The organism is Curtobacterium sp. BNK-1, from assembly GCF_048685235.1.
Taxonomy (GTDB): Bacteria; Pseudomonadota; Gammaproteobacteria; order Enterobacterales; family Enterobacteriaceae; genus Pantoea; species Pantoea agglomerans.
Genome location: NZ_JBLQTJ010000001.1, coordinates 114,717 through 345,402, shown reverse-complemented (window position 1 = coordinate 345,402; position 230,686 = coordinate 114,717). Strand labels below are relative to the sequence as shown.

Here is a 230,686-nt window from a genome sequence, read left to right as displayed (position 1 = left end):
TGTATTTTTCACCGGTCGCTTAAACTGAGCGAATATAACTTAACAATCGATGGGCCTACTGTGCATCGGGCACCGTGAGCAATCACTGGGGACCTAGTGTATCTACGCGCGTAGATAAATCAATAGATCCTGATGAAAATTATTAGTAAAACTTCACTATCACATCCCGTCATCACGCATTTTTAGCGCAAATTCAGCCAGTTACCCGCAACACATCGCCTGAAAAAAATCACCATCGACTATAAGTTACCATTTTCTCTTATGATTAAGCGTTATAAGACTGACTAAAATCCTTTCATCGGGCTCTGTTGTCGCACACGCCTGTGACCATGAGATGACACGGGTATTTATTCTGAAAAATCGCTGTAAGCGCAGACAATACGTTACCCTGACAAAAAGGGCGGACAGAGGTGTTATGACCATTATTCTGATGCGACATGGTAAACCCGATCATCAGGCGGCAGGTCGCCAGAGCGTGCAGGCGCTGGCAGACTGGTGTGAAGCCTACGATCTGTCACAGGTTAGTGACGGGCCGCCGCCGCGCAGCATCGAAATTGCCCGTCAGGCTACGTTTATTGTCTGCAGTCCCCTGCCCCGCGCGCAATCCTCCCTGAGCCAGCTCGGCCTGCAGCCCCATGAGGTTGATGCCGTATTCAGCGAAGTCGCCGTGCCACTGCTGCGAACCGGTGCGGTGCAGCTGCCTACCCTGTGCTGGCTGGCCCTGTTGCGGCTGTTGTGGTTCTGCGGGTATGCGGGTGAAGCGGAGTCGCTGCAACATGCGCGCAGCCGCGCCTCCGCGGCGGCAGAGAAGCTGATCGATCACTCACGGCATGGCACGGTGCTGCTGCTGGGTCACGGCATCATGAACAAGATGATTGCGCGCGAATTACGTAAACGCGGCTGGCAGGCGGAGAAGCACGCCAGCAGCCGCCACTGGAGTTCCGCGATCTATCATCGTCCGTTTATCTGACCGATTGGAAAATAACCCAGCACCTCACAGCCCGTTCCGACACGCGGCGTAGCAATCACTTTACGCTGCGCCAGATCGATCACGCTCAGCGTGCCATCATCCTGATTGGCAATCAGCAGCTGTTGCCTGTCTGGCGTAAAACAGCCGTCCATCGGCATGTTACCTACCCGGATGTCGCCCAGCGGATTCAGCAGATCGTCAAACAGCGTCACCAGCGGTTCCTGATCGCCTATCGCCACCAGCTGCTCGCCATCGGCGCTGAAGCGTACCACCTGACAGGGTCGTTCATGACCCGGCAGCGTCAGGCGCTGGCGAATGCGGTGGCTTTGCCGATCGATCACATAGAGCAACGGTGCATCAGCGGCGCTGGCGACCAGATAGGGGTGTTTCGGAGAGGCAGCGATGCCCGCAATCGGACCAGGCAGCAGGATGGTGTCGATAACCCGCCCCTCTGCTTCACAGAGATCCACCACGGTGATGGTCGCATCCTCTTCGTTATCGGTGAACAGCTTGCGGCCGCTGGGTGACAGCGTCAGGCGATGCGCGTTGTGAGAAGGAACTGGAATGATTTTTTCCACTTTGTCGCTCTGCGGATCGATCACCGCCACTGCGGCACTCTGCTCACAGCAGAGATAGACTTTGCCATCGCGGCCCAGCTGCCCGCTGTGGGGTGCCCGCAGCGGCGACAGATCGATAAAGCCGCTGATCTCCCGACGCTGTAAATCGATAATCGCCACTTTGTGACCCGGATGCGGGTTATTACCATGAACGCCGTCGCCAAAAATGGGTACATAGGCTTTACCCCAGGGGGCCAGCATCAGGAGTTCATGCGGCCGCGGTGGAAAAGCGTTCAGTTCCCGCTCGACCGCGAAGGTTTCCGGATTAAGAAACAGGACGCGATTGCCCTGCTTATCAACCGCCAGTAACCCGTAAGATTCACTCTGCATGCGCGCTCCTTTCTCAGTAAGTTCTTCTTAAGCGTAGACAATCCTCTTCAGGCTGTCTGATTCCGCGGATTGATGAGCCGGGCTTACACCACCAGTTAAGTACAATAGCCACTGTTCCTGTGGCCCGGGCCGCAGGATAACGCGCAGGTTAAGAATAATATTCAGATATTCCTTAACTGCGTTTATTCCCGCATTTAAATAAATGATTAACAGTGACGACATTATTATTTTCATAACGTGACCGGATTATTTCCGTATTATCCTAAAGTCAAAAAAAGACATAGCTAATGTGTAAATAATGTTTTATTAAAAAGGTGCAGTGCAATTAAACAGCCGTGAGGAAACTATCGCGCGCTCCAGCACTGCGTCGCCACCAGGGAAAACTATTCATTAATTCCCGCACTCATCGGGATTGCAGCCAGTATGCAATGTCGGCCGTTCCCGCCGCTGGCGGAACGGGCAGAGCCTGCACTATGACGGGAAAATAAAAATAACAGGTGTACCATGACTTCACATCGCCAACGTCCAGCGCATAAAATCTGGCGTAACTGGAAAAGAATATCGTTCAGTAGCCAGATGTTATGGAATATAAAACAGCAGAAACTCTGTCGGGCACCGGAATATGATCCGGGTCAGGAAGATAATGTCGTATTGATCGCGCAGCAGAAAGATCTGCCGGAGATTCCAAAAATCGTCTGGATGGTCTGGCATAACGATCACCTGCCTGCCTCAATGGCGCTGAATATCAGTAAAATCCGGCGGGACAACCCCGACCACCAGGTTTATCTGATTACGCAGCGTACCCTGTCGCAGTGGCTGCCCGATTTCAACTTTATCTCTTCCGATCTGACGCTGGCACATAAAAGTGAAATCATCCGGCTTGAGCTGATTCACCGTTATGGCGGCATCGGCATTGATTGCAGCACATTGCTGTTTGAGAATCTCGCCTGGGTGCATCGCGTTCACGAAGCGCGGTCAATGGATCTCATTGGTTACTATGGCGAGCAATCGACGCTTAACCTGCTTGCACCGGTCACCGAGAGCTGGTTTCTTGCTGCCGCCCCGCAAAATCCCTTTATCCGCGAATGGCTGAAACAGCTGGCGCCGGTTAAAAACGTCGGTATCCGCAACTATTTCCATGAGCTGAAGAAGCGTGATGATTTTCCGCTGATTGTGCAGAATATGGAGAATCCGTCTCGTCAGCTCCTGTCGCTGGCGCAGCAGGTTGCGATGCGGGAATACCGGCGGGCGAATCTCTATCTGCGTAAAAGTGAAGCCAGCGCCTGGTTCTATCAGCGCCTGCATGCCGACAGCAGCAGCGCCTTTGCGCAGTCTGTGATGTTTCAGCAGCGGCCACAAACGCCGCCACCCATTATAAAATTAACCGGCAACGAGCGGCTGCATCTCGACTTCAATCTGCGGCTTGGTTTATATAACCGCAGCAGCCTGATTGGCGAGATGATGCACACCACGCCACCTGCGCTGGCATTGCCTTCAACGGTCAAAGCGCGCGCGTAGCCAGTGCGTAAACGTGGTGACCGCGCGGGGCACCTGCGCCGCCCAGGGTCGTACGATCCACAGGCGGGCGGCAAAGGCCTCAACCGGCTGCCACGCAGGCAGCACCTGCTGCAATGACCCTGCTGCCAGCGCCTCCCGGGCGCTGAAATCGGGCAGCATAGCGATCCCTAATCCCTGCAGGGCCGCATCGCGTATCGACTCGCTGTTGTTAGTGGCAAAGCTGCCCTGGATCCGTATCTGGACCTGTTCGCTATCCGCGGAGGTGGTAAATCGCCAGCGCGGTGATTCGACGCCTCGTGGATAGTAAAGGCAGTTATGCTGCGCCAGATCCTGCGGCGACTGCGGTATCCCCTGTTCGTTGAGATAGGCGGGGGATGCCACCAGTAATGTCCGCGTGTCACACAGCGGCAGTGCCACGTGGGTTTCCGGCAGGGTGTCGCTGTGTCGAATGGCCAGATCAAATCCCTCGCTGCTCAGCGACACAATGCGGTCAGTCACATCCAGCTGCAGACGCACCTGCGGATAATCACGCAGAAATTCACCGATAATCGGCACCAGTTGCTGACGGGCAAACGCCACCGGTGCGGTAATGCGCACCAGGCCACGCACCGGCCCGGCGGTGTCCCGCACGCTGAAAAAACTCTGTTCAATGCGGGCAAAAGGCTCGCGTAGCTCCTCCACCAGCTTCTCACCGGCAGAAGTCAGCCGCACGCTGCGCGTAGTGCGTTGTACCAGCAACACACCGGCCATCTCCTCCAGCTCTTTGATTTTCTGACTCATCGCCGCCTTGCTGACGTCGAGCCGCTCTGCCGCGCGGGTAAAGCTGCCCTGCTCTGCCAGTACGGTCAGCCAGTGCAGATGATCCCACAGCGTATCCGTTTTCATCTCTTTCATCGTGATTGTTCACTATAGTGAATAATCATTTCAGGCTACGCGCTTTTTCCCGCCGGATAAAGGGGTCACCATAGGGTTCTTAATCACCGGGAGGAATCCGCTATGCCACTGCTGCAATTTGATGTTATCCAGGGTCGTTCAGAATCAGAGCTTCGTACACTGCTGGATGCGGCACACCGCGCCGTGCTCACGGCCTTTAAGGTGCCGGAACGCGATCGCTACCAGATTGTTCAGGAAAACAAGCGCTATCAGATGGTGTTCCAGGATACCGGACTGGGATTCAGCCGGAGCGATAATCTGGTGATGGTGCGGGTCTATACCAGCCCACGCAGCAGTGAACAGAAACAGCTGTTCATGGCCGAGCTGGCGCGTGAGTTGCGTGAGCATTGTGGTGTGCAGGGCAACGATTTAATGATCAGCTTTATCACCAATGACAAAGGTGACTGGAGTTTTGCCGACGGCGAAGCACAATATCTCACCGGCAAACTCTGAAAATCGCCCTGACTTCTGCTCTGCTGACGGTGCGCGCCAGCCACCGTCACGCCTGATAACCTCACTTCTGAAATGACAATAAACCAATCTGCTCTTCACCGCACAAATCGGGCCGGATATGTTGCAGCCGGATTACAGCCAATATAGATTGTCGAAAAACCATCCCCCGAAGGTGGCCGGTTGCGTGAAGCCTCGCGTAGCCCTGAAGAGAGGATTTGCCGTTGTCCGAATTGGTGTCCGTCGCGTTGTTTCTGGCCGCTATTGCAATCTATTCCTGTAAAGCCGGGCGTAACAAATTCTGGTTTATTGTCGTTCTTATTCTGCTGGTGCTTTTCGTTGTGCTGAACGCCACCCTCTATGCCAGCAACTATTTTACCGGTGACGGCATCAACGATGCGGTGCTCTATACGCTGACCAACAGTCTGACCGGCGCGGGTGTCAGTAAATATGTGGTGCCGGCGATTGGGCTGATCATCGTGCTGTTTCTGCTGTTCTGCCTGCTGTCGTGGATTCTCCGGCGGCGTAAGCGTCCGCATCACATGGGCTGGTCGCTGCTGGCCGCCGCCTGTGCACTCGGCTCGGTGCAGACTACCCCGGCCTTTCGCCAGGTCGCGACCCTGATTGTGTCGCATACCCAACTGGCAGATTCTGACTTCGACAACTTCTATAAAGTGCCGCGTAATCGCATTGAACAGCCGCACCTCAACGTGGTTTACATCTATGGTGAAAGCTTAGAGCGCACCTATTTTGACCCTATCGCCTTTCCCGGCTTAGCGCCGGAGCTGAGCCGGCAGAAAGAGCAGAGCATCGACTTCAGCGAAACCGAACAGCTGCCAGGTACCGATTACACCATTGCGGGCATGGTCGCCTCACAGTGTGGCATTCCGCTGTTTGCCCCATTTGATGGCAATGCGTCCGCGTCGCTCTCCAGCTTCTATCCTCAGAACGTCTGTCTGGGCGACATCCTGAAAAACTCCGGCTACCAGAACTGGTTTATTCAGGGTGCCGATCTGCGTTTCGCCGGGAAAGATGTCTTCCTGAAATCACACGGTTTTGATCCCGCTAACCTTTATGGTTCGCAGGAGCTGAAAAGCCGCGTCGCCGATCCCACCTACCGTAATAACTGGGGTTATTACGACGATACGGTAATGGATGAGGTGTTTGAGAAGTATCAGGAACTCTCTCAGGCCGGTAAACCTTTTGCGCTGTTTACGCTGACCGTCGACACCCATCATCCTGACGGATTTATCTCACGCAGCTGCGATCGCAGGAGCTACAGCATTGAGGGCAAACCGAATCAGTCATTCAGTGCGGTCGCCTGCTCGCAGGAGCATGTGGCGCGCCTGATTGCGCGCATTAAAGCGTCGCCGTGGTTCAAAAACACCGTGATTGTGGTGAGCTCGGATCATCTGGCGATGAACAACACTGCGCATCCGTGGCTGGTCAAACAGCCTCGTCGCAATCTTTTCATGGTGATCCGTGGTGACAAGCCGCAGGCGGAATTGATGGAGGCGAAGCGCAGCACGCTGGATAACGGCGCCACGCTGCTCGATATTCTCGGCGGCGATAACGCGATTGGCCTGGGCCGCAGCAGCCTCTCATCGCTTTCACTCTCCACCCAGTTCAACGATATGAAGAGTAAGGTGGCGAGCTGGAAGCCCGACATTATCCAGCTGTGGAACTTCCCGAAGAAGATAGACAACTTCACGGTGGATCAGGCGAAGAATATCTTCAGCTTCTCGGGGACCACCTTCAAATTGCCGATTCTGTTCCGCATCAGTGATAAGCACGTTGAGCCGATGCCGGAGGGGGAATATTCGGCACCGCTGCGCTATCAGCTGGCGGATTTCGCCTCAGCCGATAAATTCCTCTGGGTGGATCGCTGTTTTAAAATGGCGCGACTCTGGCAGCCTTCGCTGGCACTCTCCGGCGATCTCTGTGTGGCGATGGGACAGCTCGGCGGCACGCCGTCGGTGACGCATGTCGACAAACCGCAGTGGAAAGGCAAAGTCCGTTTCCCGGAGGGCGCTATCAGCGATGCGCGTTACCAGCAGAACCTCGCGCAGATCCGTATTGAAGATAACAACATTCGCTACAGCGCCGATAGCTTCAGGCTTGACGTGCCTGGCGCACCGGAGAGTGTTAAAAGCTTCAGCGGCATCTCACGGCCAGAGAGCTGGGGACGCTGGTCTAACGCTAATCTCGCGCCCGAGGTTCATATCGACTATATCGATGCGCTGCCCGCGAAGTTCGATCTGGTGATCACCGCGCGCGCGTATGGCCCCAACGCACACCGGGCGATTCCGGTTCGGGTCGGCGATCAGCAGCAACTGCTGTCGCTGAGTGAAGAGATATCGACACATACCCTGCATTTTGATAACCCAGGCGCCAGCCATCGTCTGGTTATTGCACCGCCTGAACCGCAGCTGAGTAACACCGGCAATATCACCGGTCAGGATCCGCGCAAATTGGGCATCGGCATGGTTGAAATTAAAATCGTGCCACAGCCCTGACGCCCGCTTTTCTCTTTCCGACTCTGCGGATTTCCGCAGAGTCGCCTCATCCTGCCATCAGCTAAATGTTGCGAGACAGCCCGCACTCTGCTGCACGTTACTTGTTGTACTAATTGATATTTTTCGGCGAGACGCGCAAAATACAACCGGCTCAGTGGCGATGCATCTTTTGCCTGTCATGATGCCGTTATCGCTGAAGTGCACAGGGAGGTGTCGTGATGACAAGCACAATGATGAGTACCCACAAAGCCTTTAAAGCGCTGCAACAGGCAGGGATCGACGATCAGCAAGCGGAGGCGATGGTGGAGGTGTTTACTGATATGCAGCAGAGGCAGCCCGGCGGGCAGGTTGGAAAGCAACTCGGTCAGATTCAGACCAAAGCCAACCATATAGACATTCGGCTCGGCCAGCTTCAGGCAAAAGCCGACCAGACAGACGATCGGGTCAGCCAGCTTTCAATAAAAGTTGATCAAATAGACAACCGGCTCGGCCAGCTTACAACCAAAGTCGATCAGATAGATGGGCAGCTTGGTCAGCTCACAACAAAAGTACATCAGATAGACGAGCGGCTTGGCCATGTTGAAAGAAAAACGGACAAACTGGCCATCCGTTTTAATCAGTTAGAAGCCAAGGTGGATAAGCTGGATGTCGCTCTCAGTGAAATGAATTTCCGATTAACTTCGGCTGTGGACAGCCTCAGAAATGACGTTGTTACTCTGACCACCGATATGCGCTGGATCAAACGGTTATCTATTCTCATGACCACCACCCTGCTGGCGGCGGTCCTGAAAGATATTTTAATTTGATCGCGTTATCACCCGGTCAGGGTCTGTCGCGCAGCGCCTCCAGCTTTTCGCGCTGCTGACCGTCGGCTGTAAAGTTCTCTTCCGCCAGCCAGCGCTGCAGGCCCTTTTTCACCTGCGGCCATTCGCTATCGATAAGCGAGAACCAGCTGGTGTCACGTGAACGCCCTTTGTAGACGATCGCATGACGGAAATCGCCTTCATAACGAAAACCGAGACGTGCCGCCGCCTTACGGGAAGGGGCGTTACAGCTATCGCATTTCCATTCATAACGGCGATAACCCAGCGTCTCAAAGGCGTAACGCATCAGCAGGAAATGCGCCTCCGTTGCCATGCGGGTCTGTTTCAGCCGGGCCGAAAACATGACATGCCCGACTTCCATTACGCCATGTTCCGGCTGGATGCGCATTAACGACAGGCTACCCACCGCCTGGTCGGTGGCGAGATCGATCACGGCAAAATGCAGCGGATCGCGGCTCATTTCAAGCTGTGCGGCATACGCCTGCCATGCCGGACGTTCGGTAAAGGGACCGGCAGGCAGGTAAGTCCAGTCACGCCCATCTTCAGCCAGCGCCCATGCCTCAAACAGTGCCTCAGCATGACGCGCCACACTGAACGGCTCCAGCCGACAAACTTCGCCAGTAAAAACCTGATGCTGGGGCAGAGGTCGGGGCTGCCAGTCTGGCATTGGCTCACCGACCGGCTGTCCGTACTGATTGGTATGTTGTGACATGTTGCCTCCTGGCTGCAGATTATCTCTGCAGATTGCCACGATCATAATTGATTAAAAAGGACCAAAACTGGCGAAAATGATAGACCCATTGCCTGCGAACGCATCAGCCAGGCGATATACCGGTTACCGGGCTGGCCGGGTTAACCCTATTATTTCCCACTGATGAGGCTGGCCGGTGCGGCAATGGACTGGCGAATCATCAGACGGGCATCAAAGCGCGGCATCGGTCCGACGGCTTCGCCGCGTATCTCTGCGATCAGGCGTCGTGCCGCTTCACGGCCCATCTCATACACCGGTTGCGCCACCACCGTCAGCGGTGGCGTGACAATCTCACTCCACGGAAAATTGTCATACATCACGAATGAGAGATCGGCAGGGATTCGCAGTCCGCGCTGCGTCACTTCGCGCAGCAGCCACATCGCCACCACGCTGTCAGAAGCCACCAGCGCAGTAGGCGGCTGCGGACGCTGCCACAGCTCGGCCACGATACGGGCAATCTCCGCTTCGTCCAGCGCATTCACTTTCACCATCGTCGGATCAAATTCCACGCCCGCGGCAGCAAATGCCTGCATCATGCCGCCCACGCGCTGGGCGACCGGCGTCAGGCCAAAATCGCCTGGTGTGCTGTAGTCGGTTGCCAGTACCATGCTGGTGATATAAGCGATGTGGCGATGGCCCGCTTCCAGTAACTGCGAGGTTGCTTCTGCAGCCACTTCGGTAAATTCGCAACAGATCGCCTCCACATCAAGGTCAGTTACTGCGCGATCAAATAATTTCAGCGCTCTGCCCTCTTCCAGTACCTGAGTCAGGTGACTGTTGTGACGGTGTTCTGAACAGCAGGGCGCAACGATGATGCCGTCGACCCGCTTTTCCAGCATCACCCGCACCGCATCCTGCTCAGCCTGCAACTTCTCATCGCTGTTACTGAGCAGCAGATGGTAACCGGCAGTGCGCGCCACATCCGCCATGCCGCGCAGCGCAAGACCGAAATGGGGATTCTCAATGTCGCCGACAATCACACCAATGGTATTGGAACGTCCGGTGTTCATACTGCGGGCCAGGGCATTCAGACGGTAGCCCAGCGCGGAGGCCGCGCTGTTGACCCGCTCCTGCACCTCATCACTGACCGCCCCATAGCCACCCAGCGCACGCGCCGCCTGGGCTTTGGATACTTTTGCTGCGCGCGCCACATCCGCCACGGTGGGCGCTTTAGATTGTCGTTTCTGGCTGGTCATAATTATTTTGAATCACAGGTTGATGACAGGAATATTGACGCCGAAAAAAGGCTGTGCTTAAACTCATTGTAACCCCTTGAGACCGGTCTCACAACATCAGTGTCTTAAGGTGCCACCTGTGTTGAGACCGGTCTCAATAATAATCGCTGGCTCAACAGTCTCTGATGTTTAAACCTGCAAAAACGGATGAGCTATGAAATCGCAAACCACCCTGGGCAAACTGCTCGGCACCACGCTCGCACTCTGTTCACTGTCGTTCTGTACGCTGGCTGCCAGCGATAACAATCCCTATGGGCTGATCGAACCGGGTCAGCTACGCATCGCCAGCGTCGGCGACTCAAAACCTTACACCTTCACGGATGCCAGCGGTCAGTTCACCGGCTTTGACGTCGAATTCTTCAAAGATGTCGCCCATCGTATCGGGATCGATAAGGTCGATTTTATTGGACAGGACTTCTCGGCCATCATGCCGGCGGTGGCCAACGGTCAGTATGACGCGGCGGTAGCGGCTATCGGCATCACCCCTGCGCGTGAAAAGACGGTGGATTTTTCAACCGGCTATCTGGCGGGATTTCTCACCGTTCTGACCCGCCACGACAGCGGCGTGAAGAATGTCGCCAGCCTGGCAAAACACCGGCTCGGGGTGGTTCAGGGTACGCTGCAGGAGAGCTATGCCGTCGAACACTTCACCCAGACCGATCTCGTGCGCTTCCCGGATAACAACAGCGCAGTTTCTGCGCTCAACAACGGTACGCTCGACGCAATCTTCCTCGACTACGAGGCGGCAAAAAGCTACGCCGACCGCTTTAAGCTGGTCTCTGCCGCCGACATCCCCTCGTTTGATGCACCGGCCGGCATTGCCATTGCCAAAGGCAAACCCGCCTTCAAGGCCGCGCTGGACAGTGCCATCAAAGCAGCCATGCAGGATGGCACCTGGCAACGGCTCTATCAGAAGTGGTTCCCCGGATCGCCGATGCCAAAACAGTATCTGCCTGGCGGGCAGTAAAGATGCGGACGTTCGCGTCCTGAGTTAACCGGGGGATCCCCCACCCTGCATGGAGACGGCGATGGACTTGCTCACGATTCTTTCCCGCACCTTCTTTGATTTTCCATCAATGATGGAAGTACTGCCGCAGATGCTGACCACCGGGCTGGTCAATACAGTGATTATCTCGCTGGCGGCAACGCTGCTCGGCACGCTATTCGGCCTTCTGCTGGCGCTGATGGGCATCTCGCCCTCACGCTGGCTGCGTCTGCCTGCCCGGCTCTATACCGATCTGTTCCGCGGTCTGCCATCGATTATGACCATTCTGCTGATTGGTCAGGGCCTGGCGCGCTTCAGCTATCAGCTGTTCGGTCCTACGCCCTATCCGCTGGGGATCTTCGCCCTCAGCCTGATCGCCAGCGCCTACATGGGCGAGATTTTCCGCGCCGGTATTCAGAGTGTTGAACGCGGCCAGATGGAAGCCTGCCGTGCGCTGGGGATGAGTTATGGCCGGGCAATGCGACTGGTGGTGATCCCGCAGGGGATTCGCCGCGTACTGCCCGCCATCGTTAACCAGTTCATCGCCATCATTAAAGATTCCTCGCTGGTTTACCTGCTGGGCCTGATGACCCAGCAACGGGAACTGTTTCGCGTGGGCCAGGATGCGGCGGTGCTCACCGGCAACCTCTCGCCCCTGATGCTGGCAGGGCTGTTCTATCTGATTATCACTGTGCCGCTGACGCACATGGTCAACTATGTCGATGTGCGTTATCGCACCGGCCGACGTCGCCTGACTGCCCCGCAAAGTGGCTTAAAAGAGGTGGATGAAGTCAGAGCGCCCGGCGGCGCACTGGTCACTCATCCCCGGATCGGAGGCAACCATGAATAACCTGAACAGCACCACTGCCGCGAGCTGGCACGGTGCCAGCCTGGAGCTGCGCGATCTGACTCTGGCTTATGGCCCGATTGAGGTGTTGCGTAACGTCTCGCTGCGGGTCGCGCCCGGCAGCACCACCTGCATTATCGGGCCATCCGGTTCGGGTAAGTCGACGCTGCTGCGCGGCATCAACCGGCTGCATGAACCGCAATCGGGGGATGTACTTCTGGCTGATCGGTCAGTGTTGCGCGACAAGCCAGATGCGCTGCGGTTACGGATCGGCATGGTGTTTCAGCATTTCAATCTCTTCCCCGATCACAGCGCGCTGGAGAACGTGGCGCTGGCACCGTGGCGGGTTAAAGGCCTGCCCAAAGCGCAGGCGATGGCGATTGCGCGTCAGCGGCTGGAAGAAGTGGGTCTGGGTCAGCGCGCCGATCACCGGCCACGCGATCTCTCCGGCGGCCAGCAGCAGCGTGTCGCGATTGCCCGCGCGCTGGCGATGGATCCCGAGGTCATGCTGTTTGATGAGGCGACCTCCGCGCTCGATCCCGAACTGGTGAAGGGTGTCCTGACGCTGATGGCAGATCTCTGTCGTCGCGGCATGACGATGGTTGTGGTGACACATGAAATGGGCTTTGCGCGCAAAGTGGCGGATCAGGTGGTGTTTATGGACGAAGGCGAGATTGTTGAAGCCGGGCCGCCGGGCGCCATTTTTGATACGCCACAGTCGCCGCGACTGCAACGTTTTCTCTCTGAAGTGCTGTAACTGAGCAAGGAACCTGATAATGGCGGTAAAAACTGAAATGAAAGTGGTTGTTCTGGGCGGTGGCGTAATAGGTGTCTCGACGGCGCTGGAGCTGACAAAACGGGGAGCGGCGGTGACCCTGGTGACCGAAGCCGCGCTCTGTTCTGGCGCATCGGGACGTTCACTCTCCTGGCTCAACTCGGCGGGTGAACGCTCCCGCCCCTATCACGCGCTGCGCATGGCGGGCATTGATCGCTATCGCACCCTGTTTGCTCAACAACCCACCCTCGACTGGCTGCGTTTTGATGGCGGCGTTTGCTGGTTCAGCAATGATGCAGCCGGCACGCAGGCGCGGCACGCCTATGAGAAAGCACACGGCTACGACTCACAACTCATCACCCCTGATAACGTGGCACAGGCGGATGCGACGATCGATCCCGACGCGCTGCCGTCGCAGGCGATTTTTAACCCCGGTGAAGGCTGGGTCAGTCTGCCGCACCTGTCAGAGTATCTGGTGAATCAGTTCCGGGCGCGGGGTGGTGAAGTGATTGAACACGCCGGTAAAGCCAGTGTGATCACCGATCAGGGCCGGGCCTGCGGCATTCGCAGTGAGCTGGGTGAACTACAGGCAGATGCGGTAGTGGTCGCCTGCGGGCCCTGGACACCGGATGTGATTGCGCCACTGGGCGTGACGATTCCCAACGGATCGCCCGTCTCCATGCTGGTGATCACTGAACCGGGCAAACATGAACTCAAGGCGGTGCTGAACACGCCTCGCGCCGCCATCCGGCCAAACCCCGGCAACCGTTACGCCCTGGATCACGACTGGTACGAGGCTGATATCCAGAAGCTGGCCGGAGGCGGTTACCATATTGATAAGCAGGTTGTAGCAAAGCTGGCCGAGGAAGCGAGTCAGCTGTTACGGGGTGACGAGCCACTCAGCGTCCAGAGCTGGAAAATTGGCCTGAAGCCGATTCCGGGCGATGGCGATCCGGTGCTGGGGCAACTGCAGAAGGTGCCGGGCTGTTATGTGGCGTTCACGCATTCGGGCGCAACCCTGGCGCTGATTGTCGGTGAATTACTGGCGGAGGAGATTGTAAGCGGTGAAAAGCATCCGATGCTGGCAAGCTTTGGTGCTGAGCGTTTCAGCTAAAAAAAGCCGGTCATCACGACCGGCTGATTTTTACCGCTTATTTTAACCGCGCTTATTTTAACCGCGGAAGAAGATATCGCCCGATTTACCCATGACGATTTTGCCGGTGTCATTGGTAATAAGAATGTAGTTGGCGTTGATATAGGCCCAGTGGGTATTTTCCTGCGGAGCAGGCAGATTACGCTTTTGCCACTCATTGATGGTGTACGTTTTATCGGTGTACTTCTCTGGCACTGTGTCACCGATTTGGTACTGTTTGTAGTCGATGATGATGGTGCTGAGGTCGTAATTAGGGTGCGCGCCATTGGAAGGTGCCGGCGTGGTCGGCGTAATACCATCATTAGATTGTGAGCTGGTCGGTGCCTGGCTTTGCGCGCCACCGGCATCCGGCTGAACGCTGCCCGTATCAGGCGTAGCGGGCTGCGCATCCGGATTAGCAGGCTGAATCTGCGGCGGTGGCGGAACGGTATCCGTTGCTTCGCCAGCGGCTTGTACAGCGGGGATCAGGCTCAGCGAGCCAACCAGTAATCCCATTGATAAAAGTACACGTTGAGTCCTGCGCATAATGATTTCCACGTTGAATTTTGACAGTCAGGCTAAAGACAATGTTTATCGCACTTCAGTTCCGGCGCACTGACGCTATGTGTAAGGAAAAACAGCGCTATTCACTTTACTGCACACAGGCCAGGTAGCGGATCACTGTCCGACCACTTTATCCTGAGTTGCCAGATCGACCAACAACGCAATGCCTAAATAGTTACTCCAGTTAAAGCCGTTCTGCAGCACCACAATCGCATTGCCGTTACGTTTATCGTAGCCGATAAAACTGGCATAGCCGCCGATATAGCCCACCTGATAGGTGATCTGCTGCCCTTCGAAAGTGTCGGTCACCCAGGCGATATTCTGCGCCTGCGCGCCCTGCTGATACCACGCCTGATCTACCGCCGCGAAAGCCCGGTCCCGCGCAGCATCACCGGTAGCGCTGAGATGTGCGCGCAAATAAGCACTCAGATCGCGCGCATTACTGTAGAGACTGGCCGCGGCCACCATGTTGCCGTGAAAATGCCAGTCAGGCGTCAGCGTGCCGCGGCGAATAAATTTCGGCTGATCGCCTGCATGGCCCAGCGCACGCAGCGGATAGCCCGTCAGCGTTTCCGGTACAAAACTGCTTTGATTCATCTTTAACGGTGTGAAGATAAGCTGTGATGCCAGCGTCTGAATATCCTGATGACAACGCGTGCGCAGGATATAACCGAGCAGCGCATAGCCGAGGTTGGAGTAGTGTGGCATGCGTACCGCGGGTGCAGAGAAGTCCGCCAGATAACTCAGCAGCTTGTCGCTATCAAGATTGCCATAGAAGTTCTCGCCGGTATCCAGATAACGAACGAACTGCTGCAGCATCGTCAGATCCATATCCTGTCGCGGCAGACCGGAGGTGTGCGTCACCAGCTGCAGCAGCGTGATGCGCCGCGCGTCAGCGCTGAGGCGAACGCCTTTCGGCAGAAGATCCGCCAGTGTATCGCTCCAGCGCAGCTTACCCTGATCAACCAGCTGGATAATCACTTCTGCCGTCACGCCTTTACTCAGCGATCCCAGTGCAAACAGGGTATCGGGCGTGATCGGATAGCGATGCACACGATCGGTGACGCCAAAAGAGTAATAGCGGGTCGGCCCACCGCGATGAATGACCGCAATGCTGATGCCGGGAACCTGCTTCTGTTGCATGTAATGCTGCACGATGTCGTCGACATTTTCATGAAAGGTGGCGTGTGTCAGATAAACGCGGTCGCCCACCGGGGCGGAGGTTTGCGACAGGGTTCCACATCCCGCCAGCAGGAAGATAAAGGCTGGCATGAATCGCGTCATTAATCTGCTGATCCACTGGCCGCCAGGGGTCAGCCGTGCAAGGGAGACTGCAACAGCCGGCCTGCCAGTAAATCCATTTTTCATATATTAATCATTAACTTATTATTATTTAACACGCAACTGTCTGGCTGGAGCGCAAAAATGTACCATAAAGTGCTGTGGGCTATCGCCTGCACAACGGGATGAAAGTGGTGCTAAACGCGGTTTAATCACCGCAGCACGCCCGAACAGGGTTAGCTGTGTTGCAGTCCACAAGGGTGTACACTGCTGCGGTTTTAAGGCTCAACGCCGCTGAAATTTTTGAAATGCCCGGGAGGCAACCGCATGAAAGAAGGCCCACTGTCCGAAAAAGAGCTGCAATGGCTGGAAGATATGCTGGAAAAATATGGCAGCGAAGCATCGATTATTGATGTCTCCGAGCTCGACGGCCTGCTGACTGCCGTACTCTCCGGTCCCGTCACCGTCGAGCCAAGCCAGTGGCTGGTGGCACTGTGGGGTGGCGAGAAGCAGATCCCAAAATGGAGCAACGAGCGTGAAATGACGCGCTTTATGTCGCTTTGCTTCCAGCATATGAATGATGTGGCTGACCGCTTATCTGAATTCCCTGAGCAGTTCGAACCGCTGTTTGGCATCCGTGAAATGGAAGGTCTGGAATTTACCGTGGTGGAAGAGTGGTGCTTTGGCTACATGCGCGGTGTCGCGCTGACCGACTGGACTGCCCTGCCGCAGGACCTGCAACCCGCGCTGGACGCCATCGCTCTGCACGGCGTGGAAGAGAATCTTGAAAAGATCGATGCCATGACGCCGGACGAGATGGAAGCCAGCATTGAAGCTATCCGTCCTGCTGCGCTGGCGCTGCACGATCACTGGATCTCCCAGCCTGAAGCGATTCCCGTTCCCCAGAAGCCTGTCGCGGCAGAGAAACTGCCTGGCCGCAACGATCCCTGCCCGTGCGGCAGCGGCAAAAAATATAAGCAGTGCTGTCTGCACTGATCGGCTCCTTAGCCTCACGATCTGCCGGGCGGCGATTCAGCCCGGCATGCTTTTCTCACGATCCACGACAGTTTGACCTGCATCACTCTGCTCATTCCCTTACCTGAATAGACTGCTCACGACTTGAACAGCTTCGTGCTTATCGCTAAGGTAAGCGCGATTTTACCCGCCAGGAATAAACATGATCACCATCGCGCTTATTGACGATCACCTTATCGTCCGCTCCGGCTTTGCCCAGTTGCTGGGCCTGGAATCGGATTTCCAGGTCGTAGCGGAATTTGGTTCTGGCCGTGAGGCGCTGGCAGGTTTACCGGGCCGGGGCGTTCAGGTCTGTATCTGCGATATTTCGATGCCGGATCTCTCCGGGCTGGAGCTGCTGAGCAAGCTGCCGACGGGCCTGGCAACCATCATGCTGTCAGTCCATGACAGTCCGGCCCTGGTGGAGCAGGCGCTTAATGCCGGTGCGCGTGGATTCCTCTCTAAACGCTGTCGTCCCGATGAGCTGATCGCGGCGGTGCGCACGGTCTCCACAGGCGGCTGTTATCTGACGCCAGAGATTGCGATCAAGCTGGCCGCCGGTCGGCAGGACCCGCTGACCCGACGCGAACGTCAGGTGGCGGAAAAACTGTCACAGGGCATGGCGGTAAAGGAAATTGCCGTTGAGCTGGCGCTGTCACCGAAAACCGTACATGTCCATCGCGCGAATCTGATGGAGAAGCTCGGCGTCAGCAATGATGTGGAGCTGGCGCGCCGCATGTTTGATGGCTGGCAATGAGCCCCTGTGTTTCGCGGCTGATCTCCATTGTCGCCAGCTTTTTCATCTTCTCGGCGGCCTGGTTCTGCCTGTGGAGTATCAGCCTGCACCTGGTGGAACGCCCGGAGCTGGCGGTGCTGCTATTCCCGTTTGGCCTGCGTCTGGGGCTGATGCTGCAATGTCCACGCGCTTACTGGCCGGTGTTGCTGGTAGCTGAGTGGATCATGCTGATCTGGCTGGCGAAGGTGGTCGCGCTGGCGCATCTGCCGCTGTTAATGGCAGGCAGTGTACTGACGCTGCTGCCGGTGGCGCTGATCTCCCATTACCGCCATCAGCGTGACTGGCGCACGCTGCTGAGCCAGGGCGCGGCTCTGATCGCCGCAGCGCTGCTGCAGTCCCTGGCGTGGGCGGGACAGCAGGAGATGCTGAACGCCCTGCTGCTGACGCTCACCGGTGGTCTGACGCTGGCCCCGACCTGCCTGGTCATCTGGCACTACCTCACCAGCACCCGCTGGCAGCCGCTGGGACCGGCGCTGGTCTCGCAACCGGTCAACTGGCGCGCCCGGCATCTTATCTGGTATCTGCTGCTGTTTGTCATCAGTCTGTGGTTGCAGCTTGGCCTGCCCGCTGAACTGTCACGCTTTACGCCATTCTGTCTGGCGCTGCCGATTATTGCGCTGGCCTGGCACTACGGCTGGCAGGGTGCGCTGATCGCGACGCTGATGAACGCAATCGCGCTGATCGCCAGCCAGACCTGGCACGATCATCCGGTCGATCTTCTGCTCTCGCTGCTGGTACAAAGCCTGACCGGACTGCTGCTGGGTGCCGGTATTCAGCGGCTGCGCGAGCTGAATCAGTCGCTGCAGAGTGAGCTGGCACGCAACCGACGCCTGGCGGAACGGCTGGTCGAGACAGAAGAGAATGTGCGCCAGGAGGTGGCGCGCGAGCTGCACGATGATATCGGTCAGACGATTACGGCAATCCGCACCCAGGCGGGCATTGTGCAGCGCCTGGCGCCGGATAATGGCCGGGTGATCCAGAGCGGCGTCCATATTGAGCAGCTCTCTCTTGGCGTCTACGATTCAGTGCGGCGACTGCTGGGACGTCTGCGACCCCGTCAGCTAGATGACCTGTCACTTGAACAGGCAGTTCGCTCCCTGATGCGTGAGATGGAGCTGGAGGATTGCGGCATCGTCAGTCACCTTGAGTGGCGTATTGATGAGGCGCTGCTGAGCGAAGCGCAGCGCGTCACTCTGTTTCGCGTCTGTCAGGAGGGGCTGAACAACATTGTGAAACACGCCAGCGCCAGCGCCGTGACGCTCAAAGGCTGGCAACAGAATGGTCGCGTTTTGCTGGTGATTGAAGATGATGGCTGCGGTCTGCCGCCAGGTTCCGGTCAGCAGAGCTTTGGTCTGGTCGGGATGCGCGAACGCGTGAGTGCGCTGGGTGGATCGCTGACTATCTCCTGCACCCATGGAACCCGCGTCAGCGTGCATCTGCCGCTGCGTATGGCCTGAGGAACCACCGTGTTTAACTTTCTGAAAACGCCCGCTAACGCCGCTCCGCTGCAGGACAAAAGTGAGATTGACAGCCGCTATCGCTACTGGCGACGGCACATCATGTCGACCATCTGGATCGGCTATGCCCTGTTCTACTTTACCCGCAAAAGCTTCAATGCGGCAGCGCCGGAAGTGATCGCCAGCGGCGTGATGATGCGCACCGATATTGGCCTGCTGGCGACGCTATTTTACATCACCTACGGCCTGTCGAAGTTCTTCTCCGGCATCGTCAGTGACCGCTCCAACGCCCGTTACTTTATGGGGCTGGGGCTGATCGCTACCGGCGTGGTCAATATCCTGTTTGGCTTCTCGACCTCACTGTGGGCCTTTGCGCTGCTGTGGACCATCAACGCCTTTTTCCAGGGCTGGGGCGCGCCGGTCTGCGCGCGCCTGCTGACCAGCTGGTATTCACGTAACGAGCGCGGCGGCTGGTGGGCACTATGGAACACCGCGCACAACGTTGGCGGTGCGGTCATCCCGATCGTTATCGGCGCAGTGGCGCTGCACTATGGCTGGCGAATCGGGATGATGATTGCGGGCAGTTTAGCGATCCTCGCCGGACTGTTTCTCTGCTGGCGTCTGCGCGACCGGCCTCAGACTGTCGGCCTGCCCGCGGTAGGCGACTGGCGACAGGATGAGATGGAGATGGCGCAGCAGCAGGAAGGCGCAGGTCTGAGTCGCAAAGCGATCCTGACCCGCTACGTGCTATTCAACCCCTACATCTGGCTGCTGTCGTTGTGTTACGTGCTGGTCTATGTGGTTCGCGCGGCGCTTAATGACTGGGGAAATCTCTACATCTCCGACACGCTGGGGGTGGATCTGGTCACGGCCAACTCGGTAGTCACCCTGTTTGAGCTGGGCGGTGTGATAGGCGCACTGGTCGCGGGCTGGGGCTCGGACAAGCTGTTTAACGGCAACCGTGGGCCGATGAACCTGATTTTTGCAGCCGGGATTTTGCTTTCCGTCGGCTCACTGTGGCTGATGCCCTTTACCAGTTATGTGATGCAGGCAGCCTGCTTTTTTACTACCGGTTTCTTTGTCTTCGGCCCGCAGATGCTGATTGGTATGGCGGCAGCCGAATGTTCCCATAAAGATGCGGCGGGCGCGGCAACCGGCTTCGTCGGTCTTTTCGCCTATCTGGGTGCGTCACTCTCCGGCTGGCCGCTGGCGTGGGTTATCGACGTGTGGCACTGGAGCGGCTTCTTTGCGGTGATTGCCACGGCGGCGGGGATCTCCGCCCTGCTGCTGCTGCCGTTTTTAAATGCTCAGGCACCGCGCCCCCTGCCTGAAGCGTGATACGCCTCTCCTTTTTGCCCCGAGTGGGGCAAAACTAAGAAATTTTCCTGGTTTCGCCTGGATGCTGTCTCAGGCCAGTCTGGCGGCAGGTTTTTACAATGCCAGCCATTCGCTGCCTATTGCAGCTATTCCAACCAGGAGAATCCCCTTCCATGCTGGCATTCCTCAAACAGGTGCGCAGACCGACGCTGGATCTGCCCATCGAACTGCGGCGCAAGATGTGGTTCAAGCCGTTTATGCAGTCCTATCTGGTGGTCTTTATCGGCTACCTGACCATGTATCTGATCCGCAAAAACTTCAATATCGCGCAGAACGATATGATCACCACCTACGGACTGAGCATGACGCAGCTGGGGATGATCGGTCTGGGCTTCTCCATCACCTATGGCGTCGGGAAAACCCTGGTCTCCTATTATGCTGATGGCAAAAACACCAAGCAGTTCCTGCCGTTTATGCTGATCCTCTCGGCCATCTGTATGCTGGGTTTCAGCGCCAGCATGGGCACCGGATCCGTCAGCCTGTTTCTGATGATCGCCTTTTATGCCTTAAGCGGATTCTTCCAGAGTACCGGCGGCTCCTGTAGCTACTCCACCATCACTAAGTGGACGCCGCGCCGCAAACGAGGTACTTATCTTGGCATGTGGAATATCTCCCACAACCTCGGCGGTGCCGGTGCGGCAGGCGTTGCGCTGTTTGGTGCCAATGTGCTGTTCAACGGCCACGTAATTGGGATGTTTATCTTCCCGTCTATTATCGCGCTGATTGTTGGTTTTATCGGCCTGCGCTACGGCAGCGACTCCCCGGAATCTTATGGCCTGGGCAAGGCCGAAGAGCTGTTTGACGAAGAGCTGAGCGATGAGGACAAAGAAGCCGAAGATGAGTCGATGACCAAATGGCAGATCTTTGTTGAGTACGTACTGAAGAACAAGGTGATCTGGCTGCTCTGCTTCGCCAACATCTTCCTCTATGTGGTGCGCATCGGGATCGATCAGTGGTCAACGGTTTACGCCTTCCAGGAGCTGAAGCTCTCTAAAGAGGTGGCGATTCAGGGCTTTACCCTGTTTGAAGTGGGCGCATTGGTGGGGACGCTGATGTGGGGCTGGTTATCCGATCTGGCCAATGGCCGCCGTGCGCTGGTCGCCTGCGTTGCATTAGCACTGATTATTGCCACGCTCGGGATCTATCAGCATGCCAGCAACCAGTATGTCTATCTGGCGTCGCTGTTCGCTCTGGGCTTCCTGGTCTTTGGCCCGCAGCTGTTAATCGGCGTCGCCGCGGTCGGCTTTGTGCCGAAAAAAGCGATTGGCGCAGCGGATGGCATCAAAGGCACCTTCGCCTATCTGATTGGTGACAGCTTCGCCAAACTGGGCCTGGGCATGATTGCCGACGGCACGCCGATATTTGGCCTGACCGGCTGGGCGGGCACCTTTGCCGCACTGGATGCCGCCGCTATCGCCTGTATCTGCCTGATGGCGCTGGTTGCGGTGATGGAAGAGCGTAAGATTCGCCGCGAGAAACGGCTACAGCGTTTGAAGATGGCGTAAAGATAAAATCTGGCCCGGCGTAAGCCGGGCTTTCCCGCCAGGTTCCGCCCTCAGCCATTGATGTAGCCCCACCAATCGGATCACTGCCAGTCAGCCCGCCAAACCCTCCCACCCCCTTTCACTTATTCTTTCATCTCGTCCCCGATTATTTAAGAAATTCACTGTCAGGTGGTCAGCCTGACCACCAGGTTGTGGCCATGTTTTAATATTTACATGGCATAGTGCCTTTGTTTAGATGATAACTGACAAGGCGAATAACGGATTAAGCGGAACCTGATGATGATGAAGGCGCTGACTGAACGGCAACTGACGATTATGCGACAGCTTATTTCTCATAACAGTTATGTGAGCCTGCACGCTATTTCAGAAAAAACGTCTATTACACCCAGAACTCTACGCCGCGATATTGCAGACATTAACGAAAAACTTTCTGACCAGGGAATCAATCTCAGCGGAAAAAGTGGGAGAGGGATCACAATTAAATTCGCTGATGCGCAGTCGGAAATAGCCGCGCGCCGGATTTTCTCAACCGAGGTGGATGATTTCAGCAGTAACTTCAGGATGCTGAAAATAGCGTCGGATTTATTAATGCTGTCACCAAAAAGTTCATCCATCAGCGAACTGGCGGATAAATATTTTATCAGCCGCGCCTCGATAGTGAATGATTTAAAAACATTAGAAGCATGGTTACATCAGTTTGATTTAACCTTGTTAAAAAGCCGCGTCGGAACCAGCATAAAAGGCAGTGACCATAATATTCGCATGGCGATGAAAGCGCTGGTGTTAAAATCGATTTATAACCGTCAGGACATGATGGAAAGCCGTCTGGATGAAAGCACGCTGCAGGAGCTTTCAGAGAAGTTTGGTCAGCAGGCTGTCCATTTTACCCTGCAATTAATTAATTTTATTGAACAGCAACTGCAATATACGATAAGCGATCCTTACTACATCAATTTATTTACGCATATTCTGGTACTGATCCACCGCAGTCACTCGCCGATGCACAGGACCGACGCCCGCGCGGTGTCGATGAACCGGGTGAGCGACCATCACGCCTGGCAGGTTTCACTGGCGGTGATAGAACGTATTGAGACCGCTTACAACACGGTACTGGTGGCCGAGGAGTCTCACTCCATCTATCAGTATCTGGTCTCTTCCGGTAAGGCGGGCGGTGAGTCACCACAGCACGATGACTCCCTGATTTCAGAGCGTGAAACCCGCTTTGCTGAGGCGCTGATCGCCCGGGTGGCGCAGCGCATCAACATTGAAATCACCACCGACCAGAACCTGCAGGCGTCATTGTCCTCGCATATCAAGCCGATGCTGAACCGCCTCAGATATCACATCCGGATTAAAAATCCGCTGCTGCATGATATTCAGACCGAACTGGGCACGGTGTTCGCCGCCGTGAAAGCGGTGATCAGCCAGCTGACGCAGGAGTACAGCCTGGATGAGATCAGTGATGACGAAGTGGCTTATCTGACGGTGCACATTCAGGCGGCCATCGAAAACAGCATCAAGGTAAAACGGGTATTACTGGTCTGCTCCAGCGGTCTGGGCACCTCGCAGCTGCTTTACGGACGGATTATCCGCGCCTTTCCCGACTGGAAAATTATCGACATCGTGCCAGGGAAAAATATCGCTGACTCCCTGAAACGACATGAGTGTGACGTGGTGATTTCCACCATCCGGCTGGAACCACTGGAAAAACCGGTGGTGTATGTCTCTGCCCTGTTCTCGGCGAAAGATATCGCACGGGTAACAGAATGTCTGGTATCGAATTCGATTAATTAATGATAATGGAGAAGCAAAATGACGACAGCCGTGGCTATTAACGAAGTATTAAAAGAAGAGTGCATTATTCTCGATGTCGATTGCCAGACCAAAGAGCAGATTATTTCTCAACTGACCGATCTGCTCTGCCAGACCGGGGCCGTCACTGATAAAGCCGCTTTCCTGAAAGATGTTTATCTGCGTGAGGAATTAGGCTCCACCGGATTTGAAAATCATATTGCTATTCCGCACGGCAAATCTGCCGCCGTCGCCAAAACCCGCATTGCCGTGGGTCGTTTACGCCAGGATATTCCGTGGGAGACCATCGACGGCACCAAAGTCCGGCTGGTGATTCTGTTCGCGGTAAAAGAGTCCGATAAAGATGTGGGCCATATCAAAATGCTCGCCAAAATATCCATTGCGTTAGGCGATGAGGATGTTGTCGAGCAATTACTTAATGTCCCGCATCGCGAAGAGATGTTTCATTTACTGTTATCCCGATCGGGAGCCTGAATAAACCGGAGAGCAGCATGCAATAAAAAATAAAGGAGGTATTCCAGGTTGTAGCCATCCCTTCAGACCGAAAAACATAAATATAAAATTTTCACTGGAGAACATTTATGAACATTATTGCCATTACCGCCTGTCCTACAGGCGTCGCCCACACCTACCTTGCCGAAAGTAATTTAAAAAAAGCGGCTAAAAAACTGGGCCTGAATGTATTAGTTGAAACCCAGGGCGCAATTGAAAGCGAATATATTTTCAGCGAAGACGATATTCATCAGGCCGACATAGTGTTAATCGCCGCAGATAAAAAAGTTGAGATGGCGCGCTTCCAGCATAAAAACGTGATTGAGGTGCCTGTTACCCGCGCCGCGAAGGATGCTGAAGGCCTGTTAAACGCCATTGTTAACGGCGAGCTGGCTCCCAGGCTGGCCAACTCCGCTCCGCAGGCCAGTGCATCGGAACCGGCTAACAGTGCCCGTGAGACGTCGGGTTCCCGTTCCTGGATTTCAGAGATTTATGTGCACCTGATCACCGGCGTGAACCTGATGATCCCGTTTGTGGTGGCGGGCGGCATTCTGATCGCGCTGAGTTTTTCATTCGGGATTACGGCGGCCACACCAGGGGACGCGAACTTCAGCCCGATAGCGAAGATGCTCTCTGACATCGGTGGCGGTTCCGCCTTTGCCCTGATGCTACCGATTCTGGCGCTGGGGATCAGCCAGTCTGTCAGCGGCAAAGCGGGCATCGTGGCGGGCGCCGTGGGTGGGATGATGGCGATCCACACCGGCTCCGGCTTTCTCGGCGCGCTGATTGCCGGCTTCCTGGCCGGATACATCACGCTGCTGATCAATAACCATATCCATCTGCCCAAAGCGGTCGCCGGGCTGAAACCTATTTTAATCGTGCCTCTGTTAAGCGTGCTGCTGACCGGCGCACTGATGGCGCTGCTGATTGGTGAGCCGATCAAAATGCTGCTCGGCTGGCTGACCGGCTTCCTCAGTTCGCTGGGTAACACCAACGCGGCAATCCTCGGCCTGCTGTTCGGCATGATGGTGGCCTTTGATATGGGCGGCCCGCTGAATAAAACCGTCTGTATGTTTGCGATTGGCCTGATGTCGAGCGGGGTTTACGGACCGATTGCCGCCTGTATGGCTGCGGGCATGGTGCCACCGCTGGGCATCGCGCTGGCAACCACTCTCTTCCGCCGCAAGTTTACCGAGCAGGAGCGTGAGACCGGCAAGGTCACCTACATCCTCGGCCTGTCATTCATTACCGAAGGCGCGATCCCCTACGCGGTCGCCGATCCGCTGCGGGTCATCCCGGCCATCGTGGCGGGTTCCGGATTAGCGGGCGCCCTCTCAATGATGCTGGGCTGCGCTTCCCGCGCTCCGCACGGCGGCATTTTCGTCATCTTCATTCCTAACGTGATCAGCAATGTCATGGGTTATCTGTTTGCGATTGCCGCAGGTAGTTTGCTAACAGCGCTGATCCTGCTGTTCCTGAAAAAAGATATCTCCGTTCCTGCAAAACAAGGATAAAACCTATGCTTTACAACATGAAAGATCTGCTCAGCGTTGCCCGACAGCATCAGTTTGGCGTTGGCGCGTTTAACATCGCCAGCGCGGAGTTTGGACGTGTGGCGGTTGAGACTGCCGAGCGACTGGATTCACCGCTGATTCTGGAGATCCATCCTGAAGAGATGGCCTTCACCGGCCCGGAATTTATTGGCTATCTGCGGACGCTGGCGATTCAGGCGCGCGTGCCGGTGGTGATCCATCTGGACCATGGCCGCTCGCTGGAAGAGGTGATGAAGGCGATCTACGCCGGTTTTACCTCGGTGATGATTGACGCCTCGTCTCACCCTTTTGAGCAGAACATTGCGCTGACGAAGAAGATTGTCGAGATAGCGCACACGATTAATGTCTCTGTGGAAGCGGAGCTGGGCACCATCGGCGTGGCAGAAGGCAGCGGCGAAGGCGGCAGTAACGAGATTCTCTATACCGATCCGCAGCAGGCCGAGACCTTTGTGCGCGAGACCGGCACCGACACGCTGGCGGTCGCCATCGGCACTTCGCATGGTCTCTACCCCAAAGGGAAGCAGCCGAAGCTGGATATCGAGCGCCTGCAGCAGATCCGTAAGGTGGTTGATATTCCGCTGGTGCTGCATGGTGGTTCGGGCAACAAAGACAGCGAGGTCGCGGAGTCGATCCGTTATGGCGTCGGTAAAATCAATATCTCCAGCGATATGAAGAAGGCGTTCTTCGTGGCGCTGGAACAGGAGCTGAAGCTTGGGGGTCACGAGCCTAATTCCCTCTTTGTTAAACCGATGCAGGCGGCAAGTGAAGTGGTCGCGGCGAAGATGGCGCTATTTAGTTCGGTTGGGAAAGCGGCGTTGTATCGGTAAGGGGTTGTGTGGCGTGGATGGTGGCTTGAAGACTGCCAGGGAGGCTGGGAAAAGGCACCGATGAATAGGTGCCTTTTTTAGATGTTGTACAACCGGATAACGCGGTCGTAACGTTTTTCGAGCATGCATGGAGGTCGTCACTAAATCCCCCATTACACCCCGGTAACGTTTTAATTAGTGCTTCACTGCCAGGGAGAACTTAGCTATACCACAGGAAACAGGATTTTAATCTCAGGACCGAACATTCCAGTCATCCGTATACTGCACATTACCATCAACGTAACGCCAGGTGATTTTGTCGTACATCAGGGAAAGGCTTTCCATATGGTTGATCTGCGAGTTTCCTGCCATTTTAGCATTTGGCATCCCCGGATTAATGCCAGTCACCTTCACCCCTTCGATAGTCATAACAAAATAGCATTCCTCTTGCCCGGCATTGTTAATGCGATACCAGCGAATCTCCGCACTTTTCAGCGTCTGACCAGTAGCAACGGCTTTGTATAAGTATGGGCTGGCGCTATCAAACTCTTTTTCAATCATAATGGGAGAGTGTGATCGCTTGCCGGTGATTTTACCGTTGGCACTATCCACTGGAATATTTAAACCGTGACTGAAGCCAACAATTTCGATAGAACCATCACGATCCTGAACGTCTACAGATCCCTTAATATCTGCACCGCCGTCATCTTTAAGCCACATGTAAGCTGGAATAGGCATTTTACAAACTCCTTTTGAATGTGCATTTCTTCATAATAAAGTAATAGCAGAAAAGGGCTAAAATCAGGTTGAAAGCCATAAGTGCAGCCATAGCAACATCTGAAAATTTTTCTATGTCCGGAAAAACAGCCTGGTAAGGTACAAAGCGGACGAATAACCAAAGCAGCATTACAAAAATGATTATTTTTATCAATCGTCGCACGGTAGAGAAAGCCCACTCTTTAGGGAGGCAAGATGGGTTCACTTTGTGAGTAAGGCCGTTAAAAAGGGTGATAATCGCACTCATAACCGGAATGCTGATTAGAGTATTAATTAAAATAGAAAAGTAATCTCGCAACGACTCCCAGGCCTCTAAGTCAGGTTCACCCAGAATGAAATGGGTAACGTTCAGAGCGCTTTGGAAATCAAATAAGACTGTTATAGAGTCAACTAATCCATCATAGGGAACTTCTTTAGCAACGAACAGCATAATCACAGTAAAGAGCGCTAATTTTATAAAGAGACTAAGGACATGTTTTGCCATTGGCAATTACCTCAATCGTTCCATAGGCCTTTAACTTCCTCATACAAGGAACCTCTATTTTCTGGGTCCTTAATAATGCATTGCGTAACAGGGAAAAATCAGAATCATGCGGAAGTGTGATACAACCCTCAGAAAGAACGCCGGGGTGCAAACGAAAGTTACCACGCTTAACGCTATCAACCCAGGTGTAATCATCAATTGCCCAATCATCCCGCCATATTGCAAACCATTCGGAATGCCTGAACGTAGCACCGCTGGCAAAATGATTATAAATATCCCTTACACCGGCATTTAGTTGTGATCGGAGGCCTCCCTCAGGACGGTCAACAATCCAGTATTTACCCGCTGGTACAGGCCCCTCTTTAGGAATCATTCCACAGGCACCACGATTACGATAAGCACCATTGCCAGAGAACGCTAAAAACGTTCCCACACCCGGAAAGGATAACGGTGAGTAGTCAGCATCATTAATAACAAACTTTCCATGTAGAGCCATTGATAATCCTTGCATCTATAATCCTTTGTGCGCTTATCCTACGCTGGTGAAAAGAAAATGAGCAATAATTTTTCCTGGAGAAAGTCTGATTTAAATAAATAGGATGATTATGTTAGCAATAAGTCACTTAACAGATGTAATTAATATGCGTTTATGGCTTATTATTTAACCTGAGAGTAACAGAGATGTTATAGCTCAACAACCATGTATAAATGACAAGCTTGTAACAAGCTTACTATTAATTAATATTCCACATGTACTGCATGGCGGTTCGGGCAACAAAGACAGTGAGGTCGCGGAATCAATTCGTTATGGCGTCGGTAAAATCAATATTTCCAGTGATATGAAGAAGGCGTTCTTCGTGGCGCTGGAGCAGGAATTAAAACAGGGCGGGCACGAGCCTAATGCTCTGTTTGTTAAACCGATGCAGGCGGCAAGTGAAGTGGTCGCGGCTAAGATGGCGCTGTTTAGTTCGGTGGGGAAAGCGGCGTTGTATCGGTAAGGGGCTGGTGGGGGATTGATTTGTGAGTTGAGTATGGGAAAGGCACTGATGGATCGGTGTCTTTTTTGGGTTTTGAGAAGTGAGCTTTAAATAAGTATCAGGTCAGTAAGCAACAGCCATCAATGAAAAGAGATCTGCTCATCGCTCTTCTTTTGTATGCCAGAGATCCACGATGTAGATGGCATTATCACGAAGTTCGTAGTGAATCTCGTAGTCATCCAGTATCACCTTTCGAACTTCCCGAGGTTCATATCGAACCCGCTGTATGCCGATTGCTGGGTGTGCCTTGAGGCCAGCACTGCCGGTTATCAGGCGGTCTAAGACATCATCAGCATGCTGGCGGCTGTACTGAAGAGCAAAACGGTAGATGCGTTCCAGGTCATCCTGAACTTTAAGCGTCCAGTAAATTTCCATTTATCAGGTTTTCTTTAAACGATTACCAAATTCAACAAGGTCCGAGTGACTTACTACACGCCCGGCATCTACATCGGCAAGACCAGCCTGAATGCTCTGATGACGCCGTTCCCTTTCAGCCAGCATAGTGGTCAACGCTTCCTTGATGATCCAGCTTTTAGAACGATCCAGCTCCACAGCCAGATTTTCTACAGCATTAGCCAAATCGGTGGGTATCTGTGCGCTAATGGTCTGTTTTGTAAGAGAACCCATAGAGATCACCTCTTTTAATAACAGTTAATAATTTTTATTAAGTCTAGCATGGGTTTGTCTATAAAAACATCAGAGCTTATTTTGCGGGCAGCATCCTGAGGTTTGTTTCGCACTTATTGTCACCTATGGACTGGTCTGATAAATGACTATGCGATCTCACTATATTGGGTGGACACGAACCTGATTCAATGTTTACGAAACCGATGCACGGGCGATCGTCCTCGTCAGTCGGGTTCTTGCTGGCAGAGCATTTGATTACAGCAGAGTGGCTGTGTCGGTGGAGGATTAAGGGTGATAAGGTTGAGTTACTCCCCAGCTGAAACGTCAGCTGGCGGCGTTGAAAGAATAGCGCAGCGTTTATCCAGCAGCGACTCAACGGACGCCCGATTACCCTTATCCCAGCCGCGCCGGGTAGTTAGCAGGATAAATCCTTTTTCTCCCGAAAACGTCGCCGGGATGAGCGCCACACCAGACTCTGCCAGCTGCGGCGGGGACAGCCGGAAATGGCGCGCTACGGAGGAGACAGGATAAATCCCCATCGCCGTCGGCTGCATAACGCGACGGGCATAGTAGGTGTGATTCAGCAAGCGGTCGGGCAAGGGTCGCCAGTCATTATTAATATAGGGGCGCTCGGCCTGAAGCTGGCGATAGACATCTTCCCGCAGGCAGGTCAGATGAATATGTAGTTGATTCTGGCTGCGGCCATAAGCGGAATTCAGCGCCATACCGAGCCGATCCTCAGGCACTTCAGCGCCATAGGCCGCCATCAGACGATAGCGCATTAACCAGGCGTAGCCGAAATAGTCGGGACGTCCGGGGCGCGACAGCGCAATGCTCTCAATGCCGGACATCGCCACCGTGGGCACCAGAATAAAGTGCAGCCTGTGGCGAGGATTCTGGATGATGCTGTAGCCCTGCGTGCTGTGCTGCGGCAGATAGATTTGCTGGCAGGGAGCCGGATCGCGACGATAGTGATAGTTGTTCATGCAGAGGTCCTGCGTTACCGTCCACAGCGCGTCAGAGCGGGCGCATCCTGTCAGCAGCAGCGTGATGACCAGCGGCAGAGACCGGCATCGCCACAATAATTTCCCGTTCAGCGGATGGCGTCCGGTCAGGCGACTCAATGCAGGTACAACCTCATCAACAAGGGTTCATATTGGGGAGCGTTTAGCCGAATGGCAAATCAGCATTCAGCCTTAAGAAAGAGATGCACTAACCTTTTGCTTCAAAAGCATCAGGAATTCTGCAGGCGTAGTTTCCCATAATTCTGTAGAAAATTCCGCGCCATAGCGGCTTTCGAAGTCCTCCTCCAGGATGTCACATTCCCTCATAAACTGCTCAATATCATCAATCAAGCCATGTCGGGAAGCAGCGGTGGAATCTGCAATCCATGCGTTGATTTGAGCATCTACACTTTCACCACTACCGAACAGGTCATAGTCTTGTCCAAAATAGATGGCAATAAGGCTATCAAGTCCGGCTATGTTAATGTTTTTCATAATTATACCATCGGGTAAGCAGTAAGGATGAAAAAGGGCTTACCGTTCCAATACTCGAATTTAAGTATTATACGGACCCTATAGCAGGCTTTCACTTCTGTTATTCCTCTGGAAACTGAAATGCCTGTCTGGCGAGCAAAGCTACCATCTAACACTGTTTTAGCTTTCAGACCTTCGGGAACATTCTTTACCCACATCGTAATGCTATTCTTATTGTCCCTTAAAATCTTAGAGATAAGTATTTCAGCATCCCGGGTACTTTTAAAGCTGCTCGATGACTTCAATCTTGGGGATTTTTCAAGCCGCTCAAATAACTCTTCTGCAGTTTTGCCTATGTGTCTTTCAATAGCATGTCCAGCCGCATTAGTGCCCGGAGGAGATTCATGTTCAGCAAGCTTGATGCGACCACTGCGTATCGCAATGACACGCTGGGCGCCTATAGCAAAAGAAAATGCCAGCGGAATTGCCAGATCGACTGTAAATCCCACTTTCATAGCTGTATTTTTATCAGCCCCCAGAGTCTGAGCGAGTGAGACCGCAGAGTTGTAGGTATCGGTATTGGTACTTCTGCCCGTCCAGATTTGCCGCGTAGATGCCTGCACAGTATCCAGTCCATGCGTGCCGACGATTACACATCCCGCTTTAGTCAGCATCGTAGGCTCGGGTACTACACACATGGCACCGGCACCAAATAGCTCAACAACGCCGCCAGCCAGCCCTAAACCGCCAAACAATCTATTACTCAGGCTCTCGCCTTCACTAACGCTTTTATCTGATAGCAAAGCCGCAAGCTGCACTGGGGAAAGAACAACTCTCACTCCGTTTTCATTATCCATAGCTCAAAGCCTCTCTGTGGTGCTAAAAGTCATGCGCATTATTGTAGCTATCACCATCACGGACTTAAATTATTAATGGTCCTAAGTGTGATTTCAGATCAACGCAATCTTATATCATCAATGCGCCCGCCCGCGGTTGCCGAATTTAGATATCTGGCCTTTGTTGATGATTTCATTAAGGGGTTGAAGCTATAAGCCCCTTTAAAAATTTCAGAAGGTTAGCTGACTATTTTGGTTAATCAAACCTGGTTAAAAAATGGCCCATTACCTCACCAGACAACCCAGGCAGCAATTTTTGCTGTCAGCAGTGAAGTCGAGGTATAGCTAGCAACAAGTCAGGCGCATTTCACGTTGTAACCTCAACACTTCCCCTTAGTATCTATCTGAGTAAAAAAACTTTTTAAGCAGTTAAGCTTCTTTGAGTTATCAAAAAATTGTCGGAAATCGGTTCATTAACACATGCTTGTATGACGGGTATAACGTCCATTTTCGTAACGATATCTATGTCATCAGACAAACATCATTTTAAAAAGTCCTCCGTCGGGTAATTCTTTTTGTTGATAGTAAAGGCTCCCCTTATCTTGTGAATTCAGTATCAAAGCCTGAGCAAAAAGAGTCATATGGAACTTTCTGAGCGAGGGACCAGGTTTTAGTTAAATCGATTTTTGTATAATTTATCTCATAAACTTCTTTTGAAAAATTTCATACCAACACAGAAATTAGCAATGAATTCATTAAGTTAAACCGCACCACAAAATTAACAGGTCTTTAAATTTTGACTTATGATACAATTTTTGTAGTTTTAGATTGCGTATTTCTATTACTTGTTTTATATCGTAAATTCAGGCCGTTCATCATTATAGATATTTTTACTTAAGTTAAATTTCCTTCATTAGGAATCCGTAAGTGATGAAAACAATTAGCATGCGATCAATAACCATTCTACATTATTAGAAATACAACATTTTTCCAATTTCAACCTATTAAAAATAGTGGTTGCACTCCTAATTACCCAAGGATATTCTGATCTGTTTTGTTAACGTATAATTAATGAAATTTTTCCTCGCCTTTAGGAGTTTACCTTGAGTCAGTCAGAAAGCATTGCATGGTTAAAATGTACTTCCTGGATAAGTAACTTTCTAAATCGCAGAGGATTAAGATGTGCGGATGGCCGCCCACTTTATGAGTATCATGCGACAAACGATGAATACAATAATTTAACCCAGCTACTTCGGGCAGCGGGTCAATTGCAGAGTAATATCGACGATAGCGGTTACGCGGCCTGTTTTGTTCTTTTCTGCTCTGAATGGTATCGCAGAGATTATGAGCGGAATTGCGGTTGGACATGGGAGCACATTTATAAAACCTTGGGAGTATCATTAACTCCGGGTGAATTAAGTAATATTATCCCCAAAGGCATGGAAGGATATTGGGTTAGGCCAATTCGATTTTATGAGTCAGAACGCCGTAATTTTCTGGGAACATTATTCAGTGAGGGGGGATTACCATTCCGCGTACTGAAGGAATCAGATAGTCATTTTAACACCGTATTTTCCCGAATTCTAAATCAATATGAAAATTTACAGCTGGAGAATTTATCCATACATTCGTTCGTAAGAACAATTATAGAAAACTCAGCCCTGCCAACTGTTTTTAGTGAAGACACATCTGTAGAACTTATTAGCCACATAGCAAAAAAACTTAGTTCGCTGGTTCTGATATACAACCTGAGTAATTATGCTGAACCAGTGAAGCAGCTTGATAAGGTACATCCTAAATGGCGGGATGAGTTCCCTATTCCACTGGATGATGAAACTGGCACCCGTTTTCTAAATGGGTTGCTATGTAGTGCCTCTATAGAAAATAAATCGCGCTTACAAAAAAATAAAAGTTCTTATTGTCAATTCTATTGGCTGGAAAACTATCCCGATCAAATACAAGCAATAGTTTCGCTGCCTGATGAACTCTTATTCCCAATTATTAGTGAACCCTCAACGACGCGTTTTGAAATTGCCATTTATGAAGATGGTGAAGAGATCGCCAGTCTCGGCCCGGCCTATGCTTCCCTGGATAACGCTTATGCCAAAGTTCGCCTGCGTAAAAACGAATCGAGATTTGCAAGACGTGAACCCTCTTCAACTTTATCGGTTGTGGCGCTTACTGGAGGAATGATAGTTGGTGTCATACAACTGGAAAAAAGTGAAATTGCCATTGGCGAAGTACCACTTACTTTTGTTGATGATAAGCAACGTTGGTTATTGCAAGGGCAAGCTTCTTGTAGTGTACATAATAGTAATGTTCTTATCGCCCTACCTCAAGAAAAAACTACTCTTTCAGGATACGAAGGCTCTCCAGGTACAATGTTGTTATCAGGACTTAGAACACTGCTTGTGAAAGGCCGCCAGGATGTAATCATATGCGGAAAGGAAATATACAGGATTCGCACCGGGAGAGAACAATCTAAACAGAGCGAATTTGATTTTTATGGTAAACGTTTGACCTGGAATTGCCATCCTGATGAAACATTTATTGGTGTACCTAAAGTTACAGCGAAGAACCTGGATATTGAAGATATACAATTTAAACGTTACCTGAATGGCACATTGTTAGATGAATGCCAGCTACAAGAGATGATGGGAACACAATATCTTTCTGTAAGAAACAATCATAATGAAACACTACTGCGTCGAAAAATTGGCATCTTACCGGCAGATCTTGAAATTAAGATAAAAGGTGGTGAGCAAGCCAATGAAGGCTCTATTGTGGTTTCAACTCATCATCCCTGTATGTCTGCCTTAAAAGATAAATCCCTGGAGGTTGCTCGCAAACGCTCAACAGGACAAACCGAAATATTACTTAAGGCAACAGGAATGCCTCCTGCGTTTGTCTCTCTGCACATTTATCCAAATTTAGGAGCAGATCCTGTAGAGGTGAACCTACCCTTTCCAGCAAAAGGTTGCCTGGCCCTTGATGCAAATGGATGCCCTCTGGATAAAAATATTACTTTGCATGATTTACTCGGTTCCAGGGCCTTTTTGTTTGGTAAAAATGGCGATCCGACACGTTTCTCATTGGAATTGCATCTACGTTCCAAAAGTGGGCAACATGCATGGCATGAATGGTGTTATACAGCGGGAGAACACCCCGTCGAACTCAATTTATATAGTCTGAAAGAGCACATTGAAAACTTACTTTCTCTTGAGAGCGGAATTGACCAGGTTGTAGAAATGCAAATCAAAGGCGCTGGTGCTGTGATGAACTGGCAGATTCGCCGCTATAAATATAGTCTACGTTATGATTACGAAAGGGAACTCCTTATCAGCCAGTCGATCCAATATCGGACAGGACAAACTCCTTCGCCTGTCATCATGTTATTAAGTGAACCTGAGAGGAAGGTAATCCCGTTATCATCAAGATTGAGCGAAGGTGTATCAGTAGGTGAATATGAAATGAGCTCAATTATTAACAAAAATGGGCCGTGGTTGGTTGTTCCCAGACAGGGTGAAGAAATGGCATTTCGCCCCTGCTTTATACATGGGGAACCTTCGTTACCCGTTAATGAAAGTAGTATCCACTCATTGCACAAAGCGACCCAGCTTTTTAAGCCCCAGTCTGAAGTTAATACAATAATGCTGGTACTTGAACAGATGGCTAACGATCCCGCTCATTCCGGCTGGCAGTTTATGCGTAGCCTCTACGACCAATTTGGCTATCTGCCACTGGCCACCTTTGAAGTCTGGCGTGCGCTGGTACAGCATCCAAAGGCACTGGCGATGTCGTTGTTTAAATTTGAGATGTCAGCTGAGTATCTGAGCCGCATTGAAAATGAGTTCCCTATTTTATGGGAGTTATTCCCCATTTTTGAAATCAAAGCTGCAGCCGATCGTTTTAAGTTATTCCTGAGCCAAAAAGGTGCACCCGAAGAAACCCAGAATTTATTGGTAAAAAGTATGTATCAAAGGTTGGGGCTTGTTTTTCCTACATACGCCGACGAAATTGAGAAGTGGTTAAGTTACGGACAATTCCCCCCGCCCATTCCAGAGTTTTTTGTTCGTGAGTGGTATCAGGAGCTTTTACGTGAACACAGTGAAGCTCGCTGGCCAGATTACGGCTGCAAGCGTCTGCATAGCTGGATAACGTCACAAAAAAAACCAGTGATATGCATTAATCCTGACGCTGATTACCGTTATTCCGTTGCCTGGTTACCCGTCTTTGCTGCAGCCGTTGCAAGTGGTAATACATCTTTTGAAACCGTATTTGAGCGTAAACCCGGAGCTGTATTTTTTCTGAGACAAGTTAGGGACTTTGATTCCCGCTGGTTCAAAGCCATCTTCCAGTGCAGCCTGTTGCGTTATCTTGCTAAAAATAAAAAGGAATATTGATGACTACACGCTATTTTTCTTCACTTATTGAACAATCATTGTCTCGTTCAACTGAAGCAACATTAAGTATTATGGGGGTCACTAACCCGCAGTTGCGTGAGCATCTCGCGCAACAAATGGGCGCCGATTGCGGAAAGTCAGGTTCATTTCTTTCCTCACCGGTATTCCAGCAAATGTTTGGCTGGAAAGAGTCCAATAACACGATGCGCAGCTTGACGGAGGGTAACGCACTGTTAAGTAAAGCCGTCGTTGATTCACTCGATGACCAGAATAATGGACGCTACCGTTTTGGTGCTGACTGGAAACCCTTTACCCATCAGTTAGCTAGTTGGAAGGCTCTGCTTGAAAAAAAACATTCAGTGGTGGTAACCAGTGGTACAGGTTCAGGCAAAACGGAATGTTTTATGGTGCCGGTGCTGGAAGATCTCTATCGGGAATTGAATGAAAATGGCAACAATCCGTTGGTCGGTGTCAGAGCCCTTTTCCTCTATCCACTCAATGCTTTAATTAATTCGCAACGTGAGCGCCTGGACGTATGGACACGTGGTTTTGGTACCGGGATCCGATACTGCCTCTACAACGGAAATACTGAAAATTTGCATGCCGCAGTAAGAAGCGAGCAGGTAAAAAGGCCAAACGAAGTTCTGTCGCGCGAAAAAATGCGCGCAGAACCTGCTCCGATTCTGGTGACCAACGGCACGATGCTTGAATATATGATGGTTCGTCAAATTGACGCCCCGATCATTCAGCAATCCAAAGCAAAAAAATCACTACGCTGGATAGTATTAGATGAAGCGCATACCTATGTCGGTTCGCAGGCGGCGGAACTGGCACTCCAGTTACGTCGCGTGATGACTGCTTTTGGCGTAACACCTGATGATGTGCGCTTTGTGGCAACCTCTGCGACCATTGCCGGTAGCGACGCCGAAAAACAGCTGAAAAAATTTCTTTCTGAATTATCCGGCATACCACAGGAACGAATTGACGTACTGGACGGAAGCAGGGTTATCCCAGAGCTGGAACCAAGCAGAGACGCTTATCTTCCGTTAGACAAAATTGAGCAAATCCCTGATACGGAAATGAAAGGTGTAAGCTCAAAGCGCTTTGATGCACTTACGCATTCGCCCGAGGCGCGCTACTTGCGTGATATGTTGGTCACTCAGCCAAATCCAATGAAGCTTGATCAGATAACGCAGCGGCTGAATTCGCTAACTCAACAGAATTACAGCCAGCAGGATGTGCTGCGTTGGATTGACGTCTGCTCCGGTACGCAACCAAATGAAAAAGAACCGGCATTTCTCAAAGTCAGGGCGCATATCTTCCAGCGCAGCACACAAGGTATCTGGGCTTGCGTAGATAAAGATTGCAGCCAAAAGTATGGTACACCATTAGAAAAAGGCTGGCCTTTTGGCTATGTGTATGTAAACCAGAGACAAAGCTGTGATTGTGGGAGCCCGGTTTACGAGCTGGCATTCTGTAATGATTGTAACGAGCCACATCTTCTGGCCCGGGACAAAAATTGCAAACTTGTCCAGTGGGAAAATAAAGGTGGCGATGAATTCTCTTTACAGGATGAAGCACCTATTGAATATGACGCCAATGAAGAAAAAGGTGAGAAAGAGAGTCGTTATCAGCCTCCACTCATTATTGCAGCACAAAATACCAGCGAATCGGGCTACACCCTTCAACGTCTTGACCGACAGACGCGTCATATAGGTGTTATAAGCAACAACAGTATCCTGCTGACTATTAACGATATTGAACAGGTATGTAGCGTCAGTGGCTGTAGTTACAGAGGCGCAAGCGGTAAACAACCGTTCCGACGTGCTTTGTTAGGTGGGCCATTTTATGTCACTAACATTGTGCCAACCGTTCTGGAATATTGTGAGGACTTTATCAGTGAAGAAGGAAAAGAAGGCGTGGGTCCTGATTCTTTGCCAGGAAGGGGTCGCCGTCTCATCACTTTCACCGACAGTCGGCAAGGGACCGCGAGAATGGCTGTTCGAATGCAGCAAGAAGCAGAGCGAAGCCGGCTACGCGGTAGCGTGGTTGAAATCCTAAGCTGGCATCAACGCTCTCAGACTTCAACAACACCGAATGCTAATACAGATCTCGAAAAATTAGCGGAAAGAGTAAAACAGGCACGGGAGCAAGTTGAAGAATATCGAAGCTGGGGATTACCCGACCAAGCAAAACTAGCAGAAATACAGGCAGAGCAGCTTGAACAGGCTTTCCAGGCAGCGACCGGAGGCAAGGCAGCGACCATTTTGATTTCGCGAACCTGGACTGAGATGGTTAATGAACTAAAAGAAAAAGCCGACATTCGCGGTCCTATCCTCCAATATAACCACTATCTTAAGCCTGAGGTATTCAATGAAAACGGCGGCCCTCTAAAACTTTCCGAAATGCTGCTATTTCGGGAATTCATGCGTCGACCTAAACGAACTAACAGCCTGGAAACGCAAGGGCTGGTTCAGGTTGGTTATCATGGACTAGAGAAAATCCATAAAACTCCGGCACACTGGCAAGATCAAGGACTGACGCTGGATGACTGGCACGATTTTCTTAAAGTTACGCTGGATCTGTATGTTCGCGAAAGTAACTTTACACAATTGGACGATGAGTTGAAAAACTGGATTGGTAGCCGTTTTTCATCGAAGTTTGTCCGTAACCCGGACACAAAGGATCCTGAAGATAATCAGAACAAACGCTGGCCCCAAATTCGTAATGGTAATATCTCTCATCGTTTAGTGAAGCTGTTAATGCTTGGCACACGGATCAAAACCGTGAACACGGCAAGGATAGATATAATCAATACCTGGCTGAAAGAAGCATGGACTCAACTTACCGGGGCACTTGCAATATTGAAGCCTGATGGCAACCGTTTTTATTTACCAAAAGAGCATCTGACCTTTTCATTAATCACAGATGCCTGGATTTGCCCGGTTACCAATAAAATTCTGGATACAGCCTTCAAAGGCTTAACACCTTATCTGCCCACACACATTTCTTTTGAACATCTCACCCAGGCGCAGTATGACACTTATATTGCACAGAAGGTCACCATGCCTGAAATCTGGCTAATGGATCGTTCGCAAGAGGATTACGCTGCAGGACTGGCGAAAGTGCGTGACTGGGTCAGCAAGGAACCGCAAATAGCGAAATTACGTTCGGAAAACGTCTGGACTGATATAAACGATCGTGTCGTTGAGGGCGGTTTTTACTACCGCACAGCCGAACATTCTGCTCAGCAATCGTCAGAACGCCTGCAAAGCTATGAAAAAATGTTCAAGAACGGACAGCTTAACGTTCTCAACTGCTCCACTACCATGGAAATGGGGGTAGACATCGGCGGCATTAGCGCCGTTGTGATGAACAACGTACCACCACATCCGGCCAACTATCTACAGCGCGCCGGGCGTGCTGGACGTAGTAAGGAATCGCGAGCAATTTCTTACACGCTTTGTAAAGGAAACCCGCATGATCAGCAGGTTTTCGCCAACCCCCTTTGGCCATTTGAAACCCTGATCCCAGCACCAATGGTAGCGCTGAACTCCATCCGTGTGGTTCAACGCCACGTAAACGCTTTATTGCTGTCTGACTTCTTGTGTAACGTTATTGGCGAAACGGATAAAGAGAAAACCAGCCTCGACAGTCTATGGTTTTTCGGCGAAGACAGTGAGCAGTCAAAATGTGAGCGCTTCAAAGTCTGGCTGGATAGGCCGGTGCTTGATATCGATGCAGCACTGGAAAGATTAGTGAAAGGTACGGCGCTGCATGGCGCCAGATCCAAACAGCTGCGCGATAAAACAATCAATGCGATCACTTTGCTTCAGGAGCGATGGCTATCTGTTTATCGCGACCTCTTAACAAAAGAACGCGAGTCCCAGCCGCAAACACCATACCGCAAGCGCATTGAATTAGAGAAAAAACGGCACTGTGGCGAGTATTTATTGCGTGATTTAGCGGCCAGAACTTTCCTGCCGGGGTACGGCTTCCCAACGGATGTGGTGACGTTTGATAACTTCACCATGGAAGACTATATCCGGGAAAAATCTCAAAAGAGTCGTGATAAAAAAGATCGTGAAGATAACGTTTCCCGCTATAAAGGGCTTCCCTCGCGAAATCTGGGTGTCGCCATCCGTGAATATGCGCCTGGTGCAGAAATTATTCTTGATGGCCGAGTCTTCCGCTCAGCAGGTGTCTCGCTGCATTGGCACAACATTAACGCTGATACCAATGAAGCCCAGCGTCTGGATTGTGCCTGGCGCTGTCATAAATGTGGGACTATCGGTTATGAAGAAGGGATGAGTGGCACCGGCGCGATCTGTTGCACCAACAGCGTCTGCGGTGAAAAAATTATCATGAATAATCGCCGTCAGGTGCTGCAGCCTGCCGGATTTGTGACTGATGCGCATGCGCCAGTGACCAACAATATCGAAACCATGAAATTTATCCCGGTTGTCCCTGCTTGGGTGTTTGTTAAAGCAGAACCCGTGCCGCTGCCTAACCCCATAATGGGATATATGGCCTCTGGTACTGATGGGCATGTTTTCCAGCAAAGCCTTGGAAGTGGGGGGCATGGATACGCGTTATGTTTAAGCTGTGGTCGCGCAGAGTCGATGCTTAATGAAAACGATGCGCCAAAAAGTATGGAAGCCCATTACCCGCCTCGCCCGGGAAAAGCAGATCGCGATAGTCAGAATCAGCGCCTGGTTTGTTCAGGATCGACGGCACTTATGAAAAACGTCACGCTGGGAGCATTGGCTCGTACGGATGTGTTTGAAATAATCCTGCGCAAGCCACAAAACGGTGAATATCTCCCAGATAACACCGAAGAAGGACGCATTGTTGGCATGACCCTGGCAGTTGCATTGCGGCAGGCACTGTCAGGCAGGTTAGGTATTTCCGCTGCAGAACTGGGCTACGCCCTGCGTCCGGTCAGACTGGAGGATGGGCAATCAGTATTAGCCGTTCAACTTTACGATGTGATTAGTGGTGGTGCAGGCTTTGCTTCCAGTGCGCCGTTGCATATTGAGGCCATTCTGCAGGGAATGGTCAAACAGCTGGGCTGCCGACATTGTAATTCCGCTTGCAGTGAGTGTCTTCTCGACTCCCAGACTCGCCATGATCACGATTTACTGGATCATAAAGCAGCGTTGACCTGGCTTGGGGATGACTTCACGTATTATGTCGGTTTACCGGCTGAAGAGACCTTATCTTTACCAGATGCACGATACTGTCCTGGAACCATTGGCGATACGATTCGTCGGGCGATTAATGAAGGGGCTGAAAAGCTCACGTTGTGGACGAATGGTGCGTTTAATGAGTGGGATTTATATGCCCGCCAGTTCCGTGCGGCAATCCAGAGCTATCGGGTAAATGACAACGTCGCAGTTGATCTTGTCATCCCCGATAGCATGGATGACCTGGAGATACTGCATGAGCTTTCACAGTTTACTGCGCTGGGTGTGCGGCTGTGCCATATCGAACAGAAACCAGAATTGCCGATTGTTGCTCAAATCACCTTTGCAGATCGAGTAATGACGCTGGCCTCACGCAGTAAGCAGGCAACAATTCCGGGGCCGGGCTGGCACCTGAATGACGAGCTGGTCGTTCGCAGCCTTGGGTATAAAAAGCTTGAAATGGGCGATTTTGTTCTGCCGGTTAAAGCCGCGAACGTTGTAGAGCGGGTCAAGGATATTCAGATTAGCAAAGAGCTGAATGGCCCACTTTCGCAGTTCGGACAGCGCTTCTGGGACATGCTGTTTAACAACCATAACGAAGCGCAGTCGCTGATGAACAATACACGTATTAACCGCGTTCACTATACCGATCGGTATCTGCAAAACCCGGTTGCGCTGGCGCTGCTGGGAGCAATACTGAAACCGCTGCAAACAAAGCTCACCAATAATGCCGAGCTGGTGCTGGATACGTTGTTTAAACCTAAAGATCGTCCAGGTAACCGGCCTTTCCATGACTGGATGAGCGAAGCGGATTTTTATGATTTTTCTGACCAGTGGTTTGCAGCGGCAATGGGCAGGCCAGTAAAACTGACGGTGTGCGACTCGCCGCGCGATATTCCTCACCACCGTAAACTGACATTAACCTTTGAAGATGGTCAGGTACTGAAGGTCCGTTTTGATCAAGGTATGGGCTACTGGCGCATTAACTTTGCATCAAAGTGGTACAACTTTGACTTCCACGATAACGTTTCTTTCCAGTTAGGCAATATGGCGCTGGCCTGTAAGGAGGGGAACGTGGCCAACAGTGAAGAGAGCTGGGCAACAGATGTGCTGGTGGAGGTAATCGCTTCGTGATATTTAACCGCTCCCGATGCGATGTCGGGAGCGGGTTTTCATTCAGACGACTTTCTGTTTACCGGCAATAACCTGAATAAACTCCTGCACCTGCTTTTGTTTCCGCGCCGACAACTTGCACACCTGGCGCAGAGACTGCATCAATTCGCTCTCCTGCCGGGCGGTGAGCACAATACAACCTTCCATTACCTTTACATCTACTGCTGTGCCAGTAGCAAAACCGGCAGCTTCCAGCCATTGTCCTTTCATAGTGATGGCAGGTATCCGGCTGTAATCCGGATAGCGGCTTGCATAGCTAACGGTTAATTGCCGGTTATCTGCAGGAGAGACTTCTGGTTCAGAGAGTTGTGCAATAGAATGGGCGTCAGTCATGATTACTATTCCTTCTAAATAGTGATTGTGATTAGCGGCGCGGGTGTGTTGCAGCACATCCGCACCGCGCTAAATACCTGTATATATCATCAGGAAAGAGAAGAAAAGTCCAGCTAAAAACAGAGTGAAATAAGTAAGTTATAAAATCATTTTAATATAAATCGTAAGTTTTATCTGGCAGGAAATAATAAGAAGCGCACCAGAAAGGTGCGCAAAAAAAATAATAATCAGGATTTTTTACGTGAGGCTTTTTTAACTGTACTGGCTGCACGTTCGGCTTTAATTTTTTCCAGTAACGCGGCAGCGCTGTTTTCACCACTGATTAATTCCGGATTTTCTGCCCGCCATTGCGCGGTGAGTTCACCACGGAATGCCTTCGCCAGGATAGATTGAGTGAGGTTATTGACGCGGGAAAGTGCGTTGTCGACCTGTTTTTCTATGGTGTCGGCATAGGCGAAGAGCTGTTCAACTCGGCGGACAATTTCGTGTTGCTCTTCTAAGGAAGGGCACGGTATTAATGCCTCTCTGCATTGAGTCAAAGATATATTTATTTGGCCTACGATCCCTTTTGTTTCATGCATAACATCTCTGACTAAACCACCCTCACATAGTACGTGATAAAGAAAACCTGATAATAGCTTATCTTTATCAACTCTGAATAAAGTTATAGCTTGATTAATATTCCACTCTGGATATTGTTCAGTCAGAATTGCCACTTTACCTAATGGGGGGCCAACAATATTCATTAATACATCATCAGGAATAGCGATAGAGCGTTTTGATCTTGCACGATGCACTTCATCTGTAATGTATTGTGGCTTATAGTCAAAATCTATTTTCTGATTAACTATGTTATATACTTTTAGAAAGGGAATAGTGCCATTTTGAGCAAATGGGTTACCCGTTGGCGTAGAGCCGCTTTGCACTTTAATACATAGATCATTTGCTTTTTTAATTTCCCACGATTTGGATGGGATTTTTTTTTCATCACGCCATTTTTCTGTTAATTTTCCATTCACCGCAGCACAAAGCACCGCCTGACGAAAACGCTTCAAAAGCTTGGGGATTTTCTCAAGACGTGCTTTGGTGTTGTCTACCTGCGCCAGCAGCGTATCAATTTTTTCAGCGATGATTTTTTGTTCCGCAAGCGGAGGTATCGGTACTATGAGTGTAGATAATTTTTGGGCATTAACATTTTGGACGGCATTTCCAGCCGACATTGAGTAAAGCTGATTCCAATACTTTCCTGACTCTAAAAAACGCTTGAGGTATATGTCTGAAAAAAAATCAGATGGTTTAAACCGAATGAGATAAGAAGCAAACACTGCATTATTCGGTGGATTCCTCAATAAGGAACTAAAACCGATTGATCCAGCTCGAGATATGACAATATCCCTATCATGCAGTTGATATTTTAATACATCATCAGGAGTATCTAAACAATATGGTACATTAGACCAATTGACAGCGCCTTTTGTAATATCAGTTGTTCTTAAATACTTTATTTCTCCTGAAGCGCTGGACTTAGTAGTATATCCATATTGTGGCTTAGTACATATTTCAGAAAGTTGGCTTACTACCCACCCCTCCGGCAATTTCTCCACACTCATTCCTTCACCTCACCAAACGCTTCCTGCAGCAACTGACGCTGTGCATCGGCTTCATCGCTCGCACCCAGTTCACGCATCAGCGCATCCAGTTCGCCCATTGCCTGTACAAGCTCACCCATCGCTTCTGCCGCTAAAATATCCGGCTCTGGCAGGTTGTCGGCATCAATGCTGTCTTTATCTTTCAGCCAGGAGATATCCAGCGAATCAGATTTCGCCGTGCGGATCCACTCGCGGCTGAATTTGCGCCAGCGGCTGGTAGCCAGATGCTGATCGGTGTTTTTGTTCTCTTCGCTATCGGCAATTTCCGCCTCTTCAGCGTTAAAACTCCACTCACCTTCGCTACGCGGGCTTAAGCCGTGTGGGTCTTCACCATATACACGCTCGAACGGCTGTAAATGGTCGTCGGTAAACGGCGTGCGTTTGCCAAAGCTCGGCATATTGGTTCGCAGGTCATAGACCCACACGTCATCGGTACAGTTCTTATCCTGTGTCGGCTTCGCCACTGTGCCTTTGGTGAAAAAGAGCACGTTGGTCTTCACGCCCTGGGCATAAAAAATACCAGTCGGCAGGCGCAGAATAGTATGCAGATGGCACTTATCCATCAGGTCACGACGAATTTCGGTGCCTTTGCCGCCTTCGAATAAAACATTATCCGGTACCACCACCGCCGCACGCCCGCCGGGGAGCAGGGTTTCAACGATATGCTGCATAAAGCAGAGCTGTTTGTTGCTGGTCGGATGAACAAAGGTGCGGGTAATGTTAGTGCCCGCCGCGCTGCCAAACGGTGGGTTGGTGGCGACCACATGCGCCATCGGCAATGTTTCACCATCGCTACCCAGCGTGTTACCCAGGCGGATAGCGCCACCGTGGTCGAGGTTCCCTTCAATGTCGTGCAGCAGGCAGTTCATCAGCGCCAGGCGACGGGTTCCAGGCACCAGTTCCAGGCCAACAAAGGCGCGGTGGATCTGGAAATCCTGCGTATCGTTATCAAGGTCATCCAGATCGTTGGTCTGTGACTTAACGTAGCGGTCGGCTTCAATCAGAAAGCCTGCCGTACCCGCTGCCGGGTCCTGCACCACCTCACGCGGCTGCGGTTTCAGCAGGTGGATAATGGTTTTGATCAGCGGACGCGGGGTGAAGTACTGACCAGCACCAGACTTGGTTTCATTCGCGTTCTTCTGCAACAGCCCTTCGTACATATCACCGAAGTCATCACGGGATTTGCCGTGCGTGCCGTTGTACCAGTCCAGCGAATCCATGTTGCTGACCAGCTCGGTTAACTGTTTGGGCTGGGTAATGGTGGTATTCACGTTCTGGAACACCGCCTGCACCAGTTTTTGATTATCGGCACCCAGATGTACCAGCAGGTTGCGATAGAACTGCAGCTGATCCTGGCCGATACGGGATTTCAGATCATCCCAGCGATAGCCTTCCGGCAAATAGTCCGCTTCCTGGCCGGTCTCTTTACACATTTTCAAAAACAGCAGCGAGGCGAGTTCGTTAACGTAGTTTTGATAGGAGACGCCGCCGTCGCGCAGGTTGTCGCACAGCTTCCACAGCTTAGCGACCAGATCATTATTGTTCATTGAGTATTCCGTAAATAAACAGCGGCCCTATTCAGGGCCGCAGAAGAAGACATTGTCGGGGATGATAACGCGTTAAGCAGGCTCGTCCCAGATGTAATCACTGAACTTATCGAGCAGGCTGTCGAGATCATCATCGAAGGTTTTTTGCAGCATTGTCTTGCCGCCACGACGATGAAAATTGCCCGTTTTGAAGACATCGTCGTCAAGCACCACCTTCTCTTTCAGCGCAGTGGCCAAACGATCGAGCCAGGTCAGTTGCTCACTGTTCCAGTCGTTTTCGCCTTTGATGCGCCCCAGCGCATGATCGACACGCTCATCGAACGGCTTCAGCGCATCACCTACCGCCGCACGGCGTATGTGACCAATTAATCGGGCGGCGATATCCTGATTGCGCGTCTCTTTCCACGCTTTGCGCAGGGTAGATTCCTCGAAGTGCTGGCGATCAAACCATTCCTGCAGTTCGACTAGCCCTTTGCGGGTGAGGTCGCGCGGACGATTTATCACCGCCTGTAAGGCTGGCTGCGCATTCGGAGAACGTTGCACCAGCGAATCAAAGGCTTCGAGAAAATCCTGCGGCGTGTCGTAATCCCCATAGAGCGATTTTACGCTCACCACTTCATCGTCAATGTCGAGGAAGATTGGTGCATCATTCAGGTTGTTGATGTCGGCTTTCAGCTTCTCCAGACGGGAAATAAAGCCTGGCAGTTTGTTGAAGACTTCGGCACTCCAGTGCGCTCCTTTATCCCGCAGGCATGAGGCAAAGCCATTAAAGTTAACGCCTGCCGCGTCCTGGCATAGCTCATCCAGACGACGCACCTGCTTATCTACTGTTTCGCTGCGGTCACGGTTAAACGTGGCAAGGCCGATAATACGCTGGAGCTTGGCCACCAGCTGTTCATGGCTGTGCTCGGCAAAGCTGCGGCCATCCGCTTCGACGGTTTTGTAAGTCTCGGAATCAGTGATTTCATTGACCAGCGTTTGCAGTTCGACCTGAGGACGGACAACCACCGGGCGCATGGTATCGACACTTTCCAGCGAGCTATAGATATCGACGCAGTCGAAAATCTTAAAGCTGGTTTTCGCCACCGCCGGACACAGACGTGTCGCACGGCCTTTCATCTGCTCGTACAGAATGCGGCTGCGTACCTTACGAAGGAAAACGATATTACAGATCGATGGAATATCCACGCCAGTCGTCAGCAAATCGACGGTCACGACAATATTGGGCAGCCGCTCTTTGTTAAAGCGGGTGATCATAGTCTGCACTTTACGCGCGTCTTTATCAGCATCGCCGGTAATCTTGATAATCGCGTCATGTTCCAGCTGCGGATACTTTTTCTTAAATGCGGTTCGCAGCTCTTCCACCACCATATCGGCATGGGCATTGGTGACGCAGAACACCAGCGTTTTTTGTATACCTGTGGGGTCGAGGTAGTTAGTGAGTTCGTTACAGACGGCGCGGTTAAACGCAGGAATAATCAGGTTGCGGTTAAAGTCGGCGACCTCAAAATCCTGTTCGTCTTCCAGGGTATCGTTAATCACTTCACCCTGCGAGCTGATACGCTCGACCTGCTCACCCTGAGCAAGATAAACGCCATCCTGCGCGTTACGGGTCGTGATCTGAATCGGCGGATCCTGGTCGATCAGATAACCATCGATTACCGCAGTACGGTAGGTGTAGCGATAAACCGGATCACCGAAGATCTGCACCGTATGCAAAGCGGGCGTTGCGGTCAGCGCAACCTTTACTGCATCAAAATGATCGAGAATACGGCGATAGGCAGAAACGTAATCAAGCTGGCTACGAAATTGCAGTTCTCCTTCGGTCTGCTCTTTATCGAGAATGTAGCCACGGTGTGCTTCGTCCACGACAATACAATCGTAACGGCCAACCGGCATGGGTTCATCCGATTGCAGGGTGCGTTTAACCAGCGACTGGACCGTGGCAACGTGAATTTTGGTGCTGTCTTCCGGGAATTTATCCGTCAGCCCTTTGATATCAAAGATGCTGTTAAAGGTGTCGCCGTTAATACGCGTATCGTCAAACGCGCCAAGCGCCTGCTCACCGAGAGAACGTCGATCAACCAGGAAAAGAATGCGCTTAAAACGCTGAGACTGGATAAGACGGAACATCAGGGCGATCGCGGTACGGGTTTTACCGGTGCCGGTCGCCATCGCCAGCAGGATCTCTTGCTGCCCATTAACGATGGCAGTTTCGACTGCGCGCACGGCATCTTCCTGATAGTAGCGCAGGCCCAGCTCGCTCATCCCTGGGTTATCAGCAAACCACTGATTTTGTATGTGCGCATCGCTGCCGAGCATATCTGACAGCTCTTCCGGACGATGCCACTCCGGCAATGCTTTGGACATATTGGTAGTATGACGGACGTCACGATACCAGATACCGCTTTTGGTCTTCATTGCCGCGCGATATTCACGCCCGTTGGTTGAGTAGCAGAAAGGAATTTTAAAGCGCTGTTCGCCGCTGGTATCCTGCCAGCTGATTTCATAGAGCGGTACCGCTTCGTGCACGTCGTCGGGAGCGTACTCCTCCAGCAACGTATCGCGTAAGAATGCATTATCGAAGTATTTACTGTAGCGATAGGACTCATTGAGTTTGGCGGGAACGTCGATATTTTTACGCTTCGCTTCAACTACTGCGATGGGCTTAAGGCCAACGAATAAGACATAGTCCGCAAAGCCCTGCTTGCCCGTTTCATCTTTACCAGTTGGCCATTCAGCAATAGCTTTATTAACACCCGGTTCCGGGCGTGCACCTTCAGAGAAGCGCAAAGCTTTGCTATCAGCTTGCCAGCCTGCTTTACGCAGCTGTGCATCAATCAGGAAGCGACTCTCTTCTTCACTCAGGTCGAGCGTACGCTTGATGGCCTGATCGGTGATCTCTTTTTGGTATGCCTTGCGTTCCTGTTCGGTCTGTTTCGCCAGCTCCGCATTTTTCTCGGCTAACTGGGCTTCCAGCGCCGCAAGCCGTGCTCGCGTTTGTGCTTCGGTTTCCTGCTGCTTACCTTCAAGAATAGCGATATAGCCGTTCAGGCTAATCAGCTTCTGCTGCTGTGCTGCCAGCTCTGACTGACTTTGCGCTTTTTCCCGTGCCTGCTGTTCAAGCTGGTGTTTCAGCGTCAGCACTTCCTGGTGATAAAGATTTTCGCCACGTTCAGGCAAAGTAAAAACAGGCACCACGAAGTCATAATTTTTGGTGACCAGACGGTAGTACCAGACACCCAAACGGAAGCCGAGCCGCAGGCACATCTGGGCGTCATCAAGATCGTTATGGTATTCATGTACCGCCTGATTACCAATGCGGCGCAATTTGTGGAATACAGAAAGGATGGTGTCATCAACGAACGCAATTTTTCCCAGCTCACGCAGGAGATCGTGTTGATTCTCGCAGGCAGGAATGCCCAGCAGCAGTCCAAGATGTTTAGCCGTCGCTTCGCCAAACATACGCATTTTAACCAGCGTGGTGTTGGGATCGTCCGGATAATTGTTTTCCGCCGCGCAGGCGATAGCATAGGTAAAGTCGTTGACGCCCTTCAGGAACTCAAAACTGGATTTAGTCATCAGCAGTATCAATCCATCACTGTGCAGGCCTATCCGTTATTAAGACCCGTAACTCTTTATCTTAACTTTTCTTAATGTTTTGAACAATGGCTGACATCGCGGTATGTTGTTCAACAGAGGAGCAGGTCACACCTGTCTCGCTAGTGGAACCTTGCTGTTGAAGAGTAATGCAATGACCGCGTACATCGTATCGGCCAACTATATCCAGTCCAAATTCATATGCCAATGGCCATACATACTGGCTATCAGGAACACTCCTTCGACTGTTTATTTCAGGAGTTCATGTTGCGTAAACGAAACTTAGCCGAACAGCGGTCTGGCTAATGGGTGCTAGTGCTGATGACATCTCACAGCTACATGCGGCCTTAAAGAGCGATAACTCCATGGCGAGCGAAGACATTTTAGAAACGCATATTCGAATGATGCTTAAAAAAGATGCAGAAACTAATGGTCCATAAATGGACGATAGATAATATCGAATCTGTTAAATCTGTAATTTTTTAGTGCTTGAAAGAGGATAACAAGGATGAGCCGCTATACCGGTGAAGAACAAGCAGAACAAATTTTAAAAGCAGCCAGTGAATGGCGGCAACGTTGCCTGATTAATGGCGGCTCACTTTTCAGCAATAAAAAACTCTGGGATAGTCAGCATCTGGTCGAAATTGAGCGCGATGTGGTCAACAGTCAGCTAGAGCTTGAAGGCAACTTTATTCATCGTCTTAAGGAACAGCTGGCCAGCGTCACTCCAGAGGCGAAGCAGCTCACTGCAGAAATGCTATGGCTACTCTTTCTTTGTGCTAGTAACATCAGCGTCAGAACAAAGCGTGAGCAGATAACCACTATCTGGGAGCTTGCTGGTGAAGCGCTAAATAATGATAACCCATTACTAAAAGATGCGGTGCTTTCAGGCGTAGGAAGTGCTGGGACTGGATTCAACACTTTCCGGGCGCGTGAGTTTGCTTATCTTACTAACGTCCTGAAAGCGTTATTAGCACTATCATTAGCTGAGCGTGAAGCTCGTCTGAGTGATGGCTTCGCCTTTGCAGAGTGGCTAAGCATAATCCCTGAAAATACCAGCCGCCAGTTCCGCCATATGCTGATGTTTATGCTGTTTCCAGATGAATTTGAACGCATCTTTAGTAACAATGATCGCCGCATCATTATCCGCGCCTTCAAACCGCAGCAGAAAGAAGAGCTGTCAGCTGTGGCGATGGACAGAGCGCTGCTTGAGATCCGTCGTGAACAGGAAGATAAACAAGATAGTAGTAAGCTCGACTTCTACGTTCCACCACTATCAGAAATCTGGCAAATACGCGAAGAGGTTGTCGCAAAACCTGTAGCGATAACATCAATTGATAAAGTGCTTACACATCAAGAAATCATCGATCCTCTTAATTTAGTTTTATTTGGCCCACCAGGTACAGGTAAAACTTATGAACTTAATAAATTAAAGGAAAAGTACACAAGCAATGCTAATAGCATTTCACGAAAGGAATGGCTGATGGAACAGTTAGCCAATAGCACCTGGTGCGATGTTATATACATGTGCATTCGAGATTTAGGTTATAAAGCCAGTCTGTCTCAAATAGCAAATCACGAATACTTTATTGCGAAGTCAAAACTTCATACTGGAAATGCTGATGTTAAATCAACTTTGAGATCAACTCTCCAACGACATACGAGTAAGTTCTCTACTACAGTTAATCATCAAAAACGCTTGTCTCCATCTTTATTTGATAAAGATGCTGATGGTATATGGTATATCATCCCAGATACTGAAGATGACTCAGCTCATCTGGATGAGCTACAAGAGCGGCTCAAGCGGCAACCTGCTGCCACAGAAATAATCAGCCGCTATGAATTCGTCACATTTCACCAAGCTTATAGTTATGAAGATTTCGTCGAAGGTATTCGTCCGGAACTGGACGAAGAAAGCGGTGAATTAAGCTACTCGCCGCAAGACGGAGTTTTTCGCCTTATCTGTAAGCGTGCCGAAGCTGATCCAGAGCATCGCTACGCTATATTTATCGATGAAATAAACCGTGGCAATGTGGCGAAAATTTTTGGCGAGCTAATCACGTTAATTGAAACCGACAAACGCACTAACGGCGACAAAGGCATGCGTATTACATTGCCCTATTCTCGTAAGCCATTTGGCGTGCCTGATAACCTGGATATTTACGGCACGATGAACACCGCCGATCGCTCAATTGCACTACTGGATACCGCTTTACGTCGCCGCTTCCGTTTTAAAGAGCTAATGCCGGACAGCAGCAAAATCGCTGGCTCAGACGGTACGGGAAATATCGTTGATGAAGATGGTAATCAGATTAACCTGCGCAGGCTGCTGGATGCGATGAATCACCGTATCCGCTTTCTTCTGAGCCGTGATCTCATGCTAGGCCATGCTTATCTTTGCTCCGTTACTAACCTTACACAGCTAAAGACAGTTTTCCTGAATCAGTTTATTCCTCTTCTACAGGAATACTTCTATGAAGACTGGCACAAAATCCAGCTGATATTCCGCGATATCGACGCTACCGGTAAGCTGGTGGAAGCTCCACTGATTAGCCATGTTAAGCTGACCAGTAAAGATGTTTTCGGCTTTACCCATGATGACTTTGAAGAGGTCGTTGAATACCGTGTTTCAACTACCCAGGAAATTACGCCTGACTCAATTCGCAAAATTTACGAGGATTAAGCCGTGGCGGAAATATTGTCGGTTATTGAACATAGCTCGCTACCGATTATTGCAGAAAGAACCAATGCTCAGCGCGCGTTGGGCGTTCATCATGCCCGCTTGCTGGAAAAGCTGGCGCCAAATCTTCCTGCCGGCACCTTTAGGTGGGGCCATCAATCGGTTCGTTTTACACAATTTTGCGGCGTAATAAAGCTTGATGATTTAACACTCGAAATCCTGCCCAAGATACATGGTAAAGAAGAAAGGCCTGAATCATGCCGTACAGCATTAGTGCAGATGCTGCAAACCGCCCGAATCATACGTACACATAAAGGGGCACGGGCGGGTATCAATACTCAGCAACATAGCCTGCTGGATATATTTATCCAGCACTTTTGCCATGACTTGCATACGCAGATCCTCCAAGGAAAATTACGCAATTACACAGAACAGGAAGAAAACTTGTCAGTAATGCGCGGCCGCCTGGTTATCCCAAAACATGTCCGGCACAACTTAGTACATAAAGAACGTCTTTATTGTCGCTTCGACGAATTCAGCCAAGACATGCTGCTGAATCAGATACTCCGCTTTACCCTACGCCTGCTGCTTCCCTGGACACGCACCGGTAAAACCAAAAAGCAGCTATCCGAACTCTTAATGCATTTTGACGGCATTAGCGATGCCCCCATCACCTTGCAATCATTCAATCTACTTAAAATTGATCGCATTACCCAACGATTTCAGCCTGTACTTGAACAGTGCCGATTGTTTATTGCCGCGATCAAACCAGATGTACTAGCGGGCAGCACGCCGCTGTTTTCATTGCTGTTTGATATGAATCGTCTGTTTGAAGCATGGGTAGCAGAAGAGTTGAAGCCTTGGGCACACCAACAGGGCTGGCATCTTCGTACACAAGGGCCCCGAAAATATCTGGCATTGTGCGACAATGATTCCCCGCAATTTCAATTACGACCGGATATCGCACTGATTGATGACAACGGTGTTCCGCAGATGATAGCGGATACCAAGTGGAAATTACTGAATGAAGGGGACCGCAAACTAGGGGTTTCAAACAGTGATATGTATCAGCTTTATGCTTATGCAGGGCGCTATAAAGTACCACACTTGCAATTAATTTATCCAAAACAGGCAGGATTACTTCCCCACTATAATTTTACTCTTCAGGGAATTCATGCACCAATGCTGACAGTAAGAACTATTGCAATAGACGACATTAAAAGATGAAATGGGGATGATATAAATTAAATTTAATATTACTCAGAGCTAATGAAAAACAACCTTCACAAAATTTTTGTGTGGAGACCAACATTATCAAACTGAAATACATCTGCAAATTTACCAGCATCAGTAACTTAATTTGGATTGAATTAGATCATTCACATTGAGGAAAAAACGCCATCCTCTTGCGGGCATCGGATTTCAGACACAAAAAAAGCCGCCCATGAGCGACTTAAATTTGCATACTTGGTGCCGAAGGCCGGAATCGAACCGGCACGCCTCGCGGCGGTTGATTTTGAATCAACTGCGTCTACCGATTTCGCCACTTCGGCACTGAAGGGTATGCGGAAAACGTTGAGGATTATACCGTTACCCCCTGTTTCCGCAACCCTTATCCGCAGGCGCGTGTGCAACTGCTGAAAAAAACGTCTTTTGGGTTCTCAGTGACACTGCGTGACATCCTTGTCAGAAATTATTCACTCACCCTCGCCCGCTGCAAAGCAGCCGCCCTCCCTCGTATGTTTCACTGGCACACATTGACGATATCCAACCTATGCACAGTGAAGCTGATGTCCTCAAAGGTGATATCAGCAAACGCTCGATCCGGAGTGACTACACAAAATTTCTAACCCGAAACAGGCTTTACATCCGTTACCAGTGTCGGCAGATCCCAGGTGCCGCCCGCATGGATATAACGACACATGCCGGTCCCGCCGTCATAGCTTTTGCGGAAAGCCTGGCCGTCCCATACCCAGCTTTCCTGACTCATGCAGTCACCAATACCGCGACCTTTCTGCACATTGGTAATCTCGCCCTTGTCGTAATCCGACCCGGAGATGGTCACCAGCACCGGCGTGCCTTTGAGTTGGTTATCAATGACCCAGTAGCCATATCCTTCGTTATAAGCGGCACGCCAGCAGAGTGCTGAAAGCAAAGCGTGTGTGTCATCCAGTGGCGTAAGAGTGAGTCCGTCAGTTTCCGGATCGCTGTTTTCTGCAGGTGAATACAGGCTGTCGCACGTGTCATCGTCATTGTGATTGACCGTAGAAAGCAGGCGGGTTTTCAGCGCGTCGATTTCTGGTGCGGTCAGCAAACGGGGTTCGCCGCTGAGGGTTCTTGCCGCCTGAATAACCGGTGCGAGCACAGCCTTAGCCACGCTGCTCTCGGGCTTATTGCCCTTTTTGGTAAGCGCACCTGGCGTGCCGATACGGCCCTGTACGTCGTCCGCTTTCAGCAGCACGGCATAAGCGCCCTCGCCAGAAAGCTGGAATGGCTTTGTGCCGCCTTTAAATTCGACTTTACCGCTGCCTTTGACGGCACTGATTACCGCAGAGGTCTGGCTGGCCGAAAGCCGCCAGTTATCGTCAGCCGCCACCAGATCGCCTGCTGATTTCCCGTCGATCCACAGCGTCAGTTTTTCCGCCGGCGTGCTGTCATCTTCGGTATCACCCAGCGTAACTTCTCCCACTGTCTCCGTTCCAGCTCCAGCGCTACGGGTGAGCAGGATCGAGCCAGACGGATCCTCTTCTTTGGCATAACCTGCAATGCGGCAGGTCAGGGTGTTATCACAGACAACTTCCCAGTCTTTGTGCTCAAGCGTTTTTCCGCTCTGGGCGGCCTGAGCCGACAGGGATAATGCCGCCAGTACGAAAAGCATCGGTTTACAGTTCACTTTAGTCCCTCAGGTTGTATTTCTGATATCAGCACAGGTATCACTCTTTCACCATTGGTGTGAGGGAACCCAAAGCCATTGTTAATCGCCGCCAGGCTTTGAAAAAAGGCTACGCCCCGTCCTGGGCGATGCGCCTATCGGGTAACTCTCTCTTTTTTGTTAAGCGCTTCAACCAGTACGCTATGCAGCTGGCCGACAGAGAGATCGCAGATGACAGGCGCAGGAATACCGCGCAGTCGTCTGCAAAGATAAACAATGCCAAAAAAATCGATGCCTTCACTATGGAAAAGATATTCGTTTTCTTTCAGAAAGAACGCCTTCCTGAAACCACCTTCTTCTGCAGAAAAGCTCACGCCGAAAACTTTTTCGGCCTCCTCCAGCAATTCAACACCATCATCGCCGGTAATCCCCAGATCCTTTTCCAGCCAGGTATTTTCATCGATTATTTCACGTCTACATCCTGCAAAATCGCGGACAAAAGCGATAACGTCCGCCATTGAGGGTTCCATATCATTGCTCATGCTAAAGCGCTCCGCGCTATCCTGCCAATTTACAGTCGTCCTAAGGTCATTTCCTGCACCTCAGCCGCTGGATTGGCCTCTTTCACGGCGGCAAGAAAACCGGCAAAATCCCGATTGAAAAGGGTGTAGTTGTTCAGGACTCTGAACTCCCTTTCGGTTTTATAAGCTCCGGTAACGTAACGAACCAACCATACCCGGCGACTGCTGACTTCAGTTCCGGTAACTTTTATCCTGATAATATTTTCCAGCGGAACTTTGCAAAGCGTTTCGCCTTCACGCTGCTGATACAGGAAGTCGCTGTCATAGTAATAATCTTCCGTGTTCATGCCCAATTTTTTCAATATCGGAGTGTTAGCCGATATCTTTTTCATCTCTCCTGGAGAAGGAGGGAGCCCTTTTTTAAAGGGCAAAGGCTTGAAGCAATAGCAGATGAGCAAAATGAAGAAAGCTAACGACAGCAGTGAGAAAATAAAATAAACAAACTGATGCATTTAAATGACCCGACCTGTTCGGATAGCTCCTGATTATATCGAAGAAGATATGACGCCGTTATCCGTTTTTACCGCCCTGCCCGATCATCTTTCAGTGCAGTACGATCTGTCTGACGCGTACCAGCGACAGAAATTGCTGCGCACCTGCCCCACAACTGAATTGCCTGAATAAATCCTGCGATGGCCCAACGTTTTAGCCTGAGCATCCTCCCTCTACTTACCTCTCACGCTGATGTTGTCTTGATTGCCTTACAGCGCCTGTTCGCCCTTAGAAACGCTCCAAACGCCTCCCCACCTTTACGGTTTACATTTACCTGCATTTGTTATGTGATCCTGTTACATGAATTCCTCGAGCTGTCTCGCAAAACAGGATCCTGCATGCGCTTTTACCAGGCCGATCCCCGCCTTGAAAACTACTGGCGCGGCGTTATCCTTTTTGGCAAAAATGTCGCCTCTTATAAATTTGCTCTTGCCCATGCGCTTTATGACCTGAAGCAGCCGGACAACGATTTGATTACACTGGAAGCGCTGGCCGTGCCTTTTGTGCGGCATTTATGCGCCCACCTGCGTCATGCGCCAAAGCAGATCACCAGCAAAAGCAGCGAGTTTCTGGAGGTATGCAGACAATTCAACGCAGGCGAAATCAGCGAAGAGCAGTTAATTGCTATTACCGTTAAGCGCGGGTTAGCTAACGTCATCGATGCTTTTCATAATGTGAATCACGCCGAGATCGACAAACGCTTTTTCCTGGATGAACGGCGAAGCCATAAAGGCATCCGGCTTACGGAGAACTTTTATCAGCTGACGGAAAACGAACAGTTTGCCAGTCTGAAAGCGGAAACGGATGCCAGATGGCGGCTGGTAGAAGAAGCCTGGGCGATGAACGTTTCACGTAACCTGATTGCGGTTGATTATGACGATAATGACAAGATGCTTTTCAGCCGCCAGAGCGGTCGTCGCGTCACCATTACCAGCTGCCGCAGCAGCCTGAATGGCTACCAGAAAGGCCGGTGCTTTTATTGCTTCCGTGCCATTGGCGTGACGGGTGGCGAAGAGAACCTGGCGGATGTCGATCACTTTCTGCCGCTGATGCTCAGCGAGCAAATCGGCAACCTCAACGGCGTCTGGAATCTGGTGCTGGCCTGCCAGACCTGTAATCGCGGCGCCCAGGGTAAGTTTGCGCGTATCCCTTCGATAACACTTTTGCAGCGACTGCATGATCGAAACGAATACTTTATTAACAGCCATCTGCCATTGCGGGAGACGTTAATCCGCCAGACCGGCGCAACGCCGATGCTGCGGCACAGCTTCCTGCAAAACAGCTGGGATACGGCAAAATTTTCCCTGCTCCACGAGTGGCAGCCAGCGGCACAGGGAGACAGCCTGTTATGAGCAACGAAGATTATTACCGGCAGAACGCTCAGCGGTTTTTTACCGATACAGCAAGCGTGGATATGTCTGCGCTTTACCCGCCTTTTATTGACTGCCTGCCGCCGGGCGCTCGCATTCTTGATGCAGGCTGCGGTTCAGGTCGTGACGTTAAAGCCTTCAGCGAAAGGGGTTTTATCGTCGAAGCCTTTGATGCCTCGGCGGAGCTGGTTGCGCTGGCTCGCCAGTTATCCGGGAAGCCTGTAATGCAGATGCGCTTTCAGGATGTGGATGCGGTTGAAAGATATGATGGTATCTGGTGCTGCGCCTCGCTGCTGCATGTTTCCGAAGCTGAACTACCCGGCGTCATAACAAAACTGGCAATTGCGCTGAAGCCTGGCGGCGTAGGGTATCTCTCTTTTAAATATGGCCGCGGCGAACGGGAAAAGGATGGGCGCAGATTTATAGATATGGATGTGGCTGGGTTACAGAAACTGATAGATGGGGTTAATACACTTGGCGGTGAGATTCTGGCTACAAATAAGATAGGGGTAAAAAGAGAGGCAGGCTCTGAGGACACAGCGGTAAAGAAATTCGCTCTTGAAACAAAAAAAACCTGGCAGACCGGTGATGTACGAGCGGGACGTGGCGACGAAGTCTGGCTGAATGCGATTATCAGGAAAAAATAACGCAAAAGAGCCAACCTCTCGGTTGGCCCCTTCTTGCATCTTGCATGCTCAGCATCGGGCATCAGCGGTGCCCATTAGCGCCTGTTGTTGTCAGGATAAGCGCCTCAATGCGAGTGATCGTGCAGTTTGTTTCCGACCTTATCCTTCACTTCGCTGGCTTTCTCACTCACCTTCTCAGTCAGGCTCTCTTTGTGGTCACGGTTGTGTGCACCTGGTGACTGCGTGCCTGCTGCGGCGGTCGCAGGTCTTACCCCTGCGGTCGTACCCGGCAGTTCGCGCTCCAGACCACCTCGTGCATGGTCGATATCCACTTCCTGACGACGCACCGTGTCGTTAATGGTCTCGGTACGATCGCTGCCGTCGGTACGGACCACCACTTCTTCTTTCACGTGGGTCGTTTTGTTGATCACCGGCTGCTCATGCGTCTCAGCAACCTCGACGGTTTTCTCAGACCAGTCCACTTCACCAGCCAGCGCGGGTTCATTCACCGAACGGCGGAAGATGTCAGCGTGCTGCTCATGCAGCGAGATATCTTCAGATACGGTATCGGTCACGGTATAGCGGCGTACGCGGGTGGAACCTTCGCTCACCAGACGTTTACCTACTTCAACCTGCTCTTCGGCAAGACGCAGAATGTCAGCTTCGCTCTCATCACCGGTCAGTGAGGTGCGTCGCGGTTCAACCTGGCGGTCGTTGGTCTCACCAGCAAACTGCTTGCCTGCCGTTGTCGGATTGATGCCCGGCGCGGTGGTGCCATTCTCAACCGAGCTTTGCATACGTGACGGAACGTCCACCGAGTCATGAGAATGGAGAATGGTCATGGCGCGAGCCAGCTTCTCCTCCTCGGTGCGGATAGTCAGCACTACGCCGCCCTTGTCCATCGCTCTGGTGTAAACATCTGCCTGCTCTTTATCAACGGAGTGACCAAACAGACGCTGCCAGATGCTTGGATGGCGGATAGAGTGTCCTTCCTCCTGCAAACGTTCTCCACTGATAAGACTGATGTCCCGATCAGAAAAGCCTGCTTTCACGAGATTTCTTTTCGCGGCCTCTGCCTGAATTGCAGAATCGAACAGTGTTACGATTTTTTCATGTGCCATGATAGGTTCCTCTCTGTTAGCTAATTTGATCGTCATCTCTTTCAACTTTCACCTGCTGCTCACGTCGGGTCACCACTTCCTGAAAAGGAACATTCTCCTGCACTTTTCGGATGTGGATCTCCTCTTTAAGCACCAGCTTTCTGACGATTTGGATTTCTTCCTCTACTACCGGGACAATCAGTACACCGTTCTCTTCCCTGATTTCGGGCATCGTTTCAACGGGTTGCGCTTTCGCTACATGCTCAACCTCAACCTTCTCCCGGTTAAGCAGTGTACTGATGACCTCGTCATGCTCAGTTGTGAAACGGGTAACACGGACATGTCCATCCACAATCTTTTGCTTCGTCAGGGCTATTTGCTCTTCAGCGAGTTTAAGCGTGACCTCTGCATTATTATTGTGCTCTGGCCGTCCAGCCATAATATCACTCCCGTTAAATTAAATATCTGCCACAACTGCCTGACACAGTGATTAAGCATGAACACTCTGGCTGATTTCGCAAGCCGGAATAATAAAAAACTACGTTAACTCAATTTAATTACGGTACAAAAAACCGCATCAAAAAACAGCAACCCGGCTTAAATCACCGCTACGCTAAAAATAAAAAATAACTAAAATACATGAAGTTATATTAAGATGATTTCGCAGGTAAATATTAACAACCCAGACGCAAGCGCTTAGAAAACACGCTATAAGCAAAGCGGTGACTTTAATTTAAACCAGGACAATTCCTGATAAAAATCGTGAGGATATTAAATAATGTTTCCGCGGGATGTACTTATTACTGCCTTCAGTTAATCACTTCACAGAATAATAACACCCACAAGCATCTGAATATTTTATCGCTCTTATTACAGAAGATTCCCAAAGTGCTATTTAAGACGCTTTTTATAAAAGGAAGTCAGGAACTTTCTGCCCGTCAGCCTTTCTTAGGAAAACTGAATAAGCACATACCGAGGTTGAAATGAAGCAAGCACAACGCAGTGCGTGGGGATGGGGACTGGCGGCACTTCTGGTCGCAGGCAGTGCATCAGCGGCAAGCTGGCAGGATCAGCTGAGCAGTGCAGCGTCGCAGCTCAGCCAGCAGAACAACGGCAGCACCACCGGCACCACGCAGCAGAATGGCGGCATGTCGCTTTCTACCATTACCAGCATGCTGGGCGGCGGCGATAAAGCGGTCAGTGCCAACAGCATGACCAACGCCGCCGGTGTGATGCAGTACTGTGTCGAACATAACGTGGTGAAAAACAATGTGCAGTCGGTAAAAGATCAGGTGCTGAGCAAGCTCGGTCTTAACACCACCACCGCGCAGGAACAAAAAACCGATTACACCCAGGGCGTGGCCGGTCTGCTGAATACCGGTAATGGCCAGCAGTTGAATCTGCAAAGCCTGAGCAACTCACCAATGGGTGAGAAGCTGAAAACCAAAGCCTGTGACGTGGTGCTGAAGCAGGGCAAAAACTTTATCTCCTGATCTCCTTCCCTTCTCTCTCCCCTCTCTGCTCTGAGGGGAGCGTTAAACGCTCCACTGCTGTGATGCCTGACATTCCCTTAACCTGGGGTTGAGCGCTATAGTGTTGTTTTGATTTCTACAGGACAGCACGCATGAAAGGCATCAACATCGCACTTTACTTCGACCCCGATCAGATTCAGGCCTGCGTTCACGAACAGGACGACAGCTATGTCACCAAAAAATTCGAGTATGACGATGGCGTGATTGAAGAGATCTACCAGTGGCTGGAGCAGTACGAACCCAAACGTACCCACATCTGCGTGATTGAAAACGAAACCGCCGAGCTGCTGGCCGATGAGCTGGTCGATAGCGGCTTTCGCGTTCATCAGGTCACCATGCATCAGCTGCTGAGCTGGTTCGCCACCGAGCCGCCATCCACGCCAGACGGCACGCCAATGCGCGCCATGCTGCGCTTCCTGGAAGATGAACATCCGCGTGAATATGAGTCGCGCACGCCGCAGACCGAAGCGCTGATGGAGATGTTCGACGAGCTGGACGCGCTGGAGATGGTGGATGACGCCGACGACGAAGACGCGCTGCCAGGCGATCTGCTGCGCGCCATGAAGAAGCACAAAATCACCGCCAGCGCTGCGGCCCAGCGTCTGCTGCCGGACATCAATGAGCGTATCCGCGAGCATCTGATGCAGTATCCCGAACTGATGACGCCTGAAATCCTGCAGGACTTCTTCCCGGAACTGCTTGAGGCGCTGGAGCGTCCGAAGCACTAATCACCACGGAAAAGGCGATTTGTCATGCTGGAGTTAATTAAAGCAGTCAGCCTGGGGCTGGTGGTGATCCTGCCGCTCGCCAATCCACTCACTACCGTGGCGCTGTTCCTGGGGCTGGCGGGTGAGATGAATTTCCAGGAGCGCAACCGACAGGCGCGCCAGGCTTCAATCTATGTCTTCGCCATCATGATGGTGGCGTGGTATGCGGGCAGCGCGGTGCTGAATACCTTCGGCATCTCCATTCCTGGCCTGCGCATGGCGGGCGGCCTGATCGTTGCTTTTATCGGTTTTCGGATGCTGTTCCCGGCTAAACCTGCCGGCCATTCTGTCGAAGCAAAGCAGAAACTGGATGAGCTGGATGAAGCCAAAGAGCCAGTGAATATCGCATTTGTGCCGCTGGCGATGCCAAGCACGGCCGGGCCAGGTACCATTGCGATGATCATCTCCTCTGCCTCGACGGTAAGAAGCGGCGTCGACTTTCCGGCCTGGGTCATCACCGTCGCGCCAGTGCTGATCTTCCTGCTGGTAAGTCTGATCCTGTGGATTTCACTGCGCAGTTCGGGTGCCATCATGAAGCTGGTGGGTAAAAGCGGCATTGAGGCGATATCGCGCCTGATGGGATTTTTACTGGTCTGTATGGGCGTGCAGTTTATCATTAACGGCGTGCTGGAAGTGGTGCGCACCTTTCACTAATCCGGGATTTCCCCTCTCCGAACGGGCAGAGGGGAAAGCTCGATTACTTCAGCGTTTTTCGCACTTCAGCAACCTGATCTTTGCTCACCGCTGACGCGGTGTTGCTCCAGCCCTGGCGAATAAAGGTCGCCAGCTGCGCCACCTCTTCATCACTCAGACGCTGACCAAAGCCTGGCATCGCCAGTTTCGACGGGGCCTTCGCGGTGGAAGGCTGCTGTGCGCCGGCCAGGATGGTGTGGATCAGACCGGTTGGATCCTTGGCATTGACGATCGTCGCCTGATCCAGCTCCGGGAAGATCCCTGGCGCGCCTTTGCCGGTCACGAAGTGACAGGCACCGCAGTTATCCAGATAAAGACGCTCGCCTTCGCTCAGGTTCTTCGCGGCAGTGAGTTTCGCTTCCGTTGCCTGCTGCGCCTGCACGTTGTACGCCTGCAATGGCGGGTTGCCGCCCAGGAACTTCAGGTAGGCCGCGATGGCTTTCAGATCGGCGTCGGTCATGTGTGAGCTGCTGTGCTCAATCACCGAGGTCATCTCGCCGCCCACCGCCGCTTTATCGTTACGGCCGGTCTGCAGGTAGTCCACCACTTCCTGCTCGCTCCAGCGCGGCAGGCCACGCAGTGACGGCACATCCCAGTTGTTCAGGCTGCCGCCTGCCAGGAATTTATCGTCACCGCTATCCAGCGCTTTCTCGTTCATGCCCAGACCGCGCGGCGTATGGCAGCTGCCGCAGTGGCCCAGACTCTCCACGATATAGGCACCGCGGTTGACCTCTGCTGACGCACCACCGATCGGCTGGAAAGGCTTATCCGAGGCGAACGCCCAGTTCCAGAAACGCATGCCCCAGCGCTGGCTGAACGGGAAGCTCAGATCGGTTTCCGGCGGCTGTTCTGCGCTTGGCTGCACGCCTTTCATGAAGTAGACGTAAAGCGCGTGGATGTCGGCATCACTGATTTTGGCGTAATCAGGATAAGGCATCGCCGGATAGAGATGCGAACCGTCCGGTAATACCCCTTTGCGCACCGCGTCAGAGAACTGCTGCTCGCTGTAGTTGCCAATACCGTGCTGCTTATCGGGCGTGATGTTGGTGGAGAAGATGGTGCCAAGGTTCGACTCAATCGCCAGCCCGCCTGAATAGTCAGGCTTGCCAGGCAGTGAGTGGCAGGCCATGCAGTCGGCCAGCCGCGAGAGATATTCGCCCTGCTTAATCAGTTGCGCTTCATCTTCGGCGTGAACCGGCAGCGCAAATCCGCTGGCTAACAGCACCGCGTTGGCAAAGATAAAAGATTTCAGTTTCAGCTTATTCATGCGCTTATGCCTGTACCAGTGGGCCGGGATTTTTCAGATACTGATCTTTGATCGCCTGTGCCGCCATCAGGGTGATCGCACCGATGGTATCGGTCGGGTTCGCCTGGAAGTTCTGCGGGAAAGCGTTGCCGCCCGGCACAAAGACGTTATGCACGTCCCAGCTCTGCAGATACTTGTTCAGCGCCGAGGTTTTCGGGTTATCGCCCATTACGGCACCGCCCACGTTGTGGGTAGAGACATATTTGGTCAGATCGAAATCCGCACCCATTGGCAGGAAGCTCATGCTCATGCTGTCAGGGTTCAGCTCTTTCGCGATATTGCCGACGATGCCTTTCAGGTGCTGCTGCAGCTTCAGCTCATTCTCTTTCCAGTTGAAGGTCATGCGCAGCAGTGGCAGGCCACGGTGATCGTTGTAGTTCGGATCGAGATCCAGATAGATATCGCGGTAAGACTGACAGGTGGTGGTGATGCTGATCTTCATCGAATGACCGTACCACTCCTCCAGACCTTCCTTGTATCCCATGCCCCAGGTCGGCGTGCCTTTTGGCAGCGCGGTGCTGATCGGCGTACCGGTCGCCTGTGAGCTGTGGATCTTCGCGCCGCCGAGGAAGCCGAGGGATGGGCCGTCGAAGTTGCCTGGCGAGATATCGTTAAACATCTGGCCGGTCGCGCCCGCCGTAGCGTACGGATTGAAGTTTTTATCTTTAAAGAACAGCGTCGCGCCGCCGTTGGACAGGAACGCGTAGTTACGCCCTACCACACCCTCTTCGGTAATCGGGTTGTAAGGCTTGCCGATGCCGGAGAGCAGCATCAGACGCACGTTGTAGAGCTGGAAGCTGCTCAGCACCACGATTTTCGCTGGCTGGAAGCACTCATTGCCCTGTGCATCGATGTAGATCACGCCTTTCGCGGTTTTCTTATCATCGTTCAGCACGACCTTGATCACTTCCGCATTCACTTCATAGGAGAAGTTCGGCATACGCTTCAGTGAATCCATTACGGCGGTCTGCGGCGACGCTTTGGAGTAGTTCAGGCAGGGATATTTACTGCAGTAGCCGCAGTAGTTGCACGGCGCGATCTGGTTGCCGTACGGGTTTTTCCACGCACGCGACACACAGGCCGACGGGTTCGGGAACGGATGGTAACCGAGTTTGGTCGCCACCTCTTTGAACATCACATTGTTCAGCGTGTCATCCAGCGCAGGCAGCGGATAAGGCTCAGAACGCGGGCCTTCAAACGGATCGCCGCCTTCCAGAATTTTGCCGCGCAGGTTGCCGGTGTTGCCCGACTGGCCGCAAATCAGTTCGAATTTGTAGTAGTAGGGTTCGATCTCTTCCCAGCTGAACGGGAAGTCCATCACCCGCATATCATCCTGCAGAATGCCCGGCTTGTAAGCCTCATCGACATAGGTCTTCAGTTTGATATCGGTTGGTGTCGGACGGATCAGTACCGCCGTCCAGTGCAGGCCGGAACCGCCTACGCCGGTGCCCGGTGCAAATGCACCCCATTTACGGGTTGGCAATGCCGTCTGGCTGCTGTTGTAGCGCACGGTGACCGCCACTTCGGCGGGGGTGGCAAATACTTTATTGCGCACCGCATAGGCGTATTCATCCGCCGGTTTCGGGTAGGCGAACTCGTCATAATCGCGATCGCCGCCGCGCTCAAGGGCGCGTACGTCCAGACCTGCCAGTGCCAGCTCGATGCTCATCAGCGAGCCTGCCCAGCCGAGGCCGCAGACCACGACGTCGACTTCTTTTTTAGTAACCTGTGCCATGATAATCCTGTTTCAAATACCTGATGTGGACGCGCCCTACGCGCGTTCGCCCTTCACACTGACCGGACCCAGCGGATAAGGAACGTTGTGCTGTTTCACCCATTCGGTGAAGCTGGCACGCGCGCCGGGGAAGCCGATGGCTATCCAGGCTTTCATGCCTTTATTACCGCCGTACATCGGGTCAGCAAGGTAGCCATGCTTGGTATCGGAAAGCAGCTGGCTGAAGAAATGCGCAGGCTTAAGATCGGCTTCGCCCAGTGCGGCAAAGTCGATCTCGTTTTTGTTTACCTGGGTCAGCACCGCATCTTTCTCTTCCAGCGTCAGTGCATGAAACGCTTTCTGATGGGTGTTCTGCGACCACTGATTAATCAGCCGGATACCGGTCTGATACATCTGCTGTGGGCGGAACGGGATCTGGTAACCCATGGTTGCGGGCGCCTGCGTATTGAACGGCCCCTGCATGTAGATTTCGCTGCCAAACGCTTCGCTGTGCAGCTGCTGATCGATAAAGATCGGCACGTTAGTTTCCAGCGCGCCCGGCGCTTTGCCTTTGCCGCCTGCCGGAATCAAACGGTCAGTGGCAGCCAGGATAAACTGCCACTCATCGGCACTAAAAAAGATCGGTTTGTAATCGGCTAACTCCGGTGCGGCCATCTCTGCCGCCTGTGCCGCAGTAATGCCTTTGAAGACCAGTTCACTTAATGGCAACGCCAGCAGTGAACCGAGCAAAAATTTACGCCTGGTGGTGGGTTTTTCTAAAAGCATATCCGCACGACTCTCATCTGCTAAATACCCGCTTTATTTGTTATGAAGCTGAAAGGCTGAGTGCAGGCGGAAAATTCCCCGCAGAGATCAACGCACGCGGCACAGACGACGGCAGAACAGACAAGGGCAGGTAGAATTATGGTTCGGTGACTAACGGAACTTATCGGTTAATAACCTGGCAATCTTAGGGATATAAATATGTCTGGATGTAAAAATTGAATTTAAGATGTGTCTTAGTAAAAGTTTATCATGGTGTTGCGAAAGGGTTGCGGAGAGGTAAAAGATTTACAGCGCGGGAATCGGGGGTAAAACCGCATAAACATCGGGTATTTAACTCTTTTAACGCAGGAATGAGGGTTATTATTTTCGCTCTGTCATCATCACGCCAGATAACCGATAAAAAAATATCATACTTCCATACAAGAGAATGATTCTCACCGTTAACACTATAGTGACTTTGATAGTCATACAATCAGACTGTGCGCAATTTGTGATCGGCTGAGTAAAACCGGCTTTATTCCGCCCGCTGTAAAATGACAATAAAATAATTACTGACCGTCATTATCTTATTTTGTCTCTTTGCCTGAATGACTACGCTAATAATTGTGCAAAGCTCATAAGAAACCCGCATTTGGAGATTATCCGGCGCCCGATAGAGTAGAGCTATCAACGACTCAGGATAACCCTCCATGCGAAAAACACTCTTGTACCTGTTTACGGCTCTGGCACTGGTTCACCCGGCACACGCCGCCACGCCTGGCGACACGCTGGTAATTGCCGTTCCGCTTGATGGCATCATCAGTTTCGACCCGGCGGAAAGTTTTGAGACCGTCAGCAACAGTAGCCTGCGCAATATCTACCAGACGCTGCTGGAGCCGGATCATCAGAATCCGCAGCAGCTCTCGCCGCTGGCTGCCACGCGCTGGCAGGCAGGCAAAACGCCTCATAGCCTGGTGTTTGATCTTAATCCGCAGGCCCGCTTCGCCAGTGGTCATCCCGTGACCGCACAGGATGTGGTCTTCTCATTAACCCGTGCAGTAAAACTCAATAAAGCGCCCTCTTTTATTCTGGGTGAATTTGGCTGGACGCCAGAAAACATCGATCAGCAGTTCACGGTAATTAATGACCACCAGCTTGAACTGCGCTGGCCAGCGGAGATCGGCAGCGATCTGGCGCTGCGCCTGCTGACCGCGCCAGTCTCCTCCATCGTCGACAGCAAACTGGCGCAGCAGCACGCCAGCAACAACGATTACGGCAATAGCTGGCTGAAGGTGCACTCCGCCGGCAGCGCCGCCTATGCCATCAAACAGTTTGTCCCGCTGCAGGCGCTGGTGCTGGAAGCCAATCCCAACAGCATCCGGAAGCCGCATCTGAAGCGGGTATTGCTGAAAGGTGTGGCCGATCCGGGCAGCCGCCGTCTGCTGATCCAGCAGGGCGATGTGGATGTCGCCTATCAGCTCGGCCCGGATCAGATTACCGCGCTGAAGAACACCGCCAATGTGCGTATTGATGCCTTCCCGTCAAGCCTGGTTTATTACATCGGCTTTAATACCCAAAGCCCGCAGCAACCGGCGCTGGGGAATCCGGCGTTGTGGCAGGCGGCGCGCTGGCTGGTTGACTATGACAGCCTGGCGAACCAGCTGCTGAAAGGTCAGTACCGCATTCATCAGAGCTTCCTGCCGGACGGCTTCGATGGTGCGCTGAACACGACACCATTCCATTACGATCTGAAAAAGGCGCAGGCGATACTGCAAAAAGGTGGCATCAAACCTGGCACCCATATCGCGCTGACGGTGGTGAACCAGCCGCCTTACATTGATGTGGCGCAGGCACTGCAGGCCAGCTTTGCCAAAGCGGATGTGCAGCTTGATATCCAGCCGGTGGCGGAATCGGAGCTGTGGAGCAAAATGCGCAGCCGGGACTTCCAGGCCATCTTTACTTACTGGGGCGCGGACTACATCGATCCCAATACCAATGCCAGCACCTTTGCCTATAACGTGCCGGGCGGCGGCAAAACCCTGGCGTGGCGCGTCGGCTGGACGATTCCGGAGCTGAGTGCACAGACCCGCGCCGCCGCCGGAGAGAGCGATGCGGTGAAACGTCGCAACCTCTACACCGGGCTGCAAACCCGCATCCAGCAGGATTCGCCGTTTGTCATGCTGTTACAGGGCGCAACCCAGGTCGCGGTGCGCAGCAACCTCAGTCATCTGCAGCAGGGCATCGGCGTCAGCCTGCTCAATTTTGAAGAGGTTCAGAAGTAAACCACTGTTGCTGGCCGCTGCTCCCCGGGCAGCGGCCTTTTTTTGGTGAATAGTTCTCCTCCTGTGCCGCTCCGGCTTGCTATCCTTCAGGCATAACCCAATGCCTGAGAGTGGAAATCATGACTTCCCCGCTACTGATTGCCCGTACGCCAGACGTCGAACTTCATCTGTTGCCGCAAATGGCCAACCGCCACGGCCTGATCACCGGCGCGACCGGCACCGGTAAAACCGTTACGCTGCAGAAACTGGCTGAATCGTTCTCCGCCAGCGGCGTACCGGTCTTTATGGCTGACGTTAAAGGCGATTTGACCGGCGTGGCGATGGCTGGGCAGTCCAGCGAAAAACTGCAGGAGAGGCTGGCGAAAATCGGCGTCACCGACTGGCAGCCGCAGAGCAATCCGGTGGTGCTGTGGGATATCTTCGGCGAGAAAGGCCATCCGGTTCGCGCTACCGTCTCCGATCTCGGGCCGCTGCTGCTGGCGCGGCTGCTGAACCTGAATGAGGTGCAGAGCGGCGTATTGCAGATTATTTTCCGCATCGCCGATGACCAGGGTTTGCTGCTGCTGGACTTCAAAGATCTGCGCGCCATGACCCAGTACATCGGTGACAACGCCAAAAGCTTCCAGACCCACTACGGCAACATCAACAGCGCCTCGGTCGGCGCCATCCAGCGCGGGTTACTGACGCTGGAGCAACAGGGCGCGGAGCACTTCTTTGGTGAACCGATGCTCGATATCGCCGACTGGATGCGCGTCGACAGCAACGGCAAAGGCGTCATCAACACCCTCTCTGCTGAGAAGCTCTATCAGATGCCGAAACTCTACGCCACCAGCCTGCTGTGGCTGCTGTCGGAGCTTTACGAGCACCTGCCGGAAGCGGGCGATCTCGATCAGCCAAAGCTGGTGTTCTTCTTTGATGAGGCGCACCTGCTGTTTACCGACGCGCCGCCGGTGCTGCTGGAGAAAATAGAACAGGTCATGCGGCTGATCCGCTCCAAAGGGGTCGGCGTCTGGTTCGTCACCCAGAACCCGGCAGATATTCCCGATCGGGTGCTGGGTCAGCTCGGCAACCGCGTCCAGCACGCCCTGCGCGCCTTCACCCCTAAAGATCAGAAAGCGGTAAAAACCGCCGCCGATACCCTGCGCGCCAATCCGGCGTTTGACAGCGTCGAGGCGATTCAGGCACTGGGCACCGGCGAAGCGCTGATCTCCTTCCTGGATGCTAAAGGCAGTCCGTCGGTGGTGGAGCTCGCCATGGTCATTGCACCCGGCTCACGTATGGGTCCGGTCACAGGCGATGAACGCAACGGCCTGATCAACCATTCACCGCTCTATGGCAAATATGACAGCGAAGTTGATCGCGAATCGGCATTTGAGAAGCTGCAAAAAGGGTTTCAGGCCGCCAGCGATCAGGCCAGCGCGCCCCCGGCGAAAGGCGACGATGTCGCGGTAGACAATGGCATTCTCGGCGGGCTGAAAGAGATCCTGTTTGGCCGTACCGGCCCGCGCGGCGGCAAGCACGATGGCGTGGTGCAGACCATGGCGAAAAGCGCCACGCGCCAGATTACCAATCAGATCATCCGTGGCGTACTCGGCAGCCTGCTGGGTGGTCGTCGCCGATGAAACCGGCTCTCTGCTAAGATCAGGATATGGATAAACAACACGAACTGAAACGGACGAAACGTCTGGCGCTGCTGCTGTTACTGCTGGCTGCAATTACCTTTATCGTTACGCTTTTTCTGCCGCCCGGCTTCTGGGTCAGCGGCGTAAAAGCGATTGCGGAAGCTGCGATGGTCGGCGCGCTGGCGGACTGGTTCGCGGTGGTCGCACTGTTCCGGCGCGTGCCGGTGCCCTTTATCTCGCGTCATACCGCCATCATTCCGCGCAACAAAGATCGTATCGGTGAAAACCTCGGTCGCTTTGTGCAGGAGAAGTTTCTTGATACCGACTCGCTGCTGAATCTGATTCGCCGTCACGATCCTTCCAACCTGCTGGCGCAATGGCTGAATGCGCCGGGCAATGCTGACCGCATTGGCCGCCATCTGCTGCAGGTGATGCGCGGCTTCCTTGATCTGACCGATGACACCCGGATCCAGAATTTCATGCGCCGCGCAGTACATCGCGCCATCGACAAGGTCGATCTCAGCCAGACCAGCGCCCTGCTGCTGGAGAGCCTGACGAAAAACAACCGTCATCAGGCGCTGCTGGACGCGGCAATCGAACAGCTGCTGAAGCTGCTGCATAAGCCGAGTACCCGCGAGTTTATTGCCATGCAGCTGGTGCGCTGGCTGAAACGCGAGCATCCGATCAAAGCCAAAATGTTGCCGACCGAATGGCTGGGCGAGCACAGCGCCGAGCTGGTGGCAAACGCGGTCGATTCACTGCTGGATGATGTGGCGCTGGATCAGGGCCATGAGCTACGCCTCGGGTTCAATCGGGCGGTCGACAAGCTGATCGTTAAACTGCAGAACGACCCGGAGATGGCTGAACGTGCCGAGGAGATCAAAGGCTGGCTGAAAGAAGATGCCTCGTTTAACCGCTACATCGGCGAGCTGTGGAATGATATGCGCAACTGGCTCAAAGCGGATCTCAGCAGCGATGACTCACGGGTGCAGGAGAAAGTGCGCGGTGCAGCCTTATGGCTGGGCGAAACCCTGGCGGCCGACCCGGCATTGCGTGACTCGATGAATCAGCATCTGGAACAGGCCGCACGCAGCGTTGCACCAGAGTTTGCTGGCTTCCTGACGCGTCACATCAGCGACACCGTGAAGAGCTGGGATGCACGCGACATGTCGCAGCAGATCGAACTTAATATCGGCAAAGACCTGCAGTTTATCCGCATCAACGGCACGCTGGTTGGCGGCACCATCGGGCTGATCCTCTACCTGTTGTCGCAGCTGCCCCAGTTACTCCCGCTGCTGAGCCGATAACCGCCTGGTTTAGCCGGATGTGGTTGGATAGAGGCCAAACTCGGCAATAATGGCGCTAACAAAGCTGCGGATTTTCACCGTCTGGCGGCGGCCCGCCGGGATCAGCACATGCATGGGGCGTGCTGGCCCGGCATAATCGGGCAGCACCTGGACCAGCCGCCCCTGTCTGATCTCTTCAGAGAGAATGGAGGCCGGCCCCAGGGTAATGCCATAACCCTCCAGCGCCGCATGCAGGAGCGCTTTCCAGTCATTCGATCGCATGCGCCCCTGCGGATGTACCTCTTCAACCTTACCGGCCTGGCTGAACACCCAGCGGCAGGGTTTTGATGGCGACCAGATGCCATAAACGAGACAGGCGTGGTTCACCAGCTCTGCTGGCGTGGCGGGAACACCGTGCCGCGCCAGATAGGCTGGCGACGCGCAGGCTATCAGCCGGTAGGGCTGCAGTGGATGGGCGATGATCGAACTGTCCGCCAGCGCACCAATCCGGATCACCACCTCATAACCCTCTTCAAACGGATCGACCAGCCGATCGCTGAGTTCAAGATCGACCTGCGTTTCCGGAAACCGGTCAAGATAGCGGGTCACAAACGGCGCCAGGCTAAAAGAACCAAACGTGACCGGGGCGCTGACCTTCAGCGTACCGGACGGCCGCTGCTGCATATCCAGCGCGATCGCATCCGCTTCCTGCACCTCTGCCAGCACGATTTTGCAGCGTTCGAAATAGTTGCGGCCCACATCCGTCAGACTTTGTCGTCGGGTGGTGCGATGCAGAAGTAGCGTACCGAGATGCTTCTCCAGCATGGCGATATGCTTCGCCACCATCTGCGGTGAGATTTGCAAATGCCCGGCGGCGGCGGCAAACGAGCCCGATTCCGCGACGGTAACAAACACGTTCATGCTGGTAAGCCGATCCATGATTCCCTCCTGTTGGTTGTTTATATTGCGTCTGTTTGTCGATTTATTCACCTCCTGTTTTTAATTAAGGTCAGTGCGTGAAACTCATCAAGGAGAAACGTATGAAAATAGGCATTATTGGCGCAGGCTTTGTTGGCCGGGCGATTGCAAAACTGGCGATTCAGGCAGGACATCAGGTGATGCTCAGCAACTCGCGCGATCCACGAACGCTGTTCAGCCTGAAACCGATGATTGGCTGTGAAACCGGCACCGCCACCGAGGCCGCAGAGTTCGGCGACGTGGTGGTGATTGCCGTGCCGCTCACGGCAACGGAACAACTTCCGGCCACAGAATTGCGGGGAAAAATCGTGCTTGATGCAGTCAATTACTATCCCGACCGCGATGGCGAAATTGAAGAGCTGCTTAATGGCCGCATCAGCACCAGTGAACGGCTTGCCCGCCTGCTTCCTGACAGCCGCGTCACCAAGGCATTCAATGCCATCCGCATGACCGATCTTGAAACTCAGGGCCTGCCGCCGGGCGATGCTAACCGGCAGGCGTTACCGCTGGCGGGAGATGATAGCGAAGGGAAAGCGACCGCCACGGCATTATATGAAGCCTTTGGATTTGATGCGGTAGATGCGGGCTCGTTAGCGGAAGGCTGGCGTTTCGAGCGTGCGACGCCCGCCTATTGTGTAGCCCTGAACAGAGAGCAACTTATCAGGACACTGAAAGAGACGACCCGGCACTCCGCATAAACAGGGCATCAGCGCAGAATAAAGCCGCTGAAACCGCATCTTCCAGACGGAGACCAAACGTAAAGCGATGGAAGCCTGCCCTGAGCCTTCACTTTAAAAACAAAAAAGGCCGCTTGCGCGGCCTTTTCTTTTACTGCATTCATTGCGCTTAGCGCCGCTTAATCAACATAAACATACTGATAGCGAAGAACGCAAAACTCGGCAGAATCGCCCCCAGAATCGGCGGCAGACCGTAAACCAGACTCAGCGGACCGAAAATCTGGTCCAGCACGTAGAACAGGAAGCCAAAGCTGATACCGGTTACGACACGCACACCCATCGACACGCTACGTAGCGGTCCGAAGATAAACGACAGCGCCATCAGCATCATCACCGCCACCGACAGCGGCTGGAAAATTTTGCTCCACATATTCAGCTGATAACGTCCCGATTCCTGACCGCTCTGCTTCAGATATTTGCTGTAGCTATGCAGACCGCGAATCGATAACGCGTCAGGATCCAGCGCAACCACACCCAGCTTGTCCGGCGTCAGATTGGTTTTCCACTCGCCACTCAGGCTCTGTGAACCGGTAATCTGCTTCGGATCGGTGAGGTTAGACTCATCAACCTGCGACAGTATCCAGCGCTTCTTAGCCGCATCCCAGGTCGCCGTCGCCGCGTAACGCACACTCTGCAGACGACGCTGATCGTTAAAACTGTAGATGCTCACGCCATCAATTTCGTTGTCGCCTTTAATGCGCTCGATAAAGATAAAGCTATTGCCATCTTTCGCCCACAGACCGTTCTGGGTTGAGACCAGCGCACCACCGTAAAGCTGCTGCGCCCGGTAATTACGCGCCATCTGCTCGCCCGATGGCGCAACAAACTCGCCAATCGCCATGGTCAGCAACACCAGCGGAATCGCTGTTTTCATCACTGACAGCGCAACCTGCATGCGGGTAAAGCCCGCCGCCTGCATCACCACCAGTTCACTGCGCTGCGCCAGCGCGCCCAGTCCCAGCAGCGCGCCCAACAGGGCCGCCATCGGGAAAAAGATCTCAATATCTTTGGGAACGCTCAGCAGGGTGTAGTAACCGGCGCTCAGCGCGTTGTAGCTGCCCTGGCCGGTCTTGCGCAGCTGATCGACGAACTTGATGATGCCGGAAAGCGACACCAGCATGAACAGCGTCAGCATAATGGTATTGAAAATGGTTTTACCGATATAGCGGTCAAGTACGCGAAACATCAGACCGACCCTCCGCGGGTAAAGCGGGCGCGAATCCGACGCATCGGCACCGTATCCCACAGGTTAAGGAGCACCGCCAGCACCAGATAGCTGATATTCACCACCCACATCCAGAGCGCCGGATCGAGCCGCCCTTTCGCGCCGCTCGACTTCAGCGAGCTCTGCAACAGGAAGAAAATCAGATAGAGCATCATGGCGGGCAGCATCGACAGCACGCGCCCCTGACGTGGGTTCACCACGCTGAGCGGCACCACCATCAGCGCCATCACCAGCACCGCAAACACCAGCGTCAGACGCCAGTGCAGCTCGGCCTGAAACTCAGGTGTCTTATTCGCGAACAGGTCAGTCAGACTCGCCTGTTCTGCATCGTTAGGATCGAGCGTTGCCGCTTTATAACCCACAATGGCCTGATAATTGGTGAAGTCGGTGATACGGAAATCACGCAGCAGAGCGGTGCCCTCAAAACGGGTGCCTTTATCCAGCGTCACCACCTGCGAGCCATCTTTATGCTGCTCCATGTGACCGCTGTCAGCCAGCACCACCGACGGTCGCGCGTTACCCTTTGGCCGTAACTGCGCCAGGAACACGTTACCAAAGTTGTTGCCCTTCACATCCTCGACAAACAGCACGGCGCTGCCGTCGCTGGAGGTCTGGAACTGCCCGGCGGCCATTGCTGCCGCACCCGGGTTCGCTTTGGCGTTCTGCGTCACCTCATCCTGATAGCGGGATGACCATGGTCCCAGCCAGATGACGTTCACGGCCGCCACGATCGAGGTAAACAGCATCAGCACCATCGCCGCTTTCACCAGGACGGCCTTACTCAGGCCGCAGGCGTGCATCACGGTAATTTCACTTTCCGTGTAGAGCCGCCCCAGCGTCATCAGGATCGCCAGAAACAGACTTAAGGGCAGTATAAGTTGTGCCATTTGAGGCACACCGAGTCCTAACAAGGTCAGAACGAGGTTTGTCGGCACTTCGCCATCCACCGCGGCACCCAGGATCCTGACTAACTTCTGACAAAAGAAGATGAGTAGCAGGATAAACAGGATAGCCAGCTGGCTTTTGAGCGTTTCCCGAACCAGATATCTAATGATGATCACGCTTAGTACGCCTGTGAAAACTTGTCTTTTTGCAGGAAAATCGCTAGTTTCAACGCTTATCAGCCATTTTTCTTCATCAATGGCCGTCGCCGTAGCTAAATTTGTATGAAAAACGCGTCCGGGTGGTGAAAAAACAACATCTTGTCACCCTGATTCATTATGACCTCCAGCAGCAGAATGTCATGCTGCGACGATGAATAAATGGGTCATGAGCGCGCTACATTCTAGCGGCAGCAGCGGCCGTTGTCTTTAAGATTCAGGAGAGTGCATGGAGTTCAGTGTAAAAAGCGGAAGCCCGGAAAAACAGCGCAGTGCCTGCATTGTCGTTGGCGTTTTCGAACCGCGTCGTCTGTCACCGATTGCCGAGCAGCTGGATAAAATCAGCGACGGCTACATCAGCGCCCTGCTGCGCCGCGGCGAGCTGGAAGGAAAAGTGGGCCAGACACTGCTGCTGCATCATGTGCCAAATATCCTGTCCGAGCGTATTCTGCTGATTGGCTGCGGTAAAGAGCGTGAGCTGGATGAACGCCAGTACAAGCAGGTCATTCAGAAAACCATTAACACGCTCAACGACACCGGCTCAATGGAAGCGGTCTGCTTCCTGACCGAACTGCATGTCAAAGGCCGCAACACCTACTGGAAAGTGCGTCAGGCAGTAGAGACCTCCAAAGAGGCGCTCTACAACTTTGACCAGCTGAAAAGTAACAAAGCGGAGCCACGTCGTCCGCTGCGCAAGCTGGTCTTTAACGTGCCGACCCGCCGTGAACTGACCAGCGGCGAACGGGCGATCCAGCATGGATTAGCAGTCGCGGCCGGTATGAAAGCGGCTAAAGATCTCGGCAACATGCCACCTAATATCTGTAACGCCGCCTATCTGGCGTCACAGGCGCGTCAGCTGGCGGATGCCTTCAGCAAAAATGTCACCACCCGCGTCATTGGCGAACAGCAGATGAAAGAGCTGGGCATGAACGCCTATCTCGCTGTCGGGGCCGGATCGCAAAACGAATCGCTGATGTCGGTAATTGAGTACAAAGGCAATCCGGATGCGGAAGCGCGTCCGATTGTGCTGGTGGGTAAAGGGCTGACCTTTGACTCCGGCGGCATCTCCATCAAGCCTGCCGACAGCATGGACGAAATGAAGTATGACATGTGCGGCGCGGCTGCCGTCTATGGCGTGATGCGTATGGTGGCAGAGCTGAATCTGCCGCTGAACGTGGTTGGCGTGCTGGCGGGCTGTGAAAACATGCCGGATGGCCGGTCGATGCGTCCGGGCGACGTGCTGACCACCATGTCTGGCCAGACGGTTGAGGTGCTGAACACCGATGCCGAAGGCCGCCTGGTCCTGTGCGATGCGCTGACCTATGTTGAACGTTTCGATCCGGAAGTGGTGATTGACGTGGCGACGCTGACCGGTGCCTGCGTGATTGCGCTGGGTCATCACATCAGCGGCCTGCTGTCGAACCACAATCCGCTGGCGCATGAGCTGATCAGCGCCTCAGAGCAGTCAGGCGATCGCGCCTGGCGTCTGCCGATGGCGGATGAGTTCCAGGAGCAGCTGGAGTCCAACTTTGCCGATATGGCGAACATTGGTGGCCGTCCCGGCGGCGCGATTACCGCCGCCTGCTTCCTTGCACGCTTTGCCCGCAAATATAACTGGGCACACCTGGATATCGCCGGTACCGCCTGGCGCTCCGGCAAGGCCAAAGGCGCCACCGGACGTCCGGTGCCGATGCTGTCGCAATTTCTGTTGAATCGGGCAGGATTGAACGGCGACGATTAAGCGCCCTCTTTTCTGACAGCAAGGGCGGATATCATTCCGCCCTTGATCTTCTGATGAGCAAACCGATGAAAAACGCAACCTTCTACGTGCTGGAAACCGATGCAACGAGCGATGGCCTTAGCGCCGTTGAAGCGCTGGTGTGCAATCTGGCGGAAACACGCTGGCGGGCCGGAAAGCGGGTGTTGATCGCCTGCGAAGATGAACAGCAAGCCATTCGTCTCGACGAAGCGCTGTGGCAACGACCGGCAAACGCCTTCGTGCCGCATAACCTGGCGGGTGAAGGCCCGCGCTACGGTGCGCCGGTTGAGCTGGCCTGGCCACAGCGTCGCGGCAGTTCACCGCGCGACCTGCTGATTAGCCTGCTGCCCCACTTCGCAGATTTTGCTACTGCTTTCCATGAAGTGATAGACTTCGTTCCTTACGAAGACACGCTCAAACAACTGGCGCGCGACCGCTATAAAGCGTATCGCAGCGTTGGATTCCAATTGAATACGGCAGCGCCACCACAGCCGCAAACGACATAGCAGAAATGGAAAAGACATATAACCCGCAAGATATCGAGCAGCCGCTTTACGAGCATTGGGAAAAGCAGGGCTACTTCAAACCGAATGGCGATACCAGCCAGGAAAGCTTTTGCATCATGATCCCGCCGCCGAACGTCACTGGTAGCTTGCACATGGGTCACGCCTTCCAGCAAACCATCATGGACACCATGATCCGTTACCAGCGCATGCAGGGGAAAAATACCCTGTGGCAGGCCGGTACTGACCACGCGGGCATCGCCACGCAGATGGTAGTTGAGCGCAAAATTGCGGCTGAAGAGGGCAAGACGCGCCAGGACTATGGCCGTGATGCGTTCATCGACAAAATCTGGCAGTGGAAAGCAGAGTCCGGCGGCACCATCACCCGCCAGATGCGCCGTCTGGGCAACTCCGTCGACTGGGAGCGCGAGCGCTTCACCATGGACGATGGCCTTTCCAACGCCGTGAAAGAGGTGTTTGTTCGCCTCTATAAAGAGAACCTGATCTACCGTGGCAAACGCCTGGTGAACTGGGATCCAAAACTGCGTACCGCAATCTCCGACCTGGAAGTGGAAAACCGCGAGAGCAAAGGCTCGATGTGGCATATCCGCTATCCGCTGGCTGACGGCGCAAAAACCGCCGACGGCAAAGATTATCTGGTGGTCGCCACCACGCGTCCGGAAACCCTGCTGGGCGATACCGGCGTCGCCGTTAACCCGGAAGATCCACGTTACAAAGATCTGATCGGCAAATTTGTGATGCTGCCGCTGGTTGGCCGTCTTATCCCTATCGTTGGCGACGAACATGCCGACATGGAAAAAGGCACCGGCTGCGTCAAGATCACCCCGGCGCATGACTTCAACGACTATGAAGTCGGCCGTCGTCACAAACTGCCGATGATCAACATCCTGACCTTCGACGGCGATATCCGCGATCGTGCTCAGGTGTATGACACCAATGGCGAAGCCAGCGATGCCTGTTCCGATGAGATCCCGGCGGCTTTCCAGAACATGGAACGCTTCGCGGCGCGTAAAGCGATTGTTGCCGCTGTCGATGAACTCGGCCTGCTTGAAGAGATCAAACCCCACGATCTGACCGTGCCCTACGGCGACCGTGGCGGCGTGGTTATCGAGCCGATGCTGACTGATCAGTGGTATGTGCGTACCGCACCGCTGGCGAAAGTCGCGGTTGAAGCCGTTGAAAACGGCGACATCCAGTTTGTACCGAAGCAGTACGAAAACATGTACTTCTCCTGGATGCGCGATATTCAGGACTGGTGTATCTCCCGTCAGCTCTGGTGGGGTCACCGCATCCCGGCGTGGTATGACGACAACGGTAACGTCTACGTCGGCCGCACCGAAGACGAAGTGCGGGCTGAGAACAACCTGGCCGCCGACGTCGCGCTGCGTCAGGATGATGACGTGCTGGATACCTGGTTCTCCTCAGGTCTGTGGACCTTCTCCACCCTGGGCTGGCCAGAAAACACCGAAGCGCTGCGTACTTTCCATCCGACCAGCGTGCTGGTCAGCGGCTTCGACATCATCTTCTTCTGGATTGCCCGCATGATCATGCTGACCATGCACTTCATCAAAGATGAAAACGGCAAACCACAGGTACCGTTTAAAACCGTCTACATGACCGGTCTGATCCGTGATGAAGAAGGCCAGAAGATGTCGAAATCCAAGGGCAACGTGATTGACCCGCTGGATATGGTCGACGGCATTTCACTGGAAGCGCTGCTGGAAAAACGCACCGGCAACATGATGCAGCCACAGCTGGCGGAGAAAATCCGCAAACGTACCGAGAAGCAGTTCCCGGACGGCATCGAGCCATCAGGCACCGATGCGCTGCGTTTCACTCTGGCGGCGCTGGCCTCTACCGGTCGCGACATCAACTGGGACATGAAGCGCCTGGAAGGCTATCGCAACTTCTGTAACAAGCTGTGGAACGCCAGCCGCTTTGTGCTGATGAACACCGAAGAGCAGGATTGCGGACAGAATGGCGGTGAAATGACGCTGTCGCTGGCAGATCGCTGGATCCTGACCGAGTTCAACAACACGGTGAAAGCGTACCGTGAAGCGCTGGATAGCTACCGTTTCGATATCGCGGCTAACCTGCTGTATGACTTCACCTGGAACCAGTTCTGCGACTGGTATCTGGAGCTGACCAAGCCGGTCATGAACAGCGGCAGTGAATCTGAACTGCGTGGCACCCGTCATACGCTGGTTCACGTGCTCGAGGCGCTGCTGCGTCTGGCGCATCCGATCATTCCGTTTATCACTGAAACCATCTGGCAGCGCGTGAAGGGGCTGAAGAATATCAGCGACGACACCATCATGCTGCAGCCTTTCCCGCAGTACGATGCGGCGAAAGAAGATGCCGAAGCGAAAGCGGACATCGAGTGGATGAAACAGGCGATCGTGGCGGTGCGTAATATCCGTGCCGAGATGAACATCGCACTGAGCAAGCCGCTGGATGTGCTGCTGCGTGACTGCTCGCCTGCGGCACTGCGTCGAGTTGAAGCCAACCGCAACTTCCTGTCGCGCCTGGCGCGTCTGGAAAGCCTGACCATTCTGCCTGCGGGCGAGAAAGGTCCGGTGTCGGTGACCAAACTGGTTGAAGGTGCAGAGCTGTTGATCCCGATGGCGGATCTGGTGGATAAAACCGCCGAGCTGGAGCGTCTGGCGAAAGAGCTGGTTAAGCTGGATGTAGAAATCGAGAAGATCGAGACCAAGCTGGCGAACGAAGGCTTTGTTTCGCGCGCCCCGGAAGCGGTGGTGGCGAAAGAGCGCGAACGCGTAGCGGACCTGCAACAATCAAAAGCAAAACTGATTGAACAGCAGGCGGTCATTGCGGCATTGTAAGCGTCTTAGCTGACAGCTTATTCATAAAGCCGGGCTTGCCCGGCTTTTTTATTGACCTCGTACAAATCCGGAAGAGATGATGACGACCAGCGCCACCCCGCGTATTGACCTCCAGGTGCGGCCGATTACTGCCGCCGATAATCCGCATATCGCCCAGGTGATCCGCGACGTTTCCGCGGAGTTCGGCCTGACGGCTGACAAGGGCTACACCGTTTCCGATCCGCAGCTCGACCAGCTGTTTGAGCTCTACAGTGCAGAACAGAGCGCCTACTGGATTGTTGAGTATCAGGGCAAGGTGGTCGGCGGCGGCGGTGTTGCGCCGCTCGCCTGCAGCGCGCCCGATATCTGCGAACTGCAAAAGATGTACTTTCTGCCGGAGGTGCGCGGTCAGGGTCTGGCTCGCGAACTGGCGCTGCGGGCGATAGAACATGCACGCAGCCACGGCTTCCGTCGCTGCTATCTGGAAACCACCGCCAGCCTGACGCGGGCCATTAAACTTTATGAGTCACTCGGCTTCGAGCATATCGACAGCGCGATGGGCTGCACAGGCCATGTCGATTGCGAAGTGCGTATGTTGCGGAAGTTATAAGCCGCGCTCTACGTAACTCATATCGTTGATGGATTCAATCACGAACTCTCCGCTGTCGGTATAGCGCAGCCGGGTTACGCTCGCATTGTCCAGCGTCTGGTTTAACGACGTATCGCCAAGCGCCTGCAGTAGCGCTGTAATCGCCAGGCCATGCGTGACCACCAGAACGTTACCGCCGCCCTGCTGCCGGGCCTGCTGCGCTATCTCAGTCAGGCTATCGACCATTCGCTTCGCAACCTGCTGATAGCTTTCGGCCATGCCTGCTGATTTAATGCCTCTCAGTGCCGGCGTGCCTGACGCTTCCGCCTGCCGGATAGCGTCTATGATCCTGTCGACATGAACCTTGCCTTTGCCATAGGCCTCCATTAGCGCCGTATCGGATGCAAATCCCAACTGATGGGCGGCATCGTTCAACATATTATTATTCAGATCGCCCTCATACAGGCCAAAGCCCACTTCCCGCAATTCCCGGCGTTCGTTCAGCGGCAGCGGCGTTTTCCATGCCTGCATCACAAGCTGCGCGGTTTCTCTCGCTCTGCCAGAATCGCTGGACCAGACGGCAATAAACGGGGTCGTCTGCAGACCGCGTCCCAGCTTTTGCGCCACCTCCACGCCCGCTGGCGTTAGCGGAGTATCTGCCCATCCCTGCGCGCGATGCACCGTGTTGAACATCGTTTTACCATGCCGCGTAACGTAGAGAGTGACATCGGCGGCAAAGGCTTCGCCTGCGACAGCCCCAACCACAATAAGAATCAGCAACGCTTTAAAAATTCTTTTCATCGTATTTTCCTTATCTGAACAGATTTAATTTATATTCAACCGCGATCTCTGCAGAAAGGCTGGGAGAACGCATATATTTTCCTTGCGCATTAAAAACCGGCGTTTCTTTATTATTCTTATATGACCAGCCATAACCGAATAGCGTAAAGACCGATAAATCCTTCAGGACCGGATGGGGTTCGATGAAGCGGTTTATGAGCGCGACTTCCCCCGAACGTATACGCGTATTACGATAATTAAACTGTCCATAGTTAATCTGAAACCCGCTAAAAATGCCTTTTGAAATTTCAAATTCCGTCTGCGACACCAGCGCCAGTTCTTTATCACGGGTATAATCTTTTCCGGAAGAGGTCAGGGCGTTGAAACGTCCACGGGTATTTTTTGTCAGCGGGCGCACATAATATCCCACCGCATTATGTTTGGGTGCCGAAGTCCAGGCGGCAGCGAATTTCTGTGTCCATCTGTCGTTAATCCAGTCTGCTTCACCGACATAGTGCCACGCGTGGTTATCGAACGATCTTTTGCTGGCCGCCATGCTTTTATAATTTTCCAGCCCCTGACTGCCATAAATTTGAGAGGACAAGCGCCAGTCCGGCGAGAGCGAGTAATTCGCTTCGATAACATGACGCCGCTGGTAGGCTTCCGCTTCGCCAAATGCGTAGGCGAGACGTCCGCGATCAGCGGTATAGCTCAGTGCGCCGGTATAGATCGCATTAATTTTTCGTCGGTCCTGGGTTTGCAGGGCAAGACTCTTCGGCGAGTCGTGGCGAAGCGTTTTGGTCACGTAAGCCAAATCCAGCCGTATCTTCTGCACGTTCAGCGCGCCGCTATAGCCTGAGTAACTGTTGCGTGACAAGCGGTCCGTGGTGGTCAGCACGCCGATGTTTTTTAACTCCTGCCAGCCCGCTTTTCCTTTAAATCCCGCATTCGCGTCCCCCAGCTTCACTTTCAGATAGCGTTCACCAAACTTGCTGAAGCCGTGCGCGTCAGCTTTTTGCTGATGACCGCCGCTGTCGTAAAGCAGGCCGCGCGTGGCAAAGTAATCGCTGGCTCCCAGCCTGATCGCTCGGGTATAGGTTGCATCGAAACCCAGCCAGTCCCACTGATAGCCGGAACGAAAATTCAGGCTTGCCGCCTGTCCCCAGGCATTATGAACAGCGGTAGGCTGCGCTTCATTTTCCTTGAGATACTTCCAGTGATTACGCAGTCTGAGATCGAGTTGCGAATCACGCAGGAAAGCAGTGTCAGAGAACGATAATGCGTCGGAAAAGTCAGCCCATGCGCCAGATGGCTGCAAAAACAGTAAAATAAATAACGGAATACCGCGCTTTCCCCTCATGTTAATGACTCCTTCCATTAAATGCTTATTAGCAAAACTGGACGCCAAAAAAAAGTCGCTGATTCTTTTCCCCGGCTATACCCGGTGCAAAAAAAAACCTGATTCACAACCCTCTCTGGCAAAGAGGCGTTATGAATCAGGTTTTGCTTGAAAAATAACAATCCTAATCCGGCAAAAGCACTATAGTTATTCCGCAAAGAAAAAACAGAAGAGATAAAATATTTTGTGAGGGGTCACTCAAATTATATTTTTCGGAGGTAACGCGTTCATATTAGATTAACAGTTAATACTTATCTTTTTATTATTAATAAAATCAACCCGGTTCAATATAAAAAATAAACGGCCATCGTAAGAGCGCCGTTTACTCTAATCAGAACGCCGGTACGCCGCTGTGAAAGCGTAATTCGTTGTCGGGTTCGCTAATTAACCGCCCTTCTGTTGCCCCAATCACCTGCACCCGCGGCGTGATATCTCTGGTGGCAATCTGCGCCGCCAGGGTTAAATAGTCCTGATAATGCCGCGCCTCTGAGCGCAACAGCGACAGATAGAACTTCGCCAGTTCATCATCAAGATAAGGAGCCAGACTGGCGAAACGCTCGCAGGAGCGCGCCTCGATGTAAGCGCCGCATATCAGCTTATCCACCAGCGTTTCCGGTTCATGGGTGGTGACTTCGCGCAGCAGCGATTTGGCATAGCGGCTGGAGGTGATCTTCTGATAGACCAGCCCGCGCGACTGCATAATTTCCCACACCTGATAGAAGTGATGCAGCTCCTCTTTAATCAGCAGCACCATCTTCTCCACCAGCTCATCCGCCCACGGCAGCGCATTGCGCACGATGATACGTTTTGTCAGGTTCTTATGGGCGTTGATAAAGTCGCTGTCGCCATCTTCGCGGAAGATAAAATCTTCATAAGGTTTCAGCCACGCCAGAATGGCGTCGCCACTGGGTTTGTCGGCAACATATTTGCGGATCAACCACACCGCGGTCTGCGCGGCTTTCAGTTCGCACACCAGATGGTCGGTTAACAGCAGGGTCAGATTTTCCGGCTTGCGCGCCTCATCAATCCAGGCCTGTGGCGTGCGGCAGTGCAGAAACTGATAGATAGGTTCAAGTAAGGGTGCGTAGTTCATGATGTTAAAACAGGTGGCAGGGGTGACAGGCGGAGAACTCTCCGCCCCGGCTACTTAGTGGCGAATACCATCATCATCTTCATCTTCGATGGCGTCGTCATCTTCATCTTCGGCATCGGGATCTTCAAAATAGGTGCCCCAGCCGTCGTAATCGACGTTGTACTTACCAATCAGGTTCACCAGCTGCTCAACCTGCACATCGATCAGTTCAGGCTTCAGGGCGGATTCGCTGATGATGTCTACGCACATCACGGTGGTGCCATCTTCCAGCTCCAGCTCTTCCGGCTCGGTCACTTCATAACCCAGCTTGAACGCATCAACGGCCGCTTTTTCCAGCGAATCAAAATTATTGCATGAGAGATGGTGCTCGATGGTATAGAGCGCATCAGGATCGCTGCCATCCTCCAGCAGCTCTTCAATAATCTGCCGCGTCTCTTCCTGCTGCTCTTCCAGTAATGCTTCATATGCCATGACGATATCCTCTCTGAGTTCGGCAATAATCAATTATTTTCCCATACTGCCCGTCGCGCCACTACACAAAACGAAAAGTTTATTAGCCCTGCACTTGAAAATGCATATTCATACGGTTAGATTGAATTTTAATTCACTTTAATGATTACCGGAGTGTTGTATGAGTCAGCTGTATCAGCGCCATTTCCTCAGGCTTCTGGATTTTACGCCCGCCGAGATTGATCACCTGCTTACCCTTTCCGCTGAATTGAAACGGGCGAAAAAAAGCGCCCATGAAGTGCAGCATCTGAAAGGTAAAAACATCGCGCTCATCTTCGAAAAAGACTCGACCCGTACCCGATGCTCTTTCGAAGTTGCCGCTTACGATCAGGGTGCGAACGTCACCTATCTTGGCCCGAGTGGCAGCCAGATCGGCCATAAAGAGTCGATGAGCGACACCGCGCGGGTGCTGGGCCGGATGTATGATGGCATTCAGTATCGCGGTTACGGTCAGGAACTGGTGGAAACGCTGGCGGAACATGCCGGTGTGCCGGTGTGGAACGGCCTGACCACCGAGTTTCATCCGACCCAGCTGCTGGCCGATCTGCTGACCATGCAGGAGCATCTGCCGGGCAAAAAACTCAGCGAGATGACGCTGGTTTATGTAGGTGATGCGCGCAACAACATGGGCAACACCATGCTGGAAGCCGCCGCACAGGTGGGGCTGGATCTGCGTCTGGTGGCACCAAAGAGCTGCTGGCCAGAGGAGCAACTGGTGGCGCAGTGCCGTGAAGCCGCGCAGCAGACCGGCGGGAAAATCACCCTCACCGAACATATTGCCGACGGCGTGAAAGGCGCTGACTTTATCTACACCGATGTCTGGGTGTCGATGGGCGAAGCCAAAGCGGTGTGGGCCGAGCGTATCGCGCTGCTGCGTGACTATCAGGTGAACCGCGCGATGCTCGATCTGACCGGCAACCCGCAGGTTAAATTCCTGCACTGTCTGCCCGCCTTCCACGACGATCAGACCACGCTGGGCCAGCAGATGGCAGAGCAGTACGATCTGCCCAACGGCATGGAAGTGAGCAACGAGGTATTTGAGTCACCACACAGCATTGTGTTCGACCAGGCTGAGAACCGGATGCACACGATTAAAGCGGTAATGGTGGCCACGCTGGGCCAGCGCTGACCGACGGATGTGACACGGGCTGATGCTGCCAGGGAGCGCTGATACTCAGCGATTCATCCGCCTGACCTGGCCCGGCCTCCGATCGGCCAGGCAGGCGCAAACGTTTTCCTCTTGCTGCCCCACCGCGAACGGGTATAATGCGGCCCAATTTGCCGGAGGAAATATGCTACAGCACAGCGGACAATTTGACGCTCAATCACGCCTGACCGCAGGCGGTGCTACTGTTTCTTTCGGTCATCGACCCGATCTTAAAAAAGCCCCTTAAGCAGGGGCTTTTTTTTGTCCGCAATCCGGCCGCGCAGAGGAGAAAGCTATGGCTAACCCGCTATATCGCAAACACATTATTTCAATTAACGACCTCAGTCGTGAAGAGCTGGAACTGGCGTTGCACACCGCCGCAAAGCTGAAAGCCCACCCGCAGCCGGAACTGCTGAAGCACAAGGTTATCGCCAGCTGCTTCTTTGAGGCGTCGACCCGTACCCGCCTGTCGTTTGAAACCGCCATTCATCGCCTCGGCGCGTCAGCGGTGGGCTTTGCTGACGGCAGTAATACGTCGCTGGGCAAAAAGGGCGAAACCCTGGCCGACACCATTTCAGTGATCAGCACCTACGTCGATGCCATTGTGATGCGTCACCCGCAGGAAGGCGCGGCGCGGCTGGCGACCGAATTCTCCGGTGGCATCCCGATTCTCAACGCCGGTGACGGCGCGAACCAGCATCCGACCCAGACGCTGCTTGATCTCTTCACCATTCAGGAGACGCAGAGCCGTCTTAATCAGCTGAATGTGGCGATGGTCGGCGACCTGAAGTATGGCCGCACCGTGCACTCCCTGACCCAGGCGCTGGCGAAGTTTGACGGCAACCGCTTCTTCTTTATCGCGCCCGATGCGCTGGCGATGCCGGCCTATATCACCGACATGCTGGATGAGAAGAATATCAGCTGGTCACGTCACGACAGCTTTGAAGAGGTGATGCCGCAGCTCGATATCCTCTACATGACGCGGGTGCAGAAAGAGCGGCTCGATCCGTCAGAATATGCCAATGTCAAAGCGCAGTTCATTCTGCGCGCCGCCGATCTCGCTACGGCGCGAGACAATATGAAGGTACTGCACCCGCTGCCGCGCATCGACGAAATCACCACCGATGTCGATAAAACCCCGTATGCCTGGTATTTCCAGCAGGCGGGTAACGGCATCTATGCGCGCCAGGCTCTGCTGGCACTGGTTTTAAACAGCGAACTCGCCCTGTAAGGAGATACCCCCATGACGCAGGACAACAAACTGCAGGTCGAAGCGATCAAACGCGGCACGGTCATCGACCATATTCCGGCGCAGATCGGCTTTAAATTGCTCTCTCTGTTCCGGCTGACCGAAACCGATCAGCGCATTACCATTGGCCTGAATCTGCCCTCGGGCGAGATGGGCCGCAAAGATCTGATCAAGATTGAGAACACCTTTCTCACCGACGATCAGGTCAATCAGCTGGCGGTCTATGCGCCCCATGCCACGGTAAACCGCATCGACGACTATGAAGTGGTCGCGAAGATCGCCCCGACGCTGCCGGACCACGTTGAACGGGTGCTGACCTGCCCGAACAGCAACTGCATCAGCCGCAGCGAGCCGGTCTTCTCCAGCTTTGCCGTGAAGCAGCGCGCCGACGATGTGCATCTGAAGTGCAAATATTGCGAAAAAGAGTTCGCCCGCCATGTGGTGCTGGGTCACTGGTAATCGCCCTGCCCGACCTTATAATGGGCAACACCGGCGGCATCGCCGCCTGACGACGTAATCAAAGGAGCAATGATGTCTCGTGAAATCAGTACTGAAAAAGCCCCTGCCGCTATCGGCCCCTATGTTCAGGGTGTCGATCTGGGCAGCATGATCATCACCTCTGGCCAGATCCCGGTGGATCCGGCGACCGGCCAGGTGGCGGATGACGTTGCCGCACAGGCGCGTCAGTCACTGGAAAATGTGAAGGCGATTGTTGAAGCAGCAGGTCTGAAGGTCGGCGACATCGTGAAGACCACGGTGTTCGTAAAAGATTTAAATGACTTCGCCACGGTCAATGCGGCTTATGAGGCGTTTTTCACCGAGCATGAAGCTCACTTCCCGGCGCGTTCCTGTGTCGAAGTGGCGCGTCTGCCAAAGGATGTGAAGATCGAAATCGAAGCGATTGCCCTTCGTCGCTAATCTCCGTTGTTAACATCTATTGTTAACGAGGGCGCCCGCCTCTCTCCGGCTATCCCGGAGAGAGGCGGTGAATCGCTTAACGCTTAGCCGGACGCCACAGCCACAGCAGCGCTATCGCCAGCGCAAACAGCACGCCAAAACCGACGCCCGTCGCCACCGCAGGGGCACCCGCCTTGATCGCCAGCGTATAGAGCCCCAGCATGATCAGCATGGCGCTGTTCTCACCCAGATTCTGCACCGCAATCGCATTACCTGAACCGACGCTCTCTTTGCCCCGCGCCTGCAGCAGTGCATTCAGCGGCACCACAAAGAAACCGCCCAGCGCGCCAATCAGCATCAGCACCAGATAGGCATTCAGCAGAGAATGCTGCAGCGCGAAGACGACGACCATCACACCAATCAGCACACCGGCTGGCATACAGCGACGCACCGTTTCAAGCGTCACCAGCTTCGCCGCCGCCGCCGCCCCAATCACAATCCCGATCGCCACCATGGCATTCAGGGTCGTTGGCGTGGTGTTGTCACTGATGCCCAGCGCCACCGGCACCCACAGCACCAGCAGAAAACGCAGCGTCACGCCTGCGCCCCAGAACAGGCTGGTGCCGAGCAGCGAGAAGCGCGTCTCCGCATCACGCCATAGCAGCGCGGCAGCACTGAAAAAACTGCGTACCATCATACCCAGCTGCCAGCTCTGACCAGGACGCGCCGCCTGCAGTTTCGGGATAAACAGGTTGGCCACCACGGCAATGCCGTAGGTCAGCGCACAGATCCCCAGCGCCGCCAGCAGATGCCAGTCAGCCAGCATCCCACCCGCCACTGAGCCGAGCAGAATGGCGGCGATGGTCGATCCCTCCATCAGCCCGTTGGCTTTCACCAGCTTCTCGCCGTGAGTGATCTCACCGAGGATGCCATATTTAGCCGGAGAGTAAGCGGCTGCGCCCGCGCCCACCAGGGTATATCCGAGGAAGGGGTTGAAGCCGAAGCAGATCACCAGCGCGCCCAGCAGCTTCAGGCTGTTGGCGAGCATCATCACCCGCCCTTTTGCCATGCTGTCCGCGACCTGACCGACAAACGGTGCCAGCAGAATGTAGGCTGCGACAAAGAGCATCTGCAGCACCGGCTGACTCCAGTCGGGATAGAACTGGCTTTTCAGTACGGCCAGCGTGGCAAACAGCAGCGCGTTATCGCCGAAGGCCGAAAAGAACTGGGCGATAATCACGGCGATCATGCCGCGTGACATCAGCGGCGCATTACGATCAAGGCTCATGCCTGCTCCTCTTCCGCCATTTTTTTCAGCGTGACGTAATCGGGTTTACCGCTGCCCAGCTGCGGCAACTGCTTCATCACCCGGATATCACGCGGCAGCGCCAGTTCTGGCGCACCCAGCTCGCGGGCCGCTTTCTGCAGGCTGTCGCGCGCCAGTTCAGCGTCGGTGGTGAACAGCACCAGCGCCTCACCACGCTGACCATCCGGGCGCAGCGAGGCGGCATGTTGTTTGTCCGGCGACGCTTTCAGAGCGATCTGCTCGACGATCTCCAGCGACACCATCTCACCGGCAATCTTCGCGAAGCGTTTGGCGCGCCCCTGAATCTGGCAGAAACCGCCGTCATCAAAGCTGACGATATCACCCGTGTCATACCAGCCCGCTTCCTGATTGCCTTCGCCATCGTCGGCGACCGGCACTTCCAGCACGCCTGGATTCTCAACCCGCAGATAGCCCTTCATCACGTTCGGTCCGCGCAGTTGCAGCCGTCCGCCCTGCTCAATGCCCGGCACCGACATCAGCCGCGAATCCATGCCCGGCAGAATGCGTCCGACGGTGTGCGCCTTCGCCGCCATCGGCACGTTAATCGCGACCACTGGCGCGCATTCGGTTACGCCGTAGCCTTCAAGAATGCGAATGCCATACTTCTCCATGTAGAGCTGACGGGTGTTCTCCTGCAGCTTCTCCGCCCCCGCCACCACATAGCGCAGGCGGGCAAAATCATAGGGCGCGGCAAAGCGCGCGTAGTTGCCGAGGAAGGTCGAGGTGCCAAACAGCACGGTGCAGTTGCGGTCATAGACCAGCTCCGGCACGATGCGATAGTGCAGCGGGCTGGGATAGAGGAACACCTGCGCGCCGGTCATCAGCGGCGTAAACAGCCCGACGGTCAGACCAAATGCATGGAACAGCGGCAGCGCCGACATAAAGCGGTCGCGCGGGGTGAAGTCGGCGATGGTACGAATCTGTTCGACGTTCGCCAGCAGGCTTTTATGCGAATGCACCACCCCTTTAGGATTGCCTTCCGAGCCGGAGGTAAACAGTACCATCGCGGCGTCTTCCGGCTGCTGGGGCAGCTGTGCGCGATGCGGCATCAGCAGATGGGCGACGATCCACAGTTTGTCCTTACTGGTCACGGTATCTTTCAGATCTTCCAGATAGATCCACTGCACATCATCGAGCCCCTGCGGCAGATGCCACAGGTTGCCTTTGTCCAGGAACTGGCGCGACGTGAAGACCGTTTTGATCTGCGCGGCGGTCAGTGCCGCCCGCATGCCGTTCACGCCCGCCGTATAGTTGAGCATCGCCGGAACACGTCCGCGCAGGGATGCCCCGAAAATCGCCGCCGCCGTGACGGTGGTATTGGGCAGCAGCAGTCCTACCACTTCGCGCGGCTGGCTGTAGCGCTCCAGAATACGGCCCACGCCCAGCGCCTTCTTCAGCAGTCCGTTGTAGCTGTCGGGTTTGAAATTGACATCTTCGATGCAGCGCTTAAACGCGCCATAACGCGTACGCGCCGCCAGAAATGCCTCAAACAGGGTTTCACGCGGACGCACCGCCATGCGCGCTTCCATCATCACATGATGCAGATGCTCACCGGCCAGCACGCGCCGATCGCGCGCCCGTTTCGCCTCCGGCATCGGAATGCGGGTGGCGGGCAGAATCGTCAGGGTGATGCGCGGGAACAGGCGACGTTTAAACACGCCCGCCAGACGACCAAACGGCGTGTACTCTGCGCCTTCAATGCGCATCGGCACCACATTCGCGCCCGAACGCGCCGCGACAAAACCCGCCCCGCTGTAGATCTTCATCAGCGATCCGGTGACGGTAATACGTCCTTCCGGGAAGATCACCACCGGACGGCCACTGTCGATCAGCCTGACCAGCTGTTTGAGCGCCATGGGTTTGGTGGGATCGAGCGGTACATAGTCGATAAAGGGTTTAACCAGCCGCATAAACCAGCTTTCGCTGATGGTCGAATAGACCGCATAGACCGGCTTAATCGGCAAAAATAGCGCCAGCAATATGCCGTCGAGAAACGACATATGGTTCGGCGTGATCAATACCTTCTGCTTATGCAGTTCGGCGACGTCGCCACGCAGTTCGACCCGCCATAACAGGCGAAATATCAGGCGCAATAGTGTGAAAACCATGCCGGCTCCTTAGCATCGTGAAAATAGCCCCTCACGATGCAGGATTTGACGCGGTTCGACAACAGAATTATCGGTAACCTGACGCCGCCTTCAGGGTGCCTGCCAGCCACCGCCGAGTGACGCAATCAGCGCCACACTGCTGACCCACTGCGTGCTCTGCAGCGTCAGCAAACTCTGCTGCGCACTCAGGCGGCTGTTTTCGGTGGTCGCCACATCCAGATACGTAATCATGCCCGCCTCGTACTGCAAACGGGTTACCCGCGCAGAGGTCTGCGCCGCGTCGGTGGCGCGCTGCTGCGCGGCGATCTCACCCTGCAGCGTGTTCAGCTCCACCAGCTTATCTTCCACCTCCTGCATTGCGGTCAGCACCGTCTGACGATAGGTCGCAACGCTGGCATCCCAGCCCGCTCGTGCCTGATCGACCTGTGCTGCGGTCGCACCAAAATCCAGCAGCGTGCCGCTCAGCTCCGGCCCCAGCGACCAGACGCGATTCGGCAGCGAGAAGAGCGAATGCAGCACGGAAGAACTGACGCCACCGCTGGCGCTCAGGGTCAGGTCGGGATAGTAACCGGCCACCGCCACGCCCACCGCAGCATTGGCGGCGGCCATGTTACGTTCGGCGTAAGCAATGTCGGGACGGCGCTGCAACAGCTCGCCCGGCAGGGCTGCCGGAATCGCGGGCAGCGTGGCCGTCAGCGGCGCGGCGGTCAGGCTGAATTCAGCGGGTGCTTTGCCGACCAGCAGCGCAATGGCGTGCTCCATCTGTGCACGCTGCCACTGATAATCCTGCGCCGAGGCGCTGGCGCTCTCCAGCTGCAGCTGCGCCTGAGCCAGGGTGGCACGCGACGCGGTGCCCGCCTGATACTGGCTGGTAATCACTTTCAGATAGCGCTGATAAGCATCAACGCTCTGCTGATAGAGCGCGATTTTCTGATCCATGATGCGCAGCTGGAAATAGTCCTGCGCCAGTTCAGACTGGGCGCTCAGGGTGATATTGGCCAGTTCCGCCGCGCTGGCCGAGGCGCTGGCGCGGTTCTCCTCCAGCGTGCGTCGCAGTTTGCCCCACAGATCCAGCTCCCAGCTGGCGCTCAGCTCCGCCTGATGGCTGCTGCTGGTGGTGCGAACGCTGCTGTCAGTCGCGTGGCTGCCGCTGCGCGTCGCGCTGCCGTCATAGCCCAGCGAGGGAAACAGCGCCGCGCGTGACTCACTCGCCAGCGCCTGTGCCTGCCGGTACTGCGCGGCATAATTCGCCACGTTCTGGTTCGAGATGCTCACCTGGTTCAGCAGGCCGCTCAGGGTGGCGTCGTGATAAACCGCCCACCATTCGCCTTTGCTTTGCGCATCAAGCGGCGTCGCCTGCTGCCAGCCTCTGGCCTCTTTATAGTGGACCGGCATCACCATCGCGGGGCGCTGATAGTCGGGACCGACGCTACAGCCGCCCAGCAGCAGCATCACAACAAAGGGGATAAGCGGTTTCATGGATCAGGATTCCGTAGGGCGCAGACGACGCCATTGACGTTGAGTGGCACGGCCCAGACGATCGAGCCAAAGATAAACAACCGGCGTGGTAAACAGCGTGAGCAGCTGGCTGAGCGCCAGTCCGCCCGCAATAGCGATGCCCAGCGGGCTGCGCAGATCGGCATCACCGCCGCTGCCCAGCGCCAGCGGCAACGCGCCGAAAAAGGCGGCCAGCGTGGTCATCATGATGGGCCGGAAGCGCATCAGGCACGCCTGGGTGATCGCCTGCTGTGGCGACATGCCCTGCTGCCGTTCCGCGTCGATGGCGAAATCGATCATCATGATGGCGTTCTTTTTCACGATGCCGATCAGCAGGATGATGCCAATCAGCGCGATCACCGTGAGCTGCGTGCCGGTCAGCAGCAGCAGTAACAGCGCGCCGACGCCCGCTGACGGCAGGGTCGAAAGAATGGTCAGTGGATGGATGTAGCTCTCATAGAGCACGCCGAGCACGAGATAGACCGCCGCCAGCGCCGCCAGAATCAGCCACGGCATGGTCGCGGTCAGCTGAGAAAAGGCGGCGGCGGTGCCGGCAAAACCGGCATGAAGGGTCGACGGCAGGCCCAGCTTCGCCATCGCCTGTTTTATCAGTTCCTGCGCCTGTTCCAGTGACACCCCCTCGTTGAGATTAAACGCCAGGGTGCTGGTCGCGGCCTGGCCCTGATGCGCCACCGACAGCGGCGCGTTGCCGCCGCTGAAGCGGGCAAAAGCGGAGAGCGGCACGCGGTCACCGCTGTCGTTAATCACATAAAGCTGCTGCAGCGTCTCAGGATTGGCGGTGTCGCTATCCTGCAGTGACATCACCACGTGATACTGATTCAGGGTGTGATAGAGCGTGGCGATCTGCCGCTGGCTGAACGCATTGTTCAGCAGCGTATCCAGCATGTTCACGTTGACGCCCAGCCGGGTGGCGCGATCACGATCGATGTTCAGCTCCACCTCCTGGCCGCCGGTCTGCGAATCGGAGTCCACGCTGTTAAGCTCGGGGATCGCCGCCAGCGCCGCCTGCACTTTCGGCGTCCAGGTGCGCAGCAGATCGAGATCGTCCGCCTGCAGGCTGTACTGATACGTGGCGTTGGCGCTGCGTCCGCCAATGTGCAGGTCCTGCGCCGCCATCAGGAACATCTGCGCCCCGGCGATGTGACTGGTTTTTCTCGTCAGCCGGTTGGCCACCTCGGTGGCGGTCGCATCGCGCTGATCAAAATCTTTAAGCCGCACAAAGAAGTTGGCGCTGTTACGGGAGCCAAACATCCCGCTGCCCATCGACGACATCACACTCTCTACCGCCGGGTCTTGCTGAATGATCTGCGTGAACATCAGCATTTTCGGCTTCATCGCCTGGAACGAGATGTTCTGATCGGCGCGCAGCGCACCCATCAGCAGCCCGGTATCCTGATTGGGGAAAAAGCCCTTCTGCACCACGACGAAGAGAAAAACATTCAGTAGTACGGTCAGCAGCAGGCTGAGCAGCGTCAGTTTCTGATGGCGCATCACCCAGGCCAGCCCGCGCCCGTAGGCGGCCAGCAGGCGATTTAGCTGGTTTTCAATCAACTGATAAAGCGGATGCGGCCGCTGGCTGACGGGCGGCTTTGGTTTCAGCAGGCGGGCGCAGAGCATCGGCGTCAGGCTCAGCGAAACAAACAGCGAGATCAGCAGCGACACGGTGAGCGTCACGGCGAATTCGCGGAACAGCCGCCCGACAATGCTGCCCATCAGCAGGATTGGGATGAACACCGCGATCAGCGACACGGTCATCGACAGCACGGTGAAGCTCACCTCCTGCGCCCCGCGCAGCGCCGCCCGCAGCGGGCTCAGCCCGCGCTCAATGTGACGGGTGATGTTCTCCAGCACCACAATCGCATCATCCACCACGAAGCCGGTGGCGATAATCAACGCCATCAGCGACAGGTTATCCAGGCTGTATCCCAGCAGATACATCACCGCGCAGGTGCCGATCAGCGACACCGGCAGTGCCAGCGCCGGAATGATCACCGCCTGCAGATTGCGCAGAAAAATAAACACCACCGCAATCACCAGCAGCACCGCGATCAGCAGCGTCTCTTCGGTGTCATACAGTGAGGCGCGCACGCCAGGCGAACGGTCAACCACCACGTTCAGCTGGCTGTCAGCGGGCAGGCTCTTTTCCAGCTGCGGCAACTGCGCTTTTATCGCGTCGATGGTTTCCAGCATGTTGGCACCCGCCTGACGTTTGATACCGATCATCACCGCCGGTGTGGCATTCAGAAACCCCGCCTGATAGCGATCTTCCACCGAGTCATAGACCGTGGCGACGTCACGCAGCCGCACCGCGTTGCCCTGCTGATAAGTGATGATCAGATCGCGGTAGCTGGCCGCCTTCTCCAGCTGGCCGTTGCTGTCCACCAGCCACGACTGGTCACTGCCCTGTAAGATCCCTTTAGGCAGATTAGTGGTGCTGTTGGCGACGGCGGCACGCACCGTCTCCAGCGAGATGCCGTAATGGGTCAGCTTCAGCGGCTGCAGATCAATCCGCACCGCCGGTAAGGCGCTGCCCATCAGCGACACTTCGCCGACGCCCTGTACCTGCCCCATCGCCTGTTCGATTTTGCTCTCCGCCAGATCGTAGAGCTCGCCTGGCGTGCGGGTGGCAGAGGTCAGCGCCAGCATCACTATTGGCGCGTCTGACGGGTTGGCTTTGCGATAGGTTGGCAGCGAGGCCATTGCGCTGGGCAGCAGGCTGCGCGCTGCGTTGATTGCCGCCTGAACGTCGCGCGCCGCGCCATTGATATCGCGGTCCAGTTCAAACTGCAGGATGATGCTGCTGGAGCCCTGCGAGCTGCTGGAGGTCATCTCACTAATACCGGCAATCTGCCCCAGCGAACGTTCCAGCGGCGTAGCGACCGTCGCCGCCATGGTTTCCGGGCTGGCGCCTGCCAGGCTGGCGCTGACCATGATGGTAGGAAAATCGACCTGCGGCAGCGGTGCCACCGGCAGCAGCCGGTAGCCCAGCGCGCCCAGCAGCAGGATCGCCAGCGTCAGCAGCAGCGTCGCCACCGGACGAAAGATAAACAGTCGGGTCAGATTCATTGCCCGCTCCGCGCCCGCTGCTGACGGCGTTTCACCCAGGCGTTACCGCGCTGCGCCAGCCCATCAAACAGGAGGTAGATGACCGGCGTGGAGAAGAGTGTCAGCACCTGACTGACAATCAGCCCGCCGACAATCACCAGCCCCAGCGGCTGACGCAGCTCTGCCCCGGAGCCGGAGGCCAGCATCAGCGGCAGCGCACCCAGCAGCGCCGCCATCGTCGTCATCAGAATCGGGCGGAAGCGCAGCAGGCAGGCCTGATGAATCGCGTCGCGCGCGCTGAGTTGCTGATGGTGTTCCGCCTCCAGCGCGAAGTCGATCATCATGATGGCGTTCTTTTTCACGATGCCGATCAGCAGTATCACCCCAATCAGCGCAATCAGGCTGAATTCGGTGCCCGCCAGCAGCAGCGTCAGCAACGCGCCCACCGCCGCCGACGGCAGCGTAGAGAGGATGGTCACCGGATGGATAAAGCTTTCGTAGAGGATGCCGAGCACCACATACATGGTGATCAGCGCCGCCAGAATCAGCCACAGCGTGTTGCCGGTGGCGCTCTGAAACGCCGAGGTTTCCCCCTGATAACGCAGTGTGGTGCTCTCCGGCAGATGCAGCTGCTGCCGTACTTCCGCGATCGCCCGCTGTCCATCCTCCAGCGAATAGCCCGGATTAAGGTTGAAGGAGATCATCACCGCCGGAAACTGATTCAGCCGCATGTGCATCAGCGAACCGGTGCGCTGGTGGATGGTGGCGATAGAAGTGAGTTTGACCATGCCGCTGCTGGTCGAGCTGGCGCTGGTGTCAGAGGCTGAAGTGGACGTCGACGTTGACGACGATGTTGACGAAGACGTTGATGAAGACGAAGACGTTGATGAAGCCGTGCTGGTGGATGACGACGCCGAACTGCTGCTGCCGGACGATTGCAGCCAGACATCATCAAACGACGCCGGACCCTGCTGGTATGCCGGAGCCACTTCCAGCACCACCCGATACTGATTCGACTGGGTGAAGATGGTCGAGACCAGCCGCTGACCAAAGGCGTTATAGAGCGCGGTGTCCACGTCCGAGGCAGTAATGCCGAAGCGCGCCGCTTTATCGCGGTTCAGCTCAACGTAAGAGACGCGCCCCTGATCCTGCAGGTTACTTACCACGCCATTAAACTCGGGCCGCTGCTGCAATGCCGCCACCAGTTTCGGCGACGCGCTGACAAGATTTTCACTGTCGGCATCATCGAGGGTGAACTGATACTGACTCGGCGAGACCTGATCGTTGACGGTGAGATCCTGCGCCGGTTGCAGATAGAGCCGGATGCCCGCCACATCGGCGGTCGCCTGTTGCAGTTGTTTAATCACCTCACCCGCTTTCACATCACGCGAGCCAAACGGCTTCAGGTTGATCTGTAACCGCCCGCTGTTAAGGCTGGTGTTGGTGCCGTCGATGCCGATCGTCGATGAGACGCTCTCCACCGCCGGGTTTTTCAGGATCCGCGCCGACAACGCCTGCTGCCGCGTTGCCATGGCGTTAAACGAGACGTCCTGTGAGGCGACGGTAATGCCCTGAATCAGCCCGGTATCCTGGGTCGGGAAGAAGCCTTTCGGCACCATCATGTAGAGCAGCGCCGTCAGCCCGAAGGTGGCCAGCGCCACCAGCAGCGTCAGTTTCTGATGGTTCAGTACCACGTTCAGCAGCCGATCATAACCGCGCACCAGGGCATCAAACAGTTCGCCGCCCTTGCGGGCAAACGTCGACTGCTGTTCGGGCGGAATGTGGCGCAGCAGATACGCACACAGCATCGGTGTCAGGGTCAGCGATACCACCATCGACACCAGAATTGCCACCGCCAGGGTAATCGCAAACTCCCGGAACAGTCGCCCGACTACATCGCCCATAAACAGCAGCGGGATCAGCACCGCAATCAGGGAAAAGGTCAGCGAGATAATGGTGAAGCCAATCTGCTGGGAGCCTTTCAGCGCCGCTTCCATGGGCGACTCACCCTGCTCCAGCCGCCGGGAGATGTTCTCGACCACCACGATGGCGTCATCAATGACAAAACCGGTGGCGATAGTCAGCGCCATCAGCGACAGATTATTCAGGCTGAAGCCAGCCAGATACATCACACCAAAGGTGCCGACCAGCGACAGCGGCACTGCCACGCTCGGAATCAGCGTGGCGGCCACGTTGCGCAGGAACAGGAAAGTCACCATCACCACCAGCGCAATCGACAGCATCAGTTCAAACTGCACGTCGCTGATCGAGGCGCGAATGGTCTGGGTGCGATCGGAGAGAATGGTCATCTTCACCCCGTCCGGCAGTGCCGCCTGCAGCGCGGGGAGCTGCGCCTTGATGTTGTCCACCACCTGGATGACGTTCGCGCCCGGCTGGCGCTGCACGCTGATCACAATCGCGGGCTGGTTGTTGGCCCACGCCGACTGGAAGCTGTTTTCCGGACCCTGTTCAATGTGGGCGATATCTTTCAGGCGCAGCGCCGCGCCATTCTCATAGCTGAGGATCAGGTTGCCGTACTCGGTTGCGGTGCGCAGCTGGTCGTTGGCGTCGATGGTCACCGAATGATATTTCCCGTCAAAGCCACCTTTGGAGCCATTGACGTTGCTGTTACCAATCAGCGTATTTACCGCCTCCAGCGTCAGATGATGCGCCGCCAGCGCCTGAGGATTCATCTGCACCCGAATCGCCGGCTGGTGGCCGCCCGCCAGCGTCACCATACCGACGCCGGAGATCTGCGACAGCTTCAGCGCCACCCGGGTGTTGACCAGATCCTGCACCGCGGTCAACGGCAGCGTGCTGGAGCTCGCCGCCAGCGTCACCACCGCGCTGTCCGCCGGATTGACCTTTTTGTAGGTCGGCGGATTGGGCAGGTCGTCGGGCAGCAGGTTATTCGCCGCATTGATCGCTGCCTGCACCTCCTGCTCGGCGACATCCAGCGACAGATCGAGGCTGAACTTCAGGGTAATGATCGAGGAGCCGCTGGCACTGGTGGAGCTCATCTGGCTCAGCCCCGCCATCTGCCCTAACTGGCGCTCCAGCGGTGAGGTGACCGACGATGCCATCACATCCGGGCTGGCACCCGGATAGAGCGTGGTGACCTGAATGATCGGATAGTCGACCTGCGGCAGCGCCGAGGTAGAGAGGAATTTCCAGGCAAAAATGCCGGCGATCAGCACGCCGACCATCAGCAGAATGGTGGCGACCGGACGCAGAATAAACAGGCGCGACGGGTTCATTTCGACACAGCACCCGCAGCGGCAGGCGTCTCATCAGCCAGCGACACTTTGCTGCCGCTGGTCAGACGATCGATCCCTTCCGTCACCAGCCGATCGCCCGGCGAAACGCCGCTGAGGATCGCCTGCTGATCGTCTCCGAAAGCGGGACCGGTGGTGACCGCTTTGCGCGTGACGCTGTGATCCTGATTGATCACAAAGACAAAACTGCCGTCGCTGCTCAGCTGCAGCGCCTGGGCCGGGATCACCGTCGCGCCTTTCAGCACCCGGGTCTGCAGCCGCAGATTCACAAACTGATTGGCAAACAGCGACTCATCCTGGTTGGAGAACACCGCTTTCAGCGCCACGGTGCCGGTGGCGGTGTCGATCTGGTTGCTGATGAACTTCACCTCGCCGCTGCCGAGCTGATGCTGGTTGTCCTGATCATACAGCGTGGCGGGCAGGCTTTGCCCCTGATGCAGCACGCTGACCAGCGTCGGGATTTCGCTTTGTGGCACGCTAAAGGTCACGGCGGCGGGCTGCATCTGGGTAATAGTCACCAGGCCGGTGCTGCTGGCACTCTGAACCATGTTGCCGGGATCGACCTGACGCAGGCCGACGCGCCCGCTGATCGGGGCGGTGATCCGGGCATATTCAATGCTGAGTTTCGCACTGGCGATCTGCGCCTGATCGGCGGCGACGGCACCGCGATACTGCCCGACGGTGGCAATCTGGCTGTCCAGATCCTGACGTGCCAGTGCATCCTGCGCCGCCAGTTTGCGGTAGCGCGCCAGCGTCAGCTCCGCACTTTTCAGCAGCGCCTGGTTTTCGCTGAGTTCGCCCTGATACTGGTTCAGCGTGGCCTGAAAGCTGCGCGGATCGATCTGCGCCAGCAGCTGCCCGGCGCTGACTTTCTGCCCCTCAGTAAAGAAAACCTGCTCCAGCTGGCCGTCAACGCGGCTGGTCACCGTGACGCTGGCGTTGGGGATGACCGTGCCGAGTGCATTCAGCCACACCGGCACATCCGCCGTGCTGGCGACACCGCTGTGAACCAGCGTTGCCCCTCCGCCCATCATGCCATGCGCACCCGGTCTGCCCGACGGCATCCCCTCGCCCGGCCCGTGACCTGCCGCCAGCAGACGCCAGATAACCCCAGCGACAATCGCCGCCACCAGCAACAGAAGCAGCCATTTAAGCCCAAAGGAACGCGCGGGGCGAGAAAGGTGAGTCATCGTCGAACTCTTCAGATAAGCAAAAAAAGAAATCCCGGAACGTGCGGAATGCGGCAGTGAGCGGCGGCGGACAAAAAACCGCCAGGCTTCACGGCGGCCATTATCAGTGAAAGGCGACGCGCCTTTCTATTGGCAAACTGTCAGGGTTTCGTTAAGAACGATGTTGAATTAGCGGCGGTTTTTACAGCGGTAACGGCAGGCTCAGGCGAGCAGGCAAAAAAAACCCACGCATCTGCGTGGGTTGGTGTAATAACAGGGTCTCACTGCCGAAGCGGTGTTGTTTTCACACCCATCAATACCTCTGGGACTGCTATCCTCGCACTGATTGACCGCGCGGAGACAGCAGGAAAACGCAACCGAATTCGGGGAAGTGCAACGAGGTGTGAATATCCTTCACGCCTCGCTTACACTCTGATTTGTCTAAGATTTATCTGAAGGAGTGGCCGCCGGTTTGGTGTAGATGGCATCCGGTGCAATATTCATGTGTTTCAGTACCGGTCCCATGATATTGCCGAACACCGGCGCAGCAACCGAGCCACCGAAGTGATCGCCCGCCGTCGGATGGTTGATCATCACCACCAGCGCCACTTCAGGATGGCTGGCGGGAGCGAGACCGGCGGTGTAGTTGACGTAGCCGCCATCATACTTGCCGCTGGTGCCCATTTTTTCCGCCGTACCGGTTTTGGTTGCCAGACGGTAGCCCGGCACCGCAGCTTTCAGCCCGGTTCCGCCCGGCAGGACGTCACTCTCCAGCATGTGCACCACCTCTTTCACCGTTTCCGGGTTGGCGACCTGGCGTCCCATGACCGGTGGCGTAACGCGGGTGATCGACAGCGGACGGTAAATGCCATAGGAGCCGAGCGTGGCGTATTCGCGGGCAATCTGCAGCGGCGTCACACGCAGGCCATAGCCAAAGGAGAAGGTGGCCCGCTCGATATCTGCCCAGCGGGTGCGGTGCAACGGAAAGTAGCCGACGCTTTCGCCGGTCAGCCCTAAGCCGGTCGGTTTGCCAAGGCCGAACGCATGATAGGTGTTGACCAGCGCTTCGGCGGGCATCGCCAGCGCGAGGTGTGACACGCCGATGTCGCTCGATTTTTGCAAAATGCCGGTCATGGTCAGGCGCGGCCAGTGGCCGACGTCGCGGATCAGGTGGCCGTTAACGCTGTAAGGCGTGGTGTCGATCACCGAATCCGGGCGCACCAGGTGGCGCTCCAGCGCTTCCATCACCACTAACGGCTTGACGGTCGATCCCGGTTCGTAGCTGTCATTGATGGCAGAGTTACGCATCTGCGCGGGCGTTGCCCCTTCATAATTGTTGGGGTTGAACGACGGATAGGAGGCCATCGCCAGAATCTCGCCGGTGTCGATTTTCACCAGCACGGCCGCACCGGAGTCCGCCTTGTTGATCAGTACGCCATCGCGCAGTTTGCTGTAGAGCGTGTACTGGTCATATTTGTCGATGCTGAGCTGTACCGTCGGCGGCTGGGTCGGCGGCTGATAGTTGATCATCGCGATGATATTGCCCGCGGCATCCTGCCGATAGACCTCTTTGCCCGGCTCGCCCTGCAATACTTTATCAAAGCCCTTTTCCAGTCCGTTCAGGCCGACGTTATCCGCCCCGACGATGCCGATCAGCGGCGCAGAGGCCTCGCTCATCGGATAGAAACGGCTGTCGTCATAGACTTCGCTGATGCCTTTCAGCTTCAGCTCTTTAATATCTTTGGCGATGCCCAGCTCGACTTTACGCCCCAGATAGAGGAAGCGACGTTTCGGGTTGGCGGTGATCTGCGCCGCCAGCTCTTCGGGACGGGTGTTGAGCGCCGCCGCCAGATAGGCCCATTTGGCACTGGTAAAATCGGGGTTGCTCTCCAGCACACGCTGCGGATCGGCAATCACGTCGCGCGACGGGACGCTGAGCGCCAGCGCTTCACCGTTACGATCCAGCAGCGTGCCGCGACTGGTCGGCAGCGTCACGGTACGCAGCGATCGCTGATCCGCTTCGTGCTCCAGCATCGGCTGATTCAGGAACTGCAGGTCCGCGACGCGCGCCAGCAGCACCACCAGACAGGTCGTGACACCCAGGCAGATCAGTCGGAAACGAAAAGGGTTAAACGGCGCTTTTATCTGGTCTTTTCCCAGTAGTTTTTTAATCCGGGGCATGGCATTCCGCTGCGCAAAATAAAGAGAAAGGGGCTGGTGCCAGCAGTTATAAAGAAAGCGCTGGCCGTATAACAGGAAAACTGTGTATCAGTTCGTTATCGGCAGCCGATTTCTGGCAAAAAAAAACCTGCGCATCTGCGCAGGTTGGTGTAATCAAGAAAATCTATTGATGTTCACCCATCAATACCTCTGGGACCCTGAATGTAGCAAGAGGGATCGATCGGCTGCCATCTCTCAAACGCAACAGTTACCGGCAAAATGTAACCAGCCATGAGATCCTTACGCTATTGTGCAATCCTGATGTTTTTTGATTTCCACCAGGCAGCTCATGGCGTTTGGCCCCTGCGTCAGCGACGAGGTGCCGATGTCGAGCGTCAGCACGTTGGGGTTACCCGCGCGATCGTGCGGCTGCCACGCCTTGCCAAAGCCGGGATCAAACCAGGCGCCGGTGGCGATAATCACTACGCTTTGCGTCACGCCATCGGTGATCCGCACGCCCGCCAGCATCACGCCGCGTGCGTTGCTCACCTCTATCTCGTCGCCCTCCACCAGCCCGCGCGCGGCCGCATCCTGCGGATGCATGTAGAGCGTTTCGTGTCCGGCGGTTTTATTGCCCTGCACCGTTTCTGTAGCATCCAGCTGACTGTGTAACCGGTCGGAAGGCTGAATCGAGATCATGTGCAGCGGATAGTCGCGGCTGACCGGCGAACCGAGCCACTCCTGCGGTTCACGCCATTCCGGATGGCCGGCGAAATCGTCCAGCTGGTAGTCTGCAATGGTCTGGCTGAAGAGCTCGATTTTGCCGCTGGCGGTTTTAATCGGATTGGCCTGCGGATCGGCACGGAATTCCTCCATAAACTGATAGGGTTTGCCCCCTTCGGGGATCTCCACAAAGCCGCGCTGCCAGAACTCCTCAAACGACGGGAAATCGATGCCTTTACGCTGATGCGCGGTCGCACACTGCTGATAAAGATGGGCGATCCACTGCATCTCGTTGCGCCCTTCGGTGAAGGTATCGCGGTAGCCGAGGCGCTCCGCCAGGTCAGCAAAAATATCGAAGTCGTTGCGCGCCTGATGCTGCGGTTTAATCGCCTGATGCATTGCCAGCACAAAGCGGTCGCGTGAGGAGCCGCCGATGTCATTGCGCTCCAGCGTGGTGGTCGCAGGCAGCACGATGTCCGCCATCTGCGCGGCGGGCGTCCAGACGATATCCTGCACCACGACCGTATCGGGCCGCTGCCAGCCCTCCACCAGCCGGTTGAGCTGCTGATGATGATGGAAAGGATTGCCGCCCGCCCAGTGCACCATGTGAATGTCGGGATAGTGCAGGGTTTCGCCCTGAAAGCGGTAAGGCTGGCCGGGATTGAGCAGCATATCGCTGATCCGCGCCACCGGAATCGACAGCCCGGAAGGATTGGGGCCGGTGCTCATCATCGGAGCCGGACCTTCCTGGCGCGGGTTGCCGACGCTGTTCATCGAACCGTGACCAAAAGAGAAACCGGCGCCCGGCAGGCCTGGCTGGCCGAGCATCGACGACAGCGCAATCATCATCCAGTAAGGCTGCTCGCCGCGATGGGCGCGCTGAACGGAATAGGAGCAGGTAATAAAGCTGCGCTTGCCGGTGAGCTGCTGCGCCAGATGCACAATGCGATCGGCCGGGATGCCGGTGATACGGCTGGCCCAGCCGGCGGTTTTCGCCACGCCGTCGGTTTCGCCCAGCAGATAGGCGCGCAGCTGCGGCCAGCCGGTGCAGTGGCTGGCGAGAAACGCTTCGTCAACCGCGCCGCGCTGGGTGATCTCATGTCCCAGCGCCAGCATCAGCGCCACGTCGGTGTTGGGGCGAATCGGAATCCACTCGGCGTTAACAAATTCCGGGCAGTCATCACGCATCGGGCTGATGTTGATCACCGGCGTGCCTTTGGCCGCCAGCTGCATCAGCGCCGGTTTCAGGCTGTGCTGCCCTGCGCCCCCCGAGGCGACCTGGGCATTTTTCAGCGCCAGCCCACCAAAGGCGACAAAAATTTCGGCATGTTCCACCACCTGCGGCCATTCGGTGACGCGCCCGGTCAGCGGCATGTAGGTGCCAATCACATAGGGCAGGAAGAACTGCGCGGCGCCCCAGCTGTAGTTACCCTGCTGATCAACACCGCCGCCGCCCTGAAAGTAGAAGCGACGAATCAGGGTGCGGGCATGGTTAACACGTCCGGCCGATGACCAGCCGTAGGAGCCGTTGAAAATGCCCGATGCGCCATAGCGCTCGCGAATGCGGCGATTCTCCTCCGCCACCAGATCCAGTGCGGTTTCCCAGTCGACGGCAACAAAATCCTCCCGGCCACGCAGCGTACGGTCGCTTTTTTCGCGTGACTTCAGCCACGAGCGCCGCACCATCGGCTGACGAATGCGTTTGTCGGAATAGACCAGTTCAGGAATGGTGTGGATCATCGGTGACGGATCGGCATCGGCGAAGAAAGGTTCGCAGCCAATCAGGCGATCGTTTTCAGTAACGGCGGTAAAGGCGCCCCAGTGCGCCAGATGTGGCACTTTGGTTTTCATCGTTGTTTTTCACGGTAGCCAGGTGGGAGATTGAGCATAGCATGGTGCGACGCCTCAGCAGAAGACGTGCAGCAGTGACCGTTTTTACCCCTTTTTGCGACGACGCTGACATTCTGTCGGGTTGATGTGTCCGCCCTTTTCCGTAACACTGATGCGATGTGTAAACGTTTTCCCCAAAGCAGGTCAACGCATGGCTACTATAAAGGATGTTGCGCGACTGGCTGGCGTTTCTGTCGCCACAGTCTCCCGTGTAATCAATAATTCTCCCAAAGCCAGCGACAGCTCCCGACAGGCCGTAGGTCAGGCGATGGAGCAGCTTCAGTATCACCCGAACGCCAACGCACGCGCACTGGCGCAGCAATCGACCGAAACGCTCGGCCTGATTGTCGGTGACGTCTCCGATCCCTTTTTTGGCGCAATGGTTAAAGCCGTGGATGAGGTGGCAGGTGACACCGGTAACTTTTTGCTGATTGGTAACGGTTACCATAATGAGCAAAAAGAGCGGCAGGCGATTGAACAACTGATGCGTCACCGCTGCGCGGCGCTGGTGGTTCACGCCAAGAAAATCCCCGATGCAGAACTGGAAGTGCTGATGAAGCAGGTGCCTGGCATGGTGCTGCTGAACCGGCTGATAAAAGGCTTTGAAAAGCGCTGTATCGCGCTCGACGATCGCTACGGCGCCTGGCTGGCGACCCGTCATCTGATCCAGCTTGGCCACCAGAATATCGCCTTTATCTGCTCGACCCACACTATCTCCGATGCAGAAGATCGCCTGCAGGGTTACTACGATGCGCTGAAAGAACACGGTCTGCCGTGCAGCGATCGGCTGGTCACCTGGGGTGAACCAGATGAAGTGGGCGGTGAGCAGGCGATGACGGAACTGCTGGGTCGCGGCAAGAATTTCACCGCTGTCGCCTGCTACAACGACTCAATGGCCGCCGGCGCGCTGGCGGTGCTGAGCGATAACGGTGTTCGGGTGCCGGAAGAGATGTCGCTGATCGGCTTCGATGATGTACTGGTTTCGCGCTATGTGCGACCGCGCCTCACCACCATCCGCTATCCGATTGTCACCATGGCGCAGCAGGCGGCCCAGCTTGCGCTGGCGCTGGCCAACAATCAGCCGCTGCCGGAAGTGACCCACATGTTCAGCCCGACCCTGGTGCGCCGCCACTCGGTCAGCGGCCCGGCCTGAGGACGCTATGGCCGGTTTATCCGGCCGCAGCGTTTACTGAAAGGCGCGCAGCAGCGTCTCCAGCGGCCTGACCAGCGCAATCACTGTTTCATCCTGTACCTCTGCGGCGGCATCCAGTGTCGCACGCATCTCCGCCACTTCACTGGCACCAAACGCCTGATTGCGAACGTAAGCATTAACCAGCACGAGGCCCATGGCGCTCAGCGCCTCGATCTGCTGCACGCTCTGTGCCAGCGGCTTCAGCGTTGCACTGGCGTTAATGATCGGCAGCACCGCGCTGGTGTTAGCCTGCCAGCGCTGCAGCGGCGCGCGAACCGCAGAGGCGGCAGCCGGATTATTACGATTGGCGATTAACACGGCGACCTGCTGCTCCAGCTGACGTACCGCCTCACTCTCAGCGGGCAGTACATCTGCCAGCCGGTTCAGGGGTTCATGGTAGTCGTAATGGCCCGCCTGAAACTTGAGATGCTGACGCGTGTAGTATTGCGCCGGTTCCAGCACCTCGGCCAGAACCCGCAGTGGGGCGATGTCATGCCCACTGGCCAGCCGCATCATCTGCTGCTCCGTCTGCGCATGTTGCAGCGTTCCGACCGACACGCTGCTCCAGCGATCCATCGCCGCCAGCCGCGAATACATCGAGTCGGTATTGGTGACATCCTGCGCCGACCATAACCGCTCGGCCACCACGAAGGCGCGCGGCCACAGTTTGGTATCAATAATCTGGCTGTTGATGTTTTCCGCCCACAGCGCCGCCTCGCCACCCAGCAGATTTTGCTGCACCTGCTCAGGTGTGGGCAGCGCGGGCGCGATGCCCGCAGGCGTCTGCGCCAGCCGTTGACCGCTGGTGGGATAATGCACGTTGCCTACCTCTGCATAACCTTTAAGAGCGTTCTGTTGCAGCGTGACCACCGGCTGGAACGGCCCCATCCAGCTATCCACGCTAAACCGCACCTGCCGCGTCGAGAGCCAGTTAATCTGACTGACCATCCGGCGGGCTTTGCCATCGAAGTCGATAAAACCGCGCCAGCCTGGTTCTCCCTGTATCAGCGTAAAGCTGCCCTTCACCGGGCTGCCTTTCAGCCGCGGCATGGTGAATGACCAGCTCTGCGCCTGATCGCCTGGCCGCAGACGATCCTGGCCGTTGAGGCCCTGTGGCGTGACCTCATTGCGGTAGTGATAGCTGGCAGGCTGAGGCTGATCGAGGTAGAAACCGGTGGAGAGGATGCCGCGGTAGTTCTCTTTTGCCAGCGCGCTCAGCGCATCCTGACCCTGCCACGACTGGATCAGAATGCTGCGCGGCAGATCGGGATGGGCAATCTCATCCCAGCCCACCATCTGACGGTGATGGGCTTCCAGGATCTTCTCTACCCGCTGATTGAAATATGCCTGAAGCGCATGGGCATCTTTCAGATCGTGATCGCGCATAAACTGCTGGATAGCAGGCGAGTCGTTCCACTGTGTCGGATCCACCTCATCGCCGCCAATGTGCAGCCAGGGATCGGGGAAGATCGCCGCCATCTCACCCACCAGCGTGTCGATCACCTGATAAACCTGTTCGTTGCTGGGATCGAGCAGCGGTTTAAAGACGCCCCAGCCGCGCTCCATCTGCCAGGGGCCGGGTGCGCTAATCAGCTCTGGCATCGCCACCGCCAGCGCGGACGCATGTCCCGGCATATCCAGCTCGGGCACCACACGCACCCCGCGATCGGTGGCATATTTCACGATCTCCCGCATCTGCTGCTGGCTGTAATAGTTGCCATCGCTGGCTTTCTGCTGCAGCTGGGGATAGTGGCTGGAGGCGAAGCGCCAGCCCTGATCGTCAGTAAGATGCCAGTGAAAGACGTTCATGCGCGCGGCGGCGATGCCGTCGATCTGACGTTTAAGCGTCTCCACCGGCATAAAGTGACGCGCCGTGTCGATCAGCACGCCGCGCCACGGAAAGCGCGGATGATCGTGGATGGTGACGTAAGGAATGGTTGTCCCCTGTGCGCCGTTTTGTATCAGCTGCAGCAGGGTTTCCATGCCGCGCATCGCGCCGAAACGGCTGGGCGCGGTTAACAGGACGCCGTCGCCATCGACCTGCAACTGATAGCTCTCATCGCTATCAGGCAGCGGCTGCGGATCCACCGCCTTCGCAATGACGATGCGGATAGTCGGTGCTGCTATCGGCTGGGTGGCGGGCAACAGCGGCCAGCCGGTCTGATTACTGATCCGCTCCAGCCAGCGCGCTTCAGCACCCGCCAGATGATCGCCAGAGATTTGCAGCGTCAGCTGCGGCGTCAGGGTAAGCGTGCCGCCGCTGGCGGGCTGTTCCACCTGTTGCGGCCAGGGCATCAGCGGCAGCGAACTGGCCAGGGCGATTGGGCTGAGGGCCGGGAGCAGGAGCAGGAGCAAAGAACGGGGTAACCACATTGGCGGGCATCCTTGTAACGTCAACGTTTTGACAGGGCAGAACGTTGATTAAAGTTGCTGCACGCCAATCCGCCAGTGGATCCTGCAGGAAACCTGAACCAGCACCCGATTTTTTACATCAGCCAGAGTTTTCCAGCGGGTTGAGGCTTCCTTGTTTCAGGTCAAATCTGATCGCAATAATTCTCAGCAATCACTACATGTAGCGAATAGAATCCTTTAGACCCCTATATGTAGTTTATGGAGAGAGAAATGGCGACGGTGGTAATCAAGCGTGATGGATGCCGGACAGGCTTTGATGCGCAGCGTATTGAGCAGGCCGTGGTGGCGGCGGCAAGGGCAGCCGAAGTAGAAGACGCAGCCTGGTGCGCGCAGGTCGCTGAGCGCGTGGCATTGCGGCTGGCCGATCGTCCGGAAGTGGATATCCGTGAAATTCAGTGTGCAGTAGAAGAGACGCTGATGGCGGGTCCTTACCCTCAACTGGCCCGCGCCTACATTGAATACCGCCACGATCGCGATGTCGCCCGCGATCGTCAGAGCCAGTTACATCACGCCATTCGTGGACTGGTCGATCAGACCAATGCGGCGCTGCTGAACGAGAATGCCAACAAAGACAGCAAAGTGATCCCGACGCAGCGCGATCTGCTGGCCGGGATCGTGGCAAAACACTACGCACAGCAGCAGATCCTGCCACGCGATGTGGTGCTGGCGCACGAGCGCGGCGAGATCCACTATCACGATCTCGACTACTCCCCTTTCTTCCCGATGTTCAACTGCATGCTGATCGATCTGAAAGGCATGCTGACCAACGGTTTCAAAATGGGCAATGCTGAAATCGAGCCGCCTAAATCGATCGCCACCGCTACCGCCGTGACGGCGCAGATCATCGCGCAGGTCGCCAGCCATATTTACGGCGGCACCACCATTAACCGTATTGATGAAGTGCTGGCCCCGTTTGTTGAGCAGAGCTATGCCCGGCATCTGGCGATTGCTGAGCAGTGGCAGATCCCGCAGGCCGAGCAGTATGCGCGCCAGCGTACGGAGAAAGAGTGCTACGACGCCTTTCAGTCGCTGGAGTATGAGGTGAATACCCTGCACACCGCCAACGGCCAGACGCCGTTTGTCACCTTTGGTTTTGGTCTGGGGACGGACTGGGCGGCCCGGCTGATTCAGCAGTCGATTCTGCTTAACCGGCTGGCCGGACTGGGTAAAAATCGCAAAACGGCGGTGTTCCCTAAACTGGTGTTCAGCATTCGCGAAGGCGTCAACCGCCGGGCGGGCGACGTTAATTACGACATCAAACAACTGGCGCTGGAGTGCGCCAGCAAGCGGATGTATCCCGACATCCTCAATTACGATCAGGTGGTTAAAGTCACCGGCTCGTTTAAAACCCCAATGGGCTGCCGTAGCTTCCTTGGCGTTTATGAAGAGAACGGCGAGCAGATTCATGAGGGCCGCAACAATATCGGGGTGATCAGCCTGAACCTGCCGCGCATCGCACTGGAAGCGGGCGGGGATGAAGCGCGCTTCTGGACGCTGCTCGATGCGCGACTGCAGCTGGCTAAGCGGGCGCTGATGACGCGGGTGGCGCGGCTGGAGAAGACCAAAGCGCGCGTGGCGCCCATCCTCTATATGGAAGGCGCCTGTGGCGTTCGGCTGAATGCGGATGATGAAGTCGGTCCTATTTTCCGTAATGGCCGTGCGTCGCTGTCGCTGGGCTATATCGGCCTGCATGAAACCCTGAATGCGCTCAGCGGCGGTCATCAGCATCCTTACGATGACGCGGCTCTGCGTGCCAAAGGGGTAGAGATCATTGCTTACATGCGCGATGCCACCGAGCGCTGGAAAGCAGAAACAGGCTATGGGTTCAGCCTTTACAGTACGCCAAGCGAGAATCTGTGCGACCGTTTCTGCCGCCTTGATGCGGCGCAGTTTGGTCTGGTGCCAGGCGTTACCGACAAGGGCTACTACACCAACAGCTTCCATCTCGACGTTGAGAAGAAGGTCAATCCTTACGACAAAATCGACTTTGAAGCGCCCTATCCGCCGCTGGCGAATGGCGGATTCATCTGTTACGGCGAATACCCGAATGTGCAGCACAACCTCAAGGCGCTGGAGGATGTCTGGGATTACAGCTACGACCGCGTGCCCTATTACGGCACTAATACCCCGATTGATGAGTGCTACGAGTGCGGCTTCAACGGCGAGTTCACCTGTACCAGCCGCGGCTTCACCTGTCCGAATTGCGGCAACCACGATCCGGCACGCGTCTCCGTTACCCGGCGGGTCTGCGGCTATCTGGGCAGCCCGGATGCGCGGCCCTTTAATGCCGGTAAACAGCAGGAAGTGCAGCGTCGGGTGAAGCATCTGTCTGAAGGACCGCTGGGATGATGCATATCCATCGCTACTATGATGTGGATATCGTTAATGGACCTGGCACCCGCTGCACGCTGTTTGTCGCTGGTTGCGAACATCAGTGCCGCGGCTGTTATAACCAGAGCACCTGGCGGCTTGATTCCGGCGTGCCCTTTACGCTTGCGATGGAGGAGCAACTGCTGGCGGATTTGCAGGACACCCGCATTCCGCGCCAGGGATTGTCGCTGAGTGGTGGCGATCCGCTGCATCCGCATAACGTGCCGCACATTCGCCGTCTGGTGAAACGGGTGCGACAGACGTGTCCCGGTAAAGATATCTGGCTCTGGACCGGTTACCGGATGCAGGAGCTGAATGCGGCGCAGCGCGCTGTGCTGGCCTATCTCGACGTGCTGATCGATGGCCGTTTTGTCGAAGAGGAGAAGGATGCCACGCTGCAATGGCGCGGCAGCCGTAATCAGATTATCTGGCAGTTACGCTGAGTGGCGCGGGATTTCGCCGGACTCAATGATATTGACGCTCTCACTCCCCGGCGTAAAAGCCTGCTGGTGCAGACAGCGTGCCACGTCGTGCGCGCTGACCGCCCGCCAGTTGCCCGGCAGCAGCGAAAACAGCGGTCCCGCCAGGCTTTCACCCCGGCGCTTCTGCGCACGATCCCCAAGCAGCAATGAAGGCCGCACCAGCGTCAGGCGCGGCCAGCCCTGATGGCGCAGCGCATTCTCCATTTCGCCTTTGACGCGATTGTACAAAAACGGCGAGTGACGACTGGCCCCGTGCGCACTGACCACCAGCATCTGCTTCGCCCCCAGACGTAATCCGCTTAACCCGCTGTCCACCACCAGGGTGTAATCAACGTGGATAAAAGCCTGTTTACTGCCCGCCTGCTTACGCGTGGTGCCCAGGCAGCAGAACACCGTGTCCAGCGAACTTTGCAGCGGCCCGAGGACATCGGTGAGATCGGCCTCAACCGGATTCACCACCTTGTTCATCGCGGGCAGTGGCCGACGGGTTGGCGCGATGATCTCATCGACGCGTGGATCCTCAATCAGTAAGCGCAGCAGATGCGACCCGACTAAGCCGGTGGCACCGGTCAGTAATACGCGATTCATCTCAGATTCATCCTTATTTCACTGCTGACTGGTTAAAAGATAGCTGATCTTAACGGGCTGGCTTGCGTTCTCACTCTCAGCGACCAGGCTTATAGCGTTATCCGGAAAGCGCGTCTCGCGCTCCACATGCTGAAGGAGGAAAAAAATGAGCAAGAAAGTGGCGGTTTTAATTACCGATGAATTTGAAGACTCAGAATTTACCTCACCTGCGGAAGTTTACAAACGCGCTGGTTTTGAGGTGGTTACCATTGAGAAACAAGCCGGTAATGTCGTTAAAGGCAAGAAAGGCGAAGCGGAAGTGACCATCGATCGCAGCATTGATGACGTCAGCCCGGCTGAATTTGACGCTCTGCTCCTGCCTGGCGGTCACTCGCCCGATGCCCTGCGCGGCGACGATCGTTTTGTTGCTTTTACCAAAGAGTTTGTCGCCAGCGGCAAGCCAATCTTTGCCATCTGCCACGGGCCACAGCTGCTGATTAGCGCTAACGGCGTGCGCGGTCGCAAGATGACTACCGTTAAAGCCGTTGCCATTGACCTGATCAATGCCGGTGCCGACTTCCATGATAAGGAAGTGGTAGTAGACGACGATAAGCTGGTCACCAGCCGCACCCCGGCCGATTTACCGGCCTTTAATCGTGAATCCCTGCGGATCCTCGAAGCGCTGTAAGCCGCGACGCCCTTTTCTGCTGAAAAGGGCGTTCCTATTTCTCCCGCTGCCAGGCAATTTTCTTGCCGAATCCCAGCGCATTATCCGTCATCTTCACTTCATCCAGCACAATCTCCCACAGCGGTGCCGACACTTTGCGTGAGACCGGAAAACGTTTCTGGTAAGCGGCTCTGGCGATCTGCTCTGTTGTCTCCTCCAGCCGTTTGACATGGCCACGATACTGCACCCCTTTAATCAGCAGCACGCTTCTTGGCTGGCCATTGACGGTGCCCGCAACCTGCGGATTCTGCACCATTAACTCACCGTGGCGGGTATCGGGTTCCGTCATGATCCAGAAGGCCATGCGCGTCTCGTCAAAGACGTAGTAGCAGTTAGCGCACCACAGTTGATCGTCGGCGGTACAGCAGAGTGAAAGCACATGCTGCTTTCTCAGATAGCGAACCAGATGGGCGTGATCGGACAAGATAAACTCCTGGCGGTGCACCGGAGAGTGAAGCGCGCTACACTGCCCGGCACCTTTTTTTGGGAAATGATTGCGATGAGTAAGCAGTGGCAACTCTACATCGTCCGTACGGCGAAAGGGAGCCTGTACACCGGTATCACCACGGATGTGGTGCGTCGGGTCGCTCAGCACCAGAGCGGACGCGGCGCCCGCGCGCTGCGCGGCAAAGGGCCGCTGGGCCTGGTGTTTCACTGTGACGCGGGCGATCGCGCCAGCGCCTCCAGGCTGGAGTATCAGGTCAAGCAACTGACCCGCCAGCAGAAATTACTGCTGGTGGCGGGCCAGCCCGGCTGTCTGGAGAGCTGGCTGGGTATTACGGCTGGCGATTAAAGGGTTCGGCGTAGTCGATCTGCCCTTCCGCCCCGTCATACGCATTATCGGCCAGACGGTAGACCTGGAACGTTGCCTCTGTACCCGGCCAGCGGCTGCGCAGGCCGTGGCGTGCCGCCGGTTCAAAACCAAAACGGTTGAACAGCGCCGGATCGCCCAGCACCACTACCGCGCTGTAGCCAAATTCATTGAGCGTATCCAGCCCCTCATAGATCAGCTTGCTGGCAATTCCCTGACCGCGCAGCGTCTCATCGACGGCCAGCGGTGCCAGCCCAACCCAGCCGCGATCTTCACCCTGAACGCTGACCGGACTGAATGCGGCATAACCCAGCACCTGTCCCTCGTCATCCGTCGCGACCACGCCTAAGGTCAGCAAGCCATCTTCACGCAGCGCCTGAGTCAGTTCCGCCTCTGCAGAGGTACTGAAGCAGCGTCTGAGCAGCGCGTCGATGCCTGCGGCATCCACGCCAATTTCACTACGAATCAACATGCAGCACCTGCGCGCGCCTGTGCGGCCTTCGCGTCCTGTTTCATGCCGGCGTCGACAAATGCCGCCATCTGCTCAATTGCCGTGCGTAACGCGGTGGGCATAGCCTCGGGTTCAATAGCATCCATTACGTTCTTCACCTCAAGTCCCAGTTCAGTGTCACCTTCAATCACCAGCCGGCGTTGAAAGAACAGCATGTCGGGATCTGCTTTACGTGCTGCCACCAGCAACAGATCATTGGCATTGCCCCGAAACCAGACATCCGCTTCGGACTGTTGCAATACCGCCAGTCGGCCGTCCTGCAGCGTGGTTATCCATTGCAGATTGAGATCGGCAATTTCAATACCCAGCAGGCGACCATCCAGAAAGTCTAACTCACCTTCAGCCAAAGCATGACGAAATTGCCAGTTTAAGAGTTGTTGCAGAAGCAACTTTTTGACCGGGAATGGGGTGAACGCAGCGGGTAACCCTAAGATTTTAGGACCGTTTTTCACACAATGGGCATGTATCCGCTCTAACACTTTCGTCACTCCCTTCAGAAAATTTTACGTATATTGCCATATCCTTTTCTGCGCGCCTCCTCTGAGATCAATAAAAACCGCTGCCATGAAAGGAAAAAAAGCGCCGCAGGGCGGATGAATTTGAATTTCACTGCCCCAAATCAACACGCAGCCCGGACCAGATGCCTAGACTCGACGCCCATCTGCATGTTGAGAGGAATATCTATGGAACTGCTCTGCCCGGCAGGAAACTTACCCGCAGTGCGCACCGCTGTAGAGAATGGCGCTGATGCGGTGTATGTGGGGCTGAAAGATGACACCAATGCCCGTCATTTTGCGGGTCTGAATTTCACCGATAAAAAACTGGCTGAAGCCGCGCGCTATCTTCATCAGCATCGTCGCAAACTGCATGTTGCGATCAACACCTTTGCCCATCCGGATGGCATGGGTCGCTGGCAGCGGGCGATTGATGTGGCGGCGCAAAACGGAGCTGACGCGCTGATCCTGGCGGATATCGCCACGCTGGAGTATGCCGCGACGCACTATCCCCAGGTCGAACGTCATCTTTCTGTACAGGCTTCGGCGACCAATCTGGAGGCGATTCGCTTTTACCATCGCCACTTCAATCTGCAGCGTGTGGTGCTGCCTCGCGTGCTGTCGATTCACCAGGTTAAACAGCTGGCACGCAGCACACCGGTGCCGCTGGAGGTGTTCGCCTTTGGCAGCCTGTGCATCATGGCGGAAGGCCGCTGCTACCTCTCTTCCTGGCTGACCGGTGAATCGCCTAACAGCGCCGGTGCCTGCTCCCCGGCGAAGTTTGTGCGCTGGCAGCAGACGCCGCAGGGCATGGAGTCACGTCTTAATGAAGTGTTGATCGATCGCTACGCCCCGGACGAAAGCGCGGGTTATCCGACACTTTGCAAAGGACGCTATGTGGTTAACGACAAGCGTTATCACGTGCTCGAGGAGCCCACCAGTCTGAACACGCTGGAGCTGCTGCCGGAACTGCTGCGGGCAGGCATCGCCTCGGTGAAAATCGAAGGCCGTCAGCGCAGCCCTGCCTATGTCGCTGACGTGGCGCGCGTCTGGCGTCAGGCAATTGATCGCTGCAAGGCGCAGCCGGAACAGTTTGAAGTTGCACCACAGTGGATGCAGACGCTGGGCGATCTCTCAGAAGGTTCGCAAACCACGCTGGGTGCTTATCACCGTGAATGGCAATAAGGAGTCATGATGCAATATGCCCTTGGGCCGGTGCTCTGGTACTGGCCGACCGATACGCTGGAAGATTTTTACCAGCAGGCTGCCCGCAGTAGCGCGGATATTATCTACCTTGGCGAAGCGGTGTGCAGTAAACGTCGCGCCACGCCCTATGCCCGCTGGATGGCGCTGGCTCGTGAACTCGCGGCCAGCGGCAAACAGGTGGTGCTGAGCACGCTGGCGCTGCTGCAATCGCCCTCTGAGCTGAAAGAGCTGCAGCGTTACGTAGAGAACGGTGAGTTCCTGATTGAAGCCAATGATATCGGCACGGTAAACATGGCCGCTGAGCGTCATCTGCCCTTTGTCGCGGGCCCGACGCTCAATGTTTATAACGCCGACACGCTGCAGCTGCTGGTCAAAGAGGGCATGACGCGCTGGTGTATGCCGGTGGAGATGTCACGTGACTGGCTGCTACAGCTGCTGGAGCAGTGCGAGACGCGGGGTATCCGGCAGCAGTTTGAGGTGGAGGTGCTGGGCTACGGTCATCTGCCGCTGGCGCTCTCAGCGCGCTGCTTCACCGCCCGCTCGGAAAACCGCGCGAAAGATGATTGCGAAACCTGCTGTATCAACTATCCGACAGGCCGGCGCGTCAACTCCCAGGAGGGGCAGCAGGTGTTCGTCCTCAATGGCATTCAGACCATGAGCGGCTACTGCTATAACCTGGGTAACGATCTGGCCGGTATGCGCGGCAAGGTCGATTGCATACGGCTCTCGCCGCAGGATGTGACGACGCTGGCAGAGATCGACCGTTTCCGCGCCAATGAAAACGGCCAGGCTCCGCTAATGGTCGCGAAAGGCAGTGATTGTAATGGTTACTGGCGCAAACTGGCGGGCATGACGCTGGCATCCTGAATAAAAGCACATACCGGCTATATTACTGCTGAGGTTAGCAGTTTTAATATAAGGAATGATGCGTAATACTAAATGGTGCAGGCCTTAACTTAACGCCTGCGCCATACAACGGGAGTAGTCATGTCTGATAAAAAACCTCTTCGCCTGTCCGTGCTGGATCTCGCGCCGATTCCACAGGGCGCGACCGCTCGGGATGCGTTCCATAATTCGCTGGCGCTGGCGCGTCAGGCTGAAAAACTGGGCTATCAACGCTACTGGCTGGCTGAACATCACAACATGACGGGGATTGCCAGCGCAGCCACCTCCGTGCTGATTGGCTATCTGGCGGCGAATACCGAGACTCTGAAGCTGGGCTCCGGCGGCATTATGTTGCCTAACCATGCGCCGCTGGTGATCGCCGAGCAGTTTGGTACGCTGGCCTCTCTCTATCCTGGCCGTATCGATCTCGGCTTAGGTCGCGCGCCAGGTTCTGACCAGCGCACCATGATGGCACTACGCCGTCATCAGGCCAACATGCACATCGACACATTCCCCGAGGATGTGGCTGAACTGATTAGCTGGTTCGATGCTGAAGCGGATGCGCAGCCGCCAGTGCAGCCGGTACCCGGTCTGGGCCTGCAGATTCCGGTCTGGCTGCTCGGCTCCAGTCTCTACAGCGCACAGCTTTCAGCGAAAATGGGCCTGCCGTTTGCGTTTGCCTCCCATTTTGCCCCTGACCAACTGTTCCAGGCGCTGCACGTCTACCGTGAAAACTTCCAGCCATCGGCGCGTCTCGACAAGCCTTATGCCATGGTCTGCATTAACGTGATCGCCGCAGACAGTGAGCGTGATGCGCGCTTCCTGTTTACCTCGCAGCAGCAGCAGTTTATCAACCTGCGCCGCGGCAAACCGGGCCCGTTACCGGCACCGGTTGAAAACATGGATAACCTCTGGTCGCCATCAGAACAGTATGGCGTACAGCAGGCGCTCAGCATGTCGCTGGTCGGCGATACGGACAAAGTGCGTCATGGGCTGGCCTCACTGATGCGTGAAACCCAGGCGGATGAAATTATGGTCAATGGCCAGATTTTTGATTCCGAAGCGCGCCTGCGCTCCTTCGCCATTGCGATGGAAGCGGCTAACAGCCTGTAATCAGTTCTGCGGTGGGCGCAATCTCTCCGGGCTCACCGCCAGCTGACGACTATCCCTGGCCGGAGATTGCCCATACAGGCGGCGATACTCCCGGCTGAACTGTGACGCGCTCTGATACCCCACCCGATAGCCTGCCGTACCGGCATCCAGCTTTTCCACCATCATCAAACGTCGCGCCTCATTCAGCCGCAGTTGTTTCTGGTATTGCATCGGCGTCATGGCCGTCACGGCTTTGAAGTGATGATGCAGCGAAGAGATGCTCATGCCGACACTACTGGCGAGCCGATCGATCTTCAGCGGCTGATGAAAATTTTCCCGCAGCCAGCGGGCAGCCTGCGCGACCCGGTTGCCCGGCCGCTCAGCCAGCGCCATATTCAGGATGCGCGAACCTTCCGGCCCGGTCAGCAGCCGATAGAAAATCTCCTGCTCAATGAGCGGGGCCAGCGCCTCAATGTCCTCAGGGTGGTCAAGCAGGCGTACCAGCCGGATAACCGCATCCACCAGCAAAGGTGAGACCTTATGCACGGTGACGCCACGTTCACTGTCTGGTGTCGCCAGCGGCAGCGTCGGGGGAAACTGTTCGAGGTAGCGCATCAGCCGGGATTCATTGATGGCGATACCAATCCCCAGATTGGGCTTTTCCGGCGTGGCGACGGTGACGCAGGCGCGCACCGGCATATCCAGCGTCACCAGCAGCAGATCGCCCGGACCATAGTGCAGCACCTCATCACCGATATGCAGCGCCTTACCGCCCTGTGCCACCAGGGCAAAACTGGCCCATTGAGCAAAGTGCATTGGCTCAGTCGGTGCTGAAACCCGGCCAAAAAACAGGCAATCTATGGCGCTTGAATGCCGCCCATCCTCCGGAGCATGACGGGCAATTAACTGCGCCAGCCCCTGCCACTTCTCACTCTCTGTCACTGTGTTCTCCCCTCCCGCTATCTGTGCTGATATTACCTGACGCTGAGCGGAATACCTGGCCCGTTGCGTTACTTTTGCAGGATCGTGCAAGAAGCTTGCAGGATTGCACTACCCGCTTTTCGGCACCAGCGCGCATAGTCTTTCGACGCAATCATTACGGCGGAGAACAACATAATGAAGGCACTGCAGAATAAAATCGCGCTAGTAACAGGCGCCTCAAAAGGCATTGGTGCGGCGATTGCCATCGCTTTTGCCGCGGCTGGCGCCCGCGTCGTGGTTAATTATCGTCAGGATGAAGTGGGAGCGGCTGACGTGGTCAGCGATATCGTCAACCTGGGCAGTGAAGCCGTGGCGGTACAGGCAGATATCTCTCTCCTGCGGGATGTGGAACGGCTCTTCGCCACCACCGCAGAGTGCTTCGGCGCGCCCGACATTGTGGTGAACAATGCGGGCAGCTTTCATCACGGCGAGTTTGCGGCGCTGACGCTGGAGGAGATGCAGCAGCAGATTAACGTTAACCTGCTGGGTACGCTGATGGTCTGTCAGCAGGCGATTCATCACTTCCCGGCGCACGGCGGCAGCATTATTAATCTCAGCGCCCTGAACAGTAAAAACAGCACGCCGGGTTCCGTGCTCTGGGCGGCAACCAAAGGCGCAGTGGATACCCTGACCCAGGGACTGGCGCGCGAGCTGGGCGCAAAGAACATCCGGGTTAACGCCCTGGCACCAGGCATGATTCTGACGGAGGGATTACTGGCCGCGAAGAGGATGAGCCCACAGCTCAAAGCGCAACTGCTGGCAGCCACGCCGCTGGGACGCTTTGGTCTGCCGGAAGATGTGGCGCAGGTTGCGCTGTTTCTGGCCTCTGAAGAGTCCGCCTGGGTCAGCGGCGAGCGCGTGATGATCAGCGGCGGTGCCTGACAGGCATAAAAAAAGGGAAGCCATTGGCTTCCCTTTTTGTTACGACGCTAAGTCGTTATGCATCACGACGACGTGGAGCGGCGGCTGCGCCCTCTTCACGACGTGGACCACGGCTACCTTCACGGTTGAAAGTACGTCCGCCGCCTTCACGACCACCTTCACGGCGTTCAGAAGAGAAGCGACGACCACCTTCACGGTTAGCTGCGCCCGGACCGCCTGCACCTGGACCGCTGCGACGCTCACCGCCAGCACCAGCTGGACGACGGTCACCACGGCCTTCGTTCGGCTGTGCATCACCCAGTAACTGCATATTCATCGGCTTGTTCAGAATACGGGTACGGGTAAAGTGCTGCAGCACATCGCCTGGCATGCCTTTCGGCAGCTCGATAGTCGAGTGGGTACCGAACAGCTTGATGTTACCGATGTAACGGCTGCTGATGTCGCCTTCGTTAGCGATAGCGCCAACGATGTGACGAACTTCAACACCATCATCGCGGCCTACTTCGATGCGGTACAGCTGCATTTCGCCAACATCACGACGTTCGCGACGTGGACGATCGCCATCACGGCTTTCGCGGTTTTCACGCGGAGCACGAGAATCGCCACGCGCTTCACGGCTGTCACGACGGCCATCACGCTCGTCACGATCGCGGTATTCGCGACGTGCCGGACGCGGTGCTTCTGGTGGCAGAATCAGAGGACGTTCGCCCTGTGCCATCTTCAGCAGTGCAGCTGCCAGTGTTTCCAGATCCATTTCATCTTCTGGCTGCATTTTAGCCAGCAGAGCACGGTACTGATCCAGATCGCTGCTTTCCAGCTGCTGCTGAACTTTAGCAGCAAACTTAGCCAGACGACGCTCACCCAGCAGTTCTGCGTTAGGCAGTTCTACCTCAGGAATGGTCAGCTTCATGGTACGTTCGATGTTACGCAGCAGACGGCGTTCGCGGTTCTCAACGAACAGCAGCGCACGGCCAGCACGACCAGCACGACCGGTACGGCCGATACGGTGAACGTAAGATTCTGAGTCCATCGGAATGTCGTAGTTAACAACCAGGCTGATGCGCTCAACGTCCAGGCCACGGGCCGCAACGTCGGTTGCAATCAGAATGTCGAGACGACCATCTTTCAGGCGCTCAAGCGTCTGCTCACGCAGCGCCTGGTTCATGTCACCGTTCAGCGCGGCGCTGTTATAGCCACTACGTTCCAGCGCTTCTGCCACTTCCATGGTTGCGTTTTTGGTACGCACGAAGATGATGGCAGCATCAAAGTCTTCTGCTTCCAGGAAGCGAACCAGTGCGTCTGTTTTACGACCGTAAGCGGTCCAGTAGCTCTGGCTGATATCAGGACGCGTGGTCAGGCTTGACTGAATACGCACTTCCTGTGGATCTTTCATGAAGCGTTTGGTGATACGACGAATCGCTTCCGGCATGGTTGCAGAGAACAGCGCGGTCTGATGATCGGCTGGAATTTGCGCCATGATGGTTTCAACGTCTTCGATGAAGCCCATGCGCAGCATTTCATCTGCTTCATCCAGCACCAGGCCACGCAGGTTAGAAAGGTCTAACGTGCCGCGTTTCAGGTGGTCAAGCAGACGGCCAGGCGTACCCACAACAACCTGTGGTCCCTGACGCAGTGCGCGCAGCTGCACGTCATAACGCTGGCCGCCGTAAAGGGCAACCACGTTCAGGCCACGCATGTGTTTAGAGAATTCGGTAACTGCTTCAGCAACCTGTACCGCCAGTTCGCGGGTAGGTGCCAGCACCAGGATTTGTGGCGCTTTAACAGTAGGATCAATGTTATGTAACAGCGGCAGAGAGAACGCCGCGGTTTTACCACTCCCGGTCTGCGCCATGCCTAACACGTCACGGCCCGCCAGCAGGTGAGGAATACACTCAGCCTGGATTGGGGATGGCTTTACGTAGCCCATGCCATTCAGTGATTCAAGGATGTCGGCGTTCAGGCCAAGGTCAGCAAAAGTGGTTTGAATATCAGTCATGTAGTACACGTGCCTCTTAGATTGCGGCGGCCAGTCTACATAACTCGTCGTGAAAACTTTCAGTCATTTTCATCAAAAAGTGTGAACCGGCTCAAATTAAAAGTTTTGACGAACAGAAAAGCCTTCATCCTTTAAGATGATGACTTAACAGGTTTTACAGGCAAATTAAGTTCGTCAGCTATTGCTGGTCAGATTCTGATAAATCGTCTTGTGCCTGGCCGAGTTGCGCCAGTTCCAACAATGCGTATCGGTGTTCAACAAAGTTATTGACGTTGTTGGCCACCGCCAGTTTGAACAACGCTTTCGCGTCGTCCTTCTCCCCCAGACTTAGGTAGTACTTACCTAAATAGAAGTTGGTTTCACTGAGATGTTCAGCGAGCGAGGTGTTATCCGTTGCGTCCGCCTTGAGACTTTCCATCAACGTTTTCTCGTTGATATCTCCAAGGTAGAACTCGACAATATTCCATCCCCATTGATCTCTGACCGCTTTGTCGTGACGCTGTTGAAGCGCGACTTTTGCCTTGTCGACATCCATCTCACGTTCAACGAGATAGAGCCACAAACTGCGGAAAGGATCGTTAGGATCGTCTTGATAAAACGCCAGCAGATCATCTTGCGCTAACTTGTATCGACCGCCGTAATAGAGGGCGATACCACGGTTTAAATGCGCATAGTTGTAAGTTGGATCAAGCTCAAGTACAGAATCAAACGCTTCATAGGCGGCATCAAAGTTGCCCGCCTGCGTTAAATATATGCCTAAGTAGTTAAACACTTCGGGCATATCTGGTCTTATAGACAGCGCTTGCGAAAAATCGTTCCGCGCTAATGCCCGCAGACCTAAACTATCATACAACACTCCGCGCTCATATAACAGCTGTGCGCGTTCATCATCGGTGAGAGCGCGACTGGCAAGAATTTGTTCCATGCGCGCCAGTATCACTTCCTGCTGCAGTGTGGGCTGTAAAGGCACTGCAAGAACTTCGTTCTTACGCCAATTGGAGTTGCTGCATCCTGCCAGCGTCAAAGCTGTCGCAACAAAACACCAGCGCAGAAAAGGCTTCATTTCCCACTCCCGAATACAAACATTGGGATAACCATCCTGTCATCCGCCTGCTGTGCACAAGGATTCCCGCCCTCGCGATGATACAAACGCCCCTCTCTGCCAGGCAGAGAGGGGCAAATCAGCAACGACTTATTCAGCAGCGTCAGGCGTGGTCACCGCGACAGCTTCTTCAGCCTGCGGCTTAGATTCTGTCGCTTCTTTGATGCTCAGACGTACACGGCCCTGGCGATCAACTTCCATCACCTTAACCGGTACTTCCTGACCCATCTGCAGATAGTCAGTCACTTTCTCAACGCGCTTATCAGCGATTTGTGAAATGTGAACCAGACCTTCTTTACCACCACCGATTGCAACGAAGGCGCCGAAGTCAACGATACGGGTCACTTTACCACTGTAAACGCGGCCCACTTCGATCTCTGCGGTAATCTCTTCGATACGACGAATCGCTTCTTTCGCTTTCAGACCATCGGTCGCAGCGATTTTCACGGTGCCGTCATCTTCAATTTCAATCGTTGTGCCGGTCTCTTCGGTCAGTGCACGAATCACTGAGCCGCCTTTACCGATCACATCTTTGATCTTGTCAGAGCTGATTTTGATGGTGTAAATGCGTGGTGCGAATTCAGAAATCTCAGTACGCGGCGTGCTGATAGCCTGTTCCATAACGCCCAGAATGTGCAGACGTGCACCCCGGGCCTGGTTCAGCGCTTCCTGCATGATTTCACGCGTGATGCCTTCGATTTTGATGTCCATCTGCAGCGCGGTGATACCTTCACGGCTACCGGCTACTTTGAAGTCCATGTCGCCCAGGTGATCTTCATCGCCCAGGATGTCAGACAGAACAACAAACTTCTCATCTTCTTTCACCAGACCCATTGCGATACCGGCAACGGCGGCTTTGATTGGCACACCTGCATCCATCAACGCCAGTGAGGCACCGCAGACAGAGGCCATTGAAGAAGAGCCGTTAGATTCGGTGATTTCAGAAACAACACGAATGGTGTAAGGGAAATCTTCCGCTTTAGGCATTACCGCTAACACGCCGCGCTTCGCCAGACGACCGTGACCAATCTCACGACGCTTCGGCGAACCTACCATGCCGGTTTCGCCGACAGAGTATGGAGGGAAGTTGTAATGAAACAGGAAGCTGTCGGTACGTTCACCCATCAGCTCATCAAGGTTCTGCGCATCGCGGGTCGTACCCAGCGTTGCAGTAACCAGTGCCTGCGTCTCACCACGAGTGAACAGCGATGAACCGTGTGTACGTGGCAATACGCCAGTACGCACATCCAGACCACGGATCATATCTTTTTCACGACCATCGATGCGTGGCTCGCCATTCAGGATGCGAGTACGAACGACGGTTTTTTCAAGGCTATGCACGATGTCGCCGATTTCTGAACCATCCAGCGTTTCATCTTCAGCCAGCAGCGCAGCGATGGTTTCGTCTTTAATGACGCCAACCTGGGTGTAACGCTCCTGCTTGTCAGTGATGCGGTAAGCATCGCTGATGCGCGCTTCTGCCAGGGCAGCAACGCGAGAAATCAGTGCGGTATTGGCCGCTTCTGGCTGCCAGTCCCAGCGTGGTTTGCCCGCTTCAGCAACCAGGGCATTGATGTTTTCGATAACGATCTGCTGCTGGTCGTGACCAAAGACCACGGCGCCCAGCATCTGCTCTTCTGACAGGATCTCAGCTTCAGATTCAACCATCAGAACGGCATTCTGCGTACCGGCAACCACCAGATCCAGACGAGACTGTTTCAGCTCATCTGCGGTTGGGTTCAGGACATATTGATCGTTGATGTAACCAACACGCGCAGAACCAATTGGGCCATTGAACGGCAGACCAGAAAGCGCCAGTGCAGCAGAAGCACCGATCATGGCAACGATGTCCGGATGAACCTGTGGGTTCACAGAGACAACAGTGGCGATAACCTGAACTTCGTTAACAAAACCTTCCGGGAACAGCGGACGAATCGGGCGGTCAATCAGACGCGAAATCAGGGTTTCGCCTTCGCTTGGACGGCCTTCACGACGGAAGAAGCTGCCCGGGATACGACCAGCAGCGTAAGTACGCTCCTGATAGTTCACGGTCAGTGGGAAGAAATCCTGACCTGGTTTAGATTTTTTCTGACCTACTACAGTGACGAATACTGCAGTATCGTCCATGCTCACCATAACAGCGGCTGTCGCCTGGCGAGCCATCATGCCGGTTTCCAGCGTGACGGTATGTTGACCATATTGGAATTTGCGTACGATCGGATTCAGCAAAATCAAAGTCCTTAACTTCGGGGCATGGCTATCTGTAGCCCGCCATTGATTACCAATCTTCAGTTGCATCCTCGCGACTAATGACAACCCTCGACCGCCCCTGCGGTAAAGCCTCTCATTAGCCGCGCGAAATTCTGCAAACTAAAGATCACACTAAGCAACAATACATCAGTTTGGTCCGGATTGCTGCCGATTGCTCGAAAAAAGGGGCCATAAAGGCCCCCTCTTCACGAAACTCGCACAAATCTGATCGTAAGCTGCACAGAGTGCAAAAGCCCGCATAATGCCCCGACGATCAGATTCTTCAGACTTAGCGACGCAGACCGAGACTTTCGATCAGGCTGCTGTAGCGTGCAACGTCTTTACGCTTCAGGTAGTCCAGCAGCTTACGACGCTGAGATACCATGCGCAGCAGACCGCGGCGGCTGTGGTGGTCTTTTTTGTGCTCAGAGAAGTGACCCTGCAGATGGGTAATCTGCGCGGTCAACAGGGCAACCTGAACTTCAGTTGAACCGCTGTCGTTAGCACCACGGCCATATTTAGCAACGATCTCTGCTTTAGCTTCTACGCTTAGAGACATAATAAACTCCAGTAATAAATGAATGTATGGGTGCCGATCTCTAATTCAGCATCCCGCTTTAAAGCCGCGCTATTCTACTCTGCGCCCGATAGCAACGCAAATGCCCCATCAGCGAAAAGTGAACGCCTGGCTCAATCCTGATACTCAACCACTAAACGACGTGGCGCAAGCCGGCCATCGTCGGCAATTTCTGCCATACCGATAAACTTACGCGCTTCGCCTTCCGATACCCTTACCAGCCCCTGGGCAGGCGCATTGCTGGCCTGTACCGGCTGTCCCTGGCGGAAGAAATCTGCCACGGCAGGCGGGATATTCACTTCAGGGAAATCAGAGGCGGGGCTGTCCATTGGCAACAACAGCGGATCGAGCTGCGTTTCCAGTGGGATGCCGGCTTCTGTGGCTTCCGTCAGCAGGGTGTTGAGCTGTTCCAGCGTCACCATCCTTTCATACGGATAACGGGCAACCTGAACGCGACGCAGCATAATCACGTGCGCACCGCATCCCAGCTTTTCGCCCAGGTCATCGATGATGGTGCGGATATAGGTGCCTTTGGAGCAGTGAATTTCCAGCTCCAGCTCGTTATCCTGCCAGCGAATGAATTGCAGTTCATAGACAGTGATGGGACGCGGTTCACGCGCAATCTCAATGCCCTGACGCGCATATTCATACAGCGGACGTCCCTGATGCTTCAGTGCCGAAAACATCGAAGGCACCTGCAGCGTTTCGCCGCGGAAGCTCTCCAGAGCACTGTCCAGATCGGCCTGACTGAAGCTGACCGGACGCGTCTGCACGATGTTGCCATCGGCGTCTGACGTGTCGGTCCGCTCGCCCAGTCGGGCAATCACGCGATAGCGTTTGTCGGAATCGAGCAGATACTGCGAAAACTTAGTCGCTTCACCCAGGCAGATCGGCAACATGCCGGTAGCCAGAGGATCCAGCGCGCCGGTATGTCCTGCGCGATTCGCGTTAAAGATACGCTTCACTTTCTGCAGGACATCATTCGACGAGACGCCTTGTGGCTTATCCAGCAACAACACGCCATGGACGTCGCGACCGCGACGACGCGGACGACTCATTACGCCTCCTCGTCATCGCCAGTGGCGTCCGGACCACGGCGCTCAGTATCGTTCTTCACGACGCTGGTGACGAGATTGGACATGCGCATCCCTTCGACTAACGAGTTGTCGTAGAAGAAAGTCAGCTCAGGCACGATACGCAGACGCATCGCTTTGCCCAGCAGAATGCGGATATAACCTGACGCTTCTTTCAGCGCTTTCAGGCCATGTTTAATCGCTTCTTCATCTTTGTCGTTGAGGAAAGTCACGAACACTTTTGCGTAAGCGAGATCGCGTGAGACTTCAACGCCTGATACGGTGACCATCATGCCAAGACGTGGATCTTTGATCTCACGCTGCAGGATCATCGCAATCTCTTTTTGCAGCTCTTGTGAAACGCGCTGCGGGCGACCAAATTCTTTCGCCATCATTATTTCTCCCAAATAATTCGGGAGGCCAGAGGCCTCCCAAATTGCAACACATCAGCAGTCTATTACTCGATGGTGCGTTTAATTTCGATGATTTCAAACACTTCGATCATATCGCCAACGCGAACGTCGTTGTAGTTCTTCACGCCGATACCGCACTCCATGCCGTTACGCACTTCGTTGACGTCATCTTTAAAGCGACGCAGAGATTCCAGCTCGCCTTCGTAAATTACCACGTTGTCGCGCAGGACACGGATTGGATTGTGACGCTTGATGTTACCTTCCGTCACCATACAACCGGCAATCGCGCCAAACTTCGGTGATTTGAACACATCGCGCACCGCAGCCAGACCGATGATCTGCTGTTTGTACTCTGGTGCCAGCATGCCGCTCATCGCCGCTTTAACTTCGTCAATCAGGTTATAGATGACAGAGTAGTAGCGCAGATCCAGGCTTTCTGCGTCAATGACGCGACGCGCAGAGGCATCGGCACGAACGTTGAAGCCAAGGAGGATGGCGTTAGAGGCAGCAGCCAGGGTCGCATCGGTTTCGGTAATCCCGCCCACGCCTGAACCCACAATCTTCACCTTCACTTCGTCGGTGGAGAGTTTCTGCAGGGAGTCGGAGATTGCTTCCACAGAACCCTGAACGTCAGCTTTCAGAACGATGTTCAGTTCAGACACTTCGCCTTCGGTCATGTTAGCAAACATGTTCTCGAGCTTAGATTTCTGCTGGCGAGCCAGTTTAACTTCGCGGAATTTGCCCTGACGATAGAGCGCAACTTCACGTGCTTTCTTCTCGTCACGTACCACGGTCGCTTCATCACCCGCAGCCGGCACGCCGGACAGGCCCAGAATCTCAACCGGGATAGATGGACCCGCTTCCATGACTTCGCGACCCAGTTCGTCACGCATTGCACGAACGCGGCCATATTCGAAACCACAAAGAACGATGTCGCCTTTGTTCAGCGTACCTTCACGTACCAGCACGGTGGCAACCGGACCACGACCTTTGTCGAGGAACGATTCGATCACCACGCCGCTCGCCATACCTTCACGGATAGCGGTCAGTTCCAGCACTTCCGCCTGCAGCAGGATAGCGTTTAACAGGTCATCAATGCCGGTACCCGCTTTCGCAGAGACATTAACGAACATGTTTTCGCCGCCCCACTCTTCCGGAATGATACCGTACTGAGTCAGTTCGTTTTTAACACGATCCGGATCCGCTTCTGGCTTATCGCACTTGTTCACTGCAACCACAACCGGCACTTTAGCGGCTTTGGCGTGCTGAATAGCTTCGACAGTCTGTGGCATCACGCCATCGTCTGCTGCAACCACCAGGATAACGATATCGGTCGCCTGCGCACCACGTGCACGCATCGCGGTAAACGCGGCGTGGCCCGGGGTATCCAGGAAGGTAACCATACCGTTGTCGGTTTCAACGTGGTAAGCACCGATGTGCTGAGTAATACCGCCCGCTTCGCCAGAGGCGATTTTAGTGGAACGAATATAGTCCAGCAGGGACGTTTTACCGTGGTCGACGTGGCCCATGATGGTGACAACCGGAGCACGAGACTCCTGCGCAGCATCAGTATCACGATCGTCCATTACCGCTTCTTCCAGCTCGTTCTCACGACGCAGGGTCACTTTGTGGCCCATCTCTTCGGCAACGAGCTGTGCAGTTTCCTGGTCGATGACCTGGTTGATGGTCGCCATGGCGCCCATTCTCATCATCGCTTTAATGACCAGAGAACCTTTCACCGCCATTTTGTTAGCCAGTTCGGCTACGGTGATAGTTTCGCCAATCACAACATCGCGGTTAACGGCCTGCGCTGGCTTGTTGAAGCCCTGCTGCAGTGCGCTAGGTTTGCGATGCTTGCCGCCTTTACCACCACGAACCTGCGCACGCGCTTCTTCACGGTCAGTTTTGGCTTCAGAGTGTTTGTTGCCTTTTTTCGCCGGACGCGCAGCTTTAGCCGTAGTACGCGCACGCGCACGACCTGCTTCAACCTGACGGTCGTTTTCGTCTTCCGCCTGACGGGCATGTGTCGAAGTGGTGACGTGATAGTCGCCTTTATCCTCTTCTTCCGGTTTTTCCCATTCAGCTGATTTCTCTTCAGCCAGACGGCGGGCTTCTTCTGCTACGAGGCGGGCAGCCTCTTCAAGCTTACGGCGGGCTTCTTCTTCAGCTTTACGCTTCAGTTCGGCAGCTTCAGCTTCGCGACGGGCTTTGTCTGATTGCGCAGCCCTGGTCACTTCGTCGGTAGGTTGATTTGTCACTTTTTCATTTTCCGCTGCTGCACGTTTGGCCTTGTCAGCGGCTTCGCGCCTGGCTTTATCTTCGGCTTCACGTTGCGCTTTCTGTTCAGCTTCGCGACGGGCTTTTTCTTCAGCCTCGCGTTGCGCCTGCTCTTCCGCTTCACGCTGCGCCTCGGCTTCAGCTTCTGCCTGAGCTTGCTCAGCCTCTGCATCACCCTTCACATAGGTACGCTTTTTGCGGACTTCAATTTGCACCGACTTACTTTTACCCCCGGTGCCTGGAATATTCAAGGTGCTGCGCGTTTTACGCTGCAGCGTCAGCTTAGCTGAACCGACCTGACCGTGTTCACGGTTCAGATGAGATAGTAAGGTTTCTTTCTCTTGCTGGGTCACCGCGTCATTTTCAGACTTAGGGATCCCCGCATCAGCAAATTGCTGTACCAGGCGATCGACCGGAGTCTGAATTTCTGCGGCCAGCGATTTTACGGTTACATCTGTCATGCTGTTCCTTCCTGTTATTACGCGTCATCGCCGAACCAGCAGATATTACGTGCGGCCATAATCAGCGCGCCGGCTTGTTCATCAGACATGCCTTCAATATCCGTCAGATCGTCAACACCTTGCTCAGCGAGATCTTCCAGCGTGCAAACGCCTTTCGACGCCAGGCGGAACGCCAGCGCACGATCGAGGCCTTCAAGATTCAGAAGATCCTCAGCGGGCTCCTGATTTCCAAGACTCTCTTCTTTCGCCAGTGCCAGGGTGGTTAACGCATTTTTTGCTCGTTCACGCAGGGCTTCAATGGTCTCTTCGTCGAGGCCGTCGACTTCCAGCAGCTCGTTGATTGGCACGTATGCCAGCTCTTCCAGCGAGGAGAAGCCCTCTTCCACCAGTACGGTGGCGAACTCTTCGTCGATGTCGAGATGTTTAGTGAACATATCGATCGCTGCATGTGCTTCAGCCTGATGCTTAGCCTGCAGATCATCGACGGTCATCACGTTCAGCTCCCAGCCACTCAGCTGTGAAGCGAGACGCACGTTTTGGCCGTTACGGCCGATCGCCTGAGCCAGATTGCCAGCTTCTACGGCGATATCCATGGTGTGGTTATCTTCATCAACCACGATTGACGCCACATCGGCCGGAGCCATGGCGTTAATAACAAACTGCGCCGGGTTATCGTCCCACAGCACGATATCGATACGCTCGCCGCCCAGTTCACTGGAAACTGCCTGAACACGCGCGCCGCGCATGCCCACACAGGCACCCACCGGATCAATACGTTTGTCGTTGGTTTTGACTGCAATTTTAGCGCGCGAACCCGGATCACGGGCAGCGGCTTTAATTTCAATCAGTTCTTCGCCAATTTCTGGCACCTCGATGCGGAACAGTTCAATCAGCATTTCTGGTTTAGAACGCGTCACGAACAGTTGCGCGCCACGCGCTTCCGGACGTACAGAGTAGAGTACGCCACGAATACGGTCGCCTGGACGGAAGTTTTCACGCGGCAGCATATCTTCGCGCAGAATCACCGCTTCGGCATTGCTGCCTAAGTCGAGGGAGATGTTGTCGCGGTTAACTTTCTTCACCACGCCCGTGATAATTTCGCCTTCCTGCTCACGGAACTGATCAACCACCATTGCGCGCTCAGCTTCGCGCACTTTTTGCACGATAACCTGCTTAGCGGTCTGGGTGGTGATACGGTCAAAGGTGACCGATTCAATCTGATCTTCGACATATTCGCCCAGATTGAATGCTTCATCTTCGAAGCGGGCCGCATCCAGCGTGATCTCGCGCGTCGGCTGTGTCACCTCTTCTACGATTTCCCAGCGGCGGAAAGTATCGAAATCGCCACTGCGGCGATCAATGCTGACGCGTACCTCAATTTCCTGCTCGTACTTTTTCTTGGTCGCAGTCGCCAGCGCGCTCTCCAGCGCTTCGAAGATTTTCTCACGCGGCAGGGCTTTTTCGTTAGAAACGGCTTCTACAACAGCTAAGATCTCTTTGTTCATCCTGGTTAGCCTCAATCCGGACTTTTAAAAGTGGGGGACCAGGTTCGCTTTCTGAATATTACTCAGCGCGAACACTTCATCGCTACCCTCAACGTGCACCGTGATCATCTCGCCATCAACTGACTTAATGGTTCCCTGCCATTTACGGCGGTTCTGAACGGCCATACGCAACACCAGACTCACTTCTTCACCCATAAAGCGGGTGTAGTGTTCTGCAGTGAACAGAGGACGATCGAGTCCCGGTGAAGAGACTTCTAGGTTGTAAGGGACGGTAATGGGATCTTCAACATCCATTACCGCACTTACCTGGTGGCTGACATCGGCGCAATCATCGACATTGATGCCATCTTCACTATCAATATAGATGCGCAGGATAGATGTGCGACTACGAACGAATTCAATTCCAACCAGTTCGTAACCCAGCGCTTCTACGGGAGCCGATACCAACTCTGTCAATTTTTGCTCTAATGTGGACAAGCCCACCCCCAAGACATAAAAAAAGGGCCTATAGCCCAGTATTACGATTCGCTAATAACAAAAAACCCCGAATATTCGGGGCTTTTAATCACTGGACCCTGTATGCCGCAATGCGGCCCGGACTCCATCCAAAGAATTTTCTTTCAAAAAATAACCGTGAATGCGTCCGTCGATGCATACAGTATATTTGAAAAAGAACTCAAAGGGAAAATTGGTTGCGGGGGCCGGATTTGAACCGACGACCTTCGGGTTATGAGCCCGACGAGCTACCAGGCTGCTCCACCCCGCGTCCGAAAACGTGGCGAATAATACGCCAGACCTGCATAAAATGCAAGGGATACTGCTATTTGGTACCGAGGACGGGACTTGAACCCGTAAGCCCAATCGGGCACTACCACCTCAAGGTAGCGTGTCTACCAATTCCACCACCACGGCACTGCACTGACCACAACGATTCGTTGTGCTGACGACCTTACTTAGGAATATCGCTGCCCGGCGTTACCGGTTGAGCTGGCTTTTCAGTCTGTTGAGAAGACTGCGCCGGCGCAGAAAGATTTTCCCACTCGCTTCCTTTAGACGCTTTATTGCTGTTCAGATTACCCAGAACCAGGCTGATGATGAAAAACAGCGCTGCTAAGATGCCGGTTGTACGAGTCATGAAATTACCTGAACCCGAAGAACCAAACACCGTACCGGATGCGCCTGCACCGAATGAGGCTCCCATATCAGCGCCTTTGCCTTGCTGCAGCATGATCATACCCACGAGGGCGATAGCTACAATAAGGAAAACTACTAAAAGAGCTTGGTACATATCATCCTGTTCCTTGCACGGTAATCGTACAGTTAAAGCTTCAACCAGTATTGATGGGGAGTCTCGTCATCACCCATCAGAAGCGGGTGTGAATACTAACCAAAGGCGCATATCTCTGCAAGTGCAATTTTTACTACCCATACTGTTTGCAGAAAAAAACGCCATCCCGGTGATTTTACAGGCAGTTCAGCACTCTGCAGACCGCCTGTTACGGTTTTAAACGGCCTTGACCTGGTCGGCGATGCGATTCGCCAGTTCGGTAACCTGCGCCTCATTTTCGCCTTCGACCATGACACGAATCAATGGCTCAGTCCCTGATTTACGCAGCAGAACGCGTCCGCGGCCCGCCAGCGCTTTCTCTACTTCAGCCGTGACGGCTTTTACCGCGTCACTCTGAAGCGGATCATGTTCGCCCGCAAAGCGTACGTTAACCAGGACCTGCGGCAGCATCTTCATGCCACTACAGAGATCGTGCAGGCTCATGTGGTTACGCACCATCGCAGTGAGCACTTGCAAACTTGCAACGATACCGTCACCGGTTGTGGTTTTATCCAGCAGGATCACATGACCGGAGTTCTCTGCACCGAGACGCCAGCCCTTCTCCTGCATCTTCTCCAGTACATAACGGTCACCGACTTTGGCACGGGTAAACGGAATGCCAAGCTGTTTCAGCGCTAACTCCAGCCCCATGTTACTCATCAGCGTACCCACCACGCCGCCGCGTAACTGTCCCTGACGCAGGGCTTCACGCGCAATGATGTAGAGGATCTGGTCGCCATCAACTTTGTCACCCAGATGGTCAATCATCATGATGCGATCGCCGTCACCGTCGTAGGCCAGGCCGATATCGGCCTTCTCCGCCAGCACGCGCTGCTGCAGCAGTTTGAGATCGGTGGCACCGCACTCTTTGTTGATGTTCATGCCGTCTGGCTGGACACCGATAGCAATCACCGTCGCGCCCAGTTCACGCAATACATTCGGCGCAATGTGGTAGGTGGCACCATTGGCGCAGTCGACCACAATTTTCAGGCCATTCAGATTCAGTTCGCTGGGGAACGTCCCTTTGCAGAACTCAATGTAACGCCCTGCTGCATCCACTATACGGCTGGCACGACCTAACTGCGCTGATTCAACACAGGTAATCGGCTTTTCCATCTCCAGCTCAATCGCCTCTTCAACGTCGTCGGGCAGTTTGGTGCCCTCGGACGAGAAGAATTTAATTCCGTTGTCGTCAAAGGGGTTATGTGACGCTGAAATCACAATGCCCGCCTCTGCGCGGAAGGTACGGGTCAGATAGGCGATGGCTGGTGTCGGCATCGGGCCGGTAAAGGCGGCCGTCAGGCCTGCTGCAGCGAGACCGGCTTCCAGCGCGGACTCCAGCATATAACCAGAGATACGGGTATCTTTACCGATGATGATCTTCTTTGAACCGTGGCGCGCCAGCACTTTACCTGCGGCCCAGCCCAGCTTCAGGACGAAATCGGGGGTGATGGGTGCTTCACCGACTTTGCCACGAATGCCGTCTGTACCGAAATATTTACGATTACTCATGATACTCCTTTTGCTCTTCGGGTCGCTTCGACCACGCGCATCGCTTCAGCCGTCTCTTTTACATCATGGGCGCGAATAATCTGCGCGCCCTGCATAGCAGCAATCACCGCGCAACTCAGGCTGCCGGTTAAACGCTGTGACGGGCCGACGTTTAACAGCTGGCCAATCATCGATTTACGCGACATCCCCACTAACAGCGGCAGGCCGAAGTGGTGAAAATCGCCAAGATGAGCCAGCAGTTCATAATTGTGGCTGAGATTTTTACCGAAACCGAAGCCCGGGTCGAGTATCAGACGCTCTTTTTTAATGCCCGCTGCTTCGCAGCGCGCTATCTGCTGAGCGAAGTAAGTGTCCACTTCGCTTAAAATATTTTCGTAAACCGGTGCCTGCTGCATGGTGCGCGGTTCGCCCTGCATATGCATTAAACAGACGGGCAGTCCGGTTGCGGTTGCGGCTTCCAGTGCTCCGGGTTCAGAAAGTGAACGCACGTCGTTAATGATGTGAGCACCCACTCGCGCAGCTTCCCGGATGACGTCAGCTTTAGAGGTGTCCACTGAAATCCAGACTTCGAAACGCTGGGCAATGGCATCGATGACCGGAATCACCCGCTCCAGCTCCTCCTCCACACTCACTTCATCCGCGCCAGGACGGGTTGATTCCCCACCCACATCGATGATGGTTGCGCCTGCATTGACCATCTCATTGGTATGCGTCAGCGCATCGACCAGCGCGTTATGCTTTCCACCATCTGAAAAGGAGTCCGGCGTGACGTTAAGAATGCCCATCACATGTGGAAAAGATAAATCGAGATGGGAATCACGGGCGAACAACTTCATAGCGGAAACTCCTTGCTGATCAATATCTGGATGTAAAAAACCCCGGACCAGCCGGGGTTTTGTCTGACGATGTTGCGTCTTATTTGTTGTACTGCTCTGACATGGTATTGCCTGGGTTTGGCGTACGCGGTTCATCAACCGGACGTGGCGCCTTTGGCGTACCGTTGCTGTCTGAGTTGCTGCCTGGATCTTCCCAGCCCGCTGGCGGACGCACTTCGCGGCGTGCCATCAGGTCGTCGATCTGCGGTGCATCAATGGTTTCATACTTCATCAGCGCGTCTTTCATCGCGTGAAGGATGTCCATGTTCTCACCCAGAATCTGACGAGCACGCTGGTAGTTGCTGTCGATCAGGTGCTTAACTTCCTGGTCGATGATGCGGGCCGTTTCATCAGACATATGTTTCGCTTTCGCGACAGAACGTCCGAGGAACACTTCACCCTCTTCTTCTGCATAGAGCAACGGACCCAGTTTTTCAGAGAAGCCCCACTGCGTCACCATGTTACGCGCCAGATTGGTCGCAACTTTAATATCGTTGGACGCACCGGTAGAAACACGTTCTGCACCGTAGATGATCTCTTCTGCCAGACGACCGCCGTAAAGCGTTGAGATCTGGCTTTCCAGTTTCTGACGGCTGGCGCTGATCGCGTCGCCTTCAGGCAGGAAGAAGGTCACACCCAGTGCGCGACCGCGCGGGATAATCGTTACTTTATGAACCGGGTCATGCTCTGGCACCAGGCGACCAATAATGGCGTGGCCTGCTTCGTGGTAGGCAGTTGACTCTTTCTGCGATTCCGTCATCACCATGGAGCGACGTTCCGCACCCATCATGATTTTGTCTTTCGCTTTCTCGAACTCTACCATCGAAACCACACGCTTGTTTGAACGGGCCGCGAACAGCGCTGCTTCGTTAACAAGGTTGGCCAGATCGGCACCCGAGAAGCCTGGCGTACCACGTGCAATGATTGCTGCATCAACATCAGTTGCCAGCGGCACACGACGCATATGCACTTTCAGGATCTGCTCACGACCGCGAACATCTGGCAGGCCAACAACAACCTGACGGTCAAAGCGACCTGGACGCAGCAGCGCAGGGTCCAGTACGTCAGGACGGTTAGTTGCGGCGATAACAATAATACCTTCGTTACCTTCGAAACCATCCATCTCAACCAGCATCTGGTTCAGCGTCTGCTCACGTTCGTCATGTCCACCGCCTAAACCGGCGCCACGCTGACGACCGACTGCGTCGATCTCATCGATAAAGATGATGCATGGAGCCGCTTTTTTGGCCTGTTCGAACATGTCACGCACACGGGATGCACCGACACCGACAAACATTTCCACAAAGTCAGAACCGGAGATGGTAAAGAAAGGCACCTTCGCTTCGCCGGCAATCGCTTTTGCCAGCAAGGTTTTACCGGTACCCGGTGGCCCCACCATCAGAACGCCTTTTGGAATCTTACCGCCCAGCTTCTGGAAACGGCTTGGCTCACGCAGATATTCCACCAGCTCAGCAACTTCATCTTTCGCTTCGTCACAACCTGCTACGTCGGCGAAAGTGGTTTTAATCTGGTCTTCCGTCAACATGCGGGCTTTGCTCTTGCCGAAGGACATCGCGCCCTTACCGCCGCCGCCCTGCATCTGACGCATAAAGAAGATCCACACACCGATCAGCAGCAACATCGGGAACCATGAAATGAAGATTGAAGCCAGCAGGCTTGGTTCTTCCGGCGGTTCGCCAACCACTTTGACGTTTTTGGTCAAGAGGTTATCGAGCAACTTGGGATCGTTGACAGGAATGTAGGTCGTGTATTTATTGCTGTCTTTTTTAACGACGTTAATTTCACGCCCGTTAATACGTGCCTCGCGGACCTGATCCTGGTTCACTTCCGACAGGAAGGTTGAATAATCAACCCGACGGCCATTCGACTCGCTGGGCCCAAAGCTCTGGAATACTGACATCAGCACGACCGCGATGACTAACCAGAGAATCAGGTTTTTCGCCATGTCACTCAAGGGATTAACCTCATATTACAACGGTGTTAACAGATAGCGTAGGGTACTATAGATCCCGCATACATGGAATCGCAGCAAAACTGCGGACTTCTCCAGCAATTTGGTTATAGTTTGCGCCCAGTCGCCACAATATACACTTCACGTGAACGTGAACGTGAAGCGTCCGGCTTACGAATTTTCACTTTCGTAAACAGGGAGCGAATTTCCCGCAGGTATTCATCGAAGCCATCTCCCTGAAACACTTTCACTACAAAACTGCCGCCAGGTGCCAGGATATCCCGACACATCTCCAGCGCCAGCTCGACTAAATACATCGACCGGGGAATATCTACGGCAGGTGTACCACTCATATTCGGCGCCATATCGGACATGACAACCTGAACTTTTTGATCGCCAACGCGTTCAAGCAGCGCATTGACCACCGATTCTTCACGAAAATCGCCCTGAAGGAAATCGACACCGACTATCGGATCCATTGGCAGGATATCACAGGCAATGACTCGCCCTTTGTTCCCAATTTGCTGTACCACATATTGCGACCAGCCTCCGGGTGCAGCACCCAGATCTACCACGGTCATGCCGGGTTTGAAAAGCTTGTCACCCTGTTGTATTTCATCAAGTTTAAACCAGGCGCGCGAACGCAACCCTTTTTTATGCGCCTGGAGCACATATTTATCGCTAAAGTGTTCCTGAAGCCAGCGGCCGGAGCTGGCCGAACGCTTTTTACCCGTCATAATATTTCCAACTAAATCGTCATCGTAGCGATAAACCTGCACGCAATGGGTTGCGTCGATTTGGTGATATACCCGAGATGGCGGTAGAATGAACCGTTTTCAATCCCTGAGTAAGTAAAAAACTACGATGAATCTAAGTACCAAACAAAAACAGCACCTCAAGGGCCTCGCCCATCCGCTCAAGCCAGTGGTTATGCTGGGTGGCAATGGCCTGACTGAAGGCGTGCTGGCCGAAATCGAGCAGGCTCTGTCGCATCACGAACTGATCAAGGTAAAAATCGCCTCGGAAGATCGTGAAACGAAGCAGCTGATCGTTGAGGCTATCGTGCGTGAGACCGGTGCCAGCAACGTACAGGTGATCGGCAAAACGCTGGTGCTGTATCGCCCCTCTAAAGAGAGCAAAATTTCTCTGCCACGCTAAGTGGGCAAAGAAAGTGACATGCTCTTACCTCAGATAAAAGGCCGCAATGCGGCCTTTTTCCTTTCTTTACATTGTGCTTTAACGCTTTTCAAAGCGTAGCAACATCTTAAAGGTATTCCACCTTCAGGATTTCATACTCAACGTCGCCGCCCGGGGTTTTCACGATAGCCACGTCATCGGCCTCTTTACCCACCAGGCCACGCGCCATGGGCGAATTGACCGAAATCAGATTTTGCTTAAAGTCCGCTTCGTCATCGCCCACAATGCGATACGTGGCTTCTTCGTCGGTTTCGACGTTCAGCACGGTAACGGTTGCACCGAAAATCACGCGTCCGGTTTTCGGCATCTGAGTGACGTCGATAACCTGCGCATTGGAGAGTTTGGCTTCAATCTCCTGAATACGGCCTTCGCAAAAACCCTGCTCTTCACGCGCAGCGTGATATTCCGCGTTCTCTTTTAAATCGCCATGTTCGCGTGCATCAGCGATAGAGGCGATAATGCGCGGGCGCTTCACGGTTTTCAGCTCGTTCAGCTCTTCGCGCAATCTTTCAGCGCCTCTTAACGTCATCGGAATCTGATTCATTTAAGCTCCTCGCCATCTTTCCTGTTTAACGATGTCATCCTGACCGGTGACTGCAGAAAAAAGCGTTCTGCGGCGCATTAGCCCGTTTTTGCAAATAAAAGAATCCTGACCCGGAGATGCTTCCAGGCCAGAAAAGAGTTTTGCAATTTGATACGTATTTTACCCCAGAGTTCCCTGCGGGTCATCGTTTACTTTGCACCGTCCAGCGACGTAGTATTGACGCCCTCACCTGCCAGTTACCGCGAGATTATGCGATTTTCACGACTTGTTACCGGATTAAGCTGCGCATTTATGCTGCAGGCACACGCAGCGCCAGTTGATGAATACATGCAGTACCTGCCAGACGGCGCCAATCTGGCGCTGATGGTACAAAAAGTAGGCGCATCAACACCGATTATTGATTATCACGGAAAACAGATGGCTCTGCCCGCCAGTACCATGAAAGTGGTGACGGCGCTGGCAGCATTGCTGGAGCTGGGTGGCGACTTCCGTTTTCAGACCACTTTTGAGACTCGTGGCGCCATTATCGATGGCACCCTGAACGGCGATTTAGTCGCACGTTTCGGCGGTGATCCCACCTTAAGCCGTCAGGATCTGCGCAACATGGTGGCGGCGATAAAGAAGCAGGGCATTAACCATATCAAAGGCAATCTGGTTATCGACACCTCCGTTTTTGCCAGTCACGATATGGCGCCGGGCTGGCCGTGGAACGATATGACCCAGTGCTTCAGTGCTCCGCCGGGTGCGGCAATCGTTGATAAAAACTGCTTCTCGGTGTCGCTCTACAGTGCTAATACGCCGGGTGAGAATGCCTTTGTACGTATCGCCTCCTATTATCCGGCGCATATGTACAGCCAGGTGCGCACCATTGGCCGCAACAGCGGCGAAGGGCAATATTGCGAGCTGGATGTGGTGCCGGGCGAGCTGAACCGCTACACCCTCACGGGCTGTATGCGCCAGCGCGCGGAACCACTGCCGCTGGCATTTGCGGTGCAGGATGGCGCGGCCTGGGCTGGCGAAATCCTCAAGGCGGAACTGCGGTCGTCTGAGATTGATTACAGCGGGCATCTGGTGCGACAGACGCAGGTCACCGAACCGGGTACCGTGCTGGCATCGACCCAGTCCGCGCCGCTGCATACGCTGCTGCACACCATGCTGAAGAAGTCAGACAACATGATTGCCGACACGGTGTTTCGCACCATTGGTCATCACTACTTCAATGTGCCCGGCACGTTCCGCGCCGGACAGGATGCCGTTCGCCGCATCCTGAAAGCCAAAGCCAATGTCGACATGGGTAATAGCATTCAGGTGGATGGTTCAGGTCTCTCCCGCCATGACCTGATTTCGCCGCAAACCATGATGCAGGTATTGCAGTTCATTGCGAAGAATGACAACACACTGGATTATATTTCGATGCTGCCGCTGGCAGGTTACGACGGCACGCTGCAGTATCGCGGCGGGCTGCATGAGGCGGGGCTGGATGGCAAAGTCTCGGCGAAAACCGGTTCACTGCAGGGCGTCTATAACCTGGCGGGCTTTATTACTACTTCCAGTGGTGCGCGGGTGGCGTTCGTTCAGTTCCTTTCCGGTTATGCGGTCCCGCCGGAAGATCAGCGTACCCGCCGTATTCCGCTGGTGCGATTTGAGAGCCGTCTCTACCGCGATATCAATCAGAACAACTGATTATTCAGTCATGAAAAAAGCGCAGCGGTCAGGTCAACCGCTGCGCTTTTTATTGCCCGTCCATCAGAAGCGGGTATTCACGCTGATATACCAGGTGCGGCCCGACTCGTTAAAGGTATTGGCCCCTGCGCCATAGAGCCACGCTCCGGTGGTGGCATTGCCGGTGGTCTGCGCGTTGCCCTGACGGAAATGGCGCTTGTCGAACAGGTTGTCGATACCCACGGTGACGCTGGCATATTTATTAACGTCATAGGTGCCGCTCATGCCCACAACCGAATAGGGGCTCACCTGATCGGTGGCGCTACCGGTAACGGCGTTACCTTTATAGTCATATTTCTTCGGTACCTGTTTACCGTACCAGGTCAGGGTCGTTTGCAGGGAGAGGTCCTGCATCGCCTGCCAGCTCAGCGTCGAATTGAGCGTATATTCCGGAATAATCGACAGACGATCGCCGGTCTCTTTATTCTTACTCTGCAACATGTAAGTGAAGTTATTGTTCCACGTTACGCTGTCGGAGAACGGGACATTAACCGTGCCTTCCAGCCCCTCGACGACTGCTTTGGGCACATTTTCCCATTTGTAGATGTCGGTTTTGCCGTTAGATGCGGTGCCGGTTGGCGCCGTGCCAGCCTCGATCTTGTTACGGTAGTCGTTGCGGAACCAGGTCAGGCCCGCCTGGTAGCCATCGCGCTTCCATTCGACCCCAATCTCTTTATTGATGCTGTTTTCCGCTTTCAGATCGTCATTACCCATCAGATAACAGGCACCGGCACTGGCGGCACAGCCCTGACCGTTGCTGTAGAGCAGATAGTTCGGGTTGGTCTGATAGAGGCTCGGGGCTTTATAGGCGCGCGCAATACCCATTTTCAGTGTGAACTCATCGCCTAATCCCTGTGACAGGTTGAGCGACGGACTCCAGTTATCGCCGACAATCGAATGGTGATCGAAGCGCAGGCCCGGCGTCAGCATGGTGCTATCGGTCAGCTCAATATTGTCTTCGGCAAACAGCGAGAAGATTTCCGCCTGTGAATAGGGTGTGCGGCCGGTCGTAGCGATACCGGGAATCGACCCGTAGCTGGCGGCCTGAGTCGTCGATGAAGGATCCTTCATCCGCTGCTGATTCCATTCCGTCCCGAAGGTCGCGGTCTGGTTCACCAGCCATTCAAACGGCACGCTGATCTCACTGTGCAACAACACATCATCCAGCTGGATGGTATTGAAGTTGCTGTTGGCGAAGATGCCTTCGGTGCCGCCTGCCAGCCCCTCATTCAGACGCGCGTTGCGGGTGTTCTCATATTGCGCGTAGGTATTGGTGCTGATGCCATTATCCCAGGCACCGGTCCACTTAACAGAAAAGTTCTGCCGATAGAGCCGGTTGGTCTCGTCACCATATTTGCTTTTCACCAGGGCGTTGGTATTGGTGTTCTGCGTGTCCCCGGCATAGAGGTTGCCCTGACGACTGTAACCGGCCCCCACTTCCAGCGTCTGCATCGGCGCAAATGCCCAGCGCAGCAGGCCATGAATATCTTTGTTGATCGAGCCTTCCCGGCCCGCCGGGTACGATCCGGCGTAACTGCCGGTGCGGTCTGCGGCGTGCCCTTCATTAATGTCGTAAGCATCAGCCTGCGTTTTTGCCAGACCGCCATAGAGCCGGAAACTGACATCATCGCCTAGCGGCCCTTCAAGGCTGAAGTTGGTGCGACGGGTCGCGCCCTCCTCCTTGTGTTCCGGCACGTTGTAATAGGCGCTCCATGAGCCGTGCCACTGATTATCCATCTCTTTTTTAGTGATGATGTTCACCACGCCGCCCGCTGCACCGTTACCGTAACGGGCCGCTGCCGGACCGCGGATCACCTCAATGCGATCAATGATCTCTGGCGGCACCCAGTTAGTGTCGCCGCGCGTATCACGCTCGCCACGCCAGCCAAGCCGAACCGCGTTGCGGCTGGTCACCGGCAATCCATCGATCAGAATCAGGGTATTTTCCGGCCCCATGCCGCGGATATCGATCTGGCGATTGTTTCCGCGCTGGCCGCTGGTGGAGTTACCGGTCAGATTGACGCCAGGCATGGTGCGAATAATTTCGGCGACATCGCGTGCGGGTGGATGTTTTTTAATTTCGTCGGCGGTGATGGTCGACACGCCAGGTGCCTGCAACGTCTGCTCGGCGGCGGTCACCATCATGGTGTCGTCGTGGAGGGTATCGGAGGTGCTGCTGTCGATAGCCGGTTCGCGGGTGGCTTCAGCAGCCACGGCACCGGCAGAAATGAGAGAGGCGGTGAAACCCAGTTCAATCATAATGGCTAACGAAAGCCGGGATAACTTTTTCATTTTTCTGTTCCTGGAGTGCCGGCGAGGATGCCACTGCCGGCGTGCCGGTAAAAAAGTAATAACCTTGCCTGCAACGTTTTCCCCTTGTCGCCGGGCCAGCGTCAGAACCGCTTTGCATCAGTCTGAAAGCCGGTGCGGCAGAGAGGATGCGCGCGCTCCCTGTCGGGCGGAAACACCCTATTGCAAATGCAAATAATTATCAATACTATTATTCATAACATGCATGACCCTAATCAAGGGTGATCGAAAGATGGCGCGTATGACGTGGTTAAATGAAGAAACCGGCAGTGAACGCTGGTGGCAACAGCAGCAGCAACGGGGCATTCCTCTGGTTGAAGCTGGCGAAAAGGGAACCTGTCAGGTCACCTTTTTCTGGCGCGATCCTCAGGGTGACACGCAGCACTCCGATACCCGGCGCGTCTGGATCAATATTACCGGCGTAACCGATCATCATCATTCAGCGGTCCCCTCCTCATTAACGCCTGTTCCCGATACCGATGTCTGGTGGTGGCAAACCGCCCTGCCCGCTGACTGGCGCGGCAGCTACTGCCTGATTCCTGATAGTCAGGAAGAGACTTTTACCGGGCAGGCCGATATGCAGTCAGTGCGCCAGTGGTGGCGTCAGAAATTCCCGCAGGCGCAAAGCGACCCGCTGAATCCTTTGCGAAGCTGGGCGGGTGGACGCGGAATGAGGGTCTCGCCACTGCACCTGCCACACGCGCCGGATCAGCAGGTGTGGCGTGCGGTTGATGAGGGCCGTGCCGCCGATATTCCGCTGCAACACTATTTGTGGCGCAGCGAACGGCTGGGAAACCAGCGTCAGGTCTGGATCTCTGTTACCGGAGACGCCAGTGCAGGCGATCGTCCGCTGGTACTGCTGCTGGATGGTCAGTTCTGGGCACAGACCATGCCGGTTGCCGGCCCGCTTCAGCAACTGACAGAGGCAGGCGAACTGCCCCCTGCGGTCTATGTCATGATCGACATCATCGACCGCGAACACCGCACGCGTGAGCTGACCTGTAACCCTGACTTCTGGCTGGCGATTCAGCACGAGCTGTTGCCGCAGGTTCAGCGCTGGGCGCCGTTTCGTGCCGACAGCACGCTGGTAGCGGGACAGAGTTTTGGCGGCCTTTCTGCCGCTTACGCCACCCTGACCTGGCCGGAAACCTTTGCTGGAGCGATCAGCCTCTCCGGTTCGTTCTGGTGGCCCGCGCGCGGCGACCCCAATGGCTGGCTGCCACAGCAGTTACAACAGGGTTTGCTGCAGGCACCCTCTCGCCGCTTCTACCTGGAAGCGGGACGACGCGAGCGGTTGATTCTGGCAGCAAACCAGCAGTTTCAGCGCGATCTGAACGCTGCCGGACATCAGGTCAGCTATCACCCGGTCGAAGGCGGTCACGATGCGCTGTGCTGGCGCGGCGGACTGCTGGCAGGCCTTAAAGCCATGTGGCAATAGCCCTAACCCGCTTATATTCCGCCTTCTGCGCGCCACTGAAAGATATCTATGCAGGACAGCGGCGTTAGCGCGCCCGGTGACTGCGGACAGGAGACCGACATGCAACAACTTAACCCTTTCGACGATCCGCAACAGGATTGTCAGGTGCTGAAGAACGATCAGCAGCAGTACAGCTTATGGCCCGCCTTTTGTGCGGTTCCGGCAGGATGGCAGCCGGTGTTTGGTCCCGGGCCACAGGCTGACTGTCTGAGCTGGCTGAATGAAAACTGGCACGATATCCGTCCGGTTATGACGCAGGACAGAGGCGAAAATGTCTGAGATCACTCTCAACCCGCAGACAGAACAAAAAACGCTGCCGCTGGTGGCCGCTCAGCCCGGAATCTGGATCGCTGACCAGCTATCGCCCTATTCCAATGCTTACGCCGTGGCGCATTTTGTCGAACTGCGCGGTGCGCTGAACAGCGCGTTGCTGTCACGGGCCATAATTGCTGGCATGCAGGAAGCAGACACACTGAATATGGCCTTTGGCGAGCAGGAGGGTGAACCGCTACAGTGGCCTGAACCCCAGGCTTTCCGCGAGCCTGAGGTGATCGATCTGCGCGACGCCGCCGATCCGGAGGCCGCAGCACGTGCGCTGATGCAGCAGGATATGACCGGCGATCTGCGGGTGCTGAGCGGCGCGCCGCTCTACCATCACAGCCTGTTTCGGCTGGATGAGGATCACTGGTACTGGTATCAGCGATACCATCATCTGGTGGTCGATGGTTTTAGTTTCACCGCCCTGACCCGCCGTATCGCCAATCTCTACAGCGCCTGGCAGCGCGGCGACACGCCGGAGCCAAGCCCGTTCGTGCCGTTCAGCGACGTCGTTGATGAATATCAGCGCTATCAGCAATCTTCGGGCTGGCAGCGCGATCGCCAGTTCTGGCTGGAGAAAGGGGCGCAGTTACCTGCGCCCGCCTCGTTGTCCGCTCTGCCGCTGGCCGGTCAGAGCGCCAGTACCGACCTGCTGCGCCACACGTTTGCCGTGGATCGCGACACGTTTCAGGCTTTGCTGACGCACACCGGGCAGCACAACCTCAGTGCTGCGGATACTGCCTTTGCGCTGGTGGCGTTATGGCTGGCGCGCCTCACCGGCCAGCATGCGTTCGCCGCCGGTTTCATCTTTATGCGCCGCATCGGCTCGGCCGCGCTCTGCGCCACCGGTCCGGTGATTAACGTGCTGCCATTGGCGGTGCATTACGATCCGGCACAGCCGCTGACGGCACTGGCCGGGCGTCTGGCGGGCGAAGTCAAAAAAATGCGTCGTCATCAGCGTTACGACGCTGAACAGGTGCAGCGCGATCTGGTTCGCTCCGGCGACAGCGATCCGCTCTATGGGCCGGTAATCAACCTGAAGATGTTTGATTACCAGCTCGATTTCGCTGGCATCAAAGGCATAACCCATCAGCTGGCGTCAGGACCGGTACGCGATCTGGAGATTGCTATCTACCTCAGCGAACAGGGCGACCTGACGCTGGAGTTACTCGCTAATGCACAGCGCTACAGCGACACAACGCTAAAGCAACACGCCAGCCGCTTTGGCCTGCTGCTTCAGCAGCTTGCCGTCCGGCCAGCCAGTGCCTGTGGCGAGCTGGATATGCTGATGCCGGAAGAGCATCAGCAGCTCGCGGCGATCAACCAGACTGCCGTAATGCTGCCTGCAGAAACCCTGAGCAGCCTGCTGCTCCGTCAGGCACAGCGTTCGCCGCGCGCTCCGGCACTGGCAGATGAGGGGCATCAGCTTGACTATCAACAGATGCAGCAGCAGGTCGCCGCGCTGGGGCAACAGTTGATTGCGCAGGGAGTGACGCCGGGTGATATCGTCGCCGTAGCGCTGCCGCGTTCGGTCTTTTTATCGCTGGCGCTGCAGGCGATCGTCAGCGTGGGGGCAACCTGGCTGCCGCTTGATACCGGCTACCCGGACGATCGGTTACAGATGATGCTGGAAGATGCCGCGCCGAAAACGCTGATCACCTGTCGTGAACTGGCCGAGCGGCTGGCGGCACTCTCACCCGTCGCGCCGCTGTTTTACAACGCGCTGTTAACACCCGTGGATAGCGTGCTGATGCAGGCCCCGCGTCCACAGGATGGCGCATACATCATCTATACCTCCGGCTCGACCGGCCGGCCAAAAGGGGTGCTGGTCAGTCATGAGGCGATCGTCAACCGTCTGTTATGGATGCAGGATCGCTATCCGCTCGGCAGCGATGATGTGGTGTTGCAGAAAACCCCGAGCAGCTTTGATGTTTCGGTATGGGAGTTCTTCTGGCCGCTTATCGTCGGCGCACGGCTGGTGATGGCTCCGCCCGATGCTCATCGCGACCCGGACGCGCTGCAGCAGCTGTTTGCCCGCTACCGCGTGACCACCACCCATTTTGTTCCGTCGATGCTGGCTGCTTTTGTCGCTTCGCTGCAGGATGGTGACGCGATAGCGCGCTGCGCCACCCTGCGCCGGGTTTTCTGTAGCGGCGAAGCGCTGCCCGCAGAGTTATCGCGCCAGTGGCAGGCGCTGACCCGTGTGCCCTTGCATAATCTTTATGGCCCGACCGAAGCGGCGGTTGATGTCAGCTACTATCCGGCCTTTGGCCCGGAGCTGGCGGCCATCGAAGGGGCCAGCGTGCCGATTGGCTTCCCGGTCTGGAACACCGGCTTACGGATTCTGGATGCGCGTCTGCAGCCGGTGCCACCGGGCGTGGCTGGCGATCTCTATCTGACCGGCGTGCAGCTGGCACATGGCTATCTTGATCGTCCCGACCTTACTGCCAGCCGGTTTGTCGCCGATCCGTGGGGTCACGGCTCCCGGATGTACCGCACTGGTGATGTGGCGCGCTGGCTGCCGGATGGTGCGGTGGAGTATCTGGGCCGCAGCGACGATCAGCTAAAAATTCGCGGGCAGCGTATCGAGCTGAACGAGATCGACCACGCCATGGCTGCGCTACCTGGCATTGAGCAGGCCGTCACACATGCGGTGGTGCTGGGGAGCAGCAGCGATCATCAGGGCGATGCCCGCCAGCTGGTCGGCTATGTGGTGGCTGATGGCCCGATCGATACCGACGCAATGCGTCAGACTCTGGCCTCACAGTTACCGGCGCATATGGTGCCGGTGGCGATTGTTCAGCTGGCGGCGTTACCGCTCAGCAGCAACGGTAAACTGGATCGCAAAGCGCTGCCGCTGCCGCAAACGCAGGCAGCGCTGGCTGGTCGCGCGCCGCATCCCGGACTCGAAACGACACTGGCACAGGCGTTTGCCAGGCTGCTGGAGTGCGAACCGGTGAGCGCCCAGGATGATTTCTTCTCGCTGGGCGGTCACTCGCTGCTGGCGATGCGGCTGGCAGCACAGCTGCGCCGGACGCTGAATCAGCCGGTGTCAGTGGGCCAGATTATGGTGGCATCCACGGTAGAAAAGCTGGCGGCACTGCTCAGCAGCGAGCCCGCGGATGTGGCTCGCGCCGGATTTGAAGCGGTATTACCCTTGCGACGCAGCACTGGCCCGACGCTGTTCTGCTTCCATCCCGCCTCCGGTTTTGCCTGGCAATTCAGCGTGTTGCAGCGCTATCTGGATGCACGCTGGTCGCTACTCGGCATTCAGTCACCCCACACCGCCAGCCCGCTGAACCAGGCGCAGCACCTTGACGCGGTGTGTGAGGCGCATCTGGCGACGGTGCGTCAGCAGCAACCACAGGGGCCTTACTATTTCCTGGGCTACTCGCTGGGCGGCACGCTGGCGCAGGGTATCGCCGCGCGGCTGGAGGCCGAAGGTGAAACCGTTGCCTTCCTCGGACTGCTGGATACCTGGCCGCCGGAGACGCAGAACTGGGATGAACGGCGCGGTGAAAACGTGCTGGATCCGGCGGTGCTGGAAGAGGTTAATCGTGAGCGCGAGCAGTTTATCGCTGCGCAACGGCAGCAGGCCGGTGAAGGAATGGCGGCACTGTTTACCACCATTGAAGCCAACTACGCCAGTTCAGTGCGCCTGCTGGCAACAGCGCGCAGTGCCCGCTTCACCGGACACGCAACTCTGTTCCTGGCGGAACAGACGCAGCAGCCCGGTCAGGATGCGCGCCGCGCCTGGGCGCCCTATGTCGGCGAGCTGACTATCTGGCCGCTGGACTGTGCGCACGTCGAGATCATCTCACCGCGCATGTTCGAACAGATTGGGCCACAACTGCAGCAGTGCATGGCGTCGCTGAATCCCTGAACCGTTCTGACTTTGCGCTTTCTTCGGGTGGAGAAAGCGCAGGTCAGCCTCTTCCCAGCGGCACAATCATCGGCGTACCGGCCACCGGATCGTTAATGATGATGCAGCGCAGGCCGTAGATCGCTTCTATCAGTTCCGGCGTGACGATCTCCGCCGGTTTCCCTTCGGCAATGATTTTCCCGTCTCGCATCGCAATCAGATGGCTGGCATAGCGGCACGCCTGATTGAGATCGTGCAGCACCACCACCAGCGTACGGCCATGCTGCTGATTGAGATCCTGCATTAATTCCAGCAACTCAATCTGATGGGCGATGTCGAGCCAGGTGGTCGGTTCATCCAGCAGCAACAGTGGCGTCTGCTGAGCCAGCACCATCGCAATCCACACCCGCTGCCGCTGGCCGCCAGAGAGCGTATCAACCTGCTGCTGCGCCAAATCTGCCACGCCAGTAGCCTGCATTGCCTGCTGAACAGCCGTCTCATCTTCCTGTCGCCAGCGACCAAACAGCGACTGGTGCGGATAACGCCCGCGCGCGACCAGTTCGCTGACGCTGATGCCCGCTGGTGCATTCGAGCTTTGCGGTAGCAGACCCAGCCGACGCGCCACCTCTTTGGTAGCGTAGTGAGTAATCGCATTGCCATCCAGCAGCACCTGGCCTTTCAGGGGCGAGACCAGGCGGCTTAAGGTACGCAGCAGCGTCGACTTTCCACAGGCGTTGGGGCCAATAATAACGGTCAGTTCACCGTCGGGGATCGCGACGGTGAGATTCTCCGCCACGATTTTTTTGTCATACCCCAGCGTCAGCGCGTCGCCCTGCAAACGTGTTTTCACTGTCATTGGCGTCGCGCCTCCCGTACCAGTAGAGCAATCAGATAGAGTCCGCCCAGGCTAACCGTGATGACGCCAACCGGCAGCTGATAAGGCAGGAAAAAGTGCTGCGCGGCGTAATCCGCGGCGGTTAACAGCAATGCGCCGCACAAGGCAGCCAGCGGCAGCGCGCCTTTGATACCGCCACATAGCCGACGAGCAATCTGCGGTGCCAGCAGCGCAATAAAGGATATAGGACCGACCAGCGCGGTAGAGGCGGCGGTGAGGATCACGCCCGTCAGCATCAGCAAAACGCGGCTGCGTTCAACCGGTACGCCCAGCGCGCAGGCGGTGTCGTCACCCATCTCCAGCAGACGCATGCGCCGGGCCAGCATGCTTGTCGCCAGCAGCGCCAGCAGCAGCACGGTAATCACCGGCGTCGTTTTCGCCCAGGTAATGCCGTTGAGTGAACCGGCGCTCCAGAGCCCGGCGCTCAGTGCCGCCTCCAGTGAGGCGCTGATAATCAGCCAGCTGTTCAGCGCCATCAGCAGCGCCCGCACGCTGATGCCCACAATGATCAGACGAAAGGTCTCCACGCCGTTGCGCCAGCTGAACAGCCAGACCACGCCCGCCGTGAGCAGTCCGCCAAGCAGTGCCGCCAGCGTCATGCCCTCCATGTTTTGCTGGAACAGCACCAGTGCCACCAGGACGCCGCTGTAAGCGCCGGTATTGAAACCCAGAATATCGGGGCTGCCCAGCGGGTTGCGCAGCAGCGACTGAAAAATTGCCCCGCTGACGCCCAGTGCCGCACCAATCAGCAGCGCCATCATGACGCGCGGCAGTCGCCACTCCAGTACAATCAGCTGTATGTTACGCGCCGCCTCGCCGTTGATAAGGGCCCACAACTGGCTGGCGGAGATCGGTAAGGTGCCACGCGTAATGCTCAGAAAGGCCAGCACCCCGCAGGCCACCAGCAGCAGCAGCGCATTAATCATCACCCGTTTCATAGCTGCCCTCTTCCCGACTTGCGGCGCACCAGCACAATCAGCATCGGCGCGCCCAGTATGGCCGTGACAATCGACACGCGCAGTTCGCCCGGTACCAGCAGCCGTCCCAGAATATCGGCGGCCAGCAGCAAACAGGGGGTGATAAGAAGGGTTCCGGGCAGCATCCAGCGATGATCGTTACCCAGCAGCCAGCGGGCCAGATGTGGCGTCATTAAGCCGACAAACGCGATGGGGCCGACAGCGGCTGTCGCCGCCCCACTCAGCAGCGCAATAGCCAGTAATCCCACCAGCTGGGTACGCATCACCCGGGTACCCAGCGCGGTCGCCATATCACCGCCCATACTCAGGCTGTTGAGCGAACGCGCCAGCAGCAGCGCCAGCAGGCTACCGGCGACTACCGCCGGAAAGGTGGTGCGCAGAATGGCAAAATTGCGGATATCCAGCGAGCCACTGTGCCAGAAACGCAGATGATCGTAGATGTCAGGATTGAGCAGCGATAAACCAGAGGTTAACCCCTCCAGCACCGCGCCCAGCGCCACGCCTGCCAGCGTCAGACGCACCGGATTAACGCGGCCACCGCCCAGCGCACCGGTCAGCGCCACCAGCAGGGAGGCCAGCAGTGCGCCCGTAAAGGCAAAGCCAAGCCAGTCCGCGGGGGAGTCAGCGCCAGACAGGGCGATGCCCAGCACCACCGCAAAGCCCGCACCGGCGTTGATACCGAGAATGCCGGGATCGGCCAGCGGATTGCGCGTCAGGCTCTGCATCAGCGCGCCCGCCAGACCTAAACTGATCCCGGCCAGCAGACCCGCCAGGGTGCGCGGCAGTCGGGCATCGCGCACGATGACACAATCGACGCGGTTACAGTCGCTGAATAAGGCCTGCGTGACATCATGAAAGGGGATAGATTTGGCACCCAGCATCAGGCTGAGCGCGAGAAGCAACAACAGCAGCATCCCTGAACCTGCTATTGCACGAAGTTGACGCATAACGTTTAAACCTTCACTGATTCATTGAGATCGCAGCATGAGTCATTATGATAATGATACTTGTTATCGTTATTAGTGATTTTTTGTATGTTACCATGACTCCCGGACTCAATGATGAGGAAAATGGGTGCAAAAAAGCGACGTTATGAACAAACCCTCCCACTTTATCGATCTCAGCCTGCTGAGAACCCACCCCGCCTTTCGCGCCATTTTTATCGCCCGCTTTATCTCCATCGTCGCCCTCGGCATGCTGGCGGTGGCGGTACCGGTTCAGATTCAGCAGCTAACGCAGTCGCCGCTGCTGGTGGGTCTGGCGGTGACGCTGGCCAGTGCCGGCATGTTTATCGGCCTGCTGACCGGCGGCGTGCTGGCGGATCGCTATGAGCGCCGACGTCTGATCCTGTTTGCCCGATCCACCTGTGGCCTGGGCTTTGTCGCCTTATGCATCAATGCCCTGCTCCCTTCGCCGTCGGTGATCGCCGTCTTTGTGCTGGGACTATGGGATGGTTTTTTCGGCGCGATAGGCGTCACCGCGCTGCTGGCGGCGACGCCGGCGCTGGTCGGGCGTGAAAACCTGATGAAAGCAGGTGCGATTACCATGCTGACGGTGCGATTTGGCGCGATTCTCTCACCCGCCATTGCCGGACTGGTCATCGCGCAGGGCGGTGTGGCGTGGAACTATGGACTGGCGGCGTTCGGCACGTTGCTGACGGTGCTAACCCTGCTGCGGTTGCCGCGGCTGGCGCCACCGCCGCAGCCGCGTGAACATCCGCTGAAAGCACTGGCCAGCGGCGTGCAATTCCTGTTTGCCAGCCCGATTGTTGGCATGGCGGCGCTGGTCGGCGCGCTGGTGACGTTAGCCAGTGCGGTGCGCGTGCTCTATCCGGCGCTGGCGCCACACTGGCAGGTCGGCGTGACGGAGTTAGGGCTGATGTATGCCGCCGTTCCGCTGGGTGCTGCCACAGGTGCCCTCACCAGCGGACGGCTGGCACAGTCACCGCAGCCGGGCCGCCTGATTCTGGCGAGTGCTATTGCTGCTTTCGTCGCGCTGGCTCTGTTCAGCCTGATGCCGTGGTTCAGCGCGAGTCTGGTCTGCCTCGCGGTCTTTGGCTATTTCAGTGCCATCAACAGCCTGGTGCAGTACGCGATGATCCAGACGCTGACGCCTGATGCGCTGCTCGGCAGGATCAACAGCCTCTGGACAGCGCAGAATGTCACCGGCGATGCGATAGGTGCAGCGATGATTGGCGCGATGGGTTCACTGCTGTTGCCGCAGCAGGCTGCCAGCCTGGCTGGTCTGGCAGCCACCGTGCTGGGCATCATCATGTGGCTGCTGATGGCGCGTCTGCGTCGCTATCAACCGCCTGCACCGGCGGAAACGGGATCATGATTTAACGAACAGCGTCTCCAGCCGCGTCAGCAAATTGCTGGCGCTGTAGTAGTCGAGCCGGAAGCTATCCAGCCCCAGCGCATAGACTGCTTTTGCGCGCACCGCTGGGGTCTGCGCCAGGAAAGGGTTGCTCATCACCTGTGCGGCGGTGGGCTCTTCGGCGGCAAACAGCAGATATGATTGACCATTAAGGCCTGCCGCCAGATTTTCTCCTGACAGTTGCAGGATATCTTTACGCTGTCCCATGCTGTGACCAGCCTGAAGAGTGGCCGGCGGCGTCGCCAGGGTGAAGCCCAGTTGCTGCAGTAACTTCCCCTGCGCCGACGCATCCGTCCACAGATTGACTGCCCGGCCATCACCGTTCCACACCATCGCTGATACCGGCTGCGGCGGCAGGGTCAGCTTCGCTTTCAGAGCCTTTTCTCGCGCATCAAACTCTGCTTTCCGGGCGGCAGCTTCCGCTTCATGCCCGGTCGCCTCCCCCAGCAACGTCACCAGTTGCTGCCAGCTTTTATCGTCGTAATTCACCACCAGCACCGGCGCAATCGCCGCAAGCTGTTCAACCAGTTTGATCGCCGAATCATTCCCGGTGGCGCTGACCACAATCAGGTCTGGCGCTTCAGCAGCAATCGCTTCTGCACTGGGCTCACCAATGTAGAGACGTTTTACGCCGCGCTGTTTGGCCACTTCGCCCCACTGACGGAAGAATCCCTGCTTATCAGCCAGCCGACTGCCGGGTGCGGTTGCGCCACTGGCGACGACCGGCGCATCAATCGCCAGCAGCGAGCCGGTCAGGGTAACGCTGGTCGAAACGATACGCATGGGGGCCTGGGTCAGCGTGATATTGCCTGTTGTCCCGGCGACAGTTCGCGGCCAGCCGGTCTGGGCAGCAGCGGTAACGCTGAACAGGCTGATGCTCAGGAAAAACAGCGCTATCGCCGATGTGACACCATGTTTACTCATAGATTTTCGTCCACTTTTACCCGGAAAAAGAGAGAGACCATTTGTGCTGATTTAACCGGCCATACCAGCTGAATCGCCGCGTAATTATTGACACTTTCGGCTAATCAACGTAGGTTACTGGCCCACAATACAAATGATAATCATTATTAGTTATCTTATCATTTATAGGTGGAAATTATGGTGGAATCGCTGGCGTTTGAACATCCCTTGTTGCAGGATTTCCCGGCACTCTGCCGTGGCTTTCTGTTTACCTCTCCCTGGCAAAGCCTGACCACACAGGGCTGTTTTACTACCCTTACCGCGCCGGTAAGGCAGGGTGAGCAGCTGACAGGGGAGTTTCAGCAGCAACTACAGCACCATTTTGCTTCAGCCAGAAAACAGGGCATTGCCCATCCCATTCTGGTGGGTGCAATCCCCTTCGACGTGGATCAGCCCGCTGCGCTGTTTATCCCTGAGTCGTATCAGACCTTTAACCGTGACGATCTCAACGCCAGTGCCTCTCTGGCTGAGGCTGAACTGCCGCAGGTGCGTCGCCGCACGGCGGTGCCGGACCATGACATTTTCATTGACATGGTTGCGCAGGCGGTGGCGGCTACGCAGCGCGGCGATCTGGATAAAGTGGTGTTGTCGCGGCTGATGGATATCGTGGCGGAACAACCGGTTGATACGGCCGCCCTGATGCAGCGCATCGTGGCGCAGAACCCTAACAGCTATCACTTTCATCTGCCGCTGCCCGATGGTGGCGCGCTGGTTGGCGCCAGCCCGGAACTGATGATTCGTAAGCAGGGCCGCCAGTTCAGCTCCTGTCCGCTGGCCGGTTCAGCGCCGCGTCATCGCGATCCGCAGCGTGACCAGGCCTCTGGCGACAGCCTGATGCACTCAGCAAAAGATCGTCATGAGCATAAGCTGGTCACGGATGCGATGCGCGCGACGCTGCAACCGCGCAGCCGCCTGCTGTCGGTCTCCGAGACACCTTCACTGCTGACCACCGCAACATTGTGGCATCTCGCTACGCAGATTCAGGGTGACGTGCTGGACGATCGCGAAAATGCGCTGTCACTGGCCTGTCTGCTGCATCCGACACCGGCCCTCAGCGGCTTCCCGCATCAGCGTGCTCAGGCGCTGATTCAGCGACTGGAGCCATTTGAACGTCAGCTGTTTGGCGGCATCGTCGGCTGGTGTGACGATCAGGGCAATGGCGAATGGGTCGTCACCATTCGCTGCGGTACGGTGAATGGCCCGCGGGTGCGGCTATTTGCGGGCGCAGGCATCGTAGCGGACTCACAACCTGAATCAGAATGGCGTGAAACCGGCGTCAAACTCGACACCATGCTTCGCGCTTTTGGACTGCAATAAAGGAACCTGTATGACGATTTCCTACAGCCGCTGGCCGGACGATCTGGCTGCACGTTACCGTGAAAAAGGCTACTGGCTAGATCTGCCGATGACAGACATCCTGGAACGTCATCGCGACAGCGAGAGCGTAGCGGTGATTGATGGCGAACGACAATTTACCTATCGCCAGCTGGCGGCGCTGAGTGACAACCTGGCCGCGGCATTGCAGCGTCGCGGCCTGAAGTCAGGCGATACGGCGCTGGTGCAGCTCGGCAACGTGGCGGAATTTTACCTGACGCTGTTTGCCCTGTTCAAAATCGGCGTTGCCCCGGTTAACGCCCTGTTCAGCCATCAGCGCACCGAACTGGCCGCCTATGCCAGTCAGATCTCGCCGAGCCTGTTAATTGCCGATCGCAGCCACGCACTGTTCGCCGATGATGCGTTTATTGCGCAACTTCGCCGCGATCAGCGTTCACTGCAGCAGGTGATCCTGCGTAATAACGCTCAGACGGAAAACAGCCTCGACGCCCTGCTGGCTGAACCCGCGGGCAACTTCATCGCAACCCCGACCGCAGGCGATGAAGTCGCCTTTTTCCAGCTGTCGGGTGGCAGTACCGGTACACCGAAACTGATCCCACGTACCCATAATGATTACTACTACAGCATCCGTGAGAGTGACGTTATCTGCGATGTTACCGCCGACACCCGCTACCTGATCGCCCTGCCCGCCGCGCATAACTTCCCGATGAGTTCGCCGGGCGCGCTGGGCGTTTTTTACGCGGGCGGACAGGTGATCTTAGCCGCCGATCCCAGCGCAACGCTCTGCTTCCCGCTGATTGAAAAGCATCAGGTCACCGATACCGGCCTGGTTCCGCCCGCCGCCAGTCTCTGGTTGCAGGCGATTCAGGAATGGGGCAGCAATGCCGCGCTGGCCTCGCTGCAACGCATTCAGGTCGGTGGCGCAAAGCTGGGCGAAACGCTGGCCGCGCGCATCCAGAACGAGATCGGCTGCACCCTGCAGCAGGTATTTGGTATGGCGGAAGGTCTGGTGAACTACACCCGACTGGATGACGATGAGCAGACCATTCTCACCACGCAGGGACGCCCGATCTCCCCGGATGACGAGGTGTGGGTCGCCGACGATCAGGGTAATCCATTGCCAGCAGGCTCCATCGGTCGCCTGATGACGCGTGGTCCTTATACCTTCCGCGGCTACTACAACAGCCCGGAACATAACGCCGCCAGCTTCGATGACCAGGGCTTTTACTGCTCTGGCGATCTGATTGAGATCACGCCCTCTGGCAACATCATCGTGCAGGGCCGGGAGAAAGATCAGATCAACCGGGGCGGCGAAAAGATCGCAGCCGAAGAGATCGAAAACCTGCTGCAGCGCCATGCGGATGTGATCCACGCTGCGCTGGTCTCCATGAGCGACGAGCTGATGGGTGAAAAGAGCTGTGCCTTTATCGTTACCCGTCAGCCGGTTAAACCGGTGGCGCTGCGTCGTCACCTTCGTGAACTTGGCGTGGCAGAATTTAAGCTGCCCGACCGTATTACCTGCGTAGATGCCCTGCCGCTGACCGCGGTCGGAAAGGTGGACAAAAAACGTCTGCGCCAACAACTTGCCGATCAACAAGCGCAAGCCTGATCTGTCCGGAGATTTTCAATGGCTATTCCACAACTGACCTCTTATCCGCTGCCAGCCGCCACCGAGTTGCCCAACAACAAAGTGAAATGGATGCTGGAGCCGGGCCGTGCCGCCCTGCTGATCCACGATATGCAGCGCTATTTTCTCAACTTCTGGGGCGACAACAGCCCGCTGGTTGAGCAGGTAGTCGACAATATTGCCCGGCTGCGTCGCTACTGCAAAGCGCAGGGCATTCCGGTGTTTTACACCGCTCAGCCAAACGCGCAGAGCGATGAAGATCGTGCGCTGCTCAACGACATGTGGGGACCGGGCCTGAATAAACATCCCGATCAGCAGAAGATCGTGGATGCGCTGGCACCGGATGAGGACGATCATGTCCTGACCAAATGGCGCTACAGTGCATTTCACCGCTCGCCGCTGGAGTCGATCCTGCAGGAGATGGGCCGCGATCAGCTGATTATCACCGGCGTCTATGCCCATATTGGCTGCCTGACCACCGCCACCGATGCGTTTATGCGCAATATTCAGCCGTTTATGGTGGCCGATGCGCTGGCTGACTTCAGCCGTGAGGAACATATGATGGCGCTGACCTACACCGCGGGCCGTAGCGGAAAAGTGGTGATGACCGCCGATCTGATGCCTGTGCCACTCAGCAAAGATGATTTGCGCGCGTTGATCCTGCCGCTGCTGGAAGATGATGAGGTGCCGGAAGATGATGAAAACCTGATTGATTACGGTCTGGACTCAGTACGCGTGATGGCGCTGGCGGCACGCTGGCGTCAGGTACATCGTGATATCGATTTCGTCAGCCTGGCGAAAAATCCGAGCATTGATGGCTGGTGGGCGCTGCTGACGCGGGAGCCGGCGAAATGAGCCACACATTCGACTTCAGCGGTAAAATCGTCTGGGTAACCGGTGCCGGCCAGGGCATCGGCTATCATACTGCGTTAGCCTTTCATCAGGCTGGCGCACAGGTCGAGGCCTTTGATCAACGTTTTAAGGGCCATGATTACCCGTTTCCCTGCCACACGATGGATGTAGCCGATCCGGCTCAGGTCAAAACGATCTGCCAGCGCGTATTGGCCGTGCAACCGCGCATTGATGTGCTGGTCAACGCAGCCGGTATCTTACGGATTGGTGCCACCGATGAGCTGTCGTTTGCCGACTGGCAGGCGTGTCTTAACGTCAATGCGGGCGGCGCGTTTAATCTGTTCCAGCAAACATTGCCACGCTTTCGCGAACAGCGCGCCGGTGCCATCGTCACCGTCGCGTCTAATTCGGCTCATGCCCCGCGTATTGGCATGTCCGCTTATGGCGCTTCAAAAGCGGCGCTGCGCAGTCTCTGTCAGACCGTGGGTCTGGAGATGGCGCCCTATGGCGTCCGCTGCAACATCGTTTCACCGGGTTCCACCAACACCGATATGCAGCGCAGCCTGTGGCACACACCGACGGGTGAGCAGGAGATGATTGCCGGCTTCCCGGATCAGTTCAAGCTGGGTATCCCGCTGGGCAAGATCGCGCAGCCGCAGGAAATTGCAGCCACCGTATTGTTTCTCGCGTCGGATCTTGCCAGCCATGTGACGCTGCAGGATATTGTGGTTGATGGTGGCGCAACCCTGGGAGCCTGATAATGACAGCGATCTGGAAGCGATCCATTGATCTTCCCGCCCTGAATGCGCTGGGTGAGAACTCTCTGGTGGCCCATCTGGGTATCGTTTTTACCCTGATAGGTGATGATTATCTGGAAGCGACGATGCCGGTCGATGCCCGTACGCAACAGCCGTTCGGGCTGCTGCATGGCGGTGCGTCCGTGGTGCTGGCGGAGTCGATGGGCTCAATTGCCGGATATCTGGCGGTTGAGGAAGGCAGCAGCGTGGTTGGCGTAGAAGTGAATGCCAGCCATCATCGTGCGGTTTCTGCCGGTCTGGTGCGGGGAATTTGCCGTCCACTGCATCTGGGTAAACGCAGTCAGAGCTGGCAGATTGAGATTCGGAACGGTCGGGATCAGCTGTGCTGCAGTGCGCGACTGAGTGTGGCGGTGATGAGCTAGCTGCAGAAAGAACAATGCCCCCTTTCAGGCCTGAAAGGGGGCATTGCATATCACGCTGTAGCAGGCGATCGGTTAACGCTGATAGATAATTTCAACGCCTTCGTCGTCTTCATCATCCCAGTCGTCATCCCACTCTTCATCTTCCACTTCAACCGTGTTTTCAATGGTTTCTTTGTGGTAATCGTCCCACATGAACTCCACTTTCTCCGGCTGCTTCTCTTCAAGCTCCGCTTCTTTCGGATTAGCGTTGATGAAGCTCATCACGTCCCAGCAGAGTTCGTTGACACCGGTACGGCTTGCGGCAGAAATCAGGTAATACTTATCTTCCCAGCCCAGTGCTTCAGCCACCGCTTTAGCCCGTGACTGCGCTTCTTCTTCACTGATCAGATCAATTTTGTTGAAGACCAGCCAGCGTGGCTTGTTGAACAGCTTCTCGCTGTACTTTTCCAGCTCGCCGAGAATGATGCGGGCATTTTCAACCGGATCGCTTTCATCGATGGGGTCGATGTCGATCAGGTGCAGCAACACGCGGCAGCGCTCAAGGTGCTTCAGGAAGCGAATGCCGAGGCCTGCGCCATCGGCTGCGCCTTCAATCAGGCCAGGGATATCGGCCACGACGAAGCTCTGCTCGCTGTCCATACGAACCACGCCCAGGCTCGGCACCAGCGTGGTAAACGGATAGTCCGCCACTTTTGGCTTCGCTGCCGATACGGCACGGATAAAGGTCGATTTACCGGCATTCGGTAAGCCCAGCATCCCGACATCTGCCAGCAGCATCAGCTCCAGCTGCAGATCGCGCTTTTCACCTGGGGTACCCATGGTTTTCTGGCGCGGACTGCGGTTTACAGATGATTTAAAGCGGGTGTTACCCAGGCCATGCCAGCCGCCTTTGCCGACCATCAGTTTCTGGCCGTGACGCGTCATGTCGCCCAGTGTCTCGCCGGTACCCTGATCGATAACCCGGGTGCCGACCGGCACTTTAACTTCGATATCTTTACCGCGTTTGCCAGTACAGTCGCGGCTCTGGCCGTTCTGCCCACGCTCGGCGCGGAAAGATTTTTCGAAACGATAATCGATAAGGGTGTTGAGGTTTTCATCAGCGATCAGATAAACGTCACCGCCGTCACCGCCATCACCCCCATCAGGGCCGCCTCTCGGGATATATTTTTCGCGGCGGAAGCTTACGCAACCATTACCGCCATCACCGGCGACGACCAAAATTGTCGCTTCATCTACAAACTTCATTTTCTATCTCCGTCACACAATCGCCTGCAGCACTCTGCAGACGGGTCCGCCAGGGTCTTCTGCGCTGACCAGCGGCGGATAAATCAGGATTGGCTTTCGCCAGTGCGTACATAAAGTGTACAGCAAACTTTTGTGATGCGTCGCTTTTACCGCAACAGACCGCAGAATGTAAAAAGCCCCGCAGGAGCTGCGGGGCCTTCAATTCGTGCGTTCAGACGTTAAACGTCTGCGTCACGACAACCTTACTCAGCAACGATGCTGATGTATTTACGGTTGTTCGGACCTTTAACTTCGAACTGTACTTTACCGTCTGCGGTAGCAAACAGGGTGTGGTCACGACCACAACCTACATTGGTACCGGCGTGGAATTTGGTGCCACGCTGACGAACGATGATGCTACCTGCCAGAACAGATTCGCCACCGAAACGTTTTACACCCAGACGTTTTGCATTGGAGTCACGACCATTTCGAGTCGAACCACCAGCCTTTTTATGTGCCATTTGTCAGATCTCCTCTTATGCCGTGATACCAGTGATTTTCACATCAGTGAACCACTGGCGATGGCCTGCTTGCTTACGGTAGTGCTTACGACGACGAAACTTAACGATCTTAATTTTCTCGCCACGACCGTGAGCAACAACTTCTGCCTTGATCATTCCGCCTGAAACCAGTGGCGCGCCGATTTTCACGTCTTCGCCATTAGCAATCATCAGAACCTGGTCAAACTCAATCGTTTCACCGGTTGCGATGTCCAGCTTTTCCAGGCGAACGGTCTGACCTTCGCTTACTCGGTGTTGTTTACCACCACTTTGGAAAACCGCGTACATATAAAACTCCGCTTCTGCGCTTGCCTTTTAGTTCATCAGGCGGCGCGCTAAATATTCACAATAGGGCGCGAATTCTACGCAAAACTCCAGAAGAAGACAAGAGCACTTTGCACACTCTTGCAGAAAAAAAACACAGGCTGAATGCAACCGTTTCTCAGGCAGAAAATTCAAGTACAATCAGTAACAGATTACCTGAACGCTGGCTGGGTAAAAGCACTTACCATGGCAGAGATAACGAGTCATAGCTGAAAAGACGAATGAACTTAGAACAGATTAATGAATTAACCGCACAGGATATGGCTGCCGTTAACCAGACCATCCTCGACCAGCTGAATTCAGATGTCTCGCTCATCAACCAGTTGGGCTACTACATCATCAGTGGTGGGGGCAAGCGTATCCGTCCCATGATTGCCGTGCTATCCGCACGTGCCATGGGCTACAAGGGCGATCTGCACGTGACCAATGCGGCGCTGATCGAATTTATCCACACCGCCACGCTGCTGCATGACGATGTCGTGGATGAATCCGATATGCGTCGTGGCAAAGCGACCGCGAACGCGGCGTTTGGCAATGCGGCAAGCGTGCTGGTCGGTGATTTTATTTACACCCGCGCCTTCCAGATGATGACCAGCATGGGTTCGCTGCGTATCCTGGCGCTGATGTCAGAAGCGGTAAACGTGATTGCTGAGGGTGAAGTCCTGCAGCTGATGAACGTCAACGATCCCGACATCACCGAAGAGAGCTACATGCGCGTGATTTACAGCAAGACCGCGCGCCTGTTTGAAGCGGCCTCGCAGGCCTCGGCGATACTGGCTGAAGCCACACCTGAAGAGGAAAAAGCGCTACAGGATTATGGGCGCTATCTGGGCACCGCTTTCCAGTTAATTGACGACTTACTGGATTACAGTGCTGATGGCGAGACGCTGGGCAAAAATACCGGCGACGATCTGAGTGAAGGCAAACCCACGCTGCCACTGCTGCATGCTATGCAGCACGGCTCACCTGAGCAGGCGAAGATGATCCGTGAAGCCATTGAGCAGGGAAATGGCCGCCATCTGCTTGAACCGGTACTGGAAGCGATGAATCAGTGTGGTTCACTCGAATGGACGCGCAGCCGCGCCGAACAGGAAGCGGATAAAGCCATTGAAGCCTTGCGTATTCTGCCCGAATCGCCGTGGCGCAGTGCGCTGGAGTCGCTGGCGCACATGTCAGTTCAGCGCGATTTCTGATCCCTCACGGAGCCTGACAGGCTCCGTTTTTACGTCCCTGCTCTCACTTCTTTTTGTTACCTCTTAGCTGTTGCACTCCTTTTGCATGCCACCCCACAGATCAGATGCTGGATCCAAATATTACTGGAAACTAATGGGAAATATTTGCTATAAAAAACTCAATCTTTCCAGATAACGGTAAAAAGGAAAGCTCACGTCCTGCTGGACGACGCAATCACAGGGAAAAGGAGAACAGGATATGCAAAAAAGGATGGAAGACTGGCACCCGGCTGACATTATCGCGGCGCTGCATAAGCGTGGAATGACACTCGCGGCGCTGTCACGCGCAGCAGGTCTCAGTTCATCAACGCTGGCTAATGCGCTCACGCGTCCATGGCCTAAGGGCGAATGGTTGATCGCTGACGCGATCAAGGTTCATCCTTGTGAGATCTGGCCCAGCCGCTATTACGATCCCGAGACCCACTGCCTGCTGGATCGCAGAAAACGTATCCGGGCGCCTGTCGATCATTCCGATACCGCCTGAAAACTCAGGCGATCCTCAGGCGAAAAAAAACCAGCCCCCAAAGGGGGCTGGCTCTTTCAGAGCATCTGCGGGATTACTCTTCGCTGACGCGCTCGATGTTTGCGCCCATGGCTTTCAGCTTATCTTCGATGTGCTCATAGCCACGATCGATGTGATAAATGCGATCAACGAACGTCGTTCCTTCCGCAATACAACCGGCCAGAACCAGGCTGGCAGACGCACGCAAATCGGTCGCCATCACCTGCGCACCTGACAGGGTTTCAACCCCATGACAGATCGCCGTGTTGCTCTCAATCTCAGCATGTCCGCCCATACGAATCAGTTCCGGGATATGCATGAAACGGTTTTCGAAGATGGTTTCGGTAATTACGCCCGTGCCTTCCGCGACCATGTTTAACAGTGTGAACTGCGCCTGCATATCGGTCGGGAAACCTGGATGCGGTGCAGTGCGCACGTTGACCGCTTTTGGCCGCTTGCCGTGCATATCCAGACTGATCCAGTCTTCGCCGGTTTCGATATCGGCCCCCGCATCACGCAGCTTGGCCAGCACAGCATCCAGCGTATCCGGCTGGGTTTTGTGACACATCACTTTGCCACCTGAAATGGCCGCAGCCACCAGGAAGGTACCGGTTTCGATACGATCCGGCAGGACACGATAAACACCGCCACCCAGACGCTCTACGCCTTCGATGGTGATTTTATCGCTGCCTGCACCACTGATTCTGGCGCCCAGGGTGTTAAGGAAGTTGGCGGTATCGACAATTTCCGGCTCACGCGCCGCATTCTCAATCACGGTGGTACCGGTCGCCAGCGTCGCAGCACTCATGATGGTCACGGTCGCGCCGACGCTGATTTTGTCCATGACAATCAGTGCGCCCTTCAGGCGGCCATTGACTGACGCTTTCACGTAGCCCTCTTCCAGCTTGATCTCGGCACCCAGCTGTTCAAGACCGGTAATGTGCAGATCAACCGGACGCGCGCCGATAGCGCAGCCACCCGGCAGGGAAACCTGACCCTGACCAAAACGCGCCACCAGCGGGCCCAGCGCCCAGATTGAGGCACGCATGGTTTTGACCAGATCGTAAGGCGCACAAAATACATCTACCGCGCTGGCATCGACATGCACAGAACCGTTGCGTTCCACCTTCGCACCCAGCTGGCTCAGCAGCTTCATGGTGGTATCAATGTCGCGCAGCTTTGGCACATTCTGGATCTCGACCGGCTCTTCAGCCAGCAGCGCAGCAAACAGAATAGGAAGCGCGGCGTTCTTTGCCCCGGAAATGGTTACTTCACCACTTAAGCGGGTGGGGCCTTGCACACGAAATTTGTCCATTAACACGGCTCTCAATTAACTAGCTAAAGATTGGACTCGCCAGCGACGAGTTCACCACGCTGGGGATCAGAAACCGTTGAGTTTACGGTCACGCGCCCATTCAGCGGGAGTATAGGTTTTGATAGAGACAGCATGAATGCGGTTATCCGCGATAAATTCCATCAGCGGCGCATAGACAGCCTGCTGCTTTTTCACGCGGCTCAGTTCGCCAAACAGTTCGCCTACGGCGATCACCTGAAAATGGCTGCCATCATTGCTCATCACATGCACTTCATCTAAAGGCAATGCTGCCATCAGCACGGCCTGAATTTCACTGTTTTCCATTGGGCTTAACTTCACTTAATAATAATAAGGCTGACATAGTAGAGGAAAGCGGCTGACTCTTAAATACGCAAAAGCCCCTGTTGAAAACAGGGGCTTAGCATAACAACCGGATATCAGGCGCTTTTATCCGCAGAAACAATAATCTGTTGCAGATTGTAAAGCGTAATCAGCGAATGCAGTTTGTCGCTGATGCCCGTAAAGCGAGGGGTAATACCCTGTGCCCGCGCGATTTCCCGCAGGTGCACCAGCAGGGCAAGCCCGGAAGAGTCCACACGCTCCAGCGCCGCGACGTCGATGGTATCGACATCTTTAATCAGCGTTTCACGTTGCTGCCACAGGCTCATCAGCGTGTCGCGATCCAGTTCGCCTTTCAGTAATAGCGTGCTGGCTTCCCGCTCCCAGCGTAACGATTCGTGCATTATTGTTGTTTATCCAGCGTGATTGGCTGTGCCGCAGAAGATTTCAGCTGCGCCGTCAGACCATCGATACCTTTGGTACGTAACAGATCGCTCCACTCATTTTGTTTGGTGGTAATCATGCTGACGCCTTCAGCGATCATGTCATACGCCTGCCAGTTACCGCTCTGGCTGTTTTTACGCCACTGGAAGTCGAGGCGAACCGGTGGACGACCATTGGGATCGATAATGGAAACGCGAATAGCGACAATCTGGGCATCGCCTAACGGCTGCTCAGGTTGAATCTGGTAGCTCTGTCCGTTGTACAGTGCCAGTGCCTGACCATAAGCCTGCGCCAGATAGTCACCAAAGGCGCTGAAGTATGCTTCACGCTGAGCGGGCGTCGAATCACGATAGTAGCGGCCCAGCACTAACGCGCCCGCATATTTGATCTGTACATAAGGCAGCAGCTCCTGACGCACAATCTGACGCAGGTAGTTAGGGTCCTGCTTGATTTTCGGCTGCTCGTTTTTCAGACGGGTGAACGTCTTTTGCGCCGCTTCATTCATCAGTTTGTAGGGGTTGCTCTGATCGGCTGCGGTTGCCGTCAGCGGTACCGCAACCACCAGCATGGCAATCATCAGTAAACGTTTAAACATGGTATACCCTCTTCTTTAAGGTTGAGCCGGTGCCGCAGGCGCAGCACTGTCGCCTTCCTGCGCATCCTTGTTTTCACTGTTTTGTTTATTATCGCCGCTCTTATAAAGGAACTGACCGATCAGGTCTTCGAGCACCATGGCGGATTTCGTATCGCGCAGCGTATCGCCATCTTTCAGCATCGCCGAACCCAGTTCAGGATCGTCAAATCCTAAATTGAGTGCCAGGAATTGCTCACCCAGTAGTCCCTGAGTGCGAACCGCCAGCGAGCTGGTGTCTGAAATTTTATTCGCATACTGATCGCTGATGTCCATGGTGACACGCGGCAGCAGCGTTTTCGGCTCTAACTCAATGTCGGTCACCCGGCCAATCACCACCCCACCAATCTTGACCGGCGAACTGGCTTTGAGACCACCAATATTGTCAAAGGTGGCGTAGAGCTTCCACGTCGGCTCGGTGCCCATTGACTTTAAATCGGCGACGCGCAGCGCGAGAAACAGCGCCGCCAGCAACGCCATAATCATAAATATGCCAACCCAGATTTCGCTTTTTTTGCTTTGCATTGCATCAATTCCCAAACATCAGTGCTGTCAGCACAAAATCCAATCCGAGCACCGCCAGTGACGCGTGCACCACAGTGCGCGTCGTCGCGCGACTGATCCCTTCAGAGGTTGGAATCGCATCATAGCCGTTAAACAGCGCAATCCACGTCACGGTAATGGCAAATACCGCACTTTTAATCAGGCAGTTAACCACATCGGCACGAAAATCGACGGCATTCTGCATCGCCGACCAGAAGAAACCGGGATCAATCCCTTTCCAGCTCACCCCGACCAGCGCCCCACCGGCAATCCCTACCGCGGTAAAAATCAGCGTCAGTAACGGCATACTGATAAAACCGGCCCAGAAGCGCGGCGAGACCACCCGGCGCAACGGGTCAACCGCCATCATCTCCATACTGGAGAGCTGTTCGGTGGCCTTCATCAGGCCGATTTCGGCGGTCAGCGCAGACCCTGCCCGTCCGGCGAACAGCAGCGCGGTCACAACCGGCCCCAGTTCGCGCAGCAATGACAGCGCCACCAGCATACCGAGGCTGGTTTCCGCGCCATAGGTGTTTAAGACCAGATAACCCTGAAGGCCAAGCACCATGCCGATAAACAGACCGGAAACCACGATGATCAGCAGCGACAGCACGCCGACGCTATAAAGTTGTTTAATCAGTAGCGGCGTGTGTCTGCGGAACGCTGGCTTGCCCACCAGCGCATGAAAGAGCATGAGTCCTGCGCGTCCAAAACTGGCGCACGTTTCAATTCCCTGACGTCCAAATGTCGCCAGCGCCTTCAACACCATCAGTTTAGTTACTCCCTGAGCCGGTTAAATCAGCGAGATAGTCGCCGGCAGGAAAACGGAAGGGAACCGGACCATCCGCATCGCCATCAATAAACTGGCGAACGCGCGGGTCATTGTTCGCTCGCAACTCCGGCGTGGTGCCGTGTGCGATAATTTTTTGTCCGGCCACGATATAGGCATAGTCCGCAATACTCAGTACTTCCGGTACGTCGTGCGAGACCACAATACAGGTCAGGCCCAGAGCATGGTTCAGTTCATCAATGAGTTTTACCAGCACACCCATCGTGATCGGATCCTGACCGACGAAAGGCTCATCAAACATGATCAGTTCCGGCTCCAGCGCGATAGCGCGCGCCAGTGCCACACGACGCGCCATTCCGCCCGACAGCTCCGCGGGCTTCAGCTGGGCCGCGCCACGCAGACCCACCGCTTCCAGCTTCATCAGCACTGTGCTGTGCAGCAACGGAGGAGGCAGACGGGTATGTTCACGCAGCGGCCAGGCAACATTTTCATAGACCGTCAGGTCAGTAAACAGCGCGCCAGACTGGAACAGCATGCTCATTTTTTTGCGCGCTTCGTACAATTTAGTGCGAGACAATGACGGAATGTTTTCACCACGGAAAAAGATTTCACCGCTGGTCGGCTGAAGTTGCCCCCCAATCAAGCGTAGCAGCGTGGTTTTTCCTATCCCCGACGGCCCCATTATCGCCGTCACTTTGCCTTTTGGCACGGTCAGCGAAATGTCATCGAAGATGGTGCGATCTCCGCGCGAAAAACTCACGCCACGAACCTCAACCAGATTCGATTGCTGCTGGATCATTATAACCTCTTGTAAGGATCGGGCGTAAACATGGGGTACGATGGTAGCCTGTTCGGTCCTGATTCACGATAGCTTTACAGAAACTTACCGCTAAGATTTGGCGAAAATGGTCATTAAATTTACTTTTGCCGTCCGGACGGTCAAAATCAGCGCCTGTCTCGCCAAACAGAACCTTAAACCGGTCGGGAAAGGCATTGCCGGCCTGGGTTTTTACGCAAGGATTTTTCATGTTCGTAGCTTCTGCACTGCTGATTATCGGTTTGCTTTTACTGGCATATGGTGCCGATCGTCTGGTGTTTAGCGCCTCTATACTGTGTCGATCATTTGGCATCCCGCCACTGATTATTGGCATGACCGTTGTCAGCATCGGCACCTCGCTGCCAGAGATGATCCTCTCCTTTTCCGCCGCGCAGCATGGCCAGATGGATCTTGCTGTTGGCACCGCGCTCGGCTCGAATATTACCAATATTTTACTCATCCTGGGTGCCGCTGCGCTTATGCACCCGCTCAGCGTCCATTCTAATCTGATACGCCGTGAACTGCCGTTAATGTTGCTGGTTACCCTGCTCAGCGGTTTCATGCTGTTTGACAATCAGCTTAGTCGACTGGATGGAATAGGCCTGATCGCCATTGCCGCGATTTATCTGATGGTGGTGATTCGCATTGCGCGTAAAGCAGAACGGGATAACAACGACACCCTGACCCGCGAGCAGCTGGCCGAGCTGCCACGCGAAGAGAGCGGAAATACGGTGGCCTTTCTCTGGCTGGCCGTCGCGCTGATTATCCTGCCGATGTCGACACGAATGGTGATCGACAATGCCACTGCGTTTGCCGACTATTTTGGCGTCAGCGAGCTGGTGATGGGCCTGACGCTGATCGCCGTGGGCACCAGCCTGCCCGAGCTGGCAACGGTTATTGCCGGTGCGCTGAAAGGCGAAGATGATATCGCGATCGGCAATCTGATCGGCGCCAACATTTATAATATTGCCATTGTGCTGGGTCTGCCGGCGCTGATTCACCCTGGCAGTGTCGATTATCACGCCTTCGCCCGTGATTACTGGGTGATGCTGGGAGTCAGCGTGCTGTTTGCCCTGCTCTGCCTGCTACGTCGCCGCCGCGTTGGCCGAACGGCAGGCTTATTTTTACTCTGTGGTTTCTTCGTCTGGGTGACGCTGCTGTGGATGCAGCCGGCATTCATGGACGGCTAACAAGGACAGACTCACTATGTCATATCAGCAACCAACAGCATTTGATTTCCAGCAGGCGGGGAAAACCGTACTGCGCATTGAGCGCGAAGGTCTGGAACAACTCGATCAATATATTAACGACGATTTCGCCCGCGCCTGCGCCCTGATCTACGCCTGTCAGGGTAAAGTGGTGGTGATGGGCATGGGCAAGTCTGGCCATATCGGCAAAAAAATGGCGGCGACCTTTGCCAGTACCGGCACGCCCGCTTTTTTTGTTCATCCGGCCGAAGCCAGCCATGGCGATCTGGGCATGGTGAGCAAAAATGATGTGGTCATCGCCATCTCCAACAGCGGTGAGTCGAACGAAATCCTCGCGCTGATTCCGGTTTTAAAGCGTCAGCACATTACGCTGATCTGCATGACCGGACGGCCTGACAGTGCGATGGGCCGGGTTGCCGATGTGCATCTGTGTGTCCATGTTCCGCAGGAAGCCTGCCCGCTGGGTCTGGCACCGACCACCAGCACCACGGCCACGCTGGTGATGGGTGACGCGCTGGCGGTTTCGCTGCTGGAAGCGCGCGGCTTCACCGCCGAAGACTTTGCTTTGTCCCATCCTGGTGGTGCGCTGGGCCGTAAACTGCTGCTGCATGTGGCTGATATCATGCACAGTGGCGATGAGCTGCCGCACGTCACACGGGACGCCTCGCTGCGCGATGCGCTGCTGGAGATTACCCGCAAAAATCTGGGGCTGACGGTGATCGTCGACGATCTGATGAAAATTGAAGGTATCTTTACCGATGGTGACCTGCGCCGCATCTTTGATATGGGCATCGATTTCCAGCGCGCCACCATCGGGGAAGTGATGACGCCAGGTGGCATCCGCGTCCGGCCTAATATGCTGGCAGTGGAAGCCCTGAACCTGATGCAGACCAAAAACATTACCTCGATTCTGGTGGCCGATGACGACCATCTGCTCGGTGTGGTACATATGCATGACATGCTGCGCGCTGGCGTAGTCTGAACAGGAAGAGAAAATGCAACAGGCAACCCACCCGATTGAAACCTGCTACGGCCCGGTCAGCGCTGACGTTATGGCGCGCGCCAGCAGGATTCGTCTGCTGATCTGCGATGTCGATGGCGTGATGTCCGACGGAGTGATCTACATGGGGAATAATGGCGAAGAGCTGAAGGCATTCAACGTGCGGGACGGTTACGGCGTTCGCTGTTTGCTGACCTCCGATGTGGAAGTGGCTATTATTACCGGCCGCAATGCCCGCCTGATGGAAGATCGCTGCAAAACGCTCGGCATCCGTCATCTTTATCAGGGACAATCGGATAAGCTTTTGGCCTATCGTGAACTTCTGGATAAACTGTCTCTTTCCGACGACCAGGTCGCCTACATTGGTGACGATCTGATCGACTGGCCGGTTATGGCGAAAGTGGGTTTGAGCGTGGCGGTGGCGGATGCACATCCGATCCTGTTGCCGCGCGCGCATTATGTCACGCGGATTGCCGGTGGACGCGGTGCAGTTCGCGAAGTATGTGACCTGATCTTAATGTCGCAGAACAAATTTGAGGATGCCAAAGGGCAATCAGTATGAGTAAAAGCAGGCGTTGGATAACGCTGATTCTGACCTTGATTGCACTGGTTTTGATCGGCTGGAATCTTACTAACCAGGATGACGATGGCACGCCAGTCGGGACGGACAGTCAGTCACCGACCTACACCAGTGCTGATTCACACACTGTGGTTTATAACCCGCAGGGCGCGCTGTCATATAAACTGGTCTCTGACAAAGTGACCTATTTCTCGGATGATGAACTGAGCTGGTTCGACAATCCGGTCATGACCACCTTTGATGAGAACAAAATCCCTACCTGGACGTTACGCGCGGATAAAGCAAAGCTCACCAAAGATCGTATGCTTTACCTGTATGGCCATGTTGAGCTGAATACGCTGACGCAGGATTCTCAGCTTGAGCGGATCAAAACCGATAACGCCCAGATTAATCTTGTCACTCAGGACGTTACCTCTGATGACCAGGTGACATTGTATGGCCGCAGTTTTAACTCCACCGGCATGAAAATGCGCGGCAATTTACGGACAAAAAACGCCGAGTTAATCGAGAAGGTCAAAACCTCTTATGAAATTCAAAATGAACAAAAATAGCCTGAAGCTTTTACTGGCCAGCATGCTGCTGGCAACCAGCGTTCCGGCGCTGGCTCTGACCGGTGACTCGGACAAGCCCGTCAATATTGACTCGCAGAATCAGGCGCTGGATTTGCAAGGCAATGTCGCGACCTTTACCGGCAATGTCATCGTGACGCAGGGCTCAATTAAAATTACGGCAGATAAAGTCGTGGTGACCCGTCCGGGCGGCGACAGCAAGAAAACCATCGTTGACGCCTACGGTAATCCCGCCACCTTCTATCAGATGCAGGACAGCGGTAAGCCGGTACAGGGTCATGCCGCAAAACTGCACTATGAACTGGCTAACGATTTCGTTGAACTGACCGGCAATGCGTTCATTGAGCAGCAGGACAGCAACATCAAAGGCGATCGTATTACCTACCTGGTGAAAGAGCAGAAAATGCAGGCTTTCAGTCAGGGTCAGAACAAGCGCGTCACGACTGTACTGGTGCCGTCGCAACTTCAGGACAAAGGTTCGTCCAACAGCGGAAAGAAGAGTAACTGATAGCTATGGCCACATTAATCGCAGAAAACCTGGCGAAGGCATATAAAGGCCGTCGCGTGGTAGAAGATGTCAGCCTGCAGGTAAAATCCGGCGAGATTGTCGGCCTGCTGGGCCCGAACGGTGCCGGTAAAACCACCACCTTTTACATGGTAGTGGGCATTGTGCCGCGTGACGCTGGCCGCATTATTATTGATGATGAAGATATCAGCATCCTGCCGCTGCATGCCCGTGCGCGTCGTGGCATCGGCTATCTGCCGCAGGAGGCATCGATCTTCCGTCGCCTCAGCGTCTACGATAACCTGATGGCGGTCTTGCAGATCCGTGACGATCTGACCGAAGAGCAACGCCAGGATCGTGCCCGTGAGCTGATGGAAGAGTTTCACATTGAGCACCTGCGCGACAGCATGGGCCAGGCACTTTCGGGTGGTGAGCGACGTCGTGTTGAGATTGCACGGGCGCTGGCGGCTAATCCTAAATTTATCCTGCTGGATGAACCTTTTGCCGGTGTTGACCCCATCTCCGTTATCGACATTAAGAAGATCATTGAGCATCTGCGTGACAGCGGCCTCGGTGTGCTGATTACCGACCATAACGTACGTGAAACGTTAGCGGTCTGTGAGCGGGCTTATATCGTCAGCCAGGGGCACCTGATCGCACACGGCACACCGAATGAAATTCTTGCGGATGAGCAGGTTAAGCGGGTTTATTTGGGTGAAGAGTTCAGACTCTGATAAGGTGTCGTTAATACCGATGTTTACCTGGGAACGATCATCCTGTCTATGAAGCAAGGTTTACAACTCAGGTTCAGCCAACAGCTGGCAATGACTCCGCAATTGCAACAGGCGATTCGCCTGCTGCAACTCTCTACGCTTGAACTCCAGCAGGAGCTTCAGCTTGCGCTGGAAAGTAATCCGCTGCTTGAGCAGACTGACCTGCATGAAGAGATCGATTCACGGGAGTCTTCAGAGGCCGAGGCGCTGGATACACGCGAAGCGCTTGAGCAGAAAGAGATGCCTGATGAACTGCCGCTGGATGCGACCTGGGATGAGATCTACACCGCGGGTACGCCTTCCGGCACCGGCACCGATTACCAGGATGATGAGTTACCGGTTTATCAGGGCGAAACAACCCAGTCGCTGCAGGATTATCTGATGTGGCAGGTCGGCCTGACGCCGTTCAGCGATACCGACCGCGCCATTGCCACCTCTATTGTCGATGCTATTGATGACACCGGGTATCTCACCGTTTCGCTTGAGGAGATCCTTGACAGCATCGGCGATGATGAGCTCGAAGCGGATGAAGTTGAAGCGGTGCTGAAACGCATCCAGCGCTTTGACCCGATTGGTGTTGGCGCGCGCGACCTGCGTGACTGCCTGCTTGTGCAGCTTTCACAATATGCGCCCGAAACGCCGATGCTGGCAGAGGCGCGCCTGATCGTCAGCGAACATCTCGATCTGCTGGCAAACCACGATTTCCGCAGCCTGATGCGGGTCACACGCCTCAAAGAAGAGGTGCTGAAAGAGGCGATGCTGCTGATTCAGTCGCTGGACCCGCGTCCGGGTCAGTCGATCAACACCGGCGAACCAGAATATGTCATTCCCGATGTGCTGGTGCGTAAGATCGGCAGCCGCTGGACGGTTGAACTCAATGCCGATAGCGTGCCACGCCTGAAGATCAATCAGCACTATGCGGCAATGAGCGGCGCGACGCGGAACGACAGCGACAGCCAGTTCATTCGCAGTAATCTGCAGGAAGCCCGCTGGCTGATTAAGAGCCTGGAAAGCCGCAATGATACCCTGCTGAAAGTGACGCGCTGTATTGTTGAGCAGCAGCAGGCCTTTTTCGAGCAGGGTGAAGAATTTATGCGCCCGATGGTGCTGGCGGATATCGCCCAGGCCGTTGAGATGCACGAATCGACCATCTCCCGCGTTACCACGCAGAAGTATCTGCACAGCCCGCGTGGCATTTTTGAACTGAAGTACTTTTTCTCCAGTCACGTGAATACCGAAGGTGGCGGTGAAGCCTCCTCTACCGCGATTCGTGCCCTGGTGAAAAAATTAATTTCGGCGGAAAATCCAGCCAAACCCTTGAGCGACAGTAAACTGACCTCCATGTTATCTGATCAGGGGATCATGGTGGCACGGCGTACCGTCGCCAAATATCGTGAGTCTTTATCCATCCCGCCATCGAACCAGCGTAAACAACTGGTTTGAAAGAAATGAGAAGGAAGACCTATGCAGCTGAACCTGACCGGGCAACACGTTGAAATCACTCCACCTCTGCGTGAATTCGTCAACGGTAAATTTGCCAAACTGGAACACTATTTTGAACATATCAATCAGGTCTATATTGTCCTGAAGGTTGAGAAAGTCACGCAGGTGGCTGACGCAACACTACACGTGAATGGTGGCGAGCTGCACGCCACATCCGAAGCGGAAGATATGTATGCGGCCATTGACGGACTGATCGATAAGCTCACCCGTCAGCTGACCAAACACAAAGATAAACTGAAAAAACACTAACCTTCACGCTAGCGACGCGCGCCTGGCGCGCAGAGCCGACAGGATGGGGCGGATAATCCGCCCCGTTTTGTCATCTGAGCAGGCGCCGTTTGTCACACGCGTCAATACGCGCTGGCGGTGAATGGCCTGGTGAACACGCAAGTGAAACGATAATGAACAACGATCTCACACTGGAATTGAGCACAGTGCTTTCGCCAGACTGCACCCGCAGCGGCGTCCACTGCCAGAGCAAAAAACGTGCGCTGGAAATCATCAGCGAACTGGCCGCTAAGCAGCTCAACCTGCCGCACCAGACGCTTTTCGAAGCGATCCTGACCCGCGAACGCATGGGCAGTACCGGTATTGGTAACGGGATAGCCATCCCGCACGGCAAGCTGGAAGAGGATACGCTGCGCGCGGTTGGGGTGTTTATCAGCCTCGAACAGCCGATTGCGTTTGATGCCGTCGACAACCAGCCGGTCGATCTGTTGTTTGCCTTACTGGTCCCGGCTGACCAGTGCAAAACACATCTGCACACCCTGTCACTGGTGGCAAAGCGTCTGGCAGATAAAACGGTTTGCCGTCGTCTGCGCGCAGCGCAGAGTGATGAAGAGCTCTATGCCATTATTACGGAAGTCCAGTCGGAGCAGTAACGCGTCTTTACCGGCCCGGTGCCGGTTTTAAAACGGGAGAGAAGGTCATGGTGCTGATGATCGTTAGCGGTCGTTCAGGCTCGGGGAAGTCAGTGGCGCTCCGTGCGCTGGAAGATATGGGGTTCTACTGCGTTGATAACCTGCCGGTCGTGCTGCTGCCTGAGTTAGCTAACTCGCTGGCTGAGCGCAATATTTCGGCGGCGGTCAGCATCGACGTGCGTAATATGCCCGAATCCCCTGAAATTTTTGAAACCGCACTGAATAATCTGCCTGATACATTTTCCCCTCAGCTGCTGTTTCTCGACGCCGATCGCAACACCCTGATTCGTCGTTACAGCGATACGCGCCGTCTGCATCCCCTCTCCAGCAAAAACCTCTCGCTGGAGAGCGCGATTGATGAAGAGAGCGATCTGCTGGAGCCACTTCGTTCACGTGCCGATCTGATCATCGACACCTCAGAGATGTCGGTGCATGAGCTGGCAGAGATGCTGCGTACCCGCCTGCTGGGCAAGCGTGAACGTGAGCTGACCATGGTGTTTGAGTCGTTTGGCTTCAAGCATGGCATTCCGATTGACGCTGACTATGTATTTGACGTGCGCTTTCTGCCCAACCCCCACTGGGATCCCAAACTGCGCCCGATGACCGGCCTCGATCGTCCTGTGGCGGCCTTCCTTGATCGCCACACTGAAGTGCATAATTTTATCTACCAGACGCGCAGCTACCTTGAACTCTGGCTGCCGATGCTGGAGACCAATAACCGTAGCTATCTTACCGTGGCGATTGGCTGCACCGGCGGTAAACACCGCTCAGTCTATATTGCAGAACAGCTGGCAGATTACTTCCGTTCACGGGGTAAGAATGTGCAGTCACGCCATCGTACCCTGGAAAAGCGCAAATCATGACCGTCAGACAAACTGTAGAAATTAAAAATAAGCTGGGCATGCATGCACGTCCGGCGATGAAGTTATTTGAGCTGGTGCAGAGCTTTGATGCCGAAGTATTACTGCGTAATGAAGCGGGCACTGAAGCCGAAGCCAGCAGCGTGATTGCGCTGCTGATGCTCGACTCGGCAAAAGGCGGCCACATTGAGATTGAAGCCAGCGGCCCGGAGGAGATCCCGGCGCTGGCAGCGGTCATTGAGTTATTTGAAGCAGGTTTCGATGAAGATTAACGCTTAATCAAGCTGATTACGCTGCAGGAAGCCTTCCCCGCCAAGCTGGCGCATCTGACGCAGTATCCACTGCTGCCGCTCTCTGACATAGCCTGAGGGTGCAGCAGCACGATAACGTATCGGATTAGGCAGCACCGCTGCCAGTAAGGCGGCATCTGCTGCGGTCAGCCGGCTGGCAGGCTTATGGAAATAACGCTGAGAAGCCGCCTCAACGCCAAAGATGCCGGGCCCGAACTCCGCAATATTGAGATAGACGGTTAAAATACGCCGCTTCGTCCAGACCGTTTCAATTCCTACCGTCAGACCCGCTTCCAGACCTTTACGCACCCAGCTGCGACCATCCCAGAGGAACAGATTCTTCGCCGTCTGTTGAGACAGCGTGGACGCCCCACGCATCCGGCTATCGCTGTTATCCAGTACAGACTCAATCGCCGCCACATCAAAGCCCCAATGGGTGGGAAACTTTTGATCTTCTGAGGCGATAACGGCCAGCCCCATCCAGGGCGAAATCTCGTCATGGCCGACCCAGTCTGAATGGGCGACATAACTAAAATCACCGCGTAACCAGGCTCCAATCTGTCGTTCAGCCATCACCGCTGAGAACGGCACGGGTAAGAACGAAAAGAGTAAAATGCCCGCCAGCCATATTCCCAGCCACACCAGTACGATACGACCAACAATACGTCTGATACGCTGTCCGACGCTTCCTTTATGCTTGTTCATGCAATCTTCCCACACTTGTTTCAGACGTTAATCAATCACTCATGTAATCACTGCTAAAAAAGCAGCCTTTTTACGATTATCGCTGAAAACTGACAGGCTGTTTCCAGACTTTATTCAATCATTTTGCATCAACATGCTGCAACAGTTCGAAATAGTTCAAGTACTTCCGCAAAAAAGGAATCGGTTCCATTCATTGCCATTGCTTAGCATCTTTCCAGATAAACACTTAATAATGAGTAATAAGCGCCCGCATGAATCATTTACTATGCTTAACTGTTATTATTTTCTTAATCCTGCCGCGCCCAAAGGTTAATCAGAATTATCGTTATAACGGATAAATAAGCAGCGCTTAATGGCGTCACGGGTTGCCAGAATGGCACTATTTCCTTCCAGTAATAACCCTGATAGCAGAACGACAGAAGGACAAACTTTTAGATTCTTTTTTATCATTCCAAATCGTTTTGGATAATTCGTGTCATTTCAGGCAGCGCGCTTGCAATATCAGCGCGTTAGCCTCACTCAAAAGGCAAATGTTAACGGCGGCTCACTTTGGTGCTGCTCAGCCTCAGTTTCCCTGCCCGGCAGCATTAAAACTACACGAAAAAGCGTAAAACTGATTAAAATAGCAGCAACACAGCACAGAAATTAATTCCTTACTTGACTGTGTTGCCAAATTAATGTTTTCTGTATTTAAACGCTGCTCAATATCACAAATTTTAATGAATCTTGTCGCATGAGAAGATGAATTTGCTAAGGTGATGACAGTGTTAACCAATACCCTGCGGCTGCATTAATTATTCAAATCATAGCGGCCGCAATGATTTCCCTGGTGTTGGCGCAGTATTTCGCGCACCCCGGCCTCGGCTGGGGTCATTTTTTTCCGGGGTATCACTTATCCTGCTCTGCCACCCAGTCGCGTAATACCTGCACATCGTGTCGCCATTCATGCTTCAGCTCATCAATCCATTCACCCACATTGTCCCACCACGCCGGTAACTCCGGACTCTGAATCTGTTTCGCCAGCATCTGCAAACGCTGCAGCCCGACCGAACCCGCCGCCCCTTTGATTTTGTGTCCCTCTTCAGCAATGCCTTTCTGATCGCGCGCCATCAGATTCGACTCCAGCACCGCAAGGTAGTCCGGCATCATCTTTTCAAACATCGTCAGGCTTTGGGTAATCAGGCTGGGACCAACCAGCTCGATATACTGTTCGAGCATCGCGACATCCAGCAGCATCCGGGTTTTGTCATCGCTGACATCAGCGATCTCCTCTTCCGGTTCTGCCTGATAATCCCAGTACTTTTTAATCATCGCAGTGAGTGCCGGCACTGCCAGCGGTTTGCTGAGCACGTCATCCATTCCCGCGTCGAAGTACTCTTTTTTGTCTTTGAGAACATTGGCGGTAAGAGCAACCAGCGGGGGCAGATGCGTTCCCTGGTACTGCTGGCGAATCGCACGTGAGACATCCAGCCCGGTCATATCGGGCAGCTGAATGTCCAGCAGCACCAGGTCAAACTCCAGCGGGTCAAACATCGCCAGCGCCTCACTGCCGGTCATGGCGACTTCCACACTGCAGCCCAGCTTCTCCAGTACCGAGCGCGCGACAATCACATTAAGCTCAATATCTTCAACCAGCAGCACGTGCAGCGCAGGCAGTGGCAGGCTGTCGTCCACGCCTTCATCCTCCACCTCTTCAGCAATGCGTGGCGCTTTAATCTCTACGGTGAAGCAGGAACCCTGTCCCGGCGCACTGTGCACGCGGATATCACCGCCCATCGCCTGCGCCAGGCGGCGTGATACTGCCAGTCCGATGCCGGTACCGGTAGCCGGTTTACCGCCATGCTGATCTTTGACCTGATAATACATAGCGAAGATCTTGTCCTGCTCCTCCTGACGGATACCCATGCCGGAGTCCTGCACCTCAAAGCGCAGCGTCTCGTCCTGCTCATAGGTTACCCGCACCACAATCTCGCCCTGCTGGGTGAACTTCACGGCGTTACCAATCAGGTTCCACAGAATCTGGCGCAGACGCGTTCCATCCGTCGAAATCATATGCGGCAGGGGCAGTTGCGGCGCGAGCACAAACTTCAGCCCTTTCGGCTGTGCCAGCAGACCAGAGAGGTTTTCTAAATCGGCCAGGAAACCGGTGAAGTCGAGCGGCTGATTATCCAGCTGTACTTTACGGCGCTCGATTTTGTCCACCTCAATCACATCATTGAAGATGTTGCCCAGCGTGATGGCGGAGACGTGGATGGTTTTGAGATATTTCAGCTGTTCCTGATTAAGGTCGGTGTCCAGCAGGATGCGGCTCAGGCCGACAATGCCATTAAGCGGCGTACGAAGCTCGTGGCTGATCGTAGAGATAAAGGTGGTCTTCTCCCGGCTGGCGTTCTCTAACGCGTCCTGATAGCGCTTACGTTCGGTTATATCGCGGCCAAAGCCCATCAATCCGCTGCGCTTACCCACGCGGTCGTAGTAAGGCACTTTACGGATCTCGAAACAGGCTTTGCGTCCGTCGGGATATTGCAGCCACTGTTCATAGGTCAGCGAGACGTTGTGGCGGAATACCTTTTCGTCCGTTTCCAGCACCTTAGTGGCCGCTTCATCATCATAGATATCGCGCGGCGTCAGGCCAATCAGCTGCTTTTCGCTTTTGCCGGTCAGCAGCTCCATTGCACGGTTGCAGCCGGAGAACTGTTTATCGATGTTGCGATAGAACACCAGGTCAGGCGAGGCATCCAGGAAGGAGCGCAGGAAGGAGGATTGCTGTTCCAGCTCAATCTGTGCCTGCTCACGACGCGTTACCTCTTCACGCAGCTTATCCATCACCTGTTCGCGTGCCAGCTCCGCCTTTTTACGATCGCTGATCTCCTGATTCAGCTGCGTAATGGTCTCTTTCATCTGCTGATTGAGTTCCAGATCGCGGGTACGCATCTCTTCCAGCTTATCCACCAGCCGTGCCAGGCGTTGCCGTGACTCCTCCAGCTGATCGACCACCACCGAGAGGAAATAGACCGCCCAGGGCGTGATCAGCAGCCCGAAGAAGACCGAACGCACCACGTCAATACTCTCGACATGGCCCCGCAGTACCATCGTGACCGCCATCTGGACAATCATCGCCAGCACCACCAGCGCAGACGCCAGCAGCAGCGAGAACCTCACCAGTCCAAGCTTCACCATTAAATCAACGTAGTACTGCGCCAACAGACGAATTTGTTTCATAACAACTCCCTGGAAGAGAAACAGCCTCATAATAGCGCAGTTAACCCGCTGCCGTCGCAGCACGTCGCGTGGAGATAAGGGATCAAATGCGCTTTTATGGTGCAGCAGCCTCGCCGATCGGCGACGTTAAGGACAAAGCGGTTAAAACCCTTGACTGACTGTGCCAAATGAATAATCTGTAAGGCCGCCAGCGAATCACCGATTTCTCTGTACGGCCTTTTTTCAATATCCTGGCAGCGTCCTGTTGCACAGGCACACCCTTTTATATGCATAGCCATTCATCTTTAATGCTGTTTTAAGCATGCCCATGCTGATTAATTTTTCTTATAACCAACCGCGGTTTCATTCAAATAACCGGACATAAGAAAAACAGATACATGCTATGCATCATGGGTGCTGAACAGCATTTAATGCTGCCTAACACCCTGTCACCAGCATGGTGCAGAGATCTGACGCCTGCACTACAGTGAGTCAGTTCACATTTATCGGCCTGTCGCCAGGCACCAGAGTGATACATTTTAAACCTGAAAAATCACTAAATTCATACACTTAAGCAGATAAAACGCCTGATAATCCCGTCTGACCGCCCTATTTGACCTGATTACGCTTTCCCGATAAGTTGGAAATCCGCTGAAAGCTTTCCAGACGGGCCATTGTCTCGGCATATCTATGCAACAAGAAGACTCCCGCGTGGTTTAAGTCATCTCCTTTAAGAGACCGGAAATCAGAGAGCAGCTCAATTAAGGACGTTTTACCGATGTCTGGAGAGAAATGCTCAGGGCTATGACGCGCGCTCGACAGAGCATGGCGATGAAAATGATAGCGCCCCCGTTGCGCTCAGACCCTGAAACAGTGCAGGTAATGTCAAAGCAGTTTAAGGAGACCCTCAATGTCCACTAAAAAACCTCAATCCTATGGCTTGTATGATCCGACAGCAGGCAGTGACAGCTGTGGTGTAGGTTTCATTACGCGTAAGGACGGCGAGCAGACCCACGAGATTCTGCAGATGGCGCACAGCGCCCTGTGTACGGTGCCTCACCGCGGCGGCATGTCAGCGGAAGGCGTTGGCGACGGCGCGGGGGTCAACGTTGATCTTTCGCTGCAATTCTTCCGCAAAATTACCGGCCAGCCGCTGGAAGCGGGACGCTTTGGTGTCGGTAACTTCTTTGTGCCGAAAGATGCTGAGCTGCGCGCGAATGCCGAACGTCTGGTGGATGAAACCCTCAGCAGCTTTGGTCTGCCGGTACTCATGAAGCGTGACATGCCGCTCGACAGCAGCGTAACGCGCCCGGCAGCCGCGCAGTTCCAGTTACCGATTCTGCAGTGGATTTTCACTGCGCCACAGGATGTGGTTGATCAGAACGACTTCGAAAAACGCATCTACCGTGCCCTGTTAACCATTGAAGCCCGTGCCTTTACCGAAAGTGAATTTGGCGGTCTCTATCCGCTGTCGCTGTCGTCACGCACGCAGGTGTTCAAAGCCCGCCTGAATTCCAATGAAGTGATCCCTTACTTCAAAGATCTGACCGATCCCGATCATCAGGTGCGCGGGCTGTTTTTCCATACCCGCTTCTCCACTAACACCGATCCCCATACCACGATGGCGCAGCCGTTCCGCCTGATGGCGCACAACGGCGAGCTGAACACTGACCGTAAAAACCGCATCGCTGAGTCCGCGCTGGCACTGGCCCGTGGCAAGACCATCGTGCGGCCTAAAGGCCAGTCCGACAGTTCGCGCCTGGATCAGAGCATCCACAGCCGTCTGATGGAAGATGACCTCGATCTGATCACCGCCGTGGTGTCGATGATGCCGCCCGCCTGGGAAAACGACAGCGCGCTGTCGCCAGAAGTGCGTGACATGCTGGAGTACTTCTCGCTGTATGAAGAGAAGAACGACGGCCCTGCTGCCTTAATCTTTGGTAATGGCGAAGTAATTGGCGCCCGTCTTGATCGTCTGGGTCTGCGTCCCCTGCGTTCAGTAGAAACCGCTGACTATATCGGTGCGATGTCGGAAGCCGGCCAGATCGCCTTCCCACCTGAAAGCGTGTTGCGTCGTGGGCGTATCGAAGCGGGCGGTATGCTCTATTTCGATCACCGTGAAAAACGCAGCTATACCACGCTGCAGGCGCTGGAAAAACTGGCTGCAGAGAAAGATTATTCGGCGTTGCTGCGTGAAGCGCGCGTCGGTCTTGACGATCTGCCCGAGATCCCGGCAGAACAACAGGGTTCACCGCTGCGTTATCGTGGCGATCTGAAAACGTATCAGCGCTTTGTTGCCTACTACTACAACCAGGAAAGCTTCAAGTTCATGATGGATCCGATGCTGAATACCGGCGCAGAGAAGATCTCCGCGATGGGTTACGGCAACGCCATCAACGGCTTATCCGATCATGAAGGCGGTATGGCGCACTACTTCTCTCAGCGCTTTGCGCAGGTCACCAACCCGCCGCTGGACTCAATCCGCGAAGTGGATGGCATGACGTTGCGTGTCGCGCTGGGGGCAAAACCCCATCTGGGCCGCAGCAAAGGCCGTCAGATTGTGGTGCCGACCCCGATTCTCAGCCACCTCGATATGCTGCGTTTACGCGAGCAGACCATCGCACCTTATGCCCGCTTTGAGATGCTCTATGAGCCGGTGATCGGCAAAGATCTGCTGAGCACCACCGCGAACGCGAATGCCCTGGAAAAGGCGATTGATGACCTGGCGCAACAGGTGGTTGATTTTGCCCGTACCCAAGGTGGCATCGCCGTACTTACCGATCGCCATATCTCTTCAAAGCACGCCGCGATCCCGATGCTGCTGGTGGTTTCCGCCATCAACCAGCGCCTGATAAAGGAAGGGTTGCGTCTGGATGTTTCTCTGGTGGTTGAAAGCGGCCAGAGCATCTCGTCGCACCACATTGCCGCCACACTTGGCTTTGGGGCGTCAGCTATCTATCCGCTGGGCGTACAGATGCGCGCAGAGGAGAAATTTGGTGAAGGTGAAGAAGGTAACAAAGCCTTTAAGCGCTATGCCAAAGCGGCTGAAAAAGCACTGATGAAAACCATGGGCAAAGTGGGCCTCTGTACCGTTGAGAGCTACAGCAGCGGCGAGTTCTTTGAGCCTAACTTCCTCAACACCGATGATCCGGTGCTGAAAAAGTATTTCCCGAATATCAAAACGCCGGTGGGCGGCGCAGGCTTCGCGACGATCGCGCAGATGGCCGTTGACTGGCACCAGAGTGCACTGAAGATTCAGGGCGAATCTGAAGTTCCGTTGCTGGGCCTGTTCAAAGAGCGTGCAGAAGGCGCAGGTCACTCCTACGGCACCATCGCCGTGCGGACCTTTATCGATATGACCGAAGAGCCGATTCGCTTTGCCGACAAAGCGCGCGAAGAGGACAACTTCATCCGCCTGATGACGCTGGCTAAACTGGATAATGCGTTTGGCATCAAGCCAGAGACCTTTAAAGACAGCAGCTTTGAGCGCATCCCGGATGAGGTGATTAATAATTTCGCGATTACTGCTGATTACCGTCAGTTCTCAAGCCTGATGTATGAAGAGCGTAAACGTCGCCCGGCGGCCCTGCGCGACATCCTGACATTCCCGGCTGACCTGACCCACATCGACAGCGAAGCGGAGTTCCGCCGCAAGCTGGGACGCTACTCGCTGACCAACAATGGCTTTGCCATTCGTGGCATGGAGTGTGAAGCGGTAGATGGCAGCCTGAATCACTTTATGCTGCGTCTGACCGATGCGATTGAAGGACTGAAGCCTGAGAGCGAACGCCTGCAGAACCTGTCTCGCGCCCTGAAATCCCGCTTCGGTGACGATATCGAAAGCAGCGAAGTGGTGACTGGCGGTCTGAAAGTGACCGCTTACGGTAAAGCGGCCGATTATCTGTCACGTATCTTCACCACCCTGCCCTCACTGCCGCTGAGCGAAGTGCAGCCAGCCTGTGAAATTACCCGTACCTTTGCCTCCGGGGCGATGAGCCACGGTGCGCTGGTGGCTCCCGCTCATGAAGCGGTCGCGCACGGCACCAATATGGTCGGCGGCATGAGTAACTGCGGTGAAGGCGGCGAGCATTACTCCCGTCACGGCACCATTCGTGCCTCACGCATCAAACAGCTGGCTTCGGGTCGTTTTGGCGTCTGGGCTGCCTATCTGGCAGATCCGATGCTGGAAGAGCTGGAGATCAAAATTGGTCAGGGTGCGAAACCTGGCGAAGGCGGCCAGCTACCGGCGGCCAAAGTTACCGTCGAGATTGCTGCCGCGCGTGGCGGTACGCCTGGCGTCGAGCTGGTCTCACCGCCGCCGCATCACGACACCTATTCCATCGAAGATCTGGCGCAGTTGATCCACGACTGCAAAGCCGCGCGGGTGCGGGTTATCGTCAAGCTGGTCTCGTCTGAAGGGATCGGCACCATCGCGGTCGGCGTGGCCAAAGCCGGTGCAGACGTGATTAACGTTGCGGGTAACACCGGCGGTACCGGCGCTGCGTCGGTGACCAGCCTGAAATATACCGGACGCGTGGCTGAAATCGGCATCGCTGAAGTCCACCAGGCGCTGTGCGCCAACGGCCTGCGTGAGAAAGTGCTGCTGCGCTGCTCTGGCGCACAGCAGACCGGCAGCGACGTGGTGAAATCTGCGCTGCTGGGCGGCGACAGCTTTGAGTTCGGTACGACGGCGCTGATGATGCTGAAATGCGTGATGGCGAAGAACTGTAACGTTAAGTGCCCGGCTGGCTTAACCACGAATGCCGAAGCGTTTGATGGCGATCCGCGTCAGCTGGCGCAGTATTTCCTCAACGTGGCGCATGAAGTGCGTGAAATCCTGGCGCGTATGGGCCTGCGCTCCCTGCGTGAGGCACGCGGTCGCTCTGACCTGTTGCACCTGATGGATCACCCGCTGGAAGTGGGCAAGCTCGACTTACGCGCCATGCTTACCGTGGTGCCTGAGCTGAAAATCGACAAGCCGGTTTATCTGGAAAAAGATTTTGAGCTGGATGATGTCTGGATTGAGCAACTGAAGCTGTCGCTGGTGGATCAGGGAAATCCTGACGTCACTCTGGGCAACAACATCGTGCTGAATAACCGAAACAAAAGTGTCGGCGGCCAGCTGGCCATCGATATTGAGCGGATGCTGAACCATCAGCTGAGTTCTGAGCTGCTGCAGGCGATGCCTGCCGTAATGACTGACGATCGCGGTCGTCGCTATCTGGCCCCTGAGAGCGTAAAAATTTCCACCACCGGTTCTGCCGGTCAGTCGTTTGGTGCCTTCTGCAACGATGGCATGCAGCTGACCCATTACGGCACCTGTAACGACGGTGTCGGCAAAGGACAGTGTGGCGGCGAACTGATCGTGATGTCGCCTGGTGGCGGCGCGCAGGATGCCGATGGCAACGTGCTGATTGGTAACTTTGCGCTGTTTGGCGCGACCGGCGGACGTCTGTTCGTGCAGGGCCAGGCCGGTGACCGTTTCGCGGTGCGTAACTCCGGTGCCACCGCCGTGGTAGAAGGCGTCGGTGACTTCTGCTGCGAATATATGACCAACGGCGCCATCCTCAACCTGGGCACCTTCGGTAAAGGATTTGGCAACGGCATGAGCGGCGGCTTCGCCTACCAGTACGACCCCTATGGATCGCTGGCCAGCCATGCTGCCGGTGATTCGGTGCAGTTCGGCTCGATTGCCGATCAGGATGAGATGGCCCAAGTGCATAAGCAGGCGGTGCTGACCATGCTGAACTGGCATCTGGAGGCGACCAAATCACCGCGTGCCGCCTGGCTGCTGGAGAACTGGGAAACGGAGTGTCACCACTTTGTTTACGTGATGCCGCGCTCGCTGCTGCTCTATCAGGATGGCGGCGAGATTCTGAAAGCCAAGAGCCGCAAAGATCTGCTCGAAGAGCTGTCGACGGCGCTGGCAGGCCATCAGGTGGCGAAGTTTAAAGCCGCATGGCGTCAGGGTAAAACCATCGCCAACGGTGCCGTACCAGCTTATGGCGCGACCGATACGCTGGAGATGTTTGTCCTGCTCAACAACTACACCGTGCTGAGTTTTGCCCAGCAGCTGGCGCTGGGCAAATTACCGAAAGGCACCCCGGTTGAAGATGCGGCAGTTGAAAAAGCGGTCCGTAATCTGTTGATGACGGAAGACTTTTCGCTGATAAGCAAGCTGCAGCGTCATGCCCGTTCCGCTATCGAGAGCTACAGCGATGATGAACTGGCGAGTCTGATTGGAACCAAACGCATGTCAGATTACAAAGCGGCGCTGACGCAACGTAACATCCGCTCCATGGACAGTCTGGCAACCTACGGCTGGATCATGTACCAGGATGCCTGTAACCGGGAAGTGCTGGGCCACCTGCCTGACTTTGAAGAGCTGTTTGCACGTGCGGCATTGCCGGAAATCGCCGCTGCGGTGGGTAAACTCTCCTGACAGTGATACTGATCAGGCTGAACTGAATATTATTAATTGATCATTGCCCGGATTAATCGTTGTACCGGACAGATGCAGCACCGCTCTCCCCTGTCGCACACGCTGCGGCGCGGGAAAGCGGAACCGCTTTCACACCGGACAATGCCACTGATGACGGGCGAGAACGGGATTGAGTAAAAGTACCCATGAAAATTCCTTATATTCCAGAAGATGCACCTTTTAATGGCGATCAGAAGTACTGGCTGGCTGGCTTTCTTGCGGGTCTGCACTCCCGTTTGCTGGTATTAGAAGACAAGCAGCAACCCGCCGCGGGCACAGGCGCAGCCGCGACGACGCAACTGCACATTCTTTATGGCTCACAGACCGGCAATGCTGAAGCACTGGCGCAGACCGCAGCGAAGTCTGCGCGCGCTAAAGGTCTGGTGCCGGTGGTTCAGGCGCTGGGCGATGTCGATCTCGACGTATTTGCCACCATGCGCCATGTACTGATCGTCACCTCGACCTATGGCGAAGGTGAAATGCCGGACAACGCGCAGCTGTTCTGGGACGCGATCTCTGCCAGTACCGCACCGCGTCTGGAGCAGATGCATTTCGCCGTGCTGGCGATTGGCGATACCGGCTACGATGGCTTCTGTCAGGCGGGTAAATTCATTGATATGCGTCTTGAGCAGTTGGGCGCGAAACGCGTGGTTGATCGTATCGATTGTGATATCGATTTTGAGGAGCCTTCCAGCGAGTGGCTGAACAGCTCAATGCCACAGTTTGCCGCCAGCGCGGGCAGCAGCGGCACCGTGCTGGAAAGCGCGCCTGAAGCGCCAGTCATTCCAGGCAGCAACAAATCCAATCCATACGCCGCCGCGCTGATCACCAACAAGCGTTTGTCAGGCGAGCAGTCAGCCAAAGATATTCGTCATTTCGAGTTCGACCTGTCTGACAGCGGCCTGAAGTATGAAGCGGGCGATGCGCTGGGCGTAATTCCGGTCAACGAGCCGTCGCTGGTCAGCCTGCTGCTGACCCAGCTTAACGCGGACTACGAGACGCCGGTGCCCGGCTTTGATCGCAGCCTTGGCGACCTGCTGACCTATCAGTTTGAGATCTCAGAGCCGTCACGCAAGTTAATCGAATGGGTCGGGCAGAACACCACCAACCAGGAGCTGCGTCATGTGTTACAGCATGATGATAAAGATGCGCTGGGCGTGTGGCTGTGGGGCAAAGATACCCTTGACCTGCTGCAGCTTGAACTGACGCGCACGCTGGCGGTACCCGAGTTTGTCGCGCTGCTGCGTCCGCTGCAGCATCGCGCTTACTCAATTTCATCCAGCTCTAAAGCCCATCCTGACCAGGTGCATCTGACCGTTGCCTCGGTGCGTTATCACAGTGGCGGCCGTAATCGCGGTGGCGTCTGCTCAACCTATCTGGCCGAGCGTGTGCGTCGTGGTGAAAAGCCCGCCATCTTTATCTCACCCAATAAATCGTTCCGCGTGCCTGCCAACAACAGCGCACCGCTGATCATGGTGGGACCAGGTACCGGTATCGCGCCATTCCGTGCCTTCCTGCAGGAGCGCCAGGCAACCGGCGCGCAGGGGAAAAACTGGCTGTTCTTCGGCGATCAGCATCAGGAACATGACTTTATCTATCAGGATGAATTACTTGCCTGGCGCGATAATGGCTTGCTGACGCGTCTGGATCTGGCGTTCTCACGCGATCAGGAGAAGAAAATCTACGTGCAGAGCCGGATGCTTGAACAGGGCGCTGAGTTGTATGCCTGGCTGCAGGAAGGGGCTTACTTCTATGTCTGTGGCGATGCATCGCGTATGGCGAAGGATGTGGATAATGCGCTGTATGAAGTGGTTCGCCAGTTTGGTGGCCTCTCCACCGAGCGCGCTGCTGACTATGTCGATCAGCTGAAGAAAGAGAAGCGCTACCTGCGCGACGTCTATTGATCGCGATGGTCTGCTGAAAAAATCCGGCTTGCGCAGGCAGCCGGATTTTTTTATGGCCGACAGGCAAAAAAATACCCGTCGGATGGACGGGTATTCGCTGTTATGTCACTGCTATTTCACTACGCGCAGTGAAGGTCGTCCACCACGTGGCGGTGGATCGTCATCAGGCGGTGTCTCGTCATCGCTGGCATCGTCAGGACGATCACCATCAATCACCGACATCATAGTCTCTTCCTGACCCTCTGACGCCTCATGCGTGCCCAGCTCGTAAGCCGGTTCCGGTTCAAACATCGTCCCGGCGCCATTTTCACGCGCATAGATTGCCAGAATCGCCGCCATCGGCACGTTAACCTGGCGAGGAACGCCACCAAAGCGGGCGTTGAACGACACCTGATCGTTTGCCAGATCGAGGTTACCGACAGCACGTGGCGCAATGTTCAGGACTATCTGACCATCGCGCGCATACTCCAGCGGCACCTGCACACCCGGCAGATTTATGTCGACCACCAGATGCGGCGTCAGCTGATTGTCGAGCAACCAGTCATAAAAGGCGCGCAGCAGATAGGGACGACGTGCAGTAAGTTGCGACATTTCCATACGTTAAGCCCGGGCTTGCAGCCGCATTTCACGTTCAGCTTCAGTTAATGAAGCGAGGAAGGAGTCACGCTCAAATACGCGATTCATGTAACCTTTCAGCTCTTTTGAACCTGAGCCGATCAAATCGATACCCATTGACGGCAGACGCCATAACAGCGGAGCCAGATAGCAATCAACCAGGCTGAACTCTTCGCTCATGAAATAAGGCGTACGGCCAAACAGTGGCGCGATAGCCAGCAGCTCTTCACGCAGTTGCTTGCGTGCCGCTTCCGCTTCCTGACCGCTGCTGTTCTCTACTTTCCTCATCAGGCTATACCAGTCCTGCTCGATGCGGTGCATCATCAGGCGGCTATCACCACGGGCAACCGGATAAACCGGCATCAGTGGCGGATGCGGGAAGCGCTCATCTAAATATTCCATGATGATGCGTGATTCATACAGCGTCAGCTCACGATCTACCAGCGTCGGTACCGTGCGATACGGATTGAGGTCAATCAGATCCTGCGGCAGGTTATCCATTTCGACCTGCTCGATCTCTACGCTGACACCCTTCTCCGCCAGGACGATACGTACCTGATGGCTGAAAATGTCAGTAGGACCAGAAAACAGCGTCATTACCGAACGTTTGTTGGCAGCGACAGCCATGAAAACCTCCAAGTTTGTTCACAAAAAGATACTGCGAATAGCCAACCACACGGCGACTCACTTGCTTATCGAACTCGCACGCAACCTGGTTAGCTGCGTCACAGATACTGACGCCCCGACAGTGGGGAGGCGCATAACGCACCGGCCTGCGGGCGCAAAGTGACACAGAGTTTACCAGATTTTAGGCTGCTTGTGGGCGTGGAATGAATCTTTGCAGGTAAATTGAGCGCGGCGTTACGGTTTTCGCGGACAGTTTATGGGAAGGCAGAAAATAAAAAACCCGCCGAAGCGGGTTTTTTGAGCCAATTGCCGCAGCCGGAGCTGCAAACAATTAACGCTTGGAGAACTGAGGACGACGACGTGCTTTACGCAGGCCGACTTTCTTACGTTCAACCTGACGCGCATCACGCGTTACGAAGCCAGCTTTACGCAGCTCGCCACGCAGTGATTCGTCGTATTCCATCAGAGCGCGGGTGATACCGTGACGGATCGCACCAGCCTGACCAGAAATACCGCCACCTTTAACAGTGACATAGAGATCGAATTTACCAACCAGGTCCAGCAGCTCAAGCGGCTGACGAACTACCATGCGGGCAGTTTCGCGACCGAAGTACTGTTCCAGAGAACGTTGGTTAATTACGATGTTACCGCTACCCGGCTTAATGAATACGCGAGCGGTAGAGCTTTTGCGGCGACCAGTGCCGTAGTTTTGAGTTTCAGCCATTGCCTTTAATCCCGATTAAATGTCAAGAACTTGCGGTTGCTGTGCCGCATGGGTGTGCTCGTTGCCTGCGTAAACTTTCAGTTTACGGTACATAGCACGACCCAGCGGGCCCTTCGGCAGCATGCCTTTAACCGCGATCTCAATCACACGCTCAGGACGGCGAGCAATCATCTCTTCAAAGGTCGCCTGTTTGATACCACCGATGTGGCCAGTGTGGTGATAGTAGATCTTGTCAGTACGCTTGTTGCCGGTTACAGCAACTTTTTCTGCGTTCAGAACGATGATGTAATCACCCGTATCAACGTGCGGAGTGTATTCCGCTTTATGCTTACCACGCAGACGGCGCGCCAGTTCAGTCGCCAGGCGACCCAAAGTTTTGCCCGTTGCGTCAACTACAAACCAGTCACGTTGGACGGTTTCTGGTTTAGCTGTAAAAGTTTTCATCGAAAAGCTTACCCAAATTAAGTTACACGTTGGTGAAATCCCAAACGCTTAAGTAAACGAATGAGGCTCACACGACCATTTTGACCAGCAAGCCACCCCTTCGGATAGAGTTACTGGAACACAGAGGATTTGGGAAAAAAATCCTTTGCTGTAACGTGGGGTCGCAAGATTATAGAGAAGTCGGTTACAAAAATCGAACCCTATTTCGGTATTTATCCCGATTATTCTCACGGCAGGTGCGGTAAACGCAGATACTCTTCGCTCTGCATCTCCTGAAGTCGCGATAAACAGCGCTGGTATTCAAACTTCAGCCGCGTGCCCTGATAAATCTCGGTCAGTGACGTTTCTGCCGCGACCACCAGCTTCACATGCCGTTCATAGAACTCATCGACCAGTGCCAGGAAACGCCGTGCCTGATCTTCGGTTTTGTAGATCATCACCGGCACGTCATACAGCAGCACACTGTGAAAACGGCGCGACAGCGCAATATAGTCATGCTGGCTGCGCCCTTCGCCACACAGGGTGGTGAAATTAATCGCCAGCACGCCCTCGCTGACGCCCAGCGTCGGCATCTGGCGGTGATTAATTTCCAGAACCGGCGCATCTTCAGGCTGGCTGCCCGACAGCGCTTTAAACATCCGCGCCATTTCAGCGTGCGTCTCTTTGTTCAGCGGAGAGTTCCACAGGTGCGCCGAGGTCAGCGTGCGTAACCGGTAGTCGATACCGGCATCCACATTCATCACATCACAATGACGTTTGATCTGCTCGATGGCAGGCAGGAAGCGCGCGCGCTGCAGACCATTACGATAGAGATCATCAGGCGGAATGTTCGAGGTGGCCACCAGCGCAATGCCGCGTTCAAACAGCGCCTCCATCAGCGTGCCCAGCAGCATCGCATCGGTGATATCGGAGACAAAAAATTCATCAAAACAGAGGATGTCCGTTTCCGCTTTGAATCTGTCCGCAATAATCAGTAACGGATCGCTCTGCCCCTGAAGCTGCGTCAGCTCTTCATGCACCCGCAGCATAAAGCGGTGGAAGTGCAGACGCAGTTTGCGATCGCCAGGAATAGACTGAAAAAAGAGATCCATGACCCAGGTCTTACCGCGACCGACACCGCCCCACATATAGAGTCCACGTACCGGTTGTGGCGTCTCGTTTTTCTCTTTACCGATCAATTTTGACAGGCGACCCAGCAGGCCGGATGTGGCAGGCGCGGCGGATTGTTGCCGGGCAACCAGCGCCTGCTGCAGCGCGTCTAAACGGGTAATCGCTTCACGTTGTACGTCATCGGGCCTGAATTCGCCCTGCGACAGCGCCTGTTCATAGCGTGCAAGCGGAGTTGAGGTTTGCATTGTTGTTTCAAAGTCCCTGAATGGTGTCTGATTCATACCACGGTTGCTGAAAAAAAGGCCGTTCTACACTAAGCCATGCTGCTCCAGAGTTCCACATCCATAAGATTAACGGGTATAGTGACTATTATTGAAATGGTGCAATGCCCTACGGAACAATGGAAATAACACGGGAGTCATTATGACCTGGGAATACGGGCTAATTGGTTTAGTGGTTGGTATTATTGTCGGCGCAGTCGCCATGCGTTTTGGCAACAAAAAGCTGCGTGAGCAGCGCAGCATGCAGTACGAGCTGGAAAAATCGAAAGCGGAGCTGGCGGATTATCGCGAAGAGCTGACCAATCACTTCGCGCAGAGCGCGGAGCTGCTGGACAACATGGCGCGTGATTATCGTCAGCTCTATCAGCACATGGCAAAAGGCTCAAATGACCTGCTGCCGAATCTGCCTGGCCAGAAAAATCCGTTTGCCTATCAGCTGACTGAAGCCGAAGCGGACAACGATCAGGTGCCGGTGCAGATGCCGCGCGACTATTCTGAAGGCGCATCCGGTTTACTGCGTGGCGAGCGCCCTGCCCGCGACTAATCTTTTTGGGGCGCAGCCTGTCTGCGCCCGCTGTTTTTGCGAACCCTGACCGCAAACGACTGTCACACTTATTAATTCCTCCCACCTTTTGCAGCGAGAGCGTTGTAGCAATGAAAAAACAAGCACGCCTGTTTAGCGCATTAGCCCTGAGTATTGGGATGAGCCTTGCCGCCGCGCCAGACGCGATGGCAACGCTGCCAGCACAAATTGCGGGCCAGCCGCTGCCGAGTCTGGCGCCGATGCTGGAGAAAGTGTTACCTGCCGTGGTCAGTGTGCATGTGGAAGGCACTGATTCGGGTGCACAGGCTCAGGATATTCCTGAGCCGCTGAAGCGTTTTTTTGGTCAGATGCCTGGCGGAAATAGTCAGCCACAGCCGTTTGAAGGTTTAGGGTCTGGCGTGATCATCGATGCCGCGAAAGGCTACGTGCTCACCAACAATCACGTGGTCAACGGTGCGGATAAAATCAACGTACAGCTTGGTGACGGCAGTGAATATGAAGCCAAACTGATTGGCCATGATGAGCAGACCGATATCGCGCTGATTCAGATTCAGGGCGCAAAAAACCTCACGCAGGTAAAAGTCGCGGACTCTGACCAGCTGAAAGTGGGTGATTTCGCGGTAGCGATCGGTAACCCGTTCGGTCTGGGACAGACGGCCACTTCCGGTATTATCTCCGCACTGGGGCGCAGCGGCCTGAACCTGGAAGGGCTGGAAAACTTTATTCAGACCGATGCCGCGATCAACCGTGGCAACTCAGGCGGTGCGCTGGTCAACCTTAACGGTGAACTGATCGGTATCAACACCGCGATTCTCGCCTCCAGCGGCGGTAACATCGGTATCGGCTTTGCTATCCCGAGTGATATGGCGATGAACCTCGCGCAGCAGCTGATTAAATTTGGTGAAGTGAAGCGCGGTCAGCTCGGCATCAAAGGCACTGAAATGACAGCCGATATGGCTAAAGCATTCAATGTCGATGCGCAGCGCGGCGCCTTTGTCTCTGAAGTCTTACCGCAATCTGCTGCGCAGAAAGCGGGCGTGAAGTCAGGCGATATCATTACGTCGATCAACGACAAGCCGATTACCAGCTTCGCTGAGTTGCGCGTGAAAGTAGGAACCACGCCGCCAGGTGAACAGGTTAAACTTGGCCTGCTGCGTGAAGGTAAGCCATTAACGGTTACCGTTACGCTGGAGCAGAGCGCACAGAGCACCGCCAGCGCACAGCTGATGTCACCCGCGCTTCAGGGCGCAACCCTGAGTGATGGACAGACTAAAACCGGTGATAAAGGCGTGAAGGTCGATACCATCGAAAAAGGCACACCGGCTGAACAGGTTGGTCTGCAGAAAGATGATGTGATTATCGGCGTTAACCGCAACCGGGTTCAGACCATTGCTGAAATGCGTAAAATACTGGAAGGGAAACCGCCGGTACTGGCACTGAATGTGGTGCGCGGCGATGAAAGTATCTATCTGTTGTTGAGATAAACCTCGCATTACGGCGGACACAAGCGCGTGTGTGTCCGCCGCTCTCATGCTATTCTCCCCTGCGATCTCCCCTGGCGTAATTTAACACCATGTTTCTTAAACTTTTGCGTGCCGTGGTGCTGGGCCTGATTGTGGCGGGTATTTTGCTCGCAGCACTGCCTGCACTGCGTATGGGCAGCGACGCCCTCTATAACCACGAAAATATTACAGACGAAACGCCCTTTAGCTTCAATCAAGGGGTGCGCCGCGCCGTGCCTGCCGTTGTGAACGTTTACAATCGTAGCGCCCACGGCAACAACAATCGAGGCATCACGACCCTGGGTTCAGGGGTGATCATGAATGCAAAAGGCTACATCCTTACCAATAAGCATGTGATCAATAATGCCGATCAAATTATCGTGGCGCTGCAGGATGGCCGCTTCTTTGAAGCGACGCTGGTGGGTTCCGATGGCATGACCGATCTGGCGGTACTGAAAATTACGGCCTCCGGCCTGCCCGTTATCCCCATCAATCCAAATCGCCAGGCGCATATCGGGGATGTGGTGATGGCTATCGGCAACCCCTATAACCTCGGTCAGACGGTCACGCAGGGCATTATCAGCGCCACGGGCCGGGTTGGCTTAAGCTCATCAGGCCGACAGAACTTCCTGCAGACCGATGCGTCAATCAATCAGGGTAACTCCGGCGGCGCGCTGATTAACTCGCTAGGCGAGCTGATGGGCATTAACACCCTGACCTTTGATAAAAGTAGTGATGGTGAAACCCCGGAAGGGATTGGTTTCGCCATTCCAACCGTTTTAGCCTCGAAGATCATGGATAAGCTGATTCGTGATGGTCGGGTGATCCGCGGCTATATCGGCATTACCGGGCGTGAGCTGCCGCCGCTGCATGGACAGGGGAGCAATCTGGATCGGGTTCAGGGCATTATTGTCAGCGTGGTCACACCAGATGGGCCAGCGGATAAAGCCGGGATTCAGGCCAACGATGTGCTGCTCAGCGTGAATGGCAAGCCGGCCATCTCCGCGCAGGAGACCATGGATCAGGTGGCAGAAATTCGCCCGGGTTCAGTGATTGATGTGCAGGTACTGCGAAACGATCAGAAACTGACGCTGCCGGTCACCATTCAGGAGTTTCCTGACAGCAGTAGTTAGCTGAAACCTGTGCCAGGTCAGGGATGGCCCGGCTGATTGCAAAGAAGGCCGCCATCCATGGCGGTCGGCCTCGCCATCCTGGCTCGGACGCTTTGCTCTTCATCCGGGCCAACCCTTCCCCTCTAATCCGCCATCGTTTGTGATTAACCGATTAGCAGCGATCCACCGGAAACGCGATGACATCGCTCAATGACTCCGCTTTCAACGCCAGCATGATCAGGCGATCGATACCCAGTGCGACCCCGGAACAGGCAGGCATGCCATGCGCCAGCGCATCCAGCAGATACGTATCAATAGGATGCACAGGCAGGCCGCGTGCCGCACGGCGACGGTTATCCTGCTCAAAACGCTGACGCTGCTCACGGCTGTCGGTCAGTTCACGGAAACCGTTCGCCAGCTCAATGCCTTTGTAATAGACCTCAAAGCGTTCGGCCACGCGGTGATCTTCGGTGCTGATCTCCGCCAGGGCTGCCTGGCTGGCCGGGAAATGATAAACGAAGCAGGGTTTATACTGACCAATCTTCGGTTCCACACCCAGCATAAACAGCAGCATCAGTAAGGTATCGCGATCTTCTTCTGCACGCGCCAGCTCGCCTTCACCCAGCTTCTCTGCCGCTTCACGCAACTGCGCTTTATCCGCTGACAGCGGATCCAGCTCAAGATGACGGATAAACGCCTGCTGATAGGAGAGCGACTCAGCGCTGTCACACTCCAGCACCTGCTGCATCAGATCGTCGACTTCGTTCATCAGACGGTACATATCGTAATGCGGCCGGTACCACTCCAGCATGGTGAATTCCGGGTTGTGGTGACGTCCCGCCTCTTCATTGCGGAAGCTGCGCGCCATCTGATAGATCGGGCCACTGCCCGCCGCCAGCAGGCGTTTCATATGATATTCCGGGCTGGTCATCAGCCAGAGATCGCGCCCCTGCGCAGCGCCAGGCCCGACAAAACGCGTCTGGAATGGCACCAGATGGATATCGGTAATGGTGGCCTGGCTCATCGCCGGCGTATCCACTTCCAGCACGCCGCGATCGGCAAAGAAACGACGCACTTCTGCTAAAATAGCGGCGCGTTTTAACAAATTGGCGATGGATGCGCTTGGTTGCCAGCTTGCCGTATCGCTCATGGTGATGACTCCTGATGCAAATTAGGGGGGGAAGTCTACCTGCAATGCCTGCGGCAAACAATCTCGTGCCCGTACTGCCAAAAACAGCGTTTCGGCTTCTATACTTAAGCGGTTAAATCACAAAGGAATCCCACTATGTCTCCATGGAAAACAGTTGTTGCCAGCCTGAGTGCTTTTCTCTCTGTCGCCTGCAGCACTACGCCGCCAAAGAACGTCACGGTCGTAGATAACTTTGACAGCCAGCGCTATCTCGGTCAGTGGTATGAGATTGCCCGCCTTAACCACCCTTTTGAGCGCGGCCTTGAACAGGTAACGGCAAACTACAGCCCGCGTGAAGATGGCGGCCTGAAGGTAATCAACCGTGGCTATAACGTCAAAAAGCAGCGCTGGCAGGAGAGCGTCGGCAAAGCCTACTTTACCGGTGAACCCACGCGGGCTTCTCTGAAAGTCTCTTTCTTCGGCCCCTTCTATGGCGGCTATAACGTAATTGCTCTCGATCCTGACTACCGCTATGCGCTGGTATGTGGACCGAATCGCCACTATCTCTGGATACTGTCACGCACACCACAACTGGAACCGGGCGTAAAAGAGAAACTGGTTGATCAGGCGCGTCGGGATGGTTTCCCGGTTGAAGAGTTAATCTGGGTAAAACAGAAATAGTGCAGAATCTGACAAGCCGGTACGAAAAGCATTTCGTACCGGTTGGAATAACAGGTTACTTCGTGCTGTTCTGAATCGCCTGGCCGCCCGCTTCGACATCTTCACCTACGCCACGCGTTGTATTACAAGCTGTGAGCAGGGAAGAGAGCACCAGTACAGAGAAGATTGCAGCAATACTTTTCTTTAACATAACAATGTCCTTTTTGATGGATGTAAAGTACAGCGCTTTAAGCATAGCCGGATTTCCGGCAGTTGCTGCTGGTGAGACTTTAAAAAGGACAATCAGTTAAGGTCATTTTGCTGCTCGCGAAATGGCACCACCTAAGTGAGAGACATCTTCGCCAAAACCGTGGAATGTGTTGCAGGCGCTTAGCGCAGAGGAGACCAGCAACGCGAACGCGATTAATTTTGCCAGCTTGATCATTTTTTTCTCTCAGACAAGAAAAAGGCGCACCAGAAGATGCGCCTGCGAATCTTATTTCACGCGTGACACGTATTCGCCAGAGCGGGTGTCAACTTTCACCACTTCGCCCTCTTGCACGAACAGTGGCACTTTCACCACGGCACCGGTAGAGAGTTTAGCTGGCTTGCCGCCAGTCCCTGCGGTATCACCTTTCAGGCCTGGATCGGTTTCGATAACTTCAGCTTCGATAAAGTTCGGCGGCTGAACGGCGATCGGACGACCGTTCCACAGCGTAACGATACATTCAGCGTTGTCCTGCAGCCATTTCGCTGCATCGCTTACCGTCTTCTCTTCAACCTGGAACTGCTCAAAGCTTTCCGGATGCATGAAGTGGTAGAACTCACCGTCGTTGTACAGGTAGTTCAGGTTGGTATCTACTACGTCAGCGCCTTCGGCGGAGTCGGTAGATTTAAAAGTTTTCTCAACGCGAGAACCCGTCAGCAGGCGACGCATTTTAACGCGCGCGAATGCCTGACCTTTACCCGGTTTAACGAACTCACTGGATTCGATGGCATACGGCTCGCCTTCGAACATGATTTTAAGACCGGGACGGAAATCGTTGCTAGAATAAGTCGCCATGAAGGCCCTCTACGAAAATTGACACTGGTACTAAGCCAAAAAAATGGCACACATTGTAACCCTAAAAACACCTTCCAGAGAAGATTGGTTGCAGCAACTTGCGGATGTTGTCACCGAACCTGATGAATTACTGCGGATTTTAGCCCTTGATCAGCACACTGAGCTGGCTGAAGGTGCGGATGCGCGGCGTCTTTTCGCCTTACGTGTACCGCATGCGTTCATCCGCCGGATGAAAAAAGGCGATGCGCACGACCCGCTGCTGCTTCAGGTACTGACCCGCCGCCAGGAATTCACTGATGCGCCAGGTTATAGCACCGATCCGCTCGATGAACAAAGCAACGTTGTACCTGGATTGCTGCATAAATACCGAAACCGGGCTTTATTGTTGGTAAAAGGCGGCTGCGCCGTCAACTGTCGCTACTGCTTCCGTCGTCATTTCCCCTATCAGGATAATCCCGGCAATAAGCGTAGCTGGCAGGCTGCACTGGACTATATCGCCAATCATCCCGAGCTGGATGAGATCATTTTCTCCGGCGGCGATCCGCTGATGGCGAAAGATCATGAGCTCGCCTGGCTTATCGCCGCGCTGGAACAGATCCCGCATCTGAAACGTCTGCGCATCCACAGCCGTTTACCGGTGGTGATACCGGCGCGCATTACCGATCAGCTCTGTCAGATGCTCAGCGAGACGCATCTGCAGGTGGTGATGGTGACGCACATCAACCATGCGCAGGAGATTGATGATGAGCTGCATGAGGCGATGAGCAGCCTGAAGCGTGCCGGTGTCACCCTGCTGAATCAGAGCGTCCTGTTGCGTGGCATCAACGATAATGCGCAGACGCTGGCCACCCTGAGCAATGCGCTATTTGATGCCGGCATTCTGCCCTACTATCTGCACGTGCTGGATAAGGTACAGGGTGCGGCGCATTTCTTTGTGTCAGATGACGAGGCCCGCCAGCTGGTGCGTGCATTACTGTCACAGGTCTCCGGCTATCTGGTGCCAAAGCTGGCGCGTGAAATTGGCGGAGAGCCAAGTAAAACACCGTTAGATTTACAGTTACGTCAGGAATAAAAACGGCCAGCACAAGGCTGGCCGGTTCAATTTGGCAGACTGCCTGATTCACATTATGGGCACTTGTAGACCTGGCCGGTCATTTTGCTGTCGAGTGGCGCAAACGCGGACAACAGGTTCTGCGTCGGACTGGTTGCTCCATAAATCACGTTACCGCCCATCTCCGCTGCGCGATTGCGCAGGTCGTTAGCTGCGCCACGCAGTGCGCTGGTTTCGCCGCCTGCACCGCTCAGCCAGTTGCTCTGTGAGCCGGTAATATTGCCCAGAAGCTGACAGGTATTGCCAGGCTGCTGATCGGTAAACGTTACGCGCTGTCCTGCTGAAGAGAGTTGCGTAGAGCTGCTGCAGCCCGCCAGCAATAACGCGCCAGCCGTCAGTCCGAGCAAGAGGTTAATCCGCATTGTAATCCCCATTTATTATCATCAGAGTCGGGTGGCAGCGTAGCAGAAAAAGGATTTTTCTTTCTGCACATTCATTGCCCTTATCCCGTTATATCGTCTCAATATTTCACGCCGCTTGCAGGCTGGCAAGCGTGCCGATGCTGGTGAATAAAATGAAGCCAGTCGATCAGTCGGCGCAGCCGCAGACAGCGTGACATATCAAGAGGAAAGACGAACGATTGCGCCTTACTTATACTATTTTCCCACCCAAAAGAAAAACCCCCGACCGTTTCCGATCGGGGGTGATGTCAGAGCGTGATGCCCTTAACCGGTGTAGCCATTACGTCGTGCATTTTCGATGCAATCGGCTTTGTTAACGTAGCCCTGACTGGCGGCGCCGGTAATATTGCCGTTGGGCGCCGTTCTTCTCCAGCGCCACTTGTGTGCTTCGTCCTTATAAAATTCCCATTTATCGTGCATTTTAATTTTCCTTAATCTGTTGTTTATCCCTTTCAGAGCGCGCTATTTTGCGCCGGGATCCACGTTAGAGCATCCCGCCCTGACTAAACCATGATGCAGAACATAAAAAAAGTTAATGGGTTTTTCCTGCTGCTGCCAGCATTCAGACGCTGAAAAAGAAAAACCCCCGACCGTTTCCGATCGGGGGTTCTTTGATGACTTAAGCAGTCAACGGCAATTACATCATGCCGCCCATACCGCCCATGCCACCCATACCGCCAGCGCCGCCGCCTAAATCAGGTGCGTCGCCTTTTGGCAGGTCAGTGACCATACATTCGGTCGTGATCATCAGACCCGCAACAGAGGCCGCGTACTGCAGAGCAGAACGGGTCACTTTGGTTGGGTCCAGGATACCGAAGTCGATCATGTTGCCGTACTCTTCAGTCTGCGCGTTGTAACCGTAGTTACCGTCGCCCGCTTTCACGTTGTTAGCGACAACAGATGGCTCTTCACCGGCGTTAGAAACGATCTGACGCAGTGGAGATTCCATCGCGCGCAGCGCAACTTTGATACCGACGTTCTGATCTTCGTTCTGACCACGCAGATCAACCAGCTGTGCTGCCACGCGAACCAGCGCCACACCACCACCAGCAACCACACCTTCTTCTACAGCAGCACGGGTTGCGTGCAGCGCATCTTCAACGCGGGCTTTCTTCTCTTTCATTTCAACTTCAGTTGCTGCGCCTACTTTCAGAACGGCTACGCCGCCTGCCAGTTTCGCTACGCGTTCCTGCAGTTTTTCTTTGTCGTAGTCAGACGTTGCTTCTTCGATCTGCTGACGAATCTGGGTTACACGGCCCTGAATTGTCGCTTCTTCACCCACACCGTCGATGATGGTGGTGGTGTCTTTGTTGATCACAACGCGTTTTGCCTGGCCCAGATCTTCCAGAGCCGCTTTCTCCAGTTCCATACCGATCTCTTCAGAGATTACGGTACCACCGGTCAGGATAGCGATATCCTGCAGCATAGCTTTACGACGGTCGCCGAAGCCTGGTGCTTTAACCGCAGCCACTTTCACGATGCCGCGCATGGTGTTAACCACCAGTGTTGCCAGCGCTTCGCCTTCAACATCTTCCGCGATGATCAGCAGTGGTTTGCCGGCTTTCGCAACGGCTTCCAGCACTGGCAGCATTTCACGGATGTTAGAGATTTTCTTGTCAGCCAGCAGGATGAACGGAGATTCCAGTTCAATCGCACCGGTTTCTGGCTTGTTGATGAAGTAAGGTGACAGGTAGCCGCGATCAAACTGCATACCTTCAACCACATCCAGCTCATCCTGCAGGCCGGTGCCTTCTTCAACGGTGATCACACCTTCTTTACCCACTTTCTCCATCGCCTGAGCAATCAGCTGGCCCACGGTTTCATCGGAGTTAGCAGAGATAGTACCTACCTGCGCAATCGCTTTAGAGTCAGAGCAAGGAACAGACAGCGCTTTCAGTTTCTCAACTGCAGCGATAACAGCCTGGTCAATACCGCGCTTCAGGTCCATCGGGTTCATACCCGCTGCGACCGCTTTCAGGCCTTCGGTGATGATAGACTGTGCCAGTACGGTTGCAGTGGTGGTACCGTCGCCCGCAGCGTCGTTCGCTTTAGAGGCAACTTCTTTCACCATCTGCGCGCCCATGTTCTCGAACTTGTCTTCCAGCTCGATTTCACGTGCCACAGAAACACCATCTTTAGTGATGGTCGGTGCACCAAAAGATTTATCCAGGACTACGTTACGGCCTTTAGGACCCAGGGTAACTTTTACTGCATCTGCCAGTACGTTCACGCCACGCAGCATTTTTACGCGTGCGTCATTACCGAATTTTACGTCTTTAGCTGCCATCTTTAAATATCCCTTAAATTCGTTTCGTTCAGTGAATTACGCGTAAAAATTACGCTTCAACAACGGCCAGAATGTCGCTCTCAGAGATGATAAGCACCTCTTCGTTGTCGATTTTCTCGGTTTTCGCGCCGTAACCTTCGCTGAAGATCACGATGTCGCCAACCTTCACGTCCAGCGGCTTAATGTCGCCACTCTCAAGGATGCGGCCATTGCCGACAGCCAGTACTTCACCACGGGTGGATTTACCGGCTGCGGAACCGGTCAGCACGATGCCGCCAGCTGATTTAGCTTCAACTTCTTTACGCTTGACGATAACGCGATCGTGCAATGGACGAATTTTCATTTGATAGCTCTCCTTTGAGAAGTCCAATCATTCAGTTTTGGGGTTGAACACCGGGCTGCATGGCTTCCGGCCTCGTGACCAGAGAGATAGGGCCGCTGCCACCCACTTTCAAGGGGGCGGACAACAAATTTTTTACCTGTGAGTGATAAGTGATGGCTTTTTGAACAGATGATGGGGCAAATAAAAAACGCAACCCGAAGGTTGCGCCAGCGTGCTGACAAACTCAGAACAGGATAACCCTGGCAGCAACGGCTAAGCTCAGGGCGCAGGAAACAGGGTCAGAAGAGGAAAGCGTCCCGCGCCACGGATGGCGCGGGCCGAGCAGTCATGGATGACGATTTTGCGACTTTCCGATCTGACCCTGTTCCCTGTGCGGCTCCGGTCTCACAGCTGGCCGGGTCAGGTTTTTCAACAATCTCACGCAACCCGAGGGTTGCGCTTTCAAAGGTGACAGCTGCGGTTAACGATCCTTGTGATCGTCATGATGCTCAAGGCGATCGCTGTCTTTACGCTCGAACTCGCCATCCATGGTGTAGCCGCTGTCTGGACCGGCTCCCGGTCCCCGCCAGACGCGCAGATGAGGCATCAGCTTCAGCGTCAGATGTTTCTGCACCGGTGGCAGCAGCAGCAGCAGGCCCAGCAGGTCGGTAAAGAAACCAGGCAGCAGCAGCAGGAAACCGGCGATGATCAGCGACACGCTTTTGATCATCTCATTGGCCGGGCTTTCATTACGTGCCAGCTTCTCCTGCATCAGCATAAAGTTTTTCATGCCCTGATTTTTGACCAGCGAGACGCCGATGCACGAGGTGAAGACCACCAGCAGCATGGTAAGCAGCACGCCCATGACGTGTGCAACCTGAATGAAGAGGGAAATCTCAATCCAGGCCAGAACGAAAAAGACTAATAACGGTATCCAGCGCACCGTACTCTCCTGTAAGTAGAGGCTGAACGGCAGCGTGCCGGTCAGCAGAAAGCGTTCATCCTGAGGATGATAAGAAAAGAGATGGGCACCCGCACCGCCATTTTCAACCGTTCCTGTCAAATTTAACCTGCGGGGTTAATTTTGTAACCAACTTCACATATCGTTAACCAGGCTGCAGCATTAAGTGATCTGCATGCGTGCTTTTCATATGCATCAGAATATGATCGCACACGCCCCTATGAAGACGGATAATATGTCGGCACGGGTACACCACGACAAAATAAACACATCCTTTGTGATGGTTAGCGGCAACAACAAGAAGGTTATCATGGCGAACAACATTCGTATCGAAGAAGACCTGTTAGGTATGCGCGAAGTTCCGGCGGATGCCTATTATGGCGTTCATACTCTGCGTGCGATTGAGAATTTTTATATCAGCAACAGCAAAATCAGCGACATACCTGAATTTGTCCGCGGCATGGTGATGGTAAAAAAAGCGGCGGCGATGGCCAACAAAGAGCTGCAGACCATCCCGCGCAACATTGCCGATACCATCATTAAGGCCTGCGACGAAGTGCTCAACAACGGCCGCTGCATGGACCAGTTCCCCGTGGATGTTTATCAGGGCGGTGCCGGAACCTCGGTCAACATGAACACCAATGAAGTGCTGGCGAACATCGGCCTGGAGCTGATGGGCCACCAGAAAGGGGAATATCAGTACCTCAACCCCAACGATCATGTGAACAAATGCCAGTCCACCAACGACGCTTACCCAACCGGTTTCCGCATCGCGGTCTACAGCTCGCTACTGAAACTGCTTGATGGCATCAGCCAGCTGGCCGAAGGCTTCCAGCACAAAGCCGATGAGTTCCAGACCATCCTGAAAATGGGCCGTACCCAGTTGCAGGATGCCGTGCCGATGACCCTCGGGCAGGAATTTCACGCCTTCAGCGTACTGCTGAACGAAGAGACCAAAAGCATTCTGCGCACCGCGGAACTGCTGCTGGAAGTGAACCTGGGCGCGACCGCCATCGGCACCCGCCTCAATACGCCGGAAGGCTATCAGCATCTGGCGGTACAGCGTCTGGCGGAAGTCAGCAACCTGCCGGTGGTGCCAGCGGAAGATCTGATTGAAGCAACCTCCGACTGCGGCGCCTATGTGATGGTCCATTCATCGCTGAAACGTCTGGCGGTGAAGCTCTCTAAAATCTGTAACGATCTGCGCCTGCTCTCCTCAGGCCCGCGTGCTGGTCTGAATGAAATCAACCTGCCAGAGCTGCAGGCGGGTTCCTCTATCATGCCCGCCAAGGTCAATCCGGTTGTACCGGAGGTGGTAAACCAGGTCTGCTTCAAAGTGATTGGCAACGACATCACCGTGACGATGGCCTCTGAAGCGGGCCAGCTGCAGCTCAACGTGATGGAGCCGGTGATTGGCCAGGCGCTGTTTGAGTCGATCAGCATTCTGACTAACGCCTGCTATAACCTGCTGGAGAAGTGCATCAACGGCATTACCGCCAACCGCGCAGTGTGCGAAGCCTATGTCTTCAACTCGATTGGTATCGTGACTTACCTCAACCCTTACATCGGCCACCACAACGGCGACATCGTCGGTAAAATCTGTGCGGAAACCGGTAAAAGCGTACGTGAGGTCGTGCTGGAGCGCGGCCTGCTGACGGAAAGTGAGCTGGACGATATCTTCTCGGTGCAGAACCTGATGTACCCGGTTTATAAAGCCAAACGTTATACTGATGAAAACGAACAGTAAGGTTTAACCGACGCTGGTTAACCAAAGGCACACCGCGATCAACACGGTGTGCCTTTTTTTTTGTTAAACAGCACACCCGGCTATTACCGGTTTATCTTTCAGGAGTCATTCATGTTTGTGGTTGAGCTGCTTATCGTCTTGATGGCGATCTGGTTGGGCGCACGTCTTGGCGGCATTAGTATCGGGTTCGCAGGCGGAATGGGCGTGCTGATCCTGACGCTGGGATTTGGCATGGCACCCGGTGCTATTCCGTTCGATGTGATTGAAATCATCATGGCGGTGATCGCCGCGATAGCCGCCATGCAGGTGGCAGGCGGCATGGATTATCTGGTGAGTCTGGCGGAACGCCTGCTGCGCCGCCATCCTCGCCACGTTACGCTGCTGGCCCCGCTGGTGACCTACCTGATGACGCTGCTGGCCGGTACCGGACACACCGCGTTCTCAACATTACCGGTGATTGCCGAAGTGGCGAAAGAGCAAGGCGTTCGCCCTTCCCGGCCGCTGTCGATTGCGGTAGTGGCTTCGCAGATCGCGATTACCGCATCACCCATTTCAGCCGCAGTGGTTTTCTTCGCCACCCTGCTTGAGCCGCGCGGCGTCAGCTATATCACGCTGCTGGCGATTGCCATCCCCTCAACCATGGTGGGCCTTTTCCTGGCGGCTCTGGTGACTAACTTCTTAGGCCGTGAGCTAAAGGATGATGAGGTCTATCAGGCGCGCCTCGCCAAAGGCGAAGTCACGCTGCGCGGCGCCAGCCTCTACCAGGCAAAACCGGGCGCGAAAAAATCGGTGCTGCTGTTTCTGACGGGCATTGTGGCCGTGGTGCTTTATGCCACCGCGACCAGCGCCAGCGTCGGGCTGATCGTCAATCCGCCACTGCCACGCAATGAAGCGATTGTGGTGTTTATGCTGACCATCGCCACGCTGATCAGCCTGACCTGCAAACTCGACACCAGCGAAATCCTCAGCGCCAGCACCTTTAAGTCCGGCATGAGCGCCTGTATCTGCGTAATGGGCGTCGCCTGGCTGGGCGATACCTTTGTGAAGGCACATCTGGCGGAGATTCAGATGCTGGCGGGCGACACGCTGAAAACCTATCCGTGGATGCTGGCGCTGGTGCTGTTCTTCGCCTCGATGCTGCTCTACTCGCAGGCTGCGACCACCAAAGCGCTGATGCCCGCCGCGCTGCTGCTGGGCGTTACGCCGCTTACTGCCATCGCTTCCTTCGCGGCGGTTTCGGCGCTGTTTGTGCTGCCGACCTACCCGACCCTGCTGGCCGCCGTTGAGATGGATGACACGGGTTCGACCCGGATTGGCAAGTATGTGTTTAACCATGCCTTTATCATTCCCGGCGTGATCGCCATTGCGCTGTCGGTGCTCTCTGGCTTCGTTTTTGGCGGATTGCTGCTATAAGCGCACTCCTCGTGTTACGGATGGAGCGTGCTATCATCGGCGCTCTTTAAAACAGGAGTTACAGGATGAATGCTGTCGTTATCCTCTGCACCACACCCGATCAGGTCACGGCGGAGCACCTTGCTGGCTTAGCGCTGGAAGCCAGGCTGGCGGCCTGTGTCACACTGCTGCCGGGCGCCACCTCCTGGTATCTCTGGCAGGGAAAAATGGAGCAGAGCAGCGAAGTCCAGATGCTGCTGAAATGCGACAGCGATCATCAGCAGTCGCTGTGTGATCTGCTCAAAGACGCTCACCCTTACGATGTGCCCGAACTGCTGGCGCTGCCGGTTCAATATGGAGACAGTGAATACTTGTCATGGCTGCACGCATCTCTCGCTTAATTACGCTTCTGCTGACGCTGTTTATCGGCCTGCAGGCGCACGCTTCACTCTTTTCAAATCCGACGACCAGTCGCTTTGTGCCGGTTGATCAGGCCTTTACTTTTGACTTCGACCAGCAGGGCGCGCAGCTCAACCTGCACTGGAAAGTGAAATCGGGTTATTACCTCTATCGCCAGCAGATCCACATCACACCGCAGAACGCGACCATCGCGCCGTTAACGCTGCCGGCTGGTCAGCCGCATGAAGATGAATTCTTCGGCAAAAGTGAAATCTATCCGCAGGATCTGACGCTGCCGGTGACGCTGCAACAGGCGGCCAGCGGCGCCACGCTCAGTGTGACTTATCAGGGCTGTGCCGCCGCCGGATTCTGTTATCCGCCAGAAACGCGCAGCGTTCCGGTAAGTGCGGTGACCGCCAGCAGCGCACCGCCGCCGGTCAGCGCTCAGCCCGCGCCCGCCAGCCCGCTGCCTTTCTCGCCGCTCTGGGCGCTACTGATTGGTATCGGTGTCGCGTTTACGCCCTGCGTACTGCCGATGTATCCGCTGATCTCCGGCATTATCCTTGGCGGACAGCGCCACTATTCGCTGGGCCGGCTGTTCGCGCTGGCGATGGTCTATGTGCAGGGGATGGCGCTGACCTACACGCTGCTGGGAGTAGTCGTCGCGGCAGCGGGCCTGCGCTTCCAGGCCGCGTTGCAGCATCCTTATGTGCTGTTCACGCTCTCACTGCTGTTTATCGTGCTGGCGCTGTCGATGTTCGGCCTGTTTACGCTGCAACTGCCCGCCAGCCTGCAAACCCGCCTGACCCTGTGGAGTAATCGTCAGCAGGGTGGCTCGCTGCCCGGCGTCTTCCTGATGGGGGCACTGGCGGGTTTGATCTGCTCGCCATGCACCACGGCCCCGCTCAGCGCCATTCTGCTTTACATCGCGCAGAGCGGAAATCTGTGGGCCGGTGCCGGGACGCTGTGGCTCTATGCGGTCGGAATGGGATTACCGCTGATCGCCGTGACCCTGTTTGGCAACCGGCTGCTGCCAAAAAGCGGCCCGTGGATGCAAACCGTTAAAGAGGGCTTTGGTTTTGTCATCCTGGCGCTGCCGGTCTTCCTGCTGGAGCGGGTGCTGGGCGATGCGTGGGGATTGCGGCTCTGGAGCCTGCTCGGCGTCGCGTTCTTTGGCTGGGCGTTCAGCGTCAGCCTGCGCGCCAGCAGCGGTAAGTGGCGCGTAGTGCAGATTATCATGCTGGCCGCTGCGTTGATCAGCGCACGCCCGTTGCAGGACTGGGCCTTTGACGGACCGGCGCAGCAGCAGGCTGTGGCACCGCTGCCGTTCCATACTATCCAGACGCCGCAGCAGCTCGATAGCGCGCTGCAGCAGGCCCGTGGCCGCATCACCATGGTCGATCTCTACGCTGACTGGTGCGTCGCCTGCAAAGAGTTTGAAAAATATACCTTTAGTGACAGCGCCGTGCGCGATAGCCTGAGTCAGGTACAGCTGCTCCAGGCTAACGTCACCGCCAACAACGCCAGTGACAACGCGCTGTTGCAGCACCTTCAGGTGCTGGGCTTACCGACGATTTTGTTCTTTGATGCGCAGGGCCGCGAAATCGCCGGATCGCGCATCACCGGGTTTCTCAATGCCGCCGACTTCCGGGCGCATTTGCAGAAACTTACCCCGTAAACAACACTGGAGTCAGGTCATTGCCCGGTGCCTTACCGGGCCTGCATACCAGAGGAGAGTCACTTGCAGCGTGAACAGATACTCGAGCATGCATTGAATGTGCTTGAACAGAACGGCCTCGCCGCCACCCTCTCATTGGAAACCCTGGCGGGATCCGAATTAACCCGTGACCAGCTTCAGCAGTTCTGGCCCGATCGTGACGCCCTGCTCTACGATGCACTGCGCTATCACGGGCAGCAGATTGATACCTGGCGACGCCAGATCCTGCTGGATGAATCGCTGTCGCCCGACCAGAAGCTGATGGCACGCTATGAGGTCCTGAGTGAGCAGGTCAGCAAAGGACGCTTTCCAGGCTGCCTGTTTATTGCCGCCTGTAGCTTCTACCCGCAGCCCGATCAGCCCATCCATCAACTGGCCGAACAGCAGAAACGCGGCTCATGGCAGTTCACCCACGACATTCTGGTGGAGCAGGCGCTGGACAACCCCAGCATGGTGGCCGATCAGATGGAGCTGATTCTTGAAGGCTGCCTCAGCAAGCTGCTGGTGAAGCGCAATGTGCAGGATGTCGCCACCGCACAGCGGCTGGCGGAGGATGTTTACAGCATCGCGCTGTGCCGTAAAAATGGCGCGCTGGCCTGAGGTTTTACCCGCTTTGACTGAAAATCAGGCAATCAGTCACGTTTCCAGGGGTTTTTTAGTGAAAGCCGTTGACGACCCGCGGCCTTTACGGTTTAATGCGCCCCGTTGCCCGAATAGCTCAGTCGGTAGAGCAGGGGATTGAAAATCCCCGTGTCCCTGGTTCGATTCCGGGTTCGGGCACCATATTTAAAGAACCCGCCTCTGGCGGGTTTTTGCTTTTGTGGAGCGAACCCGTTATCGAAGGTTCGATACACTCGCCACATCCTGTGGCTCACCCTCCGGGTCGCGCGAAGCCGCGCGATGCAAAAATGCTCCCGGCATTTTTGTCCGGGTTCGGGCACCATATTTAAAGAACCCGCCTCTGGCGGGTTTTTTGCTTTTGTGGAGCGAACCCGTTATCGAAGGTTCGATACACTCGCCACATCCTGTGGCTCGCCCTCCGGGTCGCGCGAAGCCGCGCGATGCAAAAATGCTCCCGGCATTTTTGTCCGGGTTCGGGCACCATATTTAAAGAACCCGCCTCTGGCGGGTTTTTGCTTTTGTGGAGCGAACCCGTTATCGAAGGTTCGATACACTCGCCACATCCTGTGGCTCGCCCTCTGCTTCAGCACGCCACCCACACTGCACCGGCATCCGCCGATTTCACGCACTGCGCGACCCAGCGCACGCCCATTAATCCGGCATGCACGTCGGGATACCAGAAATTCTGCAGGAAGTCGGTGTCATGGCGATCGGTGGCATCCATCGCCAGCGCGAAGCGACGATAAAGATTGGACCAGGCTTCAAATAACCCCTCGGTATGCCCTCCGCCAATGCGGTCCTCTTCCAGCGCGCGCGGATTAAGATAGCCCATGCCGCGCTCCAGAATGCGCACTGGCTCGCCCTGCACTTCATAGCGCAACTGGTTCGGCTGCTCATCCCACCATTCCAGACTGGCTTTCGATCCGACGACCCGAATCTTCTGCCCGTGCATCGATCCGGCATTCACCGCCGACGCCCATAACGTGCCGACCGCGCCGTTGTCATACTCCATCATCACAAAGGCGTTATCCTCCAGCGGCGCACGCGACGCGACAAAGCTCTGACGCGAACAGAGCAGACGTGTCACTTTCAGCTGTGGCAACATCGTTTCTGCGATAAACAAAGGATGCGTCGCCAGGTCGCCTAACACGTAACTCGGGCCGACAAAGCGCGGATCGACCCGCCAGCGGGTGCTTTCACTCTGCAACTCCACCGCCTCATTATGGAAGCCGTGGGCAAACTGCATGTTAACGATGCGGATCTCACCCAGAGCCCCTTCAGCGATCATCTCCCTGGCCTGATGAACCAGCTGATGCCCGGCGTAACCGTAGGTGACGCCAACAACCTTCTGCTTCTCCCGGCTCAGCTGCTCCAGCTCATCCGCCTCTTCGACCGTAAAACAGAGGGGCTTCTCGCACACCACATGCAGCCCGGCATTAAGCGCCGCGCGGCAAATGGCGAAATGAGTATTATTAGGCGTGGCGACAGACACCGCCTCAATGCCATCTTCACGCGCGGCTTCCCCGGCGAACAGGCTGGCATAATCGGGATAACAGCGGTCCGGTGCCACACCCAGCGCCTGACCAAACTCACGCCCGCGTGCGGCATCAATATCAAACGCCCCCGCCAGCAGCACAAAGTTTCCGTCACGCTGTGCCGCAGAGCGATGGATATAGCCAATCTGGCTGGTGCCGCCGCCGCCGATCATGCCCCAGCGCAGCGAGCGATTAGCCGCTTTTTTACCGTTAATCATGCTGTTGTCCTCAAAATCCTGTTGATCGGAGATAGTCCAGGCTGGCTTTAACATCCCGCAGACTGGTGTCGGCATGGCGCGGATCACGCTCCTGTTCGATGGTGATCCAGCCCTGATAGTTACGCTCAGTCAGCAGCGTGCGCACCGCCGGATAGTCAATTGCGCCCTGCCCCAGCGGACACATCACCCCCTGCGCGCAGGCAGTGAAAAAGTCGAGTCCGCGAGAGAGGGCGTCTCGCCAGACCCGCTGGTTAACGTCTTTGAAGTGGAGGTAATCGATGCGGGTCCAGTACTGTTGCAGTGAAGCGACCGGATCCATCCCGGCGTAATAGAGATGGCCGGTATCCAGACATAAACCAGCCACCTGATGCGGAATATCACTGACCAGCCGCGCAAGCTCATCGGCAAACTCAATGCAGCCGCCCGCATGCGGATGGATCACCGGTCGCACGCCATACTCCTGCCAGGCAATCTCACTGAGAATGGTGATGTGTCGCATCATGCGCTGCCAGTCGTCAGCGGAGAGCCGTGGCGCTTTTTCTGACTGACCGGCATATTTCGCCCGCTCCGGATTCCCGAAGTCGATGATCACCAGATAAGGCGCGCTGGCGCCGGGCGTTTTGACGGCGGCTGGTACGCTGGCCAGGGTACGGCACAGGTTGTGGGTCAGCGTCACCAGTTCAGGGAAATGCGCTTCACTGACCAAATCATCAAAAATCGTACCCGCCACCAGCGAAAGCTGATGCGCATTAAGCTGCCGCGTCAGTTCGGCTGCATCCGCTGGCAGATAGCCCCAGGGGCCAAGTTCAATACTGGGATAACCAGCCAGAGCGGCTTCAGTCAGGACTTTCTGCCATGGCGGCAGCCAGGGATTAGCGGGATCGTCCACGCCCCAGCTACAGGGCGCATTAGCAATGTGAAAGGTCATGATATCTGCCTGTGCAGTGAGAACTACTGGCAGTATCAAATGAAAATTTCATCTCAGACAACAATGAAAGTTTCATTTTTTGATAGAGATCGCGTTTAAATATTTCTTTATATGATAGGTTTCTATCAAATATCCACTAACCTGCTCTTTCTACAGGTTTTCACGCGTCACGATTTCAAAGGGTACGGTCACCTGCGCAAAATGGTCGCGCTGTTCCATCCGGCTGTTGAGGCAGGTGGCGATCACCGCCGCAGCCATGGCATCAATACGATGGCGCAACATCAGCGTAATGGTGCCATCAATCAGCGCCAGCTCATCGCCGGGCAGCGGACCGTGGCACAGCAGATCGATCTGTCTGCGCCCGCTGTCACGCAGCGCCCGCACCACACCCTCTATGCCGCCGCAGGGCGCATAAATCATCACCAGATCATCATGGGTGTCCAGCAACTGCCGGGTCGCCTGATAGCCTCCTTCACCCGACTCATGCGTTTTTAACGGTTCCAGTACCCGCTGGCTGATGCCTGACTCGCGCAGGTAAGAGCGGAAACTGATCTCGCTGCTCTCCTGGCAGGTAAAGCGGTGATCGCCCAGCAGCACCCCAACGCATCCCGGCTGACGCAGCAGATGCTGTGCCATCCAGGCCGCCGTACGTCCCGCTTTCTGATTATCAATGCCGATAAACCCCGCATGCTCACAGGGCGAGAAATCAGAAAAGAGCGCGTAAACCCGTACGCCCAGTCGTGACACATCCTGAATCGCGTGACGAATCAGCGGATGATCCAGCGCCACCAGCGCAATCACATCACTGCGCTGTGCCAGCAGACGCAGCGAGTGCGCCACCGCCTCCACTTCATGAATATCATGCCAGCAGAATTCAGGTTCGCTGCCCTGTGGCTGCTGCGCCTTCAGCTGCTGTTTCAGCACCTCGCCTAGCTGCTGATAAAACGAATAACGGGCAGGCAGCAGGATAAAGCTCACGCGAACTGTTGCCGCAGCGAGCGGCGATGTTGTCCGGATGTGTGCCTGCGTCAGGTGATAGCCCAGCTCGCGGGCCGCAGCCAGCACTTTCTGCTCGGTCACGCTGCGCACCGGCGCGCGTCCATTCAGCACCCGATCCACGGTGGCCACGCCCACGCCCGCCGCCTGCGCAATAGCGGTCATCGTCACTTTTGACATCATCCTTCTCCCTGCTTCTGCTTTCTGTAGCGCTGGCTGACGGCTACGCCTATATATTCTGTTGTCTGAAACATCAACACTCTATCGCGGCACAGCCATTTCCTCTCATTTATTTGATAGAAAGTCAGCGTTAATCTTGATCGTCCTCGCAAAATGAAACATTCATTTCTTTCTGCGTTCTCTTTAAAACGCCCATTTGCTAAAACGGATAAAAATCCTGCGCCGATCGGGTTGATGGGATCACATCATTAAAAGGTTAGAGCGACGACGGCGGGCTTTCTATAGTGGAGCCCTGAGCAGCACCTGCCTGCACGTATAAAAGGAAAAGTTATGTTCCCTTCAACGCTTCCGGTTCCACGCCTGACCGCTGCCAGCCAGGTACCACAGTTGCGCTGGGGCATTATCGGGCCGGGCTGGATCGCCGACCATTTTGCCCATGCACTGCGCAAGCATACCCACCAGCAGATCACGGCGGTGGCTGCGCGTGACCCGGCAAAAGCGCAGGCCTTTGCCGACAAATGGTCAATCAGCCATGCCACGGGCAGTATCGACGTGCTGCTGGCGCGGGAGGATGTTGATGCGGTCTATATCGCTACGCCCCACAACCACCATTTTCCCGATGGTCTGCGCGCGATTGCCGCCGGAAAGCATCTGCTGATTGAAAAGCCGCTGGCGCTGAATGCTCAGCAGGCGACACAGCTTAAACTGGCCGCCGCTGCCGCGAACCTGCTCTGTATGGAGGCGATGTGGTGCAACTTCACACCGAAATATGACGTTATCCGTCAGCTGCTGGAGGATGGCGTGCTCGGCGATGTTCACACCCTGATTGCCGATCATGGCGAGTTTTTCACCCCAGACCATCGCATCTTCAACGCCGATCTGGCGGGCGGCCCGATGCTGGATCTGGGCAGCTATCTGGTGGCGCTTAGCGTGTTTGTTGGCGGCGGTGCGCCTGACACGATCGTCGCCCGGGGCCAGCCCGTCCCGGCTGGGCGTGTAAACGGTCAGACGTCGATGCTGTTTACCCATCAGCACGGCATGCATTCGGTGCTGAATACCACCCTGTTCAGCAACACGCCAGGCGGCGCGGTGATCGCCGGACGCGAGGCCACGCTGGAACTGGCGGGCCAGTTCTATGCGCCTGGTAACTTCACCCTGACCTCCAGCGATCGGCGTCATCGCCTGCAGTGGCAGGAGCCTGCCAGCCGCTATGAACAGCTCTGTCATGAAATTAACCATTTCGCCTGGTGTATCGGTCAGAACCGGATCGATTCACCCATCCATTCGCTTGACCAGGCGATTACCACCCTGGCCACGATGGACAACGTCAGGCAGCAGATTGGCGTGACCTTCAATGAAGAACAGCAACCTTAATGTGCCCGGAGCAGAAAGATGAAAATCGCTTTTGATGTGGATGTGATTAAAGATTTAGGCATCACCCGTATGGTTCATCAGGTGGCCGACTGGGGATACAAATATATCGAACAGTCGCCGCATCCGCAGATCAACCCGTTTTATAAACATCCTAAAGCCAGCCGTGAAATCATCACCGAGTATAAGAATGCGTTAAACGCCACCGGGCTGGAGATCTCCTCGTTTATCGTGGTCTATCGCTGGTCCGGCCCGGATGAGCTGCGTCGTCAGGCGGCGGTGAAGAACTGGAAGCGGATGATTGAGATCGCGGTTGAGATGGGTGTGCAGGTGATCAACACCGAGCTCTCCGGCACGCCTAACGAGCCGGAAATCTGTGAAGAGATGTTCTATCGCTCCATGGAAGAGCTGCTGCCAATCATCGAACGTGAAGGCATCCGCGTCGAAATCCAGGCGCATCCATGGGATTTCTGCGAAGAGAACAACGAAACCGTGGATATCGTGAAGTCGTTTCGCAGCGATAACGTGAAGTATATCTACAGCGCGCCACACACTTTCTTTTATGACAAAGGCAAAGGTGATGTGAAACCGATGCTGGAGTATGCCGGTGACGATCTGTCACACATGCTGATCGCCGACACCATGAACCATACAAAACACTGTCGCTACATCGTTAACCCGCCAGGGGTGGATGCCACCATTCACCAGCATGTCGGCGTGGGCGAAGGCGAAGTGGACTTCGACACCCTGTTTAAAACGCTGCGCGACACCGGCTTTGCCACCCGCAGTTATAAAGTCGGCGGTGAACCGATCATCGCGGCGTCTCTGTTTGGCTACCCGGAAAAGATGAAGGTTCAGGCGGTAGAAACCCGCGAACTGATTGAGCGTGAACTGCTGTAACCCTGCCTGCCGTGCAGTCGCTGCTGACTGCACGGCCACCTCCGCTCAGGATAACGAACCACCTGCCTGACACACTTTTATTCACTTTTCTCCTGTGCCGCTGCCCGCCTGACATCAGCCCCCTGCAGCACGGCCTTGCGCAGCCAGCAGAGTTAAACCCCCTTCGCAGCACCTGCTACACTCCAGACCAATACCACACCATAAGGCGAACTTTCATTATGTCGGAAAATGCATATCAGCCCGCAAAAGTCTGGACCTGGGACCCTGAAGCCAAAGGTAACGGCGCTAAAACTAATCGTCCGTTCGCTGGTCCCACCCATGAAAAAGCGTTGCCGGTCGGCAAGCATCCTTTACAGCTCTATTCGCTTGGCACGCCTAACGGCCAGAAAGTGACCATCCTGCTGGAAGAACTGCTGGCGCTTAACGTCAACGATGCGGAATATGATGCCTGGCTGATCCGTATCGGCGAAGGCGATCAGTTCTCCAGCGGTTTTGTCGACGTAAACCCGAACTCGAAAATCCCGGCGCTGAGCGACCACTCAGCAACGCCGCCGATTCGGGTATTTGAATCGGGCAACATCCTGCTCTATCTTGCGGAGAAGTATGGCTACTTCCTGCCGAAAGATATCGCTGGCCGCACCGAAACCCTGAACTGGCTCTTCTGGTTACAGGGCTCAGCGCCTTACCTCGGCGGTGGTTTCGGTCATTTCTATCACTACGCGCCAGAAAAAATTGAGTACGCCATTAACCGCTTCACGCTGGAAGCGAAGCGTCAGCTCGACGTGCTGGATCGTCAGCTGGCAGATAACCGCTATCTGGCCGGTGATGACTACACCATCGCTGATATCGCCACCTGGCCGTGGTACGGCAACATGGTGCTGAATGACCAGTATGGCGGTGCCGAATTCCTGGATGTGCAGTCCTATAAAAATGTAGTGCGCTGGGCGAAAGAGATCGCGCTGCGACCTGCTGTGATTCGTGGCCGCAAGGTCAACCGTGTCATGGGCGACCCGGCCGATCAGCTGCACGAGCGTCATGATGCCGCTGACTTCGATACCAAAACCCAGGATAAAAAAGCTTAAGGAGAGACCTGTGAGTGCATATGTTGTATTTATTCGTGATAACACCCTGAACCAGGACGAAATGGCGATCTATGCCGAGAAAGCGGGCGAGGCTCGCGGCGATCACCAGATCAATCCTCTCGCCTTTTATGGCGAACTGGAAACGCTGGAAGGACAGGAAGCAGAAGGCGTGGTGATTCTGGAATTCGCGAGCCGCGAAGCCGCACATGCCTGGTATGACAGCCCGGAATATCAGGCTGCCAAAGCGCACCGTCTGAAAGGCGCGAACTATCGCGTGGTGCTGGTAGAAGGTGTGGCTAAGTAAAGATTCAGGCGGCAGCGATGCCGCCTTTTTTTATTGCAGTGTGATACGCGCCACGCCATCCAGCCCCTGACTGCTGTGATCGTCATTGAAGCCCTGCTTCAGGGTGACGAACAGGGTCTGCCCGTCCGGTGAGACCAGCAGACTGTTGGGGTGGCTATCAAATGACCAGCTGTTTTTCACCTCATAGGTGGTGCCATCCAGCTGCAGCACCTTCTTCGATTCGCGCTGGCTGATATAAATCTCATTGCGCTTGCCATTAAACTTAATCCCCAGTGAGTCGCCCGGATTCAGACGCTTAATGACCTTGCCGCTGCGCTCATCAAACACCAGCGTATTTTTCGCTTTTGAATTATCCGTAACAAACAGGCGACCGGTTGCCGGATCCTCGGCCATATTCAGGAACAGATACTCCTGCCCGTCACCCGCCGTCAGGCGCTGCTCGATTTTGTTATTGCGCGGATTGATCACCAGGATTTCCCCGCTGCCGTTCGCCGCATAAATCCGGTCGCTGACCGGCGAGAAGATGATGCCTGTGACCCACTTCCCGGCATTTTTTATCCGGGTTCTCAGCGTCAGGGTTTTGGCATCAACCACCCAGATCACGCCCGGATCGCCCACGCCGCCGACATAGAGCAGCCCGTCATGCAGAAAGATTTCACGCGTGCCATAGGGCATGCCTTTCTCGTTTTTCTCGTCAAACATCAGGCGCTTCAGCACCTTACCGTTATCAGGATCGATTTTAGAGATACCGCCATCCAGCGTGTTGGTGGCGTAGAGTGCGCTGCCGTCAGGCGCACTGATCAGACCAAAGTTTTTCAGGTCGAAGTGTCCCGCGCCGGTGCTCTGCAGCGTGGAAGCATCAAGACGGTAGATCATGCCGCCGCTGATATCTTTAAATCCCTGCGCGCTGGCGACATAGAGGGCGTTTTTTGCTGGCAGATAGGCCATCTCATACAAACCTTCACCCAGCTCGCGCTGAATCAGGTTATCCGGGCTGGAGGGCTGCATCACCACCGGCGCACTGGCATCCACTTTTTTCGCCGGCATCTGGCACGCGGTCAGGCTGAAGGTGGTCACCATCGCCAGTGTAAGTGCCGCTGTACGCGGACTGAACAACGCTTTCATACTTAACTCCCCTATCTGCCTGCTGCTCCCGACTGGCCACAACGCAGAGGACAGGCTGGAAATAAAAAGAATAAGAATCATACGCAGCCGCTAAAACGCTGTAAACGCAGCGGCATGATGACGCAACCGAATCAGCTTAATGCGGTATGTTTATTGTCCGCAGCCGTCTGGCCGCGCCAGAAACTGCCTTTAAAAGCCTGGCTAATCAACCGATTGCAGATTGCTCTGCAGAAACGCCACAAATGCGGTAATACGCGCCGGAAGCTGACGCTGCGCCTGCCAGACCGCAAAAATATCGCCATCCGGTGCCTGCCAGTCGGGTAATACCGGCAGCAGTTCGCCCGTTGCCAGACTGTGCTGCGCGTCCCACCAGGAACGCAGCAAGATGCCATGCCCATCCATCGCCAGCCGCATCGCCACTTCGCCATCGTTGGTGATCAGACTGCCGCGCACTTTCTGATTGATGCTCTGTTCGCCGCTGGTCAGTCGCCACAGGGTAAAATCGCTGTCGTGCTGGCGCAGTAAAATGCAGTTGTGTTGTGCCAGATCGCGCACTGTCTCCGGCAGACCGTGCCGGGCGGCATAGGCGGGTGAGCAGCAGAGAATGCGCGGATTGGTACGCAGTTTGCGCGCCACCAGCCGTGAGTCGGGCGGTTCCCCGACGCGGATATCAATATCCATGTGGGCATCAAGAAAATTAAGTGGCTGGCTGCTGAGCTGCAGCGACAGCGAGAGTTCCGGGTGCAGCGCGGCAAAAGCCGAAACGCAGGGCGCAATATGCCGACGGCCAAAGCCAAATGAGGCGTTGATGTTAAGTGTGCCGCGCAACTGAGCGGTTTCGCCGCTGACCGCCTCTTCCAGTGCCGCCAGCTGATCCAGCAACGGACGCGCACCCGCCAGATAACGGCGCCCTTCCGGCGTCAGCTCCAGTCGTCGCGTGGTGCGGCGCAGGAGTTGCACACCAAGCCGCTGTTCCAGCTGGCTCAGACGTTTGCTGACCGCCGCCAGCGACAGTCCCAGTTCGCGCGCCGCCGCAGTCAGGCTATCCAGCGCAGCCAGGCGAACAAAGAAGGCTAAATCATCGGTGGAGGTGCGGGATTCTCTACTTTTATTCAACACTGGATTGCCTTTCAGGCTCATTATTTCCCCGTAAGCGACAGTTATACTGCGTACACAATTCGAACATCAACCGGAAAGGTACCCTGTGACTGACAAAATTCACTCTGTTGCCGTGATCCCTGGCGACGGCATCGGCAAAGAAGTGATGCCGGAAGGCGTCCGTGTAATGAATGCGGCCGCAGAGAAATTTAACATTCCGCTGCGCTGGGAGTGGTTCGATTACGCCAGTGCCGACTACTGGCAGCAGCATGGCAAAATGTTGCCTGACGACTGGTTTCCACAGCTGAAAGCCTTTGATGCGATCTATTTTGGCGCAGTCGGCTGGCCCGATGTGGTGCCCGACCACGTTTCACTGTGGGGCTCGCTGCTGCAGTTCCGCCGGGAGTTCGATCAATATGTGAATCTGCGTCCGGTGCGACTGATGCCAGGCGTCAAAGCGCCGCTGGCGAACCGTCAGCCCGGCGATATCGACTTCTATGTGGTACGCGAAAACACTGAGGGTGAATACTCCAGCGTCGGCGGCACCATGTTCCCCGGCACCGAACGTGAAGTGGTGATTCAGGAGACGGTGATGACGCGCACCGGCGTCGATCGCATCCTGAAGTTTGCCTATCAGCTGGCGCAGAGTCGGCCGAAGAAACACCTGACCTCCGCCACCAAATCGAACGGCATTGCCATCACCATGCCCTACTGGGATAGCCGCGTTGAAGCCATGGCCGGTCAGTTCCCCGATGTTCGCGTCGATAAGTATCACATCGATATTCTCACCGCTAACTTCGTGCTGCATCCGGACTGGTTTGATGTGGTGGTCGCCAGCAATCTGTTTGGCGATATCCTCTCCGATCTCGGCCCGGCCTGTACCGGCACTATCGGCATCGCCCCTTCGGCCAATATCAACCCGGAAGGCCTGTTCCCCAGCCTGTTTGAACCGGTTCACGGTTCTGCGCCCGATATCGCCGGTAAAGGTGTCGCCAATCCCATCGGACAGATCTGGTGTGGCGCGATGATGCTGGAGCACCTCGGCTACAAAGCGGCAGGTGATGCGGTGTTAGACGCGATTGAACGCACGCTGGCAGCGGGTGAGCACCTGACGCGCGATCTCGGCGGCAGCGCCAGCACCGAACAGCTCGGTATGGCCATCGCCGCCGCGCTGTGATTTAGTCCGGCAACTGCACCACGCACTCGGGGTGCCAGCCTGGCGGTAACGGTTCCGGCCGTATTATCGCCAGGCTGTGCAGTTGCAGGTTCTCCACCCCGCGTGCGAACAGGCCCGACAGCCCGCCGGGATAGCGCTCTACGCCAAAAGCTTCTCCGGTTTTCGGGTCAAGTTTGTAGGCGTTATCCAGCCCCATGCCGGTCGGGGAGTCCGGGTTACAGGGCGGCCGTACGTCATAGTGTCCCTGTGCAACCGGTGCCACGGTCTGCCGCATCTGCAGCTGGCTGATGACCACATCGCGTATCCAGCCCGGTTCTGCCGCATGCAGGTTAATCGCCCCTTCCGCCACGCCCGTAACGTTACTGAACTGCACCTGCTCTACGATGCCTGGCGTAATGGCGGGATCGCGACTGCGCACCGAAATATGCAGCGGATCGGCTTTTCCCCAGTGACAGGGCGGCGCATGGTGACAGGCAAAAGTCAGATTACTGAACAGCAGACGCCGCATCGCGCCACCGTCACGCGACAGAATGCCGATGCCACGGTTGGAATCAAAAATGGTGCAGCCGGTCACCGTGACATCTTCCACATCATCCCAGGTTTCAGTGCCGATTTTAAAGGCGCAGCTGTAGCTACGCAGCAGGCAGTTGGTGATCATAATCTGCCGCGCCGGACGACGCAGCGCGGCCGGTTTATGGGTGGTTTTGATGCAGATGGCATCATCGGCGGCACTGAGATAGCTGTTGCTGACAAACACCGCTTCGCAGCTGTCGATATCGAGCGCATCGGTATTCGGCATGGTCATGGCATTGTCGATGGTGAGGTGGTCGATATGCACATGGCGACAGCTCACCAGATGCACCGTCCACATTGGCGCCTGCACGATGGTAAAGGCGGTCAGCGTTACCTGCTCGCAATCTTCAAACACAATGATCCGCGGCCGGTCCGCACGCGGCAGGCGATAGCCCTGCTCGTCACGCTCAGCGGCAAACCAGGCTTCACCGTCACCGTCTATACGGCCGGTGCCGCTGATGGTGATATTGCGCTGGCCCAGCGCATAGAGCAGCACATTGTGGGACTTCTCAGCACAGCTCAGCGCCTGTACCGCCTGGTAATCAGCCAGCCGCTGACTGGCGATCAGCACCGCGCCCGCTTCAAGATGGAGTTCAAAATCAGAGGGCAGATTCAGGCAGCCGCTGCGATAACGCCCGGCAGGCAGGGTCAGACGGCCACCGCCCGCCGCCGCAATCTGATCCATAGCGCGTTGCAGCACGGCCGTGTCCGGGGTTTCGCCATCGGCGACAGGGTGAAAATCAGCAAGGGAAAGGTGCATCATGCGTCTCCCGCAGGATTGAGGAGGAGGAATTGCAGCACGATACGGCGCGGCAAACCTTTGTCTGGCCGCCAGTGCGCCGTTTCGTGCGGGCTATCACAGATTACTTCACGGCCCCTTCGGTGACGCCGCTGATGAACTTGCGCTGGAAAATCAGGAACACCACGATCAGCGGCATAATCACAATCATCGCGCCCGCCATCAGCACCGGAATGTCGATGGTGTTTTTGTTCTGGAAAAACATCATGCCAATTGGCAGTGTGCGTAACTCATCCTTGTTGACCAGAATCAGCGGGATCAGGAACTCATTCCAGGTCCAGATAAACAGCAGCAGCCCCAGCGTTGAGAGGGTCGGCCAGATAGCGGGCACCAGAATGCCCCACAGAATTTTGACCCGCGATGCCCCATCCATTACCGCCGCTTCCACCAGTTCTTTCGGCACCTGCTGGAAAGCGCTGGCGATCATCAGCGTGGTAAAGGGCAGCGACAGGGCGATTTGCGGCAGGATCAGCGCCAGATAGGTGTTGGTCAGCCCCATCCAGCGCAGCTCGTGATAGAGCGGAATGATAAAGGCTTCACTCGGCAACACCATCCCCAGCGCCAGCATTGCTCCGATGACTTTTTTACCAGGGATTTTCAGCCACGCGAAACCGAACCCGGCCAGAATGCCCAGCAGCACGCTGAACAGCACCACCGGAATCACCACCAGCACCGAGTTGAGGAAGTAGACGTTGAAGTGTCCCTGTTGCCACGCGGTCAGGTAGTTTTTGAAATTCAGCGAGGCGGGCAGCGTGAAGACCCCCTGAAACAGCTCCATCTGGGTTTTGAACGACGTCATCAGCGCCATCAGGAACGGCAGAATCGTCATCAGCGCCACGATCCAGATCAGCGCGCGTGAAATCACCGGCGTGCTTCGCATCAGTAACGCTCCTTTAAGGCCAGATGGATCAGATAGTTAATCCCTAAAACAATGACCATGCTGAACACCGCCACCGACGAGGCGTAGCCAAAGTAGTGCAGATCAAAGCCCTGCTTATACATAAAGATGTTGGTCACCATGGTGGAGGTGCCCGGGCCGCCCTGCGTCATCACATAGACCAGGTCAAAGGCTTTCAGGCTGGCGATCACCGTCAGCAGCAGGGCAATCCGCAGCTCGGGTCGCAGGCCTGGCAGCGTAATGCGCATAAACTTCTGGCGACGCGACGAGCCATCGAGATCGGCCGCTTCCAGCAGTGAGGGATCCATGCGCTGCAGGCCCGCCATAAACAGCACCAGACAGAAGCCGAAGAAGTACCAGGTGGCGACCAGACCCACGGCGGGCAGCGCCCAGGTAAAATCACCCAGCCAGGAGAGTGCCAGCTGGGGCAATCCTATTGCGCGTAATATCTGGTCGATCGGACCAAACGCCGGGTTATAGAGCCAGCGCCACACCACGCCCAGCACCGCCATCGGCATGATGTAGGGCAGGAAAAAGAGAATGCGCAGCACGCTGCGTTCGCTGTTGTTGCGCGTGTCATACAGAAAGCTGCAGAGCAGCAGGCCGACGCCAATCGGCAACAGGGTATAGAACAGCATCAGGATGGCGTTATTGCCCAGTGCAATCCAGAACACCGGATCGCTGAACATCCGCAGATAGTTGCTGACGCCGCTAAACACCGGCAGCGAGGTGCCGTCCCATTCGGTAAAACTGATGCCCAGCGAGGCCAGTAGCGGGAACAGCAGAAACACCGCATAGACCAGCACCGCAGGCAGAACATAGAGAAAATTACGCCAGCCACTTAAATTCAACATAACTCTACTCGTGGTTCAGAACGAGGCTCATGCCCGGCTGTTCGCCGGGCCTCCGGCTTAATGCTTCAGTGTTTTCAGGTAACGCTGATAGTTGTTATCAAAATTAACTACCATCTGATCGGGTGTCTGACGGCCCGCCAGCAGCAGCTGAACGTTCTGATTCAGCTCGGCGTTCATGGTGGGTGTCGCCCAGTCCACGTAGTGGCCTAAACCGTCGTAATCATTGAGTGTCAGCCAGACCTGATACGCCTCGGCCAGCAGCGGATTGTCCGCTGGCATTTTCGCCGCTTTGTTGGTGCTGGCAGGCAGGAAGCCCACCTTCAGCCAGCGGTTCGCCATGGCATCAGAGACCATATAGTTGATGAACTTCGCCGCACCTTCCTGCTGGTCTTTGCCTTTGGCAGTGCTGGTGATGGAGAACGCCAGATCGGTACCGCCCACCATCAGCGGTTGCTTCACGCCTTCACCGGCAGGCATCGCGGCAAAGTGAATATCTTTGTTGTCTTTAAACTGGCCGAGATACCAGGTGCCGCTGACCAGGAACGCAGCCTGGCCGTTCTGGAACAGCGTCGCCGCATCGTCGTGACCGATGCCCTGGAAGCCAGGGAAGAAGTACCCTTTGTCGGTCCAGCTCTTCATCATAGAGGCGGCATTGACCAGCTTGCTGTCTTTGAAGGTGCCGCCCACATCGTAAATCAGATTATCCAGCGTCTTGCGGTCGTGGCTCTCAATCTGCGCCTGCCACAGGGTGCTGAGCAGCTGCTGGCCCATGTTGCCATCCAGCAGACCGAGCATCATCGGTGCGGTGCCCTGCTGCTTCAGTTTCGCCATCGCGCTTTCCAGCTCAGCCAGCGTTTTCGGCACGGCAATACCTGCTTTATCCAGCAGCGCTTTGTTGTAATAGAGCCCGACCATCTCGCCCAGGCTGGCGACGCCATAGAGTTTGCCGCTGCCGAACTCGCCGCTGTCTGACCAGCGGTTACGTTTCAGAATCGAGTCCGGGAAGCGTGTGGTCCAGCCGTTGCTGGCGGCGTAGCTGTCGAGCGGCAGCAGCAGCTTATCTTTAACCAGCGAGCCCATATCGCCGCCGCCCTGGTTGACCTGAGCGATCTGCGGGCCATCACCGGCGGTCAGCGCCAGCTTCAGAGGAATACGGGTATCTTCAAAGGAGTGAACCGAGCGGTTAATCACAATGCCGGGATTCTGCTGGGAAAACTCTTTAATCCCTTCATCTACCGCGGCAGTCTGCTCCGGGTAGTTGTAGATATCCCACTCATTCAGGGTAACGGCGGCGTGGGCGGCATGCGAGACGCTGCCCGCCAGCAGGCCCGCTGCCAGCAGCCGACCCACATTGCGAATTCGGAACGAACGAACGGAGGAAACAGACATTATGCTCACCTTCTTCAGACCAGGAACGGCATCCTTTCATCTCACCGCCTGACATCCTGCAGGCTGCAGCCGCACACAAACGCACTCACTCATACTTACTTTAATAAAAAAATAAAGTCAAACAGCCTGCGCGGGGAATTACAACGCTGTGAGCACGCGCAAATAAACAGCGGCATGGCGTGAAATTCAGCACACTGCGCTGGCATTTACGCGATTAACCGTGGCGGTGCGTCGCCAGCTACTTTTTCTGCAGCAGGAGATGCCAGTGCAATCATTGCAAAATAACATCCTGATAAAACATACGAAAATCCTATCACGCTCACACTTTTCCCCTTTCACTGGCCGTGAATCTGCTGCCAGCCGCCACAATCCGGGCGTGTTGGCGATCACAGTTGTGCATCCCGATGCCGGTAAACATTGCCGAAGCGCCCGTGTTAGTGAGATAAGGTAATTATTCTATCTTGAAAACTAAGTCCACTTTCATTAACGTAACTTTTATCTGCGGATCTGTTCAATCCCTGACCGATTCACTCACTCACGAGAATTCACCATGGCGAATCAAGGTGTCATTCGTCCGGCCACCCCGGCGGACTACCCGGCGCTCTACCGCATCTGCCTGGAAACAGCCGATGCAGGTGGCGATGCCCGCGCGCTCTATTCCGATCCTGACTATCCCGGCCAGCGTTTTGCTGTGCCTTATGCGCGTTTCGCGCCTGACTTTGCTTTTGTGCTGGAGCGGGACGGTGAGGTGCAGGGTTATGTGGTCGCCGCGCCCGATACCCGCGCGTTTGAAGCGCAGCTACAGGCCGAATGGTGGCCGCAGCTGCAGGAGAAATATCGTGATCGCAGCGCCAGCGCGCCGCTCGACAGCAAAGTGCTCGACGCAATACGCCATCCTGACCAGGCCGCTGACACGCTGGTGACGCAGTGGCCCGCTCATCTGCATATCAACCTGCTGCCCCCGGCACAGAAAGGCGGCTGGGGTCGCCGGATGATTGAGCATGAGCTGGCGGCGCTGCGCGCTGCCGGTGTCAGCGGTGTCCATCTTGGCGTCAGCCTGCAGAATGAGCAGGTCTGTGCCTTTTATCAGCGCATGGGGTTCACCCCAATCCTGCGCAGCAATGCCATCTACATGGGCCAGTTACTCTGAGTGAGGTAGCCGATGACCAGCCTGCGCTTGCAGAATGTGAAGAAGTCTTATGAACACGTTAATGTCATTCATGGCATCGATCTGACGATCAACAGCGGCGAATTTGTGGTGTTTGTCGGGCCATCCGGCTGCGGCAAATCGACACTGCTGCGGATGATCGCCGGGCTGGAGGAGATCAGCAGCGGTCAGTTGCTGATTGAGGAGCAGGACATGACGCAGCAGCCCGCCACCGAGCGCGGCATTGCTATGGTGTTTCAGTCTTATGCGCTCTACCCCAACATGACGGTGCGCGGCAACCTGGCCTATCCGCTTGAGGTAATGAAGAAGTCTAAGGCGGAGATCAACGAGGCGATTGCCCGGACGGCCGCCCGCCTGCATCTCACCGAACTGCTCGACCGCCTGCCGCGCGCGCTCTCTGGCGGACAACGGCAGCGCGTGGCGATTGGCCGGGCAATTATCCGTCATCCGCGTATCTTCCTGTTCGATGAGCCGCTCTCTAACCTCGATGCCGAGCTGCGTTTGCAGATGCGGATTGAGATTGCGCGGCTGCACGCCTCGCTCGGCAATACCATGATTTATGTCACCCACGATCAGCTGGAAGCGATGACGCTGGCTGACCGCATCGTCGTGCTGCGTCAGGGCCGCATTGAGCAGGTCGGCGCACCGCTGACGCTCTATCACGACCCGGATAACCTGTTTGTCGCCGGCTTTATCGGCTCGCCAAAAATGAACTTCCTGCGGGCGGAAATCAGCGCCACGGGCAAGGGTGAAGTGCAGCTGCGGGTGCCGGAACTGAAGATTGAGGGGCTGGTGCTGAAAATCGCCGCCGACTGCCGCGAGGGGCAAACCGTGACGCTGGGGATTCGTCCCGAGCATTTCCAGCCTGCCGCGCAGACGCCGGAGGCATTGCGCTTTCACGGCGAGCTGGCCTATGGCGAAATGCTGGGCCACACCAACTATCTCTACCTGGATATCGGGCGTGAAGAGATGCTGGTGGTGGAAGAGCGTGAAGCAACCACGCGCGATCTGGGAACTCAGGTTGAACTGGGCTTTTCTGCCGCGCACTGCCTGCTGTTTGATGAGCAGGGAATGCGCCTGCGCTAAGGGAAGCGCGGAAACAAAAACGGGCGCCGCGGCGCCCGTTTTTATTCGAGGGATAACTCAGGTAACCGGCTCTTCATCGGCCTGCGCCGCCAGCAGATCAAGCAGCCGGTTGACGGCAAAACCCGCCGCGCCCAGCGCCCACATGCGGTTCGATTCAGTCAGGAACTGCAGCGGCGTCATGTGCGGCGTCAGTTTAAGCCGGTAGGCCTGGAAGCTCTGGGTGATGTGATCGAGCAGAATGCGTGACGCCATGTGCGGCTCCATCGCCAGATAAACCACATCCGGATCGTAAGCCACCGACAGGTTCGCCAGTGAAATTCCCAGCTCGCGTCCTGCCTCTTCCAGCACCGCCAGCACCTCGGGTGTTGGCCGCTGATCCAGCGCCTGCAACGTGAGGCCTTCCACCGGTTCCTGGTCAGCAAGCCGTTGCAGAATGGCACGCGATGAGGCGACATCTTCCAGCAGACGCAGTGAGCCGTCGCCCACCAGCCCGTTGCCAATCTCCCCCGCCTTGCCGTGACGACCGCGGTAGAGCTGACGATTCAGGATGATGCCCGCCCCGATCCCTTTGCCGTAGGTGGCGATCACCGCCGACTGCGCGTTGCCGAGCTGACCAAACACCAGCGCCGCCATTGCCATGGCGTTGGCGTCATTCTCGATAAACACCGGCAGCGAAAAACGCTCTTCCAGCAGGCGCGCAATCGGGACGTTGTCCCAGTCGAGCACTTTGGATCGGATACAGTAGCCGTTTTCGGCATCGACCAGTCCCGACAAGGCCAGGCCAATGGCGCCCACCCGCTTCTCCTCAACGCCGCGCAGGAATTTCGCCAGTGCATCGCCGAGCTGGCGCGGTGTCAGCGTGCCTTTCGGCATCTGCTGTTCGCCCAGCAGATTGCCGCTGAGATCGGTCATGACGATCAGGTTGCGTTCTGCATTGAGCTGAATGCCAATCACGCTGGCGCGATCGGGATTGAGCCCAAGCAGCGTTTTTGGCCGCCCCATCGACACGCGACGCAGCCCCAGCTCCTGCACGATTTCCTGCGCCAGCAGGCGATTAGTCGCCTGCGACACGGTCGACATGCTCAGTCCGCTACGAACTTTCAGGTCTGACTGGCTGATCGGCGCATTTTCAACAATCAACCGCAGAATGCGCGCGGTTACGTTGGGAGCGGTCATAAATTCCTCGGGTTATCTGGCTGAGGATGCTCAGCCAGCTTCAGATCGGTAATCGGGCAGGCGTCAGCTGCTGCGCCAGTATCAGCGCCCCGCTCAGGGCATCGCCCTGCGGCGTCACCAGCCGGGCCTGAATATCGTCATCCAGCCAGCGCTGAATCGGCGTGGCCAGTCCCCCCATCAGCGCCACGGGTCCGCTGCTCAGGGCAGTCAGACGGCGGACCATCAGGCCGATATCGGCTGCGGTCTGATGCAGCAGATCCTGTGCATGACCATCGCCCGCGTCGGCGGCCGCAAAAATCTGTGGCACCACGCGGGCCCAGTCTGCAGGCGTCGCTGAGCGCGTCCAGAGCAGCATGGTTTCCGGACTGTGGTCGAACTGCGCCATCAGCTGCCGGGTAAGAGCGCTCTGGGTAATAATCGCTTCATGGGCCAGCAGCGCCAGCCGCAGCGCACGACGGCCCAGCTCAGCGCCCGATCCCTGGTCAGACAAGGCAAAGCCCCAGCCGCCAAGCAGCGTAAACTGTTCGCCATCCCACGCGGCTCCCTGACTGCCGGTGCCGATAATAAAGACGGCGCCAGGTGCGCCGCCATGGGCGCCCGCACAGGCGATCTCCACATCGCTGACCACCTGTAACGCCGCGCAGGCAGGTTGCCAGCTGGCGAGCCGCGCCTGTACCGAGGTGACATTCGCACCGGCTAATCCGGCGACCAGCGCGGTTTGCGCCAGCGCCTCCGGGGCTAATCCCGCCTGTGACAATACCCGTTCGATCAGCTGCCCGACGCAGGTCAGCGCCGCGTCATAGTCTGACCAGACGTTGGCAGGCCCGCCGGTGGCTTCCGCCAGCATGCGACCCTGCAGGTCGGTTAACCGCGCGCGACACTGTGTACCGCCGCCATCAATGCCCAGAAGATAGTGTGGTTGCACGCGCTTCCTTCCCTGATTAAGGGTTATAGCCATAATGAGCGAACGATAGGATAAAAAAACTTAAATCGCAATAACAAATAAATATAGCAAAATCATATCTGAATTTTCTTCTTATTTTACATCATGATAACAAAAACCCCCTCGCAAAACGCGCAGTGCGTTATTGACATTAGTTTTTCTGTCGTAATAAGTTGGTGGTCAGATTATCAACAGGCGCGCCCGATCACAGGCGGGCTATGCATCATGCGATTTCAGGAGCAGGGGTTTAACATGAAAGTAGGCATTATCGGTCTCGGCTTTCGACTGTCCCACGTGATCAAAGAGTTCAGCAAAGCCGACGACGCCTTCTCGGTAGTGGGTTATTACGATCCGGCACCTGCCGGACTGCCTAATCTGCACAGCTTTGGTATCGCGCCCGGCCAGGCCTTTGCGTCAATCGATGCTCTGCTGGAACATGGCGGAATGGATGTCGTGCTGGTTGGCTCTCCCAACTTTCTGCATCTGGAGCATGTGGGTCAGGCGCTGGCAGCGGGTTACACGGTGTTTACCGAAAAGCCGGTGGTGATCAATGAAGAGCAGACCATGGAAATGGCGAAGCTGGTACGTCAGTATGGCGAAGCGCGCATTCTGGTCGGCCTGGTACTGCGCTATTCCCCGCTCTATCACGATCTGCTGGCGGCACGCGATGCGGGTCAGTTGGGTGAGATCACCTCGATTGAGGCGACAGAACATATCAAGCCTTATCACGGCGCATTCTTTCAGCGCGACTGGCGCCGTCTGGAGAAATATGCCGGTCCGTACATTCTGGAAAAATGCTGTCACGACATCGATCTCTATCAGGGGCTGTTGCAGGAGCGCCCGATCCGCGTCGCCAGCTTTGGTGGCCGGAAATCCTTTACTCCCGCTCATGCGCCGCAGGGAGCTATCACCGCTGACTCAGAACTTTATCACGTGAAGCCCAGCGGCTGGTCGAGCACCGATGCGGTGTTCGACAGCGATGCCGATATTGTCGACTACCAGACTGCCTTGATTGAGTACGAAGGCGGCGCGACGCTGGCCTTCCACGCCAATCTGAATGTGCCGGATGAGTTCCGCCGTTTCTGTGTCATGGGCACCGACGGCATGGCGGAAGGCGACTTCGTGCGAAATTACTTCCGCGTACACAACGCACGCAGCGGCGAGAAAGAGGTCGATACCGCCTACAGCGGCAATGCGTATGATGGCCATTACGGCGCAGATGCGCTGATGGCTGAAGAGATCGTTAAACATATTAAACAGGGAACACCGCTGAAAGTTTCAGTAGTGGACGCGCTGGAAGCAGGCCTCACGGCAATAAAAATCGATGAGGCCCGTAAAACCCGCAGCGTAGTGGACATGCGTGAAAGCTGGCTAACATTTGACGCCAACCTGGGAAAAACCGGGGCCTGATGGCTCCAGCCTGCGGGTCGGCCTCCCCCTCTGACCCCAGGATTTTAATGGCAGTATGACTGGTAACTTCCTGTACTGGCCTTCGGGCCAGTGACAATATTGAGGTTGAGCTGGCTCGGGAAACCGTTGCCAGCGACAACTCAACCGCCCCTTCTCCAGCCCTCTTCTCCGAAGGCGTATTTGATTAAGCTGAAGGCAGCGCTTAATGAAGGTTTTTTTCATTCCGGGCGCAGACCGAGGGGCGCTGGCAGTGAAGGTACTCATACAGCAGCAGCATTCCTACCGGGTTATCCTCCAGATTTTCGAAATCAACGTGAGTTTTTTCCAGAAGATATTTTCTCAGGGCGCTAACCGGGATGTTTTTATGGGAAGCCAGCGCCCGGCACAGCTGCGCCACGATCTCGCACTTTACTGAATACGGCACATCAGGATTATAAATTTCCGGAATGGAGTGAGTCTGATTCATAACGGAACCCTCTATAAGCGCTTAAGCTGACTGAGGAGGCCACAGGCCTGCC

At 55.2% G+C, this 230,686-nt stretch carries 200 protein-coding genes, 4 tRNA genes and 1 pseudogene; 96 read left to right on the top strand and 109 right to left on the bottom strand.

What is annotated here, in order from left to right; translation table 11 throughout:
* Nucleotides 1-415 precede the first annotated feature (415 nt).
* Complete coding sequence (locus ACMGGP_RS01520; protein ID WP_250327732.1) at nucleotides 416-970, top strand: histidine phosphatase family protein; 555 nt, start codon at nucleotides 416-418, stop codon at nucleotides 968-970.
* Here the strand turns inward: ACMGGP_RS01520 and ACMGGP_RS01515 are convergent.
* Nucleotides 952-1,917: a beta-propeller fold lactonase family protein gene (locus ACMGGP_RS01515; RefSeq protein WP_033759801.1), complete on the bottom strand. Its 966-nt coding sequence runs from the start codon at nucleotides 1,915-1,917 to the stop codon at nucleotides 952-954. The genes ACMGGP_RS01520 and ACMGGP_RS01515 overlap by 19 nt on opposite strands.
* Nucleotides 1,918-2,493: 576 nt before the next feature.
* Here ACMGGP_RS01515 and ACMGGP_RS01510 point away from each other — a divergent pair.
* On the top strand, nucleotides 2,494-3,435 hold the full coding sequence (locus tag ACMGGP_RS01510) for a glycosyltransferase family 32 protein (protein ID WP_498798075.1): 942 nt from the start codon (nucleotides 2,494-2,496) through the stop codon (nucleotides 3,433-3,435).
* Here the strand turns inward: ACMGGP_RS01510 and ACMGGP_RS01505 are convergent.
* Nucleotides 3,412-4,329, bottom strand: coding sequence for a LysR family transcriptional regulator (locus ACMGGP_RS01505; RefSeq protein ID WP_033787426.1), 918 nt, complete (start codon nucleotides 4,327-4,329; stop codon nucleotides 3,412-3,414). The genes ACMGGP_RS01510 and ACMGGP_RS01505 overlap by 24 nt on opposite strands.
* A gap of 102 nt (nucleotides 4,330-4,431) precedes the next feature.
* Here ACMGGP_RS01505 and ACMGGP_RS01500 point away from each other — a divergent pair, with 102 nt between their 5' ends.
* The 3 genes from ACMGGP_RS01500 (at nucleotide 4,432) to ACMGGP_RS01490 (ending at nucleotide 8,140) form a co-directional block, all read left to right on the top strand.
* Nucleotides 4,432-4,821: a tautomerase family protein gene (locus ACMGGP_RS01500; protein WP_010251498.1), complete on the top strand. Its 390-nt coding sequence runs from the start codon at nucleotides 4,432-4,434 to the stop codon at nucleotides 4,819-4,821.
* A 221-nt stretch (nucleotides 4,822-5,042) separates the two neighbouring features.
* Nucleotides 5,043-7,334 (top strand): phosphatidylglycerol--membrane-oligosaccharide glycerophosphotransferase, encoded by a 2,292-nt coding sequence (gene opgB, locus ACMGGP_RS01495; protein ID WP_346541346.1) that lies wholly within the window; start codon nucleotides 5,043-5,045, stop codon nucleotides 7,332-7,334.
* A gap of 218 nt (nucleotides 7,335-7,552) precedes the next feature.
* A complete protein-coding gene (locus ACMGGP_RS01490) occupies nucleotides 7,553-8,140 on the top strand; it encodes a hypothetical protein (RefSeq protein WP_320504289.1) in 588 nt (195 codons plus the stop codon).
* A gap of 16 nt (nucleotides 8,141-8,156) precedes the next feature.
* Here ACMGGP_RS01490 and ACMGGP_RS01485 read toward each other — a convergent pair whose 3' ends face one another.
* Nucleotides 8,157-8,870, bottom strand: coding sequence for a GNAT family N-acetyltransferase (locus ACMGGP_RS01485; protein ID WP_498798074.1), 714 nt, complete (start codon nucleotides 8,868-8,870; stop codon nucleotides 8,157-8,159).
* Between the two features lie 149 nt (nucleotides 8,871-9,019).
* Nucleotides 9,020-10,105: a LacI family DNA-binding transcriptional regulator gene (locus ACMGGP_RS01480; protein ID WP_498798073.1), complete on the bottom strand. Its 1,086-nt coding sequence runs from the start codon at nucleotides 10,103-10,105 to the stop codon at nucleotides 9,020-9,022.
* A 193-nt stretch (nucleotides 10,106-10,298) separates the two neighbouring features.
* Between ACMGGP_RS01480 and ACMGGP_RS01475 the strand changes: the two genes are divergently transcribed.
* The 4 genes from ACMGGP_RS01475 to ACMGGP_RS01460 all read left to right on the top strand — a co-directional run bounded on the left by ACMGGP_RS01475 (nucleotide 10,299) and on the right by ACMGGP_RS01460 (nucleotide 13,865).
* A complete protein-coding gene (locus tag ACMGGP_RS01475) occupies nucleotides 10,299-11,111 on the top strand; it encodes an ABC transporter substrate-binding protein (RefSeq protein WP_031593265.1) in 813 nt (270 codons plus the stop codon).
* A gap of 61 nt (nucleotides 11,112-11,172) precedes the next feature.
* Complete coding sequence (locus tag ACMGGP_RS01470) at nucleotides 11,173-11,979, top strand: amino acid ABC transporter permease (RefSeq protein WP_498798072.1); 807 nt, start codon at nucleotides 11,173-11,175, stop codon at nucleotides 11,977-11,979.
* Nucleotides 11,972-12,733 carry an amino acid ABC transporter ATP-binding protein gene (locus ACMGGP_RS01465; protein ID WP_010671731.1) on the top strand — a complete coding sequence of 254 codons (762 nt, stop codon included), beginning with the start codon at nucleotides 11,972-11,974 and terminating at the stop codon, nucleotides 12,731-12,733. The genes ACMGGP_RS01470 and ACMGGP_RS01465 overlap by 8 nt, the downstream gene beginning before the upstream one ends.
* Nucleotides 12,734-12,752: 19 nt before the next feature.
* Nucleotides 12,753-13,865, top strand: coding sequence for an NAD(P)/FAD-dependent oxidoreductase (locus tag ACMGGP_RS01460; protein WP_498798071.1), 1,113 nt, complete (start codon nucleotides 12,753-12,755; stop codon nucleotides 13,863-13,865).
* Nucleotides 13,866-13,922: 57 nt separating this feature from the next.
* Here the strand turns inward: ACMGGP_RS01460 and ACMGGP_RS01455 are convergent, their stop codons facing one another.
* Nucleotides 13,923-14,429: an RcnB family protein gene (locus ACMGGP_RS01455; RefSeq protein ID WP_033759783.1), complete on the bottom strand. Its 507-nt coding sequence runs from the start codon at nucleotides 14,427-14,429 to the stop codon at nucleotides 13,923-13,925.
* A gap of 132 nt (nucleotides 14,430-14,561) precedes the next feature.
* Complete coding sequence (locus tag ACMGGP_RS01450) at nucleotides 14,562-15,731, bottom strand: serine hydrolase domain-containing protein (RefSeq protein WP_498798070.1); 1,170 nt, start codon at nucleotides 15,729-15,731, stop codon at nucleotides 14,562-14,564.
* Between the two features lie 324 nt (nucleotides 15,732-16,055).
* On the opposite strand from ACMGGP_RS01450, the gene ACMGGP_RS01445 reads away from it, so the two are divergent.
* From ACMGGP_RS01445 to ACMGGP_RS01400, 10 genes and pseudogenes are all read left to right on the top strand, one after another.
* On the top strand, nucleotides 16,056-16,724 hold the full coding sequence (locus tag ACMGGP_RS01445) for a YecA/YgfB family protein (RefSeq protein ID WP_010671734.1): 669 nt from the start codon (nucleotides 16,056-16,058) through the stop codon (nucleotides 16,722-16,724).
* A 181-nt stretch (nucleotides 16,725-16,905) separates the two neighbouring features.
* A complete protein-coding gene (uhpA, locus tag ACMGGP_RS01440; protein ID WP_010251517.1) occupies nucleotides 16,906-17,499 on the top strand; it encodes a response regulator transcription factor UhpA in 594 nt (197 codons plus the stop codon).
* The gene (uhpB, locus tag ACMGGP_RS01435) at nucleotides 17,496-18,995 is read left to right on the top strand and encodes a signal transduction histidine-protein kinase/phosphatase UhpB (protein ID WP_498798069.1); all 1,500 of its coding nucleotides are present in this window, start codon (nucleotides 17,496-17,498) and stop codon (nucleotides 18,993-18,995) included. Before uhpA ends, uhpB begins: the two co-directional genes overlap by 4 nt.
* A gap of 9 nt (nucleotides 18,996-19,004) precedes the next feature.
* Entirely contained in the window at nucleotides 19,005-20,333 is a 1,329-nt protein-coding gene (locus ACMGGP_RS01430) for an MFS transporter (protein WP_010671736.1), read from the top strand.
* Between the two features lie 152 nt (nucleotides 20,334-20,485).
* Complete coding sequence (uhpT, locus tag ACMGGP_RS01425) at nucleotides 20,486-21,877, top strand: hexose-6-phosphate:phosphate antiporter UhpT (RefSeq protein WP_010251526.1); 1,392 nt, start codon at nucleotides 20,486-20,488, stop codon at nucleotides 21,875-21,877.
* 276 nt (nucleotides 21,878-22,153) lie between these two features.
* Nucleotides 22,154-22,339, top strand: a pseudogene (locus ACMGGP_RS01420) (HTH domain-containing protein); the annotation flags it as partial.
* Between the two features lie 126 nt (nucleotides 22,340-22,465).
* A complete protein-coding gene (locus ACMGGP_RS01415; protein WP_229518688.1) occupies nucleotides 22,466-23,671 on the top strand; it encodes a BglG family transcription antiterminator in 1,206 nt (401 codons plus the stop codon).
* 18 nt (nucleotides 23,672-23,689) lie between these two features.
* A complete protein-coding gene (locus tag ACMGGP_RS01410) occupies nucleotides 23,690-24,163 on the top strand; it encodes a PTS sugar transporter subunit IIA (RefSeq protein WP_022625347.1) in 474 nt (157 codons plus the stop codon).
* A 107-nt stretch (nucleotides 24,164-24,270) separates the two neighbouring features.
* Nucleotides 24,271-25,695 carry a PTS fructose transporter subunit IIC gene (locus ACMGGP_RS01405; protein ID WP_498798068.1) on the top strand — a complete coding sequence of 475 codons (1,425 nt, stop codon included), beginning with the start codon at nucleotides 24,271-24,273 and terminating at the stop codon, nucleotides 25,693-25,695.
* 5 nt (nucleotides 25,696-25,700) lie between these two features.
* Complete coding sequence (locus ACMGGP_RS01400; RefSeq protein WP_010671740.1) at nucleotides 25,701-26,561, top strand: ketose-bisphosphate aldolase; 861 nt, start codon at nucleotides 25,701-25,703, stop codon at nucleotides 26,559-26,561.
* A 231-nt stretch (nucleotides 26,562-26,792) separates the two neighbouring features.
* Here the strand turns inward: ACMGGP_RS01400 and ACMGGP_RS01395 are convergent, their stop codons facing one another.
* Genes ACMGGP_RS01395 through ACMGGP_RS01385 form a run of 3 tightly spaced genes read right to left on the bottom strand, consistent with a single transcriptional unit; the run spans nucleotide 26,793 to nucleotide 28,312 of the window.
* Entirely contained in the window at nucleotides 26,793-27,278 is a 486-nt protein-coding gene (locus ACMGGP_RS01395; protein WP_045140809.1) for an Hcp family type VI secretion system effector, read from the bottom strand.
* A gap of 1 nt (nucleotide 27,279) precedes the next feature.
* Nucleotides 27,280-27,801 (bottom strand): hypothetical protein, encoded by a 522-nt coding sequence (locus tag ACMGGP_RS01390; protein WP_045140810.1) that lies wholly within the window; start codon nucleotides 27,799-27,801, stop codon nucleotides 27,280-27,282.
* Entirely contained in the window at nucleotides 27,782-28,312 is a 531-nt protein-coding gene (locus tag ACMGGP_RS01385) for a DUF2778 domain-containing protein (protein ID WP_498798067.1), read from the bottom strand. Before ACMGGP_RS01385 ends, ACMGGP_RS01390 begins: the two co-directional genes overlap by 20 nt.
* A 175-nt stretch (nucleotides 28,313-28,487) precedes the next feature.
* Here ACMGGP_RS01385 and ACMGGP_RS01380 point away from each other — a divergent pair, with 175 nt between their 5' ends.
* On the top strand, nucleotides 28,488-28,799 hold the full coding sequence (locus tag ACMGGP_RS01380; RefSeq protein WP_498798708.1) for a class II fructose-bisphosphate aldolase: 312 nt from the start codon (nucleotides 28,488-28,490) through the stop codon (nucleotides 28,797-28,799).
* Nucleotides 28,800-28,937: 138 nt separating this feature from the next.
* On the opposite strand, the gene ACMGGP_RS01375 is transcribed toward ACMGGP_RS01380, so the two are convergent.
* The 5 genes from ACMGGP_RS01375 to ACMGGP_RS01355 all read right to left on the bottom strand — a co-directional run bounded on the left by ACMGGP_RS01375 (nucleotide 28,938) and on the right by ACMGGP_RS01355 (nucleotide 31,800).
* Entirely contained in the window at nucleotides 28,938-29,213 is a 276-nt protein-coding gene (locus tag ACMGGP_RS01375; RefSeq protein WP_346555103.1) for a type II toxin-antitoxin system RelE/ParE family toxin, read from the bottom strand.
* A 3-nt stretch (nucleotides 29,214-29,216) separates the two neighbouring features.
* A complete protein-coding gene (locus ACMGGP_RS01370) occupies nucleotides 29,217-29,465 on the bottom strand; it encodes a CopG family ribbon-helix-helix protein (protein ID WP_207254254.1) in 249 nt (82 codons plus the stop codon).
* Nucleotides 29,466-29,770: 305 nt separating this feature from the next.
* The gene (locus ACMGGP_RS01365; RefSeq protein ID WP_191917293.1) at nucleotides 29,771-30,589 is read right to left on the bottom strand and encodes a CDP-diacylglycerol pyrophosphatase; all 819 of its coding nucleotides are present in this window, start codon (nucleotides 30,587-30,589) and stop codon (nucleotides 29,771-29,773) included.
* 72 nt (nucleotides 30,590-30,661) lie between these two features.
* Nucleotides 30,662-30,964 (bottom strand): contact-dependent growth inhibition system immunity protein, encoded by a 303-nt coding sequence (locus ACMGGP_RS01360; RefSeq protein ID WP_010671746.1) that lies wholly within the window; start codon nucleotides 30,962-30,964, stop codon nucleotides 30,662-30,664.
* Between the two features lie 2 nt (nucleotides 30,965-30,966).
* Nucleotides 30,967-31,800: an RNase A-like domain-containing protein gene (locus ACMGGP_RS01355; RefSeq protein WP_010671747.1), complete on the bottom strand. Its 834-nt coding sequence runs from the start codon at nucleotides 31,798-31,800 to the stop codon at nucleotides 30,967-30,969.
* Between the two features lie 1,082 nt (nucleotides 31,801-32,882).
* On the opposite strand from ACMGGP_RS01355, the gene ACMGGP_RS01350 reads away from it, so the two are divergent.
* Both ACMGGP_RS01350 and ACMGGP_RS01345 read left to right on the top strand, forming a co-directional pair.
* Complete coding sequence (locus tag ACMGGP_RS01350) at nucleotides 32,883-36,182, top strand: STY4851/ECs_5259 family protein (protein WP_498798066.1); 3,300 nt, start codon at nucleotides 32,883-32,885, stop codon at nucleotides 36,180-36,182.
* Complete coding sequence (locus ACMGGP_RS01345; RefSeq protein ID WP_029519470.1) at nucleotides 36,182-42,502, top strand: DEAD/DEAH box helicase; 6,321 nt, start codon at nucleotides 36,182-36,184, stop codon at nucleotides 42,500-42,502. Before ACMGGP_RS01350 ends, ACMGGP_RS01345 begins: the two co-directional genes overlap by 1 nt.
* A gap of 42 nt (nucleotides 42,503-42,544) precedes the next feature.
* Here ACMGGP_RS01345 and symE read toward each other — a convergent pair whose 3' ends face one another.
* From symE to hsdR, 4 genes are all read right to left on the bottom strand, one after another.
* Complete coding sequence (gene symE, locus ACMGGP_RS01340; RefSeq protein ID WP_031593698.1) at nucleotides 42,545-42,874, bottom strand: endoribonuclease SymE; 330 nt, start codon at nucleotides 42,872-42,874, stop codon at nucleotides 42,545-42,547.
* Nucleotides 42,875-43,101: 227 nt separating this feature from the next.
* A complete protein-coding gene (locus ACMGGP_RS01335; protein WP_498798065.1) occupies nucleotides 43,102-44,484 on the bottom strand; it encodes a restriction endonuclease subunit S in 1,383 nt (460 codons plus the stop codon).
* Nucleotides 44,481-46,070 (bottom strand): N-6 DNA methylase, encoded by a 1,590-nt coding sequence (locus ACMGGP_RS01330; RefSeq protein WP_498798064.1) that lies wholly within the window; start codon nucleotides 46,068-46,070, stop codon nucleotides 44,481-44,483. Before ACMGGP_RS01330 ends, ACMGGP_RS01335 begins: the two co-directional genes overlap by 4 nt.
* Nucleotides 46,071-46,142: 72 nt before the next feature.
* A complete protein-coding gene (gene hsdR, locus ACMGGP_RS01325) occupies nucleotides 46,143-49,652 on the bottom strand; it encodes a type I restriction-modification system endonuclease (protein ID WP_498798063.1) in 3,510 nt (1,169 codons plus the stop codon).
* Between the two features lie 526 nt (nucleotides 49,653-50,178).
* On the opposite strand from hsdR, the gene ACMGGP_RS01320 reads away from it, so the two are divergent.
* Nucleotides 50,179-52,353, top strand: coding sequence for an McrB family protein (locus ACMGGP_RS01320; protein ID WP_498798062.1), 2,175 nt, complete (start codon nucleotides 50,179-50,181; stop codon nucleotides 52,351-52,353).
* Between the two features lie 3 nt (nucleotides 52,354-52,356).
* Nucleotides 52,357-53,577 carry an McrC family protein gene (locus ACMGGP_RS01315; RefSeq protein ID WP_010671756.1) on the top strand — a complete coding sequence of 407 codons (1,221 nt, stop codon included), beginning with the start codon at nucleotides 52,357-52,359 and terminating at the stop codon, nucleotides 53,575-53,577.
* A gap of 241 nt (nucleotides 53,578-53,818) precedes the next feature.
* Here the strand turns inward: ACMGGP_RS01315 and ACMGGP_RS01310 are convergent.
* From ACMGGP_RS01310 to ACMGGP_RS01295, 4 genes are all read right to left on the bottom strand, one after another.
* Nucleotides 53,819-53,903: transfer RNA gene (locus ACMGGP_RS01310), tRNA-Leu, on the bottom strand.
* A gap of 293 nt (nucleotides 53,904-54,196) precedes the next feature.
* Entirely contained in the window at nucleotides 54,197-55,243 is a 1,047-nt protein-coding gene (locus ACMGGP_RS01305; RefSeq protein ID WP_498798061.1) for a DUF1176 domain-containing protein, read from the bottom strand.
* 134 nt (nucleotides 55,244-55,377) lie between these two features.
* Nucleotides 55,378-55,764, bottom strand: coding sequence for a hypothetical protein (locus ACMGGP_RS01300; protein ID WP_163763139.1), 387 nt, complete (start codon nucleotides 55,762-55,764; stop codon nucleotides 55,378-55,380).
* A 29-nt stretch (nucleotides 55,765-55,793) separates the two neighbouring features.
* Nucleotides 55,794-56,255: a hypothetical protein gene (locus ACMGGP_RS01295; protein WP_062759391.1), complete on the bottom strand. Its 462-nt coding sequence runs from the start codon at nucleotides 56,253-56,255 to the stop codon at nucleotides 55,794-55,796.
* A 378-nt stretch (nucleotides 56,256-56,633) separates the two neighbouring features.
* Here ACMGGP_RS01295 and ACMGGP_RS01290 point away from each other — a divergent pair, with 378 nt between their 5' ends.
* Nucleotides 56,634-57,647 carry an HNH endonuclease family protein gene (locus tag ACMGGP_RS01290; protein WP_498798060.1) on the top strand — a complete coding sequence of 338 codons (1,014 nt, stop codon included), beginning with the start codon at nucleotides 56,634-56,636 and terminating at the stop codon, nucleotides 57,645-57,647.
* The gene (locus tag ACMGGP_RS01285) at nucleotides 57,644-58,312 is read left to right on the top strand and encodes a class I SAM-dependent methyltransferase (protein ID WP_163763141.1); all 669 of its coding nucleotides are present in this window, start codon (nucleotides 57,644-57,646) and stop codon (nucleotides 58,310-58,312) included. The genes ACMGGP_RS01290 and ACMGGP_RS01285 overlap by 4 nt, the downstream gene beginning before the upstream one ends.
* A 104-nt stretch (nucleotides 58,313-58,416) precedes the next feature.
* Here ACMGGP_RS01285 and ACMGGP_RS01280 read toward each other — a convergent pair whose 3' ends face one another.
* Together ACMGGP_RS01280 and ACMGGP_RS01275 are read right to left on the bottom strand one after the other, a co-directional pair.
* The gene (locus ACMGGP_RS01280) at nucleotides 58,417-59,412 is read right to left on the bottom strand and encodes a YsnF/AvaK domain-containing protein (protein WP_163763142.1); all 996 of its coding nucleotides are present in this window, start codon (nucleotides 59,410-59,412) and stop codon (nucleotides 58,417-58,419) included.
* A gap of 16 nt (nucleotides 59,413-59,428) precedes the next feature.
* Nucleotides 59,429-59,830, bottom strand: a complete 402-nt coding sequence (locus tag ACMGGP_RS01275; RefSeq protein ID WP_498798059.1) for a DUF2382 domain-containing protein — start codon at nucleotides 59,828-59,830, stop codon at nucleotides 59,429-59,431.
* 544 nt (nucleotides 59,831-60,374) lie between these two features.
* Between ACMGGP_RS01275 and ACMGGP_RS01270 the strand changes: the two genes are divergently transcribed.
* The 3 genes from ACMGGP_RS01270 (at nucleotide 60,375) to ACMGGP_RS01260 (ending at nucleotide 62,344) form a co-directional block, all read left to right on the top strand.
* The gene (locus ACMGGP_RS01270; RefSeq protein ID WP_010251612.1) at nucleotides 60,375-60,884 is read left to right on the top strand and encodes a YjjA family protein; all 510 of its coding nucleotides are present in this window, start codon (nucleotides 60,375-60,377) and stop codon (nucleotides 60,882-60,884) included.
* A gap of 131 nt (nucleotides 60,885-61,015) precedes the next feature.
* A complete protein-coding gene (locus ACMGGP_RS01265) occupies nucleotides 61,016-61,651 on the top strand; it encodes a hypothetical protein (RefSeq protein WP_010251615.1) in 636 nt (211 codons plus the stop codon).
* 24 nt (nucleotides 61,652-61,675) lie between these two features.
* Complete coding sequence (locus ACMGGP_RS01260; RefSeq protein WP_010671772.1) at nucleotides 61,676-62,344, top strand: MarC family NAAT transporter; 669 nt, start codon at nucleotides 61,676-61,678, stop codon at nucleotides 62,342-62,344.
* 43 nt (nucleotides 62,345-62,387) lie between these two features.
* Here the strand turns inward: ACMGGP_RS01260 and ACMGGP_RS01255 are convergent, their stop codons facing one another.
* From ACMGGP_RS01255 to ACMGGP_RS01245, 3 genes are read right to left on the bottom strand one after another with little or no spacing between them, the layout of a single operon-like run.
* On the bottom strand, nucleotides 62,388-63,650 hold the full coding sequence (locus ACMGGP_RS01255) for a c-type cytochrome (RefSeq protein ID WP_498798058.1): 1,263 nt from the start codon (nucleotides 63,648-63,650) through the stop codon (nucleotides 62,388-62,390).
* A gap of 4 nt (nucleotides 63,651-63,654) precedes the next feature.
* Nucleotides 63,655-65,424: a GMC family oxidoreductase gene (locus ACMGGP_RS01250; RefSeq protein ID WP_010251625.1), complete on the bottom strand. Its 1,770-nt coding sequence runs from the start codon at nucleotides 65,422-65,424 to the stop codon at nucleotides 63,655-63,657.
* A gap of 36 nt (nucleotides 65,425-65,460) precedes the next feature.
* Nucleotides 65,461-66,189, bottom strand: coding sequence for a gluconate 2-dehydrogenase subunit 3 family protein (locus ACMGGP_RS01245; RefSeq protein ID WP_010251628.1), 729 nt, complete (start codon nucleotides 66,187-66,189; stop codon nucleotides 65,461-65,463).
* Nucleotides 66,190-66,878: 689 nt separating this feature from the next.
* Between ACMGGP_RS01245 and ACMGGP_RS01240 the strand changes: the two genes are divergently transcribed.
* The 3 genes from ACMGGP_RS01240 (at nucleotide 66,879) to ACMGGP_RS01230 (ending at nucleotide 71,379) form a co-directional block, all read left to right on the top strand.
* Complete coding sequence (locus tag ACMGGP_RS01240) at nucleotides 66,879-68,450, top strand: ABC transporter substrate-binding protein (protein WP_167423618.1); 1,572 nt, start codon at nucleotides 66,879-66,881, stop codon at nucleotides 68,448-68,450.
* Nucleotides 68,451-68,569: 119 nt separating this feature from the next.
* Complete coding sequence (locus ACMGGP_RS01235; RefSeq protein WP_498798057.1) at nucleotides 68,570-70,072, top strand: helicase HerA-like C-terminal domain-containing protein; 1,503 nt, start codon at nucleotides 68,570-68,572, stop codon at nucleotides 70,070-70,072.
* A 26-nt stretch (nucleotides 70,073-70,098) separates the two neighbouring features.
* Nucleotides 70,099-71,379, top strand: a complete 1,281-nt coding sequence (locus ACMGGP_RS01230; protein WP_033759683.1) for a DUF445 domain-containing protein — start codon at nucleotides 70,099-70,101, stop codon at nucleotides 71,377-71,379.
* Between the two features lie 9 nt (nucleotides 71,380-71,388).
* Here ACMGGP_RS01230 and ACMGGP_RS01225 read toward each other — a convergent pair whose 3' ends face one another.
* On the bottom strand, nucleotides 71,389-72,297 hold the full coding sequence (locus tag ACMGGP_RS01225) for a LysR family transcriptional regulator (protein WP_167423619.1): 909 nt from the start codon (nucleotides 72,295-72,297) through the stop codon (nucleotides 71,389-71,391).
* Nucleotides 72,298-72,398: 101 nt separating this feature from the next.
* Between ACMGGP_RS01225 and ACMGGP_RS01220 the strand changes: the two genes are divergently transcribed.
* Nucleotides 72,399-73,034, top strand: a complete 636-nt coding sequence (locus tag ACMGGP_RS01220; protein WP_167423620.1) for an NADPH-dependent F420 reductase — start codon at nucleotides 72,399-72,401, stop codon at nucleotides 73,032-73,034.
* 148 nt (nucleotides 73,035-73,182) lie between these two features.
* On the opposite strand, the gene lptG is transcribed toward ACMGGP_RS01220, so the two are convergent.
* Together lptG and lptF are read right to left on the bottom strand one after the other, a co-directional pair.
* Nucleotides 73,183-74,259, bottom strand: a complete 1,077-nt coding sequence (gene lptG / locus ACMGGP_RS01215; RefSeq protein WP_010251648.1) for an LPS export ABC transporter permease LptG — start codon at nucleotides 74,257-74,259, stop codon at nucleotides 73,183-73,185.
* The gene (lptF, locus tag ACMGGP_RS01210) at nucleotides 74,259-75,359 is read right to left on the bottom strand and encodes an LPS export ABC transporter permease LptF (protein ID WP_010671780.1); all 1,101 of its coding nucleotides are present in this window, start codon (nucleotides 75,357-75,359) and stop codon (nucleotides 74,259-74,261) included. The genes lptG and lptF overlap by 1 nt, the downstream gene beginning before the upstream one ends.
* A gap of 268 nt (nucleotides 75,360-75,627) precedes the next feature.
* Here lptF and pepA point away from each other — a divergent pair, with 268 nt between their 5' ends.
* The 4 genes from pepA to ACMGGP_RS01190 all read left to right on the top strand — a co-directional run bounded on the left by pepA (nucleotide 75,628) and on the right by ACMGGP_RS01190 (nucleotide 81,113).
* Nucleotides 75,628-77,139 (top strand): leucyl aminopeptidase, encoded by a 1,512-nt coding sequence (pepA, locus tag ACMGGP_RS01205; protein WP_010251654.1) that lies wholly within the window; start codon nucleotides 75,628-75,630, stop codon nucleotides 77,137-77,139.
* Nucleotides 77,140-77,204: 65 nt separating this feature from the next.
* The gene (locus ACMGGP_RS01200; protein ID WP_010251657.1) at nucleotides 77,205-77,663 is read left to right on the top strand and encodes a DNA polymerase III subunit chi; all 459 of its coding nucleotides are present in this window, start codon (nucleotides 77,205-77,207) and stop codon (nucleotides 77,661-77,663) included.
* A gap of 5 nt (nucleotides 77,664-77,668) precedes the next feature.
* A complete protein-coding gene (locus ACMGGP_RS01195; protein WP_010671782.1) occupies nucleotides 77,669-80,524 on the top strand; it encodes a valine--tRNA ligase in 2,856 nt (951 codons plus the stop codon).
* Between the two features lie 76 nt (nucleotides 80,525-80,600).
* On the top strand, nucleotides 80,601-81,113 hold the full coding sequence (locus ACMGGP_RS01190) for a GNAT family N-acetyltransferase (RefSeq protein ID WP_498798056.1): 513 nt from the start codon (nucleotides 80,601-80,603) through the stop codon (nucleotides 81,111-81,113).
* On the opposite strand, the gene ACMGGP_RS01185 is transcribed toward ACMGGP_RS01190, so the two are convergent.
* The 4 genes from ACMGGP_RS01185 to rraB all read right to left on the bottom strand — a co-directional run bounded on the left by ACMGGP_RS01185 (nucleotide 81,108) and on the right by rraB (nucleotide 84,835).
* Nucleotides 81,108-81,893, bottom strand: coding sequence for a histidine phosphatase family protein (locus ACMGGP_RS01185; RefSeq protein ID WP_167423621.1), 786 nt, complete (start codon nucleotides 81,891-81,893; stop codon nucleotides 81,108-81,110). The two genes, ACMGGP_RS01190 and ACMGGP_RS01185, sit on opposite strands and share 6 nt — an antisense overlap.
* Nucleotides 81,894-81,903: 10 nt before the next feature.
* On the bottom strand, nucleotides 81,904-83,232 hold the full coding sequence (locus tag ACMGGP_RS01180; protein WP_167423622.1) for an OprD family porin: 1,329 nt from the start codon (nucleotides 83,230-83,232) through the stop codon (nucleotides 81,904-81,906).
* A 370-nt stretch (nucleotides 83,233-83,602) separates the two neighbouring features.
* Complete coding sequence (gene miaE, locus ACMGGP_RS01175) at nucleotides 83,603-84,364, bottom strand: tRNA isopentenyl-2-thiomethyl-A-37 hydroxylase MiaE (protein WP_010671789.1); 762 nt, start codon at nucleotides 84,362-84,364, stop codon at nucleotides 83,603-83,605.
* A gap of 54 nt (nucleotides 84,365-84,418) precedes the next feature.
* Nucleotides 84,419-84,835, bottom strand: a complete 417-nt coding sequence (gene rraB / locus ACMGGP_RS01170) for a ribonuclease E inhibitor RraB (protein ID WP_010251675.1) — start codon at nucleotides 84,833-84,835, stop codon at nucleotides 84,419-84,421.
* Nucleotides 84,836-84,995: 160 nt separating this feature from the next.
* Here rraB and argF point away from each other — a divergent pair, with 160 nt between their 5' ends.
* The 4 genes from argF (at nucleotide 84,996) to ridA (ending at nucleotide 88,188) form a co-directional block, all read left to right on the top strand.
* Complete coding sequence (gene argF / locus ACMGGP_RS01165) at nucleotides 84,996-86,003, top strand: ornithine carbamoyltransferase (RefSeq protein ID WP_167423623.1); 1,008 nt, start codon at nucleotides 84,996-84,998, stop codon at nucleotides 86,001-86,003.
* A 313-nt stretch (nucleotides 86,004-86,316) separates the two neighbouring features.
* On the top strand, nucleotides 86,317-87,252 hold the full coding sequence (pyrB, locus tag ACMGGP_RS01160; protein ID WP_010251681.1) for an aspartate carbamoyltransferase: 936 nt from the start codon (nucleotides 86,317-86,319) through the stop codon (nucleotides 87,250-87,252).
* A 12-nt stretch (nucleotides 87,253-87,264) separates the two neighbouring features.
* Nucleotides 87,265-87,729 (top strand): aspartate carbamoyltransferase regulatory subunit, encoded by a 465-nt coding sequence (gene pyrI / locus ACMGGP_RS01155; RefSeq protein WP_010251684.1) that lies wholly within the window; start codon nucleotides 87,265-87,267, stop codon nucleotides 87,727-87,729.
* 72 nt (nucleotides 87,730-87,801) lie between these two features.
* On the top strand, nucleotides 87,802-88,188 hold the full coding sequence (gene ridA, locus ACMGGP_RS01150; protein WP_010251687.1) for a 2-iminobutanoate/2-iminopropanoate deaminase: 387 nt from the start codon (nucleotides 87,802-87,804) through the stop codon (nucleotides 88,186-88,188).
* A gap of 76 nt (nucleotides 88,189-88,264) precedes the next feature.
* Here the strand turns inward: ridA and lplT are convergent, their stop codons facing one another.
* From lplT to ACMGGP_RS01110, 8 genes are all read right to left on the bottom strand, one after another.
* Nucleotides 88,265-89,455 (bottom strand): lysophospholipid transporter LplT, encoded by a 1,191-nt coding sequence (gene lplT / locus ACMGGP_RS01145; protein ID WP_010251689.1) that lies wholly within the window; start codon nucleotides 89,453-89,455, stop codon nucleotides 88,265-88,267.
* A complete protein-coding gene (aas, locus tag ACMGGP_RS01140; protein WP_010671792.1) occupies nucleotides 89,452-91,602 on the bottom strand; it encodes a bifunctional acyl-ACP--phospholipid O-acyltransferase/long-chain-fatty-acid--ACP ligase in 2,151 nt (716 codons plus the stop codon). The genes lplT and aas overlap by 4 nt, the downstream gene beginning before the upstream one ends.
* 90 nt (nucleotides 91,603-91,692) lie before the next feature.
* A complete protein-coding gene (locus ACMGGP_RS01135) occupies nucleotides 91,693-93,081 on the bottom strand; it encodes an efflux transporter outer membrane subunit (RefSeq protein ID WP_033770886.1) in 1,389 nt (462 codons plus the stop codon).
* 3 nt (nucleotides 93,082-93,084) lie between these two features.
* Complete coding sequence (locus ACMGGP_RS01130) at nucleotides 93,085-96,186, bottom strand: multidrug efflux RND transporter permease subunit (protein WP_167423625.1); 3,102 nt, start codon at nucleotides 96,184-96,186, stop codon at nucleotides 93,085-93,087.
* On the bottom strand, nucleotides 96,183-99,422 hold the full coding sequence (locus ACMGGP_RS01125; protein ID WP_498798055.1) for an efflux RND transporter permease subunit: 3,240 nt from the start codon (nucleotides 99,420-99,422) through the stop codon (nucleotides 96,183-96,185). The genes ACMGGP_RS01130 and ACMGGP_RS01125 overlap by 4 nt, the downstream gene beginning before the upstream one ends.
* Entirely contained in the window at nucleotides 99,419-100,630 is a 1,212-nt protein-coding gene (locus ACMGGP_RS01120) for an efflux RND transporter periplasmic adaptor subunit (protein WP_498798054.1), read from the bottom strand. Before ACMGGP_RS01120 ends, ACMGGP_RS01125 begins: the two co-directional genes overlap by 4 nt.
* 420 nt (nucleotides 100,631-101,050) lie before the next feature.
* A complete protein-coding gene (locus ACMGGP_RS01115; protein ID WP_010251720.1) occupies nucleotides 101,051-102,790 on the bottom strand; it encodes a penicillin-binding transpeptidase domain-containing protein in 1,740 nt (579 codons plus the stop codon).
* 279 nt (nucleotides 102,791-103,069) lie between these two features.
* A complete protein-coding gene (locus ACMGGP_RS01110; protein WP_498798053.1) occupies nucleotides 103,070-105,343 on the bottom strand; it encodes a molybdopterin guanine dinucleotide-containing S/N-oxide reductase in 2,274 nt (757 codons plus the stop codon).
* A 190-nt stretch (nucleotides 105,344-105,533) separates the two neighbouring features.
* Between ACMGGP_RS01110 and galR the strand changes: the two genes are divergently transcribed.
* Nucleotides 105,534-106,535: an HTH-type transcriptional regulator GalR gene (galR, locus tag ACMGGP_RS01105; RefSeq protein WP_010251726.1), complete on the top strand. Its 1,002-nt coding sequence runs from the start codon at nucleotides 105,534-105,536 to the stop codon at nucleotides 106,533-106,535.
* A gap of 33 nt (nucleotides 106,536-106,568) precedes the next feature.
* Here galR and ACMGGP_RS01100 read toward each other — a convergent pair whose 3' ends face one another.
* Complete coding sequence (locus ACMGGP_RS01100) at nucleotides 106,569-108,947, bottom strand: beta-N-acetylhexosaminidase (RefSeq protein WP_498798052.1); 2,379 nt, start codon at nucleotides 108,945-108,947, stop codon at nucleotides 106,569-106,571.
* Between the two features lie 249 nt (nucleotides 108,948-109,196).
* Between ACMGGP_RS01100 and nrdD the strand changes: the two genes are divergently transcribed.
* Together nrdD and nrdG are read left to right on the top strand one after the other, a co-directional pair.
* Complete coding sequence (nrdD, locus tag ACMGGP_RS01095; RefSeq protein WP_089414635.1) at nucleotides 109,197-111,335, top strand: anaerobic ribonucleoside-triphosphate reductase; 2,139 nt, start codon at nucleotides 109,197-109,199, stop codon at nucleotides 111,333-111,335.
* A complete protein-coding gene (nrdG, locus tag ACMGGP_RS01090) occupies nucleotides 111,332-111,799 on the top strand; it encodes an anaerobic ribonucleoside-triphosphate reductase-activating protein (protein ID WP_346455483.1) in 468 nt (155 codons plus the stop codon). The genes nrdD and nrdG overlap by 4 nt, the downstream gene beginning before the upstream one ends.
* Here the strand turns inward: nrdG and ACMGGP_RS01085 are convergent.
* Nucleotides 111,791-112,426, bottom strand: a complete 636-nt coding sequence (locus tag ACMGGP_RS01085) for an NAD(P)H-binding protein (protein WP_033759652.1) — start codon at nucleotides 112,424-112,426, stop codon at nucleotides 111,791-111,793. The two genes, nrdG and ACMGGP_RS01085, sit on opposite strands and share 9 nt — an antisense overlap.
* 145 nt (nucleotides 112,427-112,571) lie before the next feature.
* Between ACMGGP_RS01085 and ACMGGP_RS01080 the strand changes: the two genes are divergently transcribed.
* On the top strand, nucleotides 112,572-113,093 hold the full coding sequence (locus ACMGGP_RS01080; RefSeq protein ID WP_010251739.1) for a type 1 glutamine amidotransferase domain-containing protein: 522 nt from the start codon (nucleotides 112,572-112,574) through the stop codon (nucleotides 113,091-113,093).
* 34 nt (nucleotides 113,094-113,127) lie between these two features.
* Here ACMGGP_RS01080 and ACMGGP_RS01075 read toward each other — a convergent pair whose 3' ends face one another.
* Nucleotides 113,128-113,556, bottom strand: a complete 429-nt coding sequence (locus ACMGGP_RS01075; protein ID WP_029519474.1) for a YhbP family protein — start codon at nucleotides 113,554-113,556, stop codon at nucleotides 113,128-113,130.
* Between the two features lie 27 nt (nucleotides 113,557-113,583).
* On the opposite strand from ACMGGP_RS01075, the gene ACMGGP_RS01070 reads away from it, so the two are divergent.
* Entirely contained in the window at nucleotides 113,584-113,925 is a 342-nt protein-coding gene (locus tag ACMGGP_RS01070) for a GIY-YIG nuclease family protein (RefSeq protein WP_498798051.1), read from the top strand.
* On the opposite strand, the gene ACMGGP_RS01065 is transcribed toward ACMGGP_RS01070, so the two are convergent.
* Together ACMGGP_RS01065 and ubiT are read right to left on the bottom strand one after the other, a co-directional pair.
* Nucleotides 113,909-114,415, bottom strand: coding sequence for a GNAT family N-acetyltransferase (locus tag ACMGGP_RS01065; protein WP_010251747.1), 507 nt, complete (start codon nucleotides 114,413-114,415; stop codon nucleotides 113,909-113,911). The genes ACMGGP_RS01070 and ACMGGP_RS01065 overlap by 17 nt on opposite strands.
* Nucleotides 114,409-114,933, bottom strand: coding sequence for a ubiquinone anaerobic biosynthesis accessory factor UbiT (gene ubiT / locus ACMGGP_RS01060; protein WP_010251750.1), 525 nt, complete (start codon nucleotides 114,931-114,933; stop codon nucleotides 114,409-114,411). The genes ACMGGP_RS01065 and ubiT overlap by 7 nt, the downstream gene beginning before the upstream one ends.
* 204 nt (nucleotides 114,934-115,137) lie before the next feature.
* On the opposite strand from ubiT, the gene ubiU reads away from it, so the two are divergent.
* From ubiU to ACMGGP_RS01045, 3 genes are all read left to right on the top strand, one after another.
* Nucleotides 115,138-116,133: a ubiquinone anaerobic biosynthesis protein UbiU gene (gene ubiU, locus ACMGGP_RS01055; RefSeq protein ID WP_062759370.1), complete on the top strand. Its 996-nt coding sequence runs from the start codon at nucleotides 115,138-115,140 to the stop codon at nucleotides 116,131-116,133.
* Nucleotides 116,134-116,139: 6 nt separating this feature from the next.
* Entirely contained in the window at nucleotides 116,140-117,021 is an 882-nt protein-coding gene (locus ACMGGP_RS01050; protein WP_498798050.1) for a U32 family peptidase, read from the top strand.
* A 120-nt stretch (nucleotides 117,022-117,141) separates the two neighbouring features.
* Nucleotides 117,142-118,152 (top strand): luciferase-like monooxygenase, encoded by a 1,011-nt coding sequence (locus ACMGGP_RS01045; protein ID WP_010251755.1) that lies wholly within the window; start codon nucleotides 117,142-117,144, stop codon nucleotides 118,150-118,152.
* Here ACMGGP_RS01045 and ACMGGP_RS01040 read toward each other — a convergent pair whose 3' ends face one another.
* On the bottom strand, nucleotides 118,153-119,073 hold the full coding sequence (locus tag ACMGGP_RS01040; RefSeq protein ID WP_010251758.1) for an AraC family transcriptional regulator: 921 nt from the start codon (nucleotides 119,071-119,073) through the stop codon (nucleotides 118,153-118,155).
* Nucleotides 119,074-119,247: 174 nt separating this feature from the next.
* Here ACMGGP_RS01040 and ACMGGP_RS01035 point away from each other — a divergent pair, with 174 nt between their 5' ends.
* Nucleotides 119,248-119,994: an SDR family NAD(P)-dependent oxidoreductase gene (locus tag ACMGGP_RS01035; protein ID WP_010671804.1), complete on the top strand. Its 747-nt coding sequence runs from the start codon at nucleotides 119,248-119,250 to the stop codon at nucleotides 119,992-119,994.
* Between the two features lie 55 nt (nucleotides 119,995-120,049).
* On the opposite strand, the gene ACMGGP_RS01030 is transcribed toward ACMGGP_RS01035, so the two are convergent.
* The 17 genes from ACMGGP_RS01030 to rlmE all read right to left on the bottom strand — a co-directional run bounded on the left by ACMGGP_RS01030 (nucleotide 120,050) and on the right by rlmE (nucleotide 138,071).
* Nucleotides 120,050-121,990 (bottom strand): DEAD/DEAH family ATP-dependent RNA helicase, encoded by a 1,941-nt coding sequence (locus ACMGGP_RS01030; protein WP_010251762.1) that lies wholly within the window; start codon nucleotides 121,988-121,990, stop codon nucleotides 120,050-120,052.
* 16 nt (nucleotides 121,991-122,006) lie between these two features.
* Nucleotides 122,007-122,063: a protein YrbN gene (gene yrbN / locus ACMGGP_RS01025; protein ID WP_098053093.1), complete on the bottom strand. Its 57-nt coding sequence runs from the start codon at nucleotides 122,061-122,063 to the stop codon at nucleotides 122,007-122,009.
* Between the two features lie 105 nt (nucleotides 122,064-122,168).
* Complete coding sequence (gene nlpI / locus ACMGGP_RS01020; protein WP_010251765.1) at nucleotides 122,169-123,053, bottom strand: lipoprotein NlpI; 885 nt, start codon at nucleotides 123,051-123,053, stop codon at nucleotides 122,169-122,171.
* A gap of 129 nt (nucleotides 123,054-123,182) precedes the next feature.
* Entirely contained in the window at nucleotides 123,183-125,321 is a 2,139-nt protein-coding gene (pnp, locus tag ACMGGP_RS01015; RefSeq protein WP_010251767.1) for a polyribonucleotide nucleotidyltransferase, read from the bottom strand.
* A 310-nt stretch (nucleotides 125,322-125,631) separates the two neighbouring features.
* Nucleotides 125,632-125,901, bottom strand: coding sequence for a 30S ribosomal protein S15 (gene rpsO, locus ACMGGP_RS01010; protein ID WP_003851063.1), 270 nt, complete (start codon nucleotides 125,899-125,901; stop codon nucleotides 125,632-125,634).
* A gap of 131 nt (nucleotides 125,902-126,032) precedes the next feature.
* Nucleotides 126,033-126,977 (bottom strand): tRNA pseudouridine(55) synthase TruB, encoded by a 945-nt coding sequence (truB, locus tag ACMGGP_RS01005; RefSeq protein ID WP_010251781.1) that lies wholly within the window; start codon nucleotides 126,975-126,977, stop codon nucleotides 126,033-126,035.
* Nucleotides 126,977-127,387, bottom strand: a complete 411-nt coding sequence (gene rbfA, locus ACMGGP_RS01000) for a 30S ribosome-binding factor RbfA (protein ID WP_022625282.1) — start codon at nucleotides 127,385-127,387, stop codon at nucleotides 126,977-126,979. The genes truB and rbfA overlap by 1 nt, the downstream gene beginning before the upstream one ends.
* A 62-nt stretch (nucleotides 127,388-127,449) precedes the next feature.
* Entirely contained in the window at nucleotides 127,450-130,143 is a 2,694-nt protein-coding gene (gene infB / locus ACMGGP_RS00995; protein ID WP_010251789.1) for a translation initiation factor IF-2, read from the bottom strand.
* A 17-nt stretch (nucleotides 130,144-130,160) separates the two neighbouring features.
* On the bottom strand, nucleotides 130,161-131,648 hold the full coding sequence (gene nusA, locus ACMGGP_RS00990) for a transcription termination factor NusA (protein ID WP_010251792.1): 1,488 nt from the start codon (nucleotides 131,646-131,648) through the stop codon (nucleotides 130,161-130,163).
* 24 nt (nucleotides 131,649-131,672) lie between these two features.
* Nucleotides 131,673-132,131: a ribosome maturation factor RimP gene (gene rimP / locus ACMGGP_RS00985; RefSeq protein WP_498798049.1), complete on the bottom strand. Its 459-nt coding sequence runs from the start codon at nucleotides 132,129-132,131 to the stop codon at nucleotides 131,673-131,675.
* A 206-nt stretch (nucleotides 132,132-132,337) separates the two neighbouring features.
* A tRNA-Met gene (locus ACMGGP_RS00980) sits at nucleotides 132,338-132,414 on the bottom strand.
* Between the two features lie 59 nt (nucleotides 132,415-132,473).
* Nucleotides 132,474-132,560: transfer RNA gene (locus ACMGGP_RS00975), tRNA-Leu, on the bottom strand.
* Between the two features lie 37 nt (nucleotides 132,561-132,597).
* Nucleotides 132,598-132,936 carry a preprotein translocase subunit SecG gene (gene secG / locus ACMGGP_RS00970; protein WP_010251798.1) on the bottom strand — a complete coding sequence of 113 codons (339 nt, stop codon included), beginning with the start codon at nucleotides 132,934-132,936 and terminating at the stop codon, nucleotides 132,598-132,600.
* A gap of 216 nt (nucleotides 132,937-133,152) precedes the next feature.
* On the bottom strand, nucleotides 133,153-134,487 hold the full coding sequence (gene glmM / locus ACMGGP_RS00965; RefSeq protein ID WP_010251799.1) for a phosphoglucosamine mutase: 1,335 nt from the start codon (nucleotides 134,485-134,487) through the stop codon (nucleotides 133,153-133,155).
* Nucleotides 134,484-135,323 (bottom strand): dihydropteroate synthase, encoded by an 840-nt coding sequence (folP, locus tag ACMGGP_RS00960; protein ID WP_010251803.1) that lies wholly within the window; start codon nucleotides 135,321-135,323, stop codon nucleotides 134,484-134,486. The genes glmM and folP overlap by 4 nt, the downstream gene beginning before the upstream one ends.
* Before the next feature lie 79 nt (nucleotides 135,324-135,402).
* A complete protein-coding gene (gene ftsH, locus ACMGGP_RS00955) occupies nucleotides 135,403-137,328 on the bottom strand; it encodes an ATP-dependent zinc metalloprotease FtsH (protein ID WP_010251805.1) in 1,926 nt (641 codons plus the stop codon).
* Nucleotides 137,329-137,441: 113 nt separating this feature from the next.
* Complete coding sequence (gene rlmE, locus ACMGGP_RS00950) at nucleotides 137,442-138,071, bottom strand: 23S rRNA (uridine(2552)-2'-O)-methyltransferase RlmE (RefSeq protein WP_010251807.1); 630 nt, start codon at nucleotides 138,069-138,071, stop codon at nucleotides 137,442-137,444.
* 127 nt (nucleotides 138,072-138,198) lie between these two features.
* Here rlmE and yhbY point away from each other — a divergent pair, with 127 nt between their 5' ends.
* Nucleotides 138,199-138,492 carry a ribosome assembly RNA-binding protein YhbY gene (yhbY, locus tag ACMGGP_RS00945; protein ID WP_010251809.1) on the top strand — a complete coding sequence of 98 codons (294 nt, stop codon included), beginning with the start codon at nucleotides 138,199-138,201 and terminating at the stop codon, nucleotides 138,490-138,492.
* Between the two features lie 106 nt (nucleotides 138,493-138,598).
* Here yhbY and greA read toward each other — a convergent pair whose 3' ends face one another.
* Nucleotides 138,599-139,075 carry a transcription elongation factor GreA gene (greA, locus tag ACMGGP_RS00940; RefSeq protein ID WP_010251811.1) on the bottom strand — a complete coding sequence of 159 codons (477 nt, stop codon included), beginning with the start codon at nucleotides 139,073-139,075 and terminating at the stop codon, nucleotides 138,599-138,601.
* Between the two features lie 249 nt (nucleotides 139,076-139,324).
* Between greA and dacB the strand changes: the two genes are divergently transcribed.
* Nucleotides 139,325-140,758: a serine-type D-Ala-D-Ala carboxypeptidase gene (dacB, locus tag ACMGGP_RS00935; protein ID WP_010251813.1), complete on the top strand. Its 1,434-nt coding sequence runs from the start codon at nucleotides 139,325-139,327 to the stop codon at nucleotides 140,756-140,758.
* Between the two features lie 63 nt (nucleotides 140,759-140,821).
* Here dacB and ACMGGP_RS00930 read toward each other — a convergent pair whose 3' ends face one another.
* Nucleotides 140,822-143,089, bottom strand: a complete 2,268-nt coding sequence (locus ACMGGP_RS00930) for a TonB-dependent siderophore receptor (RefSeq protein ID WP_498798048.1) — start codon at nucleotides 143,087-143,089, stop codon at nucleotides 140,822-140,824.
* 259 nt (nucleotides 143,090-143,348) lie between these two features.
* Between ACMGGP_RS00930 and fes the strand changes: the two genes are divergently transcribed.
* From fes to ACMGGP_RS00915, 3 genes are all read left to right on the top strand, one after another.
* Nucleotides 143,349-144,545 (top strand): enterochelin esterase, encoded by a 1,197-nt coding sequence (fes, locus tag ACMGGP_RS00925; protein ID WP_498798047.1) that lies wholly within the window; start codon nucleotides 143,349-143,351, stop codon nucleotides 144,543-144,545.
* A gap of 99 nt (nucleotides 144,546-144,644) precedes the next feature.
* Entirely contained in the window at nucleotides 144,645-144,863 is a 219-nt protein-coding gene (locus ACMGGP_RS00920) for an MbtH family protein (protein WP_029519500.1), read from the top strand.
* Nucleotides 144,856-148,785 carry an enterobactin synthase subunit F gene (locus tag ACMGGP_RS00915; protein ID WP_498798046.1) on the top strand — a complete coding sequence of 1,310 codons (3,930 nt, stop codon included), beginning with the start codon at nucleotides 144,856-144,858 and terminating at the stop codon, nucleotides 148,783-148,785. The genes ACMGGP_RS00920 and ACMGGP_RS00915 overlap by 8 nt, the downstream gene beginning before the upstream one ends.
* Nucleotides 148,786-148,828: 43 nt before the next feature.
* Here ACMGGP_RS00915 and ACMGGP_RS00910 read toward each other — a convergent pair whose 3' ends face one another.
* Genes ACMGGP_RS00910 through fepD form a run of 3 tightly spaced genes read right to left on the bottom strand, consistent with a single transcriptional unit; the run spans nucleotide 148,829 to nucleotide 151,583 of the window.
* Entirely contained in the window at nucleotides 148,829-149,620 is a 792-nt protein-coding gene (locus ACMGGP_RS00910; RefSeq protein ID WP_033769497.1) for an ATP-binding cassette domain-containing protein, read from the bottom strand.
* Nucleotides 149,617-150,597: an iron-enterobactin ABC transporter permease gene (fepG, locus tag ACMGGP_RS00905; protein ID WP_061703566.1), complete on the bottom strand. Its 981-nt coding sequence runs from the start codon at nucleotides 150,595-150,597 to the stop codon at nucleotides 149,617-149,619. Before fepG ends, ACMGGP_RS00910 begins: the two co-directional genes overlap by 4 nt.
* A complete protein-coding gene (gene fepD / locus ACMGGP_RS00900) occupies nucleotides 150,594-151,583 on the bottom strand; it encodes a Fe(3+)-siderophore ABC transporter permease (RefSeq protein ID WP_072171285.1) in 990 nt (329 codons plus the stop codon). Before fepD ends, fepG begins: the two co-directional genes overlap by 4 nt.
* 145 nt (nucleotides 151,584-151,728) lie before the next feature.
* On the opposite strand from fepD, the gene entS reads away from it, so the two are divergent.
* Nucleotides 151,729-152,973, top strand: coding sequence for an enterobactin transporter EntS (gene entS / locus ACMGGP_RS00895; RefSeq protein ID WP_489255018.1), 1,245 nt, complete (start codon nucleotides 151,729-151,731; stop codon nucleotides 152,971-152,973).
* Here the strand turns inward: entS and fepB are convergent.
* Complete coding sequence (fepB, locus tag ACMGGP_RS00890; RefSeq protein WP_498798045.1) at nucleotides 152,968-153,936, bottom strand: Fe2+-enterobactin ABC transporter substrate-binding protein; 969 nt, start codon at nucleotides 153,934-153,936, stop codon at nucleotides 152,968-152,970. The genes entS and fepB overlap by 6 nt on opposite strands.
* Before the next feature lie 177 nt (nucleotides 153,937-154,113).
* On the opposite strand from fepB, the gene ACMGGP_RS00885 reads away from it, so the two are divergent.
* The 5 genes from ACMGGP_RS00885 to ACMGGP_RS00865 are packed head-to-tail and all read left to right on the top strand — an operon-like array spanning nucleotide 154,114 to nucleotide 158,969.
* Complete coding sequence (locus ACMGGP_RS00885; protein WP_498798044.1) at nucleotides 154,114-155,292, top strand: isochorismate synthase; 1,179 nt, start codon at nucleotides 154,114-154,116, stop codon at nucleotides 155,290-155,292.
* 10 nt (nucleotides 155,293-155,302) lie between these two features.
* The gene (locus ACMGGP_RS00880; RefSeq protein WP_498798043.1) at nucleotides 155,303-156,919 is read left to right on the top strand and encodes a (2,3-dihydroxybenzoyl)adenylate synthase; all 1,617 of its coding nucleotides are present in this window, start codon (nucleotides 155,303-155,305) and stop codon (nucleotides 156,917-156,919) included.
* Between the two features lie 18 nt (nucleotides 156,920-156,937).
* The gene (locus ACMGGP_RS00875) at nucleotides 156,938-157,792 is read left to right on the top strand and encodes an isochorismatase family protein (protein ID WP_167430341.1); all 855 of its coding nucleotides are present in this window, start codon (nucleotides 156,938-156,940) and stop codon (nucleotides 157,790-157,792) included.
* Nucleotides 157,789-158,547 carry a 2,3-dihydro-2,3-dihydroxybenzoate dehydrogenase gene (dhbA, locus tag ACMGGP_RS00870; RefSeq protein ID WP_132499344.1) on the top strand — a complete coding sequence of 253 codons (759 nt, stop codon included), beginning with the start codon at nucleotides 157,789-157,791 and terminating at the stop codon, nucleotides 158,545-158,547. The genes ACMGGP_RS00875 and dhbA overlap by 4 nt, the downstream gene beginning before the upstream one ends.
* A gap of 2 nt (nucleotides 158,548-158,549) precedes the next feature.
* Nucleotides 158,550-158,969: a hotdog fold thioesterase gene (locus ACMGGP_RS00865; RefSeq protein ID WP_029519501.1), complete on the top strand. Its 420-nt coding sequence runs from the start codon at nucleotides 158,550-158,552 to the stop codon at nucleotides 158,967-158,969.
* Between the two features lie 72 nt (nucleotides 158,970-159,041).
* Here the strand turns inward: ACMGGP_RS00865 and cgtA are convergent, their stop codons facing one another.
* The 3 genes from cgtA to rplU form a co-directional block, all read right to left on the bottom strand.
* Nucleotides 159,042-160,214 (bottom strand): Obg family GTPase CgtA, encoded by a 1,173-nt coding sequence (cgtA, locus tag ACMGGP_RS00860; RefSeq protein ID WP_003851092.1) that lies wholly within the window; start codon nucleotides 160,212-160,214, stop codon nucleotides 159,042-159,044.
* A 242-nt stretch (nucleotides 160,215-160,456) separates the two neighbouring features.
* A complete protein-coding gene (gene rpmA / locus ACMGGP_RS00855; RefSeq protein WP_003851093.1) occupies nucleotides 160,457-160,714 on the bottom strand; it encodes a 50S ribosomal protein L27 in 258 nt (85 codons plus the stop codon).
* A gap of 15 nt (nucleotides 160,715-160,729) precedes the next feature.
* Nucleotides 160,730-161,041 (bottom strand): 50S ribosomal protein L21, encoded by a 312-nt coding sequence (rplU, locus tag ACMGGP_RS00850; protein WP_008925416.1) that lies wholly within the window; start codon nucleotides 161,039-161,041, stop codon nucleotides 160,730-160,732.
* 257 nt (nucleotides 161,042-161,298) lie between these two features.
* Between rplU and ispB the strand changes: the two genes are divergently transcribed.
* Both ispB and ACMGGP_RS00840 read left to right on the top strand, forming a co-directional pair.
* Entirely contained in the window at nucleotides 161,299-162,270 is a 972-nt protein-coding gene (ispB, locus tag ACMGGP_RS00845) for an octaprenyl diphosphate synthase (protein ID WP_008925415.1), read from the top strand.
* Between the two features lie 238 nt (nucleotides 162,271-162,508).
* A complete protein-coding gene (locus ACMGGP_RS00840) occupies nucleotides 162,509-162,793 on the top strand; it encodes a helix-turn-helix domain-containing protein (protein ID WP_022625265.1) in 285 nt (94 codons plus the stop codon).
* Between the two features lie 73 nt (nucleotides 162,794-162,866).
* Here ACMGGP_RS00840 and murA read toward each other — a convergent pair whose 3' ends face one another.
* From murA to ACMGGP_RS00800, 8 genes are all read right to left on the bottom strand, one after another.
* On the bottom strand, nucleotides 162,867-164,126 hold the full coding sequence (gene murA / locus ACMGGP_RS00835; protein WP_010251868.1) for a UDP-N-acetylglucosamine 1-carboxyvinyltransferase: 1,260 nt from the start codon (nucleotides 164,124-164,126) through the stop codon (nucleotides 162,867-162,869).
* Between the two features lie 66 nt (nucleotides 164,127-164,192).
* On the bottom strand, nucleotides 164,193-164,450 hold the full coding sequence (ibaG, locus tag ACMGGP_RS00830) for a BolA family iron metabolism protein IbaG (RefSeq protein ID WP_010251880.1): 258 nt from the start codon (nucleotides 164,448-164,450) through the stop codon (nucleotides 164,193-164,195).
* Between the two features lie 113 nt (nucleotides 164,451-164,563).
* Nucleotides 164,564-164,869, bottom strand: a complete 306-nt coding sequence (gene mlaB, locus ACMGGP_RS00825) for a lipid asymmetry maintenance protein MlaB (RefSeq protein ID WP_010251883.1) — start codon at nucleotides 164,867-164,869, stop codon at nucleotides 164,564-164,566.
* On the bottom strand, nucleotides 164,869-165,504 hold the full coding sequence (gene mlaC / locus ACMGGP_RS00820; protein ID WP_010251887.1) for a phospholipid-binding protein MlaC: 636 nt from the start codon (nucleotides 165,502-165,504) through the stop codon (nucleotides 164,869-164,871). Before mlaC ends, mlaB begins: the two co-directional genes overlap by 1 nt.
* Before the next feature lie 15 nt (nucleotides 165,505-165,519).
* Nucleotides 165,520-166,065, bottom strand: a complete 546-nt coding sequence (gene mlaD, locus ACMGGP_RS00815; RefSeq protein WP_010251890.1) for an outer membrane lipid asymmetry maintenance protein MlaD — start codon at nucleotides 166,063-166,065, stop codon at nucleotides 165,520-165,522.
* A 4-nt stretch (nucleotides 166,066-166,069) separates the two neighbouring features.
* Complete coding sequence (gene mlaE / locus ACMGGP_RS00810) at nucleotides 166,070-166,852, bottom strand: lipid asymmetry maintenance ABC transporter permease subunit MlaE (protein WP_010251894.1); 783 nt, start codon at nucleotides 166,850-166,852, stop codon at nucleotides 166,070-166,072.
* A 4-nt stretch (nucleotides 166,853-166,856) separates the two neighbouring features.
* On the bottom strand, nucleotides 166,857-167,672 hold the full coding sequence (gene mlaF, locus ACMGGP_RS00805; RefSeq protein WP_010251897.1) for a phospholipid ABC transporter ATP-binding protein MlaF: 816 nt from the start codon (nucleotides 167,670-167,672) through the stop codon (nucleotides 166,857-166,859).
* Nucleotides 167,644-167,901, bottom strand: coding sequence for a hypothetical protein (locus ACMGGP_RS00800; protein WP_124889623.1), 258 nt, complete (start codon nucleotides 167,899-167,901; stop codon nucleotides 167,644-167,646). The genes mlaF and ACMGGP_RS00800 overlap by 29 nt, the downstream gene beginning before the upstream one ends.
* On the opposite strand from ACMGGP_RS00800, the gene ACMGGP_RS00795 reads away from it, so the two are divergent.
* From ACMGGP_RS00795 to npr, 11 genes are all read left to right on the top strand, one after another.
* Nucleotides 167,900-168,880: a calcium/sodium antiporter gene (locus ACMGGP_RS00795; RefSeq protein WP_010251901.1), complete on the top strand. Its 981-nt coding sequence runs from the start codon at nucleotides 167,900-167,902 to the stop codon at nucleotides 168,878-168,880. The genes ACMGGP_RS00800 and ACMGGP_RS00795 overlap by 2 nt on opposite strands.
* 16 nt (nucleotides 168,881-168,896) lie before the next feature.
* Nucleotides 168,897-169,880 (top strand): arabinose-5-phosphate isomerase KdsD, encoded by a 984-nt coding sequence (gene kdsD, locus ACMGGP_RS00790; RefSeq protein WP_010251903.1) that lies wholly within the window; start codon nucleotides 168,897-168,899, stop codon nucleotides 169,878-169,880.
* A gap of 13 nt (nucleotides 169,881-169,893) precedes the next feature.
* Nucleotides 169,894-170,460: a 3-deoxy-manno-octulosonate-8-phosphatase KdsC gene (gene kdsC / locus ACMGGP_RS00785; RefSeq protein ID WP_307618549.1), complete on the top strand. Its 567-nt coding sequence runs from the start codon at nucleotides 169,894-169,896 to the stop codon at nucleotides 170,458-170,460.
* Nucleotides 170,457-171,029, top strand: a complete 573-nt coding sequence (gene lptC, locus ACMGGP_RS00780; protein WP_010251907.1) for an LPS export ABC transporter periplasmic protein LptC — start codon at nucleotides 170,457-170,459, stop codon at nucleotides 171,027-171,029. Before kdsC ends, lptC begins: the two co-directional genes overlap by 4 nt.
* Nucleotides 171,016-171,555 (top strand): lipopolysaccharide ABC transporter substrate-binding protein LptA, encoded by a 540-nt coding sequence (gene lptA, locus ACMGGP_RS00775; RefSeq protein ID WP_250488956.1) that lies wholly within the window; start codon nucleotides 171,016-171,018, stop codon nucleotides 171,553-171,555. Before lptC ends, lptA begins: the two co-directional genes overlap by 14 nt.
* Nucleotides 171,556-171,560: 5 nt before the next feature.
* Nucleotides 171,561-172,286 carry an LPS export ABC transporter ATP-binding protein gene (lptB, locus tag ACMGGP_RS00770; protein WP_003851107.1) on the top strand — a complete coding sequence of 242 codons (726 nt, stop codon included), beginning with the start codon at nucleotides 171,561-171,563 and terminating at the stop codon, nucleotides 172,284-172,286.
* Between the two features lie 48 nt (nucleotides 172,287-172,334).
* Nucleotides 172,335-173,768, top strand: a complete 1,434-nt coding sequence (gene rpoN / locus ACMGGP_RS00765; protein WP_010251911.1) for an RNA polymerase factor sigma-54 — start codon at nucleotides 172,335-172,337, stop codon at nucleotides 173,766-173,768.
* A 21-nt stretch (nucleotides 173,769-173,789) separates the two neighbouring features.
* Complete coding sequence (gene hpf, locus ACMGGP_RS00760) at nucleotides 173,790-174,077, top strand: ribosome hibernation promoting factor (RefSeq protein WP_010251913.1); 288 nt, start codon at nucleotides 173,790-173,792, stop codon at nucleotides 174,075-174,077.
* A gap of 152 nt (nucleotides 174,078-174,229) precedes the next feature.
* The gene (gene ptsN, locus ACMGGP_RS00755; RefSeq protein ID WP_010251916.1) at nucleotides 174,230-174,709 is read left to right on the top strand and encodes a PTS IIA-like nitrogen regulatory protein PtsN; all 480 of its coding nucleotides are present in this window, start codon (nucleotides 174,230-174,232) and stop codon (nucleotides 174,707-174,709) included.
* 47 nt (nucleotides 174,710-174,756) lie between these two features.
* Complete coding sequence (gene rapZ / locus ACMGGP_RS00750) at nucleotides 174,757-175,611, top strand: RNase adapter RapZ (protein ID WP_010251920.1); 855 nt, start codon at nucleotides 174,757-174,759, stop codon at nucleotides 175,609-175,611.
* Nucleotides 175,608-175,880 (top strand): PTS phosphocarrier protein NPr, encoded by a 273-nt coding sequence (gene npr, locus ACMGGP_RS00745; RefSeq protein ID WP_010251923.1) that lies wholly within the window; start codon nucleotides 175,608-175,610, stop codon nucleotides 175,878-175,880. The genes rapZ and npr overlap by 4 nt, the downstream gene beginning before the upstream one ends.
* A gap of 3 nt (nucleotides 175,881-175,883) precedes the next feature.
* Here npr and mtgA read toward each other — a convergent pair whose 3' ends face one another.
* Both mtgA and arcB read right to left on the bottom strand, forming a co-directional pair.
* Nucleotides 175,884-176,603 (bottom strand): monofunctional biosynthetic peptidoglycan transglycosylase, encoded by a 720-nt coding sequence (gene mtgA, locus ACMGGP_RS00740; RefSeq protein WP_010251926.1) that lies wholly within the window; start codon nucleotides 176,601-176,603, stop codon nucleotides 175,884-175,886.
* 888 nt (nucleotides 176,604-177,491) lie between these two features.
* A complete protein-coding gene (gene arcB, locus ACMGGP_RS00735; RefSeq protein ID WP_010251930.1) occupies nucleotides 177,492-179,825 on the bottom strand; it encodes an aerobic respiration two-component sensor histidine kinase ArcB in 2,334 nt (777 codons plus the stop codon).
* 889 nt (nucleotides 179,826-180,714) lie between these two features.
* Between arcB and ACMGGP_RS00730 the strand changes: the two genes are divergently transcribed.
* Entirely contained in the window at nucleotides 180,715-186,246 is a 5,532-nt protein-coding gene (locus tag ACMGGP_RS00730) for a glutamate synthase-related protein (protein ID WP_341576106.1), read from the top strand.
* A 185-nt stretch (nucleotides 186,247-186,431) separates the two neighbouring features.
* Complete coding sequence (locus tag ACMGGP_RS00725) at nucleotides 186,432-188,189, top strand: sulfite reductase subunit alpha (RefSeq protein ID WP_031592002.1); 1,758 nt, start codon at nucleotides 186,432-186,434, stop codon at nucleotides 188,187-188,189.
* A 111-nt stretch (nucleotides 188,190-188,300) separates the two neighbouring features.
* On the opposite strand, the gene sspB is transcribed toward ACMGGP_RS00725, so the two are convergent.
* From sspB to zapE, 5 genes are all read right to left on the bottom strand, one after another.
* A complete protein-coding gene (gene sspB / locus ACMGGP_RS00720) occupies nucleotides 188,301-188,780 on the bottom strand; it encodes a ClpXP protease specificity-enhancing factor (RefSeq protein ID WP_250488959.1) in 480 nt (159 codons plus the stop codon).
* A 9-nt stretch (nucleotides 188,781-188,789) separates the two neighbouring features.
* Entirely contained in the window at nucleotides 188,790-189,431 is a 642-nt protein-coding gene (gene sspA, locus ACMGGP_RS00715) for a stringent starvation protein SspA (RefSeq protein WP_009092481.1), read from the bottom strand.
* Nucleotides 189,432-189,762: 331 nt separating this feature from the next.
* Nucleotides 189,763-190,155: a 30S ribosomal protein S9 gene (rpsI, locus tag ACMGGP_RS00710; RefSeq protein ID WP_008925401.1), complete on the bottom strand. Its 393-nt coding sequence runs from the start codon at nucleotides 190,153-190,155 to the stop codon at nucleotides 189,763-189,765.
* 15 nt (nucleotides 190,156-190,170) lie between these two features.
* A complete protein-coding gene (rplM, locus tag ACMGGP_RS00705) occupies nucleotides 190,171-190,599 on the bottom strand; it encodes a 50S ribosomal protein L13 (protein WP_008925400.1) in 429 nt (142 codons plus the stop codon).
* 227 nt (nucleotides 190,600-190,826) lie between these two features.
* The gene (gene zapE, locus ACMGGP_RS00700) at nucleotides 190,827-191,954 is read right to left on the bottom strand and encodes a cell division protein ZapE (RefSeq protein ID WP_022625259.1); all 1,128 of its coding nucleotides are present in this window, start codon (nucleotides 191,952-191,954) and stop codon (nucleotides 190,827-190,829) included.
* Nucleotides 191,955-192,132: 178 nt separating this feature from the next.
* On the opposite strand from zapE, the gene zapG reads away from it, so the two are divergent.
* The 3 genes from zapG (at nucleotide 192,133) to degS (ending at nucleotide 195,169) form a co-directional block, all read left to right on the top strand.
* Nucleotides 192,133-192,534, top strand: coding sequence for a Z-ring associated protein ZapG (zapG, locus tag ACMGGP_RS00695; protein WP_003848291.1), 402 nt, complete (start codon nucleotides 192,133-192,135; stop codon nucleotides 192,532-192,534).
* Nucleotides 192,535-192,644: 110 nt separating this feature from the next.
* Entirely contained in the window at nucleotides 192,645-194,018 is a 1,374-nt protein-coding gene (degQ, locus tag ACMGGP_RS00690) for a serine endoprotease DegQ (RefSeq protein ID WP_010251960.1), read from the top strand.
* Nucleotides 194,019-194,107: 89 nt separating this feature from the next.
* Nucleotides 194,108-195,169, top strand: a complete 1,062-nt coding sequence (gene degS, locus ACMGGP_RS00685; RefSeq protein WP_010251964.1) for an outer membrane-stress sensor serine endopeptidase DegS — start codon at nucleotides 194,108-194,110, stop codon at nucleotides 195,167-195,169.
* Nucleotides 195,170-195,320: 151 nt separating this feature from the next.
* Here the strand turns inward: degS and epmA are convergent, their stop codons facing one another.
* Entirely contained in the window at nucleotides 195,321-196,298 is a 978-nt protein-coding gene (gene epmA / locus ACMGGP_RS00680; RefSeq protein WP_498798042.1) for an elongation factor P--(R)-beta-lysine ligase, read from the bottom strand.
* Nucleotides 196,299-196,433: 135 nt separating this feature from the next.
* Here epmA and ACMGGP_RS00675 point away from each other — a divergent pair, with 135 nt between their 5' ends.
* Nucleotides 196,434-196,958, top strand: a complete 525-nt coding sequence (locus ACMGGP_RS00675) for a lipocalin family protein (protein WP_010672015.1) — start codon at nucleotides 196,434-196,436, stop codon at nucleotides 196,956-196,958.
* A 55-nt stretch (nucleotides 196,959-197,013) separates the two neighbouring features.
* Here the strand turns inward: ACMGGP_RS00675 and ACMGGP_RS00670 are convergent, their stop codons facing one another.
* The 3 genes from ACMGGP_RS00670 to efp all read right to left on the bottom strand — a co-directional run bounded on the left by ACMGGP_RS00670 (nucleotide 197,014) and on the right by efp (nucleotide 198,000).
* Complete coding sequence (locus ACMGGP_RS00670) at nucleotides 197,014-197,148, bottom strand: entericidin A/B family lipoprotein (RefSeq protein ID WP_003848302.1); 135 nt, start codon at nucleotides 197,146-197,148, stop codon at nucleotides 197,014-197,016.
* Nucleotides 197,149-197,250: 102 nt separating this feature from the next.
* A complete protein-coding gene (locus tag ACMGGP_RS00665; RefSeq protein WP_003848306.1) occupies nucleotides 197,251-197,382 on the bottom strand; it encodes an entericidin A/B family lipoprotein in 132 nt (43 codons plus the stop codon).
* 51 nt (nucleotides 197,383-197,433) lie between these two features.
* Nucleotides 197,434-198,000 carry an elongation factor P gene (efp, locus tag ACMGGP_RS00660; protein WP_010251979.1) on the bottom strand — a complete coding sequence of 189 codons (567 nt, stop codon included), beginning with the start codon at nucleotides 197,998-198,000 and terminating at the stop codon, nucleotides 197,434-197,436.
* 43 nt (nucleotides 198,001-198,043) lie between these two features.
* On the opposite strand from efp, the gene epmB reads away from it, so the two are divergent.
* A complete protein-coding gene (gene epmB / locus ACMGGP_RS00655) occupies nucleotides 198,044-199,072 on the top strand; it encodes an EF-P beta-lysylation protein EpmB (protein WP_498798041.1) in 1,029 nt (342 codons plus the stop codon).
* A 53-nt stretch (nucleotides 199,073-199,125) separates the two neighbouring features.
* Here epmB and ACMGGP_RS00650 read toward each other — a convergent pair whose 3' ends face one another.
* From ACMGGP_RS00650 to ACMGGP_RS00630, 5 genes are all read right to left on the bottom strand, one after another.
* Nucleotides 199,126-199,473, bottom strand: a complete 348-nt coding sequence (locus ACMGGP_RS00650) for a DUF4156 domain-containing protein (protein WP_010251983.1) — start codon at nucleotides 199,471-199,473, stop codon at nucleotides 199,126-199,128.
* A 303-nt stretch (nucleotides 199,474-199,776) separates the two neighbouring features.
* On the bottom strand, nucleotides 199,777-199,932 hold the full coding sequence (locus ACMGGP_RS00645; RefSeq protein ID WP_010251985.1) for a YegP family protein: 156 nt from the start codon (nucleotides 199,930-199,932) through the stop codon (nucleotides 199,777-199,779).
* A 217-nt stretch (nucleotides 199,933-200,149) separates the two neighbouring features.
* On the bottom strand, nucleotides 200,150-201,799 hold the full coding sequence (gene groL / locus ACMGGP_RS00640; RefSeq protein WP_010251987.1) for a chaperonin GroEL: 1,650 nt from the start codon (nucleotides 201,797-201,799) through the stop codon (nucleotides 200,150-200,152).
* A gap of 49 nt (nucleotides 201,800-201,848) precedes the next feature.
* On the bottom strand, nucleotides 201,849-202,142 hold the full coding sequence (locus ACMGGP_RS00635; RefSeq protein ID WP_010251990.1) for a co-chaperone GroES: 294 nt from the start codon (nucleotides 202,140-202,142) through the stop codon (nucleotides 201,849-201,851).
* A 460-nt stretch (nucleotides 202,143-202,602) separates the two neighbouring features.
* Complete coding sequence (locus ACMGGP_RS00630; RefSeq protein ID WP_498798040.1) at nucleotides 202,603-203,184, bottom strand: FxsA family protein; 582 nt, start codon at nucleotides 203,182-203,184, stop codon at nucleotides 202,603-202,605.
* Nucleotides 203,185-203,392: 208 nt separating this feature from the next.
* Here ACMGGP_RS00630 and aspA point away from each other — a divergent pair, with 208 nt between their 5' ends.
* From aspA to ACMGGP_RS00600, 6 genes are all read left to right on the top strand, one after another.
* A complete protein-coding gene (gene aspA / locus ACMGGP_RS00625; protein ID WP_010251996.1) occupies nucleotides 203,393-204,829 on the top strand; it encodes an aspartate ammonia-lyase in 1,437 nt (478 codons plus the stop codon).
* A 111-nt stretch (nucleotides 204,830-204,940) separates the two neighbouring features.
* A complete protein-coding gene (locus tag ACMGGP_RS00620; RefSeq protein ID WP_498798039.1) occupies nucleotides 204,941-206,242 on the top strand; it encodes an anaerobic C4-dicarboxylate transporter in 1,302 nt (433 codons plus the stop codon).
* Nucleotides 206,243-206,307: 65 nt separating this feature from the next.
* A complete protein-coding gene (gene cutA / locus ACMGGP_RS00615) occupies nucleotides 206,308-206,622 on the top strand; it encodes a divalent cation tolerance protein CutA (RefSeq protein ID WP_498798038.1) in 315 nt (104 codons plus the stop codon).
* Nucleotides 206,598-208,298 carry a protein-disulfide reductase DsbD gene (locus ACMGGP_RS00610; RefSeq protein ID WP_089414648.1) on the top strand — a complete coding sequence of 567 codons (1,701 nt, stop codon included), beginning with the start codon at nucleotides 206,598-206,600 and terminating at the stop codon, nucleotides 208,296-208,298. The genes cutA and ACMGGP_RS00610 overlap by 25 nt, the downstream gene beginning before the upstream one ends.
* Nucleotides 208,299-208,361: 63 nt before the next feature.
* The gene (gene dicD / locus ACMGGP_RS00605; protein WP_010252014.1) at nucleotides 208,362-208,937 is read left to right on the top strand and encodes a division control transcriptional repressor DicD; all 576 of its coding nucleotides are present in this window, start codon (nucleotides 208,362-208,364) and stop codon (nucleotides 208,935-208,937) included.
* Nucleotides 208,938-209,044: 107 nt separating this feature from the next.
* Nucleotides 209,045-209,120, top strand: a tRNA-Phe gene (locus ACMGGP_RS00600).
* Nucleotides 209,121-209,541: 421 nt separating this feature from the next.
* Here ACMGGP_RS00600 and ACMGGP_RS00595 read toward each other — a convergent pair.
* The 3 genes from ACMGGP_RS00595 to ACMGGP_RS00585 all read right to left on the bottom strand — a co-directional run bounded on the left by ACMGGP_RS00595 (nucleotide 209,542) and on the right by ACMGGP_RS00585 (nucleotide 212,818).
* A complete protein-coding gene (locus tag ACMGGP_RS00595; protein WP_033759601.1) occupies nucleotides 209,542-210,711 on the bottom strand; it encodes a Gfo/Idh/MocA family protein in 1,170 nt (389 codons plus the stop codon).
* A 10-nt stretch (nucleotides 210,712-210,721) separates the two neighbouring features.
* The gene (locus ACMGGP_RS00590; RefSeq protein WP_111534508.1) at nucleotides 210,722-211,639 is read right to left on the bottom strand and encodes a TIM barrel protein; all 918 of its coding nucleotides are present in this window, start codon (nucleotides 211,637-211,639) and stop codon (nucleotides 210,722-210,724) included.
* 150 nt (nucleotides 211,640-211,789) lie between these two features.
* Complete coding sequence (locus ACMGGP_RS00585) at nucleotides 211,790-212,818, bottom strand: LacI family DNA-binding transcriptional regulator (RefSeq protein WP_498798037.1); 1,029 nt, start codon at nucleotides 212,816-212,818, stop codon at nucleotides 211,790-211,792.
* A gap of 327 nt (nucleotides 212,819-213,145) precedes the next feature.
* Between ACMGGP_RS00585 and ACMGGP_RS00580 the strand changes: the two genes are divergently transcribed.
* From ACMGGP_RS00580 to ACMGGP_RS00565, 4 genes are all read left to right on the top strand, one after another.
* Nucleotides 213,146-214,189, top strand: coding sequence for a Gfo/Idh/MocA family protein (locus tag ACMGGP_RS00580; protein ID WP_010672024.1), 1,044 nt, complete (start codon nucleotides 213,146-213,148; stop codon nucleotides 214,187-214,189).
* 18 nt (nucleotides 214,190-214,207) lie between these two features.
* Nucleotides 214,208-215,086 (top strand): sugar phosphate isomerase/epimerase family protein, encoded by an 879-nt coding sequence (locus ACMGGP_RS00575; RefSeq protein ID WP_010252025.1) that lies wholly within the window; start codon nucleotides 214,208-214,210, stop codon nucleotides 215,084-215,086.
* 218 nt (nucleotides 215,087-215,304) lie between these two features.
* Nucleotides 215,305-216,168 carry a glutathione-dependent disulfide-bond oxidoreductase gene (yghU, locus tag ACMGGP_RS00570; RefSeq protein ID WP_010252027.1) on the top strand — a complete coding sequence of 288 codons (864 nt, stop codon included), beginning with the start codon at nucleotides 215,305-215,307 and terminating at the stop codon, nucleotides 216,166-216,168.
* A gap of 10 nt (nucleotides 216,169-216,178) precedes the next feature.
* Nucleotides 216,179-216,472, top strand: a complete 294-nt coding sequence (locus ACMGGP_RS00565) for a DUF1330 domain-containing protein (protein ID WP_010252030.1) — start codon at nucleotides 216,179-216,181, stop codon at nucleotides 216,470-216,472.
* Nucleotides 216,473-216,502: 30 nt separating this feature from the next.
* Here the strand turns inward: ACMGGP_RS00565 and ACMGGP_RS00560 are convergent, their stop codons facing one another.
* Entirely contained in the window at nucleotides 216,503-217,597 is a 1,095-nt protein-coding gene (locus ACMGGP_RS00560) for a YncE family protein (protein WP_089414650.1), read from the bottom strand.
* A 201-nt stretch (nucleotides 217,598-217,798) separates the two neighbouring features.
* Nucleotides 217,799-218,713: a LysR family transcriptional regulator gene (locus ACMGGP_RS00555; RefSeq protein WP_498798036.1), complete on the bottom strand. Its 915-nt coding sequence runs from the start codon at nucleotides 218,711-218,713 to the stop codon at nucleotides 217,799-217,801.
* A gap of 88 nt (nucleotides 218,714-218,801) precedes the next feature.
* Between ACMGGP_RS00555 and ACMGGP_RS00550 the strand changes: the two genes are divergently transcribed.
* Nucleotides 218,802-219,872 (top strand): tartrate dehydrogenase, encoded by a 1,071-nt coding sequence (locus ACMGGP_RS00550; protein WP_033787519.1) that lies wholly within the window; start codon nucleotides 218,802-218,804, stop codon nucleotides 219,870-219,872.
* Nucleotide 219,873: 1 nt separating this feature from the next.
* Here the strand turns inward: ACMGGP_RS00550 and ACMGGP_RS00545 are convergent, their stop codons facing one another.
* The 4 genes from ACMGGP_RS00545 to ACMGGP_RS00530 form a co-directional block, all read right to left on the bottom strand.
* On the bottom strand, nucleotides 219,874-221,208 hold the full coding sequence (locus ACMGGP_RS00545) for a glycoside hydrolase family 28 protein (RefSeq protein WP_498798035.1): 1,335 nt from the start codon (nucleotides 221,206-221,208) through the stop codon (nucleotides 219,874-219,876).
* A 100-nt stretch (nucleotides 221,209-221,308) separates the two neighbouring features.
* Entirely contained in the window at nucleotides 221,309-222,124 is an 816-nt protein-coding gene (locus ACMGGP_RS00540; protein WP_010252038.1) for a carbohydrate ABC transporter permease, read from the bottom strand.
* Nucleotides 222,124-222,996, bottom strand: coding sequence for a carbohydrate ABC transporter permease (locus ACMGGP_RS00535; protein WP_010252041.1), 873 nt, complete (start codon nucleotides 222,994-222,996; stop codon nucleotides 222,124-222,126). Before ACMGGP_RS00535 ends, ACMGGP_RS00540 begins: the two co-directional genes overlap by 1 nt.
* A gap of 57 nt (nucleotides 222,997-223,053) precedes the next feature.
* On the bottom strand, nucleotides 223,054-224,385 hold the full coding sequence (locus tag ACMGGP_RS00530; protein WP_010252044.1) for an extracellular solute-binding protein: 1,332 nt from the start codon (nucleotides 224,383-224,385) through the stop codon (nucleotides 223,054-223,056).
* A 550-nt stretch (nucleotides 224,386-224,935) separates the two neighbouring features.
* Between ACMGGP_RS00530 and ACMGGP_RS00525 the strand changes: the two genes are divergently transcribed.
* Nucleotides 224,936-225,535 carry a GNAT family N-acetyltransferase gene (locus ACMGGP_RS00525; RefSeq protein ID WP_045140852.1) on the top strand — a complete coding sequence of 200 codons (600 nt, stop codon included), beginning with the start codon at nucleotides 224,936-224,938 and terminating at the stop codon, nucleotides 225,533-225,535.
* 12 nt (nucleotides 225,536-225,547) lie between these two features.
* Entirely contained in the window at nucleotides 225,548-226,639 is a 1,092-nt protein-coding gene (locus tag ACMGGP_RS00520) for an ABC transporter ATP-binding protein (RefSeq protein WP_033787522.1), read from the top strand.
* 57 nt (nucleotides 226,640-226,696) lie between these two features.
* Here the strand turns inward: ACMGGP_RS00520 and ACMGGP_RS00515 are convergent, their stop codons facing one another.
* A complete protein-coding gene (locus tag ACMGGP_RS00515) occupies nucleotides 226,697-227,815 on the bottom strand; it encodes an ROK family transcriptional regulator (RefSeq protein WP_022625245.1) in 1,119 nt (372 codons plus the stop codon).
* A 40-nt stretch (nucleotides 227,816-227,855) separates the two neighbouring features.
* Nucleotides 227,856-228,740, bottom strand: coding sequence for a glucosamine kinase nucleotide-binding domain-containing protein (locus ACMGGP_RS00510; protein WP_191924142.1), 885 nt, complete (start codon nucleotides 228,738-228,740; stop codon nucleotides 227,856-227,858).
* A gap of 270 nt (nucleotides 228,741-229,010) precedes the next feature.
* Between ACMGGP_RS00510 and ACMGGP_RS00505 the strand changes: the two genes are divergently transcribed.
* Both ACMGGP_RS00505 and ACMGGP_RS00500 read left to right on the top strand, forming a co-directional pair.
* Nucleotides 229,011-230,168 carry a Gfo/Idh/MocA family protein gene (locus ACMGGP_RS00505; protein WP_010252054.1) on the top strand — a complete coding sequence of 386 codons (1,158 nt, stop codon included), beginning with the start codon at nucleotides 229,011-229,013 and terminating at the stop codon, nucleotides 230,166-230,168.
* 205 nt (nucleotides 230,169-230,373) lie between these two features.
* Nucleotides 230,374-230,583 carry a hypothetical protein gene (locus ACMGGP_RS00500; protein ID WP_010252057.1) on the top strand — a complete coding sequence of 70 codons (210 nt, stop codon included), beginning with the start codon at nucleotides 230,374-230,376 and terminating at the stop codon, nucleotides 230,581-230,583.
* Nucleotides 230,584-230,686: the final 103 nt, after the last annotated feature.

What these genes read in the sequence shown, in the direction of transcription:
- ACMGGP_RS00920 (WP_029519500.1), top strand. Translation starts at nt 144,645, where the DNA reads ATGCAACAACTTAACCCTTTCGACGATCCGCAACAGGATTGTCAGGTG.
- murA (WP_010251868.1), bottom strand. Translation starts at nt 164,126, where the DNA reads ATGGACAAATTTCGTGTGCAAGGCCCCACCCGCTTAAGTGGTGAAGTA.
- lptB (WP_003851107.1), top strand. Translation starts at nt 171,561, where the DNA reads ATGGCCACATTAATCGCAGAAAACCTGGCGAAGGCATATAAAGGCCGT.
- ACMGGP_RS00515 (WP_022625245.1), bottom strand. Translation starts at nt 227,815, where the DNA reads ATGACCGCTCCCAACGTAACCGCGCGCATTCTGCGGTTGATTGTTGAA.
- symE (WP_031593698.1), bottom strand. Translation starts at nt 42,874, where the DNA reads ATGACTGACGCCCATTCTATTGCACAACTCTCTGAACCAGAAGTCTCT.
- rlmE (WP_010251807.1), bottom strand. Translation starts at nt 138,071, where the DNA reads ATGACGGGTAAAAAGCGTTCGGCCAGCTCCGGCCGCTGGCTTCAGGAA.
- ACMGGP_RS01370 (WP_207254254.1), bottom strand. Translation starts at nt 29,465, where the DNA reads ATGGGTTCTCTTACAAAACAGACCATTAGCGCACAGATACCCACCGAT.
- uhpA (WP_010251517.1), top strand. Translation starts at nt 16,906, where the DNA reads ATGATCACCATCGCGCTTATTGACGATCACCTTATCGTCCGCTCCGGC.
- rplM (WP_008925400.1), bottom strand. Translation starts at nt 190,599, where the DNA reads ATGAAAACTTTTACAGCTAAACCAGAAACCGTCCAACGTGACTGGTTT.
- aas (WP_010671792.1), bottom strand. Translation starts at nt 91,602, where the DNA reads ATGGTTTTCACACTATTGCGCCTGATATTTCGCCTGTTATGGCGGGTC.
- ACMGGP_RS01355 (WP_010671747.1), bottom strand. Translation starts at nt 31,800, where the DNA reads ATGGATAATGAAAACGGAGTGAGAGTTGTTCTTTCCCCAGTGCAGCTT.
- ACMGGP_RS01110 (WP_498798053.1), bottom strand. Translation starts at nt 105,343, where the DNA reads ATGAAAACCAAAGTGCCACATCTGGCGCACTGGGGCGCCTTTACCGCC.
- cgtA (WP_003851092.1), bottom strand. Translation starts at nt 160,214, where the DNA reads ATGAAGTTTGTAGATGAAGCGACAATTTTGGTCGTCGCCGGTGATGGC.
- rraB (WP_010251675.1), bottom strand. Translation starts at nt 84,835, where the DNA reads ATGGCATATGAAGCATTACTGGAAGAGCAGCAGGAAGAGACGCGGCAG.
- ACMGGP_RS00525 (WP_045140852.1), top strand. Translation starts at nt 224,936, where the DNA reads ATGGCGAATCAAGGTGTCATTCGTCCGGCCACCCCGGCGGACTACCCG.
- ACMGGP_RS01445 (WP_010671734.1), top strand. Translation starts at nt 16,056, where the DNA reads ATGAAAGAAGGCCCACTGTCCGAAAAAGAGCTGCAATGGCTGGAAGAT.
- ACMGGP_RS01180 (WP_167423622.1), bottom strand. Translation starts at nt 83,232, where the DNA reads ATGAGGGGAAAGCGCGGTATTCCGTTATTTATTTTACTGTTTTTGCAG.
- ACMGGP_RS01400 (WP_010671740.1), top strand. Translation starts at nt 25,701, where the DNA reads ATGCTTTACAACATGAAAGATCTGCTCAGCGTTGCCCGACAGCATCAG.
- ACMGGP_RS00520 (WP_033787522.1), top strand. Translation starts at nt 225,548, where the DNA reads ATGACCAGCCTGCGCTTGCAGAATGTGAAGAAGTCTTATGAACACGTT.
- galR (WP_010251726.1), top strand. Translation starts at nt 105,534, where the DNA reads ATGGCTACTATAAAGGATGTTGCGCGACTGGCTGGCGTTTCTGTCGCC.
- ACMGGP_RS01405 (WP_498798068.1), top strand. Translation starts at nt 24,271, where the DNA reads ATGAACATTATTGCCATTACCGCCTGTCCTACAGGCGTCGCCCACACC.
- ftsH (WP_010251805.1), bottom strand. Translation starts at nt 137,328, where the DNA reads ATGGCGAAAAACCTGATTCTCTGGTTAGTCATCGCGGTCGTGCTGATG.
- argF (WP_167423623.1), top strand. Translation starts at nt 84,996, where the DNA reads ATGAGTCAGCTGTATCAGCGCCATTTCCTCAGGCTTCTGGATTTTACG.
- ACMGGP_RS01390 (WP_045140810.1), bottom strand. Translation starts at nt 27,801, where the DNA reads ATGGCAAAACATGTCCTTAGTCTCTTTATAAAATTAGCGCTCTTTACT.
- ACMGGP_RS01065 (WP_010251747.1), bottom strand. Translation starts at nt 114,415, where the DNA reads ATGTTGATTCGTAGTGAAATTGGCGTGGATGCCGCAGGCATCGACGCG.
- ispB (WP_008925415.1), top strand. Translation starts at nt 161,299, where the DNA reads ATGAACTTAGAACAGATTAATGAATTAACCGCACAGGATATGGCTGCC.
- fepB (WP_498798045.1), bottom strand. Translation starts at nt 153,936, where the DNA reads ATGAGTAAACATGGTGTCACATCGGCGATAGCGCTGTTTTTCCTGAGC.
- kdsD (WP_010251903.1), top strand. Translation starts at nt 168,897, where the DNA reads ATGTCATATCAGCAACCAACAGCATTTGATTTCCAGCAGGCGGGGAAA.
- zapE (WP_022625259.1), bottom strand. Translation starts at nt 191,954, where the DNA reads ATGCAAACCTCAACTCCGCTTGCACGCTATGAACAGGCGCTGTCGCAG.
- ACMGGP_RS00610 (WP_089414648.1), top strand. Translation starts at nt 206,598, where the DNA reads ATGGCTGCACGCATCTCTCGCTTAATTACGCTTCTGCTGACGCTGTTT.
- ACMGGP_RS01485 (WP_498798074.1), bottom strand. Translation starts at nt 8,870, where the DNA reads ATGTCACAACATACCAATCAGTACGGACAGCCGGTCGGTGAGCCAATG.
- ACMGGP_RS01230 (WP_033759683.1), top strand. Translation starts at nt 70,099, where the DNA reads ATGGATAAACAACACGAACTGAAACGGACGAAACGTCTGGCGCTGCTG.
- ACMGGP_RS01395 (WP_045140809.1), bottom strand. Translation starts at nt 27,278, where the DNA reads ATGCCTATTCCAGCTTACATGTGGCTTAAAGATGACGGCGGTGCAGAT.
- nrdG (WP_346455483.1), top strand. Translation starts at nt 111,332, where the DNA reads ATGATGCATATCCATCGCTACTATGATGTGGATATCGTTAATGGACCT.
- ACMGGP_RS01050 (WP_498798050.1), top strand. Translation starts at nt 116,140, where the DNA reads ATGATGCAATATGCCCTTGGGCCGGTGCTCTGGTACTGGCCGACCGAT.
- fepD (WP_072171285.1), bottom strand. Translation starts at nt 151,583, where the DNA reads ATGCGTCAACTTCGTGCAATAGCAGGTTCAGGGATGCTGCTGTTGTTG.
- pepA (WP_010251654.1), top strand. Translation starts at nt 75,628, where the DNA reads ATGGAGTTCAGTGTAAAAAGCGGAAGCCCGGAAAAACAGCGCAGTGCC.
- glmM (WP_010251799.1), bottom strand. Translation starts at nt 134,487, where the DNA reads ATGAGTAATCGTAAATATTTCGGTACAGACGGCATTCGTGGCAAAGTC.
- ACMGGP_RS00930 (WP_498798048.1), bottom strand. Translation starts at nt 143,089, where the DNA reads ATGAAAAAGTTATCCCGGCTTTCGTTAGCCATTATGATTGAACTGGGT.
- fepG (WP_061703566.1), bottom strand. Translation starts at nt 150,597, where the DNA reads ATGAAACGGGTGATGATTAATGCGCTGCTGCTGCTGGTGGCCTGCGGG.
- efp (WP_010251979.1), bottom strand. Translation starts at nt 198,000, where the DNA reads ATGGCGACTTATTCTAGCAACGATTTCCGTCCCGGTCTTAAAATCATG.
- ACMGGP_RS01280 (WP_163763142.1), bottom strand. Translation starts at nt 59,412, where the DNA reads ATGGCACATGAAAAAATCGTAACACTGTTCGATTCTGCAATTCAGGCA.
- ACMGGP_RS01045 (WP_010251755.1), top strand. Translation starts at nt 117,142, where the DNA reads ATGTCTGATAAAAAACCTCTTCGCCTGTCCGTGCTGGATCTCGCGCCG.
- rpmA (WP_003851093.1), bottom strand. Translation starts at nt 160,714, where the DNA reads ATGGCACATAAAAAGGCTGGTGGTTCGACTCGAAATGGTCGTGACTCC.
- nlpI (WP_010251765.1), bottom strand. Translation starts at nt 123,053, where the DNA reads ATGAAGCCTTTTCTGCGCTGGTGTTTTGTTGCGACAGCTTTGACGCTG.
- rbfA (WP_022625282.1), bottom strand. Translation starts at nt 127,387, where the DNA reads ATGATGGCGAAAGAATTTGGTCGCCCGCAGCGCGTTTCACAAGAGCTG.
- ACMGGP_RS01120 (WP_498798054.1), bottom strand. Translation starts at nt 100,630, where the DNA reads ATGACTCACCTTTCTCGCCCCGCGCGTTCCTTTGGGCTTAAATGGCTG.
- ACMGGP_RS00650 (WP_010251983.1), bottom strand. Translation starts at nt 199,473, where the DNA reads ATGCGGATTAACCTCTTGCTCGGACTGACGGCTGGCGCGTTATTGCTG.
- ACMGGP_RS01345 (WP_029519470.1), top strand. Translation starts at nt 36,182, where the DNA reads ATGACTACACGCTATTTTTCTTCACTTATTGAACAATCATTGTCTCGT.
- ACMGGP_RS00800 (WP_124889623.1), bottom strand. Translation starts at nt 167,901, where the DNA reads ATGAAAAATCCTTGCGTAAAAACCCAGGCCGGCAATGCCTTTCCCGAC.
- ACMGGP_RS01260 (WP_010671772.1), top strand. Translation starts at nt 61,676, where the DNA reads ATGCTGGAGTTAATTAAAGCAGTCAGCCTGGGGCTGGTGGTGATCCTG.
- ACMGGP_RS00595 (WP_033759601.1), bottom strand. Translation starts at nt 210,711, where the DNA reads ATGATTAACGGTAAAAAAGCGGCTAATCGCTCGCTGCGCTGGGGCATG.
- ACMGGP_RS01245 (WP_010251628.1), bottom strand. Translation starts at nt 66,189, where the DNA reads ATGCTTTTAGAAAAACCCACCACCAGGCGTAAATTTTTGCTCGGTTCA.
- ACMGGP_RS00885 (WP_498798044.1), top strand. Translation starts at nt 154,114, where the DNA reads ATGGTGGAATCGCTGGCGTTTGAACATCCCTTGTTGCAGGATTTCCCG.
- infB (WP_010251789.1), bottom strand. Translation starts at nt 130,143, where the DNA reads ATGACAGATGTAACCGTAAAATCGCTGGCCGCAGAAATTCAGACTCCG.
- epmA (WP_498798042.1), bottom strand. Translation starts at nt 196,298, where the DNA reads ATGAGCGATACGGCAAGCTGGCAACCAAGCGCATCCATCGCCAATTTG.
- rapZ (WP_010251920.1), top strand. Translation starts at nt 174,757, where the DNA reads ATGGTGCTGATGATCGTTAGCGGTCGTTCAGGCTCGGGGAAGTCAGTG.
- ACMGGP_RS00915 (WP_498798046.1), top strand. Translation starts at nt 144,856, where the DNA reads ATGTCTGAGATCACTCTCAACCCGCAGACAGAACAAAAAACGCTGCCG.
- ACMGGP_RS01520 (WP_250327732.1), top strand. Translation starts at nt 416, where the DNA reads ATGACCATTATTCTGATGCGACATGGTAAACCCGATCATCAGGCGGCA.
- ACMGGP_RS00795 (WP_010251901.1), top strand. Translation starts at nt 167,900, where the DNA reads ATGTTCGTAGCTTCTGCACTGCTGATTATCGGTTTGCTTTTACTGGCA.
- ACMGGP_RS01235 (WP_498798057.1), top strand. Translation starts at nt 68,570, where the DNA reads ATGACTTCCCCGCTACTGATTGCCCGTACGCCAGACGTCGAACTTCAT.
- epmB (WP_498798041.1), top strand. Translation starts at nt 198,044, where the DNA reads ATGGCACACATTGTAACCCTAAAAACACCTTCCAGAGAAGATTGGTTG.
- lptC (WP_010251907.1), top strand. Translation starts at nt 170,457, where the DNA reads ATGAGTAAAAGCAGGCGTTGGATAACGCTGATTCTGACCTTGATTGCA.
- ACMGGP_RS01030 (WP_010251762.1), bottom strand. Translation starts at nt 121,990, where the DNA reads ATGACTGATATTCAAACCACTTTTGCTGACCTTGGCCTGAACGCCGAC.
- ACMGGP_RS00675 (WP_010672015.1), top strand. Translation starts at nt 196,434, where the DNA reads ATGTCTCCATGGAAAACAGTTGTTGCCAGCCTGAGTGCTTTTCTCTCT.
- mlaE (WP_010251894.1), bottom strand. Translation starts at nt 166,852, where the DNA reads ATGGTGTTGAAGGCGCTGGCGACATTTGGACGTCAGGGAATTGAAACG.
- ACMGGP_RS01100 (WP_498798052.1), bottom strand. Translation starts at nt 108,947, where the DNA reads ATGTGGTTACCCCGTTCTTTGCTCCTGCTCCTGCTCCCGGCCCTCAGC.
- ACMGGP_RS01470 (WP_498798072.1), top strand. Translation starts at nt 11,173, where the DNA reads ATGGACTTGCTCACGATTCTTTCCCGCACCTTCTTTGATTTTCCATCA.
- ACMGGP_RS01505 (WP_033787426.1), bottom strand. Translation starts at nt 4,329, where the DNA reads ATGAAAGAGATGAAAACGGATACGCTGTGGGATCATCTGCACTGGCTG.
- nusA (WP_010251792.1), bottom strand. Translation starts at nt 131,648, where the DNA reads ATGAACAAAGAGATCTTAGCTGTTGTAGAAGCCGTTTCTAACGAAAAA.
- kdsC (WP_307618549.1), top strand. Translation starts at nt 169,894, where the DNA reads ATGCAACAGGCAACCCACCCGATTGAAACCTGCTACGGCCCGGTCAGC.
- cutA (WP_498798038.1), top strand. Translation starts at nt 206,308, where the DNA reads ATGAATGCTGTCGTTATCCTCTGCACCACACCCGATCAGGTCACGGCG.
- ACMGGP_RS01190 (WP_498798056.1), top strand. Translation starts at nt 80,601, where the DNA reads ATGATGACGACCAGCGCCACCCCGCGTATTGACCTCCAGGTGCGGCCG.
- ACMGGP_RS00875 (WP_167430341.1), top strand. Translation starts at nt 156,938, where the DNA reads ATGGCTATTCCACAACTGACCTCTTATCCGCTGCCAGCCGCCACCGAG.
- ACMGGP_RS00560 (WP_089414650.1), bottom strand. Translation starts at nt 217,597, where the DNA reads ATGAAAGCGTTGTTCAGTCCGCGTACAGCGGCACTTACACTGGCGATG.
- yghU (WP_010252027.1), top strand. Translation starts at nt 215,305, where the DNA reads ATGTCGGAAAATGCATATCAGCCCGCAAAAGTCTGGACCTGGGACCCT.
- ACMGGP_RS01460 (WP_498798071.1), top strand. Translation starts at nt 12,753, where the DNA reads ATGGCGGTAAAAACTGAAATGAAAGTGGTTGTTCTGGGCGGTGGCGTA.
- ACMGGP_RS01500 (WP_010251498.1), top strand. Translation starts at nt 4,432, where the DNA reads ATGCCACTGCTGCAATTTGATGTTATCCAGGGTCGTTCAGAATCAGAG.
- groL (WP_010251987.1), bottom strand. Translation starts at nt 201,799, where the DNA reads ATGGCAGCTAAAGACGTAAAATTCGGTAATGACGCACGCGTAAAAATG.
- dacB (WP_010251813.1), top strand. Translation starts at nt 139,325, where the DNA reads ATGCGATTTTCACGACTTGTTACCGGATTAAGCTGCGCATTTATGCTG.
- ACMGGP_RS01250 (WP_010251625.1), bottom strand. Translation starts at nt 65,424, where the DNA reads ATGGCACAGGTTACTAAAAAAGAAGTCGACGTCGTGGTCTGCGGCCTC.
- truB (WP_010251781.1), bottom strand. Translation starts at nt 126,977, where the DNA reads ATGAGTCGTCCGCGTCGTCGCGGTCGCGACGTCCATGGCGTGTTGTTG.
- ACMGGP_RS00670 (WP_003848302.1), bottom strand. Translation starts at nt 197,148, where the DNA reads ATGTTAAAGAAAAGTATTGCTGCAATCTTCTCTGTACTGGTGCTCTCT.
- ACMGGP_RS01255 (WP_498798058.1), bottom strand. Translation starts at nt 63,650, where the DNA reads ATGAATAAGCTGAAACTGAAATCTTTTATCTTTGCCAACGCGGTGCTG.
- sspA (WP_009092481.1), bottom strand. Translation starts at nt 189,431, where the DNA reads ATGGCTGTCGCTGCCAACAAACGTTCGGTAATGACGCTGTTTTCTGGT.
- lptG (WP_010251648.1), bottom strand. Translation starts at nt 74,259, where the DNA reads ATGTTTCGCGTACTTGACCGCTATATCGGTAAAACCATTTTCAATACC.
- ubiU (WP_062759370.1), top strand. Translation starts at nt 115,138, where the DNA reads ATGGAACTGCTCTGCCCGGCAGGAAACTTACCCGCAGTGCGCACCGCT.
- ACMGGP_RS01220 (WP_167423620.1), top strand. Translation starts at nt 72,399, where the DNA reads ATGAAAATAGGCATTATTGGCGCAGGCTTTGTTGGCCGGGCGATTGCA.
- rpsO (WP_003851063.1), bottom strand. Translation starts at nt 125,901, where the DNA reads ATGTCTCTAAGCGTAGAAGCTAAAGCAGAGATCGTTGCTAAATATGGC.
- greA (WP_010251811.1), bottom strand. Translation starts at nt 139,075, where the DNA reads ATGAATCAGATTCCGATGACGTTAAGAGGCGCTGAAAGATTGCGCGAA.
- degS (WP_010251964.1), top strand. Translation starts at nt 194,108, where the DNA reads ATGTTTCTTAAACTTTTGCGTGCCGTGGTGCTGGGCCTGATTGTGGCG.
- ACMGGP_RS00840 (WP_022625265.1), top strand. Translation starts at nt 162,509, where the DNA reads ATGCAAAAAAGGATGGAAGACTGGCACCCGGCTGACATTATCGCGGCG.
- ACMGGP_RS01375 (WP_346555103.1), bottom strand. Translation starts at nt 29,213, where the DNA reads ATGGAAATTTACTGGACGCTTAAAGTTCAGGATGACCTGGAACGCATC.
- ACMGGP_RS00505 (WP_010252054.1), top strand. Translation starts at nt 229,011, where the DNA reads ATGAAAGTAGGCATTATCGGTCTCGGCTTTCGACTGTCCCACGTGATC.
- ACMGGP_RS00590 (WP_111534508.1), bottom strand. Translation starts at nt 211,639, where the DNA reads ATGACCTTTCACATTGCTAATGCGCCCTGTAGCTGGGGCGTGGACGAT.
- ACMGGP_RS01085 (WP_033759652.1), bottom strand. Translation starts at nt 112,426, where the DNA reads ATGAATCGCGTATTACTGACCGGTGCCACCGGCTTAGTCGGGTCGCAT.
- fes (WP_498798047.1), top strand. Translation starts at nt 143,349, where the DNA reads ATGACGTGGTTAAATGAAGAAACCGGCAGTGAACGCTGGTGGCAACAG.
- ACMGGP_RS01475 (WP_031593265.1), top strand. Translation starts at nt 10,299, where the DNA reads ATGAAATCGCAAACCACCCTGGGCAAACTGCTCGGCACCACGCTCGCA.
- npr (WP_010251923.1), top strand. Translation starts at nt 175,608, where the DNA reads ATGACCGTCAGACAAACTGTAGAAATTAAAAATAAGCTGGGCATGCAT.
- ACMGGP_RS01385 (WP_498798067.1), bottom strand. Translation starts at nt 28,312, where the DNA reads ATGCAAGGATTATCAATGGCTCTACATGGAAAGTTTGTTATTAATGAT.
- ACMGGP_RS01290 (WP_498798060.1), top strand. Translation starts at nt 56,634, where the DNA reads ATGCGCTTTTACCAGGCCGATCCCCGCCTTGAAAACTACTGGCGCGGC.
- ACMGGP_RS00540 (WP_010252038.1), bottom strand. Translation starts at nt 222,124, where the DNA reads ATGCGAAGCACGCCGGTGATTTCACGCGCGCTGATCTGGATCGTGGCG.
- ACMGGP_RS01455 (WP_033759783.1), bottom strand. Translation starts at nt 14,429, where the DNA reads ATGCGCAGGACTCAACGTGTACTTTTATCAATGGGATTACTGGTTGGC.
- rpoN (WP_010251911.1), top strand. Translation starts at nt 172,335, where the DNA reads ATGAAGCAAGGTTTACAACTCAGGTTCAGCCAACAGCTGGCAATGACT.
- ACMGGP_RS01270 (WP_010251612.1), top strand. Translation starts at nt 60,375, where the DNA reads ATGAAGCAAGCACAACGCAGTGCGTGGGGATGGGGACTGGCGGCACTT.
- hpf (WP_010251913.1), top strand. Translation starts at nt 173,790, where the DNA reads ATGCAGCTGAACCTGACCGGGCAACACGTTGAAATCACTCCACCTCTG.
- ACMGGP_RS01295 (WP_062759391.1), bottom strand. Translation starts at nt 56,255, where the DNA reads ATGCATCAGTTTGTTTATTTTATTTTCTCACTGCTGTCGTTAGCTTTC.
- ACMGGP_RS00880 (WP_498798043.1), top strand. Translation starts at nt 155,303, where the DNA reads ATGACGATTTCCTACAGCCGCTGGCCGGACGATCTGGCTGCACGTTAC.
- mlaB (WP_010251883.1), bottom strand. Translation starts at nt 164,869, where the DNA reads ATGCACGAATCGTTACGCTGGGAGCGGGAAGCCAGCACGCTATTACTG.
- uhpB (WP_498798069.1), top strand. Translation starts at nt 17,496, where the DNA reads ATGAGCCCCTGTGTTTCGCGGCTGATCTCCATTGTCGCCAGCTTTTTC.
- hsdR (WP_498798063.1), bottom strand. Translation starts at nt 49,652, where the DNA reads ATGACTAAATCCAGTTTTGAGTTCCTGAAGGGCGTCAACGACTTTACC.
- folP (WP_010251803.1), bottom strand. Translation starts at nt 135,323, where the DNA reads ATGAAGTTGTTCGCCCGTGATTCCCATCTCGATTTATCTTTTCCACAT.
- ACMGGP_RS00535 (WP_010252041.1), bottom strand. Translation starts at nt 222,996, where the DNA reads ATGTTGAATTTAAGTGGCTGGCGTAATTTTCTCTATGTTCTGCCTGCG.
- ACMGGP_RS01265 (WP_010251615.1), top strand. Translation starts at nt 61,016, where the DNA reads ATGAAAGGCATCAACATCGCACTTTACTTCGACCCCGATCAGATTCAG.
- ACMGGP_RS01115 (WP_010251720.1), bottom strand. Translation starts at nt 102,790, where the DNA reads ATGCCCCGGATTAAAAAACTACTGGGAAAAGACCAGATAAAAGCGCCG.
- ACMGGP_RS01125 (WP_498798055.1), bottom strand. Translation starts at nt 99,422, where the DNA reads ATGAACCCGTCGCGCCTGTTTATTCTGCGTCCGGTCGCCACCATTCTG.
- ACMGGP_RS00530 (WP_010252044.1), bottom strand. Translation starts at nt 224,385, where the DNA reads ATGTCTGTTTCCTCCGTTCGTTCGTTCCGAATTCGCAATGTGGGTCGG.
- mlaD (WP_010251890.1), bottom strand. Translation starts at nt 166,065, where the DNA reads ATGCAAAGCAAAAAAAGCGAAATCTGGGTTGGCATATTTATGATTATG.
- ACMGGP_RS01200 (WP_010251657.1), top strand. Translation starts at nt 77,205, where the DNA reads ATGAAAAACGCAACCTTCTACGTGCTGGAAACCGATGCAACGAGCGAT.
- ACMGGP_RS01080 (WP_010251739.1), top strand. Translation starts at nt 112,572, where the DNA reads ATGAGCAAGAAAGTGGCGGTTTTAATTACCGATGAATTTGAAGACTCA.
- nrdD (WP_089414635.1), top strand. Translation starts at nt 109,197, where the DNA reads ATGGCGACGGTGGTAATCAAGCGTGATGGATGCCGGACAGGCTTTGAT.
- ACMGGP_RS01185 (WP_167423621.1), bottom strand. Translation starts at nt 81,893, where the DNA reads ATGAAAAGAATTTTTAAAGCGTTGCTGATTCTTATTGTGGTTGGGGCT.
- secG (WP_010251798.1), bottom strand. Translation starts at nt 132,936, where the DNA reads ATGTACCAAGCTCTTTTAGTAGTTTTCCTTATTGTAGCTATCGCCCTC.
- ACMGGP_RS00665 (WP_003848306.1), bottom strand. Translation starts at nt 197,382, where the DNA reads ATGATCAAGCTGGCAAAATTAATCGCGTTCGCGTTGCTGGTCTCCTCT.
- ACMGGP_RS00910 (WP_033769497.1), bottom strand. Translation starts at nt 149,620, where the DNA reads ATGACAGTGAAAACACGTTTGCAGGGCGACGCGCTGACGCTGGGGTAT.
- ACMGGP_RS01135 (WP_033770886.1), bottom strand. Translation starts at nt 93,081, where the DNA reads ATGAAACCGCTTATCCCCTTTGTTGTGATGCTGCTGCTGGGCGGCTGT.
- yhbY (WP_010251809.1), top strand. Translation starts at nt 138,199, where the DNA reads ATGAATCTAAGTACCAAACAAAAACAGCACCTCAAGGGCCTCGCCCAT.
- ACMGGP_RS01225 (WP_167423619.1), bottom strand. Translation starts at nt 72,297, where the DNA reads ATGGATCGGCTTACCAGCATGAACGTGTTTGTTACCGTCGCGGAATCG.
- ACMGGP_RS01240 (WP_167423618.1), top strand. Translation starts at nt 66,879, where the DNA reads ATGCGAAAAACACTCTTGTACCTGTTTACGGCTCTGGCACTGGTTCAC.
- ACMGGP_RS01510 (WP_498798075.1), top strand. Translation starts at nt 2,494, where the DNA reads ATGTTATGGAATATAAAACAGCAGAAACTCTGTCGGGCACCGGAATAT.
- rpsI (WP_008925401.1), bottom strand. Translation starts at nt 190,155, where the DNA reads ATGGCTGAAACTCAAAACTACGGCACTGGTCGCCGCAAAAGCTCTACC.
- ACMGGP_RS01450 (WP_498798070.1), bottom strand. Translation starts at nt 15,731, where the DNA reads ATGACGCGATTCATGCCAGCCTTTATCTTCCTGCTGGCGGGATGTGGA.
- ibaG (WP_010251880.1), bottom strand. Translation starts at nt 164,450, where the DNA reads ATGGAAAACAGTGAAATTCAGGCCGTGCTGATGGCAGCATTGCCTTTA.
- aspA (WP_010251996.1), top strand. Translation starts at nt 203,393, where the DNA reads ATGGCGAACAACATTCGTATCGAAGAAGACCTGTTAGGTATGCGCGAA.
- ACMGGP_RS01285 (WP_163763141.1), top strand. Translation starts at nt 57,644, where the DNA reads ATGAGCAACGAAGATTATTACCGGCAGAACGCTCAGCGGTTTTTTACC.
- lplT (WP_010251689.1), bottom strand. Translation starts at nt 89,455, where the DNA reads ATGAGCCTTGATCGTAATGCGCCGCTGATGTCACGCGGCATGATCGCC.
- ridA (WP_010251687.1), top strand. Translation starts at nt 87,802, where the DNA reads ATGTCTCGTGAAATCAGTACTGAAAAAGCCCCTGCCGCTATCGGCCCC.
- ACMGGP_RS00635 (WP_010251990.1), bottom strand. Translation starts at nt 202,142, where the DNA reads ATGAAAATTCGTCCATTGCACGATCGCGTTATCGTCAAGCGTAAAGAA.
- ACMGGP_RS01330 (WP_498798064.1), bottom strand. Translation starts at nt 46,070, where the DNA reads ATGAACAATAATGATCTGGTCGCTAAGCTGTGGAAGCTGTGCGACAAC.
- zapG (WP_003848291.1), top strand. Translation starts at nt 192,133, where the DNA reads ATGACCTGGGAATACGGGCTAATTGGTTTAGTGGTTGGTATTATTGTC.
- pyrI (WP_010251684.1), top strand. Translation starts at nt 87,265, where the DNA reads ATGACGCAGGACAACAAACTGCAGGTCGAAGCGATCAAACGCGGCACG.
- mlaF (WP_010251897.1), bottom strand. Translation starts at nt 167,672, where the DNA reads ATGATCCAGCAGCAATCGAATCTGGTTGAGGTTCGTGGCGTGAGTTTT.
- mtgA (WP_010251926.1), bottom strand. Translation starts at nt 176,603, where the DNA reads ATGAACAAGCATAAAGGAAGCGTCGGACAGCGTATCAGACGTATTGTT.
- ACMGGP_RS01490 (WP_320504289.1), top strand. Translation starts at nt 7,553, where the DNA reads ATGACAAGCACAATGATGAGTACCCACAAAGCCTTTAAAGCGCTGCAA.
- ACMGGP_RS01195 (WP_010671782.1), top strand. Translation starts at nt 77,669, where the DNA reads ATGGAAAAGACATATAACCCGCAAGATATCGAGCAGCCGCTTTACGAG.
- ACMGGP_RS00575 (WP_010252025.1), top strand. Translation starts at nt 214,208, where the DNA reads ATGAAAATCGCTTTTGATGTGGATGTGATTAAAGATTTAGGCATCACC.
- miaE (WP_010671789.1), bottom strand. Translation starts at nt 84,364, where the DNA reads ATGAACTACGCACCCTTACTTGAACCTATCTATCAGTTTCTGCACTGC.
- lptA (WP_250488956.1), top strand. Translation starts at nt 171,016, where the DNA reads ATGAACAAAAATAGCCTGAAGCTTTTACTGGCCAGCATGCTGCTGGCA.
- sspB (WP_250488959.1), bottom strand. Translation starts at nt 188,780, where the DNA reads ATGTCGCAACTTACTGCACGTCGTCCCTATCTGCTGCGCGCCTTTTAT.
- ACMGGP_RS00865 (WP_029519501.1), top strand. Translation starts at nt 158,550, where the DNA reads ATGACAGCGATCTGGAAGCGATCCATTGATCTTCCCGCCCTGAATGCG.
- ACMGGP_RS01415 (WP_229518688.1), top strand. Translation starts at nt 22,466, where the DNA reads ATGCTGTCACCAAAAAGTTCATCCATCAGCGAACTGGCGGATAAATAT.
- arcB (WP_010251930.1), bottom strand. Translation starts at nt 179,825, where the DNA reads ATGAAACAAATTCGTCTGTTGGCGCAGTACTACGTTGATTTAATGGTG.
- ACMGGP_RS01130 (WP_167423625.1), bottom strand. Translation starts at nt 96,186, where the DNA reads ATGAATCTGACCCGACTGTTTATCTTTCGTCCGGTGGCGACGCTGCTG.
- ACMGGP_RS01035 (WP_010671804.1), top strand. Translation starts at nt 119,248, where the DNA reads ATGAAGGCACTGCAGAATAAAATCGCGCTAGTAACAGGCGCCTCAAAA.
- ACMGGP_RS01275 (WP_498798059.1), bottom strand. Translation starts at nt 59,830, where the DNA reads ATGGCTGGACGGCCAGAGCACAATAATAATGCAGAGGTCACGCTTAAA.
- ACMGGP_RS00500 (WP_010252057.1), top strand. Translation starts at nt 230,374, where the DNA reads ATGAAGGTTTTTTTCATTCCGGGCGCAGACCGAGGGGCGCTGGCAGTG.
- ACMGGP_RS01465 (WP_010671731.1), top strand. Translation starts at nt 11,972, where the DNA reads ATGAATAACCTGAACAGCACCACTGCCGCGAGCTGGCACGGTGCCAGC.
- ACMGGP_RS00645 (WP_010251985.1), bottom strand. Translation starts at nt 199,932, where the DNA reads ATGCACGATAAATGGGAATTTTATAAGGACGAAGCACACAAGTGGCGC.
- ACMGGP_RS01515 (WP_033759801.1), bottom strand. Translation starts at nt 1,917, where the DNA reads ATGCAGAGTGAATCTTACGGGTTACTGGCGGTTGATAAGCAGGGCAAT.
- ACMGGP_RS00545 (WP_498798035.1), bottom strand. Translation starts at nt 221,208, where the DNA reads ATGATGCACCTTTCCCTTGCTGATTTTCACCCTGTCGCCGATGGCGAA.
- ACMGGP_RS00730 (WP_341576106.1), top strand. Translation starts at nt 180,715, where the DNA reads ATGTCCACTAAAAAACCTCAATCCTATGGCTTGTATGATCCGACAGCA.
- ptsN (WP_010251916.1), top strand. Translation starts at nt 174,230, where the DNA reads ATGAACAACGATCTCACACTGGAATTGAGCACAGTGCTTTCGCCAGAC.
- rplU (WP_008925416.1), bottom strand. Translation starts at nt 161,041, where the DNA reads ATGTACGCGGTTTTCCAAAGTGGTGGTAAACAACACCGAGTAAGCGAA.
- uhpT (WP_010251526.1), top strand. Translation starts at nt 20,486, where the DNA reads ATGCTGGCATTCCTCAAACAGGTGCGCAGACCGACGCTGGATCTGCCC.
- ACMGGP_RS01335 (WP_498798065.1), bottom strand. Translation starts at nt 44,484, where the DNA reads ATGAGTGTGGAGAAATTGCCGGAGGGGTGGGTAGTAAGCCAACTTTCT.
- ACMGGP_RS01360 (WP_010671746.1), bottom strand. Translation starts at nt 30,964, where the DNA reads ATGAAAAACATTAACATAGCCGGACTTGATAGCCTTATTGCCATCTAT.
- ACMGGP_RS01480 (WP_498798073.1), bottom strand. Translation starts at nt 10,105, where the DNA reads ATGACCAGCCAGAAACGACAATCTAAAGCGCCCACCGTGGCGGATGTG.
- entS (WP_489255018.1), top strand. Translation starts at nt 151,729, where the DNA reads ATGAACAAACCCTCCCACTTTATCGATCTCAGCCTGCTGAGAACCCAC.
- ACMGGP_RS00620 (WP_498798039.1), top strand. Translation starts at nt 204,941, where the DNA reads ATGTTTGTGGTTGAGCTGCTTATCGTCTTGATGGCGATCTGGTTGGGC.
- dhbA (WP_132499344.1), top strand. Translation starts at nt 157,789, where the DNA reads ATGAGCCACACATTCGACTTCAGCGGTAAAATCGTCTGGGTAACCGGT.
- ACMGGP_RS01410 (WP_022625347.1), top strand. Translation starts at nt 23,690, where the DNA reads ATGACGACAGCCGTGGCTATTAACGAAGTATTAAAAGAAGAGTGCATT.
- ACMGGP_RS00580 (WP_010672024.1), top strand. Translation starts at nt 213,146, where the DNA reads ATGTTCCCTTCAACGCTTCCGGTTCCACGCCTGACCGCTGCCAGCCAG.
- ACMGGP_RS01320 (WP_498798062.1), top strand. Translation starts at nt 50,179, where the DNA reads ATGAGCCGCTATACCGGTGAAGAACAAGCAGAACAAATTTTAAAAGCA.
- ACMGGP_RS00585 (WP_498798037.1), bottom strand. Translation starts at nt 212,818, where the DNA reads ATGATGTCAAAAGTGACGATGACCGCTATTGCGCAGGCGGCGGGCGTG.
- degQ (WP_010251960.1), top strand. Translation starts at nt 192,645, where the DNA reads ATGAAAAAACAAGCACGCCTGTTTAGCGCATTAGCCCTGAGTATTGGG.
- pyrB (WP_010251681.1), top strand. Translation starts at nt 86,317, where the DNA reads ATGGCTAACCCGCTATATCGCAAACACATTATTTCAATTAACGACCTC.
- mlaC (WP_010251887.1), bottom strand. Translation starts at nt 165,504, where the DNA reads ATGTTTAAACGTTTACTGATGATTGCCATGCTGGTGGTTGCGGTACCG.
- ACMGGP_RS01300 (WP_163763139.1), bottom strand. Translation starts at nt 55,764, where the DNA reads ATGAGCAATGATATGGAACCCTCAATGGCGGACGTTATCGCTTTTGTC.
- ACMGGP_RS00725 (WP_031592002.1), top strand. Translation starts at nt 186,432, where the DNA reads ATGAAAATTCCTTATATTCCAGAAGATGCACCTTTTAATGGCGATCAG.